The organism is Rhodococcus huquni (assembly GCF_055231055.1).
Map to the genome: position 1 here is coordinate 1 of NZ_JBUYWE010000005.1, position 230,204 is coordinate 230,204.

The window sequence follows — 230,204 nt, forward strand, 5'->3', positions numbered from 1 at the left end:
AATCGACCATGGCGAAGAAACTATCGCGCGCCTCGTCCAGCTTCGACGCACATCCCGTCATCGCACATCACCCACACCTGATCAGGAGCCGTGGTGCATCGACCGGTTGACCCCGCCTCAGCTGAACGTGTGTGACATTGGTCAGGGTGGGCGGGGGTCAGACGGCGTCGAAATGCACGACGGTTCCGGGCTGCAGCAGCGCGGGCGGGGACCGCTGAGGGTCCCACATGGCGATCTCCGTCGTGCCGATCAACTGCCAACCGCCGGGTGAGCTGCGCGGGTAGACACCGCTGAACTCGCCTGCAAGCGCGACCGAACCGGTGGGCACGGCGGTTCGGGGCTCGGCGCGACGAGGTACGTGCAGCCGTGCGTCACCACCGACGAGGTAGCCGAATCCGGGTGCGAAACCGCCGAACGCGACGGTCCAGGGCGTCGAGGTGTGCGCCGAGATCACTTCGTCGATGCTCAGGCCGGTCGCCTCGGACACGTCGGCCAGGTCGGGTCCGTCGTAGTGCACCGGGACATGGACTTCTGTCGCTGCGGATTCCCCGGCTGCCGCGCCGGGCGTCGTCGTCTCGAGCCACCGGGCGACCTTCTCGCGCGGGATAGATGCCGGATCGAAACGGACGAGCACTGTTCGAGCGGCCGGAACCAGCTCCCACACGCCGATGGGCCGGGAGCGGTCGAGGGCACGAAAGTGGGCCAGCGTGGTGTCCAGATCGCCGAACTCGGCGAGCACCGCGGCGTGACCGACCTGCAGAACCTCCATCACACGAACGGTGCCACGTCGATGCCTTCCGAGTCCAGAAGCGAGCGGACGGCGTGAGCCATCTCGACCGCGCCGGTCGTGTCGCCGTGTACGCACACCGATTCGGCCGAGGTGCGCAGCACGGTGCCGTCGACGGCTTCGATCGTTCCGTCCACGATCATTCGCCGAACCCGTTCGGCGACGGCCGAGGGTTCGTGGAGCACCGACCCGGACTCGCTCCGTGGCACCAGCGTTCCCTCGGGGGTGTAGGCCCGGTCGGCGAATGCCTCGGTGACCGTGCGAAGGCCGGCCTTGTCCGCTTCTTCGAGAAAGATCGAGCCTGGAAGTCCGAGTACGGGAAGGGTCTCGTCGTAGTCTCGGACCGCCTCGACGACAGCGCGAGCCTGATCGCGGTGATGAACGATGGCGTTGTACAGGGCGCCGTGTGGTTTCACGTAGGCGACGGCAGAACCGGTCGTCTGGGCGAGTCCGTCGAGCGCGCCGATCTGATAGATGACGTCGGCAGTGAGGTCCGCCGACGGCACGTCGATGAACCGGCGGCCGAATCCGACGAGGTCGTGGTAGCCCACCTGTGCGCCGATCCGTACGGTGCGCGCCGCGGCGGCCCGGCAGGTGGCGAGCAAGGTGGACGGGTCGCCGGCGTGGAATCCGCAGGCGACGTTGGCGCTGGTGACAACGTCGAGAATGGCATCGTCGTCACCGAGCTTCCAGGCTCCGTAGCTTTCGCCGAGGTCACTGTTCAGGTCGATTGACGGCACACGGTCGATTCTAGGGAGTCGCGCGCTCCGGGAGGGTCAGGTCTTCGGTGACACGGCCGGCGTTGCTGCGTTTCCTGGTGCCGACGACTCGGCACACGAGGTAGATGACGAACGACACCGCAGTCACGAAGCTCGAGACCGGCACGCCGGGGGCCAGAGAAAGCAAGATTCCGCCGACCGCGGCAAGTTCGGCGAAGACGACGGAGAGGATCGTCGCCTTGAGCGGGCTGGCGGTCACGTATGCCGCGGCCGCGGCCGGGGTGATGAGCAAGGCCATCACCAACAGCGCGCCCACCACCTGGACGCCGAGGGCAGCGGTGACACCGACCAGGACCGCGAACACGATCGACAGCTTGCGGACGGGAACTCCGCGCGCCTCGGCGACCTCCGGGTCGGTGCTCGCGAACAGCAGCGGTCGATAGATGAGAATGATGGCGCCGATCACCAGGACTGCGCACAGAGACAGCAGTTCCAGTCCGCTGTTGCCCGGTGCCACGATCTGACCCACCAGCAGCGAGAAGCTGGACCCGGCCCGGCCCTCGTACGCCCACATGAACAGCACCGAGAGGCCGAGACCGAACGCCATGATGACGCCGATGACAGAGTCGCGATCGCGCGCCTTCGCCCCGAGGAGACCGAAGAGGACGGCTGCCACCACCGATCCCGCGATGGCGCCCAGGCCGACGCTCGTACCGATGAGCAACGCCGCCGAAGCGCCCGTCAACGACAGCTCGCTGGTCCCGTGAACTGCGAAGGACATCTGCCTGCTGACGATCAACGGCCCGATGACGCCGGCCAGCAGGCCGAGGATCGCGCCGGCGATCAGGGCTTGCTGAACGAAGTCGTACTGGAGCAGTTCCACGGTCGCCGACACGTCGAACATGCGCGACATCGCATCCGCGAACTTGCCGTTCATCCGTGATCCTCGTCTGTGTGGTGGACGCCCTCGCCGGGACGCAATCCGCCGGCGCTTCCGAGTGCATCGATCGCGTCACCTGTGCCGATCACGACGAGCCTTCCGCGTACGTGCAGAACCTCGACATCCGTCCGGTAGAGCTCGGACAGCACTTCCGACGTCATGACCTCTTCGGGGGTGCCGATCCGGAACTGCCCGTCGACGAGGTACAGCACGCGGTCGACAAGGGGGAGGATCGGGTTGATCTCGTGGGTCACGAACAGCACTGCGGTGTCGTGAGTTCGGCGACGACGGTCGATGAGACTCGACACGAGGTGCTGGTTTGCAAGATCCAGGCTCAAGAGGGGCTCGTCGCACAGCAGTATCTTCGGGTCTCCCACCAGCGCCTGCGCGATACGAAGACGTTGTTGCTCGCCGCCGGACATCGAACCGATGGGTGCGTCGGCGAAGGCCTCTGCGCCGACCTGACGCACCGCGTCGTCCACGATCGACCGTCGTGATGCACGGCGGAATATTCCTGTGCCCCATCGATGTCCGTCGACTCCGAGGCCGACGAGGTCACGACCGCGGAGTGGGAGACCGTCGTCGATCGACTTCTGCTGCGGTATGTATCCCACGTGCGCGTTACCGGTACGCGCTTTCTCGCCTGCGATGCGCGCGGTACCGGCGCCCAGTGCGAGCTGGCCGAGCAGGACCTTGAGGAGTGACGTCTTGCCGGAACCGTTCGGGCCGAGGACCGCGATGAACTCGCCGGGCTGCACTTCGAGATTCAGTTCGTCCCACAGAGTGCGTTCACCGAACGACAGCCGCGCGTTCGTCAGTTCGAGGGCGGGTGCGCGGTTGTCGTCGGCAGGATTGTCGAAATCGGGGGAGTTCGTCGAAGAATCTGTCACAAGTCGGTTCTGTTCGGTCGATCAGGCGGGAGTGTCGAGGGCGTTCGCCAGGGCAGTGGCGTTGGCGGTCTGCCACTGAATGTAGTCCTGGCCCTCGGGAAGAGTCTCGGTAACCTCCACAACCGGGATTGCCGCGGACTCGGCGGTACTGCGCATGTCCTGGGTCACCCGATCCTGGGTCTGGACGTTGTACACGAGGACTCGAACCTGCTTGTCGGTCAGGATGCGGCGGGTCTCGGCAATTGCGGCGGGGGCGGGATCGTTGCCCTCCTCGATCGCGCTCGTGAACTCCGGCGGGGTCAGATCGCGGGCACCGGCGGCTTCCAGAAGGTAGTGGGCAATGGGCTCGGATTGCGCGACCGGGGCATCAGGGTGGGTGGCCGCGATCCGGTCCGTGACTGCGGTGATCTGCTGCAGTTCTCCGCCGAATTCGTCGGCGTTGGCTCGGTACTCTTCGGCCCCCGCGGGGTCGAGTTCTGCGAGCTTCTCCGCGACGCCCTGAGCGACCGCGTCGACTGTGGGGACGTCGAACCACACATGCTCGTTCACGGCGCCGTGCTCGTGGCCCTCGTGATCGTCGTGGCCTTCGTGGTCGTGACCTTCGTGCTCGTCGGCGTGCGCTCCACCCTCGAGGAGTCCGTACGCCTCGACGGTCGCGATGTCGCTTCCGGAAGACTCGAGGACGTCGTCGACGAACTGGTCGTAACCGCCACCGTTGTAGACGAGAAGGGATGCGTCCGAGATCTTGGCGGCATCGAGTGGGCTCGCCTCGAAGGAGTGCGGGTCGGCGGACGGTTCGTCGATGATCGACGTCACCTCGATGCGGTCTCCCGCCACGGCCTGGGCAACGCTGCCCCAGACGCTGGTGGACGCCACGACCGTCAATTCGCCGTCGTCGGGAGAGGTGCCGCAGGCAGTGACGGTGAGGGCAGCGACCGCGAGACCTACTGCTGCGGCGGTGCCGCGAACGCTGGTGTGCACAGATACTCCGAGAATGATTATTAATGCTATTGGAAACCGTTACCGTTCCACATTAGCGCATCGTTGCAGGTGATGCACGTTCGGATCGACCCAGACAGGTGATGTGGGGCGGGAGGTACTAACGTCCTGATATGCCCAGGTCACGTCAGCCACGCCGTCAGGCCACGTTGGCGTCTCTCGCCGCCGAGCTCGAAATCTCTCGCACGACGGTGTCCAATGCGTACAACCGTCCGGATCAGTTGTCGCAGGAACTACGCGACCGCGTCCTGGAAGCGGCCCGCAGACGCGGCTATGCCGGCCCCGATCCGGTGGCGCGGTCACTCCGAACGCGCCGCGCGGGAGCGGTCGGGCTGTTGCTCACAGAGGCCCTGAGCTATTCGTTCCGTGACCCGGCGGCGATGAGTTTTCTCGCAGGACTGACCGAGTCGTGTGAAGCGGCCGGCCAAGGACTGCTGTTGATTCCGGCGGGCCCGGGACGGGAAGACGTGGACGCCGGCGTAGTCGTACAGCAGGCCGGGGTCGACGGCTTCGTCGTGTATTCCGTCGCCGACGACGATCCCTACTTGGCCGCAGTGTGCGATCGACACCTACCGATGGTGGTCTGTGATCAGCCGCGTGAGATCCCGGGGGCATCTCGCATCGGCATCGACGATCGGGCCGCGATGCGGGAGGTTGCCGACCATCTGATCGAGCTGGGACACGAGCGGTTCGGCGTGCTGTGCATGCGATTGGGTCGTGACCGCGCTGACGGCGTGGTGACGCCGGAGCGTCTGAAGACACCGCACTTTCACGTGCAGCGCGAGCGTATCGAGGGAGTGCGGGATGCGATGGCGGCCGCGGGGCTCGATCCTGCCGGACTCACTGTCGTCGAGCGATTCGAGCATTCGGGCTCGTCCGGCCATACCGCGGCGGCGCAGGCGCTCGCGGCGGATCCGGGCATCACGGCACTCGTGTGCACCTCGGACGTTCTGGCGATCGGAGCCCTCGAATGGGCGCGTGGGCAGGGGATCGACGTTCCCCGTGATCTGTCGATCAGCGGGTTCGACGGCGTCGACCAGGCGATCCGCGAGGGGTTGACCACCGTCCGTCAGCCGCAGGAGGAGAAGGGGCGCAGGGCGGGCGCCCTGCTCATGTCGCCGTCCCATTCGGGCGTGGCGGCCGTCGAGATGCTCGACACCGAACTCTTTCGTGGGGCCACCACCGGCCCGGCTCGAACCTGAGCCGGCAGAGCAGAATCAGAGGGATCAGCTTCCCGACGCGTAGGGAGTCCATACCCAGAACGTGTGACCCCGCGAGGTGCAACGAAGATCGGCCTTGAGTCCCGGAATGCAGGAAGCCCCGGCGTAGTCGAGTTGTCCTGACAGTTCACGGTTTCCGTCGGGAAGGGTGTGGGGCGTTCCGATCGCGGGCCCAGGGTGCGCCGGCGATCCCGACGAGTCGAGCACTATCTCGCGCACATCGGTGTAGAACTCGTCGCCCACCGTCATCTGCATGTTCGAGTTCAGGTCACAGCCGACATCGCCGTTCGGACTGATCGCGCAGTTGTGTCCCTGGAACTGGAAGTAGGCGGTGTCGCCCACGAGATAGTCCGCCGTGTTCGCCGGGGGTGGGTCGTACGGGCCCGCCGCGGCCACGCCCGCAGCCAGGAGTGGAAGGGACGCTGCCGCCACGACGGTTGCAAACGCCTTACCGATCGTCGACTCGGTTGTCATGATCTCCTCGCTTCGCCTCTGGTGCCCGGTCGTGTAGACCGTCGTCGCCGAGACGAGATTCGTTACCCTGCCCCGCCCCTGTGAGTGGTCTGCGAGTCCCTGGACTCGTCGACCACTCACGGGGTCAGGCGAGTAGTTGTGCGCAGCGCAGCAGACCGATGTGGCTGTACGCCTGTGGATGGTTGCCCAGCGAGCGCTCCGCGACGGGGTCGTACTCCTCGCTGAGGAGGCCGGTCGGCCCGGCGGCATCCACCAGCTGAGCGAACAGAGCCTCGGCCTGCGAACGTGCACCGACGAGGAGGTAGGCCTCGACAAGCCATGCCGCACACAGGTGGAATCCGCCCTCGGCTCCAGGAAGACCGTCGTCGTGGTGGTACCGGTACACGGTGGAACCGCTGCGAAGTTCGGCCTCGGTGGCCACGACAGTCGCCGCGAACCGCTCGTCCGTCGGATCGATCAGACCCGAAAGGCCGATGAACAACGTGGCGGCGTCCAGGTCTGTGCCATCGTAAGCCGCTGTGTAGGAACGGACTTCCTCGTTCCAGCCCTTCTCGCGAACCTCGTGTGCGATTTCGTCTCGCAGCTCGGCCCACCCCGGCTGCGACGGCCTGTCGAACTCGTCCGCAAGATTCTGTGCCCGGTCCACCGAAACCCAGCCCATCACCTTCGAATAGACGTGGTGGCGCGGGTTGTCGCGAATCTCCCAGATTCCGTGGTCGGGTTCGAACCACCGACGTTCGACCGCTTCGACCATGGCGCACACCAGTTCCCAGTCCCGATCGCTGAGTGCGTCGACGACACCTTGGCCTCTGCGTGTGTGCGCGAGATCGGAGATGAGTTCGACGATCGGCCCGAATACGTCCAACTGCACCTGCTGGTTGGCGGCGTTGCCGATGCGGACCGGGCGTGAACCGGCGTAACCGGGCAGCGAATCGATGACGGCCTCGGGAGGAAGGCCGGTACCGGCCAATGTGTAGAGCGGGTGCAGACGTTCTGGCCCGGGAAGGGTTTCGAGGACGTCGTGTACCCAATCGAGATAGTTCTCGGCCTCGGCGGTGGATCCGACGCTGACGAGGGCGGACGCGGTGAGTGCGGCATCTCGAAGCCAGCAGTAGCGGTAGTCCCAGTTGCGGACGCCGCCGACCTCTTCCGGCAACGATGTGGTCGCGGCCGCCATGATCGCGCCGGAATCGGCGTGCACCAATCCGCGCAGGGTGAGCGCGGAACGCTTGATCAGATCGGGCTTGAGGGCAGGAAGGGTCAAGCTGTTCGCCCAGTCCCGCCAATAGGATTCGGACTCCTCGCGCCGATCCGTTTCCGGTCGGGAGTCGGGACCGATATCTTCTGTCCCGCAACGGAGTTCGAGAACGATGTCGCCACCGGACGGATCGACTACCGCATGCGCCGTCTGCTGAGCACCGTCGGACTCGACCGTCCACTCCACACCCGGAGACCGGAGGACTATCGGTTCGTTGGTGCCGTACACGCGAAGTCCACCGTCTTCGACTTCGAGTTGCACCTGGCTCTGCCCGAACTCCGGACGTGGAGCGAAGGTGACGACAGCGGGTGCGGTGCCGGAGATGACGCGGGTCAGATCGGTGCGACCGGGCTCTGCATCGTTCGGCAGGTAGTCGGTCACTGCCAGGCTCGCCCAGCGGGTCTGCACGGTCATGGTGCCGTCGATGTACCGCTGGCTGAGCGGCAGGGAAGGCCGTTCCGGGGCGACGGTGAAATGTCCGGCACCGGTGCCGCCGAGAAGATGCGCGAACACCGACGCGGAATCCGGCTCGGGGTGACACAACCACGTCACGGTCGCGTCGGGGGTCACGAGGGCGACGGTCCGCGGATTCGCCAGCATCGTCAGTCGTTCGATCGGGGCGGCGTCCGCACCGGACAGCCACGTGCGACGCTCCTCCAGGAGGAATGCGAGGGCCGCTGCCACGTCTTCCGTGCTCGCCACGCGATAGGCGGCAGCGCTGTCGCCGTCACCTACCTTGATGCCGATGTCGGGGCCTTGGAGTCTGTTGAAGGCCTTCTCGTCCGTCACGTCGTCGCCGATGAACACGGCGGCGGTCGCGCCTTCCTGGTGGCGAATGATGTCGAGTGCGTGCCCCTTGTCGGTCACGACCACTGCGAGTTCGATGACCGACTTGCCCTCCGTGACGTCCACTCCGTGCCACGTCGCGGCGCCGGTCCGCACGATGTCGATGGCCTTCGACGCATCTGCTGCCTCGGCATTGCGCACGTGGAATGCGACGCTGGCAGGTTTGATCTCGACGCTGGTTCCCGGGAACAGGGCGGTGATCCGTTGGAGTTCGGCTGTGATCTCGGCGTGCAGAGTCTTCGCGTCGGCGTCGATCGCGTGTACGAAGCCGATATCGAACTCGGACCCGTGGCTGCCGACGAGATGCACCTCGGAAGGCAGACGCGACAGCGCTGCGAGGTCTTTGAGGGCACGGCCCGAGATCACGGCGGCGGTGGTGGCGGACAAACCGGCGAGAGCCCGCAGCGCGAGCACCGATTCCGCGAGCGGAAACGCCTTCTCCGGGTTCGAGACGATCGGTGCCATGGTGCCGTCGTAATCGGAGGCGACGAGGAGTCGCGGGGTCCGCGCCACGGCGGCGAGGGCGCGACGGAGTTCGATGGGCAGATCTTGGGCGCTCACTGTTCACAATCTAGGCGATTGTGTGCCGCGGGGCCCGGCACGGGGCATCCGGACTCGGTCGGAATCCGGTCCGCGAGAGGTCAGGCAGGTTCTCGGTCGCCGTCACCCAGCAGGAGTTCGACGGTGAGCTCGAGGCGTGTGGCGACATCGGTCGCGGACGATCGGCGTGTGAGCCATGCCACCAGATTCGACAGCCACACGTCGGAGATCACCCGGGCCACCGCATATTGCTCTTCGGTCGGTTCGGTGTCGGTCATGGCTCGGACGAAGAGGCGATCCATCGACTTGCCGACCTGTTCGACCTCTGCGGCTGCGGAGGCGTCGGCGAACATGAATGCTCGGGTCATGGCCTCGGTGAGGAGTGGATCTCGCTGCATTGCGCGCGTGATCTGGGTCAGGATGGTCTGCATCCGCTCGCGCTGGCTCCCGCCGGGGGGCGTCTTGCCGCGTGAATCGATTCGCTCGAGTTCGCGGCCGAGGGCAGAGACCAACAGGTGCACCTTGGAAGGGAAGTACCGGTAGAGCGTTCCGACCGCCACGTCGGCCTTCTCGGCCACTGCTCGCATCTGGACGGCCTCGTATCCACCCTTCGACGCGAGGGCGAGTGTCGAATCGAGAATTCTCTTTCGCCGCTCGCGCTGCGCGTTGGAATTGAGGTCGTCTTCCCCAAGCGTGGCGGTGACCGTTGTCGACCGTGTTCGGGATGTACTCGTCATCTACAGATTTCCTTCGCGCCTTGACTCTTGTCAGGTGACATATTAGAACACGTTCTAGAGTTGTGTGTCATTACCGAGAGGCGGATACCCGTTGTGACTGTCGCCACCACCGAAGAGCAGAGGGCGGTGCAGGAGTCTGTACGAGCGTGGGCCCGCTCGACCGAACCGCTCGCCACGGTACGTCAGGGACCAGCAGATTCGTGGCGGTCCTCGTGGGACTCGTTCGCTTCGCTCGGGATTTTTTCGGTCGCCGTTCCTGAGGAAGTCGGCGGTTCGGGCGCGGAAATCGTCGACCTCGTCGCCATGCTCGAGCAGGCGGCAACCGAACTCGTTCCGGGTCCTGTTCTCACTACGGCACTGGCCGCACTCGTGGTCGGTCGAAGCGGCGGCCCCGCGGCCAAGCACTGGTCCGAGGAGCTTGCCGAAGGAGTCGTTCCGTGCGGCGTCGTGGTGGACGGGCCGGCGCTGTCCGCCGAGCGTTCCTCGGACGGTGGATTGACCCTCACCGGACGTACAGGACCGGTCCTCGGCGGCGAGGAGGGCGTATCCGTCCTGGTGTCCGCCGATACCGGTGACGGTGTCGTGTGGTGCCTCGTGGACGGCAGCACGGACGGCCTGAAGCACGTCGCCGCCGACACGATCGACAAGAGTCGGCCGTTCGGCAGCATCGAATGCACCGGATTGGTGGTGTCGGCCGACCGCGTCGTCGACGGGGTGCGGGACGGGCTGGTTCGCGATCTCGCTGCGACCCTTGCCGCCGCCGAGGCCTCTGGAGTCGCGAGTTGGTGCCTGCGGACCGCCGTGGAATACGCGAAGATTCGTGAGCAGTTCGGCAAACCCATCGGCTCCTTCCAAGCGATCAAGCACCTGTGCGCCGAGATGTTGTGCCGTGTGGAGCAGGCCGGGGCGGCCGCGTGGGATGCCGCTGTTGCTGCCGAAAATGCCTGGACGGACGATTCGGAACTCGAGATCGCGGCTGCGGTCGCGGCAACGGTGACGCTCGATGCTGCGGTGGAGAACGCGAAGGACTGCATCCAGGTGCTCGGTGGAATCGGATTCACCTGGGAGCACGAAGCTCACTTCTATCTACGACGTGCGACATCGCTGCGGCAGTTGCTCGGTGGATCCGCCCGCTGGCGAGCGAGGGTGGCCGAGCTGACCCGTGGGGGAGCCCGCAGGCATCTCTCGATCGACCTCTCCGACCTGGAGTCGGAGCGTGCCGGTATTCGGGCGGAGATTGCGGAACTGGTGAATCGGCCCGAATCCGAGCGCCGGGCGGCGTTGGCGGAATCGGGCTACCTCGCACCGCACTGGCCGGTGCCGTACGGGCGCGGCGCCAAGGCTGCGCAGCAGATCCTCATCGAGGAAGAACTTGCGGCAGTGGGCGTCTCGCGACCCGATCTGGTGATCGGGTGGTGGGCCGTCCCGACGATCCTCGAGCACGGCAGTCCCGAACAAATCGAGAAGTTCGCGACGCCGACGCTGCGCGGCGAGATCGTCTGGTGTCAGTTGTTCAGTGAGCCCGGAGCCGGTTCGGACCTGGCCGCGTTGCGTACCACTGCCGAACGCGTGGAGGGTGGCTGGAAGCTGCAGGGGCAGAAGGTCTGGACGTCCAAGGCTCAGGAAGCCGACTGGGCGATATGCCTGGCACGTACCGATCGGGAGGCGCCCAAGCACAAGGGCATCAGCTACTTCCTGATCGACATGAAGACGCCGGGAATCACGATCAAGCCGCTTCGTGAGATCACCGGTGACTCACTGTTCAACGAGGTGTACCTGGACGGTGTGTTCGTTCCCGACGAACTCCTCGTCGGCAACCTCGGTGACGGCTGGAAGTTGGCGCGCACGACGCTCGCGAACGAGCGCGTTGCGATGAGCGGCGGCTCGTCGCTCGGTGGGGCGATGGAGGAACTGCTGAAGATCGCCGGCGACTCCGATCCGGTCACCGACGACAAGTTGGGCACGTTGATCAGCAACGCTCTGGTGGGGTCTCTGCTGCAACTGCGCACCACGCTTCGTCAGCTGGAAGGTCAGGACCCGGGAGCCGCGTCGAGCGTCCAGAAGCTCGTGGGTGTCCGCCAGCGCCAGACGGTGGCCGAGTTCGCGATGGATTTCGCAGGCCCGGACGGCTGGGTCGAGGGGTCGTTGTCGTACGAGTTCTTCAACACTCGCTGCCTGTCGATCGCGGGTGGAACGACCCAGATCCTGTCGACCGTTGCCGCCGAGCGGATTCTGGGACTTCCGCGGGGCTGAGCGGATCGGATGCCGCCACTTTCGGTCCGGCCCCGATGGTGATACAACTAGAACACGTTCTAAATTCAAGGTGGGAGTGTCAGCGTGGACTTCACTCGAGACGAAACACAGCAGGCCGTGGCGCAGGTCGCCAGTGGTCTGCTTGCCCGTGACCTCGATTCCGACGCGCTCTGGGCGGCATTCGCGAGCGCAGATCTGCTCACGCTCGCTCTGCCCGAACGTCTCGGCGGCGAGGGGTTGTCGGTGACGGACGTGGGGGCACTCCTCACCGAGGTAGGACGTGAGGCGGCGTCGATTCCGGCGCTGGCAACTCTGGGATTCGGCGTTCTGCCGATCGTCGCGCTCGGCGACGAAGCTCAGCAGGATGCCTTGTTGAGCGGTGTCGCCGAGGGACGCACTTTCACCGCCGCACTTTCCGAGCCGGGCGCGCAATTCCCGAACGATCCGACCACCGTCGCGGTGGGTGTCGGGGACGGATACGCGGTCACCGGACGGGTGATCGCCGTTCCGTTCGCCGACAAGGCGCATCGAATCCTCGTTCCGACCGACCAGGGTGTGGTCCTCGTGGATCCGAACGCTTCGGGGGTGACGCTCACGTCCACACCCAGTTCCTCGGGCACCCCGGAGTTCTCGGTGCGGTTCGAGGAAGCCGACGGCGAACTGCTCGCCGCCGGGCCCGATGGCGTGCAGACGCTGTATCGCATCGCTCTCGCTAGTATCGGCGCCGTCGCGGACGGGCTGCTCTCCGGTGCAACAGCTTTGGCAGCCGAACATCTGGCGACACGTCACCAGTTCGGTAAGCCGCTCGCGTCCTTCCAGGCGGTGGCGCAGCAGATCGCCGATGTCTACGTGACTTCGCGGACCCTGCACGTCTCCGCGCTGGCGGCGTCGTGGCGGGTATCCGAGGGGCTCGATGCGAGCGACGATCTCGATGTGATGGCGTACTGGATCGCCTCGGAGATTCCCGCCGCGATGCAGGTTCTTCACCATCTCCACGGCGGGCTCGGCGTCGACGTCACCTACCCGTTGCATCGCTACTACTCGACCGCCAAAGACCTGGCCCGCCTCGTAGGCGGCGCCGGCTGCCGACTCGACCTCGTGGGGGCCCGGTGTTCATCGATCTGACCGACGAGCAGCGTGAGCTGCAGGCAGAACTGCGTCGCTACTTCTCCGGCCTCATCTCGCCCGAAGAGGCCGAGATCATGAAGACGGAGCGGCATGGACCCACCTACCGTGAGGTCATCCGCCGCATGGGCAAGGACGGTTGGCTCGGTGTCGGCTGGCCCGTCGAATTCGGCGGCCGCGGTTTCGGTGAGGTCGAGCAGCAGATCTTCGTCAACGAGGCGGTTCGCGCCGATGTGCCGCTGCCGTCCGTGACCCTGCAGACCGTGGGGCCCACGCTGCAGGAGTACGGCACGGAAGAGCAGAAGCGGAAGTTCCTGCCCGCGATCCTCGCCGGCGAGGTGCACTTCGCAATCGGTTACTCGGAGCCCGAGGCCGGAACCGACCTGGCGTCGCTCAAGACCAGCGCCGTGCGCGACGGCGACGAGTACGTCGTCAACGGCCAGAAGATCTTCACCACCGGCGGGCACGACGCGGACTACCTCTGGCTCGCTGTGCGCACAGGAAGCGCGGACTCGCGGCACCGCGGTATCTCTATTCTCATCATGGACACCAAGGACCCCGGCTACAGCTGGACGCCGATCATCACCTGTGACGGTGCCCATCACGTCAACGCCACCTACTACTCGGACGTTCGTGTTCCGTCGAACATGCTTGTGGGCGAAGAGAACAAGGGCTGGCGTTTGATCACCACCCAGCTCAACCACGAGCGGGTCATGTTGGGTCCGGCGGGCCGTGTGGGTGGCCTCTACGACAGGATTAACGCGTGGGCCGAGACGAAGAAGCTGCTCGACAAGCCGGACGTGCGCCGCGTGCTCGGTGAGATTCACGCGACCTACCGGCTCAACGAGCTGCTCAACTGGCAGGTGGCTTCGGCAGATCCGGAGGCCGTCGACATCGCGGATGCTTCGGCCACCAAAGTATTTGCCACCGAACGTATTCAGCGAGTCGGGCGGATCGCGGAGGAGATCGTGGGCCGCTACGGTGATCCTGCGGACGAAGACACGGCTGAGCTGTCGGTCTGGCTCGACATGCAGGTCAAGAGAAACCTGGTCATCACTTTCGGCGGCGGCGTCAACGAGGTCATGCGCGAGCTCATCGCGACCGCAGGCCTGAAGCTGCCCCGAGTCCCGCGATAGGAGAACTGTGTCGACCTCTGAACAGATCCTGGCCGACGCCGAGACGTTGCGAGCGGCGGGACCGAGCAAGCCGCGGACCGGGCGAGATCCGGTCAACCTCCCGATGATTCGCAACTGGGTCGAGGCGATCGGGGACGAGAACCCGATCTACGTCGACGAGGACGCGGCGCGGGCGGCCGGCCACGACGGCATCGTCGCACCGCCTGCGATGGCACAGGTGTGGACGATGCGCGGTCTCGGGATGAAACGTGCGGGCGACGATCCGCTCGGCAGAATGACGGAGATACTCGACGAGGCCGGCTTCACGTCCGTCGTCGCCACCAACTGTGACTCGATCTATCACCGGTATGTGAAGCCGGGCGAGGACGTCACCATCACGACGGAACTCGAGGACGTGGTGGGGCCGAAGAAGACCGGCTTGGGTGAGGGGTGGTTCTTCACCACTCGCAACTACTGGCGCGTGGGTGACGAACTGGTAGCGGAGATGATGTTCCGCATCCTGAAGTTCGTGCCGAAATCTGCCGACGCACCTGCGTCCGCCGGTGTTCCAGACGATCTGGATGCAGCGAAGATGCTGCGACCCAGCGCCTCACAGGACACCCAGTTCTTCTGGGACGGGGTTTCCGCCCACGAGCTGCGCGTCCAGAAGCGGCCGGACGGCACGTTGCAACACCCGCCCGTGCCTGCGCTCTGGAAAGACAAGACGGAGCAGACCGACTACGTGACGTCGTCGGGCCGGGGGACCGTCTTCAGTTTCGTCGTCCACCACGCGCCGAAGGTTCCCGGACGGTCGTTGCCGTTCGTGGTGGCGCTCGTGGAACTCGAAGAGGGCGTACGGATGCTCGGTGAACTTCGTGACGTCGATCCCGCCGAGGTCACCGTGGGCATGCCGGTGCAGGCGACCTACCTGGACTTCCCCGGCGACGACGAGACCGGCAACACCCCGTGGACGCTGTACGCGTGGCGGCCCGCCGCTGGAGAGAAGGTGCAGGCATGACGGTTTCGACTCTGACGGTGGCAGTCGGCGAGAAGTTGCCGGAGCTGGCAATCTACGGCGATCCGACGTTCATCGTGTCGTCGGCAATTGCGACTCGCGACTACCAGGATGTGCACCACGACAGGGACCTCGCCCAGAAGAAGGGCTCGAAGGACATCTTCGTCAACATCCTCACCGATACGGGTCTGGTGCAGAGGTTCGTCACCGATTGGGCCGGCCCGCGTGCGGTGATCAAGTCGATCAAACTGAAACTGGGTGTGCCCTGGTACGCCTACGACACCCTGACGCTGTCCGGTGAGGTCACCGAAGTCGAAGACGACGTGGTGACGATCGCGATCGTGGGCAGGGACAGTCTCGGCGACCACATCAAGTCCACGGTCACCATGGCGTTCAACACGGAGAACGGAGCCGGTGCATGAGCGGGCTGTCGGGTAAGGCATCGATCGCCGGGATCGGCGCCACGGACTTCTCGAAGGATTCCGGACGTAGTGAACTGCGCCTGGCTGCCGAGGCAGTCACTGCCGCGCTCGACGACGCAGGACTGACTCCCACCGACGTCGACGGTCTGACCTCCTTCACGATGGATACGAACACCGAAGTGGCGGTCGCTCGTTCGGTCGGCATCCCCAATCTGAAGTTCTTCAGCCGCATCCATTACGGCGGCGGTGCCGCGTGCGCAACCATTCAGCAGGCAGCGATGGCGGTTGCCACCGGTGTCGCCGATGTCGTTGTCGCGTATCGCGCATTCAACGAGCGCTCGGGGATGCGCTTCGGGCAGGTCAACAGTGGCCTCGTGCAGCAGGTGAACTCGTCGGGCACCGACAATGCGTTCTCCTACCCCCATGGGTTGTCGACGCCGGCAGCATTCGTGGCGATGGTTGCGCAGCGGTACATGCACGAATACGGAGCCACCAGCGAAGATTTCGGCCGCATCGCGGTCACCGACCGCAAGCATGCGGCCACGAATCCGAATGCGTTCTTCTATCAGAAGCCGATCACGCTCGAGGACCATCAGAACTCGCGGTTCATCGCCGAGCCTCTGCATCTGCTCGATTGCTGCCAGGAGTCCGACGGCGGCATCGCGATTGTGGTGACGTCGCCGGAGCGTGCGAAGGATCTCAAGTGCAAGCCGGTCACGATCGCAGCCGCGGCGCAGGGGAGCGGCTCGGATCAATACATCATGACCAGCTATTACCGTCCGGAGCTGGCGGGATTGCCGGAGATGGAACTGGTCGGGCAGCAGCTGTGGGACCAGGCGGGACTGCGGCCCGGCGACATGCACATGGCGGTGCTGTACGACCACTTCACTCCCTACGCCCTGATGCAGCTCGAGGAACTCGGGTTCTGTGGGCGCGGCGAGGCGAAGGATTTCATCGCGGACGGTGCCATCGAGCTGGGCGGGAAGCTGCCGCTCAACACACACGGCGGCCAGCTCGGTGAGGCCTACATCCACGGCATGAACGGCATCGCCGAGGGTGTGCGTCAGATTCGCGGGACCTCGGTCAACCAGGTGGACGGGGCGCAGAATGTGCTCGTCACCGCGGGTACGGGCGTGCCGACGTCCGGACTGGTGCTCACGGCCTAGTTCGCTCGGCTCCCTTCGCGGTTCCCGCGCATCAGGTACTGCATGGTGAGGTCGCTAGGCCGTCGGCTAGCGGCGTAAGCTGCTGTATTTGGTGGGGTGGAATTCTGGGGGTGGCATGGCGGTCGATTCGGCCCGGTATCCAGTACCCGAAGCTTGGCAAACGAAGATTTTCCGGATTGCATATGCTGGCATCGCCGCGTTTGGTGCTTTCGGGTTGTTCCTCGCAATATTGATCCCTTCTGCGGTAATGTCCGAAGATTGGATCAAAGTCGCGTTTTTCGCATCGACTTCGGTCTTCTTCTCTGTTCTTTCCGGAATGGTCGTTCCGATGAACCGAAACCGATGGAGGGAGTCGGCCGATTGTCGCCGGGTCCGGGTGGAGCGCGATAGCGTGGTGTTACTTCCTTGGGTCTGGGTACAGCTTTCGACCATCGCATGGGCATCCTGTGTTGCTATATCTGGGGCTATCTTGGCAATTGGTATATGGACAGGAAGCCTCACACTTCCGCTTCGTCCTCGTGAACAGGATTCTTTCCCGTACATTGGTTTGATTTTCTCCTTGTACAGCCTTGTGTACCTGATCATGTATGTCCTCAACCGGCGGTCGCGGATGATTGCCATTTCTCCGACTTGGGTACGGTATCCAAAGAATTACATCGGAACCGCGAGCTTCCGTTGGAGTGAGATCGAATCAGTGGACGCACTCGAGCAGAAGGCGCCACGGCAGCCCGTAGGAATTATTCACGTCACCCTCGTGGGGGCCGGTACGTCCGGACAGGATATCCGCGCATTGAACACCAACCCTTTCGGGATCGGTGGGCCGACGATATTTCATTTGCTGAATTATTATCATCAGCACCCCGAATCTCGTAACGAGTTGGCGAGCGAGCGCGCACTTGCTCGAATTCGCAGGGGCGCTCTTATTGCTGATGATGAAATGTCACGTGCCGACGGCGAAGGGTACTCTGACCATGGACAGTCACGATGATTCGCCTAGTCTGCTACACGTGACCATTCGTCCCATACTCATCGCGGGTGACCCGAGGCTGACGACTCCCGCGACTCCGGTGACCGAATTCGGCAGTGAGCTCGCGTCCTTCGTCGAGGATCTGTTCGAGACCAACACGGCTGCACCCGGTGCGGGGCTGGCGGCGAACCAAGTCGGTGACCCGCGTGCGGTCTTCGTCTACGACCTCGTGGCCGGCGGCACACGCCACCGCGGCCACGTGGTCAATCCGGTCCTCGAAACGTCCGAGATTCCCGAAACCATGCCCGATCCCGAGGACGACTCGGAGGGGTGCCTCTCGGTGCCGGGTGAGCGCTTTCCGACCGGCCGAGCCGACTGGGCACGGGTCACGGGCGTCGATTGCAACAACCAGCCCGTGGCCGTCGAAGGCACCGGCTACCTGGCACGGTGCTTTCAGCACGAAGTGGACCATCTCGCAGGCCACCTGTACCTGGACCGATTGATCGGTCGTAACCGGCGGGCAGCCCGCAAGATGATCAAGGAACGCAACTTCACGGAGCCCGGCGCTTCATGGCTTCCTGGCGCCGAGAGCGAACCCTCGTCGTGATTCCTGCAGGAGTCAGGTGCCGAGCACGTTCACCGCGTCGACCACGACGAACACCAGCGTGACGAGGATCGCGGCGTAGGCGGTCAGCATCACGATCTTGGCGGCATTCTCACTGGTCGGCGGAAAAACCTTGGGAATCATGCGCCCGTGAGCGTCATAGGTGACGTTCTCTGTCGAAGTGGCCACTGTGCGGCCCTCCTCTCCGTGCAGCTCGGACTCGACGCCGTTCGGATCTGGGCGACCCGGATCGGGCGCGAATCACACCCCGATTCTAAGCCTGTTTTCGCAGATCAGGCCAGACCCCGGAGAAGTCGCCGGAATTGTCAGGATCGCTCGTTGGCAGGCAGAGCGCGGATGACACGACACGGGTTACCAGCGGCGAAGACGTTCGGAGGGATGTCCTTGGTGGCGATGCTGCCGGCTCCGATGACGGTGTTCGCGCCGATCGTCACCCCGGGGCACACGATCACGCCGCCGCCCATCCATACGTTGTCACCGATGGAGATGGGCGCCGCAGATTCCCAGCGTTGCCTGCGAGCCTCGTGGTCCTCCATCGGGTGCAGCGCGGTGAGGAGTTGGGCGCGCGGTCCGATCGACACGTCGTCACCGATGACAATGGGCGCGCAGTCCAACAGAATCGCGTCGTAGTTGAGGAACGTGTTGGTGCCGATGTGGATCGAGTATCCGTAGTCGCATTCGAACCGCGGCATGATCCGGGAATCGTTGCCGAAGCTGCCCAGTAGCTCCTGCAACAAAACCTGCCGTTCCCCGTCCGCGTCGGGTGCAGAGTCGTTGAACTGCCGGGTCAGTCGATTGCAGGTTTGGCGCTCGGCGATCAGTTCGGGATCACTGTCCATGTAGAGATCCCCGCGGAGCATGCGGTCCTTCTGATCACCCATCGCTCACGCACCCACATAGGTCGCGAGATGCTCACCGGTGAGGGTCGACCGATCTGCGATCAGGTCTGCGGGCGTCCCCTCGAAGACGATGTGTCCACCGTCGTGCCCGGCACCGGGACCGAGGTCGATGATCCAGTCCGCGTGGGCCATGACCGCCTGGTGATGTTCCACCACGATCACGGACTTCCCGGAATCGACGAGCCGGTCGAGCAGGCCCAGCAGTTGTTCGACGTCGGCCAGGTGCAGACCCGTGGTGGGTTCGTCGAGTATGTAGGTACCGCCCTTTTCCGACATGTGAGTGGCCAACTTCAGGCGCTGGCGCTCACCACCGGACAGGGTCGTGAGGGGCTGGCCGATGCGGAGATAACCGAGGCCGACGTCGACGAGACGTTCCAGGATCTTGTGGGCAGCCGGAATCCGAGCATCGCCCTCCCGGAAGAACTCCTCGGCCTCCGCCACTGACATGGCCAGGACTTCGGCGATGTCGCGTCCGCCGAGGTGATACTCGAGCACCGCCGACTGGTAGCGCTTGCCCTCGCACTCCTCGCAAGGGGTCGCGACCCCGGCCATCATCCCGAGGTCCGTGTAGATCACGCCGGCCCCCTTGCATGCGGGGCATGCCCCTTCCGAGTTCGCGCTGAACAACGCCGGCTTCACACCGTTGACCTTCGCGAACGCTTTGCGAATCGGTTCCAGAAGTCCGGTGTAGGTCGCAGGGTTGCTGCGGCGCGAGCCTCGGATTGCGCCCTGATCGATCGACACCACATCTTCCCCGTTGGGGATGGACCCGTGCACGAGTGAGGATTTTCCGGACCCGGCCACACCCGTGATGACCACGAGCACTCCCAGCGGAATATCGACGTCGACGTTCTGGAGATTGTTCTGCGAGGCACCCCGGACCGGCAGCTTGCCGGAGGACTGGCGCACCGAATTCTTCACGGCGGCACGGTCGTCGAAATGGCGCCCGGTGATCGTGTCGGTGGCTCGAAGGCCCTCGACCGACCCCTCGAAGCAGATCGTTCCGCCTTCCGAACCGGCGCCCGGGCCCAGATCGATCACGTGATCGGCGATGACGATGGTTTCGGGCTTGTGTTCCACGACGAGGACCGTGTTGCCCTTGTCGCGAAGCCTGAGCAGGAGGTCGTTCATCCGCGCGATATCGTGCGGATGAAGACCGGTGGTGGGTTCGTCGAAGACATAGGTGATGTCCGTGAGTGACGAATTGAGGTGGCGAATCATCTTGGTGCGCTGAGCTTCACCGCCGGACAATGTGCCGGCCGGGCGCTCGAGCGAGAGGTAACCGAGGCCGATCTCCACGAACGAGTCCAACGTCTGCTGGAGGGTTTCAAGGAGCGGAGCGACGGAGGGTTCGTCCAGCCCGCGAACCCATTCGGCGAGGTCGCTGATCTGCATCGCGCATGCGTCTGCGATGTTGATACCCGCGACCTTCGACGACCGAGCGCCCTCGTTGAGCCGGGTGCCGTGGCACTCGGGACAGGTGGTGAACGTGATCGCCCGCTCGACGAAGGTCCGAATGTGCGGCTGCATCGCGTCGACGTCCTTGGCCAGGAACGACTTCTGAATCTGCGGGATCAGCCCCGAGTAGGTCAGATTGATGCCCTCGACCTTGATCTTGGTCGGTTCCCGGTACAGGAGATCGTCGAGTTCCTTCTTCGTGTACTTGCGGATCGGCTTGTCCGGATCGAAGTACCCGCTGCCCCGGTAGATGCGCCCGTACCAACCCTCCATGCTGTAGCCGGGGATGGTGAGAGCGCCCTCGTTGAGGGACTTGGAGTCGTCGTAGAGTGCGGTCAGATCGAAGTCGGAGACACTTCCGCGACCCTCGCACCGAGGGCACATGCCGCCGGTGACGTGGAAGTCGCGACGTTCCTTGACCGTCTTGCCGCCCTTCTCGAACTTCACCGCACCGGCACCACTCACCGAAGCGACGTTGAACGAGAACGCCTGGGCCGAGCCGATGTGCGGCTTTCCGAGACGGCTGAAGAGGATGCGGAGCATCGCATTCGCATCGGTGGCGGTGCCGACCGTGGAGCGCGGGTCTGCGCCCATGCGCTGCTGATCGACGATGATCGCGGTGGTGAGGCCTTCGAGAACGTCCACGTCCGGGCGGGCCAGCGTCGGCATGAAGCCCTGCACGAAAGCGCTGTACGTCTCGTTGATCATGCGCTGCGACTCGGCGGCGACCGTGCCGAACACCAGTGAACTCTTGCCGGAACCGGAGATCCCGGTGAACACGGTCAGTCGCCGCTTGGGGATCTCGACGGTGACGTCTTTGAGATTGTTCACCCGCCCGCCCTGGACCCGAATCAGATCGTGGCTGTCCGCAGCGTGCAGCGTGCTCATGGTGCCTCCGTGTCTCCCGCGATGTCCGTCGCCTGCGATCTAACCAGGCCCTGGCGACTTTTTCGGTCGACCGGAGGCGGCAATCGAGTCTCCCAAAGCCTGGAACAGGTGCGTGAGTTCCGGGCGCACTGCCGAGTCGCTACGCACGACTCCGCAAACCGGGATGCGCAGCAGGTTGTCGGCTTCTCGCATGAAGCTCAGTCCGGTGCGGGGGGTCGTGTCGGCAGTGTCGGCATAAAGCACTGTCCAGGCTCGGGGATTGGTGAGGACGTCCAGTGTCGCGGTGTGGTCGTGCTGAATGGACGGACCGAGCCGGACCGGGCGGCCGGTGCGCGCGAACGCGGCTTCGACGACGGAATGAATGAGGGTCTGCCGACTTCGCGGCGGGAGCAGCAGTGGGTACGGGGCGAGTTCGGCCAGGTCGACCGTGGCGAACGCCGACAGCGGGTGCTGATTGGACGTCACGATGACGAGTTCTTCCCGGCCGAGCGGCACCGCTTCGAGACCGGGACGATCCACCTCACCGCGGATGAGTGCGAGGTCTGCGTCCCCGGAAGCGACCGCGGTGATTCTGTCGTTGAAGTCCTTGATCACGAACTCGATGTCCACCTGCGGGAACTGGTCACGAACCCGCGAGATGGCCTCGAGGCTCTGGGTCGCGAAGCTCATGCTCGCCGTGATGCGGAGACGGTTGCGCGGATCCTGGCCGACGAGCAGTGCCCGCGCTTCCAAGCTCATCACCTCGGCCGCGAGCGGCATCAATCGTTCGCCCGCCGGAGTCAGTTTGACGACGCGGGTCGAGCGTTCGAGGAGCGTGGCGCCCAACTCGTGTTCGAGTTTCGCGATCTGATGACTGATCGCTGATTGGGAGATGAAGCAGCGCGCGGCCGCCTTCGAGAAGCTTCCTTCCTCGCCGACTGCGAGGAAGTAGCGCAACTGCCTGAACTCCATGCAGTCCATGTTACCCATTGGTAGATCTATTTATTAGTAATCGAGATAACAGAATTGCGATATGCGCAGGTCGATGGTGCCGAAGCGGGTCTCGGCCTACTGTGGAGCTCATACGCAACGACGCGGAAGAGTTACTGGGAGGTATACGGTGGATCGCACACAGGTCGTCATCGTCGGATCGGGTTTCGGAGCCCTTGCAGCTGCGAAGAAGCTCGGCAAGGCAGGGACCCCGTTCGTGTTGATCTCCGAGACGACGGAACACCTGTTCCAGCCCCTGCTCTACCAGGTTGCCACCGGTGTCATCTCGCCCGGCGAGATCGCTCCGTCCATCCGGGCGATCCTCGCGAAGTATCCGAGTGGCGACGTTCGTCTCGGCCGTGTCGTCGACGTCGATCCCGACTCCCACGAGGTGGTCTACGAGGCGGCCGGCGTCCGCCACACGATCGGCTACGACAGCCTGATCGCAGCGACCGGTGCCCGCCAGGCGTACTTCGGTAACGATCACTTCGCCGAGGTCACTTACGCACTCAAGACGGTGCAGGACGCGGACCGCCTACGCAGCCAGATCGTGCGCTGCTTCGAGGAAGCGCACACCACTCCGGATCCGGAGCGTCGCCGGAACCTGCTCAACTTCATCGTCATCGGCGCCGGCCCGACCGGTGTCGAACTTGCCGGTCAGATCAAGGAGCTCGCCGGCCGATACTTCGCCAAGTCGCTCCGCGACATCAACGCAGACGATGTCACGGTGACTCTCGTGGAGGGCGCGAGCGAAGCGCTTCCGGTGTTCGGCGGCAAGCTCAGCAAGTACACGCTCGAGTCGCTCGAGAAGGCCGGCGTCGAGGTCGTCCTCAACACGATGGTCACCGACATCGACGAGCACGGTGCCACTCTGTCTTCACCCACCAACGACTTCGAGAAGCGGCTCACCGCCGAGACCATCATCTGGTCGGCGGGTATCCAGGCCAACGACTTCGCGTCGGTCCTCGCGGACCGCACCGGTTGCGAGACCGGTCGTGGAGGACGCCTGATGGTGAACGAGGACCTCAGCGTCGGTGGGCACAGCGACGTATACGCCATCGGTGATATGGCGTTCCTGAACAACCTTCCCGCTCAGTCGCCCTTCGCGATGCAGGGTGGTCGTCACGTTGCGGCGATCATCAACGGAAAGCGCGATGCCGGTACTCCCTTCTCCTACAAGGACAAGGGCAGCATGGCCATCATCAACCGATTCCGTGCGATTACGCGCGTCGGCAAGGTCGAGCTGACCGGCCTGATCGCCTGGTTCCTCTGGCTCGCCGTGCACCTCGTCTACCTGGTCGGCTTCCGAAACCGGTACATCGCGATCCTGTCGTGGTTCGGATCGTTCCTCGGACACCGCCGCCCGCACTTCTACTACGCGCAGGCGCTCGACTCCGAGCCGGTGGGGCAGAAGGAAGAACCCGAAGAGGTCGCCGCCTGACCACACCCGTGCGCGGTTGAGGAGTCCAGAGACTCGTCAACCGCTCACAGGGGGCGTGGCTCCACGCAGGTACGCACCGAGAACCCCCGCCAGTTGATCGACACTGGCGGGGGTTCCCGCTGTCAGTCCGTCGAGTGACCGCGCCCCGGCGAATCGGTCGAAGACCGCACCCTCGACCACGGAGACGAAGTCGGCGCCGGCCGAGTCCGGATCTTCTGCGCCGAGCGTGCGTAGAAGGTTGATTGCGGCGGTTCGGGAGAACAGGCTTCCGGCGAGGAGGCGGTGCAGGTCCGGGTGGTCGGCGAGTTCGACTGTCAGGGCATAACGGGCGCGAAGGTCGTCGATCCGCTCGCTCAGTAGGCGATCCAGGATCGTCGCGCCGAAGCGAGCCATCCCGTCTGCGTCCGGTGCTGCATCGAACGAGTCGGTCGCTGCTGCGAAGTCCTGCTTGGAGCGATCGGTGAGGTGGTGGACGGTTGCCTCGAGGAGTGCCTGTTTGGTGCGGAAGTAGTACGACGTGGAGCCGTTGGGAAGTCCGAGTTCCACGTCGATCGCCCTGTGGGTGAGTGCCCGTACCCCGGATCGTGCGATCACGCGGACCGTTGCCAACGCAATCTGTTCTCTCCGATCACTCACGGTGTCTCTCCGATCACACGACGTACGGGTCCATTGACCGTAACTACTCTACATCCATAGAGTCCCCTCTATGGATGTAGAGCTGGATGCTTCGCAGTGTGTGGTCGCCTGGCGCCTCGAGGCCATCGCGCGTCGCACCGAGAAAAGGCGGCGAAGGCGCCAACGGGGTCTGTATCTGTGGGGTCCGGTCGGCCGTGGAAAGACCGTGCTCATGGACGCGTTCTTCGAGCAAGTACGCGCCCCGAAGGTGCGAGTGCACTTCCACGAGTTCCTGGACGATCTGCATCGTGACGTACACGCACTCGGCTCGGTGGATCGTGCTCTCGCGCATCGACTGAGTGGGGTGAAGGTGCTCTGCTTCGACGAGTTCCACGTGCACGACGTCGGCGACGCGAGGCTCATGGCTCGGCTGCTCGATCACATCGAAAGGCGAGGGATGGTCCTCGTCACCACGTCGAACTATCCACCCCAAGGGCTCCTGCCCAACCCGCTGTTCCATCACGTCTTCGCGCCGTCGATCGAATGGATCGAGCGGAACCTCGACGTCATGTCGCTCGACGGCGGAATCGACTATCGGATCAGGGGAGATCCTGGAATCGGCGCATCCGGTTTCGCATCGGGGCGGTACGTCGTCGATCGAAAACCGGCGTTACCTGCAGCCGAGGATGGCCAGACGTTGTATCCGAGTGGCCGTTGCCTGAGGGCGATTTCCGCTCACGACGGCGAGATCTGGTTCGACTTCGCGGATCTGTGCGATACACCCACCGCAGCCAGCGACTATCGGACGCTGACGGGGCAGTACGGCGACTGGACGATCAGCGGTATTCCGGCCTTCGAGGGGCTCGATGCCGATCCCGTTCGACGGTTCGGCAACGTCGTAGACGTGTTGTACGACGCAGATATCGCATTGACGCTGTTCGCCGAGGTGCCGCTCCACGAGCTGACCGCCTGCGCGGAGGATGCAGCCGATATGGATCGGCTGCACAGCAGATTGTCGAGGCTGCGCCTGTGAGTGGCCGGCGAGTCCAGAGGCTCGTCAACCACTCACGGGGTCAGTATCGACGGACGTCGTAGATGTGGTCCCACCAGGAGAGTGGCGTGAGGCCGGTGGGAACTCCGGGGCTGTGAGCATTGAAAACCTGCCCGAATCCCGCGTAGATGCCGATATGAGAGGCGTCGCTGTTGAGGACGACGACATCACCGGGTGCCATTGCCCAGAGCGGGATGTGTGCGCCTACTTCGGTTTGCTCCCACGTGGTGCGCGGAAGGCTGACGCCGGCCTGGCGGAAGGCCCACTGGACCAGTCCGGAGCAGTCCCAGGCGTTCGGCCCGGTGCCGCCCCACAGATACGGCTTGCCGGTCTGTGTGGTTGCCGCTGCCAGAGCTGCCAGTCCGGCGGGCGAGGGAATCGGCGTGGGAATTACCGCAGACCCGTTCGAGCTTCCGGAGCTGCTACCCGAGATCGGTACGGGTTCGGCGAGTGCCGGGCCGGCTGCGAGCGCGGTGGCGGACAGCGCGAGTGCGCCCGCTATCACGGCGCGGCGCATGGGCAGGAGCTGTCTACGTCGGGACTGCTTTTTCGGCTGGGACATGACGTCCCCCCTTCGTCGCTACCGATCGGATAGCCGGACCGTGATTCGGCCGGACTTCCTGGGATCGAGTAGAGCGTACAAAGCAAAACCCGGTGGCACCTGCCGAATCGTTATATTCGATCGGCCGTGCCACCGGGGCTTTGTTATCGGCGCGTGATAATTGCGTCGATTATCAACCTCGCGTGGTTTCCTCGTGGCTAATTCTTCACCGCAGGTTCAGCACCACGTCGGCAAGCGCCGGTGCGTCCTCGCGCTCTCGCACGCTGACGGCGATCAGCAACTTGCCGTCCTCTTTCCAGATTCGCGAACGGAGGGTCTCGCCCGGGTACACGACGCCGGCGAACCGGGCCTTGTAACCCGCCACCTTGCCGGCGTCTCCGCCCAGCAGCGCGTCGACGGCGGCCTTGCAGACCATGCCGTAGGTGCACAGTCCGTGCAGGATGGGTGCCGGGAACCCGGCGCCCTCGGCGAACTTCGGATCGGAGTGAAGTGGATTCCTGTCGCCACACATGCGATACAGCAGGGCCTGCTGGGGGAGTACCGGAGTGTCCACTTCGAGGTCGGGCGCACGGTCGGGCAGTTCGACCGACTCGGACGGTCCGCGCTCGCCGCCGAACCCACCTTCGCCTCTGGCGAAGATGGACGAGCGTGCGGTCCACAACGGCTCGCCGTCCAGGTTGGTTGTCGTGGACTCCTGAACGATGACCGCGGCCTTGCCCTTGTCCCAGACGTCGGAAATCCGAGTGGTGGTGCGCGCCTTGCCCTCCGGGGGGATGGGCTGGTGCACGGTGACTTCCTGACTTCCGTGCACCACCTTCGCCAGGTCGATCTCCACGCCCGGGAAGGACACTTTGGGTGCCTCGGTCGCGTGGAAGTTGGCTGCCACCGTCGCGAAAGTAGGTAGCACCTGCGGGTTTCCGTCGGTCAGGTAACGAAGCTCGTTCTCGTCGAGAGGATTCGAGCCGGCACCCAACGCGAGGTGGTAGAGCTGGACGTCGGAGCTGGACCAGGAGAATTCCTGCGTCGGCAACTCCGCACCGAGTGCAACCTTCGGATCAATTGGCATTGCTCACCCCGGAGTTCGAATCGGCCGCCCGAGCTTCGGATGCGGGCGGAGTCGTGTCGCGAGACTCCTTGATCTTTTTCGCGATATCGAGGACGGCGAGGTATGCGAACGTCATCGCGGGACCGATCGTCGCGCCGGGGCCGGCGTAGGTGTGTCCCATGACCGGGCCACTGGCATTGCCTACTGCATAGAGGTTCTCGATGGTGCTTCCGTCCTCGCGGAGGACGTGGGCGTCGCGGTCGGTGCGCATTCCGCCCTTGGTACCGAGATCGCCCGGGACCATCTTGATCGCGTAGAACGGTGCCTTCTCGAGGCGGCCGAGGCTTGGGTTCGGCTTGTTGCGGGGGTCGCCGTAGTAGTGGTCGTAACCGCTGTCACCGCGACCGAAGTCCTCGTCCTTGCCGTTGCTCGCAAAGGTGTTGAAGCGCGAGACGGACTCGGTGAGGCCCTCCACCGGCAGTCCGGTCTTCTCCGCGAGTTCCTGCAGAGTCTCCGCCTTCACGACCACGCCGGCCTTGAGCCAACGGCCCGGGAACGGCGATCGGGGCGTGATACCGGCGAACGTGTACCGGTCGCGGTATCGCTGATCGAGGATCATCCAGCAGGGGATGTTCTCGCCCGGACCCTCGCCCTGGCCGTACTTTCCGCCGTACATCGCGTGGGTTGCTTCGACATAGGGCGCGGACTCGTTGACGAATCGCTGGGCGCGATCGTTGACCATGATGCAGCCGGGCAGGCTCCGCTCGGACAGTGCGAACCACGGTCCGCCGGTGAGTGGGATCGATGGCCCCCACCACGCGTCTTCCATGAGATCGAGTGCTGCGCCCAGCTTTTCGCCGGCCCAGATGCCGTCACCGGTGTTCGCCTTCGCGCCCACGGTCCAGTCGCTGCCGATCGGGGCGCGCTGGAACTTCTGCCGAGCCTCGGCATTGTGCTCGAATCCACCCGACGCGATGATCACGCCGTGACGGGCGGTGAAGGTCTCGGACTTCCCGTCGACGGTGGCCGTCACGCCGGTCACGACGCCGTCCGATGTCTCGATGTCGGTCAGTGGTGTGTTCAGGAGGATCGGTACGCCGGCCGCCTCGAGCCCGGTGTACATGCCCGCCATCAGTGCGCGCCCGCGGACCAGCAGGTCTTTGCCGGTGATCTTCGCGGCGAGGAATCGAGCACCCACGCGCATCGCCCGCAATGGGCCGCGCGGATTTCGGATCAGGAGGTTGAGCCAGCGGTAGTCCGCCTGAGTGATCACGAAGTTGGAGGGCGCCTTGACGTAGTCCGGCTCGAGCTCCGCGAGCTTGGCGCCGAGCTTCTTGCCGTTGAACGGCTTCGGCTCGATACTGCGGCCACCGAGCCGTCCGCCCGGAGCCTCCGGGTAGTAGTCGGAGTACTCGGGAACCCACTGCATCTCGAGCTTGCTGTTCTTCAGCACGAACGAGAGCATCTCGGGGCCGCGGTCGATGTAGGTGTCGATCCGGTCCTTGGGAACGACGTCGCCGATGATGCTGTGCAGATAGGTTCGCGCCGCCTCGGTGGTGTCGTCGACACCGTCTCGAACGAGAACCTCGTTGTTGGGAATCCAGACGCCGCCGCCGGAGCGTGCGGAGGATCCACCGAAGTGCGCCGCCTTCTCGAGGACGACGACGCTGAGTCCGTTGTGGGCTGCGGTGAGGGCTGCCGTCATCCCGCCGGCACCGCTGCCGACGACGACGATGTCGTATTCGTGCTTGCTCATGTAGAACACGTTATAGAATGATGGTGCTGTCAGTCCATCCTTTGCTGCCAGGAAGTATTGCGGACCGGCTCAGGGTGGAACGAAAACACGTTGCAGTTGAAATATTGGTGAACATGAGGGTGGTATGGGTGTGACCTGGGATGCGGAGACGGACGTCCTGATCGTCGGGTTCGGAGTTGCCGGCGCTTCGGCCGCACTCGAGGCCGTCGCGGGCGGGGCCGACGTACTGGCCGTCGATCGTTCGTCCGGCGGCGGTGCGAGTGCAATCTCCGGGGGGATCTTCTATGCCGGAGGTGGCACCGCGATCCAGCGTGAGGCGGGAGTCGAGGACTCTCCCGAGGAGATGCTGAAGTATCTGCAGAAGGAAGTCGGTGACGCCGTCTCGCCCGAGACACTCCAACGCTTCGTGGACCAGAGTCCGGGCTCCGTCGACTGGTTGATGGGCCACGGCGTGCCGTTCGAGGCCTCGCTGTGTCCGTACAAGACGTCGTATCCCAACAACAAGTACTACCTCTACTTCTCGGGTAGCGAGGCCGCGGGCGAGTTCAGGGCGGTCGCGAAGCCGGCGCCGCGTGGTCATCGACCCAAGGGCAAGGGCACCTCCGGCAAGAAGATGTACGCGCCGCTCGCGAAGTCGGCCGTCGACAATGGTGTTCGGCTCTATCAGCAGACCAAGGCGAGCACGCTGATCCTCGACGAGGACGGCGCTGTCGTGGGGCTCGAATGCGAGACCCTGCGCAGTGCACCTGCCGGCGTCCGGAGGCGGCACAAGCTGTTGTGTGCGTTGTCCGACAAGCCCGGCGTCTACTCGCCACCCACCCGGAACGCCATCGACCGTGTGATCGCGCGGATCGAGAAGAAGCACTCCCGCACCATTCGAATTCGCGCACGACACGGCGTCGTTCTGAGCGCCGGCGGGTTCGTCCAGAACCGGAAGATGCTCTACACCCACGCCCCCGACTACAAGGGGGGAATCCCGCTCGGCACCTCCGGCGACGACGGCTCGGGCATCAACATCGGAGTCGACGTCGGTGCGGCGACGGCCAAGCTGGACAAGGTTTCGGCGTGGCGATTCATCGTTCCGCCGAGCGCGTTCCTCGGCAGCCTTCTGATCGGACGGAACGGTCGTCGCATGGTCGACGAATCTCGGTACGGCGCGGCGCTCGGCAACGCAATGGTGAAGAAGAGCGGTGGTGAGGGTTGGCTGCTGGCCGACTCCGATCTGGTCGCCGAAGCCAAGAATCAGATCGGATCTCAGGCGATGTGGTTCCAGCGTGTGCAGTCGGCGGGAATGATGCGAACGGCCGTCAAGGGCAACACGCTGGCAGAAGTCGCAGGTAAGGCGGGGATCGATGCGGACGTGCTGCAGGACACAGTCGACGCCCACAATGCCGCCGCCGCAGCGGGTACACCGGACCCGATGGGGAAGTACGCCGATTTCGTGCGTCCTGCGCTGAAGGCTCCGTTCACTCTCTATGACGTCTCGGTGAAGCCGAGCATGATGAATCCATGCCCCATGATCACGCTCGGGGGATTGGTGGTCGACGAGTCGACCGGCGCTGTGCAGACAGCCGACGGCCAGAACATCCCCGGGCTCTACTCGGCCGGCCGAACGGCAGTGGGGGTGTGCTCGAACTCCTACGTCAGCGGCCTCTCTCTCGCCGACTGCGTCTTCTCAGGACGTCGGGCAGGCGCCCACATCGCAAGTCTGGCAACCGCATCACGCACATCCACAGGGAAGGCTTGACCCATGCTCTCGACGGACATTCGCGCCGAGTTGGCTGATCGACTCGACGCCGCCGAACGCGAACGTAGCCCCATCGGCCCGCTCGTGGCGGCGCACCCGGACATCGACGTCGTCGATGCGTACGAGATTCAGCTGATCAACATTCGTCGTCGAGTGGAAGACGGCGCTCGGGTCGTCGGACACAAAGTCGGGCTCTCGTCGCTGGCGATGCAGCAGATGATGGGCGTCGACGAACCCGACTACGGTCACCTCCTTGCCGGCATGGAGGTGTTCGAGGATCAGCCGGTCGATGCTGCGAAGTTCTGCTTCCCGCGCGTCGAGGTCGAGGTCGCGTTCGTGCTGGGTAAGGACCTTCCGGGTGCCGGATGCACCGAGCAGGACGTCGTCGATGCCACCGTCGCGTACGCGCCGTCCATCGAGCTGATCGACAGCCGGATCAAGGACTGGAAGATCGGACTGCCGGACACCATCGCCGACAACGCCTCGTCTGCCGGTTTCATTCTCGGTAAGGAACGGGTCCGCCCCTCCGACATCGACATCAAGAACATCGACGCGGTACTCACCTGCAACGGCGAGCAGATCGCCGAAGGCCGGAGCGACGCCGTGCTCGGCAACCCGGTGACCGCCGTTGCCTGGCTCGCGCAGAAGGTCGAGAGCTTCGGCGTCAGATTGAAGGCCGGCGACATCGTGCTACCCGGTTCGTGCACGCGCGCGATCGACGCCCACCCGGGCGATAACTTCCGTGCCGAGTTCGGTGGACTCGGTTCCGTCTCGTTGCAGTTCAAGTAGGAGTTGTTTGATGACAAAAGCAAGTGTGGCAATCGTCGGTTCGGGCAACATCAGCACGGACCTGCTCTACAAGCTGCAGAGGTCGGATTGGCTCGAGCCTCGCTGGATGATCGGGATCGACCCCGAAAGTGAAGGCCTCGCGCGGGCCCGCAAGCTGGGGCTGGAAACGTCCGCCGAGGGCGTCGACTGGCTGCTGCATCAGTCGGAGAAGCCGGATCTCGTGTTCGAGGCCACGTCCGCGTACGTGCACAAGGACGCGGCGCCGAAGTACGAGGCGGCGGGTATCCGCGCGATCGATCTGACACCGGCGGCCGTCGGCCCCGCCGTGGTGCCGCCCGCGAACCTGCACGAGCACCTCGACGCACCCAACGTCAACATGATCACCTGCGGTGGCCAGGCGACCATCCCGATCGTCTACGCGGTCAATCGTGTCGTCGACGTGAAATATGCAGAGATCGTGGCCTCGGTCGCCTCACTGTCCGCCGGACCGGGCACCCGCGCCAACATCGACGAGTTCACCAAGACCACGAGTCGCGGCATCGAGACGATCGGCGGGGCCGATCGCGGCAAGGCGATCATCATTCTCAACCCGGCAGATCCGCCGATGATCATGCGCGACACCATCTTCTGTGCGATCCCCGAGGATGCGGACCGTGATGCGATCACCGACTCCATTCATCGCGTCGTCGCGGACATCCAGCAGTACGTACCCGGATACCGACTTCTCAACGAACCGCAGTTCGACGAGCCCAGCGTCGTGTCCGGTGGGCAGGCAACCGTCACCACGTTCGTCGAGGTCGAAGGCGCAGGGGACTTCCTGCCCCCGTACGCGGGCAACCTCGACATCATGACGGCGGCAGCAACCAAGGTGGGCGAAGAGATCGCCCAGAAGCTTCTGACAGTGAAGGCGTGAGCGACATGGTTCATTTCGACGGAATCCACTTCGACAGCGCGTGGGACGTTCGAGTCACCGATACCTCGTTGCGTGACGGCTCGCACCACAAGCGTCACCAGTTCACCGGCGACGAGGTGCGCTCCATCGTCGGCGCTCTCGATTCCTCGGGCGTCCCCGTCATCGAGGTCACCCACGGTGACGGACTCGGCGGATCGTCGTTCAACTACGGCTTTTCGAAGACTCCCGAGCAGGAGCTCATCAAGATCGCAGTCGACACGGCGAAGAACGCGAAGATCGCGTTCCTGATGCTCCCCGGGTTGGGGACCAAGGAAGACATCGTCGAAGCCCAGGGCAACGGTGCGTCGATCTGCCGCATCGCGACCCACTGCACCGAGGCCGACGTATCGATCCAGCACTTCGGACTCGCACGCGAACGCGGACTCGAGACCGTCGGCTTCCTGATGATGGCGCACTCCACCCCGCCGGAGAAGCTGGCCAAGCAGGCCCGCATCATGGCCGACGCCGGTTGCCAGTGCGTGTACGTCGTCGACTCCGCGGGGGCGCTCGTGCTCGAAGGTGTGTCCGACCGAGTAGAAGCACTGGTGCAGGAACTCGGCAACGATGCGCAGGTCGGCTTCCACGGGCATGAGAATCTCGGCCTCGGTGTCGCGAACTCGATTGCGGCCGTGCGTGCGGGTGCACGTCAGATCGATGGCAGTACCAGACGATTCGGCGCGGGCGCCGGCAACGCACCGGTCGAAGCCTTCGTCGGAGTGTGCGACAAGATCGGCGTGAAGACCGGTATCGACTTCTTCGCGATCGCCGATGCGGCGGAGGACGTGGTGCGTCCGGCCATGCCGCAGGAGTGCCTCCTCGACCGCCAGGCCCTCATGATGGGTTACGCGGGTGTCTACTCCAGCTTCCTCAAGCACGCCGAACGTCAGGCCGAGAAGTACGGCGTCTCGTCTGCCGAACTGCTGGTGCGCGCGGGTAAGCGCAAGCTCGTCGGTGGCCAGGAAGATCAGCTGATCGACATCGCACTCGAGCTTCAGAAGGAAGCAGCCGCCAGCTGATTCCCTCCCCCCCCATTTCCGACCAATGTCACACCGGTTCAGCTCACGCGAACCGGTGTGACATTCGTTGGGAGGTGGGGTGTCGACCCCCGAAACGACCAATGTCACACCCGTTCGATCGAACTGAACGTGTGTGACATTGGTCGAGAAGGGGGTTAGGTGTCGTCGTGGTCCCGGACCTCGATGAAGCCTTCCATCACGGCATGGTTGATACTGGCCTGCAGCCGCGGGCAGCCGTCCTGTTCGGAAGTCGTACGACCCTCGGTGACGCCCTGCTGGAACGTGGGGCAGGACTTGGCCGGGTCGGACATCCACTGCACACTCGTGTGCTTCATGCTGTTCTTTCGTACCAGAACGCAGGTACCGCAGGCCCGGCATTCGACCTCGTGCAGACCCGAATCGAGGTAGTTGGCCTTGTCCTCGACCGTCTGCGCCGCGATGGCCTCGACGCGAGCCGGTTGACCCGAGAAGTCGGGCGCCTTGGCCCACTTCGAGTTTCGCGATTCGGTCGAGGCACTCATGGCTATACCTGCGCTTCCGTGTTCTCCGCGGACTCGGCGGTCGCGGCTTCCTTTTCAGCCTTCTGGCGGGCGAGGTTCTCGTCCACCTCCACCTGCCAGGCTTCGTTGGCCTTGGTGGTGTCGACCTCGAACTCGAACCGCTGCGTCATCTTGTCGTCGATATCGGCGACGTCGACGTAGAACTGGTCGTACCACCGACGAAGCTGGTAGACGGGACCGTCCTCTTCACACAGGAGCGGGTTCTCGATCTTGGTCTTGTTCTTCCAGATCGCGACGTCCTGCAGGAAGCCCTCGGCGATACCTTCGGTGAACTTGGCCGCGAGGTTGTTGGACATCTCCTCCGACACGCCCTTCGGCTTCTTCACGATGACGCCGTACTGGAGGACGAACGAGTTCTGGTCGATCGGGTAGTGGCAGTTGATCAGAACACTCTCGACCTCGTACCCGCTGTAGCTGTTCCAGAGCGGATTGATCATGTAGGACGGCCCGTAGTACGCGGCCTCCGACTTGAGGAGCGTGTCTCCGCCGTACTGGGACGCCATGCCGATGTCCGGGCGACCCTTGGTGTTGAGGTACTGCGCCGCCACCTGGCCTTCGAAGACGTTCTTGAAGTACGTCGGGAAGGCGTAGTGAATGTAGAAGAAGTGCGCCATGTCCACGACGTTGTCGATGATCTCGCGGCAGTTTGCGCCCTCGATGATCATCGAGTTCCAGGTCCACTCGGTCCACTCGTCGCTGTCGGCGCCTTCGATCTCGGGGATCGTGACGTCCGCGGGCGGCGGGTTGCCTTCCGGGTCGTTCCAGATGAACAACTGCCCGTTCTGCTCGAGCGTCGTCCAGGTGCGGGTCTTCGCCAGCGGCGGCACTCGGCGCGCGTAGGGGATACCCGTGCACTTGCCGCTCTTGCCCCAACGCCAGTCGTGGAACGGGCAGGCGATCGAGTCGCCCTTGACCGTTCCCTGTGTGAGGTCCCCACCCATGTGCCGGCAGTAGCCGTCGAGAACCACAAGTTTGCCCTCGCTGTCCGCGAACACGACCAGCTTGGTCCCGAATGCCTCGATCGAGTGGGGCTTCCCGTCCCGAAAATCCCTCAGCAGACCGAGGCAGTGCCAACCGCGCGCATAGCGGGTTCGGGTCGTGCCCACATCGATCTCGCGAATCTGCGCCATTACACCCTCACATCCCTTCGTACCGTCACTAGAACACGTTATAGAACACGGCCGAGAATTTCCATATTTCAGCAAGGTTTGCAGTGGACGTCCTGCGACGACCTGCAAATTCACCGCAGTCTCGACAGGAATGGGAACGTGTTCTAGTCTCAGAGGTAAGTGAAACATTCGAACAGACAGGAGCGTCCTGTGGGTAACCACGACAGTCACGAGGTTATGCAGCGGCTCGACGCACTACTGCCCACACTGCGCGAGCGGGCACAAGAAGCCGAGGATTTGCGCCGCATACCCGACGATTCCATCAAGGAGCTCCAGGAGACCGGATTCTTCCGTTTGCTGCAGCCGCAGCAGTGGGGTGGTTACCAGGAAGACCCGGTTCTCTTCTACTCCGCCGTGAAGAAGATCGCGAGCGCATGTGGATCGACCGGATGGGTCGCCGGCATCATCGGCGTTCACAACTGGCACCTCGCCCTGTTCGACCAGAAGGCGCAGGAAGACGTCTGGGGCGCCGACACCGACGTTCGGATCTCGTCCTCGTACGCGCCGATGGGCGCAGGTGAGGTCGTCGACGGCGGCTACAAGGTCAACGGCTCCTGGGCCTGGTCCTCGGGCTGCGACCACGGCGACTGGGTCGTCGTCGGTGGCCCGGTCATCAAGGACGGACGCCCCGTCGACTTCGGTAGCTTCCTCATTCCACGCTCGGACTACCAGATCGACGACGTGTGGAACGTCGTCGGACTGCGCGGTACGGGCAGCAACACGATCGTCGTCAAGGACGCAATCGTGCCGACGCACCGTTTCCTCAGCTTCAAGAAGATGAGCGACCTCACTGCGCCCGGCCTCGAGCAGAACACCGCGCCCGTCTACAAGATGCCGTGGGGCACCATTCACCCGACGACCATCTCGACGCCCATCGTGGGAATGGCCTACGGCGCCTACGACGCTCACGTCGAGCACCAGGGCAAGCGGGTTCGCGCCGCCTACGCGGGCGAGAAGGCCAAGGACGATCCGTTCTCGAAGGTCCGTATCGCCGAGGCGTCGAGTGACATCGATGCGGCGTGGCGTCAGCTGTCGGGAAATGTCGCCGACGAGTACGCGTATCTGCTTGCAGGCGAGGACGTTCCGTTCGAGGTTCGGCTGCGTGCGCGGCGCGATCAGGTGCGCGCGACGGGTCGTGCGGTGGCGTCGATCGACAAGCTGTTCGAAAGCTCGGGTGCGACAGCACTCGTCAACGGCACTCCGCTGCAACGATTCTGGCGTGACGCTCACGCAGGTCGCGTGCATGCCGCCAACGACCCGGAGCGCGCATACGTCCTGTACGGCACGGGAGAGTTCGGCCTCCCCATCACGGACACGATGGTCTAGGAGAACAGGTGACGACGACCGAAGAAGCTCTCACGTTCGAGTCCACCTCCAAGTTCGCGCAGGTTCGGCCCGATCTGAAGTTGCACTACCACGAGGCGGGGGTCGGCAACGACACCACGATCGTCCTGCTGCACGGCGGCGGCCCCGGGGCCTCGTCGTGGTCGAACTTCGCCAAGAACATTCCGGTGTTGGCGAAGAAGTTCCACGTCATCGCGGTCGACCAGCCCGGCTACGGTCAGTCGGACAAGCCGACCGAGCACCCGCAGTACTTCGTACACAGTGCGTCGGCGCTGAAGGATCTGCTCGACACCCTCGGGATCGAGGGTCGAGTCCATCTGCTGGGTAACTCCCTCGGCGGCGGGGCCGCTGTGCGGTTCGCCCTCGACTACCCGGAGCGGGCGGGCCGGCTCGTCCTGATGGGACCGGGTGGGCTGAGCATCAACCTGTTCGCACCGGACCCCACCGAGGGCGTCAAGAATCTCGGCAAGTTCAGCGCACCGCCCGAGGGGCCGACCAAGGAGAAGCTCGAAGCGTTCCTGCGAGTGATGGTCTACGACCAGTCGCTCATCACACCCGAGTTGGTCGAAGAGCGATTCGCGGCGGCCAGCACACCCGAGTCGCTGGCTGCGGCCAAGGCGATGGGTAAGTCGTTCTCGAGTGCGGACTTCGAGCTCGGGATGCTGTGGCGCGACGCGTACAAGCTGCGTCAGCGTGTGCTGCTCATCTGGGGCCGCGAAGACCGGGTGAATCCGCTCGACGGCGCTCTCGTGGCGTTGAAGCTCATCCCGCGCGCTCAGCTGCACGTGTTCGGTGGGTGCGGACACTGGGCTCAGCTCGAGAAGTTCGACGAGTTCAATCGGATCGCCGCCGACTTCCTTCTCGAGGGAGGTAAGTAATGGGTATTCGCTCACTCGGGTACATGCGCATCGAGGCCACGGACATGGCGGCCTGGCGCGAGTACGGGCTCAAAGTTCTGGGCATGATCGAGGGCAAGGGTTCCGATCCGGAGTCGCTGTACTTGCGTATGGACGACTTTCCGGCCCGGTTGGTGATCTTTCCGGGCGAGAAGGATCGTCTGTCGGTCTCCGGTTTCGAATGCGCGAACGCCGAAGAACTCCAGGAGATTCGGGACCGCCTGTCCGGTGCGGGTGTGCCCTTCAAGGAGGGGACGGCCGAGCAGCTCCAGGATCGCTGTGTCGCCGAGCTGATCGTGTTCGAGGACACGTCGGGAAACACCCTCGAGGTGTTCCAGGGTGCGGCACTTCAGCACCGACGGATCGTGAGCCCGTACGGGCACCGATTCGTCACTGGGGAACAAGGACTCGGACACGTCGTGCTCACGACGGACGACGACGCCGCTTCGCTGCGGTTCTACCGTGACGTGCTGGGGTTCAAGCTGCGTGATTCGATGCGCATGCCGCCTCAGATGGTGGGCCGGCCGGCCGATGGGGAGCCTGCCTGGCTGCGGTTCCTCGGATGCAACCCGCGCCACCACAGTCTCGCCTTCCTGCCGTTGCCCAATCCGACAGGCATCGTCCACCTCATGGTCGAGGTGGAGAACTCGGACGACGTGGGTCTCGCACTCGACCGTGCGCTGCGCAAGAAGGTCAAGATGTCCGCCACGTTGGGTCGGCACGTCAACGACAAGATGCTGTCCTTCTACATGAAGACTCCGGGTGGGTTCGACATCGAATTCGGCTGCGAAGGCTTGCAGGTCGAGGACGAGGACTGGATTGCGAGGGAGAGCACGGCGGTCAGTCTGTGGGGTCACGATTTCACGGTCGGGATGAAGTGATGGCCGAAGAAGCTGCCACCGCCCCCGCCATCGATTCCAAGCAGTTCCGGACGGTGCTCGGTCAGTTCTGTACGGGCGTCACCATCATCACCACGGTCGACGACGGCGAGCCGGTGGGCTTCGCCTGCCAGTCGTTCGCAGCGCTGTCTCTCGATCCACCGCTGGTGTTGTTCTGCCCCACCAAGCAGTCGCGGTCGTGGGCGAGCATCGAGCGGACCGGCAAGTTCTGTGTCAACGTGCTTGCAGAGGAACAGCAGGCCACGTGCGCACGGTTCGGCTCACGTGAACCGGACAAGTTCGCCGGGATCGACTGGACTCCTTCGCCATTGGGTTCACCCATTCTCGACGGATCGCTCGCGCACATCGATTGCACGGTGGAGTCCGTCAACGACGGTGGCGATCACTGGGTGGTGTTCGGTCGCATCTCGACGTTGGGTGAGATCAAGGAAGAGCGGCCGCTCCTGTTCTACCGCGGTCAGTACAGCGGGATAGAGCCGGACAAGACCGTCCCCGCGCCGTGGCGCGACGATCTCGAGGCCTTCCTCACCACGACCACCGAGGACACCTGGCTCTGACCACTCAGGTGGCAGCGCGCTGCGCGATCGCACTTCCGAGTTCGCTCGTCGTCGCGCTGCCACCAAGGTCCGGTGTGAGGGTGGCGCCCTTGTCCAGTACCCGGCACACAGCGTCGTCGATGGCCGCTGCGGTCTCGTGCTCGCCGAGGTGCTCGAGCATCATTGCGCCGGCAAGAATCTGAGCCACCGGGTTGGCGATACCTTTACCGGCGATGTCGGGCGCGCTGCCGTGTACCGCTTCGAACATCGAGGGCCCGGTCTTCTCCGGGTTGATGTTTCCGGAAGGTGCCAGTCCCAGACCACCGGTGACCGCCGCGGCCAGGTCCGACAGGATGTCGCCGAACAGGTTGGAACCCACGATCACGTCCAGGCGGTCGGGGTGCAGCACGATCTCTGCCGCCAACGCGTCCACGTGCATCTGCCGTGTCTCGACATCGGGATAGTCCGCGGCGATCTCGTCGAAAACTTTGTCCCAGTAGGGCATCGAATGGATCAGTCCGTTCGACTTGGTTGCGGAGCACACCTTCTTCTGCCGTTCACGCGCACGTTCGAACGCGTGGCGGATGATGCGTTCGCACCCCACGCGGGTGAAAACCGATTCCTGGAGCACGAATTCGTCGGGCTTGCCCGGATTGTGTGTGCCGCCTATCTCCGAGTACTCGCCCTCGGAGTTCTCTCGAACGATCAGCATGTCGAGATCGTCTGCGGTGCGCCCGGTGAGAGCCGATTGCGTGCCCGGGAGCAGGCGGACCGGTCGAAGGTTCACGTACAGTCCGAACGCGCGTCGCAGCGGAATCAGCAATCCCCACAGGGAGACGTGATCGGGGACCCCCGGGAACCCGACGGCACCGAGAAAGATCGCGTCGAACTCACTCAGCTGCTCGGGTCCGTCCGCGGGCATCATCGAGCCGGTACGCAGGTACCCCTCGCAGGACCAATCGAACTCGGTCCATTCGATGCGAAAGCCGCGTGCAGCGGCGTCGAGAACGCGCACAGCTTCGGTGGTGACGTCGACACCGATGCCGTCACCGGGGATCGTGGCTATTCGATATGTCTTCACGGAATCAGTGTGCGTCACAGGGCCACTCCGACGTACTTGATCTCGAGGAACTCGTCGATTCCGGTGGAGCCGCCTTCACGTCCGAGGCCCGATTCCTTGACGCCACCGAACGGTGCGGCCGGATTCGAGACGACACCCTGGTTGAGCCCCACCATTCCCGATTCGAGTGCTTCGCACACGCGGAGTCCACGGCGCAAACTCTCGGTGTAGACATAGGCGACGAGACCGAACGGGGTGTCGTTCGCGCGCTCCACCGCCTCGTCTTCGCTCTCGAACGTACTGATTGCGGCCACCGGCCCGAAGATCTCGGTATGGCACATCTCGGCGTCGTCCGGTACCCCGGTCAGTACGGTCGCCGGGTAGAAGTTGCCGGCTCGGTCGAGCGGTTCACCGCCGGTCAGGACGGTGGCGCCGCGCTCGACGGCGTCCGCAACCAGGTCGTTCGCCTTCTGGACGGCGGCCTCGTTCACGAGAGGCCCGACGACGACACCCTCCTCGGTTCCGCGGCCGACCGGTAGGGCCTTCATCCGATCGGTGAGCTTGCGGGTGAACTCTTCGGCGACTGCGGAGTGCACCAGGATGCGGTTCGCTGCCGTGCAGGCCTGCCCGATGTTGCGCATCTTGGCTGCCATTGCGCCCTCGATCGCGTCGTCGATGTTCGCGTCGTCGAATACGACGAACGGAGCGTTGCCCCCGAGTTCCATCGACGTCCGCATGACCGTCTCCGCACACAAGCCGAGTAGGTGCTTGCCGACGCCGGTGGAACCGGTGAAGGAGAGCTTGCGTGACCGCTCGTCGCGAATCATGGGGGACATGACGTCGTCCGAGCGTGACGTGGTGACCACGTTCACGACACCGTCGGGCACGCCGGCCTCCACGAGAATGTCCGCGAGCGCCAGGATCGACAGTGGCGTCTGTGCGGCCGGTTTGATGACCGAGGTGCACCCGGCGGCGAGGGCCGGGCCGATCTTCCTGGTTCCCATTGCCATGGGGAAGTTCCACGGGGTGATCAGCAGGCACGGTCCGACGGGTTGGCGGGTGACGAGAAAGCGCGAACCACCAGCGGGCGCGGTGGTGTAGCCACCTTCGATGCGAACCGCTTCCTCGGCGAACCAACGGAAGAACTCGGCAGCGTAGGCGATCTCGCCGCGGGCCTCCGCCAATGGCTTGCCCATCTCCAACGTCATGACGAGCGCGAGCCGTTCGGTGTTCTCGAGAAGCAGTCGGTGGGCGTTGGTCAGGACGGTAGCGCGTTCTCGGGGTGTCGTCGCGGCCCAGGAGGCCTGCGCTGCCGCTGCAGCGTCCAAGGCTTCTGCAGCTTCGGCGGGCGAAGCATCGGCGACGGAGCACAGCACTTTGCCGGTCGAAGGATCATGTACGGGCATGGTCTGCGCGGTGTCGCGCCACTTACCGCCGATGAAGAGCCCGGTGTGGACCGACTGGATTGCCTGATCTTCGGTGATCGCTGCGCTCATGCCTGCTCCAATTCCATTGCCAATGGGCCAGGCTCCATGTTATGCATATTGTCGACAATCTGACAATGCGTTCGGAGGTCCTATCGTGACTCGGCTGTCTCCACTTCTCGCGCAAGCAACACCCGTCACCGTCGACTACGGAGAGGGGTGTTACCTCCACGGCACCGACGGTCGCCGGTACCTCGACTTCACAGCGGGAATCGGAGTGACGAGTACGGGTCACTGCCATCCTCACGTCGTAGAGGCGGCACAGAAGCAGGTCGGCTCCCTGATCCACGGGCAGTACACGACCGTGATGCACAAACCGCTACTCGCGCTCGTCGACAAACTCGGCGAGGTGCTACCGGAGGGACTCGACTCGCTGTTCTTCGCGAACTCGGGCAGCGAGGCCGTCGAGGCGTCACTACGTCTGGCTCGGCAGGCCACCGGGCGACCGAACGTGATCGTCTTCCACGGCGGCTTTCACGGTCGTACCGTTGCCACCGCCACGATGACGACGTCGGGTACCAGGTTCTCGGCCGGCATCGCGCCGCTGATGAGTGGTGTTCACGTCGCGCCGTTCCCCAACCACTACCGGTACGGGTGGACGGAGGAGCAGGCCACGGACTTCGCGCTGCAGGAACTCGACTACATCTTTGCCACCCTCACCTCGCCGAACGAGACCGCGGCGTTCATCGTCGAGCCGGTTCTGGGAGAGGGTGGCTACGTCCCGGGCAACACCCGCTTCTTCCAAGGGCTGCGCGAGAGGGCCGACCGCCACGGGATCCTGCTGGTGATGGACGAGATCCAGACCGGCTTCGGCCGAACCGGAAAGTTCTTCGGCCACCAGCACTTCGACGTACGTCCCGACATCATCACCATTGCCAAGGGATTGGCGAGTGGCTTCCCGCTTTCCGGTATCGCGGCCTCCGAAGAGCTGATGGCCAAAGCGTGGCCGGGGTCGCAGGGCGGAACATACGGCGGCAACGCAGTCTCGTGCGCCGCGGCGGTCGCCACCCTCGAAGTCATCGAGAAAGAAGGGCTCGTGGCCAACGCGGCCGAACGTGGCACCCAATTGCTCGATGGTGCGCGGCGACTAGCCGACGACGGAATCGGCGACGTACGCGGGCTGGGACTGCTCGTCGGCAGCGAGTTCACCGCCTCGGATGGCACCGCAGATCGCCCGAGGGCTACAGCGGCGCAACAGCTTGCAGCGAAGAAGGGGCTGCTGATGTTGACGTGCGGAGCGCACATGAACGTAGTGCGCATGATCCCGCCGCTCATCGTGACCGAGCAGCAGGTGGACGACGCGCTGGGAATCTGGGCCGAAGTCATGCAGGAGGTGTGACAGGTTGGCGCGCTACATCACCATCACGCTCGAGCGTCGCGGCGTGACGTGCCGAGCGCGCCTGTTGGACGATGAGGCGCCGCTCACCTGCGATGCGGTGTGGGACGCGCTGCCGCAGGGCGGCGGCGCATTTCACGCCAAGTACGCGCGGAACGAGGTCTACACCCTCGTACCGAGGATCTCGGCTGCACCGCATCGTGAGAACCCCACGGTCACGCCGATACCCGGTGACGTGTGTCTTTTCGACTTCGAGCCGTGGGAGATCGGAAACTCGGCGTACGGATACGATCCGGGGTCGGAGGCGCACGCCGCGCAGGGCGCGACGGACCTCGCACTCTTCTACGGCCGCAACAACTTGCTGTTGAACGGCGACGTCGGTTGGGTTCCGGGCAACGTCTTCGGCGCCATCGAAGAAGGCCTGCCGGAATTGGCCGCTGCGTGCAACGACCTCTGGCTGCGGGGCGTGGAGGGCGAGACGCTGATGTTCGCGCGAGAGCGCGTCTGACCGTCAGGCCAGGGCGTACTCGGCGAAGCGGGCGACGGCGAGAACCAAGTCGTCCGAGTGGCGGGGGCCGACGATCTGCAGTCCCACCGGCAGTCCTGCCTCGGTCCTGCCCACCGGAATGCTGATTGCCGGCTGCTGAGTCATGTTGAACGGGTAGGTGAACGGCGTCCACTGCGGCCAACTGGTGAAGTCACTGCCGGGGGGAACGTCGTGTCCGGCCTCGAAGGCGGGAATCGGCATCGTCGGCGTGAGCAGCAGGTTGTGCTCCAGGTGGAAGTTGCCCATCGTGATACCGATTTCCGCGGCGACTGCCCGGGCATCGAGGTACTCGACGGCCGTGTAGGTCTCGCCGCGGTCCCAGACCAGGCCAAGGCCGGGGTCCGCCTTGTCGCGCGCGCCCTCGGGGAACTTGCGCAGCATCGCAGCGGCGCCTGCTGCCCACAGCAATTCGAACGCATCGATCGGATCGGTGAATCCGGGGTCGACTTCACCCACGTCCAGTCCGGCCGAAGCGAGGTCGCGAACCGCGCGGTCGACGATGGCGCGGACCTCGGGATCGACGTCTACGTAGCCGAGTGTGGGGGAGTAGGCGACGTGCAGGCCCACCACGTCACGGCCGATCTCGCCGCGAAACGTCGAGCGCGGCGGCGCGAGTGCGGTGGGATCGCGCGGGTCCGGAAGGGAGAGGATGTCCATCAGCAGAGCTGCGTCCTCGACTGTTCGAGTGAGCGGACCTGCGTGCGCAAGGGGGCCGAAGGGGCTGGCGGGGTACAGCGGGATGCGGCCATGGGTCGGCTTGAAACCGACTATCCCGCAGAAGGATGCGGGGATGCGCACGCTGCCACCGCCGTCGGTTCCCACCGACACCGGGCCGAACCCTGCGGCCACGGCGGCCGCGCCTCCTCCGGAAGAGCCGCCGGCCGTCTTCGACGTGTCGACCGGATTGCGCGTGATTCCGCACAGCGGGCTGTCGGTCACGGCCTTCCACGCGATCTCGGGGGTAGTGGTCTTTCCCACGAAGACCATCCCGTCCTCGCGTAGGCGGGCGGCCACGGGGCTGTCGACCGCCCACGGCTGGTTCGCGTCCACGGCTTGCGAGCCGCGCAAGGTCGGCCATCCGTCGGTGAGGAAGATGTCCTTGATCGACATCGGAACCCCGTCGAGCAACCCCTTCGAGTATCCGGTTCGCCAGCGCTCCTCGGAACTGCGGGCCTGCTCGAGTGCGCGGTCGGCGTCGACCAGGCAGAAGGAATTGATGTCGCGGTCACCGGTGTCGATGGCATCGAGGATCGAGCGGGTGGCCTCGACCGGTGAAAGGGTGCCTGACGTGTACGCGGCCACCAGTTCGACAGCGGTCATCTCGGTTGGATTCGTGGCTTCGGTGCGCGACGAAGTGCTGGGATCCATGACCACTCCTTAGCTCAGCTCGGTACGTACCCGAGATTCTTGTCGACGATGTTCTCGAGCGGGCGGTCTTCGGTCCAGCGCTCGAAGTTGTCGGCGAAAATGGTGACGAGCGCGTCACGCCACCCGACGAAATCGCCGGAATTGTGTGGGGTCACCGAAACATTGGGCATCCCCCAGAGCGGGTGTCCGGGTGCGAGAGGCTCGTTCTCCAGTACGTCGAGGGCAGCCCCGGCGATCGCGCCCTTCTCGAGCGCGGCGACGAGGGCGTCGGTATCGACGAGTTCGCCGCGGCCGACATTGACGAAGCGGGCGCTCGGCTTCATCGCGGCGAAGGCGTCGTGGTCGAAAATGTGCCGGGTCTGTTCTGTGAGTGGCGCGACCGCGATGACGTAGTCGGCTGTCCCGAGCTGGGTCGGGAGTTCTTCTGTGGTGGTGACGGTTCCGAAGTCCGGATCGTCGGCTCGTGCGCGTCGGCCCGAGCCTCGGACCTCCATTCCGACCGCGGTGAGCAACCTTGCGATCGCCCGTCCGATGGGGCCGGTGCCGACGACGAGTGCGGACTTGCCTGCGATGCGTTCGGATTCGCGGTGTTTCCAGGTTTCGTTCTGCTGGAGGCGAAGCGACCCCGGGAAGTCCTTGGCGAACGAGAGGATCTGGCCGAGCACGTACTCGGCGATTGCGCCGTCGAAGACACCCCTCGAATTGGTGACCGTGACGTCGCTCGCCCGCATTTCCGGGAACATCACCGGGTCGACACCGGCCGCGGCGATGTGAAGCCACTGCAAGGAATCCGCTGCGTGCCACGCCTGCGGGACCGCGTCGCTCAGGAATTCGTAGAGAAACAGAGCGTCTGCGCCGTCCAGGGCGTCGGCCAGCCCGTCGCGGGTGGTGTAGCGAATGTCAGCTCGCGCAGCAACGGGCGCCATCAACTCCTGGCTCGGCAGGGTGTCGGCCGAGGGGCCTTCTGCATGCAGCACCGCGATGATCGGTTTCCGAGTCACGTTGACACCGTACGAGCGGGTCGTATGATTGTCAACAATCTGCAAGGGCGGCGCGGCCGGGAAGGTGAGGTCCGTATTGGAACTGAATTCTCCCGAATTCGAGGGCCCGCTGGCTCAGCGCGGAATCGGCATCATCGCACCGTTCGACCTCGCGCTCGAGCGCGAACTGTGGCGGTGGACGCCTCTGGAGGTGAGCTTGCACTTGGCACGCACGCCGTACGAGCCGGTACCGGTCAGCCTCGAGATGGCGGAGCGGGTGTCAGACCGTGCTCACCTCATGGCAGCCACGCGTGATGTGAAGCAGGTCGAGCCGGAAGTGGTTGCCTACCTGTGCTCTTCCGGAAGCTTCATCGGCGGGCTCGCATACGAGCAGTCGCTGTGCGAAGCGATTCGAGAGGCAGGAGCGCCCGACGCGGTCACCACCTCCGGCGCACTCGTCGAGGCAATCGAGAGTCTCGGTCTCACCAGGCTTTCGGTGATCACCCCGTACGACATGCCGCTGACCGAGCGGCTGCACGACTTCCTGGAGGAGGCCGGCGTCGAGGTGGTTCGGTCCAGCCACCTCGGGCTCGGCGGCGGCATCTGGAAGGTCAACTACCGAACCATCGCCGAACGAATCATGGCGGCCGACGACACGCACTCCGAAGCGATCTTCGTCAGCTGTACCAACCTGCCCACCTACGACCTGATTGCGCCGCTCGAGCGTGAACTCGGAAAGCCGGTCCTGACGGCGAACCAGCTCACGATCTGGGCGTGCCTCGGCCGGATGGACCTGCCGATGACCGGCCCCGGAGATTGGCTTCGCAATGTGTTCTGATCAGACATCGCCCTCCTGCACAGTGGGATTCATCTACCCCGATCACGCCGCCGAGGACGACTACTCCTACGCGGCGAAGATTCTGGGTGTGCGACTGCCCGTCGTGCACGTCTACGGCACCGACCTGCACGCCGTTCCGCAACTGCTCGATCTCGGCAGTCCAGCTCGGCTCGCAGCCGGCGCCGTCGAACTGGCGAAGACCAACCCGGATGCGGTGATCTGGGCTTGCACGTCCGGGAGCTTCGTCTTCGGCCCGGAGGGTGCGCGCGAACAGGTCGACAATCTTGCTGCGGTGACGGAAGTTCCCACGTCGAGCACGAGTTTCGCCTTCGTGAGCGCGCTGCGTATCTTGGGGATCACGCGGGTGTCCGTCGCGGCAAGCTATCCGGACGACGTGGCCCGGCTGTTCGTGGAGTTCCTCGCCGCCGCCGGCATCGAGGTGCTCTCCATGTCCTCGGCGGGGATCGACACCGCCGCAGAGGTCGGACGCATGACCCCCGCGCAGGTGGCGGCGTTGGCGACCTCCAACGACCATCCCGAAGCCCAGGCAGTGCTGGTGCCGGATACGGCGATGAGGACGCTCGCGTCGCTGAGTAGTCTCGAGCGGCGCCTCGGCAAGCCCGTACTCACCGCCAACCAGGTGACCGTGTGGGAAGGCCTACGGCTGGCCGGGCACCTGACGGTGGAACCGTCTCTCGGAGTGCTGTTCGGGGAAGAAGCATATGCAGTTGTCGCCGAGAGAGGACATGAACATGGCACTGACTGATCTGGAACCGGTCAGTCGGCAATCGACGGCCGAGCTCATCGCGGATCGACTGCGAGACGCGATCATGCGCGGGTCGTTGGAGCCGGGCGAGCAGCTGGGCGAAGCCGACCTGGCCGCGCACTTCCAGGTGTCCCGTGGTCCGCTGCGCGAGGCCATGCAGCGACTGGTGTCCGAGGGGCTGCTGCACAGCATCCGCAACCGGGGCATCTTCGTCACCGAACTGACCCTGGACGATGTGGTGGACGTGTATCACAGCAGACGAGTCATCGAAGGTGGAGCGCTCGCGCTGATTCTCGACAGTACGCGCGAGGAGGCTTACGAGGCTCTCGGCTCGTCGGTCACTGTCATGCACGCTGCCGCCGAGCGCGGCGATGCGGCAGCGGTGTCCGATGCGGACCAGTTGTTCCATCAGGTGCTCGTCGAAAGCGCGAAGAGTCCGCGTCTCGTTCGAGCGGCGCGAACCCTGCTGATCGAAACCCGAATGTGTATGGGCGCACTGCAGACCACGTACGACGACATCCGCGACCAGGCACACGAGCACGAGGTCCTTCGCGACGCGATCAGATCGGCCTCGGATGAGGAGGCCGCGAGGCTGCTGGCCGAGCACCTCGACGATGCGGTCGAAAGGTTGCGCGGGAAGCAGTCGCTGCAAGCCTGAATGCGCAATTCGGGCCGAGTGCACACAAATCGCTCTCGGAGGCGGGATTCCGCCCGCTGGGCCGGTTCGTGTGCAGTTGTGCGGGTCGGCTCCCTATTTCGTGAGCGCCGGCAGATCGTGCAGAGCCCGGACCAGATGTGAAAGCTCGGGGAGGTCCTCGGCGTGGGCGAGTGCCGACTCGAGAGTGGCATCGTGAGTCGGGCGAGCGGCATCCAACGCGGCGCGCCCGCCCGGGGTGAGTTCCGTGTAGATCCCACGACGATCGTCGTCGCACAGGATGCGTTGTAGAAGCTCTCGCTTCTCCAGGCGGTTGACGAGTCTGGTGGTGGCACTGCTGCTCAAGGCGGCGGCTCGGGCGAGCTGCGACATGCGCATGTGCCACCCGTCCTGGCGTCCCAGCGCGTCGAGGACCGTGTACTCCACGACCGAGAGGTCGTGCTCCTTCTGGAGAGCTCGTTCGAGCTCGGTCTCGAGCAGTCCGTGCAGGGCCGCCAGTGTGCGCCAACCCTGTGATCGGACCTCGACGGCGTCATCGGCGATTCCCACTGCGACCTCCTGATCTGTGTGACATCGAGAATACCAGCTTGCGCATATAGAGCGCGCGTGCAACCATTTATGACGCGCCTGCAACTATTGCATACGCCGCATGTGCGCAGATTCAGGTTTCTATGAAAGGAGTGGCTCCAATGCCACTGGGACTACTCGCCCTTGCCATGGGCGGTTTCGGGATCGGACTCACCGAGTTCGTCATCATGGGCCTGCTGCCCGAGGTCGCGGCAGACTTCGAGGTGACCGAGTCGGTCGCCGGTTATCTCATCTCCGGTTACGCGCTGTCGGTGGCGGTCGGCGCGATTGCGATCACTGCTGCGGTGACCGGATTCGACCGCAAGCGTGTCCTCGAAGGACTGATGGTGCTCTTCATCGGCGGAAACCTGCTCTCCGCGCTCGCGCCCACGTACGAGCTCATGATGGCCGGTCGCGTGCTCGCGGCGCTGTGCCACGGCGCGTTCTTCGGAATCGGCGCGGTTCTCGCCGCAGATCTGGTGTCCGCGGAAAAGAAGGCGGGCGCGATCGCCACCATGTTCGCCGGCCTCACCATCGCGAACGTTCTCGGTGTTCCGTTCGGAACCTTCCTCGGCCAGCAGTTCGGATGGCGGTCGACCTTCTGGGCCATCACGGTGATCGGAATTGTCGCTCTGATCGGTATCGCAGCGCTCGTACCGTCGGTGCCGAGAAACGAAACGGGCGAATCCCGCGGTCTTCGTGGCGAACTCGGTGCATTCCGGTCACCGCAGGTGTGGTTCTCGATCGTCGTGACCATCCTCGGTTTCGGCGGCATGTTCGGAGCTTTCACCTACATTGCGTTCACCTTGACCGAGGTCGGTGGATTCGCCTCCAGCAGCGTCCCGTGGTTGTTGGTCCTGTTCGGAAGCGGCCTGTTCGTCGGTAACTACCTCGGCGGTCGCGCGGCGGACAAGGCGCTCGAGCGCACTCTCCTGACGATCCTTGCCGTGCTCTCGGTCGTCCTGGTCGTGTTCGCGTTGACGGCGGGGAGCAAACCGATGACTCTCGTTGCGCTGTTCCTGATGGGTGCCTTCGGATTTGCGACTGTGCCGGGCCTACAAATGCGAATCATGAACCACGCCTCGAGTGCCCCGACCATGGCGTCCGGAGCGAACATCGCTGCCTTCAACGTCGGAAACGCGTTCGGCGCCTGGCTGGGCGGCATCACGATCGCCGCGGGCCTAGGATTCACCTCGCCGATCTGGATGGGCGCGGGCCTGACCGTCCTGGCTCTACTGGTTCTCGGCGTCGCGACGGTGACCGAGCGCCGCACCAGTGCTGGTCACCAAGATGTGCCGGAGATGGCGGAACTCAGCCGATCGGTGTGAGATCGACCCCGGGCGGCGGATTGAAGCGCCGAAGCGCGCCGTCGAATGCGGTGACGTACAGCGCCCAGCCGTCGCCGTCCGGGGCGATGCGAACGGACGTCGGCCCGTCCGGCGGAATCCGGACCGGGCCGGAAGGTTTGGTCAATCCGGTCACGATGGTGCAGGACTCGCCCGTCTCGGGATCGATCTGGTACACGGCGCCCGCTAGATGATCGGCTGCGTACAGCGTTCCGTCGGCGGCCGTCTCCATGTCGTCGGGAAGCGCAATCAGATTCGGTATTCCCACCGCGGTGCTCGCACTGTTGGGGGAATCGAGTGGGACGCGCAGAATCTGGGAAGTCACGTCACCGGTGTAGAACGCGGTGCGGTCCGGTGTGAGGGCCATTCCGTTCGATCGAGGAATTGTCGACCAGGAGCGATCGAGGGTGTCGGTCGTCGGGCTGTACCGTGCAATTCCGGTCGGGGGTCCGAGTATGTCGATACGAGAGATCAAGAGGTCGCCGTCCGGCAGCAACAGCAGGCCGTTCGGTCCGTACAGGTCGTCGGCAATCGTTGTCACCGCACCGGTTTCGGTGTCGAGTCGTTGCAAGGTCCCGTCGGCCACCGTGCGCATGGGGTCGTCGCCCGTGACGAAGTAAAGGTCCGTACCCGAGAGCCGGAGCCCTGCCGGCTTGTCCAGTCCGGTGAGTACCGTCTCGACGTTGTTCGCCGAATCCACGTGGTACAGGATTCCGTTGTCGGCGCCGCTGACGTAGAAGCCACCCTTCCGGTCCGGCTCCAGGTTCTCGAGCCAACCCAAACCGGACGCCATTGTTTCCGATTGCCAGCCGGCGGCACAGGATGGCGCCGATGCGTCGGCTTCCGACGGCAGACCGAGGCCCGAGGTTGCAGTGGCAGCAACAACGGCGGCGATCCAAGTGAACTTCGTCTGGACGGGCATCATGGCCCCCTACTCGAAGGAATTCAACGGTACGAAAGTACACCGACTCGGTGCGAGAGCGGTGAACAGCGCACAGCGAGTCAGGAGACCGTGACCTCGCCCGACGTGCCGGTGAACGACGAGATCGCACCCGCGCGGTCCTTTGCGGCGGCGAAGTGCTGGATTCGGTAGGTGCCGGCCGGAGTTCCCTCCGGCACATCCCAGGTGATTCGGGCAGTGGACTGATTCGGTTCCGTTCGCTTCCAATGGAACTTGGTCGACCAGTCGCTGTCGTCGGCGTGCCGGACCCAGTCTTTGCCCTCGCGACGCTGGATCTCGAGGTATGTGCTTCGGCGACGAAGGTCGTTCTTGGGATGCCCGGTGACGAACTCGACCACGACCTGGTTGCCCACGGAAGCCGTGGCGGCAGGCTGGATCAGCACATCCCCGAACTGTCTTCCGGCGGCGGGCACATCGAGGTCGACGCCGGGGTTGAATGCGGGCTGAAGACGCGAGTTGTCGACGGGTGCGGGGCCGCGTTCGCCGGTACTTCCGGCCTTCAATGTTGCGGCCAACCGGGCGAACCCCTGCTGATATGCCGGAAGTGTGTAGCGCCCGAACATCGTCGATCCGCCCTCGTACTGCTGAGAGTCGTACTCCTGCGGGGTGGTGCAGTAGCTCGAGTACGAGTTGGCGTAGCCCTGAAATATGACGTTCTCGAGGGGGACGCCGAGTTCGGCAGCCACGGTTCGGCGAATGCGGAGACCCGACACGATGGTGAACTCGGCGGGGCCGCCGACCACGTAGAACTGCCCGATCTTCAGGATCTGAATCTTCAGAATATTCGGAATCCAGGTGCCGGCCGGGGGCACCAATCCGACGGCGATCAGAACGAGTTTGGGCGCCTGCGCATCACGCAGCCACTTCGGGATGGGCGCGTCCATTCCACCGAGTGCATCGATGACCGGATTGGTGGTGCCTTCCGGGAAGACGGGGATGGCCGGGCCGTCCTCGGTGCTACCTGCACTCATGGCGGCGCCGACGCAGGCCGGTGAGGTCCGCGCGGGCACGCCGTCGGGGGTGTACTTGCCGTCGACGGTCTGGGCGGCCATGTCGAGGTACATCACTCGCGCGTCGACGGACCCGGTCACGTCTTCCGATGCGGCGGACCAAGCTTCGCGGGCGGCGTGGACCTGGCGTTGGCCGATGATGCGCGCGTTCTCGAACTCGTCGTCGGTGGGGCCGTGGCCGGGTTCCAGGTCGAGGTTGGGCGACATGTCGCCGGAGTTGGTCTGGGGGAAGGCGGCGACGAATGTGGGCTTACCGTCGGCCAGGTAGTCGACACCTTCTTGCCCGCGCTCCCAGAAGTACGCGGCTGCACCCTTGTTGTCACCCGAGACGAGGTGGTTTTCGTTGGTGAGCGATGCGCAGTGCGTGGCAAACCAGTTGATGGCGCCGACATCCTTGCCGCCCTGCTTGATTCGCATCGATCGCATGGACGTGTCGATACCGAGCGGGTAGTAGTTCTTGTCCTCGTCCGGGTTGCGGTCGAATGCGACGCGCGATCGGTTGACGCTGGCGTCGGAAAGTTCACTGCGTCCGTATCCGAGCGAGCCGGGGGCGAGATCCTCGTGCGCTGCGCTGATCGCCTCGACGATTCCGTCGACTTCGGCGTCGTACACCAGCTTCTCGAATCCGAGGACCGCGAGGTTGTAGGCGTAGTTGTGGGAAGCGCCGCCACAGGCTGCGTGGGAGTGGATCGCAGTCAACATGACGTTGCGTTCGGTGTAGAGGTCGCCGTACTGCTGTGCGAGGCGGGCGATCACTCCGTCGTGCACGGACTGGAAGATCATGCAGTTGTCGACCACCGCGTAGACGACCCGTGACTCACCCTCCGCGAAGACGAAAGCGCGGGCGCGCATTCGCTGATGCAGGCCTTCGGTGCGTTGCTCGAAGCTCGAGTAGCCCATCATGCCGACCTCGGCGACGGGGCCGGTGATGTCGGAGATGCCGACGCCCACCTGCAACCCTGTCGAACTCGGGCTCGTCTTCTTCGGATCGACTGCCAGTGCTGGGTCGGCGTGCGAGGTTCCGCCTGTAATTGCAGCCAGTGCTGGGGCTGCTGCTACTCCGGCCAGCATGCTTCGACGATTGATCCGCGCCATGAACGTCCCTCCGGTGCGCCTCGGGCGCAGGTCACTCTTGGTCAAGTGTCCAGCAGTGTAGCGGTGAAACCGGAAATCGGTGTAGTCCCGATCACAGATCTTTCGCGTCGCCGAAAGACATGGCGATGTTGCGCACCGACGTGGTGAACAGAGCACGACTCGGAAGTTGTAGCGAACGTAGCTCTTCGGCGAATGCATGGTTACCCAGTGACAGCGTTGCGCCGCCCGGCCGCATCCGCACTCCCGTCGGATTCATGTCCCACGGCGTGCGGCGCGTGACTCCGTCGAGGTGGGAGTAGGCCACCGCTTCGGTCCGCCGGCCGGGAACCGAGACCCCAGGCTTCACTGCGAGATCGACGACCTGACGGGCTTCGGCGGCGAGCGATGCACGTTTGGTTCGGGAAGTGTGGTCCGTATCGAACGTGGCCAGCGTCTTCGGAAATCCCCAGATGCCTCTTCCTGCGGCCAGTGTGAAATCACCGTCTACCGGAAGGCGGTGGATGAACGCGCCCCGCGCAGAATGCTCCCGCACCAGGAAGACGACACCGAACTCCTCGTACCGACCGAGGTCACCGTCGATGTAGTCGACGAAGACGAGCGTGCAGAGTCCGCGACCCTTGCGATGCTCCAGAATCCGCAGGCCCGAGTAGTCGATCGTCGACTGCGCGCGATCGGACGGCACCGTGAACGCAGCCATGAAGGCCGAGGCCCTCCGCACCTGAACCGGAGTGTTCACGGTCCGTCCGAGAACCTGGTGTGCGGTCATGTCGGCTCCTGCGAATTCGATCGGTTAGCGTCCTGTTCGTAGGAACTGGTTCTACCATCGGGGCACCGAACGGCGGAGGAGTTCCACATGACCACGAGGCCGGAGTTCGACCTTCTGGACGGACGTTTCTACTCGGGGGAGTTGGGGGATCCGCGGTCCGCGTATGCGTGGATGCGGGAGAACGAACCCGTGTATCGGGCCGACGGGATCGTGGGGATGGCGACCTACGACGCGGTCGTCGACGCCGAGCGTGATCCGGTCCTGTTCGCGAACGGTGGGGGCATTCGTCCCGGTGTGGGTCCGCTGCCGCACATGATCGATATGGACGACCCGCAACATCTGCAGCGCCGCCGCCTCGTCAATGCGGGGTTCACGCGCAAGCAGGTGGAAGCGAAGATTCCGAGTATTCGCCTGATCTGCAATCAGCTCATCGATTCCGTGTGCGAAACGGGCGAGGCCGACTTCGTACGTGACCTCGCAGCCCCGCTGCCGATGGCGGTGATCGGGGACATGCTCGGGGTTCGGCCGGCGGATCGAGGCACCTTTCTGAAGTGGTCGGACGACTTGCTGAGTGCTCTCGGCAGCAATGCGTCGGAAGACGACCTTCGGACCCAGGCCGAGGCCTACCTGGCGTTCAGCGAGTTCACTCTCGACACCATCGCGAAACGACGAGACGAGCCGACGGACGATCTGACGAGCATCCTCGTTCACGCCGAAATCGACGGCGACCGACTCAGCGACCAGGACATCGTGAGCGAAACACTTCTCATTCTCATCGGAGGAGACGAGACGACCAGGCACGTCCTGAGCGGTGGCATGGAACAGCTGATGCGGCACCCCGACCAGCAAGCCGCTCTCGTCGACGACCCGGACTCCATTCCGAACGCGATGGAGGAGATGCTGAGGTGGGTGTCGCCGATCAAGAACATGTGCCGCACCGTCACCCGGGACGTCGAGTTCCACGGAACTTCGTTGCGGGAAGGCGAGAAGGTGATGTTGCTGTTCGAGTCGGCGAACTTCGACGACACACACTTCGACGAGCCCAACACCTTCGACATCGAACGAGCACCCAATCCGCACCTGGCATTCGGCCTTGGTGCGCACTTCTGCCTCGGAAATCAACTGGCGCGGTTGGAGGGGAGACTGATGTTCGAACAGCTACTGTCGAGACTGCCCGACATGACGTTGCCCGCCGACTCGCGATCACTGCGGCGGCGGCCGGCGAACTTCGTGTCGGGGCTGGAAGAGATGGCGGTGACGTTCACGCCCACCGCTCCGACCGACTGAGGGTGCGAAGTTGCTGAGATTGCATCGTGCGGAACGCTCGAGCACTCTCGCCGACGCATTGGCCGCGCTACTCGGCTCGCCGTTGGAAGACCCGTTTGCGGGTGAGGTCGTCGCCGTCCCTGCGAAGGGAGTCGAGCGGTGGCTGACGCAGCGACTCGCGACGGTCCTCGGGCCCGAACACTCCGACGGGATCGCGGCCAACATCGCGTTCCCGAGCCCGAATCGACTGGTGGACGACGCCGTGTCGGCGGTCTCGAACATGGATGCGCGCACCGACCCCTGGTCGCCGAACCGAATGCTGTGGAAGGTGCTCGAGGTCATCGATGCCAGTGCCGGTGAACCCTGGTATCCCGTCCTCGCGAAGCACCTCGAAGGCCATCGGATCGGTCGACGCTACGAGACAGCGCTACACCTCACAGAGCTCTTCCGAGGCTATGCCGCGCAGCGGCCGTCGATGCTCGTGGACTGGGCGAGCGGCGCGGACACCGACGGTGCGGGTGGCCCGCTCGACCGCGACCTGAGCTGGCAGGCGGCATTGTGGCGGGGCGTGCGAGAACGAATCGGCTCACCCAGCGTGGCGGAGCGACTGCTCCCTACGTGCGAGCGTCTGCGTGACGATCCGGGTGCGGTCCCGCTACCGGAACGAATCTCCCTTTTCGGAACGACCAGACTCACCACATCCCAGCTCGAGGTGGTGCAGGCCCTGTCGATTCATCGTGAGGTCCACCTGTGGCTCACTCACCCGAGCCCGCGTATGTGGGAGCGCCTGTCGTCGCGGTCGGCGGTGGTTCGGCGCCGTGACGACGATTCCGCACTCCTGGTACAGAACCCGTTGTCGGCGAGTCTTTCTCGCGACGTGCGGGAACTGCAGACTCGACTGAGCGGGATCGTTCTCGACGACACTCACCATCCGGGCGCGCCCGCGCCCCGGACGATGCTCGGCGCCGTGCAGGCGTCCGTCGTAGACGATCGCGCCCTCGATTCGCTCCCCGAAACGGACGGCACCCTCGAGGTGCACGCATGTCACGGACCCTCACGTCAGGTCGAAGTGTTGCGGGAAACGTTGCTGCGCTTGTTTCAGGAGAATCAGGATCTCGAACCACGTGACGTCCTGATTCTCTGCCCGGACGTGGAGGCCTACGCTCCGCTGATCAGAGCGGCGTTCGGTCAGGGTGTGCTCGGACATCCGGGCCATCGCCTACGAGTGCGACTCGCCGATCGTGGGCTGCGCCAGACCAATCCGGTCCTCGCCGTACTGGATTCCCTGCTTCGTCTTGCGGACGGGCGAGTCACGGCCAGTGCGGTTCTGGATCTGGCTGCGGCAGCGCCCGTTCGGCGACAGTTCGGGTTCGGTGACGACGAACTGGAGCGTCTGCGTGAATGGGTGAACGAGACCGGGGCCAGATGGGGGATCGGTCAGCGGCAACGTGCGATGTTCGGCCTCGAAGGGTTTCCGCAGAACACGTTCAACACGGCGATCGACCGTCTCCTACTGGGTGTGACGGCGGACGAGTCCGAGCCGGAATGGTTGGATCTCGCTCTCCCTCTCGACGACGTCGAAAGTACCGACATCGAGCTCGCGGGCAATTTCGCAGAGTTCGTGGACCGACTGGCCGTCACACTTCGAGATATCGAGGGTCCGCAGGCAGCGACGGAGTGGGCAGCGGTTCTGCGACGGGCTCTCCAGTTCCTGGTCGATGTGCCGCAGTCGGATGCGTGGCAACTCGGACAGGCTTTGCGCGAGTTGTCCGACGCGATGGAACACGGCGGCGACACTCGCCTCGCTCTCGCCGATGTGCGGGCCTTGTTCACCAGCCGGACGGCGGCCAGGCCTACTCGCGCGAACTTCCGGACCGGTGAACTCACCGTCTGCACGATGGTTCCCATGCGGTCGGTTCCACACCGCGTCGTTGCGCTCCTCGGACTGGACGACGAAGTGTTTCCGCGTAAGGGGAGTCTGGACGGTGACGATGTCACGGGCCGCGACCCGTGCGTGGGAGAACGAGACCCGCGTAGCGAGGATCGACAGTTGTTGCTCGACGCGCTCATGTCGGCGGGAGATCACCTCCTGCTTTTCTATACCGGATCCGATCCGGTGACCGGCGCCGAGCGGCCACCGGCCATCCCGCTCAGCGGCGTACTCGACATGGTGGGTACGAGCGTGGTCCGTCGGCATCCGTTGCAGCCGTTCGACCCCCGAAACTTCGACCCCGAAGCCCCGGCAAGCTTCGACCTCGCGGCACTGGCAGGAGCGCGCGCTTCGCTCCGGGAACCCGAGGGGGCGCAAGCCGACTCACCGTCACTCCCGGCCGGGCCGCTGCCTCCGGCCGAGCCCGGCGACGTCGATGTTGCGGACCTGGTCTCGTTCGTAGTCGACCCGACCAAGGCGTTCCTGCGTCAACGGCTCGGGATTCGAGTAGCCGAACCGGACGACGACGTCGCCGATGCGTTGGAACTCGAACTCGATGGGCTGGCCAAATGGTCGCTCGGTGAGCGCATGTTGCAATCTCGACTGCGCGGAGTCTCGCCGGCAGACTTCCGCGCAACCGAATGGCGTCGCGGAACGCTGCCCCCGTTCGCCCTCGGCAGCGCCGTGCTCGCAGAGGTCGAATCCACCGTCGATGCGCTTGCGGAGGCAACGTTGCCGCTGCTAGAGGCCGCAGCGACAACCGTGGATGTGGCCGTCGATCTCGGTAACGGGCGGCGACTCGTGGGAACGGTGACGGGGGTGCACGACGACGTCGTCGTGCGTACGTCCTTCTCCAGACTGGCCGCGAAACAGCGCCTCACGGGGTGGGTTCAGATGTTGGCAGTAGCGGCCGAGGTCGGTCGACCCATCCGCTCGCTGACCACCGGACGCGGCAGCGGAAGTCGCTTCACGTGGCGTTCGAGCCTCCACACGCCGGACGATCCGATCGAACACCTACGCGGACTCGTCGAACTGCGCGACGCGGGATTGCGCTCTCCACTGCCGATAGCCCCGCGCGCTACGGCCGCTTTCGCGGAGCGCCGATTCCGAGGTGACACGGAGGAAGAGGCGGTGGCCGCAGCAGAGCGAGAGTGGTCCGGAAGGTTCGGCGAGGCGAAGGAACCGGCCATCGGCTACGTCTACGGTCACGGCCGTGCGCTCACCGAGTTCGCCGCGGACCCGGTCGAGTTCTCCACTCTCGCGTTCCGGTTGTGGAGCCCATTGCTTGCCGTCGAAAGTCAGGGGCGCCCGTGAACTTCGATCCGACAGGCGATCTGCCCACCGGAACCACGGTGCTCGAGGCCAGCGCCGGTACCGGAAAGACCTACGCGATAGTCGGTTTGGCAACTCGCTTCATCGCCGAAGGCGCCGCGGACATCTCACAACTACTGCTGGTCACGTTCTCGAGGGCTGCCACGCAGGAACTTCGCGAACGCACCCGCGAACGGCTCTCGTCCGTATCCGCTGCCCTTGTCGACCAGCGTTCGGCGCGGGCTTGCGGTGATGCGTTGATCGAATATCTCGCGGATGGTTCCGCCGACGAGATACGGACTCGGCGTCGCAGACTGCTGCGCGCGTTGGCGGACTTCGATGCGGGCACCATCGCCACGACCCACAGCTTCTGTCAACGAATGCTCGACAGTCTGGGTATCGCGGGTGAGCGGGAGCCGAACAGTCTGCTTGTCGAATCGGTGGACGACACCGTGATCGAAACTGTCGACGACCTTTACCTGGCTATGTACGGGAAGAGTGACAACGGCGTTCCGATGAATCGCTCGGAGGCCTTGCAGTTGGGCCGTGACGCGGTGCGTGACCGGCAAGCGGTGCTGTCCCCGGCGCAGGACGAGACGACCGAAGCCGGGCTGCGAGTCCAGTTCGCTGCGGCGGTTCGCGACGAAGTGGACGTGCGCAAACGGCGTGCGGGACTGCGCGATTTCGACGATCTGCTCGGACTGTTGCACGGCGTGCTCACACATCCCGATCACGGCGAGGACGCTTGCCGACGAGTGCGTGATCGATATCGGGTCGTGTTGATCGACGAGTTCCAGGACACCGATCCGTTGCAGTGGGACATCATTCGGCGGGCATTTCACGGGCACAACACCCTGGTCCTGGTGGGCGACCCGAAGCAGGCGATCTATGCCTTCCGCGGCGCCGAGGTGCTCAGCTACCTCGATGCCGTCCGCCACGCGGAGAGCCATCAGGAACTGACCACCAACTGGCGAACCGATGCCGGACTGATCACCGCGCTGGAACATCTCTACGGCGGCGCCGCACTGGGTGACGACGACATCCGCGTCCACTCGGTGGAGGCGACGAACACCCGGTCTCGACTGCCGGACCAGAAGCCGCTTCGACTTCGCTATCTGCCTCGCACGGGCGCCGGCCCGTTGGGGAAGTCGGGCTTCCCTGCGATCGACGTTCTGAGAGCGCATGTCGCACGTGATGTGGCGGAGCAGGTCGCTGCGTTGCTCGAGAATTCCGGAGATCGGGTCGGCCCCGGTGACATTGCGGTACTCGTCCGCAAGCGATCGCAGATCACCCTGGTGCAGGAGGCACTTCAGGTGGTCGGCGTGCCGTCCGTGCTGACCGGTGGAACCAGCGTCTTCGAGACCAGTGCTGCGACGGACTGGCTCTGGGTTCTGCAGGCGCTAGAGGCCCCCCATCGCCGCGACCGAGTACGTTTGGCCGCGCTGACTCCGATCCTGGGACGAACAGCCGATTCGCTCGACGCGGAGGGGGAGGCCGTCGTCGCCGAAGTCGGAACCGAGCTGCGCGAGCTCTCCGCCCTGTTCACGAAAGCCGGTTTCGCCGCGGTTTTCGAAAGGATCTCCGCAGCAACTTCTCTGGAGGAGCGTCTCCTCGGCAGACCAGCCGGCGAACGAACGATCACCGATCTGCGACACATCGCCCAGCTGTTGAATCGCGCTGCCGTGCAGGAGCAGCTCGGGCTGACCGCCCTGACCCGATGGTTGGCAGACCGCATCAAGGACCCTGCGGCTGCAGCCGCGACCGATCGCAGCAGGCGCTTGGACAGCGACGCTGCAGCAGTGCAGATCGCTACCGTGCACGCCAGCAAGGGGCTCGAGTTTCCGGTCGTGTTTGTGCCTTTCGCGTGGGACGGTGCCAAACATCCCTATCCCAGCACGCTGCTTCTGCACGGCCCCGACGGCGAACGCATCCTGGACGTGGGTGGAAAGACCGGTCCGGGTTACGCACAGCGCAAGCAGATCTCGGACCGTGAGGAAGCGGGTGAAGAACTGCGCCTCCTGTACGTGGCTCTCACCAGGGCGAAGAGTCAGGTGGTGGCCTGGTGGGCGCCCAGCACGGCGACCTCGGGGTCGTCCCTGCATCGCTTGCTGCAGGGACGAGTGCCCGGATCTGCCGAGCCGGAACCAGTGGTGAAGCTACTCGCCGACGACGTGATGGCGCACCGCCTCGAATCGTGGCCGGGCGCTGCGGAGTCGGTCATATCGGTGGAGCCGGTCGGTAAGGAGGCTGCCTCGAAGCGGACTTGGAATCAGCCCGCCGCAGCATCCACCCGCGTGGAGGCGGCCCGCTTCGACAGAAGCCTGGACATGGAATGGCGGCGCACGTCCTACTCGGCGCTGACGGCTTCCGCTCACGAAGGCCCAGGGGTGCGTAGCGAGGTCGAGCAGCCGGAGAAGGACGACGAACCGGAGGGGCCGGTCGAAGACACAGACCTCCCCGAGACAGGGACGGAGACGGAGACGGCCGAGAGTATGCCGTCGCCGATGAACGGATTGCCGGCGGGCGCTGCTTTCGGAACCCTCGTCCACGAGATCTTCGAGACGGTGGACACCTCCGTGCCCGATCTCGAGGAAGAACTGCTGACCCGGTGCCGCGAGGCGGTCGAATCGCGCTATGCGGAGGTCGATCCGGATGCGCTGGCGGCGTCGTTGATTCCCGTGATGAACACGCCCCTCGGGTTCGGAACCCTCGCGGGCATCGCTCCGGCGGACCGGCTGGCGGAGCTGGATTTCGAGTTCCCGCTCGCCGGCGGTGACGACCCGGTCGGTGCCGTTGTCACCTCGAACGACATCGCCGACCTGTTGGCGAGGCACCTTCCCGTCGGCGATCCGATGGCGCAGTACGCGGAGCAGATGAGGGTGCTCGACAACCGTCCGATTCGCGGATTTCTCACCGGCAGTATCGACGCGGTACTGCGAATCCCAGGACCCAGATTCGTGATCGTCGACTACAAGACCAACCGGCTCGGCTTCGGCGACCTGACCACCGAGCACTATACGAACGACCGTATGGTCGCCGAGATGTTGCGCGCCCACTATCCGTTTCAGGCCCTGCTGTATGCCGTTGCACTGCACCGATACCTGCGTTGGCGGCTGCCGGACTACGCGCCCGACCGTCATCTGGGTGGCGTTCGCTACTTGTTCGTGCGAGGTATGGCCGGCCCGGATTCGCCGGCGGGCGCGGGTGTCTTCTCCTGGAATCCGCCGCCGGATCTCGTCGTCGAGTTGTCGGAACTGCTTGCCGGGCGGTCGGAAGTGAGGCAGCGATGACCGAGTTCGACACGTACGAGCCGATTTCCGGTCGACTGGCCCAGCGAGCGAAGGGGTCGATGAGGGAGTTCAACGAGGCCGGCGTTCTTGCTGCCGCCGACGTACACGTGGCGTTGCGGCTGCAGAAACTGGGGCGAGAAACGTCGGAGTCCGTGCTGCTGGCGACGGCATTGGCGGTGCGTGCAGTACGGGCCGGTTCGGTGTGTCTGGACCTGACTCGGCTGCGGGACGCAGCGCGCGCCGGTTCGGACGAGGGTGCGGACGTCGCGCCCGATATCGACGAACTCCCGTGGCCCGACACCGACGACCTGGTCGGCGCCTTGCGCCGAAGCCCATTGGTGACGGGTGCGGAGACCGGCCCGCTTCGCCCCCTTCGTCTCGTGGACACCGACGAGGGGCCGCTTCTGTACCTCGACCGGTACTTCCGTCAGGAACAGACCATCCGGCGCATCCTCGACGAACGGTCGCGCACTCGCCCAGCGGTCGACGGGGTCGTGGTTCGTCCGAGTGTGGACCGGCTGTTTCCCCACGAGGAGGGGGTAGCGGTCGACCGTCAACGGGTGGCCGCCGCACTGGCCGCTTCTTCGTGGACGACCGTGATCGCAGGCGGGCCCGGAACCGGGAAGACCCATACGGTCGCACGTATTCTCTCGCTCCTCTTCGAGACGAGCGGGACGCCGCCGCGTATCGGACTGGCAGCACCGACCGGAAAAGCGGCCGCGCGCCTCCAGGAATCGGTTCTCGCACAGTCGGAGTCGTTGGATCTTCCGACCCATCTGCAGGCTATGACTTTGCATCGTCTGCTCGGCTGGCAGCGGGGGACCACTCGGTACCGGTACAACGCCGACAATCGGCTGCCCTACGAGGCCATCGTGGTGGACGAGACCTCGATGGTCTCGCTCACGATGATGTGCCGACTGCTCGAGGCGGTCCGCCCGGACACCAGGCTGGTACTGGTCGGCGACCCCGACCAGTTGACGTCCGTGGACGCGGGAGCGGTACTGGCGGATCTGGTTGCCAGGCCGAGCGTGAGAACCCCGAACCTCGCGCTCGAGAACCTCGCCCCCTCGGATGTGGGGGCGGCGGATGAGCACGAAGCCCTGACGACGTCCGAGCGGCATCGCCTCGATGCAGGGGTGGTGCGGCTCACGCGCGGACGTCGGTTCGGTAGTGACATCGCCGAGCTCGCTGCGACGGTCCGAGACGGCGACGCGGACGGCGCACTCGCGGTACTGACGCGTGGTTCTCCGGGGGTGTCGTTTCACCGACCGGACGACCTGGACGGGCTTCGAGAGGACGTGATCACGACTTCGGCGCGGGCACACGAGGCGGCCGAAGCAGGGGACGCTCCCGCGGCGCTCCACGCGCTCGAATCGCATCGTCTGCTGTGTGCCCACCGCGACGGACCGTTCGGAGTCGAGCGGTGGGCGGCGCGCGCTCTGGGGTGGATCGCCGATTCGACCGGTCGTCGTCCGGACCCGTATCAGTGGTACCCGGGCCAGCCGTTGCTGGTGACGGCGAACGACTACGAAGCGCGCATCTACAACGGCGACACCGGCGTGATCGTTCGCGGCGAGAACGGTGAACCGACCGCGGCATTCGAGCGTGGGGACGGCGTGTTCCTGCGGCATCCCAGCCTGTTGTCGTCCGTTCGGACGGTGTACGCGATGACTGTTCACCGCAGTCAAGGGAGTCAGTACGACACCGTGTCCGTCGTGCTGCCCGACGAACGGTCCGCCCTGCTGACTCGGGAGTTGTTGTACACCGCCATCACCCGCGCGCGCACCCACGTTCGGGTCATCGGAACAGAAGATGCAGTGCGTGCGGGGATCGAACGAAGGGTGCTACGGGCCAGCGGACTCCGCCGAGAGATACGTCCCTACGACGGGTAGCTGCTTGGTTCGGCGGCCACTCAGTTCGAGAGCACGGCCTTGAGAAACGTGCGAGTGCGCTCCTGTGTGGGATTCGTGAAGATGTCGGTGGGCGAACCTTCTTCGACGATCTTGCCCTGGTCGAACACCAGGACCCGATCGGCCACGTCGCGAGCGAAACCCATCTCGTGCGTGACGATCAACATGGTGATGTCCGTGGTCTTCGCGATATTGCGCAGGACGTCGAGAACGTCGGCGACGAGTTCGGGGTCGAGGGCCGAGGTGACCTCGTCGAGCAGCAGGATGTCCGGATCCATCGCCAGTGCGCGAGCAATGGCGACACGCTGTTGCTGACCTCCCGAGAGAGTCGTGGGATGTGCGTCCTCCTTGTCCGCCAATCCGACGGTCTGGAGGAGTTCGCGGGCCCTGGCCTGCGCTTCCTGCTTGCTACGACCGAGGACGTGGATGGGCGCCTCGGTGATGTTCTCGATCACGGTCATGTTGGGGAACAGGTTGAACTGCTGGAAAACCATGCCGATCTTCTTACGAACCCCGCGTAGGTACTTCTCGGACGGCGCGACGAGCTTGCCGTTCTTCGGTTCGTGGGAGAGCGGCTCACCCTCGACCCAGATCACGCCGTCGTTGGCCGTCTCCAGGGTCATGAGCAGTCGCAGGATGGTGGTCTTGCCCGACCCACTCGGACCGATGAGCGCCACGCGCTCGCCCTGTCGCACCCGGAAATCCAGATGATCGAGAACCACGTGGTCACCGAACTGCTTGACGACCTTCTCGAAGAGGATCATCGCGTCTCCGGACCCGGCGGGGCGGGACCCCGTGTTGGTCGCGTCGGACGAGTTGGCCGCGTCAGTAGACAAGAGACTTCTCCAGTTTCCGGATGAGGATGGACGTGGGGTAACTGGCGAGCAGGAAGATCACGCCGGCGATGGTGATCGGCTCGAGGTACTGGAAGGTGCGCGCGCCTTCCTGCTGCGCGGCGGTCACCATCTCGACGACGGTGATCGCGAACAGGAACGGCGTGTCCTTGAACATCGAGATCGCGTAATTGCCGAGGGCAGGAAGGGTGCTGCGGATGGCCTGCGGCAAGATGATCGCTCGCCACGTCCTGGTCTGCGGAAGCGACAACGCGCGCGCCGCTTCCCACTGCCCCGGTGGAACGGCGTCGATACCCGCTCGATAGACCTCCGCCATATACGTCGAGTAGTGAATACCCAGTACCGCGATGCCGATCTGCAGTGGACTGAACTGGGGCAGCAGGTAGTACACGAACAGCAGTTGCACCACGAGTGGTGTCAGACGGATGAACTCGGTGACCGCACGAAGCGGCATCGTGACGAACTTCGGGCCGGACCTGCGCGCAATTGCAATCGCGAGTCCGATGACCGCGGCGAGTACGAAACCGAGCACGGTGGCGAGCAGCGTGATCTTGAACCCGTCCAAGAGGATCGGGATGGAATCGGCCGCGCGTTCCCAACTCCACTGAACGTTCATCGACCGACCCCCACGCTCTCGTCGACCTTCTCCGGTCGCACCCGCAGCACATCCTTCATCGAAGGCCCGACGCCGAGTCGGCTCTTCGCTCTCACTTCGAGCAGGTTCATGATCAGGGTCAGGATGTACGCGAAGACGAAGTAGAGAATCAGCCCGACACCGAACGAGAAGATCGTGTCACCGGTGCCGCGACGCAGCTGCTCGATCTGGTAGGTGAGGTCCTGCAGCAGAATGAAGCTCGCAAGGGCGCTGCCCTTCATCAGCTGAATCAGCAGGTTGGTGAGCGGCGGAATCATCTGCGCCCACGCTTGCGGGAACACCACGCGGCGCATCCGTTGCCACGGCGTGAAGTTCAATGCGATGGCAGCTTCCGATTGCGGTCGCGGGACCGCCGCGATCGCCCCGCGCACGACCTCCGCGCCGTAGGCACCGTAATTGAGGCCGAGGGCGAGGATTCCGCAAAAGGTGGGGTCGAGCTGGTAGCCGAACAACGGCAGCACGTAGAACAGCCAGAACAGCTGGACCAGAAGCGAAGTACCGCGGAAGAACTCGACGACCACCCTGGCCGGCACGCGGACGTACGCGTGCCGGTTGGTGGACCCGAGGCCGAGTACGACCGCCAGGACCATTGCCAGGGCGGCTCCGCCCAAGGTCAGGATGATCGTCACGACCATGCCGTCCCACAAGCGGGGGAGCGCGTCGATCAGTGCATCGACATTACTGTTCACAGTGTTTGAGCCTGTTCGGTGTCGAACGATGGTGCACGGGCGTAATTATGCGGTGCCCTCGCACAGTTCTTATGCGGTGCCTTCGCACAGTGCTGCTGTCGTCAGGTTCGGGTCGGGAAGCTCTGCCTCCGTGAACCCGAAGGGCCCGACGATGGACAGGTACTTTTCGGGATCGGACGTGATCTTGGCGAGCTCCTCGTTGTACGCGTCGAGGAGTTCCTTGTCGTCCGTGCGGAATACGGTGGCACCGGCGCCGACCTGTGGCTTCCCGTCGATGTTCGCGACGAACGACGGGGTGACCTCCACCGGCGCATCCGGGTTGTTGTTCTTCATCCAGTTCAAGGAGATCGCGGTGAGGGCGAAGGCGTCGGCGCGGCCCGAGGTGACCGCGTCCATTCCGTCCTGAGCGCTGGCGACCTGGATCGCCTCGATCCCGAGCGAATCGGCGTAGTCGGATTCGATTGCACCGGTCATGGTTGCCAGCCGAACTCCGCTGTCCTTCGCGGTCTGCATGTCCGTGACGTTCCTCGGGTTGCCGGGCGGCACCATCAGCGCGGTCGTGTAGTTGAACTCGGGGTCGCCGAATGCTGCCTGCTCACAACGCTGAGGGAGGATCGACATGCCGGCACTCACGACGTCGAAGCGGTTTGCCTGCAGACCCGGAATCAGTGCGCCGAAGTCCGCGTTGACGCCTTCCACGCTCTCGATGCCGAGCTTGCCGAAGATCTCACGATGCAGGGCGACGGTAGCGCCGGTCAGTTGGCCGTTCTCCTCGAAGCTGTACGGAGCCTCGCCCGCAAAGCCGACGGTGACCGTTCCCTTGTCCCGCAAGGACTGCAGGTGATTGCTGTCGTCGCCCGTGTCGGTGGACGTACAAGCCGTGATACTGCCCGCCAGCAGTGCGAATCCCGACAGCGCGACTGCAGTTCGCTTCGCGGCGAATCGGTGAAGCAAGGTGCGTGCCATGAGCTGAAGCCTTCCGATCGCAGTCGGGGTCGTGGCCCGTGAGCCGACGTGAACTGCGCCGAGTCCCGCCCCGTCTCGTTAAGTTTGAACGAACGTAGCACGGGGGCAGAAGGTTCCAAGCGGATTGGGTAGCAATGGAAACGAAGTTGTAACGATGGATCGTGAAACGGACTGATAGGACGAGTCGGGCAGGTATCAGGCGACGAGAATTCGGAATCGAGGATCGGGCGTGTCACCGATCGAAGGTGGCGTCCAAGGCATGCGACAGGTCCGCGATCAGATCGTCGGCGTCCTCGAGCCCCACAGACAATCTCAGGTGCCCGTAGGTTCGGAACGGCTCCGGGTAGGCCGCCACTCGGGGCCCACTCGTTCCGACGTGGACGATGAGGGTTTCGTCGTGTCCGACGGAGACAGCTGACGTGATCAGGGCAAGGTTCGCGACGAAACGATTCTGAGTATCGGGGTCGCCGTCCACCGCGAAGGCCATCACCGATCCGAACCCTCGGCCACCGAACTGCTTCGTGGCCAGCTCGTGTTCGGGATGCGAGGGGAGGCCCGGATACGCGACGTAGGCGACCCGCGGATCGGCTTCCAGGAATTCGGCAATACGCTGCGCAGACGTCAGGTGCTGGCGCAACCGAAGCGGCAGGGTCACCGAACCACGGGTGATCAGCCATGCGTTGAACGGCGAAATCACGCCACCCACATCGACCATCGCGTCGGCCTTGATGGGACCGACGAGATCTGCAGAACCTACGACCGCCCCGCCCATTGCATCCCCATGGCCGTTCACGAACTTGGTCAACGAATGCACGACGAGGTCCGCGCCGTCCGCGAGTGGGCGATACAGCGGCGGCGGGGTGAACGTGGAATCGACCGACAGGATCGCCCCCGCTTCGTGAGCGATGTCGGCGAGGGCGGCGATGTCGGTGACCCGTGTCGTCGGGTTGGCGATCGCTTCGGCGTGCACGAGTTTGGTGTTCGGCCGAATTGCGGCGCGGACGGCATCATGATCGGTGCTGTCCACGAACGTGGCGCGAATGTCGTAGCGCTCCGGCAGCAGTTCGGTGAACAGGCGCCACGTCGCCTCGTAGGTGATGTCCGAGACGATCACGTGGTCGCCGCTACGCAGGTGGGTGAAGAACACCGCATGTAGCGCAGCCACCCCGGATGCCAGCACCACGGCGTCCTCACCGCGTTCGAGAGCCGCGAGCTTTTCCTGCAACAGCAGCTGGTTGCTACCCGAGTTCCGGGTGTACAACGGCGGATCGGTGCGCGACCAGCTGATGTTCGCCGGATCTTCGGGCAGCTCGTACGAGTTGGCGAGCACCAAAGGGGAACGAATCGCCCCCGTTCCCGGATCCACCCGATTGCCTCCGTGTACAGAGAGGGACTCGAAAGCCAGTGAATCCGGGACGTGCTTGTCGGGGCGCTGCGTTGCCATGTTTCGAACTTACAACTCGCGCAAGTTCACAATCCGGCAGCGGTCGCCAGTTCCGGGAGGTACTCGCGGGGCTGGCCGAAGAGCTGTGCGCTGCCGTGCGCTCGCTTGAAGTACAGCTGTACGTCGTGCTCCCAGGTGATCGCGATGCCGCCGTGCAACTGAACGGCCTCGGCCGTCACGTTCTGCAGTGCTTCCGAGCAGTACACCTTGGCGATCGCCGCATCCTGTGCCGAACCCGAACGCGCCGCTGCGTACGACATCGATCGAGCGGTCTCGACGAGCGCATACATGTCTGCCATGCGGTGTTTGAGCGCTTGGAAGGACCCGATAGCCCTACCGAACTGCTTACGCGATTTCGTGTACTCGACGGTCTGCTCCACTGCGGCTGCCGCCGCGCCGACCTGCTCGGCCGACAACGCGATCAGTGCAAGAGTTCGCAGGTCGGCTCCGAGTTCGGCCGGCCCCCCGAGGCTGCGTGCCTGCGCACCGTCGAACGTGACCGTGGACAGCGTGCGCGTGGGATCCATCGTCGGAACCCTCCGCCGCGAAACGCCTTCGGCAGAGGCATCGACCTCGAACAGCCCGTCCGTCGTCAAGACGAGAAGGGTGTCCGCGATGTCCCCACCGAGCACGTACGACGCTGTCCCGTCGAGGGCGGTGCCATTCGAGCGGACACCGTAGTCACCCCAGCCACTCTCGTTCGCCCAGCACAGGGCCAGCGTGGATTCACCGGCAGCGACGGCCGGAAGCACCCGCGTGCAGGCGTCGGTGTCGCCGGACAGTAGGACGGCCTGTGCGCCCAGAATCGCGGATCCGAGCATGGGCGACGGAGTGAGTGAACGTCCCAGCTCTTCCTGGACGACGTGGACTTCGCCGTATCCCGCGCCTACCCCGTCGTACTCCTCGGGGATCGCCAGTGCCGCAACACCGATCTGTCCGCACAGCCTCGTCCACAGTTGCTCGTCGTAGCCGCTCGCGGAGTCGATCGCCTTGCGCACCGAGGCCGGGTCGGAATGCTTGTTCAGCAGATCTCGTACCGATGCGCGCAATGCCGCCTGGTCTTCGGTGTCGACGCTCATTCGGCACCGACCATGGCTGCAGTCACGCGCCGACGGTGCATGGCCGGCGTGCCCCACGCGGTGACCAACGCGCGAACCTTCGTCAGCCACAGCGACAGATCGTGTTCCTGCGTGTAGCCGATGGCGCCGTGCACCTGAAGCCCGACGCGGGCGGCCAGGTATGCCGCGTCACCGCAGGCAACCTTGGCTGCCGAGACGTCACGAGCGGCGTCCGGCGAACCGTCTCGCACGGCGAGGGCCGCACCGTGCAGGAGTGGCCTCGACATCTCGAGTGCCACGGCGGCGCCGGCGAGGTGGTGCTTGATCGCCTGCAACGAACCGATGACGCGACCGAACTGCTTACGTTGCTTCGCGTACTCCGTGGTCGTCTCCAGGAGCGTCTGACCAAGGCCCTGCAACTGTGCAGCCGTAGCGAGCGCTCCGAGGTCGAATGCCGCGGTGAAGTCGCTCCGGCCGAGTACCTCACCTGCAGTGAGTGGGAACAGCCTGCGGGCTGCGTCCACGGAGGCCTTCGACTCGCCGGGCCGGCCGATCGACACGGATCCGGCGTCGACCAGAAGGGCGAGACTCGCTGCGTCCGCGTCCACCGCGTAGGGCGTGTGGGGAGCCGCTGCCACCGTGGCCAGCGCACCGGAAGCGAGCGCGGACAGTCGATCCGGTGCCACGGCCGCGAGAAGCGTCGGTGCGACCGCTGTCGTCTCCACGACCGGTCCCGGGACGGCATGACGTCCCAACTGCTCGATCGCGACGACGAGGTCCACCGCGTCGGCACCCAGCCCGTCGTGCTCCTCGTCGACGAGCAGACCGTTGACGCCGGTCTCCGCGAGGCGCTTCCACACCTCGAGGCCCGGTCCGGCGTCCCCGGCGTTCCACGAACGGATCACGGCGGGCATGTCCGCCTTCGACAACAGGGCGTCGATACTCGACGCGAAGTCCTGATGGGAGGAATCGAGCGCGAATCTCATCGGTCCGCCTTCGGTAGGCCGAGCAGCCGCTCGGCGATGACGTTCTTCTGGATCTCGTTGGTACCGGCGTAGATCGGACCCGACAGTGAGAACAGGTAGCCGTCCGTCCACGCGTCTGCCAGTTCGGCTTCCGGTCCCTGCAACTCCAGCGCGGTTTCGTGGGTGGCGATGTCCCACTCGGACCAGAAAACCTTGTTGATGGACGATTCGGCACCGAGTTGGCCGCCGTCGGCCAACCGTGTCACGGTGCCGAACGTATTGAGCTGGTACGCACGGGCGCCGATCCAGGCGTCGGCCACCCGGTCGCCGAGCGCCGTGTCGTCGGTACGCCCGCTCGTCTCGTACAGCCCGACGAGACGGTCGACGGCGGCGAGGAAGCGCCCTGGACTGCGCAGCGAGAGCCCACGTTCGTTCGAGGCGGTGCTCATGGCGACGCGCCAGCCCTGGTCGACAGCGCCGATCACCCCGGAGTTTCCGGGGTCTGCCGGATCGTCGGGTACGAAGACGTTCTCGAGGAAGATCTCCGCGAACCCGGGCTCGCCGTCGAGCTGATCGATCGGCCGGATCGTGATGCCTTCGGACTTCAGATCGAACATGAAGTAGGTGATGCCCTTGTGGCGCTGCGCTTCCGGGTCGGTACGGAACAGGCCGAATCCCCAGTCTGCGAAACTCGCGCGCGAGCTCCACGTCTTCTGCCCGTTCAGAACCCAGCCGCCGTCGACCCGCTTCGCCGACGAGCGCAGGCTCGCGAGGTCACTGCCCGATTCCGGCTCCGACCAGGCCTGCGCCCAGATGTCGTCGGCACGCGCCATACGAGGCATGATGCGATCGAGCTGCTGCTGATTCGCGTGTTCGAAGAGAGTGGGGGCCAGCAGGAAGATTCCGTTCTGGCTGACCCGGCCCGGGGCGCCGGAGCGGTAGTACTCCTCCTCGAAGATCACCCATTCGAGCAGGCTCGCATCGCGGCCACCGAGTTCCTTCGGCCACGAGACGACGGACAGGCGAGCGTCTGCGAGGGTGCGTTCCCACTCGCGGTGGGCTTCGAATCCCTCTGCCGTGTCCATCGACGGCAGCGGCTGGGCAGGCACGTTCTTCGCAAGGAAGCCCGCGACCTCCGTGCGAAACGCCTCGGTGGCTTCGTCGAATTCGAGGTCCATTACTTGGCCCCTCCTTCGGGGGTCTTGGCGCCCGCGGCCATCGACTTGGCGTTCTGTCCGCCCAGTGAATCGGCGCCGACCTCGGCGTTGTGCGCGTGCGCGAAGTGGTGCAGGCCGAACACGGAGTCCATTCCGTTTCGCATACCCATCTGGTCTTCGCTCTGGTTCACGGCCTTCTTGGTGAGCGCCAGTCCGAGACGCGGCATCGCCGAGATGCGCTCGGCGATCGCGAAGGTCTCCTTCTCGAGGTCGTCACGCGGGACGACCTTGTTGACCATGCCCACCTCGTAGGCCCGCTGCGAGGTGAAGCGATCCCCGGTGAACAGCATTTCCTTCGCGAATCGTGGACCGACCATCCACGGATGAGCGAAGTATTCGACACCCGGAATTCCCATGCGTACGACGGGGTCCGAGAAGAACGCGTCCTCGGAAGCCACGATCATGTCGCACACCCAGGCGAGCATGAGTCCCCCTGCGATGCATGCTCCCTGCACCATGGCGATGGTCGGCTTCGGGATCTCCCGCCAGCGGCGGCACATCCCGAGGTACACCTCCATCTCGCGTGCGAAACGCTGGTCCCCGCCGACCTTGTCGACGTGGTCCCACCACATGACGGCTTTGTTGTCGTAATGCACGTGATGATCGCGGCCCGGCGTGCCGATGTCGTGCCCGGCGCTGAAGTGTTTGCCGTTGCCGGCGAGCACGATCACCTTCACGTCGTCGTCTTCCACCGCACGTTCGAACGCGGCGTCCAGCGCGTAGGTCATCACGGAGTTCTGGGCGTTGCGGTAGTCGGGGCGGTTGAGTGTCACCACCGCCACTCCGTCACGTACCTCGTAGGTGACGACTTCGCCTTCGTCTGGGACGGTCATGACATCTCCTCACGCAGAACATTTTTGAGAACCTTGCCGGAAGGGTTGCGTGGCAACGAGTCCACGAATCGGACGTCCTTCGGGATCTTGAACTTCGCCAGACGGCCGTGGCAGAACTCCAGGATGTCGGCCTCTGTGACCTCGGCTCCGGGGAGCGCGACCACGACAGCGCGCCCGACCTCACCCATGCGCTCGTCCGGAACGCCGATGACCGCCGACTCGGCAAGACCGGTGATGCGGGCGAGGGTCTGCTCGACCTCGGCCGGATACACGTTGAACCCGCCCGAGATGTACATGTCCTTCAGCCGGTCCGTGATGTCGACGTAGCCACGCTCGTCGATCGTGGCTACGTCACCGGTGTGCAGCCAGCCGTCGGAGTCGATCGTCTTGGCGGTGGCCTCGGGATCGTCCAGGTAGCCGAGCATGACGTCGGGGCCGCGGAGCAGCAGTTCGTCCTGTTCGCCGAGGCGCACTTCCATCCCCGGGACAGCGCGTCCCGAGCTGGTCGAAATCGTCTCGGGATCGTCACCGCTGCGGCACATGGTCGCCACGACTGCTTCCGTCTGCCCGTAGGCGGTGAGGACAGCCTCGAATTCGAGTTCCTTCTGCATGCGTTCCACGAGAGCGACGGGGACCGGAGCGGCTCCCGTCACGGCGACCCGGAGGCTGCTCAGGTTGTAGTCGCTGCGGTCCGGGTGATCCAGGATCGACTGGTAGATGGTGGGTGCGCCGGGAAGCACGCTGATCTGCTCGTCGTGAATCTTCGTCATCACCTTCGGGACGTCGAAGACGGCCATCGGCACGATCGTCGCGCCGGTCAGCAGGCACACCAGAATGCCCGCTTTGTAGCCGAAGCTGTGGAAGAACGGGTTGATGATCAGGTAGTTGTCGTCCGCGACGACCTCGGCGCACTCGGCCCATGCGAAGGCGGCGCCCATGGTCTGGCGGTGTGCGCTGAGGACGCCTTTGCTCTTTCCGGTCGTGCCCGACGTGAACAGGATGTCGGCGACGTCGTCGGAAGTGACTGCCTGCGCACGCCGGTCCGCCTCGGCGAGTAGTTCAGGGGTCGACAGCGCGAGGAAGGCCTCGAAGTCGATCACCGAATCGTCCGGTGCGTCGTCACCGCCCAGCGGAATTCGGATCACCGTGGCGACGTCGAGTGTCGGGTCGGCGTCGCGGATCAGGTCGAGCCGGTTCGCTCCGAGGAATTCGCCGACGATCACGAGGGCTGCGGCGTCGACCCGTCCGACGATCTCCGCCGCCTCGGTGCCCGTGTATCGGGTGTTGATCGGCACGACGACGCCACCTGCGTAGTGGATGCCGAGGGCGGCCACTATCCAGTGCGGGGTGTTCGGAGCCCAGATGGCGACCCGTTGCTTCGGCTCGAATCCGCGCGCGACGAGTGCTGCTGCGAAAGCCCGGACACGCTCGTTCAGTTGTGCGAACGTGAGCTTGATGTCGTTGTCGGAAACGGCCGTGAGCTCGCCGAATCGATCGGCGGCCGCCATGAGGGCGGACGGTGTGGTTCTCGGATAGTCGGTCACTACGCTCCTAACCTACCTAGCAATTGCTTGGTACGTTATCTTACAAACGTGGACCAGAGCGAGAGCCAAAGCGAAGCAACTGCGGCCGAGCAGTTCGCGAACGATGTCCGGACCTGGCTGGCGGAGAATCTGACCGGTGATTTCGCCAAGTTGCGAGGCAAGGGCGGCCCGGGCAGCGAACACGAATTCTTCGAGGAACGTCTTGCCTGGGATCGTCACCTGGCTGCGGCCGGGTGGACGTGCCTCGGCTGGCCGAAGGAGTACGGCGGCAAGGGCGCGAGCATCGCGCAGCAGGTCGTATTCCACGAGGAATACGCCAAGGCGGGGGCGCCTGCGCGTGTCAGTCACGTCGGCGAAGAACTGCTCGGCCCGACGCTCATCGCGTTCGGAACGGAGGAGCAGAAGCAGCGCTTCCTCCCCGGGATCAACACCGTCACCGAACTGTGGTCACAGGGCTATTCCGAGCCCGGCGCAGGCAGTGACCTCGCGAACGTGTCGACGACGGCTCGACGCGACGGCGACAAGTGGGTCCTCAACGGTCAGAAGGTGTGGACCTCTCTCGCGCACGTCGCCGACTGGTGCTTCGTCGTGTGCCGCACCGAGCCGGGATCGAAGCGGCACAAAGGCCTGAGCTTCCTGCTCGTTCCGCTGGACCAGCCCGGCGTGACCGTACGGCCGATTCAGCAACTCACCGGCACGTCGGAGTTCAACGAGGTGTTCTTCGACGACGCCGTCACCGACGCCGATCTCGTGGTCGGCGAACCGGGTGAGGGCTGGAAGATCGCGATGGGCCTGCTCACGTTCGAGCGGGGGGTGTCCACACTCGGCCAGCAGATCGGATTCGCCCGCGAACTCCAGGGGGTCGTGGACATCGCCAAGTCGAACGGCGCCGATCAGGATCCGGTCGTGCGCGAAAAGATCGCGCGGGCGTGGATAGGCCTCCGCGTGATTCGCGCTCATGCGGTCCGCACCCTCGATGCCGTGGACGCGGACGCCGGCGGGGGAGAAGCGTCCGTAGCAAAGCTGTTGTGGGCCAACTGGCATCGCGACCTCGGTGAACTCGCGATGGAGGTCGCCGGCGCGGCATCGCTTCTCGCGCCCGAGACGAACGCGGTGGGCGCTCCGTCCGACGTCACCGATCCCGAACATCTCGAACTCGACGAATGGCAGCGGCTGTTTCTCTTCACCCGCGCCGACACGATCTACGGCGGATCCAACGAGATTCAGCGCAACATCATCTCCGAGCGGGTGCTCGGACTACCCCGAGAGGCACGACCGTGACCACTTCCACTCCTTCGCCCCTCGCAGCCGTCCCGACGGAGACGCCCGGGCACGACCTGCTCAAAGGAAAGAAGGTCGTCGTCACCGCGGCGGCCGGCACCGGTATCGGATTCGCGTCCGCCCGGCGCGCGCTGCTCGAAGGCGCAGACGTGCTGGTGTCCGACTTCCACGAACGACGCCTCGGTGAGACCGTCACCAAGCTGCAGGACGAGTTCGGTGGCCGGCAGGTCGAGTCGATCGTGTGCGACGTGTCGAGCACGCAGCAGGTCGATGCGCTGATCGAGGGCGCGGTAGAGAAGCTGGGCCGCATCGACGTACTCGTCAACAACGCGGGGCTCGGCGGCGAGACTCCCGTCGTCGACATGACGGACGACCAGTGGGACCGCGTTCTCGACATCACGCTCACGAGCACGTTCCGCGCGACGCGGGCAGCGCTGCGCTACTTCAAGTCGGTCGACCACAACGGGGTGCTCGTCAACAATGCCTCCGTCCTCGGCTGGCGCGCGCAGCATTCGCAAGCGCACTACGCGGCGGCGAAGGCCGGAGTCATGGCACTCACTCGATGCAGCGCGATCGAGGCAGCGGAGTACGGGGTTCGTATCAATGCGGTCGCCCCGTCCATTGCTCGGCACGCGTTCCTGGCGAAGGTCACCAGCGAGGAACTGCTGGATCAGCTGGCGGCGGGGGAGGCGTTCGGCCGTGCCGCCGAGGTGTGGGAGATAGCGGCCACCATCGCCATGCTCGCCAGTGACTACACCACCTACCTGACGGGTGAAGTCGTCTCGATCTCCTCGCAGCGCGCATAGGCGGCTCACAGCGACGGGGCCAAACAAGCGCTTGGTTGATAGGATTTTCTCATGAACCCACCCAAGGGAACCGACGAAGCTTCCGCGAAATCCGGTCGCAGGGCCGAGCTTCTCCAGCTCGCCGCCGGGCTGTTCGCGGAGCGGGGGCTGCGCGCCACCACCGTCCGCGACATCGCCGATGCTGCCGGAATTCTCTCGGGCAGCCTCTACCACCACTTCGATTCCAAGGAATCGATGGTCGACGAGATCCTCCGCAGCTTTCTCGACGAGCTTTTCGGACGCTACCGGGAAATCGTTGCCGCCGGTCTCGACAGCAGGACCACCCTCGAAGCCCTGGTGACCACATCGTACGAGTCGATCGACGCCTCGCATTCCGCGGTCGCGATCTACCAGGACGAGGCGAAGCACCTGTTCGCCAACGAGCGGTTCGCCTACCTGTCGGAACTCAACACCGAATTCCGGGGCCTCTGGATCGGCGTTCTGGAAGCCGGTGTGAAGGACGGCAGCTTCCGGCCGGATATCGACGTCGAACTTACCTACAGATTCATGCGCGACACCGTCTGGGTTGCCGTTCGTTGGTATCGCCCCGGCGGCTCGCTCACCGCGGACACTGTCGCAAAGCAATATCTCGCCATAGTGCTGGACGGGCTCACCGAACCGGCGGCACGGAACCCCACCACACGGAAGCTGGAGAAGTCATGACCGAGGCATACATCGTCGATGCGATTCGCACGCCGATCGGAAAGAAGAAGGGTGGCCTGTCCGAGGCTCACCCCGCAGATTTGGGTGCGCACGTGATCAAGGCGATCGTCGAGCGCACGGGTGTCGACCCGTCCGAGGTCGACGACGTCATCTTCGGTTGCGTCGACGCGATCGGCGGTCAGGCCGGCAACATCGCACGGACGGCATGGCTCGCCGCCGGCTACCCGGAAGCTGTTCCCGGTGTGACGGTCGATCGTCAGTGCGGCAGCAGCCAGCAGGCGATCCACTTCGGTGCTCAGGCCATCCTGAGCGGCACCGCCGACCTGATCGTGGCGGGCGGGGTGCAGAACATGACCCGCATTCCCATCTCCGCGGCGATGATCGTCGGCAAGGAATACGGGTTCGATACCCCGACGAGCGGGTCGAAGGGCTGGGAAGAGCGGTACGGCGACCAGGAGGTGTCGCAATTCCGCGGTGCCGAACTGATCGCGGACAAGTGGGACCTCAGCCGCGAGGACCTCGAGAAGTGGGCTCTGCAGAGTCACGAGCGGGCGAAGGCGGCAATCGCTGCCGGTCGTTTCGAGCGGGAGATCGTGCCGTTCGGTGAGATCACCACCGACGAGGGGCCGCGCGAGACGAGCCTCGAGAAGATGGCGTCCCTCGATGTGCTGGTGGAAGGCGGACGCCTCACTGCCGCCGTCGCGAGCCAGATCTCCGATGGTGCGAGTGCCCTGCTCCTCGCGTCCGGCGAGGCCGTGGAGAAGTTCGGACTGACTCCGCGGGCGCGTATTCACCACGTCAGTGCACGCGGCGACGATCCCATCTTCATGCTCAGTGCGCCCATCCCGGCCACCAAGCACGCCCTCGAGAAGACCGGCCTGACGATCGACGACATCGATCTGATCGAGATCAACGAGGCCTTCGCCCCCGTCGTCCTCGCGTGGATCAAGGAACTCGGCGCCGACCCGGCGAAGGTCAACGTCAACGGTGGTGCGATCGCGCTCGGCCATCCGCTCGGTGCGACGGGAACCAAGCTCATGGCAACGCTCGTCAACGAACTCGATCGGATCGAGGGTCGCTACGGCCTGCAGGTGATCTGCGAAGGCGGCGGCACCGCCAACGTCACCATCATCGAACGCGTCTGACCTGCATTTCCCACCCCCACCCCCGACCAATGTCACACCGGTTCAGCTCACGCGAACCGGTGTGACATTCGTCAGGGGAAAGTTGCTCTCTGTCACGATCCGGTCACGAGGCCGCTAGGGTGGGGCGTTGACCCGTAGCCGATCCCGAAAGAACGAACTCTTGTTGCAGATTCGATCGAAGGCCGAAGCTCACCCGGTTGCTACCGCGTTGATCGCGGTCGGAACGATCATTTCGCTGTTCATGATCGTCGTCTACGTGGTCGAGGCCGCGACGGGTTATCTGATGGATCTGTCGGTGTTCCGGGACGCGGGCGGGGCCTTCCTGCACGGGATGCCGCTGTATTCGAACGACTTCCCGAGTACGTCCGGTTTCCGGTTCATCTACGCACCGTTTGCAGCGATTCTGTTCGCACCGATGGCCGACGTGAACCAGACGGCTCTGCAGGTCATGTGGTGTGCGATGAACCTCGTGCTCGTGTGGTGGACGCTCAAGATGGTGTTCGCCAAGCTGGACTTCCAGCGTTCGTCGATGGTCGCGCTTGCCGTCCTCGGTCCGGTTCTTCTTCTTGAGCCGATGCGCTCCAACTTCGCATTCGGCCAGGTCAACATCATTCTCATGGCGCTCGTCGTCGCGGACCTGACTGGCGTCATTCCGCGTCGGTTCCGCGGCATCGCCATCGGCCTTGCCGCCGCTGTCAAGATCACGCCCGGGGCGTTCTTGCTGGTCCTCCTCGTGCGTCGGGACTTCCGTTCCATCGGACGTTCACTCGGTGCGGTGCTTGCAACGATGCTGCTCGGATTCTGGGTTCTGCCCGACTCGTCCAAGTGGTTCTGGACCGCGGAGTTCTTCTCCACCGGTCGCGCAGGCCCGCCCGGGTTCTTCCGGAACCAGGCGATCACCGGTCTCCTGGCACGGCTCGGCGCCGACGGCATGCTCAAGAGTGTTCTGTGGGGGCTCGCCGTCGTGATCGTGGTCGCCGCGACCGCGTGGGCGGCCTACCGCTTCTCGAGGGCAGGCGAGCATGTCGTGGCGCTCGGGATCGTTGCGCTGGGCTCGCTGCTCGCCGCACCGATCGCCGTCACTCACCACTGGACGTACAGCGTCCTGCTGATTCCGCTGTTGCTGGCCCCTCAGTACCGCAGTTGGCGTCCACTCATCGGCGTTGCGACCGTGATATGGCTGATCGGACCGAACTTCGTGCTGAACACCGAGACGTCGGGTTGGGTCGAGGGCGCGGTCGTCGAACTCGTGGGCAGCTCTCAGTGCATTGTTGCAATGGTGTTGATGGTGGCGGCGGTCGTCGCTGCCAAGTCGCGTAAGCTCTCGAACGAGACGCCGTCCGTGCAGACGTCGCGCGAGGACGAACTCGAACCTGCACGCTCCTGACATGTGACGACCGACACAGATCGGCGCTATCGTCGAGTCATGTGCAGAAACATCACCGAACTGCGCGGACTCGAGCCGGCCGCAACCTCCGAGGAGATCGAGGCGGCAGCGCGACAGTACGTACGCAAAGTGAGTGGAATCCAGAAGCTGTCCGACGCGAACCGTGAGCCGTTCGAAAAGGCTGTTGCGGCGGTTACCGTGGCGACCACCGAACTGCTGACTGCCGTGCCGCATCGACGGCAGCCACCGAAGACGGTTCCGCCGCTACGCAGACCCGAGGTTCAGGCCCGGATCGCAGCCAAAGCTGCGGCTGCAAACTGACGCACCCCCCGACGAATGTCACACCGGTTCGCGTGAGCTGAACCGGTGTGACATTCGTCGAAAGGGGGGGGTGTCAGGTGCGGAGAGCAGACACCGCGTCGATGCGCTTCACGGCATCGGCGACTATGCCGTCGATGAGTTCCTGGCACGACGGCAGATCGTCGAGCATGCCCACGACCTGCCCGGACGCGAGGACGCCGGCGTGAGTGTTGCCCTCGACCAGTCCGGCCTTCAGGAGCATGGGTGTGTTGGCGGCCATGATGATCTGCTGCCAGGTTCGGTCGCCGGACTTCTTCATCGCCAGCCCGTCCTTGGCGAGGGACGACCACTTCATGCCCGTCATCGACTTGAACTTCGATGCGTTCTTGGCTGCTGCGACGAGACCGCGCACGTTGCCCGAGTGCTCGAGGCTGTTCACGAGTTCGGTGTTCAGAACCCGGTGCGGCATACCGTCGACCTTGCGGGAGACGGTGGTGTCCTGCAGACCGCGTGAGAGGTACTGCTGCTTCACCGAGTCGGGAACCGCGCTGTCGCTGGTGAGCAGGAATCGCGTGCCCATCGCGACGCCTGCTGCGCCGTAGGACAGGGCAGCGGCGAGACCGCGGCCGTCGAAGAAGCCACCCGCCGCGATGACCGGGATGTCGACTGCGTCGAGCACCGACGGCAACAGCAGCGTCGTCGCGACAGGGCCGGTGTGGCCGCCGCCCTCGCCGCCCTGCACGATCACGGCGTCCGCACCCCAGGATGCGACCTTGACCGCGTGCTTGGCAGCGCCGATCGACGGCACGACCACGACGCCGTTGTCCTTGAGCTTCGCGATCAGTTCCTTCTTGGGTGCCAATGCAAATGAGGCGACTCTGACCTTCTCGCGGATCAGCAGATCGATGCGCTGCGGTGCATCGGTGGCGTCCGCGCGCATGTTCACGCCGAACGGCTTGTCGGTGAGCGTCTTCGTCTTCGCGATGGCCGCCTCGAGTTCGTCGTACGTCATCGTGGCGGAAGCGAGAATGCCGAGACCGCCCGCGTTGGCGGTTGCCGCGGTCAGTCGGGGGCCCGATACCCACCCCATGCCGGTTTGAACCACCGGATGCTCGACGCCCACCAACTCGGTGAGCGGCGTCTTCAGGTGTGCGGTCACACCGTCACCTCGCGGTCGCGGAGGCTGCGCGGGTCGAGAACCTCGCGGATGATGCTCAGTTCTTCGTCGGTCGGTTCGCGGGTGACGCCCGCGTCGGCGAGTCCGGCAACCTCGAACGACGTGTTCTCCGCGACCTCGTCGGTGGTGACGCCGGGATGCAGGGTGAGTGCGCGCAGCGTGTGGTCCGGTCCGCCGAAATCGAAGACTCCGAGGTTGGTGACCACCCGCGGCAGGTCGAGGAAGCGGTAGGCCGGGTTGTCCGGATCGACCTGGTCGTAGCCGACACCGGAGACCACATCGACCTTGTCGCAGAACACCCGAGACGAGTGCTTGCCGACCCAGTAACTGGTGGGGTGGTTGATGGTGTTGCCAGGTGCGCCGCGCACACCGAACATCTGGCGAGTGGGCTGCTGCAGCGGACCGAACGCGGAAAGGTTCTGGTTTCCGTGACGATCGATCTGATTCGCGCCCATGACGACGTGGCGACGGCCGGAAGCGACGACGTCGAAGACCTTGCGGAACGGCATCCAGCCCTCGATGTCGGCCTTCGCTCCGACGGCGGGAGTGTCAGCGAAGATCAGGGCTTCACCGTCGGTGATGAGCAGATCGGGTTCGGTGGTCAGGCGTGCCAGGCGAGCGCCGATGAGCGGCACCGTTGCCATTGGACTGGCCATGATTTCACCTGCACCGGAGAAGATTTCGGCGCACGCGATCACGCAGTACTCCGCGCGAGTGACGGCGGTGGTGGTTTCGCTCATGACTGGTTCTCCTGTCCGAACTTCTTCACGGCAGCCTGGTAGTCGTCCTCGCTGCCGGAGAGGTAGGTGTCCACGAACTTCTGCCAGGACTCGGGGTCCTTCGCCGATTCGGCGTAGTGGCGCTGGAACGTCTCGTCGCGGCCGTAGCTGTCGCCGGCGAGCGTGAAGTGCGCGCCGTTCGGTGCCTCGACGACCCCGTCGACCATCATGCGGTTGAGGATGAGATTGGGCAGCGGCACGGTCTTGACGAGCTCTTCCGTTTCCACGACTCGCTCGACGGAGACGTAGCGCTTTTCGGCTGCGGCGCAATACAGGTCGTCGAAGTACGGGTCGACACCGGTGTAGGCGGCGTTGCCGTGCTTGTCGCCGATGTTCAGATGAACCAGTGCCGCATCGAGATTCAGGGCCGGCATCGCAATCAGCGTCTCGGTCCGGCCGTCGGCGTTCGGGTAGGGGGAGTCGACGGTCTTCAATTCGTCACCCCAGAACGTGCGGACATCCGAACCGAGACCGGCGCGGATCGGAAGGAACGGCAGGCGTGCTCCGGCGGCCTCGAGGCCGCACTTGATCATGCCCTCGTCCATCTCGCGGGCTTCGATCTCGCCGCCGGTGCGAGCCTTGGCGAACCAGGGGTCGTAGAAGGGCTTCGAGTCCAGAGAAACGAAGCCGTAGTACGCCTTCTTCACCTTGCCTGCCGAGCAGAGCAAGCCGAGGTCGGGCCCGCCGTACGTCACTACGGTGAGATCCTTGATGTCGGAGCGCAGGATCGCGCGGATCAGTGCCATCGGCTTACGGCGCGATCCCCAGCCGCCGATGCCGATGGTCATTCCGCTGCGGAGCTCGCCGACCACGTCGTCGAGCGACATCCTCTTGTCACGCTTGCCGGCCATGTGGAGTCAGCCTTCTTTCTGGGTCGAATTGGTGCGGGTCTTACCGGTTTCGACGAATTCGTCGCGATGCTCGTCGGAGACGCCGGAGAGATTGAGCTCGAACGTGTACCCCTGTTCGAGGCGGTAGCTCGTCTTGACGTCGACGGGGTCGATGCCGTTGATGGCTTCTTTGGCGCAGCGGATGATGCGAGTGTCCTTCGCGGCGATCTTGGACGCGATGTCGCGCGCCGTGTCGTCGAGCTTGTCCCGGGCCACCACGTCGTACACGGAGCCGAAGTGTTGCAGCTGCTGTGCCGTCACGTTCTGGGCGGTGTAATAGAGGGTGCGCATCATGTGTTGCGGGACGAGTCGAGCGAGATGTGTTGCGGCGCCGAGCGCTCCGCGATCCACCTCGGGGAGGCCGAAGACTGCGTCGTCGGAAGCGACGATGACGTCGGCATTGCCGACGAGCCCGATTCCGCCACCGACGCAGAATCCGTTGACGGCGACGACGACCGGGACAGCGCAGTCGTACACGGCGGCGAAGGCGGCAGCGCATCCGCGGTTGGCGGCGACGAGTGCGCCGTACCCCTCGGTGGCCTGCATCTCCTTGATGTCGACGCCGGCGTTGAAGCCCCGACCCTCGGCTCGCAGGATCACGACATGCGTGCTCTGGTCCCTGCCTGCGTCGAGGATCGCGTCGGCCAGTTCGAACCAGCCCTTGGAGGGGATGGCATTCACGGGCGGGTAGTCCACGGTGACCGTGGTGATGCCGGCCCCGTCGGTGTTGGAGGTGATGCCCATGGCACGTTCCTAACGTCTGTTGACCAAACCAAGCGATTGCTTGGTAAGTTAGCACATGTGTCATTCCGAAGCTCTCGGCTCGGACTGCGCTGACGTCCACACGCGGAGGTATCGGTGAAAACAGGTCTTGACGGCGCAATCGTGCTGGTCACAGGAGGTGTGCGCGGGGTGGGTGCCGGAATAAGCCGGGCCTTCCTGCAGGCGGGCGCCACCGTGGTGACCTGCGCTCGCCGTGCAGCGGATGAGCCGGTCGAGGCGGTGGACCCCGACGGAGACACGGTCGGAATCGAGTTCGCGGCATGCGACGTGCGTGATCCGGAGCAGGTCAGGACCATGATCGCGGGGATCGTCGAGAGACACGGTCGACTCGACGTGCTGGTGAACAACGCCGGCGGTTCGCCGTTCGCGCTCGCTGCCGACGCGAGTCCCAAGTTCCATTCGAAGATCGTCGAACTGAACCTTTTGTCGCCGCTGCTGGTCTCCCAGGCCGCGAACGAGGTCATGCAGACCCAGGACAGTGGCGGCGCCATCGTGAACATCTCGAGCGTGAGCGGTTCGCGGCCCTCCCCAGGGACCGCCGCGTACGGCGCCGCGAAGGCAGGCGTGGACAGCCTGACCAGTTCGCTCGCGGTCGAATGGGCGCCGAAGGTACGCGTCAACGCAGTGGTGGTCGGAATGGTGGAGACCGAACTGAGCCACCTGCACTACGGAGACGAAGCGGGTGTTGCCGCGGTGGGCGAGACGGTCCCACTCGGCCGGATGGCGCGTCCCGCGGATATCGGCAACAGTGCCGTGTTCCTTGCTTCATCGCTGGCGGAGTACGTCAGCGGATCGACACTGACCGTCCACGGCGGCGGCGAACGTCCCGCATTTCTTGCGGCATCTACGAAGGAGAACTCATGAGCGGATTGGTGGACGGGCGCGTCGTCATCGTGACGGGCGCCGGACGTGGCATCGGACGTGCGCACGCACTGGCTTTCGCGGCCGAAGGCGCGAAGGTCGTGGTGAACGACATCGGAGCAGGAATCGATGGCGGCAACACGGGGGAGAGTCCCGCCGAGCAGGTCGTCGCAGAGATCAAGGAAGCCGGCGGCGAGGCAGTCGTCAACGGCGACGACGTGGCGGACTGGGCCGGGGCCGAGAACCTGGTCAAGAGCGCCATCGACGAGTTCGGACGGTTGGACGTGCTGGTGAACAACGCCGGTTTCCTCCGTGACCGGATGCTCGTCGGGATGAGCGAGCAGGAATGGGATGCGGTGACCCGCGTGCATCTCAAGGGGCACTTCGCTCCGCTGCGTCATGCTGCTGCCTACTGGCGAGCGGAGTCCAAGGCCGGGCGCCCGGTGGACGCGCGCATCATCAACACCAGTTCGGGTGCGGGACTGCAGGGTTCGATCGGCCAGGGAAACTACGCGGCGGCCAAAGCCGGAATTGCCGAGCTGACCATCCAGGCCGCCGCCGAAATGAAGAACTACGGGATCCGCGTCAACGCGATCGCGCCCGCGGCGCGCACCCGCATGACGGTAGGTGCCGGCGGCGCGATGGCGGAGGCCATGGCTGCGCCCGAGGAGGGTTTCGACGCGATGGCGCCCGAGAACATCTCCCCGCTCGTCGTGTGGTTGGCCAGCGCCGAATCGGCGGACGTCACCGGCCGGGTGTTCGAGGTCGAGGGCGGCAAGATCACCGTGGCCGAGGGCTGGCGCCACGGTCCGTCTCAGGACAAGGGCGACCGTTGGAAGCCTGACGAGATCGGACCCGTGGTCGCCGATCTGCTGGCGAAGGCCGAGACGCCGACACCGGTCTACGGGGCCTGACGCAACATCCGGGCCGCTTGCCGGACAGGCGTCCGACGCGAATGTCCACATGAATCGACGCGAGGAGAAGTCATGAAGTTCGGTGTCACCCTGTTCACGAGCGACCGAGGGATCAGTCCGAATGCCGCGGCGCGTGGTGCGGAAGCCAACGGCTTCGACACGTTCTACGTGCCGGAGCACACCCACATTCCGGTCAAACGAGATGCGGCACATCCGCAGACCGGCGACAGCTCGTTGCCGGACGATCGGTACATGCGCACTCTCGATCCGTGGGTGACGCTCGGCTCGATCGCCGCGGTGACGGATCGCATCCAGCTGGGTACCGCTGTCGCGCTGCCCGTCGAGCATGATCCGATCACCCTGGCGAAGACGATCGCATCGCTCGACCATCTCAGTGGTGGCCGGGTGGTCCTCGGCGTCGGCTACGGATGGAATATCGACGAGCTCACCGACCACAATGTGCCCGCGGGCCGGCGTCGCACGATGCTCCGTGAATACCTCGAGGCGATGCGCGCGCTGTGGACCGACGAAGAGGCGTCCTACGACGGCGAGTTCGTGAAGTTCGGACCGAGCTGGGCGTGGCCGAAGCCGGTGCGGATTCCGCCGGTCCTGGTCGGCGCGGCCGGCAACGAGAAGAACTTCAATTGGATCGTCCGTTCGGCCGACGGCTGGATCACCACTCCTGTCGAGCAGGACATCGACGATCGAGTGAAGATGCTCCAGGACAAGTGGGCGGCGGCGGGTCGCGAGGGAGCGCCGCAGATCGTCGTTCTCGACGGCAAACCCGATGTCGAGAAGCTGGCGCGTTGGCGTGACCTCGGGGTCACCGAAGTTGTGCACGGAATGCCGGACAAGAGCGAGCCCGAGGTCCTCGCCTACCTGGAACGTCTCGCCGGAAAACTCGACGGTTTGCGCGAAGGTGACGCTACGGCGACCGTGCGATAGTTAGCGTGGCGTTACAGCAACTGTTCACGAGAGGTCGAATGCTGTGCGAATTGCACTGTTGTCTTACCGAAGCAAGCCGCACTGTGGTGGACAGGGTGTGTACGTACGGCACCTGAGCCGCGAGCTGGTGGCCTTGGGGCATTACGTCGAGGTGTTCTCGGGGCAGCCCTACCCCGAACTGGACCCGGGCGTCGTGCTCACCAAGGTGCCGAGCTTGGACCTGTACCGCGATCCCGACCCTTTCCGCACCCCGCATCCACGTGAGATTCGCGATCGCATAGACGTCCTCGAACTCGCCACGATGTGGACTGCGGGTTTCCCGGAACCTCGGACGTTCAGCATGCGCATGGCGCGCATCCTGCGTGGTCGCGCGGGAGATTTCGATGTCGTCCACGACAATCAGTGCCTGGGATCAGGCTTGCTGAAGATCCAGGAATCGGGACTGCCACTCGTCGCGACGATTCACCATCCGATCACCCGCGACCGTGAGCTCGATGTGGCACAGGCGCGGCGCCTTCGGCGATTCACAGTGCGTCGCTGGTACGGCTTTCTGGGAATGCAGAAGCGGGTTGCCCGCCGTATTCCGGCACTCCTGACGGTGTCCCAGTCCTCCGCCGACGACATCGTTCGCGCCTTCGGTGTCTCTGCGGACTCACTCACGACCATTCCGCTCGGGGTCGACACCGAGGTGTTCAGGCCGCGGGAAGACGCTCGGGTCCCCGGCCGCATCGTCTGCGTGGCCAGCGCGGACATGCCGCTGAAGGGTGTCTCGACGCTGCTCCAGGCGGTAGCGAAGGTTCATACGGAGCGGAACCTCGAGTTGGTCCTCGTGACGAAGCTGGTTCCGGGCGGGGTGGCCGAGAATCTGATCGAGGAGCTCGCCATCGGCGACGTGGTGCGCACCGTGAGCGGTATCGACGACGACGAGTTGGCGCGCCTCATGGCGTCGGCGGACATCGCCTGTGTCCCGTCGTTGTACGAGGGATTCTCGCTTCCTGCGGTGGAGGCGATGTCGTGCGGTACGCCGTTGGTGGCCAGTCGTGCGGGTGCGATTCCGGAGGTGGTAGGCACCGAGGAACAAGCCGCGCTGCTGGTGGAGCCGGGCAACGCGGAGCAGTTCGCGGCCGCGCTCACAGAACTTCTCGACGATCCCGATCGGCGCGCTGCACTCGGTGCGGGCGGCCGTGCGCGGGTGCTCGACCGGTACAGCTGGGCCGCAGTGGCGGCACGTACGGCACAGACGTACCGCACAGTGATCGACGAACGACAGTGATCGACGGACGAACGAAACGGGGAACCAGGCGTGCTGACAGTTGATTTCGACAGGCTCGGGGTGGCCCCGGGGGACAAGGTCATCGACATCGGTGCCGGCGCGGGTCGGCATTCGTTCGAGCTGTATCGCAGAGGCGCCGACGTGATCGCCTTCGATCAGAACGCAGAAGAGCTCGCGGACGTCGAGAAGATGTTCATCGCGATGGCCGAGGTAGGGGAGGCACCGGCGGGTGCCTCCGCGCAGGTGCAGGTGGGCGATGCCCTGAACCTGCCGTACGAGGACGCCTCCTTCGACGTCGTGCTGATCTCCGAGGTGCTCGAGCACGTTCCCGAGGACGCTCGTGCCATTGCGGAACTGACGCGGATTCTGAAGCCGGGCGGCGTTGCGGCGGTCACGGTTCCGCGGTGGTTACCCGAACGAGTTTGTTGGGCGCTGTCCGATGCGTATCACGAAGTCGAAGGGGGACACGTCCGGATCTACCGGGCGGACGAGCTGTCCGCCAAGCTGTCGGCCGCCGGTCTCACGGTGACCGGACGAGATCACGCACATGCCCTGCATTCTCCGTACTGGTGGCTCAAGTGCGCGGTGGGTGTGGACGAGAACGACAATCCGTTGACGAAGGCATATCACCAGATCTTGGTGTGGGACATGATGAAGGCGCCGTGGCTCACGCGCACCGCCGAGCGACTGCTCGATCCGGTGATCGGCAAGAGCGTCGTGTTCTACCTTCAGAAGCCGGAAATTCCCGTTGCGGTCGAGTGACATTCCCGCTGTCTCGGGTGCACTGACGGCGGAGCAGTGTCGGCAGACAGCACGCTCGATCTGCGCTGTGCAGGAAGACTCCGGCGCACTTCCTTGGTTCGCAGGCGGCCACACCGACCCGTGGGATCACGTCGAATCAGCGATGGCCCTGCTCGCCGCCGGGTACCGAGAAGAAGCCGAAGCCGCGTACCACTGGCTGCGCCGCACCCAGCGGAGCGATGGGTCGTGGCCCATGCAGTTTCGGCGCGGAGTGGTGGAGGACGACGGGGCGGACTCCAATTTCTGTGCGTATCCGGCGGTGGGGGTGTGGCACCACTACCTGATCACCGGCGATCGCGGGTTCGCGGTAGATCTGTGGCCGACCATCCGGGCGGCGCTCGACTTCGTGGTGGACATGCAGGCTCCGTCCGGCGAGGTCCATTGGGCTCGCGGTGCCGCCACCGGCGAGACGATCGCAGAGGCACTGATCACGGGCAACTCGAGCATCCATCACAGTCTGTACTGCGGTCTCCGACTCGCAGAACTCGTGGACGATCCGCAACCGGAATGGGAGTTCGCGAAGTACCTGCTCGGGCACTCGTTACGCCGGCACCCCGAGGCGTTCACAGCGAAGAACGAGTACTCGATGGACTGGTACTACCCGATTCTCGGCGGTGCCGTGCGCGGTAGCGCCGCCGCCGCGCGCATCGCCGAACGGTGGGACGACTTCGTCGTAGACGGTCTCGGAATCAGATGTGTGGATCATCGGCCGTGGGTGACGGGCGCCGAGACGTGTGAACTGGTCCTCGCATTGGACGCCTTGGGGGACACCGATCGTGCGCTGCAGCAATTCGCCGCCATGCAGCATCTCCGCGATCCGGACGGCTCCTACTGGACGGGCTTGGTGTACAGCGACGGAAAGCGTTGGCCCGTGGAGCAGACCGCCTGGACCGGCGGTGCCGTGATTCTTGCGGCCGACGCACTCTCGCGCAGCACCCCCGGCAGCGGCATCTTCCGGGATGCCGAGCTGCCGGTCGGACTACCGGTCGGCGAAGACCGGTGTGGGCAGCACTGTCAGGCGAGCGGGTCGCCGGTCTGACCTCCGGTGCGTTCCAGCACTCGGAGCGAGGCGAAGGCCGACCGCTCCTCGAACTGGCCTGAAGCGAGAGCGCGCTCGTAGATCTCGAACGGCGGCCGACCGCCGTCTGCGGGGTCCGGGAAGACATCGTGGATGAACAGTGCCCCGCCCTGCTTGACCCACGGGGCCCAACCGTCGAGGTCCGCCTCTGCGGCTGCCGAAGAGTGCCCACCGTCGATGAACACGAAATCCAATGGCGTACGCCAGAAACGCGACACCACCGCCGATTCGCCGACGATCGCAACGACGTGACTCTCGAGGTCGGCGTCGGCGAGGGTGTGGCGCAAACGACCCACCGTGTCGAGGCGGCCCGTGTGCTGATCCACGAAGGTCGGGTCGTGATACTCCCACCCGGGTTGGTGCTCTTCCGAGCCGTGATGGTGATCGAGGGTGACGACGGTGGCCCCGGCGCGACGAGCCACGTCACCGAGATAGATCGTCGAACGTCCGCAGTACGTGCCGATCTCGACTCCCACCCCGCCTTCGCCGAGATACTGCTCCGCTGCCTGATACAGGGCGCCGCCCTCGTCGTCCGGCATGAAGCCCGGTGTGGCGTGGACGAGATCGAGCAGCTCTGTGGTCAGCACGGTTACGACGTCTCCGATTTCTCAGCGGCCTTCTTACGCTGATGCAGTACTTTCCCCACGGTCGAGTCCAGCTTGGTGCCCAGCGGCCACCCGACATAATGGCAGAGGAACAACGCGATTTCCTTCAACTGGTCCTCGTCCAGTTCGTCGTTGTGCAGGGCGGCACCGATCTGAATCTCCGCGACGTCCACCAGACCCTGCGCGGTGAGAGCCCCGAGCAGCAGGAGTCGCCGGTCACGAATACTCAAACCTGGCCTCGACCAGATATCGGCGAACAGATGATCTGCGGTGACCGCGAAGTGCGCACCGGGACCGTCCTTCATCTCGAAGCCGTAGACCTCCGTCATCATCTCGAGTCCGCGTGCGCGCACGTCGTCGGTCATGAGTTCTCCTCTGTGACAGGTGTTCCGATGCCCAGTCCAGGACCGAGCCCGATCGACGCCAGCTTCGCGAGTGGCAGATCGACGTCGAAGCGCTCGCCGAGCGCCAAGGCCAGGACGAGGTCCTTCTCGCCCAGCGCACGGACGTGATCGAAGATCGGATACCAATTGTCGTCTTCGGTCAGTGGGGCAGTGGTGTCCCGCAACATGATCGCACCGGCGCCACCGGTGATGGCATCGGTGTGGCGCACCACCTTGCCGAGGTCGACGAGGTCGATACCTGCCGCCTCCGCGAGTCGCCCGGCTTCGGCTGCAGCAGTGAAGGACACGAAGTGCAGCAGGTTCCGCGCCAACTTCATTCTGGTACCGGCGCCGACCGGCCCGGCATGAACGACCAACTCGGCCCAGTAGCCGAACGGTTCACGGACCTTCTCGAACGCCGACTCGGTGGCCCCGACCATCACGGCCAACTTGCCCTGCTTGGCGCCGGGAGCGCCTCCGCTCACAGGAGCGTCGACGAGTTCGACGCCGTGTTCGCGGCACTGCTCCGAAAGTTCGATCGCGGTGATGTCACTGATCGTGGAATGAATTGCGACGACCAGTCCTTCCCGCGCCCCGGCGAGAATGCCGTCGGCGCCGGTCACGACCTCGCGCACCTGCTCGTCGTTCAGAACCGTGACCGAGACGACCGAGGAATTCTCCGCCACCTCCCGTGGACTCGACATGAGCTTCGCGCCTTTGGCGACGAACTTCTCGGCAGCATCCGCGCGAGTGTCGTTGACGACGAGTCCACCGGGCCAGTCCAGGAGACGCTTGGCCATCGGCGCCCCCATGTTGCCCAAGCCGATATAGCCGACCGCTGCACCGGAAGTCATGATCGGAAGATCTGTCCGCCGTCGACGTTGACGATCTGACCGGTGACCCAACTCGCGTCGTCGGACAGCAGGAACAGGCAGGCGCCGACCAGGTCGTCGGGCGTGCCCATTCTCTTGAGCGGCAAGGTCTTCACCATGTCGGCGACCATGTTTCCTGGTGTCACCGTGCGGGTGGCCTCGGTGTCGATAGGGCCGGGAGCAATGGCGTTCACACGAATGTTCATGCCGCCGATTTCGTGTGCGAGTTGTTGAGTGAGGCCGTTGACGCCCACCTTGGCCAACCCGTAGAAGCCCGAATACAGCCAGGCCGCTGTGGACGACTGATTGACGATGGAGCCGCCACCGTTCTCGTTCATGTTCGGCCACACCGCGCGCGTCACGTTGAGCGCGCCGTCGAAATTCACGCTCATGAACTTCTTGTAGTAGTCCCACGGAACCGTGATCAGCAGGTCCAACTTCATGTCGCCGTAGATCGCCGCGTTGTTCACGAGATGATCGATACGGCCGAACTTCTCGACCGTGAATTCGGCAAGGTCCTTGGCCGACTGTTCGTCGGAGACATCGACATCCTTGAATGCTGCGCTGCCACCGTCTGCGGTGATCTGCTTCGCCACCGACTCGCCGAGTTCGGCGTTCAGGTCTGCGACCACGACATCGGCTCCCTCGGAAGCCAATGCCTTGGCGTAGATCTCGCCGATGCCCTGCGCCGCACCGGTGACGATTGCGGTCTTACCTTCGAAACGTCCCATTGAATTCTCCTGTGTCCGACGAGTGTGCTGTGTCTATTGCGCGGGAGCCGCGACTAGCTTCGTTTCCAAGTACTCCTCGAACCCGGCCACGCCCATCTCACGGCCGATTCCCGACTGCTTGTAACCGCCGAAGGGCGCGTCCGCCGAGTACCAGACTCCGCCGTTGACGCTGAGTGTTCCGGTGCGAATCCCGGTGACGACGCGTTCGACCCGCTCCGGATCGGTGCCCCATACCGAACCCGACAGGCCGTAGGGCGAATCGTTGGCGATGCGGATCGCGTCCTCGTCACCGTCGTGCGGAAGTATCACGAGGACGGGTCCGAAGATCTCCTCCTGAGCCACTCGGGCGTCGTTGCTCACTCCCGAGATCAGTGTGGGGGAGACGAAGAATCCGCGATCCTTCCCTTCGGGCCGTGTTCCGCCGCACTCGATGGTCCCGCCCTCTTCGACGGCCAGCTTCAGGTAGCTCTCGACGCGATCGCGCTGCTTTGCGGAGATGAGTGGCCCACATATGGTCCCGGGCGCGTTGGGATCGCCTGCGGCAAGCCCCGAGAGACCCTTGGTGGTGGCTGCGATCGCCTCGTCGTACTTCTCACGCGGGACGAGGAGCCTTGTGGTGATGGCGCAACCCTGCCCCGCGTGCGTCGCGACCGTGAAGGCTGCGATCGAGCAGGCCCCGGAGACGTCGGCGTCGTCGAGGACGACGAAGGCGGACTTACCGCCGAGTTCGAGGAACACCTTCTTCAGCGATTCGGATGCCGCCGCCATCACCGCCTTGCCGGTGGCGGTGGACCCGGTGAAGGACACGAGGTCGATGCGGGGATCGGTGGAGAGTTGGGCGCCGAGTGCATGATCGCTGGACGTGACGATGTTGATCACGCCCGCCGGAATGTCGGTCTCCTCCGCGATCACCTTGCCGACGAGGGCGGCGCACCAAGGGGTGTCCGGGGCAGGCTTGAGTACGACTGTGTTGCCTGCCGCGAGCGCCGGGCCGAACTTGGCGAAGTTGATCTGATGAGGGAAGTTCCACGGGGTGATGGCGCCGACGACACCCACGGCTTCCTTGAGTACCCGCCGATGCGTCTTGATTCCCATTGGGGACGCGATACCGAGATCTTGTTCCCACTCGTAGGATTCGGCCAGATCGGCGAAATAGCCCAGGTCCGCGATCGGGCCCTCGAGTTGTGGACCGCTCGTGAGGAAGCGGGGTGCACCGACCTCGGCGATGGTGATATCGCGAAGTTCGTCGATGTGGCCCTGCAATGCGTCCCGTAGTTGTCGAAGACACCCGGCGCGGAAGGCATGGTCTCGCGACCACGAAGTGGTGTCGAAGGCGCGACGAGCCGCTTCGATCGCCGAGTCCATATCGCCGGCATCGGCATCGGCGGCGCGACCGATCACCTCTTCGGTCGCCGGGTTCACGATGTCGAAGACGCCCCCCGCTCCAGGAACGAGCTTTCCGTCGACGAGTAGGGCAGAACTGTCTGTCGGGCGCAGAGTCATGCGTCACCGCCTTCATTTCTGGACATGTGTCTGGACTGTAGTATGTTCACCTGTAACGCGCAATGGTCACAGTGGAAAGCTGTTGCGGCACGGCTTGATCGGAGGCATGGTGACGAGATCGAATGTGCTTGCTGGACGCGCAGCAGTCGTGACGGGGTCGAGTAGGGGGATCGGGCGGGCGGTTGCGCTCGCTTTGGCCGCGGAGGGCGCGGCTGTGGTGGTCAACGGCAGGGTGCAAGAGGCGGTCGACGGTGTGGTTGCCGACGTCGCTGCGGCCGGTGGTCAGGTGCTCGGGGTGGTCGGTTCGGCCGCCGACGAGTCGGTCGCCACCGGTTTGATCGAGAGTTGCCGCGACAATTTCGGGTCCGTCGACATCCTCGTCAACTGCGCGGGCGTGAGTGAGCCGCGCGGTTCGTCGATTCTCACGATCGACACCGCCGAGTGGCGCGAGCTCATCGATGCGCACCTGAACACGGCCTTCTTCACCTGCCGGGCCGCTGCGCGCGTCATGTCCGAACAGCAGAGCGGATCCATCGTGAACACCGGGTCTTTCGCGTATCTCGGCGACTACGGCGGTACCGGCTACCCGGCGGGGAAGGGTGCGGTGAACAGCCTGACCCTGGCGATCGCTGCCGAGTTGAAGGGCGTCGGTGTACGGGCCAACGTCGTGTGTCCCGGGGCGAGGACGCGTCTGTCGGAGGGGTCGGACTACGAGGAACACATCGAGGAGTTGTACGAGCGCGGGATGCTCGACGAGGCCACCCGCTACGGGTCACTGCATCCTGCGCCGGCTCATTACGTTGCGCAGTTGTACGCCTACCTCGCGAGCGATCTCGCAGCTGGTGTCACGGGACAGATTCTGGCCGGTTCGGGCTGTTTCGTGGGGAAGTTCGAGCGGCAGGCTCCCTCCTTGCTGGCCTACCGGGATCACGATGTCGATCCACCGTGGACGCTGCAGGAGATCGAAGGCTTTCTCAGACGGAAGTGATCCCGACCGAGTTCAGGGCGCCGTCGCGCACGGTCTCGTAGATGGCGTCGACATCCATCTCGCCGCCGAGGAAATCGGTGATCTCGAGCATGGCGAACCCGTGCAGGGCAGCGAAGATTGCGACGGCAGCGGAGAGAGCGTCCTCCTGCTCGACACCGCACGATCGAAGCATCGCCACGAGTGCGACATTGCCGTCGAGGGCGGCGAGGACGAAGGACTCGCGATTGGCCGGAGCCGAAGTGAGTGCCAGATAGCGCTTCGGATGATCGGTTGCGAATCGGCGGTGAGCATCCGTCAGTGCATGCATTCCGTCCGCCCCGGATCTGCCCATGGCCGCCGCACGAAGGACCTTCCCGAGTTCATCCATGGTCTGGACCTGTACTGCGCCACGGACGTCGTCGAGATTTTTGACGTGGTTGTACAGGGAGGCGACCGCGACCCCGACTCGTGCGGACAGGTGCGTCATCGACAGCTGCTCCCACCCCTTCTCGTCGATGATCGCGACGGCGGCGTCGACGATCTTGGACCGGCTCAGGGTGCGCGTTCGTTTGCGCGGTGCGTCTTTGTGCTCTGCCGTCATATTTCGAGCATATCCGTTTTCTTCTCAAACGAATCTATGTAGTTTATATAGAACATGTTTCACTCGGCGAACTCGAGGTGGGAAGAATGAACGACCCCGTCGTGACCGGCGCACGCACCCAGCGGCCCGATCTCAAGGATCCCGACGTCTACCTGGAGGGGGTTCCGCACACCTTCTTCGGTGAGCTCAGAAAGTCCTGTCCCGTGTACTGGCAGCCGGAGGAAGGCGGCAGTGGGTTCTGGGCAGTGACTCGCCACGACGACGTGGTGGCGGTGTCAAGAGACATCGAGACATTCTCGTGCGCGGTCGGCACGACTCAATTGGACGACTTCGACGAGGAGACCAGGGCCAAGCAGGCTGCCATGCTCATCAACCTCGACCCTCCCGAGCACACGCGTCTGCGCAAACTGGTCAGCCGTGGCTTCACTCCGAGGGTGATCGCGAGCCTGGAGGAGCACATTCGGAAGATCTGTGTCGATCTGGTGGATTCACTCGTGGAGAAGGGGGAGGTGGACTTCGTGCAGGAAGCGGCAGCGCCCCTGCCCCTCGAGGTGATCGCGGCGTTGCTCGGTGCTCCACGCGAGGACGTGGGAAAGCTCTACGACTGGTCGAACCGCATGATCGGGTTCGACGATCCCGACTTCACGACGACGGAAAGTGACGGCGAGATGGCGGCGATGGAGATATTCCTCTACGCCAACGAACTCGCCGCGCAGCGGCGGGTGGAGCCGAAGGACGACATCGTCACCGCGCTGGTCGCGACAGACGAAGACGGTGACGTTCTCACCGAGATGGAACTCGACATGTTCTTCGTGCTTCTCGTGGTCGCAGGCAACGAGACGTCACGCAATGCGACGGCCGGCGGGATGCAGGCGTTCATCGACCACCCGGAGCAGTGGCAACTGCTTCGGGAGAATCCTGATCTCGTGGGCAAGGCTGTGGACGAGGTTCTGCGGTGGGTCAGCCCGGTCATGGACTTTCGGCGGACCGCCACTCGGGATGCGTTCATCGGAGACCAGCCTGTGAAGGCGGGGGACAAGGTGGTCGTCTTCTATCCGAGTGCGAACCGTGACGAGTCGGTGTTCTCGAATCCGTTCGAGTTCGATATCGAGCGAACTCCCAACTCGCACCTGGCATTCGGTGGTGGCGGCGCGCACTACTGTCTCGGGGTGCACCTTGCGCGACTGGAATTGAAGATCCTCTTCGAGACGATGGCCGAGCGTATCGACCGCGTCGAACCGGTCGGTCCCGTGCGGCGCCTGCGGTCGAACTTCATCAACGGCATCAAGGAGATGCCGGTTCGGATCCACGCCTGTTAGCGGAACGCGGTTTTCGTTGCTGCGGCACCCGAACTGTAGTAGCGTCCAGACACGTGTCCAGTAATATGAATTTCGAGTCCACGCGTCGCCGTCTGACCGAGAAGCAAGCCGACACCGTCGATCGTCTGACGAAGGCGGCGGTCGAGGTTCTGCGTGCAGAAGGGTTCGCGGGACTCACTGTTCGATCCGTCGCGAGCATCGCCGGCGTGGCGCCTGCGACGGCGTACACCTACTTCTCGTCCAAGGAACATCTCGTGGCCGAGGTGTTCTGGCGCCGGCTTGCCGCATCGGAGCCGCCCACCGCAAATGGCAAGGATCCCGTGGTCCGCGTCGTTGCGGTACTGCGCGACACTGCCCTCCTCATGGCCGACGAGCCGGAACTTGCCGGAGCAGTCACGAGCGCACTGCTCGGTCGCGACCCCGACGTCGAGCATCTGCGTGGACGGATCGGGCTGGAGATTCGCCGACGCCTCTCCGACGCGCTGGGGGACGGCCACGACCCCGATGTGCTCGAAGCGCTCGAACTGCTCTATTCGGGTGGCCTGGTTCGCGCCGGCATGGGGTACGGCACGTACGAGAAGTTCGCCGATCGATTGGAAACGTCCGCCAAGCTCATATTGGAGTAATCGCGATGACAACAGCGTCACTGAGGTTCGACCCGTACGACTACGACTTTCACGAAGAGCCGTATGCGATGTATCGCCAACTCCGCGAGGAGTATCCGCTCTACTACAACCCGGACCTCGACTTCTGGGCGTTGTCCCGGCATGTCGACGTAGCGGCTGCGTTCCGGGACAGTAAACGGTTGTCGAGTGCCAACGGCGTCTCGTTGGATCCGGCTGCCTACGGTCCTCAGGCGCACAAGACGATGTCCTTCCTCGCGCTCGACGATCCGCGACACATGCGGATGCGCCAGTTGGTTTCTCGCGGATTCACCCCCCGCCGGGTGAACGAGCTCGAGGGCCGGATTCTGGAGTTGACGGATCGCTACCTGGATCCGGCGTTGGAGGCGGGTGACTTCGATTGGATCACCGAGGTCGCAGGAAAGCTCCCCATGGACGTCATCTCGGAGTTGATGGGTGTTCCCGAATCCGATCGAGCCGAACTACGAAGGCTCGCGGACCTGGTGGTTCATCGCGAGGACGGGGTGCGCGACGTACCGGTCGCTGCGATGGAAGCGTCGTTGTATCTGGTCGGCTACTACGCGGACATGCTGGCTGAGCGCCGCAAGAAGCCGGCCGACGATCTGACGTCGGCACTGTTGGAGGCAGAGATCGACGGGGACCGGCTCACCGACGACGAGATCATCGGCTTCATGTTTCTGATGGTGGTGGCAGGTAACGAGACCACCACCAAACTCCTCGGCAACGCGCTGTACTGGGGTTCGAAGAACCCGGACCAGGTTCGCCCCGTGTTGGACGATCCCGAGAACGTTCCCGCCTGGGTGGAGGAGACGCTGCGGTACGACACCTCGAGTCAGATCGTCGCGCGCACCGCAGCGGAGGACATCGAGTACTACGGAGGAACCATCCCCGCAGGCGGCAAGGTCCTGATTCTCATCGGTTCGGCCAATCGCGATTCCGATGCCTTCGAGGACGCGGACGAGTTCCGGATCGGCCGTGACTCTTCCACCAAGATCGCCAGTTTCGGCGGCGGCACCCACTTCTGCCTCGGCGCCCACATGGCGCGGCTCGAGGCGAAGATCGCGCTCACACGATTCGCCGAGAAGGTACGTGAGTTCGAGGTCGACGAGGCCGGCGCAGAACGAGTTCATTCGACCAACGTGCGGGGCTTCTCGAAGCTGCCGGTGAAAGTGAAGGTGCGCGGTGCCTAGGTTCGAGCCCAACCCCCAGCGGCGTCCGGCGATCGTGAGCGGAGCATCCTCCGGGATCGGTACCGCCACGGCGTACGCGCTGGCGCAACTCGGTCACCCCGTAGCACTCGGAGCCCGAAGAGTCGCCGAGTGCGAAGCGATAGCGGAGAAGATTCGCAGCAACGGCGGAGAAGCGTTCGCCCACCGCCTCGACGTGACCGATACGGCATCGGTGGACGAGTTCGTCTCGGCCTCCGAAGAAAAGCTGGGCGCAACGGAAATCGTGTTGTCGGGTGCGGGTGATCTCGCGTTCGGGCAGGCACACGCGATGGATCCCGACGACTTCCTCACCCAGGTGAACGTGCACCTCGTGGGTGCTCAGCGCCTCGCGCACCGGATCGTCCCGGGAATGATCGAGCGCCGGCGCGGCGACTTCGTACTGATCGGCTCCGACTGCGCCGATTCTCCGCGGCCCAGAACCGGCGCGTACAACGCCGCGAAGACGGGCCTCGAAGCCATGGGCCGCCAGATGCGGATGGAACTGGAAGGCACCGGCGTTCGCGCATCGATCGTGCGGCCCGGCCCGACACAGACCGGTATGGGAATGGATACGACCCCGGAGATCATCGGGCCCGTACTCGAGGACTGGTCGAAGTGGGGCTTTGCCCGACATCCCTATTTCCTGCGTGCCTCCGCGATCGCGGACGCCGTCGCGGCCACCGTATCGGCGCCGCGAGGCTCACACATCGTCTTGACCGAGGTGCAGCCGGAGGCCCCGCTGAGCACCCAAAAATCTACCCAGGAGGTCGACCGATGACCACTGCGCCGCGCGTATCCGGTGGGCAGACCGAGCACGGGCATCTCGAAGAGCTTCGTACCGATCCGATCGCGCTCATGCGGCGTGTGCGGGACGAGTGTGGCGACGTGGGTGTGTTCGAACTCGCGGGCCGTGATGTGGTGCTGCTTTCCGGTGCCGAGGCAAACGAGTTCTTCTTCCGCTCGAACGACGAGGATCTCGACCAGCAGGCCGCGTACCCGTTCATGAAACCGATCTTCGGGGAGGGGGTCGTGTTCGACGCCAGCCCCGAACGCCGCAAGGAGATGCTGCACAATCAGGCACTTCGCGGTGAGCAGATGAAGGGCCACGCCGCAACGATCGCCGCAGAAGTCGACGATATGGTGGCGAAGTGGGACGACGAAGGTGAGATCGACCTTCTCGACTTCTTTGCCGAGCTGACCATCTACACGTCGTCGGCCTGCCTCATCGGCAAGAAGTTCCGAGATCAGCTGGACGAGCGCTTTGCGCGTCTGTATCACGAGCTGGAGCAGGGCACGGATGCACTCGCATTCGTCGATCCCTATGCGGACATCGAGAGTTTCCGCCGACGTGACGAGGCCCGAGTCGAACTCGTCGCGCTCGTGCAGGACATCATGACGGAGCGAATCGCGAATCCTCCTCAGGGAAAAGAAGATCGCGACATGCTCGACGTTCTCGTCTCGGTCAAGGACGACGAGGGGCGCGAGCGCTTCAGTGCAGACGAGATCACGGGCATGTTCATCTCGATGATGTTTGCGGGGCACCACACGACAAGCGGCACTGCGGCATGGACGCTGATCGAGCTACTCCGGCACCCGGACTTCATGAAGCAGGTGGTGACCGAGCTCGACGAGCTGTATTCGGACGGTTCCGACATCAGTTTCGGGGCGCTCCGCCAGATTCCGAACCTCGAGGCCGGCCTCAAGGAAACTCTTCGTCTGCACCCGCCGCTGATCATCCTGTTGCGGCTCGCTCGCGGAGACTTCGAGGTGGCGGGCTACGAGATCGCCGAGAACGATCTGGTCGCGGCCACCCCGGCGGTGTCGAATCGGATCCCGGAGGATTTCCCGAACCCCGACACGTTCGACCCAGGGCGGTACATCGACCCGAATCAGGAAGACATCGTGAACCGGTGGACCTGGATTCCGTTCGGTGCGGGACGCCACCGTTGTGTCGGTGCTGCTTTCGCTCTGATGCAGCTCAAGGCCATCTTCTCGATCCTGCTGCAGGACTGGGAGTTCGAGATGGCGCAACCCTCGGAGTCGTACCGGAACGATCACAGCAAGATGGTGGTGCAGCTGGCGAAGCCGTGCACCGTCAGGTACCGGAAACGGAGTAAGTGATGAATGTCGAGGCCGACCTGGACCTCTGTCAGGGGCATGCCATGTGTGAACTCGAGGCGCCCGACGTCTTCGAGGTTCCCAAGCACGGACAGGTCGAGATCCTCGAGAAGAACCCACCGGAGTCCGCCCGCGCCGAAGTCGAGAGTGCTGTGCGGTTCTGTCCCACCCAGGCATTGCGCCTGCTCGAATCGAATGGAGACGAATGATGACGGAAGAGAAGGTCGGTTTCGATCGGGCAGAGCTCGACGAGATGGTCGAGAAGTGGATCGACGAGAACAAGCGCTGCGAGTCCATCGGCGACTGGAAGCCGTTGGCGGACATGTACACCGAAGACGCCACCTACGGGTGGAACTACGGTCCGAAGGACGACTTCATGGCCGTGGGGCGTGAGGAGATCCGCGAGCTCGCGCTCGGCCAGGAGATGCAGGGACTCGAGGGGTGGCAATACCCGTACCAGCAGTTCGTCATCGACGAGCGCACGGGCGACTGCATCGGATTCTGGAAGCAGACTGCCGACGAGACCCGCGAAGACGGTTCGCATTACCAAGTGAACGGTATCGGTGGCAGTTGGTTTCGTTACGGCGGGGACTTCCAGTGGTCGTGGCAACGGGACTTCTTCGATTTCGGCAACGTGTCCGCCCTGTTCCTGGAGATGATCACCGACAACGCGCTGTCGGATGGAATGAATGCGCGCATTCAGCGCTCGACCAGCGGGCGTCTGCCGGGGTGGTATCCGACCGGAAAGGCGCCGGTCTCGCTGTGGTGACGTCCTCCCGATTCGAACGCTTGTCGCGGCCAGAACTGGCCGTCCTGGTCCGTGAACTGTTGCTGTGCGGACACCTGATCGATCGGTCCGGAATGCCGCACCTGATAGGCGCTTTCGGCCGCGAGGGCATGACCGAGGTCGCCATCGAGGAGTGGATGGCGGCGAGCCCCGTCTACACGAAGCGGATGCAACGGGCGCTGGATTTCGAGGGGGACGGCGTGGACACCCTTTTCAAGGGTATGCAGATCGAGATCGGCGCGCCGCCACAGTTCATGGACTTCCGGTACAGCGTGACCGATCACGATCACGGCGAGTTCTGGCTCGATCACTGCGGTGCACTCATGGACGTCGAGCCGATGGGCGACGAATACGTGACCGCTATGTGCCACGACGTCGAGGATCCTACGTTCGATGCCACGGCGTTGGCGACCAACCCTCATGCTCAGGTCAGGCCGATCCACCGGCCGCCACGTCGTCCCGCAGACCGAAACCCGCACTGTGCGTGGCAGGTGACGATCGATCCGGACAACGAACCGCAGCCCTTTCCACCTCGAGCCGAGACTCTCGGCGCTTCGGCGGCGGGCACCGTGGTGCTGACGTCGATCGACGGGAGCGAGGACGGTCGGGGAAACTACAGCGGCCCACTGCTCGGTGACGTGCGGTTCGAGGACTTCTCTCGCTCTGCGCTGATACGTATCGCGGAAGAAGTCTGTATCCAGCAGCACCTTCTGGCGCTCGGCTTCATGATGGCGGTGCGGGCGCGTTGCGACGAGGATCAGTCTCTCGAGATCGCCCGCAAACAGCTCACTGGAATAGCGGGTCTGACCGCAGAACGGATTCGTGACGCACTGGAGCTCACCGGCGACATGAACGGACTCGCAACGGTGCTGGCACTTCATCCCGCGCTGAACCCGCATCAGTACGTCGATGCCGAGATCGTCCTCGGAGATCGAATGACGGTTCGTCTGGGCCGGGGTTCCGGTGCGGACGACGACGGTGGATGGCCGTCGTGGATCACCGCAGAACACCTGGGGCCCCTCGTGGCGTTGGTTCGGGGTGTGAATCCCGCATTCGACGTTCGAGTCGTCGAAGACCTGCCACACTCCCTGGTTACAGAGATCGTCGTGGGTGAGGCGCCGGTGAAGGAGGCTTCCGAGGTGGCATTGACGAGATTCAGCACGGGCGCGGGTTTCGCCTTTTCCGATCGTGGGATCTCGCTACCGCTCACCGTTGTGTAGTGACTCCAGTGACTGTGCAGTGCCCGACTCCATAGACAATTCTCGTTAGAGAGGACCCGATTTCGTGGCGTACAACCTGGCTGACCTGTTCGAGCATTCGGTCGATCTGATGCCCGATCGTGTTGCGTTGATCGATCCGTCCAGGGAGGTGACCTACCGTGAACTCGAGGAGCGCTCGAACCAACTCGCGCACTACTTCCTGAGCATCGGGCTGGGGGAGGGCTCTCATATCGGAATCCATCTCCACAATTCGATCGAGACGATGGAGGCGCTGATCGCGTCGTTCAAGATTCGAGCGATCGCGATCAACATCAACTACCGCTACACCTGCGACGAACTGCAGTACGTGTACGACAATGCGCAACTCGATGCCGTCGTCCACCACCGGATCTATGCGCAGCAGATCGCCGAGGTGCTTCCGGAGCTACCGAGGATCGCTACGACGATCGTGGTCGAGGACGATCTCGGCGGCGCCGGACTCCCCAGTGAGTCGGTGGCTTACGAAGATGCGCTCACCGGTATGTCGACCGGTCGAGACTTCGGCGAGCGCAGCAGCGAAGATCATTTCATCATGTACACCGGAGGCACCACCGGACGGCCCAAAGGCGTCGTCTGGACCCAGGAGGGTATCTGGCGAGTGCTCGGCGGCGGCCTCGACTTCTATACCGGCGTATCGATAGAGGACGAGCACCAGCAGTCGCGTGTGGGCTCCGAGGCCGAACCGTCCCGGTGGTTCGCGTTGCCCCCGCTGATTCACGCCGCGGCGATGATGCCGACGTTCGCTGCGCTCTTCAGCGGTAACACCGTGCTCCTCGACTCGAAGTTCGATCCGCACCGTGCCTGGAAGCTGGTGGAACATCACCGGATGCAGATCATGATCATCACCGGCGACGCGATGGGTAGGCCGCTGATCGAGGCTTATCGAGAATCCGAGGTGGACGTGTCGACTCTCGTTGTGGTCGCGTCCGGCGCGGCCCTGTTCTCCTCGACGATCAAGGACGCGTTCCTCGAAAATTTCCCCGGGATCATGGTGTCGGATTCCATCGGATCGTCCGAAACCGGCTTCGGTGGAATCGGATTCGCGAGCAAGGGGCAGAAGCAGGTGGGCGGTCCGCAGGTACCGGCCGGGCGCTTCGCGATGGTCGTCGACGACGACAACGTTCCTGTCGAACCGGGGTCGGGAATCGAGGGCTGGTTCGCGAAGGGCGGCTACGTGCCGATCGGGTACTACAACGACCCGGAGAAATCTAAGGAGATCTTCCGTGAGGTCGACGGAAAGCGCGTCGTCGTGACGGGAGACCGTGCGCGAATCGAGGCGGACGGATCGATCACGTTGCTCGGCCGCGGGAACATGGTGATCAACACCGGCGGTGAGAAGGTGTTCGCCGAGGAGGTCGAGGGAGTCGTCAAGGCGCACCCCGACGTCTATGACGCGATCGTGGTCGGCGTGCCGGACGAGCGTTGGGGTCAGCGCGTTGCCGCAGTCGTGCAGGCTCGCGGCGATGCGGTCGACTTCGCGGGACTCGAGGCGCACGCGCGAACAAACCTGGCGGGCTACAAGATTCCCCGTCTCGTGTGGGTGGTGGAGACCGTAGAACGCACGCCGAGCGGCAAGCCTGACTACCGCTGGGCGCATGCCGTCACGGAGAAGTCCGGGCCCGCGCACGAAGTGGGCTCCGCCCCTGTTAGTGGTTAGCGAGTCCAGAGACTCGCCGGGCGCGCACGGGGCGCGGAGCGCCCTACGTCGTGCGATCGACCAGTCGTTCGTAGCGTTGCCGGGCCGCCTGGGTGCTTCCCAGGCCGAGGCCGAAAGCGATGTCCTTCCACGTCATTCCGCGTTGGCGGGCGACACTGAGCAACAGGGCCTCGAGTTGATCCATGTCCGAGCGGGCGCGCGGCAGCAAACTCAGAGCGGCAGTGATGTCGGTGTCGTCGACGGGGGCTTCGTCGGGGGAGAGCCGAGTCGAGCCGCCGGCAAGGGCTGCCACCACACGAATCGCGCCGAGGGGTTCGAGCATCTCGGTGTGCGATTGGCGTGCGCGCTGCTCGGGGGTGGCGCCGTGGCGCTCGCCGATCCGAAAGAGTCCCTCGTACTCGCGGTGTGCACGTTCGCGGCCAGGGTCGGGCGGGGTGAAGGGGTCGTCGGTCATGTGACAAGACTCCGCTGAAAACGGGAAGTTGTCAACTATTTGTTGTGAACAAAACGTTCACCGGACGTTCGGCAGTGCCAGGAACGTCCGGTGAACGACGTCAGGCCGGCGCGCGGACCACGAGAATCGTGCCGGGGAACTCGGCGGCCAGTTCCCGTCGACTGTGCTTGATGGCAGCTGTGCCGTAACCCTTCTTGCGGGACTCGGGCGCGATCCAGATCGCTACGTCGACCTCGCGCCCGGACAACTCTCCGAATACGAGTCCTACGCGGGACGAGTCGGAGGTGTCCTCTGCTACGAACCACGCGGCGGATTCCTCGTCGACACGGCCGATGCCGGCCGTGCGCTCCTTCTCGATGCGATCCTCGTTCCACGGGGTACCCGCGTCGTCGGTCTGTTCGGCGCAACGCTTGTGAAAGAGTTCGGCATCCTCGGAGCTCTTCGTGAAGGGTCGCAACCGGAACTGACGACCCGTGCTCGCCGGCCGGTCGACGGCGGTCCACTGCAACGTGGCGTCCAGGTCGTCGAGTTCGGCCTGGGTCTTTCGCCGCTCTTCCTTCGTCAAACGACGGAACTGAAGGTTCAGTACCGCATTGGCGTACGCCTCCGAGGTGTCCAGAAGCTTCGCCACCGTGCGTAGGGCCTGGCCGTGATCGTCACTGTCGACCACGGCATCGAGAACCTCGTGGCGACGTTCGAGCGCCCGGAGCAACGCTGCGGTGAGCTCGCGGCGGTCGTGGATCTGATCGTGATTCTGTGTGCTCATGTGTGCGAAATCCTTGCTTCGAGGCCGACCGTACGACTCCATATTGCAAGACTGTGGCCGGCATGGCATCCCCTCGCGACAACTACTGACGGGTAAGTGTCGGCGACCTGTCGGTTACCCGGTCGGTACACAGATCACGACCGGAATCGTGCGATCCGTCCACGCCTGATAGTTGTCGAAATCTGCGTACATCGACGTCAGTCGGGGCCACGCCTGAGCGCGCTCCTCCGGGGTCGCGACCCGCGCATTCATCGTTCGCACGCGCCGCTTGATCTGGATGCTGACGCGCGGGTTCGCCTTCAGGTTGAGATACCACTGCGGATGTTTCGGAAGTCCTCCTTGGGAGGCAACGAGGAGGACGTTCTCGCCGTCTTCCATGAACACCAGCGGACTGATTCGCTCTCGGCCGCTCTTGCGACCGGTCGTGGTGAGCAGACAGACCGGAATTCCGAACGGGAAGGCGCTGCCCACGCGCCATTTGCTGCCGAGGACCCCGCCCGTCCGGCGATAGAGGACGACGTTGACGCGCGACATCCACTTGATGATCCGGGTGGTGGCGGGGGAGTCGAGATACGCCGGACGGGTAGTCATCGTCAGATTCGCTCGATGATGGTGCCGGTCGCGAGCGCTCCGCCGGCGCACATCGTGATGAGCGCCGTCGATTTGTCGGTGCGCTCGAGTTCGTGCAGCGCGGTGGTGATCAACCGAGATCCCGTGCTGCCCACCGGGTGTCCGATCGCGAGAGCGCCGCCGTTGACGTTGACCTTGTCCATATCGGGCCCGTGTACGGACGCCCACGAGAGCAGCACAGATGCGAAGGCTTCGTTGACCTCGAAGAGATCGAGATCGCCGATCTTCATGCCGCTGCGCTCGAGTACCCGTGCGGTGGCCTGAACCGGACCGTCGAGATGGAACTCGGGTTCCGCGCCGACGAGCGCCTGCGAGACGATCCGTGCACGGGGCTTCAGGCCGAGCGCCAGCGCCTTCTCCTCGTCCATCAGCATGACCGCTGCCGCGCCGTCCGAGATCTGGGACGACGTCCCGGCGGTGTGGATGCCGCCTTCGATGACGGGCTTCAGCTTGGCGAGCGATTCTGCGGTGGTGTCCCGAAGGCCCTGGTCCCGGGTGACGGTGAGGGTCTCCCCGGTGCGATTGCCTTCCTTGTCGACCTCGGGTGCAGTCAAGGTGAGGACCTCACGGTCGAACCTGCCCTCTTCCCAGGCCTGCTTGGCGCGAGCCTGCGAACGGACGCCGAGTGCCTCCATGTCTGCGCGGCTGATGCCGCGGCGCTTGGCGATTCGCTCGGCCGCCTCGAACTGGTTGGGGAGATCGATGTCCCAGTCGAGCGGGCGGCGCGGGCCGGCGCTCTCGACCACATTGGCACCGAGCGGAACCTGGCTCATGGCTTCGATTCCGCATGCGACACCGACGTCGATCGTGTCGGTGGCGATGAGTCCGGCGATCAGATGATTGGCCTGCTGCGCCGAGCCGCACTGGCAGTCGATGGTGGTGGCGCCCGTCTGCCACGGCAGTCCGGCGTGCAACCATGCGGTGCGGGTGATGTTGTTCGACTGAGCTCCGGCCTGCGTGACGCAGCCGCCGATGACCTGTTCGACCAACTCGGGGTCGATGCCGGTTCGGGCGAGGATTCCACTCTGCACGCTGCCGAGGATCTCGGCGGCATGTAGTCCGGAGAGCCAGCCCCCGCGCTTTCCGATGGGAGTACGGACGGCCTCGACGATTACTGGTGTGCCCACGGCGGGCTCCTTTCCTGTTACTTCAAAAAGTAGAACACGTTCCTACGGTGTGGCAAGGCCCCTGTAAGGGGAGGCGAGGGAAGCTTTCCTTTGCCACCGCCGCGGCTTGTGCTTCAATGTAAGTAGAACGTGTTCCACATCACTGAGTGATGTATGGCTTAGGGCAGGAGACAGCAGTGGCGCAGCCCAACCTTCTAGAGGGTTTCGATCCCACCGACCCGGACATCTACGAGCAGCGGTTCCCTCTCGAGGAGTTCGCCGAGCTGCGGAAGACCGCACCGATCTGGTGGTGCCCGCAGTCGCCGGAAGTCGGTGGTTTTCACGACGACGGATTCTGGGTCGTCAGCAAGCTCGAGGACGTGAAGGAGGTGTCGCGTCGCAGCGACGTCTTCTCCACTCACGAGAACACCGCGATTCCCCGTTTCGCGGACGACATTCCGCGCGAGAACATCGAGATGCAGCGGTCGATCCTATTGTTCAAGGATGCCCCGGAGCACACGAAGCTCCGTAAGCTCATCTCTCGCGGCTTCACCCCCCGCGCCATCAACAGCCTGCGCGAGGAACTGACCGAGCGCGCCGAGACGATCGTCAAGGCAGCTGCGGAGTCGGGTTCCGGTGACTTCGTCACCCAGGTGGCCTGCGAGCTCCCCCTTCAGGCGATCGCAGAGCTGCTGGGCGTGCCGCAGGAGGATCGCGGCAAGGTCTTCGAGTGGTCCAACCAGATGACCGGCTACGACGACCCCGAGCTCGACATCGATCCGGTCACCGCGTCGATGGAGATTCTCGGCTACGCCTACAACATGGCGGACGAGCGCAAGAAGTGCCCGGCAGACGACATCGTCACCAAGCTCATCGAAGCCGACATCGACGGCGACGAGCTTGCACCGGAGGAGTTCGGCTTCTTCGTCATCCTGCTCGCTGTGGCCGGCAACGAGACCACGCGTAACGCCATCACGCACGGCATGGTCGCGTTCCTCGACAACCCCGAGCAGTGGGAAATCTACAAGAAGGACCGTCCCAAGACGATGGCCGACGAGGTCGTCCGATGGGCCACCCCCGTCACCTCGTTCCAGCGCACCGCACTCGAGGACACCGAGTTGGGTGGCCAGCAGATCAAGAAGGGCGACCGGGTCGTCATGCTGTACGGCTCGGCCAACTTCGACGAAGATGCCTTCGAGGAGCCCCAGAAGTTCGACATCGCGCGCGAGGACAATCAGCACGTCGGTTTCGGCGGCACGGGTGCGCACTTCTGCATCGGCGCCAACCTGGCACGCCTCGAGATCGACCTGATCTTCAACGCCATCGCCGATCACCTCCCGGACATCAGCAAGTTGGGTGATCCGCGGCGCCTCCGTTCCGGCTGGCTCAACGGCATCAAGGAGTTCCAGGTCGACTACAAGGCCGGTGGTTCGGGCGGCTGTCCCGTCAAGCACTGACCGTTGGTCGGTTCACGACAGAAAGAAGGGCGGTAGCAGGAGAACCTGCTACCGCCCTTCTTTCGTGTGTGTGGGCTGCTAGCTCATGCCGGGCGGAGCGTCTTCATGGCCCGCTCCACTTCCCAGAATGCGCGCAGCGACACGATCTTCCCGTCGTCGTTCACGCGGTAGACGAACACTCCCTCTGCATCGATGACCGAGCCGCCCACGGTGCTGCGAATCGTGCCGATGTTGACGTTCTCGTTTCCGCAGACCAGCGAATCGGCGATGAGGAATTCGAGGGATTCGGTTGTCGCGATGGTCATGTCGTAGAAGCGGCTGATCGCGTCGAGCCCCCGGTGCCCCTTACCTTCCGGATCGAAACCCGAGGGGCCGACCGGATCTTCGACGACGGCATCCTCGGCGAACAGGGCGAGCCACTCTTCCTTGCGCTTGCCGGCCGCCGCCTCACGGGACGCTTGTCCGGCCTTCACCGAGGGGTGGATTGTGTCCGTCATGGTCGTCGGTACTCCTCGTCAGTTCTTCTGGATGTGTTCGGCGGCGAACTTGCGAAGTGAATCCTGCTTGGCTTCGAGGGGGCCGTCGAAGCCGACACCGTCGAAAACCCAGGGCACCGTGATGATGTCGGTGACGCCGGCCGCCTCGAGTTCTGCGTTGCCGTCCTTCCCGAATCGGTCGATGCACACGGTCTGGATCTCGAAGGGGTCGTTCTCCTTGCCCTGCTCGGCGCGAAGTTCACGCAGACGTGCGATGACCTGCACCAGATCGTCGTACTTGATCATGGCCGATGTCCAGCCGTCACCCACTCGCGCCGCCCGGCGCAGTGCGACATCCGTGTGGCCGCCCACATAGAAGGGCACCGGCTTGCTCGGCGCCGGACTCATCTGGAGGCGATCGAAGTCGAAGAACTCGCCGTGGTACTCGACCATGCCGCCGCCGAGGATGAGCTTGAGAACGTCGATCATCTCGTCGACACGCTTGCCGCGTCGTGCGTACGGCACCCCGCACCATTCGAATTCCTCGGGAGCCCAGCCGATACCGACACCGAAGCCGAAACGGTTGCCGGTCAGGCTCGCTACGGAGCCGACCTGGCGGGCCAGTAGAACTGGATTGCGGGAACCCAGCTTCAACACCTGCGTGTAGAACTCGATCTTCGAGGTCACCGCGCCCATTGCCGCTGCGGCGATCAGTGGGTCCACCCACGGAGTGTTCTCGTCCCACATCCGCGAGCCGTCCGGCGTGTAGGGGTAATCGGCGGCCTGCTTCTCCATGTAGAACAGAGAGTCGGGCAGCGCGATCGAGTCGAACCCGCACTCCTCGGCAGTCTGTGCGAGCGCTGGAAGTTCCTCCAGCGGATTCATCGCGATGCCGACGGTGTACTTCATCGTGTGTCCTTACGTCGTGGGGCGGTCGGCGCCGACCACCCACATGGAGAAGTATTGCGAGCCACCGCCGTAGGCGTGGCCCAAGGCCTTGCGTGCATTCGGTACCTGGTGGTCACCTGCACGGTTCATCACCTGCATGGCGGACTCCGCGAACCGGATCATTCCGGAGGCCCCGATGGGGTTGGAGGACAGAACGCCACCCGATGCGTTGACGGGAAGCTTGCCGCCGATCGCGGTCTCACCGGCTTCGGTGAGCTTCCACCCCTCGCCTTCGGCAGCGAACCCCAGGTTCTCGAGCCACATCGGCTCGAACCAGGAGAAGGGCACGTAGATCTCGGCGGCATCGATCTCTTCGAGCGGGTTCGTGATGCCGGCGGCGGCCCACAGTGCCGCGGCCGCGTCACGGCCGGCCTGCGGGTTGACCTGGTCGCGACCCGAGAACGTGGTCGGCTCGGTACGCATCGCGGTGGCGTGAATCCAGGCCACCGATCGTCCGGCTTCTTCGGCCTGTGCTGCGGAGTCCTCGTTTCCGATGACGAGGGCACACGCGCCGTCCGAAGAAGGGCACGTCTCGTCGAACCTGATGGGATCCCACAACATCTGCGAAGCCTGTACGGATTCGAGAGTGATGTCGGGTTGCTTGAGGTGGGCGTACGGGTTCTTGCTTCCGTTCAACCGGTCCTTCACCGCGACGATCGAGCCGATGTGACCGGGTGCGCCGGAACGGCGAATGTAGGAGCGAACGTGCGGCGCGAAGTAGCCACCTGCTCCGGCGCCGACGGGCATGTTGAACGGGATGGGAATGGACAACGCCCACATCGCATTCGACTCGGACTGCTTCTCCCACGAGACGGTGAGTACCCGGTCGTGGACCCCCGACTTCACGAGGCTGGATGCGACGATCGCGGTGGATCCACCGACCGAGCCCGCGGTGTGCACGCGAAGGAGCGGCTTGCCGTTCGCGCCGAGAGCGTCCGACATGGCCAGTTCCGGCATCATCGCGCCTTCGAACAGGTCGGGGGCCTTACCGATCACCACAGCGTCGATGTCGTCCCAACCGACCGCCGCGTCCTCCATGGCGCGGTCGACGGCTTCACGTACCAGACCCGACATCGACACGTCGTGCCGCTTCGCGACATAGTGCGTCTGGCCGGTTCCGAGTACTGCAGCGTGTTGTTTTCCAGAAGCCACCATCAGTTGCGTCCCTCCATGACGGCCACCAAATTCTGTTGCAGGACCGCGCCACTCGTCGCGTGGGCGAGAGTGCGGTTCGCGGTCCCGTCGAAGATTGCCTGTGCGGCGTTCCCGATCCTTTCGAGTCCCGCCGCGAACATCGGATTGCCGGCCAGCGGTCCACCCGAAGGATTGATCGTCGTGCTGTCGCGCAGGCCGATCGCTTCGCGCAGGATCAATTCTTGATGCGTGAACGGTGCGTGGAGTTCCGCGACATCGATGTTTCCGGTATCGCCACCGGTTGCCTTCTTCGCCGCCTTCGTCGTGGACGGCGACACCGTGAGGTCACGGGCGCCGAAGTTGGGGGAGTCGATCCGATGGTCGATCCCGGTGATCCACGCAGGGCGTTCGCGCATCTCGCGGGCCCGATCACCAGATGCGAGGACGATCGCCGCCGCACCATCCGTGACCGGTGCGCAGTCGTGAGCGCGGAGCGGGTCTGCAACGTAAGACGCGGCGAGAAGCTCGTCGATACTCGGGTTTCCAGCGAGCTGGGCATCCGGACGTGATTGCGCGGCAACGCGGCTGCGTGCGGCAACTTCTGCCATTTGCTCTGCGGTCCATTTTCCCGCGTCGAGGCCCATACGCGCCTGGAGTCCCGCGATCGATACGGAATCCAGTCCGAGGGGAGCCACGAGGTAGGGATCCAGTTGCATGGACAGCACCTTGCGGAGATTGCCCGCGGACGACTTCCCGAACCCGTAGACGAGGGCGGTGTCGACTTCTCCGGTCAAGATCTTGACCCAGGCCTCGTAGAGGGCCCAGGCAGCATCCATCTCGACGTGCGATTCGTTGATCGGTGGCACTGCGCCGATCGCGTCGACGGCGGAGATGAACGAGAAGGCTCTGCCGGCCAGGTAGTCGGACGAACCGGAGCACCAGAAACCGATGTCGGACTTGGTTATTCCCAGCTCGTCGTAGATCTGCTGGAAACAGGGGACGAGCATCTCGACGCCGTTGGTGGTGCCGGGGGTCTCGCGGACGTGGGGCGCCTGCGCGAACCCGACGACTGCTACTTCTGTCATTGTCGCCTCACAGATGGTGTTTGAAGGTGTCGTATTCCGCGTCGGGTTCGCCTGTCGGGCGGAAGTACTCGATGTTCTGAAGGGTGTATCCCCACTCCTCGCGTGGTCGCCATTTCGCCTGGACCCGCATACCCATCCGCACATCTTCGGCCTCGCACTCGAGGATGAGATGCAGGAAGGGAATGTCTGCGCCATCGAGGAGCACGTAGGCGGCGACGTACGGCGGTTTGATCTTCTGCCCGAGGAACGGCACGTTGACGATGCAGAACGTGGTCACGATTCCCTTGTCCGACAACTCCACCTGGTCTCGGGTGGGGGCGCCGCTGGTGGGGTTCGCGCCGCGAGGCGGAATGTAGACCTTGTCACCGGGCCCGGTACGACCGCCGATCAGGCGTCCCTCAGCCAGCCCGCGAAGGAAGTAGCTCTCTTCCGCCGACGCGGAGTGCATGTAGTCGAGGGCGATGGGAGTGGTGAGCATCGTGACGGCTTCGACTTCGGCTGCGGTAGCGGGAGCGTCGGAACCGGCGCTCGGCTGGTTGCCGGACTCACCGGGCTCGAAGTACTCGATGTCGTGGATGCGGCCCGATCGCTCGCCGGACCAGTGCGCCCGAACCCGCATGCCGGTGGTCATCGACTCGGGCGTTTCCACGTTCACCGCATGGAGCAATGTGGTGTCGGCACCGTCGAGTTTGATCAGCGCCCAGGCGAACGGGTGGGTGAGGGGTTGCCCTGCAATCGGTTCGGGCATCCATGTCCAGCTCTCGACCGTTCCGGAATCGGAGACCTCGACGAAATCGGTGAGAGGCTCCGCGGTGTTCGGATCGTATTCCGGTGGCGGTGCGTACACCCTCCCATCGGACCCGCGGGCGCCGATCAGCCTGCCGTTTCGAATGGCAGTGAGGAACGCGCCGATGGTCGGACCCACCGATCGGGTGTAGTCGAATTGCAGATTCAGCGGTGCGCTGAGCGGCTGATCCGCCACCGCGCTCTTTCCCAGGCTCACAACTTCGAGTAGAACAGGTTCTAGTGAATGTGGCAAGGGTCACCCTTGCTCGTCGGGACGACCGGAGGTGCGTGATGAAGCTCGGATTGCAACTGGGGTACTGGGGTGCCGGCCCTCCGACGAATGTTCCGGAGTTGCTCGCGGCGGCAGAGGAAGTCGGGTTCGACGCCGTGTTCGCAGCCGAATCGTGGGGATCGGACGCGTTCACCCCACTCGCATGGTGGGGATCGCGTACCGAGCAGATGCGCCTCGGCACGTCGGTGGTGCAGCTGTCTGCCCGTACACCCACCAGTTGCGCGATGCACGCACTGACGCTCGACCACGTCAGTGGTGGACGGGCGATTCTCGGGCTCGGAGTGTCAGGTCCGCAGGTCGTCGAGGGCTGGTACGGGGAGCCGTTCGCGAAACCGTTGGCGCGCACCCGCGAATACGTGTCCGTCGTGCGGAGTGTGTTGGCGCGCGAGGCCCCCGTCACCAACAGTGGTCCGCACTACCCCTTGCCGTACTCCGGCCCCGGGAGTGTGGGTCTCGGGAAGCCGCTCAAGCCGATCACCCACCCCCTACGAGCGGACCTCCCGATCTGGCTGGGTGCGGAAGGCCCGAAGAACGTGGCCCTCACTGCAGAGATCGCGGACGGGTGGCTGGCCATCTACTACTCGCCGCGGCTCGCACCGATGTACAACGAGTGGCTGGACGAAGGATTCGCGCGGGCAGGCGCTCGTCGGACACGTGAGGACTTCGAGATCGCAGCCACCTGTCAGGTGATCATCACCGACGACCGGGCTTCGACCATCTCGTCGTTGAAGCCGACCACCGCGCTGTACGTCGGCGGTATGGGAGCACCTGAACTCAACTTCCACGCGCAGGTGTACACCCGCATGGGCTACGGCGATGCCGTCGCCGAGATCGGTGAGTTGTTTCGCACGGGTCGCAAGGAGGAAGCCGCCGCTGCGGTTCCGGACGAGATGGTGACCGACACGATGATCATCGGCGACATCGACGAGGTGCGCGCCGGCGTCGAGCGGTGGGAGGCGGCAGGGGTCACGATGCTGCTGCTGTCCTGCCGCGACGCCGATCACGTCCGGCAACTTGCCGACGCTCTCCTCTGACCCACCCCTGCTGGACGAACGCGACGCCCGTCCGGTCAGACCGGACAAATGTTCCATTCGTTCCGCCCACATTGCTGCCGGTCTCGTGCTTCAGTTGTCATCGTCGGGTTCCGTCGTTGGAGGTCAGCCCAGATGAACAAACGTTTTCAACGAAGTGCAGCTGTCGTTCTGCCGGTGATGGCGCTCGGGGTCTTGGCCCCGGCCGGCACGGCATCTGCAGCGAGTCCGGGTACAGACATGTCCGCAGTCTCGCCGGCTCCGTGTGAGGTCACATTCGAGATCGTCAACAGAACGAACTCGACGTTCTACACCATCGATTTTCGGGTGGACGGCGAAGAATTGACCGGAACCGATTACGGATCGGGCCCAACAGGTCACCTGACCGTCAACTCGCAGCTCGCGCCCGGGACCGCGCCGTTCCAGCCCGGTGTCACGCCGTACCGCACGGATCTGGACCCGGTCACCAGCAGCAAGACCGAGAATCTCGCGGATCGCGGCTATCCGGAGAAGCAGCCGGGCGAGACGTACAACGTCGAATACCGCATGATCCTCGGGCCGAACGGAGCGGACCGGCACCCGGACTGGCAGTCAGTCGAGGTGCCAGGTTGCGCGACGCCGCCGCCCGAGCCGGGTGGGTCGTCGGGTTCCTCGGGGTCGTCGTGGCTGGACATCTTCGGCTTGCTCGCCCCGCGCTGACCCACGAACTTCTGTACGAACGCGACGCTCGTCCAGTCAGATCGGACGGGCGTCGCGTTCGTGCGGAAGAAGTTATCCACAATCGGGAGATTGGCGGTGGCCGAACGCCCGTGCGGGTGTCACCATCGGCCGATGAAAAGAGGATTGTGGCCGGACGACCCGCGACTGCTCGGCGATGGCGATTTCGGTGGCGTGATCCGTAGTAGTGAACTCGAACGTCTCGGGATGTCCCGGTCGACGATTGCACACCGATGCAGTCGCGGCGGGCCTTGGCAGCGACTGTTACCCGGGTTGGTGCTGCTCGAGAACGGAACACCTTCGCCTCGGCACCGTGCGCTCGGCGCCCTCATCTTCAGCGGCGGAGTCGTCACGGGCCGCGCAGCCCTGCGGTTTCACGGGTTCGGCACCTGGTCGGGCCCCGTCCACGTCCTGGTCAGCGGCAACAGGCGCGTTCAGTCGACCGGATTCATCGTCGTCGAACGGACTATTCGGTTGCCGCGCGGCGAAGATCGGGGCGGTGTCGCGTGCGCGCCGCTTCCACGCGCACTGCTCGACGCTGCGCGGCGTAGCAAGACGGTGGACGAGGCTCGTGGACTCATCGCCGAGGTCGTGCAGCGCGGTTCGGTGACGGTCGCGGAGTTGGCGGAAGAGTTGGATGCAGGTAGCTCGCGCGGATCGGCGTTGGTACGACGAGTTCTACGTGAAATGACGGCCGATGTGCATTCGGTGGCCGAGATTCACTCTCGCCGAGTGTGGCAGCGGAGCGGGTTGCCGGCGATGCTCTTCAACCAGAAGATCGTCGACAGGCACGGCGAGTTCATCGCCATGCCCGACGGCTGGATCGACGAGGTGGCCTTCGCCTGGGACATCGATTCTCTCGACTGGCACCTTGCTCCGCAGCAGTACAAGCACACCGTCGAGCGCCGTACTCGGATGCAGAATCACGGGATCATCGTGTTGCCGACTCTCCCGAGTGCAGTCCGTGACGATCCGGCCAGGGTGATCGCCGACCTTCGTGCGCACTACGAGTTGGCGCTCTCCAGGCCACGCCCGGACGTGCGCATCCTGCGCTGAACTCGCGTACGAACGGAACATTCGTGCGATCAGACCGGACGGGCGTCGCGTTCGTCCAAAGGGGGGGAGGGGAGAACTAGCGGCCTTCGAAGTTGGGTGCCCGCTTCTCCGCGAAAGCGCGCGGGCCCTCCTTGGCGTCCGCGCTTTTGAAAACTTCTGTTCCGAGGCGGGCATCGATCTGGAACGCCTCCTCTTCGTGCAAGCCTTCGGTGCTTCGGATGGTCTCGAGGATGGCTTTCACTGCGAGTGGACCGTTCGCGGAGATGAGTTCGGCGAGTTCGAGGGCCTTGTCGAGTGCCTGGCCGTCGGGGACGACGTGACCGATGAGCCCGATCTCCTTGGCCTCGGGTGCTTTCACATGCCGTCCGGTCAGGAGAATGTCGGCGGCGATGGTGTACGGGATCTGCCGCACCAGGCGCACGGCCGATCCGCCGAGCGGAAAGAGTCCCCACTTGGCCTCGGAGACGCCGAACTTCGCACTCTCGCCGGCAACGCGAATGTCCGTACCCTGCAGAATCTCGGTGCCGCCGGCGATCGCGGGACCTTCGACTGCAGCGATGAGCGGCTTGGTGAGGCGCCGACCCTTCAGGAGTGCCTCGATCTTCGACAGATCCCAACCGCCACCCGAGAAGGAGTCACCGGGGTGTTGCGACGTCATCGCCTTCAGATCCGCACCTGCGCAGAACGCCCCGCCCGCGCCGGTGAGAATCGCGACGCGGATGTCGGGATCGGAATCGACCTGGTCCCAGGCGTCACGCATGATCGACATCATCTCGCCGGACAGCGCGTTGCGGGCTTCGGGACGGTTCATCGTCACGATGAGAACGTGCCCCCGCTTCTCGACGAGGCAGTGCGGCGAAGTTTCCGATATGTCCGAATTATCGGTGGCGATGGAGGACACTGTCATCTCCCGTTGTATGTGTGAGCTGGGTCTCGAATTGGGTCTTGCCAGGAACGGTAACACGTTCTATTTTGTTGACGTGGCCCTAAATATTGCAGACCTCGTCGAGCACTCCATCGATCTCAACCCGGACCGCATCGCGCTCAGGGATGCGGACCGTGAAACGACCTTCGCGCAATTGGAGGAGCGAGCCAACCGGCTTGCCAACTACCTGCGCGATCGTGGCGTGAAGCCCGGCGACAAGGTGGGTATCTACTGCCGTAACACCATCGAGGCCATCGAGGCCATGGTCGCGGTGTTCAAGGCGCGTGCCGTGATGGTGAACGTGAACTATCGGTACGTCGAGAACGAGTTGCAGTACATCTTCGAGAATTCGGACATGGCCGCCCTCGTCGTGGAGCGCCGGTACTCCGACAAGGTCGCGGGCGTCCTGCCCAACACGCCCCAAGTGCACACGGTCGTCGTCGTGGAGGACGGCACGGACTTGGACTTCTCCGCCTTCGAGGGCGTCGAGTACGAGAACGCTCTCGCCAAGGGTTCGCCGGATCGAGACTTCGGTGAGCGCAGCGCCGACGACATGTTCATGCTCTACACCGGTGGCACCACGGGTAAGCCGAAGGGCGTCATGTGGCGCCACGAGGACTGGTGGCGTGTGCTGGGCGGCGGCACCAACTTCGTCACGGGTGAGCTGGTCGCGGACGAGTGGGATCTGGCCAAGCTCGGCGCCGAGAACCCCGCGATGGTGCGGTTCCCGATCCCCCCGATGATTCACGGCGGTGCGCAGTCGGCGGTGTTCCACAGTCTCTTCGGCGGCGGCACCCTCGTGATGCACCCCGAGTTCGACGGCCACGAAGTGTGGCAGGTCATCGACCACCACAAGGTCAACCTCATCTTCATCACCGGCGACGCCATGGCTCGGCCGATGCTGGATGCTCTCGTCGAGGGAAATCCCAAGACCGGAGAGCCGTACGACCTTTCGTCGCTGTACGTGATGGCCAGCAGCGCCGCACTGTTCTCCCCGGCGTTGAAGGAGCAGTTCCTCGAACTCCTGCCCAACCGGTTGATCACCGACTCCATCGGCTCCTCCGAGACGGGCTTCGGTGGCCTCAGCACTGTCACGAAGGGCTTCGAGCACACCGGTGGCCCGCGCGTGAAGATCGACGCCTCCACCGTGGTTCTGGACGACGAGGGGAACCAGGTCGAGCCCGGATCCGGCAAGGTCGGCATGCTCGCCCGTAGCGGCAACATTCCGCTCGGCTACTACAAGGACGAGGTCAAGACCGCCGAGACGTTCAAAACCATCGGCGGCGTCCGCTACTCGATTCCGGGCGACTACGCGACTGTCGAGGCAGACGGCACGGTCACGATGCTCGGACGCGGTTCGGTGTCCATCAACAGCGGCGGCGAGAAGATCTACCCGGAAGAGGTCGAGGGGGCGCTCAAGTCGCACCCCGACATCTTCGACGTACTCGTCGTCGGTGTTCCGGACGAGCGATTCGGGCAACGGGTAGCTGCGGTGATTCAGACTCGCGGTCCCGCCCGTCCGAGCGTGAAGGACATCGCCGAGGCCGGACGCAAGGAGATCGCAAGCTACAAGTTGCCGCGCAGCGTGTGGTTCGTGGACGAGATCAAGAGGTCGCCGGCCGGAAAGCCGGACTACCGGTGGGCCAAGGAGCAGACCGAGAGTCGCCCCGCGGACGACGAGAACGGTTCCACTCAGCAGGCAGCCGAGAGCAAAGGTGCATGATGCGCACGGACCTGAGTGACAAGTTCGGGATCGAACATCCGATATTCGCGTTCACCCCATCGGAGCACGTGGCCGCGGCCGTCAGCCGTGCGGGCGGACTCGGAGTACTCGGGTGCGTCCGGTTCAACGATCCAGAAGAACTCGAAGCAGCCCTGACGTGGATGGACGAGAACACGGACGGAAAGCCGTACGGCGTCGACATCGTGATGCCGGCCAAGGTGCCGACCGAGGGCACCCCGGTGGATCTGGAATCCCTCGTTCCGGCGGAGCACCGTGCGTTCGTGGATCGCACACTTTCCGAACTCGGTGTGCCACCACTGGATACGGGCGTCGAGCACGCGACCGGTGTGCTCGGCTGGCTGCACTCCGTCGCCCGCGCCCACGTCGACGTTGCACTCGGTCACCGAATTGCGTTGATAGCCAATGCGCTGGGCTCACCGCCCAAGGACGTCATCGACCAGGCGCACGCCAAGGGCGTGCCGGTGGCAGCGCTCGCCGGCGCGGTCGAGCACGCAAGACGGCATGTCGCCAACGGAGTGGATGTCGTCATCGCGCAGGGTTACGAGGCCGGCGGGCATACCGGCGAAATCGCCTCGATGGTCCTCGTTCCCGAGATCGTCGACGCGGTGGGTGACTCGGCAGGTGTGCTCGCTGCGGGCGGCGTCGGCAGCGGTCGCCAGATCGCTGCTGCAATCGCTCTCGGTGCGTCCGGGGTGTGGATGGGCTCGTACTGGTTGACGGCTGCGGAGTACAAGCTCGGCAGCGCGTCGGGTGAGGGGCCCTCCGCGATCCAGAAGGCGCTGCTCTCGGCAACTTCTTCCGACACGGTCCGCACTCGAATCTTCTCGGGCAAGCCGGCGCGTCTGCTCAAGACCAAGTGGACCGATGCCTGGGAGAAGCCGGACGCACCGGACCCATTGCCGATGCCGCTGCAGAATCTCCTCGTCAGTGATGCGCATCAGCGTATCGTCGCGTCGGAGGATCCCGAGGTCGTGGCGATGCCGGTCGGACAGATCGTCGGCCGTATGAACGAGATCAGGCCGGTGGCCGATTTGATGGCGGATCTCGTCAATGGCTACGAGGCCTCCGTGAATCGATTGAATTCTTTGTCCTAGTAAGAGGTTCAGGAGGGGCGATGCCCGGATACGACCCGTTCGATCCTGCGTTTCTCGCCGACCCGTTCCCGGTGTATCGGCAGTTGCGTGACGACGATCCGGTGCATCGCTACACGGGAGGAGAGGTCCCACCGTTCTGGGCACTGTCGCGGTTCGACGACGTCTGGAACGCGGTCCGCGACACCGAGACCTTTTCCTCGGCGCAGGGATTGACATTCGTCCCCGACGAGATCGGCAAACTCGGTCTCGCGCCGACCATAGTGATGCTGGATCCGCCTCGCCATGGGCAACTCCGCGGGCTCATCGGCAAGGGGTTCACGCCGCGCAGGATCGCTGCCCTCGAAGAGAAGATCCGCGACTACGTGAAGCGTCGCCTCGACGTGCTCGACGCCAAGCGGCAAGACGACGAGGACGTCGACCTGCACCGGGACTTCTCGTCTCCCATTCCGACTTTCGCGCTCGCCGAACTGCTCGGCGTGCCAGAGGCGGAGCGGTGGAGATTCGATCCGTGGGTCGAGGCGTTGACCGCACTCCAGAACAGTGGTTTCGACGTTGCCCGGATGTCGGCTCCCGACGCGGTGGCCGAGATGTTCGGCTATTTTTCCGATCTCGTCACCAAGCGACGTGCCGACCCGACCGACGATTTGATCGGCACTCTCGTGCAGGTCGAATCGGAGGGTGAACTCCTCACGGACTGGGAGATTCTCGGCTTCTGTTTCGTGATGGTCGCGGGTGGAAACGACACCACCGGAAATCTCATCACCCATACGGTGATGGCGTTGGACGGCGATCACGCACAACGCGAGACCCTCGTCGAGGACCCGGAACTCGTCCCGGCTGCGCTGATGGAAGTCTTGCGCCTCGAAGGGTCCGTCCAGGGCTTGGCTCGTACGGTCACTCGGGACGTGTCGATCGGAGGCGTCACCATCCCCGAAGGGGACAAGGTGATGATGCTGTACGGCTCGGCCAATCGCGACGAGCGTGAGTTCGGCGAGACTGCCGAGAAACTCGACATCACCCGCCGCATTCCCCGTCACCTCGGGTTCTCCAGCGGACCCCACTTCTGTATCGGGTCTCACCTGGCAAAGCTCCAGGCTCGGGTCGCCGTCGAAGAGCTCTACACTCGATTCCCCACGATCGGAGTGGATGTCGAGCGCGGCGAGCGGATTCAGTCGTCGTTCACGCGAGGTTGGATCACCCTGCCGGCCGTCCTCTGACGCCGATAGACCTCAGACCGCGAAGGCGGACTTTTCGAGGAGCCGGAACTCGCTGTCGCCACGCTCGCGCACCCATACCGGGTCGGTACAGTTCCACCGCTCGGCGCTCAAGGTGCGCGTGAGGATCTTGAAGGTCGCGGTTCGAGGAAGTTCGGTGCACACCCGTAAGAACGTCGGGTGCTGCTTGGGGCCGAGGTCGGCCTGTTCGCGGAGAAAGCGGCCGAAGTCGCGAGCATCGAAGTCCATGGGTGCGCGATCGTGGGCGAGTACGACGGCAGCCATCACCCGGTCGCCGACCTCGGTGTCCGGGACGCCGTAGACGGACACCTGCGAAAAGGCCGGGTGCCGCATGAGGATGTGTTCGATGGGCGCGGTACCCAGGTTTTCGCCGTCGACCCGCAGCCACCCCGAACTGCGCCCGGCGAAGTAGACGTAGCCCTCGGAATCGCAGAACCCGAGGTCGCCGCTCCAATACATCCCGTCTCGCATCCGCTCCGCATCTGCCTCGGGATTGCCGTAGTAGCCGGCAAAAGACCCGGCGCCGGACACGTTCACCAACTCGCCGGTCGCTTCGTCGGCGTTGGTGATCCGACCGTCGGCATCGAACACTGCGGGTGGACAGACCTCTCCGGTTTCCGGATCCAGTACTCGGACCGACTCGGGCAGCAGACCCAATGCCCCCGACGGCTTACCCGGCGTGGACGATATGGCGATGCCACCCTCCGTGGACCCGAACGCCTCCACGACCTTGGTGTCGAAGCGGCGGGTGAACTCGGCCACGACCGACGCCGACCCTTCGTTTCCGTACATGAGGCGCAGGGTGTTCTGCGCGTCGTCGGGACGTTCTGGCGTGGCCAGTACGTAGGAGAGTGGCTTGCCGACGTAGTTGGCATAGGTGACACCGAATTTGCGGACGTCACCCAGGAACGCGGAGGCAGAGAACTTTCGGCGCAGCGCGATGGAGCTACCTGCGGTGAGTGCCACCGACCAACCGGCCATCATCGCGTTGGAGTGGAACATCGGCATCGACATGTAGACGACGTCGGAACTCGATATGCCGAAACGCTCTGCCAGCATCACCCCAGGCCCGACGATCTTCTCATGGGTGCACCGGACGGCTTTGGGCTTCCCGCTCGTGCCCGAGGTGAAGATGAGCATGAACAGGTCGGCGGGCGTCGTGTTCGCGACGGCGAGGGTGTTCGGATCCTGCCGATCGAGCAGCTGTGTCCAGAGATCGGAATCGACATCGATGATCTGGGCGTCGATGTTCAAGCCCGCGAGCAACTCGCCCGAACCGCCCTCGGTGAACACGATCCGGCAGTCGGCCACGCGAATGTCGTCGGCGAGTGCGGCACCGCGGCGGGTGGTGTTGAGGCCGACCAGAACCGACCCTGAAAGGGCCGCGGCACCTGCCAGGAGGGAGAACTCCGGGACGTTGTCCATGAGAACTCCGAAGTGTGGTGGCGCCGCGCCGTCGAGAAGCGAGTGCAACGCTGCCGCACGGACTTTGCTCGCCGCCACATGTCGTGACCACGACATCGAGTGATCTTCGAACCGGAGACCCTGGTCCTCGGTGTTTTCGAGAGCGAGTAGGAGATCAGCGACCGTCGTGGGCATGCAGTAGTCCGATCAGGCTGGGACCGACGCGAGAATCTCGCCGAGGGCGCGCAGCTGATGTGTTGCCGACCCCAGTCCGAACTCGTGGGCCTTCGCTGCGAGAAAGTAGCGGTGAACCGGGTGGTCCTCGTCCAGTCCCACACCACCGTGCACATGAACTACGGTGTGTGCCACGCGATGTCCCGCATCCGCGGCCCAGAACTTGGCGGTGTGGATGCTCCCCTCGGACGGAAAGTCGGCACTCGTCTGCCAGGCGGCCTGCCACAGCGTCAGACGGACACCTTTCACATCGATGTAGGCATCGGCCAGGCGTTGCGCGACAGCCTGGAACGAGCCGATCGGGCGTCCGAACTGGACTCGTTCACGGGCGTACTCGGCGGTGAGCTCGAGTGCGCGATCGAGTACGCCGTACTGAAAGGCGCAGGAACCCAACGTTCCTCGTTCGAGGATCCACTTCATTATCTCCGAACCGCGATCGGCGTCACCCAACACTCGATCGCCGGCCAGGCGCACTTCGTGGAACGCCACCTCGCCCGTGCTGGCGTGGTCGACGGTGTCCTGTCTGGTGATGTCGACGCCGTCGTCGTCACGGTGGACCAAGAACACGGTCACGCCGTCGGGGGTGGCTGCGGGGACGAGGAACAGATCTGCAATCGGTGCCGCGTCCACGAGAATCTTGGTGCCGGTCAGAATCCAGCTCTCCCCATCGCGGCGCGCTGCCGTGACAGGGGCCGCGGGGTTGTCGTTGACTTCCTCTGCCAGCGCGACGGTCGAGATGCGTTCACCGCGTGCGGCGGGCGCTCCCCACTCGGAGATCTGCTGGGCGTCGCCGAATTCGGCGATGGCGCCCGTCGCCATGACGATCGACGACAGGTAGGGGACAGGGGCGAGCGCGCGACCCAGTTCGACGAGGATCGAGCACTGCTCGAGTACTCCGAACCCGTCGCCTCCCACGGACTCCGGCAGTGCTGCGCTCAGCACGTCGGAGGATGCGAGCGTGGCCCATAGTCGCGCGTCGAACAGGTCGTCTGCGGCTTCGAGTTCGCGTAGTCGCTCGTTGGTGACGAGTTCGCCGACGATGCCGCGGGTGAGCCCCGACAGGTCTTGCTGAGCTTCGGTGAGTGTGAAATCCATGTTCGTCATCTCCTCGCCGGTGGCAGACCGAGGGCGGTCATGCCGATGATGTCGCGCTGCACCTCGTTGGTGCCGCCACCGAAGGTCAGGATGAGCGCGGACCGGTGCATGCGCTCGACTCGGCCTCGCAGCAACGCCCCGTGCGAGCCCTGCCGCAGTGTGGCCGACGGGCCGAGAATCTCCATCAAGAGCCGATACGCCTCGGTTGCGAACTCGGTGCCGAAAACCTTGTTGGCAGAAGCGGCCTCGGGGCCGGGAGTGTCCTGCGAGTTCGCGATCTCCCAGTTCATCAGTTTCAGATACTCGGCCTTCGCGTGAACGCGCGCCAGGTTGATCTGCACCCACTCCTGATCGATCACCCGGCGGCCGTCCGGAAGCTTCGTGTTCTGCGCCCATTCCCGGACTTCACGCTGTGCGGTCAGGATCGGGCCGGCCGAGGTCAGTGCGACACGCTCGTGGTTCAGCTGATTGGTGACGAGTGACCAACCACCGTGCTCCGGACCGACGAGAGAAGAAGTGGGAACCCGCACGTCCTGGTAGTAGGTGGCGCTCGTATCGGGCCCGGCCATGGTGTGTACCGGTGTGTAGGAGAAGCCTTCGGCGGTGGTCGGCACGATCAGCATGCTGATGCCCTTGTGCTTCTTCGCGTCGGGATCGGTACGGCAGGCCAGCCACACGTAATCGGCGTAAGCGATGAGGCTGGTCCACATCTTCTGCCCGTTGATCACGTAATCGTCGCCGTCTTTGACGGCGGTGGTGCGAAGAGACGCCAGATCGGTGCCGGCCTCGGGCTCCGAGTAGCCGATCGAGAAGTGGAGTTCGCCGGCCGAGATCTTCGGAAGGAAGAACGCCTTCTGTTCGGGAGTGCCGAAGTGCATGATCGTCGGCGCGACGGAGTTGATCGTCAGGAACGGTACGGGGGCGCCTGCGATGGCAGCCTCGTCGGTGAAGATCAGCTGTTCCATCGCCGAGCGCTCTTGCCCGCCGTATTCCTTCGGCCAGCCCAGCGTGAGCCAGCCATCCTTGCCCATTTGTGCGACGACATCGCGATAAACGGTGCCGGAGCCGTACTCGCCGGTGGTGGCGGCAAGTGCCTCGCGCCGGTCTGGAGTGAGCAGCTTTGCGAAGTACGCTTGCAATTCCTCGCGCAACTTCTGCTGTTCCGGCGTGTACGTGATGTGCATCGAAAGCACCTCTTCGGTCGGTCGGTGCCCGAATCATTGCACACGACTGGAACAGGTTCTAGTGTTGTGGCAGGAATGGTGTGGATCACAGCCCGATCGCACCCCTCCGCCCCTCTTGAATCAACGAGAAGTGAGGTATGTCGATGGAGGTCAGGGTCGATCTCGATATGTGCGAGGCGAACGGGGTGTGCGTGGGGATTGCCCCCGACATCTTCGACCTCGACGATGACGAGGTGTTGCACATCAGTTCGGCCGTGGTTCCCGCCGATCGTGAAGCCGACGTTCGATCTGCGATTTCGCAGTGCCCGAGGGCGGCGCTCTCGGAGCATTCGTGACGAACGGCACTTCGCCCATTGCTCATTTTTGTAACACGTTCTACTGTTGCGGCGTCTGAAGAGAAGGCAGGAGAACGTTTCCCATGAATGCAGTGAACAACCGCGACGTCGGACTCGAAGGCAAAGTTGCCGTCGTGACGGGCGCCGGGTCCGGACTCGGCAAGTTCGAGGCACTCGAACTTGCGCGAGCAGGGGCCTCCGTAGTCGTCAACGACCTGTCCCTGAACGACGCGGTCGACGAAACCCTCGAGGAATTGCGTGGTCTCGGAGCCGGGGTGGAATTCGTCCCCGGCGACATCGGTGAGCGCGCCACGGCCGACTCGCTCCTGGAGACGGCTCAGAACAAGTTCGGCAGCCTCGACATCGTCGTCAACAACGCCGGGATCACCCGCGACCGGATGCTCTTCAACATGTCCGACGAAGACTGGGACCTCGTTCTGAAGGTGCACCTGCGTGGGCACTTTCTCCTGTGCCGCAATGCGGCGTCGTACTGGCGCGCCAAGTCGAAGGAAGCGGGCGCTCCCGTGTACGGCCGGATCGTCAATACGTCGTCCGAGGCCGGACTGCTCGGCCCGGAAGGTCAAGCGAACTACGGTGCGGCCAAGGCCGGTATCACCTCGCTGACACTGTCCGCTGCGCGCGGTCTGTCGCGATACGGCGTTCGCGCAAACGCGATCTGCCCCCGCGCCCGCACGTCCATGACCGAGAACGTGTTCGGGGACGCGCCGTCGGAAGGGGTCGACCCGCTGTCACCCGACCACGTCGCTGCTCTCGTGGCTTACCTGGCCTCACCGGCTGCGGATGCAGTCAACGGACAGGTGTTCGTGGTGTACGGGCCGATGGTCGCGCTCATGGCGGCCCCGGTCGTGGAGCAGCGTTTCGACTCGGCAGACGGGCAGTGGTCGGCAAAGGCGTTGGCTTCCGAGCTGGGTGAATACTTCGAGGACCGTGACCCCGCGAAGATGTTCTCGGCCTCTGCCGCCGTGAAGTCGCTGGGCTGACTGCTGCGTTTGGTGTGCGTCACAGTCGGACCGTGGAGTGTGACGCGCTACGATTTCCCCGCCGAATGACGCGACTCGTTCGTTGTTACTTGGTACAAATACAAGGTCTTCGCTCCGGTCGGGCCTTGTCGTGAGGCCCGACCGTGCAGTGTGGAGGGACTGAATACAGGTAGATCGTGTTCTAGTTTCCAAGCTTCAGGGGAAGCGGCGAGACGCTCGGGGTGAGCGTCGAAGGGGAGTAATGGGCGAGTCCGGGCGATCCCCGGGCGAGGCCATCGGTTCGTGACTCGCCACATTGGCGAGATTGCAAAAACGTACTTTGTGCAGGCATTTGTATACCGGGACGAGTGCGGAGCGACGCGCCACGAGCGTGGTTTCGACAATCGACGCAGGCGTTGTCGGCGTGCGTGAACGCGGTGAGCTATGCCAGGAATCGATAGTGATCCACGACACTTTTGACAGGTGAACACGTTCTAGTTAATATGACTTGGATCACAGGCCGTTCTGGGGGACTGGACATGGAATTTCGAGCGGCTCTGCGTCGGAACATGAATGAGGAGGATGGATGGTAGACCTCCTCGAGGTGCCGTTGCGTGCGGTCGGAGGGTTCTTCGCGGTTTCGGCGGAGACGCTTCGTGCCGTGTTCTCCCGGCCCTTCCAACGTCGTGAATTCGTCGACCAGGCGTGGTTCGTCGCGCGGGTGTCGATGCTTCCCACTGTGCTGGTGGCAATCCCCTTCACCGTGCTGGTGAGTTTTACGATCAACATTCTCCTGCGTGAGATCGGCGCCGCCGACCTCAGTGGGGCAGGCGCTGCGCTCGGCACCGTGACCCAGGTCGGACCGATCGTCACGGTGCTCATCGTGGCGGGCGCCGGTGCGACCGCCATTTGTGCAGACCTCTCCGCCCGAACCATTCGCGAGGAGATCGACGCGATGCGGGTGTTGGGTATCAACCCGATCCACCGTCTGGTCGTTCCGCGAGTTCTGGCGTCGACGGTTGTCGCGCTCCTACTGAACGGCCTCGTCTGCACCATCGGCATCTTCGGTGGTTTCGTGTTCTCCGTATTCGTGCAGGATGTGAATCCCGGAGCGTTCGTCAACGGGATCACCCTCCTCACCGGATTCGGCGAGCTCATAATTTCCGAAGTCAAGGCAGGTCTTTTCGGAATGATCGCCGGCCTGGTTGCCGCCTATCTGGGATTGAACGTCCGCGGCGGCGCCAAGAGCGTCGGCGATGCGGTCAACCAGACTGTGGTGTTCTCGTTCATGGCGCTCTTCGTGGTCAACGTTCTCGTCACTGCTGTCGGCCTCAAGCTGACGGACGGGTGATCGACATGGTGGTGGGATAAATGGCACTCGCAGCTGCCGGCCGCTTTCCGCGGGCACGGCGTCGATTCTCCAACGCGTCAAGGTCTTTCGACCGAGTCGGCGAGCAGGCACTGTTTTTTGCGCGTGCCATCGGCTCGGCGCCTCGCGCGCTGATGCAGTACCCGCGTGAGACCCTGCGGCTCATCGCCGAGATCAGCATGGGTACCGGTGCTCTCGCCGTCATCGGCGGAACGGTCGTCATCGTCGGATTCCTGACGCTGTTCACCGGCGGCACGATTGCGGTTCAGGGCTACAGCTCCCTCGGCAACATCGGCGTCGAGGCACTCACGGGGTTCTTCGCAGCATTCATCAACGTTCGAATCGCAGCACCGGTGATCGCCGGCATCGGCCTCGCCGCCACGATCGGCGCAGGCTCGACCGCTCAGTTGGGCGCGATGCGAGTGTCCGAGGAAATCGATGCGCTCGAGGTCATGGCCGTCCCGTCGGTTCCTTACCTCGTCAGCACTCGCGTGATGGCCGGCATGATCGCCATCGTTCCGCTCTATGCACTCGCCGTCATCGCCTCGTTCATCGCGAGCCGGTTCGCGACAGTCGTGCTCTACAAACAATCCGGTGGCGTCTACGACCACTACTTCTCGACTTTCTTGATGCCGACGGACATATTGTGGTCGTTCGCGCAGGCAATAGTCATGGCTGTCGCGATCATGCTGATCCACACCTACTACGGCTTCACCGCAACCGGCGGCCCGGTCGGCGTCGGCGTCGCGGTCGGCAACGCCGTGCGGTCTTCGCTGATCGCAGTCGTGACGGTCACCCTGCTCATCTCACTCGCCATCTATGGCGCGTCCGGCAACTTCAACCTCTCGGGATAGGGGCGCCCGATGACCGATTCGAGTTGGAAGAAGAAACTGGCCGCTCTGGTGCTGGTCGGCAGTCTTGTCGCTGTCGTCGCCGTAGCACTGATCATGTTCAACGGCGGGTTCACCAAGACGACTCCTGTCACGGTGACCGCAGACCGAGCCGGACTGGTGATGGAACCCGACGCCAAGGTGAAGCTCCTCGGCGTCGAGGTCGGTCGCGTCGGCTCGATCGAACACAGCGAGGAAGGCGCGATTCTCAACTTGGACATGAAGCCCGACATGATGTCGCTCATCCCGGCCAACTCCGAGGTCGAGATCAAGTCGACGACCGTGTTCGGCGCGAAGTACGTCAACTTCGTGATGCCGAAGGATCCGTCGGCGAAGCACCTGAGTGCCGGCGCGACCATCGGCTCGAAGAGTGTGACGGTCGAGTTCAACACTGTCTTCCAGCATTTGTCCGACGTTCTCGCGCAGGTGCAGCCCGAGAAGCTGAACGCCACACTCGGTGCGGTGGCATCCGCTCTTCGAGGGCGAGGCGACGAACTCGGTCAGGTCCTCGAACAGGGCGACCAGTACCTGAACAAGATCAACCCGAGCCTGCCCCAGTTGCAGGAAGACCTGGCCAAGGCGGGGCGGGTATCCAACCTGTACGCGGATACGGCGCCGGACCTGTTGCACACGGTCGACAACGTCACTGCCATCGGCAACACGGTGGTCGAGGAACAGGGCAACCTGGACAGCTTGCTGCTCAACGTGATCGGCCTGGCCGACAATGCGAACGGCGTGATCACGGAGAACGAGCCGAACCTGGTGTCGGCTCTCGACCTGCTCGAACCGACCACGGACTTGCTCGCGGAGTACTCGCCGGCAATCACCTGCTTCATCCAGGGTCTCAACAATGCGCGTCCGCTCGGCGAGGCGATCTTCGGTGGTAATCAAGAAGGCATCGCCCTGAACGCCAGCTTCATGTACGGCATGAATGCGTACGAGTACCCGCGTGATCTGCCCAAGGTGAATGCGACCGGCGGCCCCAATTGCTGGGGCCTACCCAATCCCGACCCGAACGTTCACGCCGACTTCGTGGTGACGGACACCGGAACCGTGCCGTTCGTTCCGTCGACCAAAACGGAGCCGCGAGTGCCCAAGCTTTTCCAGATCCTGTTCGCCGGCGTCTACCCGGAACAGGGGGAGTAGACGATGAGAAGTGTTTCGATCAAGCTGTTGGTCTTCGCGACTGTGATGGCCATGATCTTCGCGGGACTTGCGCTGGTGTTCAGTCAGTATCGGTTCTCCAGTTCGAACGACTATCAGGCCACGTTCACCGATGTTTCCGGTCTCAAGCCGGGCGACAAGGTGCGCATCGCCGGCGTCCCCGTCGGCGCGGTCGAGAGCGTCGACATCGACGACGACAACCTGGCGTCGGTCGATTTCACCGCCGACACCAAGTACAGCCTGTTCGACGGCACCAAGGCCACGGTTCGGTACGAGAATCTCGTCGGCGACCGCTACATGGAGCTCCTCGAGGGGGCAGGTTCGACCGAGCAGCTGCCGGACGGAGGCTCGATTCCTGTCGAGAACACCTCTCCCGCACTCGATCTCGACCTCTTGCTCGGTGGTTTCAAGCCGCTTCTTCGTTCGCTCAACCCGGCCCAGGTGAACAAGCTGTCGGAGGCGCTCGTGCAGGTCTTCCAGGGACAGGGCGGCACGTTGGTCTCACTGCTCGGCAGCACGAGTTCCTTCACCAACACTCTTGCGGATCGAGACCAGTTGATCGGGGACGTGATCAACAATCTCAACGAAGTCCTCGGCACGATCAACGACAAGGGCGACCAGTTCAAATCCACCCTCGACCAGTTGCAACAGTTGGTCAGCGGTTTGGCACAGGACAAGGACCCCATCGGCGAATCCATCCCCAAGCTGGCCACGGCAACAGGGGATCTCGCTCAGCTGCTCGAGGGTGTGAGACCACCTCTGCAGAGCACGATCGCGGAGGCGAATCGCACCGCCACCCAGCTCAACGCGGGCGAGGACGAGATCAACTGGGTCCTCGAACGACTTCCGGAGTCCTACCGGAAGCTGATTCGCCTCGGAACCTACGGCAGTTTCTTCCAGATGTACGTCTGTAGTGCCAACTTCAAGTTCGGAGCACCGAACGGCGAGGACTTGGTCGTCAAGATGCCTGGGGCCCAAGATACGGGAAGGTGCGCGCCGAACTCATGAAAGCAGAACGCAATCCCGTCCAGGTCGGCATCATCGGTGTCGCCGTCTCCGCGATGATCGTGATCGCGACCTTGCAGTACGACCAGCTTCAATTCATTTCGGGTGGAACGCATTACGTCGCCGAGTTTGCCGACGCCGGCGGCTTGCTCGTCGGCGACGAGGTCAGTCTCGCGGGCGTGAAAGTCGGCAAGGTGACTGACGTCGAGCTCGACGGTAAGCACGTCGACATCACCTTCACGATCGAGGATGGAATCGCACTCGGTGACGCGACCGAGGCGAACGTCAAGACCAACACTGTGCTCGGTAGGAAGTCTCTGCAGGTCGTTCCGCGCGGCAGCGAAACGCTGGACGTCGGAAGCACCATTCCCCTCGACCGCACCAACTCGCCGTATTCGCTCAACGATGCACTGGGCGACCTCACGACCACGGTGTCCGAACTCGACACCGATCAGGTCAACAATGCCCTCAACTCGATGTCGGGAGCCTTGGAGAACACGCCACCCGAGTTGCGGACTGCGCTCGAAGGAATGACACGGCTTTCGGAAAGCATCAACTCGCGCGACGAGAGCCTGCAGCAGTTGCTGTCTCGGGCGGAGGACGTGACGGGAATCTTGGCTGATCGGAGTGGACAGATCAACCAGTTGATCGTCGACGGAAACCAGCTGTTCGCCGAACTCGACCGTCGGCGTAATGCGATCAGCCAGTTGATCGTGAACGTGTCCGCGGTGTCCAAGCAACTATCGGGATTGGTTCTGGACAACCAGGAGCAGATGAAGCCGACACTCGACCAACTCAACCATGTGGTCGGGATCCTTCAGAAGAACAAGGACAACGTGGGGCACGCGTTGGAGGCGCTCGCTCCCTACGCGACCTCCCTTGGTGAGGCCGTGGGAAGCGGCCCGTTCTTCATGGCGTATCTGCAGAACATCGGTGTTCAAAAGTTCCTGCAGCCGTTGTCGGATGCCGTGACGTGGCCGGAACACCTGCCTGACGATCTGCGGTCGTTGGTCGACCCCGCGCCCGGTATCGAGTTCAAGGATCCGACACGATGACAGAGACGAACACCGTGAAATCACGCAAGAAGTGGCTGGCTCCACTGGCCGCCGGATTGCTTGTCGTCGCTGTGGTGGTGGCTGCGGCCGTGTACTTCCTTCCCGGCCTGGGAAAGAACAAGGTGGTCGCGTACTTCCCGAGCACGACCGGGTTGTACGAAGGCGACGACGTGCGGGTGCTCGGCGTGAGCATGGGCCGTGTCGACACGATCGAACCTGGTGGCGACTATTCGAAGGTCACCATGTACGTGGACTCTTCGGTGGACGTGCCGGCCGACGCCAAGGCCGTCATCGTTGCCCCAAGTTTGGTGTCGGGCCGATTCGTTCAGTTGACCCCCGTCTACGAGGGCGGCCCCAAGCTCGAAGACGGGGGCGAGATCCCCATCGAGCACACAGCGGTTCCCGTCGAGTGGGACGAGATCAAGACCGAACTCACCAAACTCTCCGACGCACTGGGGCCGAAGGGTGCCGACCCGCAGGGTTCACTGGGGAATTTCATCGACACCGCCGCAGACAATCTCGACGGCAACGGACAGACGATCCGGGACACCTTGCGGGAGCTCTCGGACACGATGCGCGTCCTGTCCGACGGCCGGACCGACCTCTTCGGCACGGTGCGCAACCTGCAAACTTTCGTCTCCGCGCTGTCGTCCAGCAACCAGCAGATCGTTCAGTTCGAGGGCCGCCTCGCCTCGGTATCGAGTTTGATGGCAACGAACTCGGACGAGTTGGGTCAGGCATTGGCCGATCTGGACATTGCGCTTGCGGACGTCGATCGGTTCGTGCGGGAGAACCGAGGCGCGCTCACCGAACAGGTAGGGCGTCTCGCGGAAGCCACTCAGGTTCTTGCAGACCATCGTCCGGATCTCGAAAAGGTCCTGCACGTGGCACCGACCGCGCTGGCCAACTTCAACAACATCTACAAGCCTGCGCAGGGTTCGTTGGTGGGCGAAGTAGCTTTCCCGAACTTCGCTAATCCGGTGCAGTTCATGTGTGGTGCCATCCGCGGTATCGAGGCCAACGATTCGGAGAAGAGTGCCGACCTGTGTGCGCAGTACCTGTCGCCGGTACTGAATTCGTTGACCAACAACTACCTTCCGATTCTGACCAATCCGGTAGCGGGGACGAATGCGTTCCCCGACCAGATCACCTACAGCCCGCCGAGCCTGGCAGGTGAAGTTCCGCCGCGCACCGCGAAGTTCCCGGACGCCGCTCCGCTGAACTTGGCTCCTGCCGTAGGTATCCCGAAGGGACTCGAAGAATTGCTGCAGCCGGGAGGTGGACGATGAATCGTCGAGTCACGAGGGGCCGAGCACGTAGAGGCGTGGCCATCGCCGCACTGTCGACAGCATTGGCAGTCACTCTCACTGGATGCGAGTGGGAAGGGCTCAACTCGCTGCCTCTGCCAGGAACGCAGGGACAGGGCGATGACGCGTACACGGTGAAGATCGAGATGCCGAATGTGACGACGCTGTCGCAGAACTCACCGGTTCGGGTGAACGACGTGACGGTGGGGGCGGTCACCGGTATCGACGTGGAGAACTGGCACGCCATGGTCACCGTCTCCATCAACCACGGGGTGGAACTGCCTGCCAATGCGACGGCGAAGATCGGGCAGACCAGCCTTCTCGGTTCACAGCACCTCGAGTTGGCGCCGCCTGCCGATACCAGTCCCGAAGGTGTTCTCGCGGACGGCGATGTGATTCCGATCGAGCGTGCGGGGGCATACCCCACCACCGAACAGACGCTGTCTTCTCTCTCGGTGGTTCTGAACGGTGGCGGGATCGCCCAGATCCAGGACATCACCGAGGAGTTGAATGCGACCCTCGACGGTAGGGAAGGTTCGATTCGAGATCTGCTTCCCCAACTCGATCACCTGGTGACGAGCCTCGATCAGCAGCGTGGCGACATCGTGAATGCGATGGAGGGAATGGACCGGTTGGCCGGCACCGTCAACGCTCAGAAGGACACTCTCACCGCGGCTCTCGACAGCATTCCGCCTGCGCTTCAGGTGCTGGTCGGACAGCGGCAGAACCTGACCAACGCGCTGGTGTCGCTGGGCAATCTCAGTGATACAGCCACCCGAGTCATCGACGAGAGTGGCGAGGATCTCAAGGCCAACCTGCGCAATCTGACGCCGGTTCTGCGTGAACTCGCGGACTCGGGCAGTGCATTGACAGACGTTCTCTCTCTTGCCCTCACCTATCCGTTCCCGATGAAGACCATGGACAATGCAGTCAAGGGTGACTACGCGAACCTCATGATGATGATCGACATGACGCCCGAGCGAATCGACAACAACTTCCTCACCGGAACAGGGCTGGGCGGCGCCTTGGGTGGCGTGGAAGGTGCGCTCGGCTCGCTGGCCGGGCCCGCGGCAGGAACCGGAGATCCACTGAGAAACCCATTGCAGCCTCCGGCTGCTGCCCCTGCCCCTGCGCCGCGCGGTGATTCGAAGCCGGCTCCGCCCAAAGCGCCCGCTGCGGCACCGGCGCCGTTGATTCCAGGATTGCCGTCGATCCCGGGCATTCCGGGGCTGGGAGGGGGACCGACGCCATGATGCTCACGAGGTTCGTCCGCATACAGCTGATCATCTTTGCGATCCTGACGGTGATCGGTCTCGTGGTGATGTCGCTGCAGTACATCAAGGTTCCCTCGATGTTCGGAATCGGCCGTTACGACGTGACCGCCGAACTGTCGTCGACCGGTGGCCTCTACCAACGTGCGAATGTCGCGTATCGCGGCACCAACATCGGTGTGGTCGACGCTGTCACCCTCAATTCCGACGGTGTCGAAGCCAAGATGTCGATCGACAGCAGCTACAAGGTTCCGGCCGATGTGGACGCAGTGGTCAAGAGTGTGTCGGCGGTCGGTGAGCAGTACGTGGATCTGATCCCGCGATCGTCCGACGGAGCCGATCTTGCCGACGGTGACGTGATTCCCGAGGACCGGACAGCAATCCCGCAAGATGTCGGTGAGATGCTCGACCAGGCGGATGTGCTGCTTGCCAGCATCTCGGACACCCGGTTGCGCACCGTGATCGACGAAGCGTTTCTGGCCTTCAACGGGGCCGGGCCCGACCTTCAGCGACTGATCGACTCGGCTCGTCTCTTCGTGCAGGAGGCCGACAATAATGTCGATGCGACCAAGACTCTGATCGATCAGGTCGGCCCGCTGCTGGAAACACAGGAGGTCAGTAGCGACGCGATTCGCTCATGGACCAAGGACCTGGTGACATTCACCGATCAGGTGCGTGCCAGCGACCCAAATCTTCGATCGATTCTCCAGAAGGGCCCCGGAGCAGCGCAGGAAGCCAACGCGCTGTTCCAGGACCTTCGCCCGACGCTGCCCCTGCTGTTGGCGAACCTGGTGAGCGTCGGTGAGGTCGGTGTCATCTACCACCCCGGCATCGAGCAGATCCTCGTTCTGTATCCGCCTCTGACCGCGGCGTTGACCACCGCGGCAACGGGGGGACCACTCGACGAGGGTGCGATCGTGGACTTCGGTCTGGCACTGCATGATCCACCTGCATGCATGACCGGATTCCTGCCACCCGAGCAGCGACGTGACGGCACTCAGACGGAAACCATTCCGACGCCGAGCGACCTGTTCTGCAAGACCGCACCGGACGACCCCAGCGTCGTGCGAGGCGCCCGAAACCTGCCGTGTATGGAGTATCCGGGCCGACGCGGACCCTCGCCCGAGGCATGTCGCGAAGGTTATGTGCCCGAGGGCAACAATCCGCCCACCGGGCCCATCATGCCGGCGGATGTACCCTCGTACACGACAGTTCCAAGTTCCTACGAAGGCTCCTCAGATGTGCCGGCAACGGCAGTCCCGTACGACCCGGGTTCAGGAAGCTTCAGAGGATCGGATGGCCATGCATACAGCCAACCGAACCTGACGTCCGGATCGCCGAGAAAGGACCCGACGTGGCAGACGATGATGACAGGACAGCTGGGTTGAGTCCGAAAACCGACTCCCCATCGACCCCAGCTGCAGACACCGCGAAAGAGGCCGGAGCGCCCAACGTCCGACAGCGTCGACGTGCAGTGCGAACTGCCGGTGCTCCGGGGGCTGCGAACGAAGCCGGTGCTCCGAATGAGGCCAGCGCTCCGAAGGAGTCGAAGAGCGCGGACGCAGTTTCCACTACGTCCGCCCCCAAGTCGTCGAACGAGACGGCCGAACCGGCGAAAGCCGACTGGAAGACCGTCGCTGCGGAGCCCGTCGGTACGAGCGAGTCGGACAAAAAGGCTGTGCCGGTGTCCGATTCGGCAGCAGGTGAGGCCACGAAGACCAAGAGATCACCGAAGTCGCTCGCGATCGCCGGCATTGCAGGTGTCCTTCTGGTCGCGCTCATCGCTGCCGCTGTGATTCTGGCGGTCCTCCGCTACCAGGTCCAGGCGGACAACGAGAAGCGTCAGGAGTACGTGGACGCCGCGAAGCAAGCGGTGCTCAACCTGACCACGATTCATCCGGAATCCGCTCAAGACGATGTCGCGCGGATCATCGACGGGTCGACCGGCGAGTTCCGTGAGGACTTCGAAGGCCGACGGGACCCGTTCGTCAGCGTGGTGCAGGACAGTCAGGTGAAGACGGACGGCACCATCGTGGAAGCGGCGATGGAGAAGTTCACCGACGGGCCTTCCACCGTTCTGGTTGCGGCCAAGACGACAGTGAGCAGCGCCGATCAGCCCGAGCCCGCGGACCGCGATTTCCGTATGCGGGTGACCGTGGTCGACGAGGACGGCACGTTGAAGGCATCGAAGTTGGAGTTCGTTCCGTGATCGAAGAGAAGAGCACCCACGAGGCGCCGGAAACCCCGGCCGACCCGGAGAAGACCGCACCCGGCAGCGGAAGGAACACGCGAAACACGATCCTTGCGTCGATCGCGGGAGTGCTGGTTCTGGCGCTCGTCGGTCTGGTCGTGTGGCAGGGCCTCGCGTACCGCGAAGATCGACAGGTCGATCAGGCCCGCGAAGAAGTCGTCGATGCGGCAGGGCAGCAGGCGGTGGCCATGCTCGCCTACAATTTCGACACCGCCAAAGACCAATTGACCGGTGCCGCAGACGGACTGACCGGATCGTTTCGCGAGGACTACACGAAGCTGATCAACGATGTCATCGTTCCCGGAGCACAGGAAAAGAAGCTCACGGTGCAGGTGACCGTGCAGGCCGGTGGTGTGATCTCGGCCGAGCCGGAGCACGCTTCGGTTCTGCTTTACCTGAACCAGATCACCACCAGCGCAGACGCTCCCGAAGCGAAGACGTCCGGTAGTCGAGTTCGAATCGGGCTCGACAAGGTCGACGGCCGGTGGCTGGTCAACAACCTGGAACCCGTGTAGTCGTGGCTCCGCAAGCGCAGGACCTCCTCGATCTCGTGGAAGGGTCCCCGAAAGCGGTCGCCGTTCACGACCGCGAGGCCTGGTTGAACCTGTTCGCGCGCGATGCCGAGGTCAACGACCCGGTCGGTTCGGCGCCCCATGTCGGGATACCGTCGATCGGGCCCTTCTACGACACGTTCATCGGACCCAACACCATCTCGTTCCAGGTGGACCGCGACGTCGTGTGTGGCATGACGGTGGTCCGAGATCTGTACGTCACGACGGTCATGTCGACGGGCGCGACACTGAGGATCCCGATGCACCTGCGGTACGTCGCAGACGACTCGGACGGGAGCCTGAAGATTGCGCGGTTGTATGCGCACTGGGAACTTCCGTCGATGATCACGCAGTTGATGCTCGCCGGCACCAAGGGGCTCGTGGCCTCGGCGAAGCTGACTCCGCAGTTGGTGTCGAATCTCGGCCCGAGTGGAGTCGTCGGTTTCATGCGTGGACTCGTGCGGGTCTCCAGGCGAGGCAAGAAATCTGTAACGTGTTTCCTTTCCGCGGTGGGGGAGAAGCGCGTGGATGTCCTCGAAGGATTGCTCGCGAAGGATGCGGTTCTGGAGTACCCACTCGGCACGCCGGTCACGCCGGCGCAGTTCGTCGAACGCGCTGGCGACCTCACGTGGAGCAAGGTTATCTGTGCAGGTAGATCCGTTACTGCGTCGATCGAGTCTGCCGAAGAGGCGGGTGTGATCCACTTCGAGTTCGGCCCCCGCGGCCGCGAGATCGAAACTGTACACATGCTGACGAATCGTAAATGAACTCTTTCTAACTGAAACAAGTTCCAGTACTCTCGGGTAGGCCAGGCCGAGGCTCGACGCACCCCGCGCGGACCGTCAAGGCCAAGACCTAGTGCAGGGAGTCGTTCATGAAGGTCGCAGTCACAGGGGCCGCCGGCTATGTCGGGACCAACCTCGTCAATCTCTTGGTGGACCAAGGCCACGAGGTGACCGCGATCGACCGTGTGCGATCGGTCCATGCCCCTGAAGCGGGCGTCCGATGGGTGAACGGAGACGTGCTCGATCCCGCGTCCATGGAAGAAGCTCTCGCCGGCGCGGAGGTCGTGTATCACTTGGTCGCGATGATCACGCTCGCGCAGAAGGACGAACTGGCGTGGAAGATCAACACCAGGGGCGTACGGACCGTCGCGGAGGCCGCCTTGGCGGTCGGAGTGCGTCGGATGGTGCACTGCAGCTCGGTTCATTCTTTCGACCAAGAAAACTGCGGCGGATCGCTCTCCGAGATCTCTTCTCGCTCAGTAGACCCTTCGCTGCCGGTCTACGACCGCTCGAAGTGGCAGGGCGAGATCGAACTCAGGGAGGTTGTCGACGCCGGTCTCGATGCCGTGATCTGTAATCCCACAGGCGTTTACGGTCCCGCCGACTACGGCCTGTCTCGCGTGAACGGCCTGCTTCGGTCGGCGGCTCGTGGTCGCATACCGGCATTCGTCGACGGAGGTTTCGACTTCGTGGACGTTCGCGACGTCGCGGCAGGGCTCATCGCAGCAGGGGAAAAAGGGCGGACCGGCGAGAACTACTTCCTGTCCGGCCACATGCTGCAATTGACCGATGCCATGCGCATCGCCGCAAACGCTGCGGGCCGCCGCGGCCCGGTGTTCAGTCTCCCGACCGGAGTGTTGAACGCCGTGATCCCGATCCTCGAGCCGATCGGAGCGAAGCTGGGTTCGGACGTGCTGTCGAAAGCTGCGATGTCGGCAATTCTCGCCGCACCGAGGATCGACGGATCGAAGGCGCGTGCCGAGATCGGATACAACCCGCGCCCCGCAGAAGAGACGATTCGCGACCTGATCGCGTTCCTGGTGTCGTCCGGACAGCTCGGGAGCTGACGGAAGCCGCGGACGGGCGAGCGTCAGTTCTGCTCGTCCGCCTCGCCGGGAGCGATGAGGGCGCGGCCGGCCGCGCCGTCGTGAGCCAGAGCGTCGAGGAACGAACGCGCCCACCGGTCGACGTCGTGCGCGAGAACCTGTCGGCGTAGTGCTCGCATGTGGCGCCGACCGTCCTCGCGAGGCTGATCGAGCGCCTGCTCCATCGCATCCTTCACGCCGTCGAGATCGTGCGGGTTGCACAGGAATGCCTGACGCAGTTCGGATGCGGCTCCGGTGAATTCGCTCAACAGCAGTGCGCCACCGAGGTCGCTGCGGCACGCCACATACTCTTTGGCCACGAGATTCATACCGTCGCGCAGCGGAGTCACCAGCATGACGTCGGCCGCGACGAAGAAGGCGATCAGTTCTTCCCGGGGGATCGGCCGGTGAATGTAATGGATCACCGGTCGACCGACTTCACTGAACTCGCCGTTGATGCGAGAGACCTTGCGTTCGATGTCCCCCCGCATCTGCACGTAGCTCTCGACGCGTTCGCGGCTCGGAGTGGCCAACTGGACCATCACCGTGTTCTTGGGATCGACTCGCTTCTCGTCCAACAGTTCGTGGAGAGCGGCGAGTCGGACGTCGATGCCCTTCGTATAGTCGAGGCGGTCGACGCCCAACATGATGCGTTCGGGGTTTCCGAGTTCTTCGCGGATCTGCTTCGCGCGGTCGCGGATCGCCTTGCTCTTCGACTGTTCGTCGAGTTTGCCGGAGTCGATCGAGATGGGAAAAGCGCCCACCCTGACGTTTCGGAATCCGACCTGGACCACGCCGAGTTTGGATCGGACTCCGACCGTTCCTCGTGAGGTCGGCTGGCCGGCGAGGCGTCGTGCGAGATACAGGAAGTTCTGGGCGCCACCCTGCAGGTGGAAGCCGATGAGATCGGCGCCGAGCAGTCCCTCGACGATCTCGGTGCGCCACGGCATCTGCATGAACAGCTCGACCGGGGGGAACGGGATGTGGAGGAAGAAGCCGATGGTGAGATCGGGTCGCAGCATGCGCAACATCTTCGGAACCAACTGCAGCTGGTAGTCCTGGATCCAGACTGTCGCACCGTGCGCCGCAGCCTTGGAAGTCGCCTCGGCGAACCGCCGGTTGACCTCGACGTACGAGTTCCACCACTCGCGGTGGTACTCGGGTTTGACGATGACGTCGTGGTACAGCGGCCAGAGGGTGGCGTTGGAGAAGCCCTCGTAGTACTGGGCGATGTCGTCGGCGCTCAGCGTGACCGGGTAGAGCTCGAGACCATCCTCGACGATGGGGTCGAGATCCGCATCGGCGACGCCGGCCCATCCGACCCAGGCGCCCTGGTTGCGACGCAGGATCGGCTCCATCGCCGTGACGAGCCCACCGGGGCTGCGCTTCCAGCGTGTGGTGCCGTCCGGGAGCCGCTCGAGGTCGACCGGAAGCCGATTGGCAACGACGACGAAAGTCGCCTGCCCGGACACCTCGTCCTTTACGGACATCTCGACATCGGCCGCATCTTTCGACGCAGATCGTGCGGACGTGTCTGATGTTTCCGGACCGGCGGCCACATGCTTCCTTAGGGTCGAGTGAACGGGACTTTTCAGTCGGTCTTGTTCTCGGGGCCGATTCCGAGCATCGACAGGAGCATTCGGCACTCTTCGGCATCGGCAGCATACGCAGCAACAACGCGCTGTGCCTGGTGTGCGGTTTCGTCGGCGACGGGCTTCAGTTCGTCGTCTGCGATCTCGGTGTCGGCGGTCGTCTTCGCGGCCATGCGTTTCCTCTCGAGCTTGCTGCTACCTCGGGGGTAGTTAGTCGTATCGCCGACTCTATGAGAATCGAGTGGTCGGATGCCAGTCGCACAGTGAGTTAGGGTGTGCTCAGTTTATGGTGTCGGCGTACTTGGAGTGTCGGTGAGAAGTGGTGGTGCGGCGATTCTCCGCCGGGTGATCCTGCGGAATCGACGCGCCCTCGCGATCGGCACGGTGCTGGTGAGTGTGCATCAGTTGGCCGAGACGATGGTGCCCATCTCGATCGGCGTCATCATCGATCGAGCCGTGGTGACAGGTGACACGTCGGTTCTCGTCGTGTCGCTGGTCGCACTCGCAGTGCTTTTCGTCGTCCTCACGGCGGCGTGGCGGATGGGCGCCCGCTTCATCGTCCGGGCGATGCAGAAGGAGGCGCATTCGCTGCGTGTGGAGGTTGCGCGTCGGATTCTCGACCCGCGCGGCGTGCGCACCGAACTGCGTGCCGGGGAATTGCTCACCGTGTCCACGTCGGATGCCGATCATGCGTCGTGGGTCGCGGACATCGTCGCGCGCGGCGCTGCGGCGCTGACCGCCGCACTCGGGTCGGCGATCGCGCTTCTCGTCATCGACGTGCCGCTCGGTCTTGCCGTGCTGATCGGCACCCCGGTCATTCTCGGATTGCTTCAGTTGGCCGCGCCGTTGATCACTCGCCGGGCGACGGCCGAACAATCTGCAATCGGCAGGGTGTCCGCGATGGCCACCGATCTGGTGAGTGGTGTTCGCCCGTTGCGCGGCATCGGCGCGGAGGCAACGGCCTCGGCTCGGTACGGCGTAACGAGCCGGGATGCGCTGGGCGCTGCGCTGAGGACTGCGAAGAGCGCCGGTGTCTACGCCGGGGTCGCGATGACAGTCAGCGGGCTGCTCGCCGTGTGCGTTGCCGGTCTGGCCGGCTGGTTCGCCCTCAACGGCAGAATCACCATCGGTGAGCTCGTCACAGTCGTCGGGCTGTCGCAATTCTTCATCGAGCCGCTGGGAATGCTGGCCAGAATGCCGGGTGTGATCGCGGTGTCGCGGGCCTCGGCCGATCGACTGGCACTCGTCTTGGATGCGGAGCCGATGCTGCCCGCCGGGACCGATGCGGAGCCGGTGGGCAACGACCTGCAATTGCGTGATGTGCGCTACCGCTCCCTCGAGGGCTTGACGTTGTCCGTGACTCCGGGAGAGCTGCTCGGGGTGCTCGCCTATCGGCCGCAGGACGCGGAGGCGCTGGCTGCGGTTCTTTCGGGGCAGATTCCACCGGACCGATACTCGGGCGATCTGGCGGTCGGGGGCTCGACCCTGGCGGACGCGGGCCTTGTGCAGACCCGTCGGACGTTGCTCGTGGAACCCCACAATGCGGACCTGTTCTCGGGCACGATCGGATCGAACGTGCTGGCAAGTGATCGGAACGCTCACAGTGCGGACGTGGACAGCGCGCTCGCGGCGTCGTCGGCCACCGACGTGGTGTCCGTTCACACCGCCGGCCTGGAACACGAGGTGACGGATCGAGGTGCGTCGTTGTCGGGCGGGCAACGTCAGCGCGTGGCGCTCGCTCGGGCGCTGGTGGCACGATCGCCGATTCTCGTGCTGCACGATCCGACGACGGCGGTGGACGCGGTGACCGAGCACAGCATTGCGGACGGGATCGCGCAGATGCGTCATCGCGGACAGTCCGAAGGCGGGCACACGACGGTGCTCATCACGAGCAGCCCGGCGCTACTGGCCGTCGCCGACAGGGTCGTCGTGATCGACAACGGTGTACACGTCGCCGAAGGCACCCACGCGAGCCTGGTGGAATCGGACGAGGTCTACCGCAGGGCGGTCGTGCGATGACGGAGCGTCTGCCCACCGCGAATGCGCGAGACACCTGGGCCTGGTTGCGCACGCAGTTGCGGAAGCAGCGCGGCGCAGCACTGCTGACCCTGTTGGTTGCGGCGGCTGCCGCGGCGTTCGCGTTGATCCCCGTCTACGTCTTCGGCGTACTCGTCGACCGTGTTCGCGAACAGGCCGATCCGTCGATCCTCGTGTGGGTCGTCGCCGTCATCGTGTGTGCGGCCGTGTTGGGCGGCATCTGCACGGGCATCGCCACCTATCTCGTGAAACGACTCGGCGAACGGATACTTGCCTCGCTGCGTGAGCGTGCAGTCGAACGCGCGTTGCGGCTGCCGATCGACACCCTCGAGCGGGTCGGAAAAGGTGATCTCCTTGCGCGGGTGGGAGACGACGTATCGGTGATCGGAAAGGCCGTCACCGACGTGGTTCCCAATCTGGTTGCGGCCGTACTGCTCGTGGTCCTGAGTATCGTCACGATGCTCGGCATGGATTGGCGGCTCGGACTCGCGGGCATGGTGGCGTTGCCTATGTACGTGCTGGCCTTGCGCTGGTATCTGCCCCGTTCCGCCCCCGTCTATGCGGCCGAGCGGGTGGCCATGGGCGAGCGCTCTCAAGCACTCGTCAGCAGCATGCAGGGTGCTCGCACCGTTCGCGCCTACGGGCTGGAGGACGAGCATCTCGTTGAGATCGATAGATCGTCCGGACGAGCCAGAGACCTCGCTGTCGGTGTCTTCGGTCTGTTCACTCGATTCGCCGGGCGCGGAAATCGGGCCGAGTACGTCGGCCTCGCCACGATTCTGGCGGCCGGGTTCTTCCTGGTGAAGGCCGACATGGTGACGGTCGGCGAGACGACCGCTGCGGCGTTGTTGTTTCACCGGCTGTTCAACCCGATCGGCATGCTGATGTATTCGTTCGACGAGGTTCAATCGGCGGGGGCGAGCCTCGCGCGGCTCGTCGGAGTCATCGACATTCCGGAGTCTTCGCGAACAGGATCCTCACGAACGGCACCGACGGCGGACTTGAATCTCGACGCCGTTCGGCACACCTACGACGGCGCGCACGAAGTACTTCACGGTGTCGACCTGCATATCGGTGCCGGGGAAAGGGTCGCACTCGTGGGGTCGACGGGAGCGGGCAAGACGACGCTCGCCGCGATCGCTGCGGGTTCGATCGAGCCGACGTCAGGTTCCGTGACGATCGGTGGTGTGCCGTTGGCCGAACTGGGCGACCTCCGCGCGAACGTGGCAATCGTGAGCCAGGAAGTGCACGTCTTTGCCGGAACTTTGGTGGAGGACCTCCGGCTCGCCGCACCAGCCGCCTCCGACGAACGCGTGGCGGCGGCGCTGACACAGGTCGGCGCATTCGGCTGGGTCCAGGCACTGGAATCGGGCGTGGACACCGTCGTCGGTGAGGGTGGGCACGACCTGACCGCGGCACAGGCCCAGCAGTTGGCCCTTGCCCGGCTCGTGCTTGCCGACCCGGCGGTCGCAATCCTCGACGAAGCCACAGCAGAAGCCGGGAGCTCGGGTGCTCGCGATCTCGAGGCGGCAGCGGAGGCTGCCACTCGGGGCCGGACGACGCTCGTAGTCGCACACCGGCTCACCCAAGCGGCATCGGCGGATCGGGTCGTCGTGCTCGAACACGGGCAGATCCTCGAACAGGGATCACACGACGAACTCGTCGCCGGCGACGGCCGATACGCGCAACTCTGGGCGGCGTGGGAAGGCCGTCGGCTCAGCGGGGAACGTCCATAGCAGGCTCCGCCTCAGTTCAACGGCGGGTGTTCGCCGTACTCGACATCGGGAGTGGCGGCGGGTGCGGCCGCGCTCGTAGCCGACTTGTTCGATCGCCACCGAAGGAACACGATCGTGCAGGCAACCACGACGACTGCGATCGGTACCGTCCACGGCAGAACGTGCAGCACCTTGTCGAAGAAGGTCTCGCCTTCCTGAAGGGGTGCCAAGACCACCGTGGACGACACGAACACGGCCGCGATGCGAATGAAGATCTCGACGTTCTTCGGCAGCGAAACTTCCGATGAACTACGTGTTGGCACTGTGATGACCCCCCGGTTGAGTAGCCGAAACTCTAGCGCCACGAGCCTGAGTGCACACAAATCGGTCCCGCCGGCGGGATCCCGTCGATGAACGCGATTTGTGTGCACTCAGGCACGTTGGTCAGACCTGTCAGCCGAGGTAACCGCCGCCGTGCGGGAAGAACTCTCGGCCGGGCACCTCGGTGCCGTCGTCGAGGCGTACGAGTTCGATGCGCAGACCCTTGTTGCGTCCGGTGCGCGCGTCGGGGCCGGCGACGATGACCATGCCGTCACCTTCGTGGATGAACACGCGGCCAGGGGTGCCGCCGAAGTTGCCCTCCGACACCGATGCCTTCAGGACGCGGATGCGTTGGCCCTTGAAATGCGTGAACGCGTTCGGATAGGGGTCGGACTGGGCGCGCACGAGGCGTTCGATCGCGTCCGCGGGCCAGGTCCAGTCGATGCGGCTGTCCACCTCGGCGCGCTTGTGGAAGAAAGTGGCCTGCGAGCGGTCCTGCGGCGTCCAGTCGGTGCGCCCCGAGGCGATGAGTTCCAGCGCGTCGAGGGTGATCGGACCGATCATGTCGACGGTGCGATGGAAGAGATCGGTGACCGTGTCCGTCGGTCCCACCGGAGTGGGGCGCTGCAACACGATGTCGCCCGCGTCGAGCTCCTCGTCCATGAGGTGCGCGGTGAGGCCCACCTCCTCCTCGCCGTTGATGAGCGCCCAGATCAGTGGGGAGAAGCCCGTGTACTTGGGCAGAAGGGAATCGTGGATGTTCAGGGTGCCGTATTTCGGGGAGTCGAAGACGTCCCGCGGCAGCCAGGTGCGCCAATTGTTGGCGACGATGATGTCCGGGTCCGCCTCTTTCAAGGCCGCCTTGAACGCCTCGTCAGGTTTGGTGGCGATGTGAACGGGAACGTTGTGTTCGGTGGCGAGATCCGCGACGGAGTCGGCCCACATCTGCTCGTAGACGTGGTCGCTCTTGGGGTGCGTGATGGCCAGGACGACCTCGTGTTCCGAACCCAGTAACGCCTGCAGAGTACGGTGACCCCAGGTTTGGTATCCGAGTGTGGCGACTCTCAACGCACTCCTCCTAGAGGGTTGTGGGTTGTCGCCGCAAAGTCGCGACGACGTACTGAGCCTAGGCTATCCAATCTTGAAATGGGTCGGCAGAGGCCGAAGGAAAGGGCAGAGATGACGATCGCCACGATCAATGGAATTCCCCTGAACTATCAGGTCAAGGGGTCGGGAGAGCTCGTGGTTCTCATCATGGGCACCGGTAGCCCCGGTCGTGTGTGGGACCTGCATCAGACTCCGGCATTGGTTGCGGCCGGCTATCAGGTCTGCACATTCGACAATCGCGGCATCGCCCCGTCCGGTGAGAGTGTCGACGGAATCACGATGGATCAGATGGTGGCGGACACCGCCGGCCTCATCGAACACCTTGGGAACGGCCCGGCGCACGTCGTGGGCACGTCGCTGGGTGCTCGCGTCGCCCAGGAACTGGCTCTGGCACGTCCGGATCTGGTGAAGAAGGCCGTCTTTCTCGCGGGGCACGCTCGCATGGACCTGTTCCAGCAGACGCTGACCGAGGGGGAGCGCGCGCTGGTCGACGGGGGTGTCGAACTGCCACCCAAATACCGTGCTGCGGTCACTGCCGTGATGAATCTGTCGCCGGCTTCGCTCGCCGATACCAACACGGCCCGCGACTGGCTCGACCTCTTCGAGTTCAGTGGTGGCCGGACCTCCGCGGGTGTTCGTGCGCAGATGGGGATGGATCGATCGTTCGACCGCCGTGCGGCGTACCGCGAGATCAAGGCCAAATGCCTGTCCGTCGGGTTCGCCGACGACCGGATGATTCCGGCGTACCTGTGCCGCGAGGTGGCCGATGCCATCCCGTCGGCGGCGTACTACGAGATCCCCGATGTCGGGCACTACGGGTACCTGGAGCAGCCTGACGCAGTGAACAAGGTGGTCCTCGAGTTCTTGGCGGGTTGATTCCCGGCGTGTGACGTCCGTCGTGGGTTTAACAGAATCCGCACCTAGTGGGTAGCCTTACCTAAGGTTTCTCCCTTTTGGGAGGGTTCACCCAGGGTGAGCCTGTTACTCACGATCGGATTCACATGTCGCCGGACCATTCGACCTCCGCTGAAACTGCTGTTCCGGAGCTGCGCACAGCACTGCCCGCCACCGCGGCGCAATCGGAGATCTGGGTCGGGCAACAGCTCCACGGCGACAGCCCCGCCTACAACCTGTCGCTGGTCGTCGAGATCGCCGGACCGGTCGATCTCGGTCGGGTCGAATCGGCGATCCGCGCAACGATCGACAGCGCCGAATCCCTGCACGTTCAGTTCACGAACGACGAGAACTCAGGCCTCGTGCAGGTGCCCAGCTGCACGGATGCCTGGGATCTGACGATCGTCGACCTTCGGGCCGAGGGCGACCCCGAGTCGGCTGCTCGCGATTGGATGAGCCGGGACATGCTCACCGTCGCCGGATTGGACGCGAGCGAACCGCTGTTCCGTCAGGTCCTGCTCCGAACGGCCGACGAGCAGGTCTACTGGTTCCAGCGCTACCACCACAGCGTCATGGACGGGTACGGGATCACTCTCCTCGTCGCCGATGCGGTCGAACGGTACGAGAGCAGCGACGGGTCCAGCGGCGCCGGCCTGTGGTCTCTGCGTCGGCTCGTGGAGCTCGACCGTACGTATCGGGAATCGTCTCGATACGAAGACGACCGCAGATTCTGGCTGGCGCAGGTGATGGACGGCGCCGAGCCGCCTCGCCTGCTGCCTCCGGGCGGGGAAGGTCTGCCCGTCGCGGCCACCGTCGAGATCTCGGGCGACGACGCCGACCGTCTGTACGCATTCGCGAAGGACGCCGGCGTCCGGCGAACCAGGCTCCCCATCGCGGCACTCGTGGCCTACATCCATCGGATAACCGGCCAGCGAGATCTCACGGTGTCGCTACCGATGACTGCCCGTGTCGGCCGCGAGATGCGCAGCATTCCGGGCATGGCCTCGACGATTCTGCCGCTGCGCATTCGCGTGGACGCGACTCTCACCATCGCGGAGCTGGCCACCAAGCTGGACACCGCGCTCGTATCGGTACTGCGGCACGGTCGGTATCGCGGCGAAGATCTCGCACGTGATGTGCGGGAGATCGACCCGGACCGCCAGGTCTTCGGGCCCGGGATCAACTCCATGATGTTCGAGCACGCTCTGACGCTGGGCGACGCCACGACCAGCGTGCACAGCTCGGCGACGGGTCCGGTCGACGATCTCGACTTCACGATTCGTGGGGGTCAGGACGGCGTACCGATCCGTGTCGATCTGCGTGCTCCCCACGGACTCGACCGTGAACTCGGCGAACACGAGCGCAGGCTGGAACACTTCCTCGCGCAGTTCATCGCCCAGCCCGCGGCTACTATCGGCACCCTCGACCCGTTGACGAGCGACGAGCGACGTCTGATCCTCGATGAGTTCAACGACACCAGTGCGCCGCAGGTGTCCACCACGGTCTCCGAACTCTTCGCTTCCTCGGTGGCCGCAGCACCGGAATCGGAGGCGCTGGTCGCGGGCGACACCCGGCTGACGTACCGGGAGCTGAGTGACCGAGTTGCCCAACTTGCGCAGGTCTTCGTGCAGCGCGGACTCGGTCCGGAAGGTGTTGTCGCCATAGGCGTTCCGCGCTCACCCGAAATGGTGATCGGGATCCTGGCAGCGATGGCGGCCGGAGGAGCGTTCGTACCTCTCGACCCGTCGTGGCCGGCGGACCGCAGGGGTGCGGTGCTTGCCGAGTCGGGCGCCACCCTGGTGCTGACCGGCCCGGGTGGTGTGGATCCGGACGAGCGCACTGTTGTCGCCGACCTGGAGAACTGGGCGTACTCGGAGTTCTCGACCGCGCTCCCGGACGGCCCTGCGCAGGGTTCACGTTTGGCCTACGTGATCTTCACATCGGGTTCCACCGGGCGCCCGAAGGGGGCAATGATCCGCCACGAGGCGGTATGTGCTCGGCTTCTGTGGCAGCGTGACGAGATTCTCGGATTCGGTGTCAACGATGCATCGTTGTTCAAGGCGCCTCTGGCATTCGACATCTCGGTGAACGAGATACTGCTGCCATTGATCTCGGGCGGCCGTCTGATCGTGGCGGAGCCCGACGGCGAACGCGACGCTCAGTATCTGCTCGATCTGATTGCGCGCGAGCGCGTCACGTTCGTGTACCTGGTGTCGTCGATGCTGGACGTTCTGCTCGGATTGGCACGCGGCACCGAAGCACTGGACGGCCTGAAGCATGTGTGGTGTGGCGGCGAGGTGCTCACCCCTGGGCTCTTCGATCGATTCCGCTCCCAGCTGACGACAACGCTCTATCACGGCTACGGTCCGGCCGAAGCGACCATCGGTGTGTCCCATGTGATCTACCGTGACGATGCCGCACGCATCGCGACCTCGATCGGCAAGCCGAACCCGAACACTCAGCTCTACGTCCTCGACGCGAACCTTCAACCCGTTCCGGTGGGGCAGGGCGGCGAACTGTATGCGGGCGGATTCCTGCTCGGTCGCGGTTATACGGGAGCGCCCGGCCTCACTTCGTCGCGTTTTATGGCGAACCCATTCTCCGCGGACGGGGCCCGGCTCTATCGGACCGGTGACCTCGCTCGCTGGGCTTCGGACGGAACCCTCGACTTCTTGGGGCGCACCGACAATCAGGTGAAGATTCGCGGCATGCGTCTCGAACTCGAGGATGTGGAGGCCGGCGTCGGCTCGCATCCCGACGTGCGCCGCAGCGCAGTGGTGGTCCGCCGGACACCGCAGGGCGCCAAGTACCTCGCCGGCTACGTGGTTGCAGAGGACGCGCGCGACCTCACTGTCGAATCACTGCGCACGTGGTCTCGGGCCAAGCTGCCCGAGTACATGGTGCCGACGGCGTTCGTGGTTCTGCCCGAGTTTCCGCTGACGCCGAACGGCAAGGTGGACCGCAGGGCTCTGCCCGAACCCGATCTCGGAGATCGCGGCGACAACGTGGCGCCGCGATCGTCGGACGAGGCGCTGGTGTGCGATCTGATGGCGGAGGTCCTCGGGGTCGATTCCGTCGGCGTGACGGACGACTTCTTCGCGCTCGGCGGCGACAGTATCGTGGCCATCCAGCTCGTCAATCACGCACGGTCGAAGGGCGTTTCGATCACTCCGCGCGAAGTGTTTCAGTTGCGAACGGCCGAGGCGATCGCGCAGGCGCAACTCGATCGAGCCGAGGCGCACATCGACGAGCACGACATCGCTGTCGGCGAGACCGCACCCACTCCGATCATCACGAGGGTGCAGGAGACCTCGGATGGCGCGATATCCGGTTTCCATCAGTCGGTACTTCTGAAAGTCCCGGCGGAATTCACGATCGACCATGCGCACACCGCTTTGGCGGCAGTCGTGGAGCGACACGATGCGCTTCGATCCACGTTGGTACGTGGAGACCGGTGGACCCTCGAGGTGCCGCCCGCAAAGTCGGAGACGACGAACCTGGTTCGCGAGATCGAAGTTGCCGCCCTCGACGAGAAGTCGCTGCGCAGTGGCGGGGTCGCGGCCGTGGAGGCACTGGACCCCGACCAGGCCGTGATGGTTCGAGCCGTCCTGTTCCGGCTGGAGGGGAGGCCAGGAAGGCTTCTGATCGTCGGCCACCACCTCGTGGTCGACGGCGTCTCGTGGCGCGTGATCGTCGAAGACCTGGCACGCGCAGGCATCGCCGCGATGACTGGTGCGGAGCCCGAACTCGCGCCGGTCGGAACATCTTTTCGGCGTTGGACACAGCGGGTGACCGAACGGGTGGCCGCAGGAGCTTTCGACGGAGAATTGCCACACTGGCGGGAACTCGCCTCGGCGTCGCTGCCGCGCTTGGGATCCCGCCCATTGAGCTCGGAGATCGACACCACGGCGACCGCGGAATCACTCGAGCTGACGCTACCCGCCGAGTTCGTCGGCCCACTCCTGTCGTCGGTCCCCGCAGCGTTCCACGCGCACGTCAACGACGTACTGCTCACCGCGCTCTCCGCAGCGATGCAGCGGTGGCAGGGCGGTGGGGGCCCCGTGCTCGTGGATCTGGAGGGCCACGGCCGCGAGGATCACCTGGTCCGTGGGCCGGGCGAGCCCGACATCGATCTGTCGCGGACGGTGGGGTGGTTCACGACTGTCTACCCGGTGGCGATCGATACCGGTACGGACGCTCTTGCTTCCACCCACGGTCTCGCCGGAGCGGTGAAGACCGTGAAGGAGCAACTGCGCCGCACGCCGAATGCCGGTTTCGGATACGGCGCGCTCCGGTTCCTCGGCGGCCGAGACGAACTGGCGGTGACGCCGCAGGTCCTGTTCAACTATCTCGGCCGGGTGGCCGGAACCGACGACACGGATTGGCTTCCGGTGGACATGGGCGGCGCCGGTGATCCGAGCATGCCACTTACTCATCCGCTGACGATCGACGTGATCGCCGTCGAAGGTGACTACGGATCGGTCTTGCGCACCACCATCTCCTGGGCGTCCGGTGTCCTCGATCGTGAGTCGGTCGAAGGCTTCGGTCGTGAGTGGACCTCAATCCTGAAGGAGCTGGCGAAGACCGATCGGTACGGCGGCTCGACTCCCTCGGACTTCCCTCTGGTTGCCGTGTCGCAGCAGGACCTCGACACGCTGGACTCCGGCGTCGTGGACCTTCTTCCGCTGACTCCGCTTCAGGAGGGCATCCACTTCCAGTCGGTATTCGAGTCGCGTCACACGGACCCGTATGTGGTGCAACAGATCATCGAGCTGACCGGCCGCGTGGATGCACATGCACTGCGTACGGGTGTGCAGGCGGTCGTCGACCGGCACGCCGCGCTTCGTACGGGGCTGAAGACGCTGTCGGACGGAACTGTCATGCAGGCCGTGTACGGCGCTGCGCAGGTCCCCTTCGACGTGGTCGATTTCAGTGACTCTGCGGACGCGGACGCAGAGATCCGGAAAGTACTGAGCAGAGATCGAGAGCGCGGCTTCGACTTCGAACGACCCCCGCTCCTGCGGTACACGTTGGCACGAGTCGGCGAGCAGAAGTCCGTTCTCCTGCAGTCCGTCCATCACATAGTCGCCGACGGTTGGTCGGTCCCAGTCATGCTGCGCGAGTTGATGGCGCACTACGGCGCGGAAGTCGGCGAATCGCCGTTGCCTCCGGCCACCGCATATCGGTCGTACCTGGAGTGGTTGAGCACCCGTGACAGAGCGGTGTCGCACGACGTCTGGCGGCAGGCGCTGGCCGATTCGCCCGAACGGCTCGAACTGCCGGGTATGGGAACGGCCGGCGGAGAAACCGGCAGCGTGCGCGTACAGCTGCCTGCCGTGACGACAAGTGAGCTGATGACGGCTGCCCGTTCGCGCGGGTTGACACTGAGCACCGTCGTGCACGGCACATGGGGGCTGCTGCTCGGTCGGATCGCCGGATCAGAAGACGTGACTTTCGGTTCGACGGTCTCCGGACGCGGCGGTGACCTACCAGGCATCGAGGGCATGGTCGGTTTGTTCATCAACACCGTGCCGAGCCGAATCCGGTTCGGGGCAGCGGAGAAGGTTTCCGAAGTGCTGACGCGCTGGCAGGACGAGCAGTCGAATCTGCTCGATCACCAGTACCTCGGCCTGCCCGAATTGCGTCGGGTCGCGGGTTTGAAGGATCTGTTCGAGACGCTGGTGGTGTTCGAGAACTACCCGATCGGCGACGGCGGCATTTCCGATCCGTCGGGCACGGTCCAGATCACCGGTATCGAGTTCGAGGAGAATCCGGCGTACCCGCTGACCCTGATCGTGGTGCCGGGTGACTCGCTCGTCTTCGACCTGAAATACGATGCAGCGCGTGTCGATTCGGCGACGGCGCAGCGTGTGGCGCACGGTCTCGTCGAGTACCTGACTGCCTTGACGGAGGACATGGATCGGTGCGTCGCTCAGGTTGCGCTGGTTCCACACACAGATGTGGGAGGGGTCCCGAAAGCGCCGGTCACCGTGCCGGCCGCGAGGACGGTGACGGCGCTGCTGGAGGCGCAGGTGGCGCGTACTCCCGACGAAATCGCTGTGGTGTTCGGTGACGAACAGCTCGGCTATGCGCAGCTGCACCGCGAGGCGAATCGGTTGTCCCACCTGCTGATCGAGCGCGGCGTGAAAGCAGAGTCGATCGTGGGAATCGCGCTGCCACGATCGGTCGAGTTGATCGTGGCAATACTGGCGGTGGTCAAAGCAGGCGGCGCCTACCTTCCGCTCGACAGCGGATATCCGGCCGATCGCCTCGCCTACATGCTCGACGACGCGGCACCGGTGTGCGTACTCACCGACGGTACGACGCCGCTGCCAGAGACGACCACGCCTGTGGTCGCCGTCGACCGTGAAGTGCTGCAGACCTATTCGTCCGAACCAGCCCATGTCGATGTCCGACCCGGTGATCCGGTGTACGTCATCTACACCTCCGGCTCGACCGGGCGTCCCAAGGGTGTGGTGGTTCCGCACGAGGGTGTGGCGAATCGGCTCGCGTGGATGCAGACGATCCGCCCGCTCGAGACGACGGATCGTGTGCTTCAGAAGACGCCGTCGAGTTTCGACGTGTCGGTTCCGGAGTTCTTCGGCCCGTTGATCGCTGGGGCCACTCTGGTCGTGGCCAAGCCGGAGGGACACAAGGACCCCGAGTACCTGTCCGCTCTCATTCGGCGTGAGTCCGTCACCCGTACCCACTTCGTGCCGTCGATGCTCGAAGCGTTCCTCGCCGAGTCGACTGCGTCGCAGTGCACGAGTCTGCAGGTGATCAACTGCAGCGGTGAGGCACTGCCTGTGCATGTGGCACGCCGCGTCGCGGAGGTGTTGCCCGACGTGGAGGTCGACAACATGTACGGCCCCACCGAGGCCTCGGTGGAAGTCACCCGTCAGGCCGGGGCGCAACGCGTGCCCGCCGACGCTCCCTCCGTCCCGATCGGAACGGCCGCATTCGAGACCGGGCTCTACGTTCTCGACCGATATCTCCAGCCGGTGCCGCAGGGATTGTCTGGTGAGCTATACCTGGCCGGGCCGCAATTGGCACGCGGTTACCTTCATCGACCTGCTGTCACGGGTGAGCGTTTCGTGGCAGATCCGTTCGGGGCCGGTAGCGGTCGTATGTACCGGACAGGAGACCTCGTCCGCTGGAACGACGACGGTGCGATCGAGTACCTCGGCCGTTCCGATTTCCAGGTGAAGCTGCGCGGATTCCGCATCGAACTCGGGGAGATCGAGGCCCAGCTCGCTCAGTGCCCGGGAGTGAAGCAGGCTGCTGCGCTCGTGCGGTCGGATCGTCCGGGGCAGCAACAGTTGGTGGGTTATCTCGTCGGAACCCCGGACCTCGCCGAGGTCGGCACTCGGCTGTCTGCCGCGCTGCCCGAATTCATGATTCCGGCAGCCTTCGTGGTCCTCGACGAGCTTCCGCTGAGCCCCAGCGGCAAGCTCGATCGCAAGGCGTTGCCTGCTCCTGAGATTCACGGCCGCGGTGGAAGTACTGCAGCGGGGGTCATCGACGGCGCGGGAGCAGTCCTCGTCCGGCATTACGCCGAAATTCTCGGCCTCGAATCGGTGAGTGCGAACGACGACTTCTTCGCCCTCGGCGGAGACAGCATTCTCGCAATCCGATTGGTCAATCTCGCACGACGTGAAGGCATCACCATCACACCGCGGCAGATCTTCGAGCAGCGGACTCCCGCTGCGCTCGCGCGGTTGGTCGGCGATATTCCGGTCGCGGCGGAGATCCCGACGGAGCCTGCTGTCGGCGAGTTGTTGCCGTTGCCGGTGGTGCACCGCCTTTCCGAGTGGAGCGGCCGAAAGAATCGCTTCAACCAGGCCGCCCTGCTACGCACGCCGATCGTGACCCACGATGCGATCTCGACGGCCGTCGCTGCAGTCGTTGCGCACCACGACGGATTGCGTCAGCGCCTCACCCGTCACGGTCAGGGGATGTGGTCGCTCGAGATCGATGAGCACGCCGAGGTTGCGGTTCGCCGAGTCGACATCGAGGGACTGGCCGAACCTGCTCTGCGCGAGCTGATCGCGACCGAGTCGAACGCGGCGACCGACCGGCTCGATCCGGACGCCGGGCTGATGTTGTCTGCAGTGTGGTTCGACGCCGGCCACGATGAAGGTCGTCTGCTGCTCGTTGCGCATCACCTGGTGATCGACGGGGTGTCCTGGCGGATCCTGCTCGAGGATCTGGCGATAACGGCTGTCGCTGCCGCGAACGGTGAAGCGGCGGCGCTGGATCCGGTGGGTACGTCGGTGAGGTCCTATTCACGCATCGTCGCGCTCGAGGCCCAGAGTTCTTCACGTATAGCGGAACTCGACCTGTGGAAGAAGACAATTGCTCCCGGGGCCGAACTGATTCCCGAATCGGTGGGATACGCGTCGGTCGGTGGCGGCGACCGCCGCACCGTCACCGTGGATGCGGCGACCACGGCCGCTGTCCTCACTGCCGTTCCGGCGATCGCGAATGCCGACGTCACCGATGTCCTGCTCACTGCGCTTCGGCTGTCGGTCGGCAGATGGTTCGCATCGAAGGGACGCAGCGGTGATCTGCTGGTCGATCTCGAGCGGCACGGCCGTGAAGAGCTTGCCAACGGGGTGGACCTGTCGCGCACCGTCGGCTGGTTCACGAGCGTTGCACCGGTCCGCCTTCACGACGATTCCGAGGCCGTGACGGCATTCAAGTCCGTGAAGGAACAACTTCGCGCTGCGCCCGACGGTGGCATCGGCTACGGGATGCTCCGCTACTCCAACGCGCGTACCGCTGCCGCTCTGAACGGGGGCGCGGAGTCTCAGGTGCTGTTCAACTATCTGGGTCGCACCCCTGTCTCGGGCGAAGGCGTATGGACGCCTGCTCCCGAATCAGACGCGATGGCAACCGATCCGGACGGGGACCTGGGAGGCCCGTACCGCCTGGTGATCAATGCGGTGTGCGAGGACGGGGAAGCCGGTTCGGAGTTGCGTGCGGTGTTCGCGTGGTCGGACGACCTGGACGAAGCGGACGTGGCTGCGCTGAGCGACGGCTGGGTGGATGCTCTGCGTGCACTCGCGCAGGCGGCAGCCGAGCACGAAGGACCGGCGCTGCTCACCCCGTCCGACGTTGTGCTGACCGGGCTGGGGCAGGCCGAGATCGACCGGATCGTCGAGGCGAGCCCGAGTGGCGTCGACACGATCCTGCCGCTGTCGCCGCTGCAGGAAGGGTTGTACTTCCAGGCGAATCTCGATGCGGGTAAGGACATCTACACCGCACAGTTCTCGCTCGACTTCGGGCACAGTCTCGACGTCGATCGCCTGCACGCTGCACTGAGGACGTTGACACGACGAAATCCGATGTTGCGTGCCGGATTTGTATCGGCGGGTCTGCCGGAACCGGTGCAGTTCATCGGTGCCGGTCTCGATGTGCCGGTGGTGGAACACGACCTGCGAGATCTCGACGACTCTGCAAAGGAAGAGCAGGCGGCTCGGTTGAGCGCCGAGGATCGAATCACGCCGTTCGACCTGACGACGCCGCCGCTGTGGCGCGCGATGTTGCTGCGGCTCGGCGACGAGCAGGATCGGTTGGTGATCAACCGTCAGTTCCTGTTGTGGGACGGCTGGTCGAACGGGCTCGTCGTCAGTGCGCTGCTGGCGCTGTACGAGTCCGGCGGTGACGACACCGGCTACGGGACGCCGGAGGGGACGTTCGAGGACTACCTGCGGTGGTTGGCCACGCGGGACCAAGGTTCAGCGGAGACCGCATGGTCGCAGGCCCTGAACGGGCTCGACGAGCCGACTTTGCTGGGGAATTCGATGAAGGGCGAGCCGCAGTTGCCCCAGCGCCGGGATTCGGTGCTCTCCGCTGACCTGAGCGAGCGGCTACGCGGGGCGGCTCGCGACGCCGGTGTCACGTTCAACGCGGTGCTCAATGCCGCACTGGCCGTGACGATCGCGACGGCCACCGGACGCCAGGACGTCGTGTTCGGCACCACCGTGGCGGGCCGCCCGCCGGAGGTTCCGGGTATCGACGCCGTGACCGGAATGTTCCTGAATACGGTTCCGGTACGCGTCACGCTGCGGCCGGACGAGTCCGCAGCAGAACTGATGCGACGGACCCAGGCGGACAGACTGACACTGGGGCAGTACGACTACCTCGGTCTTGCCTCGATCCAGCGTGTCTCGCAGCACCGCACACTCTTCGACGTGCTGTACGTGCTGCAGAACTTCGTCGACGAGAATCAGGTGTCGGCGCTCAACGCAGCGCACGACATCAGTGACGGCGACAGCATCGATCACACTCACTATCCGCTGACCGTGGTGGTCACGCCGGGTACCTCCGTGCGGATCAAGTTCGAGTTCCATCCGGAGGTCATCGGCGAGGACCGGGTCGAATCCATGCTCGCGCACTTCCTGGACCTGCTCGAAGAATGGGCGCTGTCCACCGCTGGTTCGGTGGCTCGAGCACCGGTGCCTGCGCTGCCAAAGGTCGCGGACAACTCCCACCCGTTGCCGGAGAGCACGATTGCGGATCTGTTCGGTGATGTTGCCCTCCTGCGTCCCGACGAGACCGCCCTGGTGTTCGGCGACCGTTCCATGACCTACGCGGAACTGGACGCCGATATCAACGCAATGGCGCGGATGTTGCTCGCCCGTGGTGCCGGGCCCGAGAAGATCGTGGCGCTCGGTCTGCCGCGGACTCTCGAGATGGTGGTGGCATTGTTCGCGGTCCTGCGTTCGGGTTCCGCGTACCTGCCACTGGAACTGGATCACCCCGTCGACCGGCTCGCCGGAATGATCGACGACGCACGACCGGTGCTGCTGTTGACCACCTCCGAGGTCGCGGGAACCCTTGTCGACGTGGCAGTCGAGACGGTGCTGCTCGACCGCGAGGACTGGCGTTCGCTACCGAAATCCCAACTGTCCGAGGAAGAACTGGGAGCTTTCGCTCCGGGCACTCCCGGCCGACTCGATCATCCGGCATACGTCATCTACACGTCAGGGTCGACGGGTAGGCCGAAGGGCGTGGTGACCGCCTACCGCGGCTTGACCAACATGCAGTTCAATCACCGGGAAGCGATCTTCGAACCGGTGATTCGCGATGCCGGACAACGCCGGTTGCGAATCGCGCACACCGTGTCCTTTGCCTTCGACATGTCGTGGGAAGAACTGTTGTGGCTCGTGGAAGGACACGAGGTCCACATCTGCGACGAGAGTCTGCGCCGCGATGCCGAAGAGTTGGTGGCGTACTGCAACGAGCACGCGATCGACGTCGTCAACGTGACACCCACCTACGCGCAGCACCTCTTGGAGGAGGGGTTGCTGGACGGCGGTGCCGGCGCCCATCGTCCACCTCTCGTGCTGCTCGGCGGCGAGGCCGTGTCCGATTCGGTGTGGAATCGTCTGCGCGACACCGAGGGAACGTGTGGTTACAACCTGTACGGGCCGACCGAGTACACGATCAACACGCTCGGAGCGGGTACCGGCGACAGTGCGACGCCGACGGTCGGTAAGCCGATCTGGAACACCGAGGCATACGTGCTTGACGCCTGGTTGCGTCCGATCCCCGACGGCGTACAGGGCGAGTTGTACATCTCCGGAACAGGATTGGCTCGTGGCTACCTGAATCGCCCGGGTCTCACTGCCGAACGATTCGTTGCAGATCCGTTCACACCGTCCGTACGTATGTATCGGACGGGCGATCTTGTTCGCCGGCGGGACGACGGCAGTTTCGACTTCCTCGGGCGAACCGACGATCAGGTGAAGATTCGTGGCCACCGAATCGAGCTCGGCGAGGTCACGTCCGTCCTCGAATCGCTCGACGATGTGAAGCAGGCTGCCGTCGTTGCCGCCGAAGGCCCGGGCGGATTCAAGCGGCTGATCGCGTACGTCGTACCTGTGAGTGACGAGCGAGTCCCTGGACTCGTCGACCGCGCACGGGCCCTGCGTGGCCTCCTGCCGGACTACATGGTGCCCGCGGCCGTCGTCGAGGTGGATTCGCTGCCCGTGACAGTGAACGGAAAACTCGACGTCAAGGCGCTGCCGTCGGCGTCGTCGGTTCTCGGCAGCGGCGGGGCGGATCGGGTGGAACCTGCGAATCCGACCGAGAAGGCGCTGGCCGACTTGTTCGCGGACGTCCTCGACATTCCGGCCCCGGGAGTGACCGATAACTTCTTCGATCTCGGTGGGCATTCCCTGTTGGCGACGAAGCTCGTCAGCAGGGCAAGAACGGTTTTGTCCGCCGAACTCGCGATGCGGGATCTGTTCGAGACGCCGACGGTGCGCGAACTCGCCGCTCGCGTCTCGGAATCCGCGGTGTCGACACGTCCCGCGCTGGTTGCGAGTCCGCGTCCCGAAGTCGTCCCGTTGTCGCCGGCGCAGCGTCGTCTGTGGCTGATTCAGCAGATGGAGGGAAGCTCTGCCGCATACAACTTCCCGATCGTCTTCCGGACGGGTACCGCGCTCGATCCCGACATCTTCACGAAGGCCCTCGCCGACGTGGTGTCGAGACACGAATCCCTGCGTACGGTGTTCCACGACCGAGATGGTGAACCCGTCCAGGTGATCCTGGACGAGGCCCGACCCGAGGTGACGCTCGTCGAGACCGACGAGCACGGCATCGCGGAGTCGGTGCGCGCGGCGGTCGGCAGGCCGTTCGACCTCTCACGCGACATTCCGGTGCGCGCCACGGTGATCGACGTTGCCGGTGGTGGCCAGATCCTCGCGATCGTTCTGCATCACATCGCAACGGACGAGTGGTCCGACCGGCCGTTCACCCGCGACCTGATGACCGCATATGCGGCTCGGGCCCAGGGAGCGCCGCCGGCGTGGTCTCCGCTTGCCGTTCAGTACGCGGACTACACGCTGTGGCAGCGAGACCTTCTCGGCGACCCGGACGACGCCGGCAGTGTTGCTCACGAACAGCTCGGATACTGGGCGCGCGTATTGGACGGCGCACCTGACGAACTGATGTTGCCTACCGATCGGAGCAGGCCTGCGCGGCCCACGTTCGCCGGCGGTGCCGTCACCACTGTGCTCACCGACGAGACGACGACCGCGCTGCGTGAACTCGCCCGCGTCTCGGGTGCCAGCATGTTCATGGTCTTGCACGCCGCCGCAGCAGCTTTGCTGCATCGACTCGGCGCGGGGGAGGACCTGCCACTCGGTGCGCCGGTCGCAGGTCGGGCAGAGGACGGCCTCGACGATCTGGTCGGCTTCTTCGTCAACACCGTCGTCTTGCGTACGGACGTATCGGGAAACCCGACGTTCGGCGAACTGGTCGAGCGCGTGCGCGACATCGACCTCGCCGCGTTCTCGCACGCGGACATCCCGTTCGAATCGGTTGTGGAGAAGATCAACCCACCTCGGACGCTGTCGCGCAATCCGCTGTTTCAAGTGATGGTCGGCCACCACACGCGCCAGGCGGAAACGACGAGCACCTTCACCCCACTGTCCGTGGACGAGCACACCGCAAAGTTCGATCTGGTCTTCAATTTCACCGAGTATCTGCCGAGCGATGACGGTGTCGGGCGTGTGGAACTGCGCCTCGAATACGGATCGGACCTGTTCGATCGCGCGACGGCAGAAGCCATCTCGGCCCGGCAGTCCCGTCTCCTGGATGCCGTTGCGGCGAACGCAACAATGCGTGTCGGCGACGTGGACGTCTTCTTGCCGCAGGAGCGTGACGTGGTCCTGACGGCATTCAACGACACCGATCACGAGGTTCCGGAGGAGACGTTCCACCAGGCCTTCACACGGCAGGTGCTGTCCACGCCGACTGCAATCGCAGTGGTGGACGCCGACGGCGAGCTGACCTATGCGGAGCTCTCCGATCGGGCCGACCGGATCGCCGCCGTTCTCGACGAGCGCGGCGTCGTCGCGGAAGACACTGTGGCACTGGCTGTGCCACGTTCCGCGGAGTTCGTGGCCGCCGTGCTGGCGGTGTCCCGGCTCGGCGCCGCGTATCTGCCGCTGGATCTGAACCATCCGCGCGAGCGCATCGACTACATGCTCCAGGATTCCCGTGCGCGGCTGTTGTTGACGACGAGTGCGACGGATTCGCGAATCGACGACGTGGCGGGCACGACTCGGGTACTGCTCGACGACCCGGCCGTCGAAGCGGAACTGTCTGCGACATCGGCTGGCGACCTGCCCGTCGAGCCGACCGGGCTCGATCATGCGGCGTACGTCATCTACACGTCCGGGTCGACGGGGAAGCCGAAGGGCGTAGTCCTCACTCACGACGGAATTCCCAGCCTGGTGGCGACCGCCGAGGAGCGCATGCGCCTCGTTCGAGGATCGGTGGTCATGCAGTTCGCCTCTGTGGGGTTCGATGTCGTGGTGTTCGAGCTCTCGATGGCTCTGTGCACCGGCTCGCGACTGGTGGTCGTTCCGGACGAGGCGCGTGTCGCCGGACCGGAGCTGACGGACTTCATGGCGCATCACGGCGTCACGCATGCCATCATTCCGCCGTCGCTGCTGGCGGCATTGCCGCCCGGGTGTGTCGTACCGGACGGTTGCACGGTGCTGGTCGGCACCGAGACGGTTCCGCCCGAATTGATCGGACGGTGGGCGGAGCGCCTGAATCTTCTTGCCGCTTACGGGCTCACCGAAGCCACTGTCAACAACACGCTGTGGCAGGCGCAGCCGGGCTGGAACGAGGCGGTGCCGATCGGGATCCCGGACCCCAACGAGCAGGCGTACATTCTCGACGCCAGGCTGCAGCCCGTACCTCCGGGAGTCTCGGGCGAGTTGTACATCTCCGGAAGAGGGTTGGCGCGTGGCTACCTCGGGCGTCCGGACCTGACGGTGAGTCGATTCGTGGCGAATCCGTTCAAAACCGGACGTATGTATCGGACAGGCGATCGCGCCCGATGGCGGCGTGACGGCAACATCGACTTTCTCGGCCGCGTCGACGAGCAAATCAAGATTCGTGGGTTCCGTATCGAGCCGGGCGAGATCGTTGCTGCACTGAGTGGGCACGAGTCGGTGAATCAAGCTGCTGTGGTCGCGGATCGGGAAAGTGGGATCGTTCGTATCGTCGGATACGTGACGCCGTCGCAGTCCTGCGATGTCGATCCGACAGCCGTTCGCGACTTCGTGGCGGAGACTCTGCCCGACTACATGGTTCCGGCCATGGTGATCGTGCTGGAGGGCTCGTTGCCGCTGACGCCGAACGGCAAGTTGGATCGGAAGGCTTTGCCGGTGCCGAACTGGGCGGAGCTTGCGGGTGACGGAGTGCCACGGACGGAAACGGAGCGGGTGCTCGCGGCGGAGTTCGCCGACATCCTGTACCTCCCGACCGTCGGAACACACGACGACTTCTTCGATCTCGGCGGGCATTCGATGGCGTCGATGCGCTTGGTCGCTCGGGTGCGCGAAAGGTTCGGAGTGAGCATCGGGATTCGGGACGTGTTCGACGCCCCGACCGTTGCACGGCTTGCCGAGATCGTCGACGCGGGTGGAAATTCGGACCGGCCCGCTCTGATGCCGACGACTCGTCCCGAGACGCTGCCACTGTCCGGTCCACAGCTGACGCAGTGGAATCGGTTGCGCGCGAAAGGTTCCGGAGCCACGGCAAATCATGCTCTCGCGCTGACTCTGACCGATCGCGTGGTTCCGGAGGCACTCGCACTGGCACTCGACGATGTCTCGTCTCGACATGAACCGTTGCGGACCATCTATGTAGAGACGGACGGTGTCGTCGTCGCGCAGGAGGCGGTTCGTCCCGTTCTCGAACTCGAGGACGTGATGGATGGGGACCTGCACCGCACGGTGTTCGATCTCGCGCAGCGGCCGATGGATCCGACGGAGCAGGCGCCACTTCGGGTCCATCTCGTGTCCGATTCGGACGGCGAGCAGGTGCTGCTGCTGGTCATGCATTACCTGGCAGTGGACGAATGGTCGGTGGTGCCGTTGCTGGAGGACCTGCTCGGTGCCTACGGCGCGCGTCTTGCCGGCCATGAACCCGAGTGGGTTCCGCTGCCGGTGACGTACCCGGACTACGTCGTGCACGCTCGCGCCGTTCTCGAGAGCGGAGACGAGAACAGTGTTCGCGCCCGACAGCTCGACTACTGGCAGGAACGATTGGCGGATATGCCACTCCGACTCGAACTCCCGTCACCGGACGAGGGGGAGCGTCGAGCCGAGACAGTGCCGATCGAGATCGATGCCGATCTTCATCGCGGCATCGACGGTCTGGCGCAGGCGACGAGCACGAGCATGTTCATGGTGTTGCAAGCGGCGTTCGCGAAGATGCTGTCCAAGAGTGGTGCGGGCGAAGATATTCCGATCGGTTCGCTCGTCGCCGGCCGAGACGACCCGCGTTTGGAAGGTCTCGTCGGATGTTTCTTCGACACGACGATCCTCCGAACCGACGTGAGTGGATCACCGTCGACGGCAGACCTGCTGTCGAACATACGAGAGAACAACTTGCGCGCGCTCGAGCATCAGGATGTGCCGTTCGCCGAGATTGTCGAGGCGGTCGGCGGCGGTGAGATGCTGCGCCCGCAGATTCTGATGGTTCACCACCAGCAGGCGCAGTTCGGTGACCTCGGGCCGCTGGGAACTTTCTGGCCGGTTCCGGCGGGAGTCCCGTTCTCGGATCTCACGTTCAGCTTCTACGAGCCGGTGGGGGAGGGCCCCGTTCCTGCTCACTTCTCGTTCGCCACGGACGTCCTGGGCGTCGATACCGTGCGTGGGTGGGCGGACGACTTGGTGTGCGAACTACGCGCCGCGGTCGCGGACGGGGGCGATTCACGGTGACGCAGATCGCAGTGATGGAAGCGCACGAGGCGCCGAGGGCGAGGCTGGACGTTGCTACTCTTCCTTGGGTGAGGATAGGCTTCACTATCTTTTCGGAACGCATACGGCAGCAGCGAACTCGACCGAGGTTGTTCGCTCGCTATCGGGGATGGACGACGAGCACATGAATGAATCGCCGCACGCAGCAGTCGACGGCTGCGAGGTCCGCGACATCGTCGGAATCGGGTTCGGTCCTGCCAACCTGGCACTGGCAATTGCCGTCGAGGAGTACAACGAGAGCTGTGCACCCGGTGAGCGACTTTCTGCCCAGTTCTTCGAACGCCAGGACTCGTTCGCCTGGCATCCCGGCATGTTGTTGGACGGTGCGACGATGCAGATCGCGTTCCCCAAGGATCTCGTCACCTTCCGCAACCCGACAAGCCGTTTCACGTTCTTCTCTTACCTGTTCGATCGCGGCCGTCTCGTCGATTTCGTGAATCACCAGACGTTCTTCCCGACCCGGCACGAGTTCAACGACTACCTGCAGTGGGCGGCCCAGCGGGTGGACGCCGACGTGCAGTACGGCACGAGTGTCGAGCAGGTGCGTGGCGTCCGTGGCGACGACGGCAATGTGGACCTTTTCGAGGTCACGACGGACGACGGTCAACGCCTCCTCGCGCGCAACGTGGTGGTGGCCGCCGGTTTGCGCGAGCGCGTTCCGGAGTGGGCGACCCGCTCGAAGCGTTGCTTCCACAATCACAAGTTCCTGTTCCATCTCGAGGAGATGCCGGAACCCGTTCACCAGCGGTTCGTGGTCCTCGGTGCCGGCCAGAGTGCGGCGGAGATCGTTCAATACCTCCACAGCAACTACCCGCAGGCCGAAGTGCACAGCGTCTTCGCTCGGTACGGATACAGCCCAGCGGACGACAGCCCGTACGCCAATCGAATCTTCGATCCGGAGGCCGTCGACGAACTGCACGGTGCTTCCGTCGAAGAGCGCCGCCGAATTATGGAACTGCATCGCAGCACCAATTACTCCGTTGTCGATCTCGATCTGATCAACGAGCTCTACTCGACCGAATATCAGGAAATGGTGCGCGGGCGGCGTCGACTGTTCATGCGGCGCGCATCGGAGATCATCGACGCCAAGGAAACCGAAAGCGGCATCGAGGTGGGGGTCCACAGCACTATCGATGGGCTCACCGACACGCTCACCTGCGACGCAGTCGTCCTGGCGACCGGTTTCACGCCGACGCCGCTCGATGCGATTCTCGGAGATCTCGCCCCTGAGGAGGGAAAAGCACCGATTGTGAGCCGCGATTATCGATTGGCGGTTTCCCCGGACGTATCAGGGGGAATCTATCTTCAGGGCGGTACCGAGACTACGCACGGACTCACGTCGTCCCTCTTGTCGAATGTCGCCGTGCGGGCAGGGGATATTCTGAATTCGGTACTGACCCGGCGTGACCAGAAGGACACGCTTGCTACTGTGACATCACAGGACACGTACGTGACAAGCGAGGCGAGATGAGCACTAATCCTTTCGATGACGAAGACGGCCGCTTCTACGTGCTGGTCAACGACGAAGAGCAGCATTCACTCTGGCCCACCTTTTCGGAGGTGCCCGCCGGCTGGCGCGTGGTTTTCGGCGAGGAGAGCCGTGCTGCATGCCTCGAGTACGTAGAGAAGAACTGGACCGACATGCGGCCGAAGAGCCTGCGTGAAGCCATGGAGGCCGACGAGAAGTCCGGCGGCCGCCACAGCGTGGAGAAGAGCTGACACCAGCTCTTCGCTCGACATACGAATCAGGGCAGGGATCACATGATCCCTGCCCTGACTCGTATTCGTGTCAGGCTGCTGCGGTGCCCTTCTCGGCAGTTGCGCCTGGCTTTCCATCGGTGCCCGGCGAAGGCGTTCGACGCCGCTTGAAGGTGGGGCGGCGGATCGCATCCTGATGTCGAAGGATGCGGGGCCGACGCAGCGAGCGGGCGATCCACTCACCGAGGGTGACTCCGGCGGCAAGTGCGCAGCCGATACCGAACGCGGACAGCAGTGCGCCCAGTCCGACGATCGGCTCGTCGTTGAGGAGGGCGTACAGGCCGCGGTACAGCGACAGGCCCGGGAGCAGTGGCGTGATGCCCGCGACGGCGACGACGAGAGGTGGCGTGAGCGCGCGACGCGCCATCAGACCACCGGCGAGGCCGACCACCGTGGCGGCGATGGCCGAACCCATGACCGGGCCGATCTCCAACTTCGTGGTGATCACATAGACGATGGCACCGACCAGACCGCCTGCCCAGGCCGCCGTAAGAGCTCGCCGCTCCGCGTAGCAGGCCAGCGCATAGAACAGTGACGCGAATGCGCCGGCCAGGATGAAGATCGGGACGCGCGCCAGGGTGCCGATCTCCACGTTGATCGGCGGGAGCGTGGATCCGGCCGCACCGGTCAGTCGTAGCGACATCGCGACACCGGCGATGATCCCGCCGGTCATCATCACGACTTCGAAGAAGCGGGCAGACGCAGTGATGGGTGCCCCCATGATGGCGTCCTGCACCGAACCGACCAGTGAGAGGCCGGACAGCAGCACCACCACACCGGCCGCAATGATCTGTGAGGGCGCGATGTCGATGCCCAATTGGTCCTGGAAGGTGTAGAGCGTTGCGGCAGGTGTCGCCGCTACGGTGCCGCCGACGAACTGCTGAAAGAAGAACGGCAACTTGAAGCGGTTGAGTACCCGATTCACACGGTCGATGACCATCGTGGTCAGGAAGGCCACGGATGCGATGAGCAGCCCACCACCGAGGAGTACCGAGATGGACGCCGCCATGGCCGCCCACGCCAGCGTTGCCGTCCACCTGTTGTAGGGGTGCGGGGCAGTGGTGACAGCGGTGAGCGCCTCGTGCGCGATGCTCGGCATGATTGCGTCGCGGCGAATGCGGCGGGTCAACCGATCGACCGCAGCCAACCGGGTGAAGTCCATCGACCGGTAGTGCACGATGCGCATCGTGCTCGCCGGGGGCAGGGTCGGCCCGCGGTAGGCGGAGAGGACTATCGAGTTGTAGGTGACGTCCACATCGCATTGCGCGAGGCCGTAGGTTGCCGCGATGAACTGAACCTGATCGGCAACGTCCATCGCGGCGGTGCCGGATGCCAACAACACCTCGCCGACACGAACGGCGAGGTCGAGAACCTCGGTGACTCGTGCGTCATCGGTCAGGTCGATCGGCTGCAGCGGTGCCGGTGCAGACGTGACCGTATCGATCGTGGCGCGACGGGTACCCGCGAGGCGGTTCAGAAGCCCGGTTAGGTCAGCCATACGCAACTCAGACGAGGTCCTTTTCGGTCAGATCGGTGGCGGCCAGAGCCGCCTCGAGGGTGTCGTGTCGGAAGGTCGATGTCACCTGGTCGTGGACGACCCGGAACGCCGACGCCACATTATGTGTCGTGCCCGGGTCGGACGCCCAACTGGCCTCCTGCTCGACCACCACAACACCGTCGTGGACGTACATCTTCCCGGGCTTCAGCGTGATGCCCGCACTCGATGCCCACTCACGCAAGGGCTCCAGGCCCTGGGCGGCGCCTTTGGGGCCGCCCACTTCGACGTCGTCGCTCGACAACGAGAGCAGTGTGTCGACGTCGCCCGAGTTGAGGGCGTCGTGCCATGCCAGAACGGTTGCGATCTCCGATGTGCTCATGGCGTCAACGCTAGCCAATGCGGGCGGGCGCCGTTCGGATTGAGCCATTCGATATGCTGGGCGCGCTACAACACGCCTCCTTAGCTCAGTGGTAGAGCACTCGCCTTGTAAGCGAAAGGTCGTCAGTTCAATCCTGACAGGGGGCTCCATCAAAAATCGCTGTTGAACAGCGGTTTTTCGGTTTTATACTTATGGGAATCATTGCCGAGAACCCGCTCGGTGTCACAGAACGTCACAAGTCCCTACTGATCGTCCGACTGGCGGATTCGAGCCAGCGAGTCGACGCCGAGTGTGACGAGGGGCGCCACGACTTCCTCTCGCGTCAATTTCAGGTCGCCCTGTAACCAAAGTGCTACGACTTCGGTTGTGCCGGCGACGAGAACGCGCGCGATGAGATGTGCGCGAGGTGATGCGGACTGCTCTGCGGTGAGGGCGAGCAGAAACTGCTCGACGAGGCGATCGACCGCATTGTCGCGGGCCCGACGGAGCCCGGCGTTTCCGGGCGCTTCCAGGTACAACCGGGCCGCTCGGGCGTCGTCGAATGCAGTGAGTACTGCACGCACCGCAGCTTCGATGGTGCCTGCGTCGTCGGCGAGCGTCACGCTCTCGTCGGATGCTCCACCGATCTGTGTGAACACTCCGTCGAGTACATCGGTCAAGGTTTGTCCGGTGAGGTCGTCGAGATTGTCGAAGCTTTCGTAGAAATGGCGTTTGGACACCGATGCTCGCCCGCAGATGATTCCAACGTTCAGATTGGCGATTCCGTGCTCGCCGACGATGTCCAACACTGAATCCATCAGCCGTCGGCGCCGCGCGAGACGGCGGTTCGACGCGCTCTCACCGCCGTAGGGTCGTTCGGTCTGGTCGGCTGGCACTCCCATGCGCCCATCGTGTCACCGGACGGCACCGGCTGGTTCCCGAGGGTTCGAGTAGCTCCCATTGACCGGCTTTACATTCTGATTTACCGTTAGTGAAACTGGTACGTTCTAGTTTCGAATGGGAGTGTTCGATGCTGTGTTGCGTGATTCCGCTTCTCCTGATGGTGGCGCTGAGGAGTGTGTTGACGGCTGCGCGGCCTGGGCGTGCGGACCCCCAGACTCGGTCGATGCCTCCCGCTGCTCGACGTATCGTCGGCGCCGATGATGCCCAGTTCGTGGGTGTGGCGCAGTGAACGAACTGGCCGATCGTCAGGGGCGGATGGTGCGCGCGCGACCACTGCCGACTTCGCCGCCTCTGATTTCCCCGGTGACGAGATCGAAATTGTTGCGCGTAGGAGCGGTGTACTCGTTCGTGTGGGTCCTCGCTGTGTGCATTGCCGCCTTCGGGGACGGGCGAAGTGCAGTTGCGGCGATGGGTCTGCTTCTGCCAGGTGGGGGACACCTCGCGGCGGGCAATGCAGTCCACGCTGGTCTGGCGCTCGGTGCGTTCGCACTCGCGTTGTTGCTGTGGTGGATGATCGGTGCCTTCGTCGCGCCCGTCATCGTGTGGATCGCTGTGCTCGTCGAGGCTTCGTTCACCCACCCTCACGGGCATCTCTCGGTAGTAGGTGTGGCGGTGACGGCCGGAGTCGTTCCGGTCACCGCACTGCTCGCGCTGTGTGTTCATGCATTTCGCTATCGACGTCAGTGTGCGACGGCGGTGGAGCTCAACGACGAATTGTCGAGTGTGGAGTTCTTCGAGTCGGCAGTCCCGTCGTCGCCCGGGCCTCCGGTCGAGGAAGCGTCGATCCGCGACCTGGAGCATTTTCGATTCGCGTTGGATCTTGCGTTGCAACCCCTTCCGGAGTTCATTGGCTTCGATCGCCGAGACCAGTACCGGGAGGCGGCGCTCCGCTACCAGCTAAGCATTCTCGGGTATGCGCTGTCGATGTTTCGGTACACCCGTACGCCGGCGTTCTCCGGGTACCTTGCCGAGGCGCAGGAAAATGCCATTCTGAAAATGGGTGATCGGAAGGTGTGGGGATACTGGGCGCGGGAGAATGCTTGGGGAAGAATGTCATTGGGGCGAGACCCGGTGCTCAACAAGGACAATGTGATGCTGACCGGCTGGCAGGGCGTGGCGGTCGGAATGTACGAGAGCTTCGGAGACGCCAGGTTCTCTCGCGCGGGCGGGCTCACCTACACGTGGTCGGATGACGAACAGTATCGGCACGACTTTCACAGTGTCGCCGAATCGGTTCACCGGAATATGATCCGATCGCCTTTCACCCTGTACTCCTGCGAGCCCCGTTGGATATATCCGGTATGCAACAGCTTTGGAGTCAACACCCTGATTCTGCACGACCGGCTGCATCACACCGACTACTTTGCTGAGCTGAGTGAGTCCATCTTGCGGAGCTACGAGGACGAGTTCCAGCGGCCCGACGGCAAGTTGATCGGAGTCCGTAACGAAACGTTGGGATTGTCGTGGAACATTTGGGCGAGTGAGGGAGTGAGCCTTCCGACCACCTACTGGATGAATGCCTTCCTTCCCGGCCATGCGCAGCGGACATGGTGGCTGACTCAACGTAACTCGCTGAAGTTCGACGGGGAGAGGTACCTCTTGCCACGCACTGCCGCGAACCGGTGCGATGTGGGGGATTACTCGTTCGGTAGCGACTCCTTCGCGAACGTCTTCCTGTCGTTGACTGCTCGCGAGATGGGATCTGACGACATTGCCGACAGCGCATTTCGTTACGTCGATACGAAGCAGACCGTCGAACGCAACGCGGGTGTTGCTCACTACGGCGATCTGTCCACTCAGGGAAACCTGTACTCCCTGATGGCGCGATTCGCGCGGCCGTCCGTCAACCGCGACCTCATCGGGGGCGGCCTTCCGGCTCGATGGCTGTCCGGTCCTCAGCTCGCCGAGGTGGCGTATCCGGAGGTTCTCGTGGCACGGGCAGTCACCGATGGAGCCGCACTCGACCTTGTCCTGTATCCGGGTGCTTCGCCTCGAAGGGTCACATTGATCGTCGAACGGCTCACACCCTTCGGCACCTACCGCACGAAAGGCTCTCGGGACGCCTGCGCCACAGCCGACGAAAAAGGCCGTGCACGAATACAGGTCGACCTCGGTGGCCGCGCAGTCGTCCGATTGGAGCCCATGCTGTGAAACTCCGCCCCGGATATGTGGTGACCCGACACATCCGTCGACTGGATCCGGTCGACGACGCCGATGAAATAGCAAGGCTCTCATTGGTAGTGCTACATGGCAGCCCCCTGCTCACCTACGCACTGTTCACTGTCGCGTTCATGAAACAGGTCGCGGTCCCGACGATGGCTCGAATCCTTCACCGCCGAGGAACCGGTGACATCCTGCAGTTCCCCGTCGACCGTAACGACGACACCCTGCTCTTCTTCGGTCGTCTTCTCGACCATGGCCCCACTTCACCGACGGGTCTCGCGTGGATCGAGCGGCTGAACGATATTCACTCTCACTTCCCACTGCGTAGCGACGACTCGCTGTACACACTCTCGACGCTTGCCCTCGACCCACACCGCATCACCTCTTCCCAGGGCTTTTCGCCGTTCTCCGAGTCGGAACTGGAGGCGCACTGGCGATTCTGGCTATCGGTTGCCGAGCTTCAGCATCTCGATGGCCTACCGGCCTCGCGCCGACAGATGGAACAGTGGGCCGCAGACTACGAGCGGCGCGAGTACGCATCCACTGCTGAGGGGCGCGACATCGCGCGATCCCTGATCGCGGCTTTCGGCGACCGTGTCCTCCCGCCGCGCTTACGCCGCCACGCAGAATCCATCATCTCTGCAATCGCTCCGAAAGAACTCCGGGCAGTTCACGCACTACCCGAACCGTCCTGGCTGATGCGATCAGCGATCCGGGCGGCTGTGTTCGGATATACGTTGGCGACTCCGATCCGCCCGGTCGACCTGGACCGGCTCATGGTTACCAGCGTGGGGCCACGACAGGCTGCGAACCTGGCACCGTCGGAAGTCGGATACCGCCGAAGGGTCCGTTGACTGTCCACAGTCCGGTGACGCAGTTCGGAAGAAATCTCGCTCATCGCGAACCCCTGCGCGCTCGTTTCGTGTCACGGCACACGCGGTTGACCTGGTGCGACCTGCTGTAACGCGCTGGCCGACGCCGTCGATGAATGATTGATCTGCGGCAATGCGGCTGCAGCACGTCAAGGAGTGAAGAGTGAAACGAATCGTCATTGTGGGGGCGGCAGTGGCAGCGGCCGCGCTTGTGGCAGTAGCCGGTTGCGGGTCGCCGAACAGCGCGGATTCGACAACGAAAACGGTGACTGTCCAGGCATCGGCGACCGCCGCAGCTACGACGCCACCGTCGGTAGCGAACAACGCCGTCGCCGCGAGTGAGACGCCAGCCGGAACGACGACTGCAACGCCTGTTCCCATGCCGGACGTCACGTGCACCAACCTTCAGGCCGCTCAGGATCGCATCCAAGCTGCAGGGGTGTTCTTCTCGCGCAGTGAGGATGCCACGGGGGCTGGTCGGATGCAGGTCATGGACCGAAACTGGGTGGTTGTCGAACAGCACCCTGCCGCCGGCGATTTGATCGGCGAGGGCGACGCCGTGCTGTCCGTAGTGAAAATCGGTGAGCCTGGCGATTGCTCCTGACGTCGACCGTCACGTCAGCGATCGCCCGCGCGAATCAGCTGGGTTCAGGCAGGTCGAGGTGTTCGTGCACTCGCACCAGAACATCGATCTGGGCGGGGTTGTACAGATCTTTCATTGCTTTGCCGACGGTCTGGGTGGTCAGTCTCGGGCTGAGTGGGCCGTCGGAGCGTTCGGCTCGCAGGCCGGGATGTGCGGTGTGCAGTGCACGAACGTACGGGGTGAGTCGCTGCGCCAAGCCCTCGCGTGTGTCCTCGTCGGCGTCGGCGGCGAGGTGATCGAACTCGGTGGTCCCCGGGTCGGAAGGCAGCTGCTCCAGCATCTCGGCGTAGCTCGTTATGCCAGAAGGGCCCAGTACCCGCGCCATGACGACGAGAAACGACCGGTCCGCCTCCGAGATCGTCGCATCGGCCGCAGCTGAGGCCAGCTCTGGAGGCAGGTCGGCCCGTATCGACTTGCCCAGGATGATTCCTAGTTCGACACGGGTGCGCTTGAGACGTTCGATGGTCGCGGCGAGCTCGGTATCGAGTTCTCGTAACGCTTCCTCGGGGTGGTCGTCGGCATCACCCATGTCGGCGATCTGGGAGAGGGAGAACCCGAGGTCGGTCAGACGCTTGATGCGCAGCACCCGGACGAGGTGGGCGGCTCCGTATTGCTTGTAGCCGTTCGACGTACGTTCGGGCTCGTCGAGCAGGCCGACGTCGTGGTAGTGCCGTACCGCCCGCAGACTCGTGCCGGCGAGTTCGGCGATCTCACGGGTACTCCACGCCACTGGTGCTACCTCGTCTCGAAAGTGTTGCCGCGCGTGCGGCCGTGCCTGCGGATGGTAGACGAACTGTGCCGTCGCGGCATGGTTCGTGACGGTCGTAGTACTGGGTGACCGAACAGCGATATGTGAGTCAAGTCACAAACTGGAAGGGTTGAGTGTGCCGCAGCGGCACGGACTGTTCTTGATCGCAGGACGCAGACCGGAACGCGCACAACCTGGGAGGACGACATGAGCGTGATCGACGAGAAGCGTATGCACGACCAGGCAGACGAAAGCACGACCGAGGCGGCGGCCCCGGTTGATATGACGCAGGCACTGGTCGACGGACTCGGCGGTGTGTCGGGGATGCTCTACATGGCGCTCCCGGTCGCCGCGTTCGCGGCGTCGACCTCCTTCGCGTCGTTGCCTGTCGCGATCGCGATCGCACTGGCCATCGCGATCGGGCTCACCGGGTTTCGGGTCCGGCGAGGTGAGCGCCTCTCCGTGGCACTGGGCGGCGTGATCGCCGTGGCCTCCGCCGGCGGTGTCGCGCTCTGGACGGGATCGGCCGGCGGATTCTTCCTGCTCGGGATCTGGGCGAGTCTTGCCGGCACGATTCTCATGCTGTCGTCGCTGATCGTGCGTAGGCCGTTGACCGGCGTCGTCTGGAACGCGGTTCACGGCCGCAAGTACGCCTGGCGTGCGGACGGGCCCACGATGCGTGCACACGACATCGCGACGCTGGCGGCCACCGTCGTCTTCGCAGCACGGTTCGTGGTGAAGCACTGGCTGTACGACATCGACGCAACCGGATGGTTGGCTTTCGCGAAGATCGCCATGGGTACGCCACTGACGGCCCTTGTCGTGCTGGTGGTCGTATGGGCGTTCCGCCGCTCCACCAAGCGCCTCGCCTCGGCGTGAGAAGTGGCTACCGTACGTATATGACTTCCACGACCCCCGTCTTGCGCGGCTACCTCAGCGACAACGCGGCGGGTGCGTCGCCCGAGATACTCGAGGCTGTCGGGGCGGCGTCGAACGGACTCGCGGCGCCGTACGGGAACGACGAGTTGTCACGAGAGGTGGCCGAGCAGTTCGCCACCGTCTTCGAACACCCGGTGGACGTGTTTCCCGTCGGAACAGGATCGGCGGCCAATGCGATCGGGCTCGCCGCCCTCACACCGCCGTGGGGGAGCGTCCTGGCCCATCCCGACGCACACATCGGAGCCGACGAGGCGGGTGCTCCCGAGTTCTTCACCAACGGCGCGAAGATCGTTCACGTCGACGGCGTGCATTCGAAGATCGACCCCGAGCATCTCGGGGTGGCGGTGAATCGCAAACGCGGCGACGTGCACAGCGTGCAACCGTCCGTCGTCAGCTTCACGCAGGCCACCGAGACCGGCAGCGTCTACACAGTCGACGAACTGCGCGAGCTTGCGGATATCGCGCACGACGCAGGACTTCGTGTGCACATGGACGGCGCTCGATTCGCCAATGCGCTGGTGGCTCTCGACGTGACCCCGGCGGAGATGACGTGGCGGCTCGGCGTCGACGTACTGTCGTTCGGCGCAACGAAGAACGGCGCCATGACCGCGGATGCCATCGTGTCGTTCGATCCGTCGTTGGCAACTGAACTCGCGTACCGCCACAAGCGTGGTGGGCAGTTGACGTCGAAGATGCGTTTTCAGAATGCACAGCTGGGCGCCTACCTCACGGACGATCTATGGCTGGACAACGCCCGTCGAGCAAACGAGATGGCCGCACGCATGCGGGCCGGTCTGCGCACTGTGGCGAATGTGGACGTGCTCGGCGACGCGGGCGCGAACATCCTGTTCTGTCGATTCCCCGCCGAGCTGATCTCGGCCCTTCGAGAAGCCGGGTACGGCTTCTATGGCGACAGGTGGGAGCCCGGGGTGGTTCGACTGGTGACGAGCTTCCTCCACTCGGCCGACGACATCGACGACTTCCTGGCCGCAGTACGACGATTCGCGGGCGCGTCAAGGTGAACCCTGTGAGCGGCCGACGAGTCAGGGAACTCTGTTCAGTCTGGGGACATGTGAGACACGAGATGTCTACCCAGATGTGAGACACGCTGCTGTGGAGGTGCACGTGGGCACCTGAGACCGGCTATGGACTATCCATGGCCAGATCGGATGCCCGCATGAAACTGCTCGACGCCTCGTTGACTGTGGCACTTGGCCACGACGGCGACATGTTCGGCGGCAACTTCAAAGCCTGGTGTGCAACAAACGGCATTGCCCGTGCCACCGCATACCGGCACCGCAAACGGATCCTCGAGGAGGGCCGGTGGACCGAAAAGTCACGCCGGCCCTCCTCGAGCCCGCACCGCACCCTTGCCCGGATCGAAGACGAGATCGTGCGATTGCGCGGAGCACTCGGACGCGACAACGGTGCCGAGACCATCGCCTATCACCTGAGGGCAGTTGCCCGCGAACAAGACTGGAACAAGCAGGGATTGGCGGTTCCCTCGCGGGCAACGATCAACAACATCCTCCAACGCCGTGGTCTGGTTGTTCCGCAGCCACGCAAACGACCGAAATCGTCGTATCGCCGATTCCAGTACGCCCGGCCGAGGGACTGCTATCAGATCGACGCCACCGAACTGGCCCTCACCACCGGCGAGAAAGTGGTGGTCTTCGAAGTCCTCGACGACTGCACCCGCACCCTCGTCGCATCGGTGGCCGCACCCCGCGAGACCGCAGCGGGCGCAATCGCCGCCATCAGCGCGGCATTCGCCGACTTCGGAGTGCCCGCGATCGTGCTCTCCGACAACGGCACCGCATTCACTTCACGGCTCACCACCGGCGGCACATCGAGGTTCACCCGTCACGTCACCGACGCCGAGGCCCGGCTGATCCACTCGAGCCCCTATCACCCGCAGACCTGCGGCAAAGTCGAACGCCACCACCGCACCTTCAAGGAATGGCTCACCGACACGGCAGCACCGGAGACGATGAAAGAGCTGCAACACCTGTGCGGCCGCTACCAGCATTTCTACAACACCGAACGTCGTCACAGTGCCGTCGACATGACTCCGCACCAAGCATGGAACACCGCCCCGACCCTCGGTGGACCGACCACCTGCCCGCCCAGCAGGACGCCACCATCCACCCACTGACAGTGTCCGAAACAGGGGTGATCTCGGTCGGCGGCACCAGCGTCAACATCGGACGAGCACGAAAAGGACAGACCGTGACCGTGCTGGCCGACGGCGACCACGTCACCGCCTACGAACGGGGCGGAGCGGTCCTCGGCCATCTGCACCTCGATCACACCAAGCGCTACCAAGGACAACTCCGCCCCGCCGCATAGAATCTGTCTCACATCTACGTAGACACCCGTGTCCCACGTCTACCTAGACAGCACAGAGTCAGGGAACTCGTTAACCACTCACAGGGCGGGGGGTAGCCCTAGCGTGGATGTATGGCTATCGACTGGAACGAAGAACTGACGGATCAACTCGAATGGCATTGGAAGAATCAGCTGCGTGACCGACTGTCCGGGCTGACCGACGACGAATACTTCTGGGAGCCTGTCGACAACACGTGGAGTGTTCGGCCCCGCGGGACGTCCAGTGCGCCGGTGCAGGCAGGTGCGGGGGAGTGGACGATCGACTTCGCTTTTCCGGAACCCTCACCGGCGCCCGTCACCACCATCGCGTGGCGACTGGGGCACATCGTGGTCGGGGTGTTCGGCGTCCGCAACGCGGCGCATTTCGGAGCGCAGCCGGTGGACTATCAGTCGTTCGAATACGCCGGGACTGCAGACGAGGCGCTACGACAACTCGACGAGCAGTACGCCACCTGGATGTCCGGGGTGCGCTCGCTCGGAGAAGAAGGGTTGGCCCGTCCGTGTGGCAGCGCCGAAGGGCAGTTCGCGGAGGCGCCTCTTGCGAAGCTGGTTCTGCACATCCACCGGGAAGTCATTCATCACGGCGCCGAGATCGCGCTGCTGCGCGACCTTTACGTCAACCGTGCGCACCCAGCTCGATGAGCAGGACGCCCGCTGCAATCAGCGCGATCCCCGCTCCCATCGTCCTGGTGAGTGGGTCCCGGAAGAGGAAGCGTGCCGCGATCGCGGTCAGTGCCACCCCGGTTGCTGCCCAGATTCCGTAGGCGACTCCGACTGCCAGACCGGCGTCGAGTGCAAGGGCGAGGAATCCGAACGAGACGAGATATCCGACGACGATGACGGGCGCCCATCGTTTGTCTCGAAGACCGTCGGACTGGCGGAGCGACAAGGTCGCCACGAGTTCGCACAGGATGGCGCACACCAGATAGACCCAGCTCAACGGACGACCTGCCGGCTCTTTTCGGCCTTCTGCGACCCGATCTCGACGAGCAGCACTCCCGCTGCGACCACGACGATGCCGAGACTCATCACCCAGGTGAGGGGATCTCCGAACAGGAAGGACGCGAGGACCGCCGTGAGTGCGACACCGCTGGCACCCCAGATGCCGTATGCGACGCCGATGGGTGCGCCTTCACGCAGAACTGCAGCCAGAAATCCGAACGAGACCACGTAGCCGATCGCCACGACGATCACCCACAGACCGTTGTCCAGAGACGCCCGCAAGGCGAGAGTGCCGGACACCTCGAAGGCGATTGCGCCCGCCAGGAACAGCCATTTCCTCATCGCCGGCGAAGATTACTCGGGGCCGAGCGGGTAGTCGAGCGCGGGCCGTTCGCCGCGCCGCAACCACCGGCCGGGTAGTCGTCCGGCGAGGTCACCCAACGGTCCGACCGCCGAGCTGAGGATGCCCACCGTCTCTTGCAAGAGGTCGATGCTCGAGCTCATGCGTTCGATGTTCGGAGCCAGCGAGGTCAGCGTTTCCGACAGGGCCACGATCTGATCGAGGGGGCCGCCCTTGACTATCAGCCGTTCGAGAGCGCCTTGCTCGGCCAGGAGGGTTTCGAGTATTCCGTCCTCGGCGAGAGCACGATCGACCAACCCGCCCTGCGCGGTCAGCCGTTCGACGGCGCCGTCTTTCGCCGTGAGGCGTTCGATCGGTCCGTCCACTGCGGTGAGGCGGTCGAGGAGGCCGCCCTCTGCGAGAAGCCGCTCCAGGGTCCCGTCTTCGGCAAGCACCCGGTCCAGTGGGCCGCCCGGCGCGAGGATTCGTTCGAGTGGCCCGCCCGGGGCCACGAGACGCTCGAGGGTGCCATCGGGGGCGGTCAGGCGGTCGACCGGCCCGCCCGGGGCGAGTAGTCGGTCGAGGGGTCCGCCGGGCGCCATTGCCTGGCCGAGCGGCCGATCGCCTGCCGTGAGCGACGACAACTGCTGAATCATCTGCAAGGGGTTGCCGGACATCCTGGACTGCGCTCCGACGCCCGCGACGGCGTTCGTGTTGGACACCGCTCCGCGGATGGTCGTCAGGGTTATCTCGGCGACTCCGAGACCGGCCTCGGCCGCGGTGAGCCCGATCCGCAGGGGTGCGAAAGCCAACGACACGAGATTCATGCGGTAACTGTAACCCGCAACACACATGAATCCTGTGGGTCTCCCGTGACGGAGTCGACTACCACCTGCCTGCGAGTGTGCGACCGACCTCGATCGCGGTGGGCTGATCTCCTTCGTGCAACACACTCAGAGTCACGTGGTCGGCCCCGGCTGCGAGATGGGCGTCGACCTGTTCGGCGATGGTGTCGGCATCGCCCCACGCAACGAGCTGGTCTACCAGACGGTCGGAAACCGTCGTGATGTCGTGCTCGGTGAACCCCATTCGTGTGAAGTTGTCTCGATACCCTGCGACGGTCGAGAGGAACCCGAGGGGTGTCCGCGCGGTGGCTCTTGCCTTGGAAGGTTCGGCGTCGAGCACCACGAACAGCGAGACAGTCAGGACGGACTCGCCGCCTAGGATGTTGCGGGCCTGTTTCGTGTACTCGGGGGTGACGAGGAGCAGCACCGCTCCCGCGGACCGGTCGCGTGCCATTTCGAGTTTGCGTGGGCCGAGGGCGGCCAGAAGCCTGCGGTCTCGGGGAACTGTGGGTGATGCCGTATCCAGGTGGGACAGATAGTCACCAAGTGCCCGTAGCGGTTTCGGAGACTGTGGGCCGCCGAGTCCTGCGACGAATCTGCTGGGCGCCGAATCTTCGAGTTCCCCATACAGACGGGCGACGGAATCGGCGTCGTGCACACCCACGGCGATGATGCCGGGGATCACCGGAACCTTCTCGGTCGCACGGACGACTTCGCCGATGCGATCCAGAGAGTCGAGTTGTCCGCCCGCCAGCCACAGGGCGGAATATCCGAGGGCTTCGAATTCGGCTGCATTTTCCAGGTGGCGGCCGTCGGGGGAGATGTCCACGGACATTCCTACGGGGCCGAGCGAGATCTTGCTGAATGTCATGACTCGAACGTAAAACCTCGAGCAAGCTTCAGGTTAATACCTTCAGGCCGACGACACACCCCACGATGCCCAGAATCAGCAGAATCTTGACGATCGATGCGGATTCCGCGCCCGTGAGCATCGCGTAGGCGACGGTGATCGAGGCACCGATACCCACCCAGATCGCGTACGACGTGCCGGTGGGGAGGGTGCGCATCGCGTAGGCAAGGCCTGCCATGGACAGGAAGAGGCCCACACCGAACGTGACGGAGGGTGCGAGTTTGGTGAAACCTTCGGATTTGCCGAGCGCGGTCGCCCAGACCGCCTCGAGAACACCGGAAACGACGAGAACCAGCCATGCCATGAGGAACACTCCTGCACCGTCTTTTCGCTGGCCGGGTACGGTGCGCTCGTCCGGATGTCCATTCGACCGGACCAGGTTAGCAAATCTGGGGAACGTGCAGCTCAGCGTTCACAGGAACCTCCCAGCCAATGTGCAGCCCGATCCCAGCCCGCTGCGTGATGATTGTCGGGTGACACACGCGAACCCCGAGCCCCGCACACCCGAAGCCCGCATCCTGGTGGTCGACGACGAACCGAACATCGTCGAGCTGCTTGCGGTCAGTCTGCGGTTTCAAGGATTCGAGGTCGAGACGGCCGCGGCTGGTGCGGAGGGTCTCGACCGCGCTCGGTCGTTCCGTCCCGACGCCCTGATCCTCGACGTGATGATGCCCGGCATGGACGGGTTCGGTTTGATCAGGCGGCTACGGGCGGACGGCGTCGATGCGCCCGTCCTGTTCCTCACAGCCAAGGACGCGGTCGAAGACAAGGTCACCGGTCTGACGTTGGGGGCCGACGACTACGTGACGAAGCCTTTCAGCCTCGAAGAGGTAGTGGCTCGGCTGCGGGTGATCCTGCGACGCTCGGGCAAGGTGTCGCAGTCGCAGCAATCGGCGCGAGTTCGGTTCGCGGACATCGAACTCGACGACGACACCCGCGAGGTGTGGAAGGCCGGTGCCTTGGTATCACTTTCGCCGACTGAGTTCACGCTGTTGCGCTACTTCATGGTCAATGCGGGCACCGTGCTGAGTAAACCGCGCATTCTGGATCACGTGTGGAACTACGACTTCGGGGGAGAGGTCGGCGTCGTGGAATCGTATGTATCGTATCTACGGCGTAAGGTCGACACTGGGGAGAAGCCGCTCATCCACACTCTGCGTGGGGTGGGTTATGTCATGCGTGAACCGCGATGACGCCACGCGCTCGGACTCGATACCCGGTGTTGCCGTTGCGGTTCGCGATGGTCGCGACAGTGACGCTACTGGCGGGTCTCGGTTTGCTGGCATCCGGAGCAGCCGTCACGTCCGCGCTCGAAAGCTCACTGACGGAGCGCGTGGATCACGAGCTGCACGAGGCGGCTCAGGGCTGGGCGAAGCCGCATCCGGACCGAGAACTTCCACCACCGGACGCCCCGAGTGCCCGGCGGCCACCGAGTCCGTTCTATGTGCGCACCACCGCGCCCGACGGCGCGGTCCTGGTGGAGATCAACGACTTCGGTGCTGCGCCGGCCCTGCCGTCCACCGCCGTCGATGTACCGACCACCGTCGGTTCCACCGGTGGCTCCGACGTGCGCTGGCGCGTCCTCACCGCAGAGAATCCTGACGGCACCGTCACCTCGTTGGGGGTCAACCTCAGCAACAACGATGCCACCATGTCGCGACTCATCGTGTTGCAGTTGGTGATCGGGTCCATCGTCCTGCTCGTCCTGGCTGTCGCCGCATACTTCCTGGTGCGTCGCAGCCTGCGCCCGCTGGTGGAGGTGGAGGAGACGGCCGCCGCGATCGCCTCGGGGGATTTGCATCGACGGGTGCCGGAGCGCGACGGGCGCACCGAGATCGGAAGACTCTCGGTGGCGCTGAACGGGATGTTGGCGCAGATCCAGCATGCGTTCGCCGCAACGGCTGCCTCGGAGGAATCGGCACGAAAATCGGAGGAGAAGATGCGCCGATTCGTCGCCGACGCCAGCCACGAACTGCGCACACCGCTCACTACGATTCGCGGATTCGCCGAGCTGTACCGCCAGGGCGCGGCCACCGATACGGACACTTTGATGAGCCGCATCGAGGGCGAGGCGTCGCGAATGGGGCTGCTGGTCGAGGATCTGGTGTTGCTCGCGCGGCTCGATGCCGAACGACCGCTCGAACGCACGCCCGTGGATCTGTTGTCGATCGCCTCGGACGCGGTACACGGCGCTCGGGCACTTGCCCCACAGCGGACTGTCCGGCTCGAACTAGTGCCGGGCCCCGGCACGCCTCAGATAATCGGAGACGAGGCACGCCTTCGTCAGGTGCTCGGCAACCTGCTCACCAATGCGCTACGCCACACGCCCGAGTCCGCGGACGTCACGGTCCGGCTCGGCACCACCGACACCAGTGCATTTCTCGAGGTCGTGGATACCGGGCCGGGCCTCGGAGAAGAGGACCGGCAGAAGGTGTTCGAGCGCTTCTACCGGACCGACACGTCCCGGACCAGGGAGAGCGGCGGCAGCGGTTTGGGTCTGTCGATCGTGGCCGCTCTCGTCGCGGGCCACGACGGTGTGGTCGCGGTCGACAGTGAGCCGGGCAAGGGTGCGACGTTCCGAGTCGAACTACCTCGCACCGACGAGTGAGCCGGTCAGGCCGGCGCGTTCGCTCCGTGTCCCTGTTCGCGCAGGGTGGCCTTGATCTTTTCGGCTGCCTCGTCCATCGATTCGGGTGACGGATCGGTGTCCGCGCCACTGATGTCGAAGTCGCCCATGTCGTAGGCGGGAAAGACGTGCACGTGCAGGTGCGGGACTTCGAGCCCCGCTATCAGCAGACCCGCCCGGGGCGCGTCGAATGCGGGACGCACCGCCCGGCCAATTGTGCGCGCGACCTCGGTCACCTTGGCGAACAGTTCTCCGTCCACGTCCTGCCACTGGTCGACCTCCTTGCGGGGTACGACGAGGGTGTGACCTTGGGTGATCGGCGCGATGGTGAGGAAGGCGACGACGTCCTCGTCCTCCCACACGAATCGGCCGGGGATATCTCCGCTGATGATTGCGCTGAATACGGAAGCCATGCTCCCGAGGATAGGTGCTAACCCAATTGTTCGGAGATGTCTGCCGCTGCGAGCGTGACGATCATGAGCGGGACCACCTTGGCGGCTGGAATGCCGTAGCGGTTACGCGATTCCTGTTCGACGATGCGCGCACCGGTGAGCGCCTTCAGATGGTGATAAAGCTGCCCTGCGGACGACAGGCCTACTGATTCCTGCAGTTCGGTGGCCGCGGCAGGGCCGCGAAGCAACGTTCGCACGATTTCGAGACGAACCGGGTTTCCCAGGGCGGCAAGAACAGTGGTGATGCCGCCGGGTGCGAGGTCGAGTGTTGCCGCGGCGTCGTAGCGGATGGTCCACGACACATCGCCGGACAGGGCGACGGTGCCCTGGTAACCCACCGTGCCTGCCTCGCCGGCCGGGGTTTCCGACTCTCGGGCGGCCGAACCTCGCTGCTCCAGTGCGTGTACACGTGCTTCGAGCTCGGCCAAACGCCCTTCGTGGTCGTTCACACCGCGCAACCCAACTGATCGAATGTGGCGGGGTCCGTCATGGCCTGCAGAAGCAACTGCTGGTGGGCGAAACTCGTGGTTGCGCTGGTGTAGTCGTCGAGTGACAGGCGATCGACGAACAGGACGGCGTTGGCTATCGTCCCGTCGGTGCGGCGCATCGTCATCGCTTCGGTGAGCACGCCAGGCAGGTTCCCGCCCTTGAAGCCGAGGCCCTCGGTACCGGGGGGCGCGGGCTGCCACTCGAGTTGCGCCCGCGCTGTTTCGGAGCCGGGCCCGAAGTCGCCGGTAGCGATCGACCTGTGGAGGGCGGACAACCCGGCTACGGTGCCGTGTGCTCCGGATTCGTCGACGCGGTCGTTGGCGAGTTCGAAATCGTCGGTGACAGGAAGGCGCGTCACCTCGTCCCGATAGGCGGGGTCGCTCGCGTACCGCTGGGCCGCGGGCCACAGGGCATCGCCACTCACCGCAGGATCGAGGAGGGCGATCGTGGATCCGAGCATCGTAGGAACCTCGAAGTCGGCCCAACCGCCGCGCTCGGCCGCGGCGAGAAGGGCGTCGTCACCCAATCGACCTCGCAAGTAGTCGGGGACTGCGTTGTCGCTTTCCTGAATCATCGCCGACACCATCTGCTCGAGAGTGACGGAAGCGTCCGGCCCGTCGACCCCGAGTCTCTGTAGTGCGCGCAGGTGGGCGTCGCCATCGGTGCCCGGGAGGTACCAGCGTTCCCACTCCGACACCGGTACCGACTCGTTCGGGTCGAGATCGCCGTTCGCCACGGCGTGTGCGTAGGCCGCGAGATGAACGACCTTGATCGCGGAGGCCGTCGGCATCGACTCTTCGGCCCGATGCTCGACTACCGTCCCGTTTCCGTCGTCGACGAGGAGGCCGATGTCGTCCCCGTGCTCGCCGAGATAGCCGATCCATCCCTCGGCCGAATCGACACCGGCCGGCGGGAGTGGGCCGCAGGCCGACGCTTCCGGAGTCTCGGCGGTGCCGTTCCCGCACGCCACCATGCTCGCGGTCACGGCGACGACGACGCCCACGATCTTCGGGATTCTGAGCCTGGCACCAGCGCTGAGCATAAGAACTCCAAATATTCGGAATTTCGGAATTATGGAATGACCGTACATTCGACCCCTTCGGTTGTCGATACCGTCGGCACCGGCCGAGCGTGCGACGTGTGGGCCGTAAGCTGACATCCGTGCGCGTACTCGTTATCGGCTCCGGAGCCCGTGAACATGCCCTTCTCCTCGCTCTCGCTCGTGACCCAGGTGTCACTGCGTTGATGTGTGCCCCCGGTAACGCCGGGATCGCCAAGGTCGCCGAACAGCACCCTGTCGACGCGTCCTCCGGCGAGGCCGTGACGGCACTGGCGAAGGAGGTGTCGGCGGATCTGGTCGTGATCGGTCCGGAGGTGCCACTGGTGCTCGGCGTTGCGGATGCCGTGCGCAGCGCCGGTATCGCGTGCTTCGGCCCGTCGGCCGACGCGGCTCGCATCGAGGGCTCGAAGGCGTTCGCCAAGGACGTCATGGCGACTGCCGGGGTCCGGACCGCCCACAGTGAAATCGTGGACAACCCGGCCGAGCTGGACGCCGCGCTCGATCGCTTCGGACCCAATTGGGTCGTCAAGGACGACGGTCTCGCCGCCGGCAAGGGCGTCGTGGTCACCACCGACCGCTCGGCCGCACGCGATCACGCAGCGGAGCTCTTGGAGAACGGGCACCCCGTGCTGTTGGAGTCGTTCCTCGACGGCCCCGAGGTCTCCCTTTTCTGTCTGGTGGACGGCGAGACCGTCGTGCCCCTGCTGCCCGCGCAGGATCACAAGCGCGTCGGCGACGGGGACACCGGCCCCAATACCGGTGGTATGGGCGCGTACACGCCGCTGCCGTGGCTCCCTGCGGGTGCCGTCGACGAGATCGTGAACACGGTTGTGAAGCCCGTCGCCGCAGAACTGGTGAACCGGGGCAGTGCTTTTTCGGGGCTGCTCTACGCCGGATTGGCGATGGGCAGTGCCGGCCCGGCCGTGGTCGAGTTCAACTGCCGCTTCGGTGACCCGGAGACGCAGGCCGTGCTCGCACTACTCGAGTCTCCGCTCGGTGAGGTGCTGAACGCGACGGCCACCGGAACCCTCGAGGACGTGGGCGAACTGCAGTGGCATGACGGCTCGGCAGTCACGGTCGTGATCGCGGCGGAGGACTACCCGGCGTCCCCGCGAACCGGTGATGTCATCGTGGGTTCGGAGGGAGAAGGCGTGCTCCACGCGGGCACCAAGGTCGTCGACGGCAAGGTCGTGTCGGCCGGCGGTCGGGTGTTGAGCGTCGTCGGTGTCGGCAACGATCTCACGGCAGCACGTGCCGACGCCTACGCCAAGATCGAGGCGATCAAGCTGCCGGGCAGTCACTTCCGCAGTGACATCGGGCTGTCGGCGGTCGAGGGCAAGATCTCGATCCCGAGCTGATTCGGCTCAACCGTCGGTGGTGCGCGACAGCACGGCCACGAGGAAGTCCGACTCCTCGGTGAACGGTTGTAGATCCCACGTCGAGAGCAATACGTCCGCGGTGAGTCCGGCTGCCTCGGCGTCGGCGAGGAACTGCGGAAACTCGTAGCCGCGGTCCGCTCCGAACCCGATGACGGCACGTCCGGACGGGGCCAGATGGCGCCCGAATCCCTCGAGGACGTTCACGCGCGTCGACGGGGCGAGGAAGGTCACCACGTTCCCTGCGCACACGATGACGTCGAACTCGGCCGTGACTCCTCGCGATGCGAGATCCAGCTCGGAGAGGTCGCCAACGAGCCAGGTGGGGCCAGGATGATCGCTTTCGGCCGCCTCGATCAGCACCGGGTCGACGTCGACGCCCACGACGGTGTGACCCGCGTCGTGCAGGTAGCCGCCGATGCGCCCCGGCCCACACCCTGCATCGAGAACTCGACTTCCGCGCTCCAGCATCGCGTCCACGAGTCGTGCTTCACCGACGATGTCGGCGCCGTCGGCGGACATGGTGCGAAAGCGCTCCACGTATCGCGTGGAGTGCGTCGGATCGACAGAGGTGATCTCTTCCCACTTGCTCGGCGTACGGGCGCTCATCGTCGACTCCTTCTCTGCGTCGGGCCTGCCGTCACGGTATACCGCGTCTCGACACCGGTGAGACCTGGGACACATTATTAGCCCGAGTAAATGTTTCCTGAGTTGCCGAACACTCTTACGCGTGAGAAATATTCCGGCAACAACCCCTCCATAGGTTCGTTCACAGCTCGAAAAGAGCACCGCCGCAGGCGGAAAACCGATGAAGGGATGTCACATGGGACTCGTAGCCGGACTGGTCGGAATCGTCGGCGATGTACTTCACCTGCTGCTCGGTGGTCTCTGATCTGATGGGACACGATCGTCGACGCTGACGGTCGAATCGGTGGTCCGCACACGATAATTCGTGTGCGGACCACCGCTGTGGACTCACCGCGCAGTCCAGCCGCCGTCCATCGTGTAGGACGCGCCCGTCACCATGGCCGAGTCTGCGGAGGCAAGCCAGCACGCGAGGGATGCGACCTCCGCGGACTCGACGAGTCGCCGAACGGCGTTGTCGGCGAGCATGATCTTCTCGATCACCTCGTCCTCGCCGATCCCGTGGATACGGGCTTGATCGGCGATCTGCTTCTGTACCAATGGAGTCGAGACGTAACCGGGATTGACGCAGTTGCTGGTCACACCTCTGGGGCCACCTTCCAGAGCGGTCGCCTTGGAGAGGCCTTCGAGTCCGTGTTTTGCCGTGACGTAGGCGGATTTGAACGGGGACGCACGGAGTCCGTGCACCGAGGACACGTTGATCACCCTTCCGAATCCGTTGGCGTACATGTGCGGTAGCGCGGCACGGATCAGAAGAAACGGTGACTCCACCATCAGGCGTTGAATGCGGCGAAACGCATCGGGGTCGAATTCCTCGATGGGGCTGATGGTCTGCACGCCCGCGTTGTTGACCAGGATGTCGACTTCCAAGTTGATCGATTCCAGTGCAGCCGTGTCGGACAGGTCTGTCTCCCACGCGGTTCCCTCTATCTCGTCCGCGACTCGCTTCGCCGCCGCGCCATCGCGGTCGGCGACCGTCACAGCGGCGCCACGTGCTGCCAGCGCCCGAGCACATGCGGCGCCGATTCCACCGGCGCCGCCGGTGACCAATGCCTTACGGCCGGTCAGGGTGTGTTCGGTCATGCGCGCACTCGCTGTACGGACTGCTCGTCTTCGGCGACAAGGCGGGCGTCTTCGGCATCGATGGATTCCAGGGCAATGCCTTTCGTCTCTCGCGCATAGATCACGGCGACGATGGTCACCAGGGACGCGATCGCGAGATAGACGGCAATCGGCACCGACGAATCGAACTTTTCGAGGAGGCTCGCTGCGATGATCGGTGCCAGGGACCCCGCCACGATCGACGTCACCTGATATCCCAGTGACACACCGGAATAGCGCATCCTGGTGGGGAACATCTCGGCCATGATCGCCGGCTGTCCCGCGTACATGAACGCGTGGAACACGAGGCCGATGACGATGGCGGCGATGATCGTCAGGTTCTCGCCGGTGTCCATCATCGGGAAGGCGAAGAACCCCCAGGTGCCGGCTGTGACGGCGCCGATCAGGTACACGGGACGGCGACCGATGGTGTCGGAAAGGTGTCCGATCAGCGGAACGACGGCGAAGTGCACGGCGTGAGCAGCCAACATCCACCACAGGATGTGTGCGGTATCGGCGTCCACCACCACCTTGAGATACGTGATCGAGAACGTCACCACGAGGTAGTACATGATGTTCTCCGCGAAGCGCAGGCCCATCGCGGTGAGAACACCTCGGGGGTAACGCTTCACGACCTCGAACACGCTGTAGGACGTGGCCTTGACCTTCTCGGCCTCGGCCTGAGCCTGCACGAAGATCGGGGCGTCGGTGACCTTGGTGCGAATGTAGTAGCCGACGAGAACGATGACCGCGGACAGCCAGAACGCGACTCGCCAACCCCAGCCGAGGAAGGCCTCGTCCGAGAGTGTGGTGGTGAGGATCAGTAGGACGACCGTGGCCAGCAGGTTGCCGACCGGCACTCCTGCCTGCGGCCACGACGCCCAGAACCCGCGCGACCGATCGGGGCTGTGTTCGGCGACGAGAAGTACGGCACCGCCCCATTCGCCACCGACGGCGAAGCCCTGAATGAACCTCAGCGTGACGAGCAGGGCGGGCGCCCAGTAGCCGATCTGATCGAAGGTGGGCAGGCAGCCCATCAGGAACGTGGCCGCGCCCACCAGGATCAGGCTGAACTGGAGCAGTTGCTTGCGGCCGAACTTGTCGCCGAAGTGTCCGAAGACGATGCCACCGAGTGGACGCGCGGCGAATCCGACCGCATACGTGATGAATGCGGCAATGATCGCGTCGAGTTCGTTCTCACCGGCAGCGAAGAACACCTTGCTGAAGACCAGGGTCGCGGCGGTGCCGTAGAGAAAGAATTCGTACCACTCCACGACGGTGCCTGCCATCGAGGCGCCGACGACTTTCTTCAGTCCGGACGGTGCCGATTCTCGTTCGTGAGGACTCGCATCGACGCTCATGTTGTTCCCCTTACGTTTCGTGCCGTGTGTGACCGGCGACACAGCAATGACCCAAAGTATCGATGCAGAAATTCGCTCACACAATGACCCCTCTTGCACTCACTGTGTGCAAATATGCAGATATGGCACCGGACGTGGAGTTCCCCAGCGCCGACGACCTGTTGGTCCTGCTCGCGGTCGGCCGCAGTGGCCGGTACAACACCGCGGCAGACGACCTCGGCGTCAATCACACGACGGTCGCGAGGCGCGTCGCGCACCTCGAGAGGTGCCTCGGCGGCCGGGTGCTGGTGCGTGACGCCGGGGGATGGGAACTCACCGATCTCGGGCGCCGAGCATTGGAGTCCGCCGAGAGGATCGAATCGGCTCTCGACGCTCTTGTGACCGAACGAGGTGGTGTCGAACGCCTGCAGGGTGTCGTGCGGTTGTCCGCGACCGACGGATTCAGTGCCTACATCGCAGCACCGGCCGGCGCGAACGTGCGAAGGCGCCACCCCGACGTGGCGGTCGAGATCGTGGCGGTGACCAGACGTGCATCTCAGAATCGATCTGGACTCGACGTCGAGGTGGTGGTGGGAAAACCGCAGGTGCACCGAGCCGAGGCGACGTGGCTGGCCGACTACGCGCTCGGCCTCTATGCCTCGCGTTCGTACCTGGAATCGCGACGTGCGCCGCAGGTTCCGGCGGATCTCGCGGAGCATTCGCTGGTCTACTTCGTCGACTCGATGCTGCAGGTGGACGAGTTGGATCTGGCCCGCAAGATGACCGCCCCCATGCGCGAGTCGGTGACGTCCACCAATGTGTTCGTGCACGTCGAGGCGACGCGTGCGGGAGCGGGCCTCGGCTTGCTGCCGTGCTTCATGGCCGATCGGCACGACGATCTGGTGCGGATTCTCCCGAGCGAAATCGAGACGGTTCTGTCGTACTGGTTGGTGGCACGGCCCGAGTCGTTGCGCCGGCCCGAGGTGGCCGCCGTCGTCGATGCTGTGCTCGACACGGTCGACGCTCAGCGGGCCGCGCTCGGCGGAGTGAGTGAGTCGCGCTAGCGTCGAGCGCGTGCGTAAAGAATCTCGACGGTCCCGTATCCAGACGTTCCACGTGATGGACGTGTGGAAGGCCGCGGCCGAGCGTCAACGAACACACGGTGACGTTCTCACTCTTGCCGCCGGGCAGCCCTCGACGCCTGCGCCCGCTCCGGTTCTGAGAGCCACGCACGAGACGCTCGACGAGCACCTTCTCGGCTACACGGAAACCTTCGGGATTCCGGCTCTGCGTGAGGCCGTGGCCGAGTATCACTCGGCGAAGTCGTCGATCGACGTCGCGGCGGACGACGTCGTGATCACCACCGGTTCGTCGGGCGCCTTCACGTTGATCTTCCTGGCGGCATTCGACGTCGGAGACACCGTGGTCGTGGCGCGTCCGGGGTACCCCGCGTACCGGAACACCCTCGCAGCGCTCGGATGCAACGTGGTCGAACTCGACTGTGGTCCCGAGACGAGATTTCAGCCGACGGTCGAGATGCTGGAAGCGCTGCCCGAGCCGCCTGCCGGGTTGATCGTAGCCAGCCCGGCCAACCCCACCGGGACCGTCATCGATCCGGACGAGCTGGCGGCCCTTGCCCGTTGGTGCGACGACCACGACACCCTCCTCGTGTCGGACGAGATCTATCACGGGATCGCCTACTCGGATCAGGTCACGAGCAGTGCGTGGGAGACCTCCCGCGAATCCGTGGTGATCGGATCGGTGTCCAAGTACTTCTCGATGACCGGGTGGCGCCTCGGTTGGATGCTCGTACCGCGGGACCTGCGCCCGGCGTTGCAGCGCCTGGGATCGAACCTGACGGTATGCCCGCCGGCGATCTCGCAGTACGCCGCGGTCTCGGCCTTCACGCCGGAAGCGCGCGCCGAGTTGGACGGTCACGTCGAGCGGTACGGCGTGAACCGCTCGCTTCTCCTGGACGGTCTGCCTCGGCTCGGGATCAGCGATCTCGCGCCGGCGGACGGGGCCTTCTACGTGTACGCCGACATCGGGCATCTGCTCGGCGACGACGAGGACTCCACGGCCTGGTGTGCGCGGCTGCTGCACGAGACCGGGGTGGCGCTCGCACCCGGCGTCGACTTCGACACCGTGAGAGGCGACCGGACCGTTCGCTTGTCGTTCGCCGGAGCCACCGCCGACATCGAGGAAGCCTTGGGTCGGCTCCGCGGACACCTGGGCGGCGGGACCTAGGACTTCTCGTCCAGAATGCCAATCCGGCCTGATGAGGTGCGTTGTGCTGGCACGATGAAATTGTGTCCTCAGCAGCGACTCCGAAGGGTGAACGACGCCGTCAGGCGTTGGTCGATGCTGCTGCCGACCTGTTGCTCGAAGGCGGATTCGATGCGGTCAGGCATCGTTCGGTAGCCACTCGCGCCGACCTGCCCCTGGCGTCAACGACTTACTATTTCGAATCTCTCGACGACCTCATCGCCTGCGCTGTCGAGCGAAACGGCACGCGTGATCTCGAGGCAATGCGGTCTCGGGTGGGGGAGATCGTGCACCTGCCGCGTGGTAGCGCGGACACCGCCGACCTGCTGGTAGAGCTGATGATCGGCCCGCCTCAGCCGAGCGAGACGGACCGCGAACGCCTCATCACTCGCTACGAGCGGTTCGTCGCCTGCGCGCGCAGCGCGGCCCTTCGCGACGTGCAACGGCGGCTCAAGGCGCAGGTCGACGAAGCCCTCGCCGACGCATTGCTGCGGTCCGATCGGGACGCCCACGAAGGGACGCTTCGCAAACTCGTCGCCATAGTCGACGGCGCGGTGGTCAGTTCGTTGGCGGAACACGAGCGGGATCCACGCGAACTGGCCCGCGGGATGCTGTCGGACGTCATCGACATCCTCGCACCGAGGGTCACGCATCAGGCCGCCGAAGGTGCGTGAGGGATTGTCGTACCGCGCGGGTAGAACTGTGCGCATGGAGCGACCGCACCCCCCGATGAATGCCGGCGAACGCGAAACCCTCGAAGGATGGCTCGACTTTCACCGGGCAACGCTCGTACGCAAATGTGACGGACTGACCGACGAGCAGGCCGCCACGGCGTCGGTACCCCCGTCCGGCTTCACGTTGACCGGCCTGGTGCAGCACCTGGCAGACGTCGAGCGGAACTGGTTCCGCCGCGTGCTGGGTGAGTCGATACCGCCGATCCACGAGGCCCAGGAGAACGGAATGGACGGTGGGTTCGACGTTTCGGAAGCGAACGGCTTGGCCGCGGCCCTCGCGACGTGGCGGACGGAGGTCGAGGCGGCCCGGGCGGCATGTGCCGGCAAGGAGCTGACGGATTTGGGCAGTATCCACGGCCGTGACGTCAGCGTGCGCTGGATCTACGTGCACATGATCGAGGAGTACGCCCGTCACAACGGGCACGCCGATCTGATCCGCGAACGCATCGACGGGGTCACCGGGGTGTAGCCGTAAACTGAGGCCTCGTGAGCCGCATTCCGAACGTCCTTGCCAATCGCTACGCCAGTCCCGAGATCACCGAACTGTGGTCGCCGGAGCACAAGATCGTGCTCGAGCGTCAACTGTGGCTGGCCGTGCTTCGCGCGCAGGCCGAGCTCGGAATCGACGTTCCTGCGGATGCGATCGCCGACTACGAGCGAGTGCTCGAGCAGGTCGATCTGGATTCGATCGCCGAACGTGAGCGGGTCACCCGGCACGACGTCAAGGCGCGGATCGAGGAGTTCAACGCGCTCGCGGGACACGAGCAGGTCCACAAGGGGCTCACCTCTCGTGACCTCACCGAGAACGTGGAGCAGTTGCAGATTCTGCGCTCCCTCGAGCACGTGTACGGCCACGGCGTCGCCGTAGCCGCACGGCTGTCCGAGCGGGCTGCGCAGTACAGCAGCGTCGTGATGGCGGGCCGCTCGCACAATGTGGCCGCCCAGGCGACCACCCTCGGCAAGCGGTTCGCGTCTGCTGCCGACGAACTGTCGGTGGCACTCACCCGGCTGCGCGAGCTCATCGACCGCTACCCGCTGCGCGGCATCAAGGGCCCGATGGGCACCGCGCAGGACATGCTCGATCTTCTCGACGGTGATGCGTCGAAGCTCGAGGCTCTCGAGCAGAAAGTCGCCGAGCACCTCGGATTCGCGCACGTGTTCACCAGCGTCGGCCAGGTGTACCCCCGTTCACTCGACCACGACGTGCTGTCGACACTCGTTCAGGTTGCAGCGGGGCCGTCGTCGTTCGCGCACACGATCCGCCTCATGGCCGGTCACGAACTGGTGACCGAGGGCTTCCAGCCGGGTCAGGTCGGTTCGTCCGCCATGCCGCACAAGATGAACACCCGCTCGTGTGAGCGGGTGAACGGCCTGCAGGTGGTGCTGCGCGGATACGCGTCGATGGGCGCGGAGCTCGCCGGGGCGCAGTGGAACGAAGGCGACGTCTTCTGCTCGGTGGTGCGCCGGGTCGCGCTGCCCGATGCGTTCTTCGCGATCGACGGACTGATCGAGACGTTCTTGACGGTGCTGTCCGAGTTCGGTGCCTACCCGGCCGTCATCGAGAAGGAGTTGGCCCGCTACCTCCCGTTCCTGGCGACCACTCGCATCCTGATGGCGTCGGTGCGGGCCGGCGTGGGGCGCGAGACCGCTCACGAGGTCATCAAGGAGCACGCCGTCGCCGTGGCACTGGCGATGCGCGAGCAGGGGAAGGAGCCGGACCTGCTCGACCGGCTCGCCGCCGACGAGCGTCTGCCGCTGGGTCGCGCAGAACTCGATGCTGCTCTCGCCGACAAGACTGCCTTCATCGGTGCGGCCGATGCCCAGGTGGCCGCCGTGGTCGCCCATGTCCAGGAGCTCGTCGACGCGAATCCCGAGGCGGCCGCGTACACGCCGTCACCGATTCTGTAGGTACCTGTGAACTGCATTTTCTGTGAAATCGTTGCCGGCCGGGCCGAGGCGAGTGTCGTCCACGAGGACGACGACGTGATGGCCTTCATGGACATCCGGCCGTGGACGTCGGGACATCTGCTCGTCGTGCCGAAGCGGCACGCGAGCGGTCTCGCCGACCTCGATCCGGCCGACGGGCAGAAGGTGTTCGCAGCGGGACAGAAGATTGCACGGGTGATGCGCGGCGGAGATTCGTCCGCGGAGGGCGTCAATCTGTTTCTGGCGGACGGAGCGGTGGCGGGACAAGAAGTGTTCCACGTTCATCTGCACGTCTTGCCGCGTAGACGCGGTGACGGCTTCGGGCTGAGGGGCGTCCCGCGATCACCTGCGCGGGCCGATCTCGACCGGGATGCCGCCGCTCTCCGCTCCCTCCTGTGAGTGGTCTGCGAGTCCAGGGACTCGCTAACCGCTCACAGGGGTGTCTTTTCTCGGCATGAGGGCCGCTGCGGCGACCATGACCAGAGCAGCGCACAGCGCGGTGACGAAGACCAGGTGAACGGCGTCGGCCAGTTCGCCAGGCGGAGGTGAGGTGGTGTCGCTCAGGTTCGCGTTGACGATGGCCCCGAACACCGCGACGCCTACGGCACTACCGATCGATCGGGCGAACATGTTGGTGGACGTGACCACGCCTCGATCTGCCCATTCGACGCTCGCCTGCGCCGCAATGAGGGTGGGGCTGGCCAGCAGTCCCATTCCCGAGCCGATGACGAAACAGCAGATCGCGATGTGCCACACCGCGGACTCGCTGGAAAGCACGAGAGTCGATCCGGTGCCGAGCACGACGAGACCGCTGCCGATCAGGGCAGTGAACCGGAATCCGAACCGTAGGTAGAGCTTGCCCGACAGCGACGCCGCGATCGGCCAGCCGACGGTCAGGGTGGCCAGCGCGAAGCCGGCGACGAGCGCGCCCGTTCCGAGAACACCCTGGGCGAAGGTGGGTACGTAGGTCGTCAACCCCAGGACGATGGCGCCGACCAGCAGTGACACCAGACTGCTTGCGACGAGCATGCGCCTCGTCAGCACCCACAGCGGCAACACGGGTTCGTCCACGTGGCGTTCCACGAACACGAACGCCACGAGCAGGACCGTCCCGGTCGCGAAGACTCCCATGCTGGTGGGTGAGCCCCACGCCCACGCCTGACCGCCTTCGAGCAATCCGAGGATCAACAGGGCGGCACCGGCAGAGAGGAGGGCCGCGCCGACGTAGTCGATGGAGCGTCGATTGCGGACCTTCTCCTCGGTGAAGTTGCGCATCAGCATCACGCCTGCGAGCAGACACAGCGGGATGTTGACGAAGAAGATCCATCGCCACGAGAGGAACTCGGAGAAGAGTCCGCCCAGCGTGGGCCCGATGACGGCGGACATGCCCCACACGCTCGCCAGATAGCCCTGCGCCTTTGCACGTTCGGCGAGCGTGTAGATATCGCCGGCGATTGTCATGCTCATCGGCTGGACCGCGCCTGCGCCGAGGCCCTGGACCGCACGAAAAGCGATGAGAGCGGGCATGCTCCAGGCGAGACCACACAGAACCGACCCGAGGGCGAACAGTCCGATCCCCAACATCATCACCGGCTTGCGGCCGAAGGTGTCGGCAAGCTTTCCGTACAGGGGAACGGAAACGGCCTGCGTCAGCAGGTACACCGAGAAGAGCCACGGAAACTGGCTGAAACCACCCAGGTCGCCGACGATGGTGAACACCGCGGTGGAGATGATGGTGGTGTCGAGAGCGACCAGCGAGGTCGTGAGCATGAGAGCGATCAGAACCGGTCCGCGTTCCGAACGAAACCCCACGTCGACGACGTCGGTTCTGGTCGCCATCGGTGCCTCGCCTCGGATTCGTAGGACCTGTCCCTTCTCCACGAATCGAACGGCGGCGCGGTGAGTTCTATTCCCTGCACGGACATGATGGACTGTCGGCCCGCCGATTGCAGTGCGAGCACGGCCGGACCGTTAGGGTGGAAAATCGTGCGCCCTTCATTGTCTTCATATGCCCATCTGGCCGGTGGCAAGGTCAGAGACCTGTACACGATCGACGACGAGCATCTGCTGCTGGTCGCGAGCGACCGGATCTCGGCCTACGACCACGTGCTGGACTCGCTGATCCCCGACAAGGGACGCGTCCTCACCGCGATGAGCGTGTTCTTCTTCAATGTGATCGAGGGAAACAACCATCTTGCGGGCGATCCGGACGACGATCGGATTCCGGAGGAAGTGCTCGGCCGCGCGCTCGTCGTGCGCAAGCTGAACATGGTCCCCGTCGAGTGCGTTGCCCGCGGCTACCTCACCGGATCGGGTCTGGTCGACTACCGGAACACCGGAGCCGTGTGCGGCGTGCAGCTACCGGAAGGGCTGGTGGAGGCCAGTCAGCTTCCGGACCCCATCTTCACGCCCGCGACCAAGGCCGACCTCGGCGAACACGACGAGAACATCTCCTTCGAGCAGGTCATCGACAAGATCGGACAGGATCTCGCGGTGAAGCTGCGCGACGACACCCTCGAGATCTACACCCGTGCGGCCCACTTCGCTGCCGACCGTGGCGTCATTCTGGCGGACACCAAGCTCGAGTTCGGGCTGGATGCGGGCGGGAACCTGGTGCTCGCCGACGAGGTCCTCACACCGGATTCCTCGCGTTACTGGCCGGCCGACAGCTACGAGGAGGGTGTGGTTCAGCCGAGTTACGACAAGCAGTTCGTCCGCAACTGGCTGACCAGCCCCGAGTCGGGCTGGGACCGCGCGTCCGACACCCCGCCGCCCGCGTTGCCGCAGGAGATCGTGGAGGCGACGCGTGCCAGGTACATCGAGGCGTACGAGCGCATTTCCGGACTGTCCTTCGAAGATTGGGTGGGGTAGAGCATGACGGCCGACGACAACGTGAAGACCACACCTCCCGTCGCGAAGACGGTTCCCACCGAGCGTCGACACCACGGGCATACCTTCGTGGACGAGTACGAATGGTTGCGGGACAAGGAGTCGCCCGAGGTAGTCGAATATCTCGAGGCCGAGAACGCCTACACCGAGCAGCAGACCGCCCACCTGGAGCCGTTGCGGGAGAAGGTGTTCCAGGAGATCAAGTCGCGTACCCAGGAGACCGACATGTCGGTTCCCGCCCGGATGGGGAAGTGGTGGTACTACGCCCGCACGGTGGAGGGCGAGCAGTACGGTATGCAGTGCCGGTGTCCCATCGCAGGTGAAGACGACTGGACGCCGCCCGAACTCACTCCGGGGGTCGAGGTTCCCGGCGAGCAGATCCTGCTCGACGGAAACAAGGAAGCCGCGGGCCACGAGTTCTTCTCGATCGGCGCGTTCTCGCTGAGTGAGGACGGCACGCTGCTGGCCTATTCGGTGGATGTCGTCGGTGACGAACGATTCACCATGAAGTTCAAGAATCTCGAAACGGGAGAACTGCTCGCCGACGAGATTCCCGGGACGGCACCGGGTGCGACCTGGGCGATCGACCACAGTCACATCTTCTACATGACCGTCGACGATTCGTGGCGGCCGGACACCGTGTGGCGTCACCGCCTCGGCACGATCACCGACGAGGACGTGAAGGTCTTCCACGAACCCGACGAGCGTTTCTGGGTGTCGTGCGGGTCCACCCGCAGCGAGAAGTATCTGATGATCTGGATCGGGTCGAAGATCACCAGTGAGATGTGGGTACTCGAATCCGCAAATCCCGAAGGCGAATTCGCCGTCGTGCTGCCGCGCCGGGACGGCGTCGAGTACAGCGTCGAGCATGCCGTCGTGGCCGGCGAGGATCGGTTCCTCGTCCTGCACAACGATGTGGTCGACGGCGAGAAGGCCGAGAACTTCATGCTCTCGCAGTGCCCGGCGAACGATCCGACCGCGCTGACCACTCTTGTGCCGCACCGCCGCGATGTTCGCCTCGAGGACGTCGATGCCTTCTCCGGCCATCTGGTGCTCAGCTACCGGCGTGAGGCATTGACGCGAATCGCGCTGTGGCCCATCACCGAAGACGGATTCGGTGAGATCACGGAACTGAAGTTCGACGAGGAACTGTTCAGCATCGGGCTCAGCATCAACCCCGAGTGGACGCAGCCGATGCTGCGGATGGGCTTCACGTCCTTCATCACGCCCGGGCAGGTGTACGACTACGACCTGAAGTCCGGTGAGCTCGTTCTCCGCAAGTCTCAGCCCGTGCTCGGTGACTTCGATGCCGCCGATTACGAGCAGCAACGGGAATGGGCGACGGCCGAGGACGGCACCCGTATTCCGCTGTCGATCATTCGGCGCCGCGGGGTCACGGGCCCGGCGCCGCTTCTGCTGTACGGCTACGGATCGTACGAGGCGAGCATGGACCCGTCCTTCTCCGTCGCGAGGCTCTCGCTGCTCGACCGCGGGATCGTGTTCGTCGTCGCTCACGTGCGTGGTGGCGGCGAGATGGGCCGTCATTGGTACGAGAACGGAAAGACGCTCACCAAGCGCAACACCTTCACCGACTTCGTTTCGTGTGCACAGCATCTGGTCGATTCCGGATACTCCACGCCGGACCGGATGATCGCGGACGGGGGGAGTGCAGGCGGCCTGCTCATGGGTGCCGTCGCCAACTTGGCGCCGGAGATGTTCACCGGGATTCTCGCGAACGTGCCGTTCGTGGACCCGCTCACGTCGATCCTCGATCCGTCGCTGCCGCTCACCGTCATCGAGTGGGACGAGTGGGGAAATCCCCTCGAGGACCCAGAAGTGTACGAGTACATGCGGTCCTACAGCCCCTACGAGAACGTGGAGGCCAAGGACTACCCGGCGATTCTGGCGATCACCAGCATCAACGACACCCGCGTGCTGTATGTGGAACCGGCCAAGTGGGTCGCGAAACTGCGAGCGACCAAGACCGGCGACTCGCCGTTGCTTCTCAAGACGGAGATGAGCGCGGGTCACGGCGGCGTGAGCGGCCGCTACGCGAAGTGGAAGGAAGTCGCGTTCGAGTTCGCGTGGATCCTCGACACACTGAAGGTGGAGAAGGTCTGAAACCTTGATCGGAGCTCTCAGGTGCGCGTCGCGTACCGCACCTGAGGGCGTCCCGCGCGACCGTATTCGGTGGTTCTCGTGACGAGACCGTCGTCCGCGAGACGTTCCAGGTAGCGCCATGCCGTCACGCGGGATACCCCGGTGGCAGTGGCGACCTCGGCTGCGGTCAGGGCCCCATCTGCATTCCGGACACTGGCGAAGACTCGGTCCAGAGTGTGTGGAGCAACACCTTTGGGTGCTGCGGCCCGGTCGTCGCTGGTGCGTAGCGCGGACATCGCTCGATCGATGTCGTGCTGGCTCACTGCCGTCTCGCCCGACGGAAGCGCAGCGCGAAACTCGCGGTAGCGCTCCAGTTTGTCGCGGAAGGCCGAGAACGTGAACGGTTTGAGTAGATACAGCGCCACTCCGCGTGCCACCGCCGTCCGCACCAGGTCGAGGTCGCGTGCGCTCGTCACGGCGATCACGTCGGGACTCGGACGTAGACCGCCGAGGGCGGAAGCCACGTCCAGTCCGCTGGCGTCGGGCAATCCGATGTCGAGAAGTACCAGATCAACCGGGGTGGCGGTTCCTGCGGCCGTCGCAGTGACTCGCAGCGCGTCGTGGCCGGTGTGTACGACCGAATGCACCGAGAAACCGGGTACGCGTTCCACATAGGCGCGGTGAGCCTCTGCGATGAGCGGTTCGTCGTCGACGACGAGCACCCGAATCACTGGTCGTCTCCCGGGCGGGTGAACGGGATCTCGGCGACGAGCATGCCGCCGAGGGACGCTTCGGTACGGAGGGTGCCGTGATGGCGTTCGAGGACCTGCGAGACCAGTGCGAGGCCGAGTCCCCGCTGTTTCGACTTGGTCGAGAAGCCGCGGGTGGTCGCTTGTTCCAGTTCTTCCGGTGTCATACCGGGCCCACTGTCTGCGATGGCAACCGACATGACCGAATCCTCCTCACGCACACTCACTTCCACCCACTTTTCGTCCGATGCCCTGGCGACGTCGATGGCGTTGTCGATCAGGTTCCCGACGAGCGTCACGAGTTCACGCGGCTCGAGCGGTAGCGGTCGCGTCAACGCGGTGTCGTCCGTGATCGTCAGGTCGACACCGCGCTCACCGGCGAAGGAGACCTTACCCAGGAGCAGTGCCGCCAGTGCAGGTTCGGTGACGGATGTGGTCAACCGGTCGACCAGGTGTTGGGAGGACGTGAGTTCGTTGGTGGCGAAGGATATCGCCTCGTCGTATCGGCCGAGTTCGACCATGGTCACGATCGTGTGCAGGCGATTCGCCGCCTCGTGAGTCTGGGTTCGCAGCGACTCGGCGAAACCCCGCACCGAATCGAGTTCGCCGAGGACGTCCTGCAACTCGGTGTGATCGCGAATCGTGAGCACAGTGCCGATTCGGGAGCCTTCCCACTCGACCGGGCTGCGATTGACCACCAGAACCCGGGTGTCGGTGAGATGTACCTCGTCCTGGGCGTCGGGTGCGTCGGCGCTGCGAAGGGAGTGTGGCAGTGAATCGAGCAGGATCGGGCCCTCGGGTAGATCGAGGAGGCGGCGTGCTTCGTCGTTGACCACTCCCGCATAGCCCGTGCTGTCCCGACGGTCCAGCACCACCAATCCTTCGCCGAGAGAATGCAGTACGGCATCGTGGTGTTCGTAGAGACGCCGAAGTTCTTCCGGCGCAAGGCCCAGCGTCTGTCGACGAAGCCGGTGGTTGACGAGGCCCGCGCCTACCGCGGACAACAGGAGACCGGCGAAGGCGATCGCGAAGATCGCAGGCAGGGTGTCGGTGAACTGGTCGCCGACCTTCTCCCTGGTGACCCCGGCCGACACGAGGCCGACGACCTTGCCGTGATCGAAGACCGGTGTCACGGTACGGACCGAGGGGCCGAGCGAGCCCGCGTACGTCTCGGTGAAGGTTTCGCCGGCCAGGGCGCGTTCGATGTGTCCGGTGAACTTCCCGCCGATCAGATCGGGATCCGTGTGGGTGTACCGCGTGCGGTCGGGCGCCATGACGACGAGGAAGTCGACGCCGGTGTGTGCACGAATTCTCTCGGTCTGGGGTTGCAGAACGGCGGAGGGGTCGGGGGATTGCAACGCTGCGGTGAGGGTGTCGGTATCGGCGAGCGTCTCGCTGACGGAGGTGACCAGTCGGACGGCGTCGGCGTCGCTGTCGCGGTGTTCGTTCCACATGGCCAGGCCCGCGGCCAGGACGATGACCACCGTCAGGACTGCCAACTGGAGTGCCAACAGCTCGCGGGCGACACTTCGCGGCCGTCGTACCGGTCTGATCGGCACTGTTCTCCTGTCTGAACACAATGAACACAAACTTCACGCCCAGCGTGAATGGAACGTAGATTCCTCCGTGGCTCGAGTGACCTGCATCACTAGAGGTTCGCCATCGTATTGCCAACCAGTCGAGAGGACATCATGAGTATCCGCGCACAGGAGGATGTCGACGCCGCGCCGCCCCCCGGCGACAAGAAGCGCGACCGCACGCATTGGCTCTACATAGGAGTCATTGTTGCGGTCGTCGCCGGAATCCTGGTCGGATGGTTGGCACCCGGTGTGGGCAAGTCCTTCGGTGTTCTCGGCACCATGTTCGTGGATCTGATCAAGATGATGATCAGCCCGGTCATCTTCTGCACCATCGTGCTCGGCATCGGCTCGGTGAAGGCCGCGGCCAAGGTCGGCAAGGTCGGTGGTCTCGCGCTGATCTACTTCATCGGCATGTCCACGGTGGCGCTCGGTATCGGCCTGGTCGTCGGAAATCTCCTGGATCCGGGCACCGGTTTGAACGTGACCGCAGACGGAAAGGGCGCCGAGCTCGCCGAGAAGGCGCACGAGTCGGGCGGCACCATGGAGTTCGTCTCGTCCATCATCCCGACGTCCATGTTGTCCTCGCTGACCGAGGGAAGCGTGCTGCAGACCCTGTTCGTGGCATTGCTCGTCGGGTTCGCGCTGCAATCCATGGGCAAGACCGGCGAGCCGATTCTGCGCGGCATCGGCTACGTGCAGAAGTTGGTGTTCAAGGTCCTGGCCATGATTCTGTGGCTGGCGCCGATCGGCGCCTTCGGCGCGATCGCCAACGTCGTGGGACAGACCGGACTCAGCGCCGTCGTCCAGTTGGCGACCCTCATGCTCGGGTTCTATCTGACGTGCGTGATCTTCGTGTTCGGTGTTCTCGGGACGATTCTGCGGACGGTCGCGGGCGTGTCCATCTTCAAGTTGGTCCGCTACCTGGCGCGTGAATACCTGCTGATCTTCGCGACATCCTCGTCCGAGTCGGCCCTACCACGCCTGATCGCCAAGATGGAACACGTCGGCGTCGAGCGCACCACCGTCGGTGTCGTTGTTCCCACCGGCTATTCCTTCAACCTGGACGGCACCGCCATCTATCTGACGATGGCGTCGATCTTCATCGCGGACGCGATGGGGCAGCCACTGTCCTTCCCGGAACAGCTGTCGCTGCTGGTGTTCATGATCATCGCGTCGAAGGGCGCAGCCGGGGTCAGTGGAGCCGGCCTCGCCACCCTCGCGGGCGGGCTGCAGAGTCACCGACCCGAATTGCTCGACGGCGTGGGTCTCATCGTCGGTATCGACCGCTTCATGTCGGAAGCCCGTGCGGTCACGAACTTCTCGGGTAATGCGGTCGCCACCCTGCTCGTCGGCCACTGGACGAATACGGTCGATGCGGACCGAGTTCGATCAGTGCTCGACAAGGAGATTCCCTTCGACGAGTCGACGATGTTGGACGAGGACGCGGACGAAGACTCGGGTTCCGACCGACCGAAAGACCTGGTCGACACCCGAGTCTGAAACCGCTACTCCGCGTACGCGTCGATCATCGCCTGCGGCAGTGGTTGTTCCATCACGACCTGCGATCCGTCCCACGTATACGTGATGGTCGCCGGTCCGCCGGAGGGGCAGCAGCTCGCATCGTCGTTTTCGAGCCACTGGTAGTTCACCGAGACAGAGTTTTCGCTCGTGCCGGCGACCGTGGTGTACGCGTACGCATCCGACGTCGCGGTGCCGAGGTAGGTGTTGTCGTGGAAGAAGAGGACCTGGCTCGGCGAGCTGGCGGTCCCGCCCGGAGTCTCTGCCAACACGTACTCGAGTCCGGGGCAGTTCCCGGCCGGAGCATCGCTCGACTGACCGACCTTCCAGCCGTCATTGCGCGGTGACGGGCTCAACGTCGCGAACGCGGCGCCGACCACAGGTGAACTCACGTCGAGGCACTGCCCGGACTGCGGTTCGCCGGGCATCTGCTCGCCGGGGCCCTGTCCGGGCGCGGGCTCCCCGGGTGCTACCGCCTCGGGGACCAGTTCGGCTGCCGGGGAGGAAGCAGCTTCGGTGGCGGTTGCGGTCTCCGTGATCGCTTGGGCCTCGGAGGAAATGTGGGTTTCGGGGGAGGCAGGCTGCGAGGCCGCCGCATTCGTCTGGGCCGCATCATCGGTGGCGCCGGTGTCGTTCGAACCGCATGCGGAGACGAGGGCTGTCGCGGCGATCGCAGCGAATACTGCTGTGATCCGCTTGTTGGTGCGCTTGTTCATGATGTCTCCGAAATCGTCGACGGTCGTGGACGGTGCGTCACAGGGTGTCTCGCTCGGGCGCGGGGGATCGTTAACGAGGGTTACAAACTCGTGACCGAAGACGAGGCTCGGCGTCTTCGCTACGTTGGACGTATGACGACTCCAGTACAGAACATCGGAATCAACACCCTCGGCGGCGTCCCCACGTCGCTCGGCGAGTACGACGGCCGTGCCGTCCTCGTGGTCAATGTGGCATCGAAGTGCGGCCTTACCCCGCAGTACACGGCGCTGGAAAAGCTGGCCACCGAGTACGCGGACCGCGGTCTGAGCGTCATCGGCGTCCCGTGCAACCAGTTCATGGGACAGGAGCCGGGTACGCCCGAGGAGATCGAGACGTTCTGCTCGACCACCTACGGCGTCACCTTTCCGCTGATGGAGAAGATCGAGGTCAACGGCGACAATCGGCATCCCCTGTACGAGGAGCTGACCAAGGCCGAAGATGCCGAGGGCAAGTCCGGCGACATTCAGTGGAACTTCGAGAAGTTCCTGATCGCCCCGGACGGCACCGTCGCCAAGCGGTTCCGTCCGCGCACCGAACCCGACGCTGCCGAGGTAGTAGAGGCCATCGAGGCCGTTCTGCCGTAAGCGGCTTCGCCACTCGTGCGCGCTCGAGGAGTCCCTGCACTCCTCGAGTGCGCACGGGATTGGTTTGTTGTTCACCTTCCCCTGTCAGGCTGGGAATCATGACCGGACAGTTGATCGTGTCGGTGTCAGGAATCCGCGACGAAACGCGTGAGCACGCCGCGTCGTTCGCGGAAGAAATGGACAAGCGTGGCGTCTCCTTGTCCCTGCTGGTCGCTCCTCGTTTGAAGGACAAGTACCGGCTCGTCAACGACGCCCAGACGCAGGCCTGGTTGCGCGAGCAGCGTTCACGCGGCGCGGCGATCGTCCTGCACGGTTACGACCAGGCTGCGACGAAGCGGCGACGCGCAGAGTTCGCCACACTTCCCGAGCACGAGGCACGGTTGCGGCTGCTGGCTGCGGATCGCGTGATGGAAAAGACGGGCCTGCGTACCCGTCTTTTCGCGGCACCGCGCTGGTCGGCATCGGCGGGTGCGGTGAACGCGCTTCCGTCCGCCGGCTTTCGGCTGCTCGCGGGTATGACGTCGGTTCAGGACCTCGTACGCGGGACGGCCGAACGCTCGCGAGTACTCGGGATAGGCGAGGGTTTCCGGGCGGAGCCTTGGTGGTGCCGGGCACTCGTTCTGGGGGCGGGGCGGACCGCCCGCCGCGACGGTGTGGTTCGGCTGGCGATCACCGGAAAGCAATTGGGAAAGAGTGGCCCCAGGCAGGCCCTGATCGATGCCGTGGATCTGTGCCTCCATCACGAGGCAACGCCCGATGTCTACCGGTGGGAGCGTCGGGTCAGCAATCTCGGAGCTGCCTGAACTGGGTTCAGGCCAAGCCATCCAGGTGAGCGGCCAGGGTTGCGGACGCCGCCTCCGGCGAATCGTTGTGGCCCAGCACGAGGTGGGTGGCGAGGCCGTCTATCAGGGCGTGCAGACGCAGTGCTTCGGCCTGGACGTCGCGCGATGTGTCGAACAGGCCGTTGTCCTCGAGCCCGGTCAGCACTGCGACACAGGCGTCACGTAGGCCGTCGTGAGCTTCGAGTGCCGTCTTGCGTAGTGACGGGTGCGCGGGAGCTTCGCTGACGAGCGCAAGGTTGACTTCCATCTCGGACCGCCTGGTTTCGTCCAGGGGGAGTACTTCGCCGAGGATGGCCAGTGCCCGGTCCCGAGGGTCGGCGATCGACAAGTGCGCGAAAATCCGGTCTCGTGCCCGCAGGATGATCACCTGCATCGAGTACACGAGAAGTTCTTCTTTGCTGGCGAATACGTGTCGCAGAGATCCGGTGGAGATGCCTGCCTCGGCGGCGACCTCTCGGACGGATACTGCGCTCACCCCGTCACGGCGGATGACCCGTCCGACTGCCTCGGCGATCTCTTGTCGCCGCTCTTCGTGATCGATCAGTTTCGGCACACCCCATGTTAGCACGACTGTGTTAGCATCCAGAGAGTTGCTAGCACAGTCGTGCTGACAAAAGTCGACACTGCAGGGGAGTGCAGCATGACGACCACCAGGTACAACGCCCTCGATGTGCTCCGTGGATTGGCGATTCTGGGAACGCTCGGCACCAATATCTGGATATTCACCAACGCCGAAGGATTTGTCGGCTACATCAACGGCGCCGGGCGTGCCACGGGTGGCTGGAGGCCCGTGCAGGAGGTACTCGAGCAGCTCGCCCAAGGAAAGTTTCTCGGACTCTTGACGATCATGTTCGGCATAGGGCTTGCCGTGCAACAACGTTCGGCCGCCCGTAAGGGAGAGCGGTGGCCCGGCGCGTACCCGTGGCGTGCCGGACTGCTCATGGTCGACGGTCTCCTGCACTACTTTCTGGTCACCGAGTTCGACGTCCTGACCGGGTATGCCGTCACCGGACTGATCGTGGCTTTCGTGCTCGCATCGAGTATCCGGGTGCAGAAGATCTGGATCGCCTGCGCCGCAGGGATCCACGCAACCATGCTCGCGCTCGTCGTTGCCGCGCTTGCTTGGGCGCCGGCCCCGGAATCGCAGGCGCAGACCTCGAACCCCTACGCGGACGGCAGTTTTTGGGACCTCGTTGTGTACCGCGTCGAGAATCTGGCCGTCTTCCGACTCGAAGTGGTCTTCATACTTCCCATGTCGATAGCACTGTTTCTCGTCGGCGCACGACTGTTCGGCGACGGAATTCTCGACCCCGGCCGCGATGCGCTTCGACGGAAGCTGATGATCTTCGGTTTCGGCATTGCACTGCCGCTCGACTTCGTCGTCGGAATCTTCGGCTCGGACGCAGGTTTGGTTCTCGGCCGCTACGGGATCGCCCCGTTCGTGTCGCTCGGCCTGCTCGCCGCGGTCGCGCAACGGTATGTCGGCGGCGCACAGCCCGGGGTGGTCGGGAGAGCAATGACCCCTGTCGGTCGCATGGCGTTGACCTGCTACGTCGTCCAGAACATTCTGTGCTCCGTGGTGTGTTACGGCTGGGGGTTCGGGCTGTCGGCACGGCTCGACGGCCAGAGCGTGGTCCCGGCGACGATCGCTCTGTTCATCGCGATCTCCGCGACGATGATCGCAGGGTCGAGCCTGTGGCTGCGTCGATTCGACCGAGGTCCGCTCGAATGGTTGTGGAACGTGAGCTACCTGCGGCTTTCTGGGAAGAAGACCACCCGCGCGGCCGTCCCGGTTTCCTGAACGGGTGACTGCGCCCCCGCGAAGTGAGAGTGTGGAAGTGTCCGCACTCCGCGAACCTGCGAGGAGGAACGATGCCCACGTCGAAATCGAACGATCAGCCTCAGCTCAAGGACCAGGAACTCTACGAAACGCTGCGTGAAGAGGGCGACTCCAAGGAGAAAGCGGCCCGTATCTCCAACGCAGCAGCCAACCGCGGCCGCTCCAACGTCGGAAAAGCCGGCGGATCCTCGCCCGCCTACGAGGACTGGACCGTCGACGAACTACGCGAACGCGCCAAGGAACTCGACATGCACGGCTACTCGGACCTGAAGAAGGACGAACTGATCGAGAAACTTCGCAACCACTGAGGTTCTCGTCAGACCTCGATCGACGACTCGCTCGGCATGGTGCGGAATTCGGTGCCCTCCGGCGCCATGTCCGAGTAGCGACCGTAGAAGATGCCCGTTGCGTCGTCGGCGATGATTGCCTGGTGGATCGGTACGGCGACGCGCGGCGCGACCGCCCGCAGGAAGTCGATGGCTTCGGAGATCTTCAACCACGGCGCAGCCGCCGGAAGCGCGAGCACGTCGACCTTCTCCTCCGGGACGAAGAGGGAATCGCCCGGATGCATCAACTGGGCGGGGTTGTCCGAGTCGCCGAGCAGGAACGCGGTGTTGTCGATCAGCGGAATGTCCGGATGGATCACCGCGTGCATACCACCGGTGCCGGTGACCTGCACGTCGCCGACGTGGAACTGCTGACCGGGGCGCACGGCGTTCCAGTTGCCGCCGAGCTGATCGGCGGTCTGCGGATCCGAGTACAGGGCGGCACCCGGATTGGCCTCGACCAGCTTCGGTAGACGTGCCTGGTCTGCGTGGTCCGGGTGCTGGTGGGTGATCATGATGGCGTCCAGACCCGTGATGCCCTCGAACCCGTGTGAGAACGTTCCCGGGTCGAACAAAATCGTGGAACCGTTCAACTCGACGAGTACACAGCTGTGGCCGAAGTGAGTCAGTTGCATGTCTTCGAGTATGCCGAATCCGTGTCCTGGCTGTCGGCCCGTCCGTCCGATGCGAGGCCGAGGTGGGTCGACCGGTAAACTTGCCCCCGTCCGGTGAACTACCGGCTCAGTACAACAACCGAGGAGCAGCACGTGGCCCGTGTCGTCGTCGAAGTCATGCCCAAGGCCGAGATTCTCGACCCCCAGGGCCAGGCCATCGCCGGAGCCCTGCCCCGCCTCGGATTCTCCGGGGTCACCGATGTTCGTCAGGGCAAGCGGTTCGAGCTCGAGGTCGACGGCAGCGTCGACGACGAGCAGCTCGAGAAGATCGCCGAGGCCCTGCTGGCCAACACGGTGATCGAGGACTGGACCGTCAGGCGCGTCGAGGCATGAGCGCACGCGTCGGAGTCATCACCTTCCCCGGCACACTCGACGACGTCGATGCAGCGCGTGCCGTGAACCTGGCCGGCGGCGAAGCCGTCAGCCTGTGGCACGGCGATGCCGATCTCGGGGGTGTCGATGCCGTGATCGTTCCCGGCGGCTTTTCGTACGGCGACTACCTCCGGGCCGGCGCCATCGCGCGTTTCGCACCCGTGATGGGCAAGGTCGTCGAGGCAGCAAAGGGCGGCATGCCGGTACTCGGCATCTGCAACGGCTTCCAGGTGCTGTGTGAGGCCGGTCTTCTGCCCGGCGCGCTCACTCGCAACCAGGGCCTGCACTTCATCTGCCGCGACGAATGGCTGAAGGTCGAGAACAACTCGACTGCCTGGACCACTCGTTACGAGCCTGGTGCGGAGATTCTGATCCCACTCAAGTCCGGTGAAGGACGCTTCCAAGCGTCGACGGAAGTACTGGACGAGCTCGAGGGCGAAGGCCGTGTCGTGTTCCGCTACGCGAGCGACAACCCGAACGGTTCGCAGCGTGGCATCGCCGGTATCTCGTCTGCGAACGGTCGGGTCGTCGGCTTGATGCCGCACCCTGAGCACGCAACCGAGGCACTGACCGGCCCGAGCGATGATGGACTCGGAATGTTCTACTCGGCTCTCGAAAGCGTTCTGTCAGTCTGATAACTCGTTCGGCGCAACCGAACCGAACCTGGAAAGCCCCGCACATCGTCGACCACGATGAGCGGGGCTTTCTTTCACTCGACTCAGCTCGAGCGTTCGACGGAGCGGCGTCGTGGGTACTGCACCGACAATCGAGCGAGCGCGACTGCGCCGACGAGTAGCCCGAAGTCCCGTAGGGCGACGTCGTAGTACCCCGACAGCGTCAACAGATTGACGATGATGCCACCGAGCCAGGCGGCGACGACCCAGGCGCCGATTCTCGGTGCCAATGCGACGACAATGCCGGCGACGATTTCGATGACGCCGATCAGGTACATCCCCTGCTGTGCGGTACCAGGCAGGATGCGGTCGATCCACGGGGCGAGATACTGCGGCCAGTCCGTCATGACGTTGGCGAATTTGTCGAGACCGAAGACGATCGGCGCGATGGTGAATACGGTGCGCAACAGCAAAAAGGCCTGGTATCCGGGGTCCTTCATGGTGACGACCGGTCTTTCGGTCTGCGGATCTGCGTTGGTGAACATGGCGCGCTCCTTCTAAAAATGAATAATTCTAACTATAGAATCTGGCTCCTCGTTTAGTCAACGAAAGTTAGTTTTACAATGGGGGCATGGACGCAAACTTGCAGTCGGAGGTTGCCGCTGTCTCTGTTCTCGACGAGCCGATACGGCGTCGTCTGTACGACTACGTCCGAAGGCAGAGTGCGGCGGTCGGACGTGACGACGCTGCACGAGAACTGGGGATCAACCGTCAGACCGCTGCGTTTCACCTCGACAAACTCGCGGACGAAGGCCTGTTGAGTGTCGAGTTCGCACGGCGAGACGGCCGGTCCGGGCCGGGGGCAGGTAGACCGTCCAAGCTCTACCGTCGTTCGAATCGTGAAGTATCCGTCCAGCTACCCGAGCGGGCCTACGAGTTGATCGGTCGACTCCTCGCATGTGCCATCGAAGATGCGGACGGCACAGGTGAATCGCCGCGTAAGGCGTTGCGGCGTCGCGCCCGCGAGTTCGGCGCCGAGTTGGGGGCGTCGGCAGAGCCTGGTCTGGCGGGATTGCTCGACAGCCTCGAAGGCTGCGGATACGAACCTCGTTACGAAAATGCCGAGATCAGCATGGTCAACTGTCCGTTTCACGCGATCTCGAGCACTCATACCGAACTGGTGTGCGGAATGAATCTCGAACTGATGGAAGGGGTGCTGGATTCAGGGCGATTCGATGGCTGTCTGGCTCGGCTGCGACCCGAAGAGGGTCGATGCTGCGTCACGGTGTCGATCAATGATGAGAATGCCTGATCAACCTCGGGAACCTGTTCTAGTTCGGTAGCGTCGGTCTCATGATCGGCACCGTCGTCTGGGGGACCGGAAACGTCGGCCGGGCGGCCATCCGTGCGGTGGTCGCCAACCCGGCGCTGACACTGTCTGCCGTAGTCGTGCACAACCCTGACAAAGTCGGGCGTGACGCCGGAGATCTCGCAGGACTGGGGCATCCGCTCGGTGTGGCCGCGACCGACGACGTCGACGCGGTGCTCGCAACCGAACCCGAGGCCGTCGTCTACGCCGCCTCCGGCGAAGTTCGTCCGGACGAAGCACTCGCCGATATCCTTCGTGCGATCGAGTACGGGGCAATTGTCGTCACGCCGGCGCTGTATGCGCTGTACGACCACCGCAGCGCCCCCGCCGAGGTGACGGAACCCGTCCACTCCGCGATATCAGCGGGTGGTGGATCGCTGTTCGTGTCGGGGGTGGACCCAGGCTGGGGCAACGACGTACTTCCACTTCTGCTCAGCGGTCTGGCGTCGACCATCGACGTCGTCAGATGTCAGGAAATCTTCGACTACTCGACGTACGACCAGCCTGATTCCGTCCGCTATCTCGTCGGGATGGGCCAGCCGATGGACTACGTGCCGCCGATGGTTGCGCCGACCGTCCCGACGATGGTGTGGGGCGGCCAGGTCCGTCTGATGGCGCGAGCGCTCGGTGTCGAACTCGACGAGATCCGCGAAACCCTCGATCGACGCGCTCTCGAGACGACGGTCGGCACCGCCACGATGGGGGAGTTCGAAGCCGGTACACAGGGGGCCTTGCGCTTCGAGGTGCAGGGAATCGTCGATGGTGAACCGCTCATCGTGATCGAGCACGTCACCCGGATTCATCCCTCGTGCGCACCCGACTGGCCGATGCCGCCCGACGGCGACGGCGCGCACCGGGTGGTGGTCGAAGGGCGCCCACACATCGAGGTGACCGTGGAAGCCACCGACGAAGGCGGAAGTAGGTCGGCAGGCGGAAATGCCACCGCGGTAGGGCGTTTGGTCAATGCAATCGATTGGCTCTTCGATTCACCTCCCGGACTCTACGACGCGCTGGACGTGCCGTTGCGTCCGGCGGTGGGCAAACTCGGAAGGAAGAAATCATGAGAATCGATGTGCCGGAAGGCAAGGACCCCGTCGGGTACGTGTGGGGCGAGATGGTGCCCGAGATCGGAATCGCGGCTTCGCAGTTCTCGATGTCGGTGTATGCCCACACGACCCTCGGCTTGCGTGAGTTCGAGGCCGCCCGGCTTCGCATCGCGCAGATCAACGGGTGCATCTTCTGTCTGGACTGGCGTACGGATCGCGACGGCGAGAAGGTGGACGACGGTTTCGCGGAGGCGGTGTCTGCCTGGCGAACGACCGACGAGTTCGACGCGCGCACCAGGCTGGCCGCCGAATACGCAGAGCGGTATGCGGTCGACCACCACAATCTGGACGACGAATTCTGGGCGAGGATGTTCGAGCACTACACCCAGGCTGAAGTCGTGGAACTGTCGATGGCCATCGGGTCGTGGTTGGCGTTCGGCCGGCTCAATCACGTGCTGGGAATCGATACTGCGTGCACGCTCCCGGCGCCGGATCCGAACCCCTCCGTCGGACCCGGCGAACCGGTCACGCCGCGGATTTGAACGGGTCGTGTTCCGCGATCAACTTCTCGAGCCGTGCTTCGTCGACTCGGCCCAGCACACTCGACACTTCCTGCTGGTCACGGACGACCTTCGCGAGTGTGAAAGCGCTGGTGACGAGGAATAGCAGGGTCATCGCGAGAAAAGCTCGCTGCCAGGCGTCGATCGGGAGATACGCGATCCCGAGTAGCGAACCGCCGAGACTGACGGCGAAGGCCAACGCGGCCTGAAAGAAGTAGGCGGAAGTGGTCTTGGTCGATGGCGTCGGTGTCATGGGAATCAGCCTGACGTGACCGGCGAATCGATTCCTGAGTAGGACTACCCGAGTTCACCGGGTATTTCCTCGAGCAGACTTGCGTTGGAGTGCGCTCCAACTCGTACCGTTCATGCATGACTGCAACGGCGAGTGACGGGGATCCCGGTCGACGCCGAAACCGCAGTGCAGCAACGCGTAACCACCGATCTCCCTCGAGAGGAATTCCTGTGACCACAGAAAGATATGACCGGGGCGTCGAGCTGATGGAGTCCGTTCAGGGACCGCAGGCAGCCACCGATATCCGCGACGCGTTCGACCGTCTCAGTCCCGATTTCGGGCGCTACGTCGTCGAAGCAGGGTTCGCCGACATCTACGGCCGCGAGGGTCTGAGTCTGCCGCAACGCCAGCTCCTCAATGTGGGTGTGCTCACCGCGATCGGTGGCGCCGAACCACAGCTGGCGACGCACATACGTGGCGCCCTCAACGTGGGCGTCACGCCTACCGAGATCGTCGAAGCGATCATTCACGTCGCGCTGTACGCAGGGCATCCCCGAACCGTGAACGGCCTGAATGTGGCAAAGCAAGTCTTCACCGAACGTGGGATAGAAATGCCGTCGGTTTCACACGAGCAGTAGTTCACGGAGCGAGGGCGGAATATTCCATCGACAGAGCGCAAAAGCGCTGAGATGGTAGGTCGAGACGATGCGTCTCGATTGGTGAAAGGTGTTCCCGATGTCCCGTAAACACATAGCGATGGTCAGCATTCCCGCGCCGGGGCATGTGAACCCGAGCCTCGAGATCATCAGGGAGTTGGTGGGGCGTGGTTATCGCGTGACGTATGCCAACGATCCGTCGATGGAGTCCGTCATCGCCGCGACGGGCGCCGAGTTGCGGCCGTTCGAGTCCACCTTGCCCAAGATCAACCACTCGGGTGCGACCGAGGACTCGAAGGAGAAGTCCTGGGACGGCGATGCGATCGACGCGTTGACGTTGTTCCAAGAGGAATACGAATCGATGCTCCCGCAGCTTCGGGAGCACTACGAGAACGACAAGCCGGACCTGTTCCTCTATGACATTGCAGGTGGGCCGGCGCGAATTCTGGCCGAGGAGTGGGGGATTCCGATCGTGCAGCTCTCGCCGACCTACGTGGCGTGGGAGGGGTATGAGGAGGACATGGCTCCCATACTCGACGAGATGAGAGCCGACCCGCGTGGTGCCGCCTACTACGCGCGGCAGGCGAAGTTTCTGGTCGACAACGGTGTGACCATGCCCGCCGATCAGTTCTTCGGACGGCCGGAACGCGCGGTCGTCCTGGTGGCAAAGTCCTTGCAGCCCAATGCGGATCGCGTGAACGAGTCGGTGTACACCTTCGTGGGCCCGGCGTTGCCGACCAGCAGGTCGGGCGACGGTGAATGGACCCGCCCGTCCGATGCGCGGAACGTTCTGCTGATCTCGCTCGGTACGGCGTACACCGACAAGGTCGAGTTCTATCAGCGGTGTATCGAGGCGTTCGGGACGCTGACCGACTGGCACGTCGTGCTGCAGATAGGCCGACAGGTGGATGCCGATCTGTTGGGCCCGATTCCGGCGAACTTCGAGGTACATCGTTGGGTGCCCCAATTCGACATCCTGCGCCAGGCGGACGCGTTCGTCACTCATGCCGGGATGGGTGGTTCGAGCGAAGGGATGTTCACGGGGACGCCGATGATCGCGGTCCCGCAGGCGGTGGATCAGTTCGAGAACGCGGATGCGTTGGTTGCTGCTGGCGTGGGGGTGCGACTCGACGCAGACGTGGCGACGGTCGCCGAATTGCGGGAAGCTTTGGCGCAGATCGCTTCCGAGTCGACCCGTGGGCGCAGCGCCGAGCTGGCGGCCGAACTGCGGGAGGCCGGCGGCGCGGCGCGTGCTGTGGAAATCATCGAAGACGCAGTGCCCGGCTGATCCGTCAGGTGTGTTCGGAGATCAACACCGCGTGCGTTCCCGGGTCGAGTGCGCGGAAGATGTGTGGAACGTCGCCGGGGTAGGCGATGTAGTCGCCCGGTCCGAGCTCGACCGGGTCGTCGGCGACCCCGACGAGCGCACGGCCCGCTCCCATGACTACGTGCTCGACGAGGCCGTGCATGTGGGGGTCCGATTTACGTCCCGGGCCCGGCTCCGCATCGATGCGGTACACGTCACGGCGCGCGTTCGGTGGGCACGAGGAGACGAGCGTCGCCCGGTAGGCAGCCTTTTCGGAGGCAACGCCCGGTCCTTCGCCTGCGCGGATCACGTGCACGCGGGGCTTGGGCGGGTCGACGATGTGCGCGAAGGGGACGTCCAGCGCCACGCATAGTGCCCACAGGGTTTCGACGCTCGGGTTGCCGGTTCCGGACTCGAGCTGAGAAAGGGTGGACTTCGCGACACCCGCCCGTCGGGCCACCTCGGTGAGTGAGAGACCCGCGCGGGCACGTTCGCGCTTGAGGGACGTGGCGATCACCTCGAGCGGGGCGTTTCCATCCGTCATGTTCGCTCCATCGGTCGTCTGTTCGGCTTGACGAACACACTGAATCTGTTCACCATAAAGTCTATGCGTTCGATGTGGCGAACAGCCGACAAGTCTCTGGTGCGAAACATCGCACTGGTGTGTCTTGCGGACGGAATCGTCGGCATCTCGTACGGCGCGATCGCAGTCAGTTCGGGACTCGAGATCTGGGTGCCGATTCTGCTCAGCGTCGTGGTGTTGGCCGGCGCATCCGAATTCTTGTTCGTCGGCATCGTGGCTTCCGGCGGAAGCCTGGCGGCGGCGACGGTCGCGGGTCTGGTCGTGAACGCTCGCCACCTGCCGTTCGGTCTCGCAGTGGGAAATGTCGTCGGAAGCGGCAAGACGCGCCTTGCCGGCAGCCATCTCATGAACGACGAGTCCGTCGTCTTCGCGCTGGGCGAGCGCGAAGAACATCGCAAGCGGGCCGCCTATTGGATCTGCGGTATCGGGATTCTGATCTGCTGGCCGATCGGTGCGGCAATCGGAGCGCTCGGTGGCGGACTCCTCGGCGGGGGCGATATCGCTGCCGATACAGCTGCATTGGGTCTCGACGCGATGTTCCCTGCAGTGCTGCTCGCGCTGGTGATGCCCGCTCTGCGTGAGACGGACACCCGTCGGCCCGCGCTGGTGGGTGCCGGAATCGCGCTGATGCTGACGCCGTTCCTTCCCGTCGGACTCCCGGTCCTTTTGGCACTGGCCGGATTGCTGGTGCTGGTCCCGAGGCGGGTGTTCCGATGACGCTCGCGATCGGGCCGTTGCTGGTGGCCGTGGCGGTTCTGGCCCTGGGGACCTTTGCGTTTCGATACGCCGGTCCGGCCTTGCGCAAGCGTGGGGTCCCACCGCATGTGCAGACCGTGCTGGCCACTGCGGCCACGCTGCTTCTGTTCGCCGTGGCGGTGACGTCGGCGGTGACCGAGGACCAGGAGTTCGCCGGGTTCGCGCGGCCGTTGGGAGTTGTGGTGGCCGGCGTCCTGGCGTGGAAGAAGGCGCCGTTCGTGGTGGTCGTCCTGTCCGCAGCAGTGACCGCTGCCGCTCTGCGGCTGGTCGGAATCGCCTGACACCCCGCCCACCGCTGGACGAATGGAACATTCGTCCAGTCAGATCGGACGGGCGTCGCGTTCGTCCGAAGGGGGCGGGGCATGATGTGGGCATGTCTTCCACCACGTGGGCCGACGCCCGAGGACTCTGTACCTTCGTCGACGCATCGCCGTCCCCGTTCCACGTGTGCGCCACCGTGTCGGTGATGCTCGAGGGAGCGGGATTCACCCGCCTCGACGAACGCGAGTCGTGGCCGACCGAACCGGGCAAGTACTACCTCGTTCGCGGTGGATCGCTCATCGCGTGGAGCACCGAGCGGGTGAACAGAACGGCTCCGTTCCGGATCGTGGGTGGCCACACCGACAGCCCCAACCTTCGGGTGAAACAACACCCGGACCTGGTGTCCGCGGGGTGGCAGATGGTCGGCCTCGAGCCGTACGGGGGAGCGTGGCTCAACTCGTGGCTCGATCGCGATCTCGGTATCTCGGGTCGTATCAGCGTGCGCGTCGGCAACACCGTCGAAGAGAAACTCGTGCGCGTCGACGAACCGATCCTCCGCGTTCCGCAACTCGCCATTCACCTGTCGGAGGACCGCAAGGGTGTGCACCTCGATCCGCAACGGCACGTCAATGCGGTGTGGGGCGTGGGCTCCGAGGCGCGCTCGTTCATAGAGTTCGTCGCCGAGAAGGCAGAGGTCCCGGCGGACACCGTTCTCGGGTGGGAACTGATGACACACGATCTGGCGCCCAGCACAGTGGTGGGCACCGACGAGAGCCTCGTCAGCGCGCCTCGCCTCGACAATCAGGGCACCTGCTATGCCGGAACCCAGGCGCTGCTCGCCGCCGCCGAATTTCCCGGCGACCACGTTCCCGTCCTCGCCCTCTTCGACCACGAAGAGGTCGGCAGCATGTCCGACCGCGGCGCTTTTTCTGATCTGTTGAGCACGGTCCTCGAGCGGATCGTGATCGGTCGTGGCGGCGGCCGTGAGGAGTTCTTGCAGGTCATGGCCGGTTCGGTGTGTGCCTCGGGCGATATGGCCCATGCCACGCATCCCAACTACCCGGACCGTCACGAGCCTGCTCACCGGATCGCCGTCAACGGTGGCCCCGTTCTGAAGGTCAACCAGAATCTTCGCTACGCCACCGACTCGGCTGGGGCCGGCGCTTTCGCGGTGGCCTGCGATCAGGCCGGCGTGCCACTGCAGCGCTACGTGCACCGCGCCGACCTGCCGTGTGGCTCGACGATCGGGCCCATCACCGCCTCGCGCACCGGCCTGTCGACGGTCGACGTGGGGGCGGCGCAACTCGGCATGCATTCGTCTCGCGAACTCATGGGGGCGTGGGACGTTCGCGCCTACTCGGACGCCCTCGCGGCGTTCCTGACACCCACCGGATGATGCGACGGCGATCCCTCGCGCTCATCCGGCTAGACTTCGTGCAGGCAGCGCGACGCCGAGCCTGCCGTTCGATCCCCACAGGGAAGGGACCCCACGCCCAGTGTCTCCGCAGGTAGATACCGTCACGCACGCAGTCGACACCCCAGATGTGGACCAGCCGTTCAAAGAGCTGGGCCTCAAGGACGACGAGTACGCCCGCGTCAAGGAGATCCTCGGTCGCCGTCCGACGGATGCCGAGCTCGCGATGTACTCGGTGATGTGGAGCGAGCACTGCTCCTACAAGTCCTCGAAGGTTCACCTCAAGTACTTCGGCGAGACCACCACGGACGAGATGCGGTCCTCGATGCTCGCGGGTATCGGAGAGAACGCCGGTGTCGTCGACATCGGTGACGGCTGGGCCGTCACGTTCAAGGTCGAGAGCCACAACCACCCGTCGTACGTCGAGCCCTACCAGGGTGCGGCCACGGGCGTCGGCGGCATCGTCCGCGACATCATGGCGATGGGTGCGCGTCCGATCGCGGTCATGGATCAGCTCCGGTTCGGTGCGGCAGATGCGCCCGACACCAGGCGGGTCGTCGACGGTGTGGTGCGCGGCGTGGGCGGCTACGGCAACTCGCTCGGCCTCCCCAACGTCGGCGGTGAGACGGTGTTCGACGCGTCGTACGCCGGTAACCCCCTCGTCAACGCACTCTGTGCCGGTGCCATGCGCGTCGAGGACCTTCACCTCGCCTTCGCTTCCGGTGCGGGTAACAAGATCATCCTGTTCGGCGCGCGCACCGGTCTCGACGGCATCGGCGGCGTCTCCGTGCTGGCGTCGGAGACGTTCGACGAGTCCGCGGATGGCGGCCGCCCGAAGAAGCTGCCGGCAGTCCAGGTGGGTGACCCCTTCACCGAGAAGGTCCTCATCGAGTGCTGCCTCGACTTGTACCGCGAACGCCTGGTCGTCGGTATTCAGGACCTCGGCGGTGCCGGGCTCTCCTGTGCCACGTCGGAGTTGGCTGCGGCCGGTGACGGCGGCATGCACATCAACCTCGAGCAGGTTCCGATGCGAGCCACCGGCATGACCGCCGCGGAGGTGCTCTCGAGCGAGTCGCAGGAGCGCATGTGCGCCGTGGTGACGCCCGAGAACGTCGATGCGTTCATGGCGGTTTGCAAGAAGTGGGACGTTCTCGCCACCGTGATCGGTGAGGTCACCGACGGCGAGCACCTCGTCATCGACTGGCACGGCGAGACCGTCGTCGATGTTCCCCCGCGCACAGTTGCGCACGAAGGTCCCGTGTACGAGCGGCCGGTGCAGCGTCCCGATTCGCAGGACGCGCTGATCGCGAACACCACGAAGGACCTGAAGCGACCCGAGACCGCGGACGAGCTCCGGGCCACGCTGCTGAAGATGATCTCCTCGCCGGCGTTGTGCAGCCGCAAGTGGATCACCGAGCAGTACGACAGGTACGTGCGCGGCAACACCGTTCTCGCCGAGCAGGCGGACTCGGGTGTGATTCGGGTGGACGAGAAGACCGGCCGCGGTATCGCCTTGGCCACGGACGCGTCGGGCCGGTACACCGCTCTCGACCCGTACAACGGTGCGAGGCTGGCGCTTGCCGAGGCGTTCCGCAACGTTGCGGTCACCGGCTCCACCCCGAAGGCCGTCAGCAACTGCCTCAACTTCGGTTCTCCGGAAGACCCGGGCGTCATGTGGCAGTTCCAGCAGGCCGTGCGCGGACTGGCGGACGGCTGCGCCGAACTCGGCATCCCCGTCACGGGCGGCAACGTCAGCTTCTACAACCAGACCGGCTCGACCGCGATTCATCCGACTCCGGTCGTTGCCGTCCTCGGTGTGATCGACGACGTGCACCGCCGCATCCCGACCGGAATCGGCCTGGAGCCGGGGGAGACGCTGATCCTGCTGGGCGACACTCACGACGAGTTCGACGGTTCCATCTGGTCGCAGGTCGAACACGATCACCTCGGCGGCGTTCCGCCGAAGGTGGATCTGCAGCGCGAGCAGTTGCTCGCCGACATCCTGCTCGCCGGTTCCCGGGACGGACTCGTCACGGCCGCCCACGACCTTTCCGAAGGTGGTCTGGCGCAAGCCGTGATCGAGGCAGCACTCGCGGGTGAGACCGGTTGCCGGGTGCTGCTTCCCGAGGATGCAGACCCGTTCGTGACGCTCTTCTCCGAGTCCGCAGGCCGGGTCTTGGTCGCGGTCCCGCGGACCGAAGAAACTCGCTTTACGGGTATGTGCACCGCCCGTAACCTTCCGTGGGTGCGTATCGGTGTGGTCGACGAGGGGAGTGACTCCGTGGAGATTCAGGGTCAGTTCTCGCTCACACTCGACGAGCTCCGGAAGGCGCACGAAGGAACTCTTCCGACGCTGTTCGGATGATGCGTGGCCGCGCCGGGTCTGCTGTCGAAGCGTGACGCCAATCCTCGGGTCTTCCCGAGGCTTGCCGACCCGGCGCGCCTGCACGGCCCGGTGCTCGACCGAGTGTGGGATCGCCTGCGCCTCGACTTCACCGGCATCGCCTTCGCGGCGCTGTTCTTCTGCTGGTCGCTCACCCCGTCGTTGCTTCCGCGTGACTGGCTGTTCCAAGGCCTGATCGGGGGAATCAACGCTGCGATCGGGTATGCCGTGGGCGTTCTGGTCAGCAAGGCCGCACATCGGTGGTTCCTGAACGGTCGTCGCTGGTGGCCGCTGCCCGAACCGTGGGGCACAGGTCTGCGGGTGTTCACGGTGGTGAGCTCCGTGTCGGTGTCGGTCGTCGTGCTGGTGTATTCGGCCGGGTGGCAGCGTCATATCGCGACGTTGATGGGCGCGGAAGGCACGACCACGTCCGGATACATCCGCACCGGCGGACTCAGCCTGCTGGTAGCTGCCGCGATCGTGCTGACGTGGCGAGGCATGCGCGAGATCGTGCGTGCGATTGCCGCCCGCTTGATCCGACGCCTGCGCTTGTCGATACCGGTAGCGACCACGATCGCCGTCGCCGTCGTCGTCGTGGCAGCGGTTCTCCTCGTGGACGGCGTGCTCGTCCGCGGAATCTATGCCGGCACGAACCAGATATTCAGTCTGCAGAACACCACCACGAGGGACGGTGCAGATCAGCCGACGGCGCCCGAGAAGTCGGGAAGTCCGCAGTCCGAGGCGTCGTGGGATTCCCTCGGCTTCGAAGGCCGAAATTTCGTTTCGCGCGGGTTGGATGCCCGAGAACTGTCCGAGGTCAACGAGACTCCCGCGAAGGAACCGATCCGCGTGTACGCGGGACTCGACACCGCAGAGGATTCCGACGCCAGGATGGACGTGGTGATCGACGAACTCGAGCGTACGGGCGCCTTCGATCGCAGTGTGCTCGTCGTCATTCCGACAACGGGTACCGGCTGGGTCAACCCGACGGCCGCCCAGGCGATCGAACTCGTTCACAACGGCGACAGCGCGCTGGTCGCCAGCCAGTACTCGTTCCTGCCGAGCTGGATCTCCTTTCTCGCCGACCGCGACAAGGCCCAGGCAGCGGGCAAGGAACTGATCGACCGGATTCACGAGAGGTGGCTGCAGGAGCCGGAAGCTACGCGGCCCAAATTGTTGGTCTACGGCGAGAGTCTCGGAACGCAGGCAGGTGAGGGCGCTTTCGACACCGTCTCCGACATTCGCAGCACCGTCGACGGGGTGCTGTGGGTGGGCCCACCGAACTCGAATCGCTTGTGGAGTCAGCTCATCGCCCGGCGCGACCCCGGGACGTCCGAGGTGGAGCCGGAGTATGCGAGCGGGCTGACCGTTCGGTTCGCGGACGACGCGCGTGACCTCCACGACGAGCAGGGCGAGTGGCTGCCACCACGGATTCTGTACGTCCAGCACCCGTCGGACCCGGTGGTGTGGTGGTCACCCGACCTGATGTTCAGCCGGCCGGACTGGTTGAAGGAAACACCAGGCTTCGACCGCAGCGCATCCATGAAGTGGTTCCCGTTCGTGACGTTCTGGCAGGTGTCCGCCGATCTCACGAACGCGGCCGGAGTTCCGGACGGGCACGGACACAACTACGGCTCCCTCGTGCTGGACGGCTGGGTGACCGTGGCGCAGCCGGAGGGCTGGACCCCCGCGGACACCGAGCGTGTGCGTGCCGAACTCGACATCCTTCGTGACACGGAGGGCCCGGAGAAGTGAGCCGAGTGGGCTCGCTCGCGTTGGCCGTCGCCCTGGTGGGGTGGAACAACGTGGTCTTGCCGCGTCTGCGATTGCCGGCTCGCCGCCGGGCGCTCGTCAACGGAGCTGTCGGCGTCGGACTTACAGCGGCGGCCGCGACGCGGCACCGGTCGAGGGAACTCGGGCTGTCGGCGGGGCGGATACTCGATGGCATCCGAATCGGCGTTCTCGCTTCGGCGGTACCGGCGGCTGTAATGGCGCTGGCGTCTGCGATCCCGAGTGCGCGTTCGAGGCTGCGCCGATCCACCCCGCGCGGTGACTTCGGTGAATGGCTGCTGCTGCACATCCCGGTCGGGACGGTGCTGGCAGAGGAACTGATGTTCCGCAGCGTGCTGTCGGCGTCCCTGCGGTCGAACTGGCGGAGAAACCACGCGATCGCGATCCACGCCGCTGCCTTCGGCCTCTGGCACGTCCATCCGGCCCGGGCCGCGGGCGACAACGTCCTCGGCACCGTCTCGTTCACCGCAGCTTCCGCAGTGCTGTTCGAGGGACTCCGCACCCGCAGCGGCAGCGTGGTCGCACCCGCGCTGCTGCATCTCACCGTCAACGTCGGCGGAGCCCTCCTTACGGCCGGTATCGGCGGAGCCCTCCGGGCGGGGCCGCAGTAGATTGGACGTATGCCTCCACGTCGCGCCGCAGATCCCGCAGAGTTCCGGGCGGCGATCCACGATGTCGCGGACTGGTTGCGCAACGACGAACAACCTCGTCCGCCCCGTGATCGTCTCGCCGCGGCTGTGCGCCTGAGCGCGAGGACTCTCGAACAGGTGGCCCCGGGGTCGAGTGTCGAGGTGCGAGTCCCGCCGTTCGTTGCGGTGCAGTGCATCGAGGGGCCCAGGCATACTCGGGGCACGCCACCCAACGTCGTCGAGACGGATCCTCGAACGTGGCTGTCGATCGTGACCGGCTTGCTCGAGTTCGATGCAGCCGTCGGAGACGGGCGCATCGTGGCCTCCGGGAGTCGAGCGTCCGACGTCGCTCACTGGTTGCCGTTGCTTCCGCTGTGAGCGCCGTCGTGGATGACCTCGGGTGCATCGTGGAAGTGTTGCCCGACACCCTTGGCGCGGGGAGTGCCTCGCAGCCCGTAGACTGTTGCATGCCCCCCAGCCCAGCCACTAAAGGGAGCGCCCGGTGACTCGAGCCGACCTGTCGGTCAACAGTCCGAATCTCCTCACCTCGACTCCGCTCGACGAGGACGAGAACGAGCCCCGCGAAGAATGCGGGGTATTCGGTGTGTGGGCCCCCGGCGAGGATGTGGCCAAGCTCTCTTATTACGCCCTCTATGCGCTGCAGCACCGTGGTCAGGAGGCTGCGGGCATTGCCGTCGCCGACGGCTCCCAGGTGCTCGTCTTCAAAGATCTCGGTCTGGTCAGTCAGGTGTTCGACGAGCAGACCCTTGCCGCAATGCCCGGTCACGTGGCAGTCGGCCATTGTCGATATTCCACGACCGGATCCACTACCTGGGAGAACGCGCAGCCGATCTTCCGGCCGACTGCAGCGGGCAGTGGGCTCGCTCTCGGCCACAACGGCAACCTGGTGAACACCGCCGAGCTCGCTGAACGAGCACGCGCAGCCGGCCTCGTGGACAGCAAGCGCCCTGGCGGCGCCACTTCCGACTCCGACATCGTGGGTGCACTCCTCGCGGATGCGGCGACCGACACCACCATCGAGCAGGCAGCGATGAAGCTCCTGCCGACTCTGCGCGGTGCGTTCTGCCTGACCTTCATGGACGAGAACACCCTGTACGCGGCTCGCGACCCGCACGGCGTCCGACCGCTGTGCCTGGGACGACTCGATCGCGGTTGGGTGGTCGCCAGCGAGACGGCCGCTCTCGACATCGTCGGTGCGTCGTTCGTTCGCGACATCGAGCCCGGCGAGCTGCTCGCGATCGACGCCGACGGAGTTCGTTCGTCGCGATTCGCGAATCCCGAGCCCAAGGGTTGCGTGTTCGAGTACGTCTACCTCGCACGACCGGACAGCGTGATCGCCGGTCGGTCGGTGCACTCCACCCGGGTCGAGATCGGACGCCGCCTCGCCCGCGAGCATCCCGCCGAGGGCGATCTGGTGATCCCCGTGCCGGAATCAGGCACACCGGCCGCAGTGGGTTACGCACAGGGCTCCGGCATCCCCTACGGCCAGGGCCTGATGAAGAACGCCTACGTCGGGCGTACCTTCATCCAGCCCTCGCAGACCATTCGCCAGCTCGGCATCCGGCTCAAGCTGAACCCGCTGAAAGAAGTCATCCGCGGCAAGCGGCTGGTCGTCGTGGACGATTCGATCGTTCGTGGCAACACCCAGCGGGCTCTCATCCGGATGCTCCGTGAGGCCGGTGCGCTCGAGATCCACGTCCGTATCGCCTCGCCTCCCGTGAAATGGCCGTGCTTCTACGGGATCGACTTCGCCTCACCCGCGGAGCTCATCGCCAACGGCGCAGGTAGCACCACCGATGGTCCGACCAGCTTCGACGAGATGCTCGAAGGCGTTCGACGTTCGGTCGGCGCGGACACTCTCGGTTACATCTCCATCGACGGCATGGTCGCGGCAACCGAGCAGCCGTCGAGTCGGCTGTGTGCCGCCTGCTTCGACGGTGAGTACCCGATCGCCCTGCCCACCGAGACCGCGATCGGCAAGAACGTTCTGGAAGGCATGCTCGACAGCACCGCCGGTTCGGCTGCCACTCGGGTGAACGACAACGCCGACGCCCTGAGTCGCCCGTAGCGTTTCGCAGTTACCGAGTTCGACGGACACGGCAGCAGGCCAGACCTCCTCCGGTACCGTAAGAGCGCGATCGGCTGGCCGAACGCGCCGCAATCTTCCTTTTCGACGAGCAACACGAGGCTGGAGTAACAACCGCATGACCGAGGATCCGACAAGTCGCCCAGGCGCTTCCTACGCTGCCGCTGGAGTGGACATCGCCGCCGGCGATCGGGCAGTGGAGCTCTTCGCGCCGCTGGCGAAGAAGGCCAGTCGCCCCGAGGTCATGGGTGGTCTCGGCGGATTCGCCGGCCTGTTCTCGCTCAAGGGTGACTACAAGGAGCCACTGCTCGCCGCCTCCACCGATGGAGTGGGCACCAAGCTCGCGGTGGCGCAGGCTCTCGACAAGCACGACACCGTCGGACTCGACCTCGTCGCGATGGTCGTGGACGATCTCGTGGTGTGCGGCGCCGAGCCCCTCTTCCTGCAGGATTACATCGCAGTCGGACGAGTGGTTCCGGAACGGGTCGCGGAGTTGGTCGGCGGTATCGCCGAGGGCTGCATTCAGGCAGGCTGCGCACTGCTCGGTGGCGAGACCGCCGAGCATCCCGGTGTGATGGCCGACGGCGACTACGACCTGTCGGCGACCGGTATCGGTGTCGTGGAGGCCGACCAGGTTCTCGGGCCCGACCGCGTGCGCCCCGGTGACGTCGTCATCGGCATGGGGGCATCCGGGCTGCACTCGAACGGCTACTCGCTGGCCCGCAAGGTTCTCCTCGACATCGACCGGATGAGCCTCACCGCGCACGTCGACGAGTTCGGTCGCACGCTCGGTGAAGAGATGCTCGAGCCGACCAAGATCTATGCCAAGGACTGCCTCGCGCTTGCCGCCGAGACCGACGTGCGCACGTTCTGCCACGTCACCGGCGGTGGCCTCGCGAACAATCTCGCTCGCGTGATGCCCAAGGGACTCGTTGCGGAACTCGACCGCGGTACCTGGAGTCCTGCGGCCATTTTCGCGATGATCGCCCAGCGTGGTCGGGTCGAGCGTGCCGAGATGGAGCAGACGTTCAACATGGGCGTCGGCATGGTGGCCATCGTTGCGCCGGAGGACGTCGATCGCGCTCTCGCGGTGCTCACGGCCCGGCACATCGAGTGCTGGACTCTCGGCAGCGTCAAGAAGGCGCAGGACGCGTCCGCTGTGCGCGCCGTGCTGGCTGGAGATCACCCGCGCTTCTGACCGAAGCCTTCGGAGAATCTCGAACGAAATGCAGAAGTGAGGGGGAGCCGGTCCGGCTCCCCCTCACTTCTTGCGTTCGTGGCTGGCATTCGCCTGTGGTGTGCACGAGGCGGATGCCGTCCGAGTTCGGCGTACTTCAGCCGAACTGCGGCTCAGCGCCAGTCGTCGTCATCATCCTCTCGGGCATGGCCGTCCCTGTCGGATAGCGGGTCCGGAAGAGGACCGCTCCGATGCGAACTGGACGACCCACCTGTGAGCTCCCGTTGAAGGCTGTCGAAGTCCGTGGTCGGTACGCTGTACTTCAACTCGCGTGCAACCTTGGTCTGCTTTGCCTTAGCCCGGCCGCGGCCCATGGCTGACCCCCTCGCGCTTTCGCGGGGCGGCCTGGGGAATTTGGCGGCCCCGTTTGAGTGTGTAAGTTTCCTGCCACACACTCTAGCGTGGAAATCTCGCTTCCGCTTCCATCATGCCTCTGCGGACGTGTCTGGTTTGTCTCACCGAGCCTGCGAACTGGACAGATGCGGATTCAAGCAGTCAGAAGATGCCGGGAATCGCCCGGACGGTTCCGACTCGGACCCCGCCACCGAGCACCGGAAGCGATGCGAGCGCCGCGAGATCCTCCGTCCACTCCGCTCCCACGTGGTGCGCGAGGGCTGCCGCCATCGGAAGCAGCGCCCGTTCGTGGCCGTCGTCGATCTTCACCGCGAACGCCGAGCCGTCAGGTAGCGCACCGGCGTAGATCCCGTCCGCACCCGACTTGCAGAACAATCCGGGGACCGTGGGCATGAGGCGTGCCTCGCTGCGGTCGGTCCCGGAGAGCAGCCGGGGATGTTCGCGAGCGGCGTCCGCGACGGCTCGCTCGGGGGAGTCCGGTGCGGCTGTGACGAGCGTCGAGTACACCCGGGCCAAGTGGGTGAGTGACAGTGGAACGATGGGAAGGCCGCATCCGTCGATACCCAATTCGGGTTCGGCCTCGCCGCTGATGGTCGCGAAGCTCTCCACGACGGCCTGCTGAAGTGGATGGCCGGATTCCAGATAGCTGTCGAGGGGCCAATCGTTGACGACGCAGGTTGCCAGCATCGCGGCGTGCTTACCCGAGCAACCCATGTAGATCGGCTGGGGTAGCTCGCCGCCGGCGACGAGTTCGGCGCGGGCGAATTCGTTCAGCGGAAGCTCGGGTGGGCACCGAAGCAGATCGGCCGTCAAGCCGTATCGAGCGAGGATGCGCTCGACCAACTCGATGTGGTCCGACTCGCCGGAATGAGAGGCCGTGGCGATGGCCAGCTCCGCCGTGCTCTCCGGAACGAATCCGTTGCGGAGAAGCGTGACGGCCTGCAGGGGCTTGTTGGCCGACCGTGGGTAGATCGGGGTGTGCGTCTCGCCGAGCGTGAGCGCAACTTCACCGTCGGGCCGCGACACCACGACCGAACCGCGGTGTACGCACTCCCGGACGCCGGATCGGACGACTTCGACAAGTTCGACGCTCAATAGGTGACCCGCACTTCCAGTCCCGCCAGTCGCTTCCTGGCTTTCTCTGCTACCGAAGGTGAGAGGTTGCTCGCTTGTTCGAGCAGGGCCGTGAGCCGGCCGGGATCGCGGCCGGTGAACAGATCGCGCACCGTGACCCCGTGGTCGGGGACCGACACCCGCTCCACCGGATCCCCGGCGCGGATCGAACCGGTGGTCACCACGCTCAGGTAGGCGCCGGTGTCGCCGCGTTCGGAGAACCGTGCCACCCAGCGCGGTTCCTGTGCCCACACCCCGAATGTGCCGCAGGGGGTTCGCGGTCCGGTCACCTCGAGCTCGGTGGACGAGCCGATCCGCCACCGCTCGCCGATCACCGCATCGGTGACGTGAAGGCCGGCGATGCGAATGTTCTCGCCGAACCACCCGTACGGCAGAACGCGGCCGAGTTCCTGCTCCCACCGGGCCGCCTCGGCCGAGTCGTATGCGTATACGGCTTTGAAGGTCCCGCCGTGATGCTCGGTGTCACAGACGTAGTCGCCCGCAAGTCCGGCCTCGTCGACCCGGACCGGGCCGTCGACCGGGCGTTTGTCGATGGCGGTGCGGGGAACGCGTCTGGTTCCGCTGTCCCGCTCGGTGTGCAGGACGCAGACTACTTCGACGACCCCCGGAGAGACGGTCATCGGCCGCGCAGTTTCTCCACCGCGGCGCGACCCGCCTGGATTCGATCGTCCACCGCGTCGGTCTCGGCGTCGATCGATGCGGCGACGGTGCCGGCCAGCAGTTCGGTGTCGGCGGGAATAGCCCGCTTGACGAGTGCAAGTGCGATGGGGCCCAGCTCGTGGTGATCCACGACGGTGCCCACCCGGCCGACTGCTCGACCGCCCGCGGTGAGGGTGTCGCCGATCTCGGGGCGAGAGTCGGCGCTGCCGTCGAGATGCAGGAGAACCAGACGCCGCGGCGGCTTCCCGAGGTTGTGCACACGCGCCACCGTTTCCTGGCCGCGGTAGCACCCCTTCTCGAGATGCACTGCGCCCTGCTCCTCGGGCGTGCCGACCCAGCGAACTTCGTGCGGAATGGTTCGCTCGTCGGTGTCGAGGCCCAGTCGAGGGCGAACAGCGGCAACCCGCAAGGCCTCGTAGGCCCACGTGCCTGCCGGTGCGGCGCCCGCTGTGGTGAGCTTGCTCCACCACTCGGTGAGGTGATCGCGCGGCACCAGCACGTCGTACGCACTTGCGGTGGGTCCCGGCATCCGGCGAACGAAGCCGCCTTCGGGGAGGGGAGTGGCCGCATAGACGTCGTCCGGTGCCGTGACACCGGCGGCCGCGAGAACACCTGCCGACTCGGGGCCGAGGACGCTCAGTACGGCGAGCTCGTTGCCCTCACGCGGTTCGGCCTTCGCCCAGAACACCATCTTCTTCAGGAAGTTCAGTAGATCCGGGCCGCGCTCCGCCTCGGTGTCGATCCACGTCACGTCGCCGATATCGGTCTGGACGAAGTGGTGCTCGATTCGCCCGTTGATGTCGAGGCTGAGATTCTCGGCGCTGGTGGAATCGGGCAGCTCGGCCACGTGCTGACTGGAGATGGTGTGCAACCAGGTCAGTCGTTCGGCGCCACCGATTGCGATGACGAAACGGTGAGACCTGTCCACGACGGCGGATGCGCGCTCGGCGGAGCGCTGCTCACCCAGCGGATCGCCGTGATGCCAGGGAACCCCGGCATCGGGCGAATCCTCGGGCGGCGGTACCGCGCCGGGCACGGAGAGCAGGACACTGGCAGCTACGGAATCGTTGACGACCACGCACCCAGTCTAGGGATTGCGAGGATTGTCTGCCGATAGGCTGATTCCCATGCCCGATCGAGTGCTGGTGACGCTGGACCACGAGATTCGCGACGCGGATTCGCCGCTGCTGTATGCGGACGATCTTGCGGTGGTCCGAGGGGACGGCGTTTTCGAGACACTGCTGGTCCATGGCGGCCGAGCCTGCAAGGTCGAACCTCACCTGAGCCGGTTGCGGTCGTCGGCCGAAGCGCTCGGCCTACCCGACCCCGACCTCGACCAATGGCGCTTCGCGATCGATCTGGCGGCGGAGCAATGGGGCACCGATGTCGAGGGTGTGATGCGGCTGGTCTTCACGCGCGGCCGGGAGAGCGGTGGGGACCCGACCGAATTCGTGATGGTGGGGCCGGTGTCCGACACCGTGCGGAAGGCCCGCAGGGACGGAGTGTCCGTACTCACTCTGGACCGAGGGTTCTCGGTGGACTTCTCGGCGAACGCGCCGTGGCAATTGCTGGGCGCAAAGACCCTGTCCTACGCGACGAACATGGCGGCATTGCGATACGCAGCCCAGCAGGGGGCTGACGATGTGATCTTCGTCAGTAGTGAGGGCAATGTGTTGGAAGGGCCACGTTCGTCGGTCGTGATCGCCCGCGGGAAGACGTTGATCACTCCGCCCCACGACCAGGGAATCCTGCCGGGAACCACCCAGCGGGCGCTGTACTCGGTAGCGCGGAGTAGAGGTTTCCGTTGCGAGTACGCCTCGCTTCGTCCTGCGGATCTGATTGTCTCCGAGGGTGTTTGGCTCGTGTCGAGCGTGACGAAGGCGGCTCGGGTGCGCGCGCTGGACGGTTTGACGCTGCCCGATGCGCCCCTTGCCGACGAGTTCGCAGAGCTGGTCGACGTGGCAATCGAGACTGTGGGATTCGGCTTCGACGACGCTTGACAGGCCTACTACGGTTTGTAGTAACAAGATCCTGCGGGTCGATCACGGTCCGCAGTATGTTGTGCAACAGGGTTCGAGCGGAAGCCCACGCTTCGAATCCGAAGCCTGTCCTACGGGCCGAGTGTCGGAGTAGTCATGGATGCCTTGGACGTCTCCCGGTGGCAGTTCGGGATCACCACCGTCTACCACTTCATTCTCGTTCCACTGACCATCGGTCTCGCACCGATGATCGCTGTGATGCAGACGATGTGGGTGGTGACCAAGAAGGACCACTGGTATCGGCTCACCAAGTTCTTCGGCAAACTCTTCCTCATCAACTTCGCGCTCGGTGTGGCGACGGGCATCGTGCAGGAATTCCAGTTCGGGATGAACTGGAGCGAGTACTCCCGCTTCGTCGGTGACGTGTTCGGTGCGCCCCTCGCGCTGGAAGGCCTTGTCGCCTTCTTCCTCGAGTCGACGTTCCTCGGCCTGTGGATCTTCGGGTGGGGCCGGCTACCGAAGGTGGTCCACCTCGCCACGATCTGGCTGGTGGCGATCGGCGTCAACGCTTCTGCGTACTTCATCATCACGGCGAACTCGTTCATGCAGCACCCGGTGGGCGCCAGGTTCAATCCCGATACCGGTCGCGCCGAACTCACGAGCATCTGGGAGCTCCTCACCAACAACACCGCGCTTGCTGCCTTCCCGCACGCCGTGGCGGGTGCGTTCCTGACGGCCGGCACCTTCGTGGCGGGCATCGCAGGTTGGTGGATGGTGCGCAACATGCGCCGCGCGCGGGCGGCCGAGGCAGCCGAGCCCGAAGTAGCAGAGAAGATGCGGACCGAGGCCAGAACCATGTTCCGGCCCGCAGCGCGATTCGCGATGCTCGTGATGGTGATCTCCGGCGTCGGCCTGGTGTTCACCGGCGACATTCAGGGCAAACTCATGTTCGAGCAGCAGCCGATGAAGATGGCGTCCGCCGAATCGTTGTGCCACTCCGAAACAGATCCGGACTTCTCGATTCTCACGGTCGGCACCCACAACAACTGCGACGGCGTGACCCACGTTCTCGAGGTTCCCTTCGTGCTCTCGTACCTGGCGGAGGGCAAGTTCACCGGGGTGGACCTGCAAGGCGTCGAAGACCTTCAGGCGCAGTACGAGGAGCAGTTCGGCCCAGGCAACTATCGGCCGAATCTCTTCGTCACCTACTGGTCGTTCCGCGCGATGATCGGCCTCGCAGGCGGGTCCGCCGTTCTGGCCCTCGCCGGTCTGTGGGTGACCCGTCGCGGACGTATCCCCGATCAGAGGTGGTTCGGCTGGTTGAGTATCGCTGCCATTCCGACACCGTTCCTTGCCAACAGTGCGGGCTGGATCTTCACCGAGATGGGACGTCAGCCGTGGGTTGTGCATCCGAACCCGACCGGTAGCGAACTGATCCGGCTGACGGTGGATCAAGGTGTGTCCGACCATCCGGCAGCAACCGTGTGGGTCTCGCTCATCACGTTCACGGTCGTCTATGCGGCGCTCGGCGTCGTGTGGTTCGGGCTCATTCGCCGCTACACGCTCGAGGGGCCGCTCGAACACGACGCGCATCCGCCTGGCGACGAAGACGACGAGCCGGAGGATCCGGACAACCCCCGCCAACTCTCGTTCGCCTACTAGGAGACGATCATGGGACTTCAAGAAATGTGGTTCGTCCTGATCGCGGTGTTGTTCACCGGGTACTTCGTCCTCGAGGGATTCGATTTCGGCGTCGGCATGTTGATGCCCGTGCTGGGGCGTCGCAAGGACCCGCAGGGCGAGACCAGACGACGGGTCGTGCTCAACACCATCGGGCCGGTATGGGACGGCAACGAGGTGTGGCTCATCACTGCCGGTGGCGCGCTGTTCGCCGCCTTTCCGGAGTGGTACGCGACCCTGTTCTCGGGCTTCTATCTGCCGCTCCTGCTGATTCTGGTCGCGCTGATCGTGCGAGTGTGCGCGATCGAATACCGCGGAAAGATCGACGACGACAAGTGGCGTAGGCGCTGTGACTGGGGCATCATCTTCGGATCCTGGGCGCCCGCAGTCCTGTGGGGAGTGGCGTTCGCCAACATTCTCCGGGGCGTGGACATCGACGCAGACAAGCACGTCGTCTCCGGGTTCTTCGATCTGTTGAATCCGTATGCACTGTTGGGGGGCGTGAGTTTTGCGCTCGTCTTCGCGCTGCACGGAGCTGTGTTCCTGGCGCTCAAGACCGGCCGAGAGGTTCGCGCCGATGCTGTGGAACTGGCAGCACGACTGGCGATTCCGGCGGTGCCGGTGATCGGCGGGTTCGTTCTCTGGACGCAACTCGCGCACGGCAAGGGCTGGACCTGGATTCTCGTCGCCCTCGTCGCAGGAGCCTTGGTAGGCGTGGTGGCACTCACTCGCGCAGAGCGCGAAGGATGGGCGTTCGTGCTGAGCACCCTGGCCGTCGCGGCGACGAGCGTGCTGCTGTTCGCTTCGTTGTTCCCGAACGTCATGCCCTCCACTCTGGATGCCGCGTACAGCCTGACCATCGAGAACGCCTCGTCGAGCCCGTACACACTGAAGGTGATGACGTGGGCGGCGGCATTCCTCACCCCGGTGGTGATGATCTACCAGGGCTGGACGTACTGGGTGTTCCGGCAACGGATTTCGGCCGATCAGATCCCGCCCTCGATCGGGTTGAAGCTCGGACGCAAATGACGTCACTCGGCGCGGACACGCCTGCGAAGACCCCGGTCTCGCCGGCGCGTTCGCGGGCGCCGATCGATCCGAGGTTGTGGCGCTACTCGGCCTCGGCGCGTGGCCATCTGATCGCCACGGTCGTGTTGTCGACACTCGATGTGGTGATGGTGATCGTCACCGCGCTGATGCTCGGTCGGGTTCTGGCAGGTGCCATCACCGCTGGCCACACCGCGTGGAGTGATTGGAACATCGAGCTGGTAGTGCTCGCCTGTGCAGTCTGCGCGCGGGTCGTGT

Annotated in this window: 214 protein-coding genes, 1 tRNA gene and 1 riboswitch (1 of these 216 running past the window's edge); of the genes, 124 read left to right on the forward strand and 91 right to left on the reverse strand. The window is 64.5% G+C overall.

From position 1 onward, the window contains the following. Positions 1–157: 157 nt before the first annotated feature. From ACZI8R_RS11195 to ACZI8R_RS11215, 5 genes are read right to left on the reverse strand one after another with little or no spacing between them, the layout of a single operon-like run. The gene (locus ACZI8R_RS11195; RefSeq protein ID WP_463379694.1) at positions 158–769 is read right to left on the reverse strand and encodes a 5-oxoprolinase subunit B family protein; all 612 of its coding nucleotides are present in this window, start codon (positions 767–769) and stop codon (positions 158–160) included. Beyond that, positions 769–1,527: a LamB/YcsF family protein gene (locus tag ACZI8R_RS11200; RefSeq protein ID WP_463379695.1), complete on the reverse strand. Its 759-nt coding sequence runs from the start codon at positions 1,525–1,527 to the stop codon at positions 769–771. The genes ACZI8R_RS11195 and ACZI8R_RS11200 overlap by 1 nt, the downstream gene beginning before the upstream one ends. A 10-nt stretch (positions 1,528–1,537) precedes the next feature. Beyond that, positions 1,538–2,443: a metal ABC transporter permease gene (locus ACZI8R_RS11205; RefSeq protein WP_463379696.1), complete on the reverse strand. Its 906-nt coding sequence runs from the start codon at positions 2,441–2,443 to the stop codon at positions 1,538–1,540. Next, positions 2,440–3,336, reverse strand: coding sequence for a metal ABC transporter ATP-binding protein (locus tag ACZI8R_RS11210; RefSeq protein WP_463379697.1), 897 nt, complete (start codon positions 3,334–3,336; stop codon positions 2,440–2,442). Before ACZI8R_RS11210 ends, ACZI8R_RS11205 begins: the two co-directional genes overlap by 4 nt. A 21-nt stretch (positions 3,337–3,357) precedes the next feature. Then, on the reverse strand, positions 3,358–4,317 hold the full coding sequence (locus ACZI8R_RS11215) for a metal ABC transporter solute-binding protein, Zn/Mn family (protein WP_463379698.1): 960 nt from the start codon (positions 4,315–4,317) through the stop codon (positions 3,358–3,360). A gap of 131 nt (positions 4,318–4,448) precedes the next feature. Here ACZI8R_RS11215 and ACZI8R_RS11220 point away from each other — a divergent pair, with 131 nt between their 5' ends. After that, complete coding sequence (locus ACZI8R_RS11220; RefSeq protein WP_463379699.1) at positions 4,449–5,537, forward strand: LacI family DNA-binding transcriptional regulator; 1,089 nt, start codon at positions 4,449–4,451, stop codon at positions 5,535–5,537. A gap of 24 nt (positions 5,538–5,561) precedes the next feature. On the opposite strand, the gene ACZI8R_RS11225 is transcribed toward ACZI8R_RS11220, so the two are convergent. The 3 genes from ACZI8R_RS11225 to kstR all read right to left on the reverse strand — a co-directional run bounded on the left by ACZI8R_RS11225 (position 5,562) and on the right by kstR (position 9,410). Further along, positions 5,562–6,029, reverse strand: a complete 468-nt coding sequence (locus ACZI8R_RS11225; protein WP_463379700.1) for a hypothetical protein — start codon at positions 6,027–6,029, stop codon at positions 5,562–5,564. A 124-nt stretch (positions 6,030–6,153) separates the two neighbouring features. Beyond that, the gene (otsB, locus tag ACZI8R_RS11230) at positions 6,154–8,694 is read right to left on the reverse strand and encodes a trehalose-phosphatase (RefSeq protein WP_463379701.1); all 2,541 of its coding nucleotides are present in this window, start codon (positions 8,692–8,694) and stop codon (positions 6,154–6,156) included. A gap of 80 nt (positions 8,695–8,774) precedes the next feature. Beyond that, on the reverse strand, positions 8,775–9,410 hold the full coding sequence (gene kstR, locus ACZI8R_RS11235; protein ID WP_463379702.1) for a cholesterol catabolism transcriptional regulator KstR: 636 nt from the start codon (positions 9,408–9,410) through the stop codon (positions 8,775–8,777). A gap of 93 nt (positions 9,411–9,503) precedes the next feature. On the opposite strand from kstR, the gene ACZI8R_RS11240 reads away from it, so the two are divergent. The 8 genes from ACZI8R_RS11240 to ACZI8R_RS11275 all read left to right on the forward strand — a co-directional run bounded on the left by ACZI8R_RS11240 (position 9,504) and on the right by ACZI8R_RS11275 (position 18,080). After that, on the forward strand, positions 9,504–11,663 hold the full coding sequence (locus ACZI8R_RS11240; RefSeq protein WP_463379703.1) for an acyl-CoA dehydrogenase family protein: 2,160 nt from the start codon (positions 9,504–9,506) through the stop codon (positions 11,661–11,663). An 84-nt stretch (positions 11,664–11,747) separates the two neighbouring features. Beyond that, positions 11,748–12,788 (forward strand): acyl-CoA dehydrogenase family protein, encoded by a 1,041-nt coding sequence (locus ACZI8R_RS11245; RefSeq protein ID WP_463379704.1) that lies wholly within the window; start codon positions 11,748–11,750, stop codon positions 12,786–12,788. Then, positions 12,773–13,924 carry an acyl-CoA dehydrogenase family protein gene (locus tag ACZI8R_RS11250; protein WP_463379705.1) on the forward strand — a complete coding sequence of 384 codons (1,152 nt, stop codon included), beginning with the start codon at positions 12,773–12,775 and terminating at the stop codon, positions 13,922–13,924. The genes ACZI8R_RS11245 and ACZI8R_RS11250 overlap by 16 nt, the downstream gene beginning before the upstream one ends. Positions 13,925–13,931: 7 nt before the next feature. Then, a complete protein-coding gene (locus tag ACZI8R_RS11255) occupies positions 13,932–14,921 on the forward strand; it encodes a bifunctional MaoC family dehydratase N-terminal/OB-fold nucleic acid binding domain-containing protein (protein WP_463379706.1) in 990 nt (329 codons plus the stop codon). Beyond that, a complete protein-coding gene (locus tag ACZI8R_RS11260) occupies positions 14,918–15,340 on the forward strand; it encodes a MaoC family dehydratase (protein ID WP_463379707.1) in 423 nt (140 codons plus the stop codon). Before ACZI8R_RS11255 ends, ACZI8R_RS11260 begins: the two co-directional genes overlap by 4 nt. After that, positions 15,337–16,506, forward strand: a complete 1,170-nt coding sequence (locus ACZI8R_RS11265; RefSeq protein ID WP_463379708.1) for a lipid-transfer protein — start codon at positions 15,337–15,339, stop codon at positions 16,504–16,506. The genes ACZI8R_RS11260 and ACZI8R_RS11265 overlap by 4 nt, the downstream gene beginning before the upstream one ends. Before the next feature lie 115 nt (positions 16,507–16,621). Then, positions 16,622–17,494: a hypothetical protein gene (locus ACZI8R_RS11270; protein WP_463379709.1), complete on the forward strand. Its 873-nt coding sequence runs from the start codon at positions 16,622–16,624 to the stop codon at positions 17,492–17,494. A 19-nt stretch (positions 17,495–17,513) separates the two neighbouring features. Further along, positions 17,514–18,080: a peptide deformylase gene (locus ACZI8R_RS11275; protein ID WP_463379710.1), complete on the forward strand. Its 567-nt coding sequence runs from the start codon at positions 17,514–17,516 to the stop codon at positions 18,078–18,080. 12 nt (positions 18,081–18,092) lie between these two features. Here ACZI8R_RS11275 and ACZI8R_RS11280 read toward each other — a convergent pair whose 3' ends face one another. The 4 genes from ACZI8R_RS11280 to ACZI8R_RS11295 form a co-directional block, all read right to left on the reverse strand. Then, positions 18,093–18,266: a hypothetical protein gene (locus tag ACZI8R_RS11280; RefSeq protein WP_463379711.1), complete on the reverse strand. Its 174-nt coding sequence runs from the start codon at positions 18,264–18,266 to the stop codon at positions 18,093–18,095. 137 nt (positions 18,267–18,403) lie between these two features. Then, positions 18,404–18,979: a sugar O-acetyltransferase gene (locus ACZI8R_RS11285; RefSeq protein WP_463379712.1), complete on the reverse strand. Its 576-nt coding sequence runs from the start codon at positions 18,977–18,979 to the stop codon at positions 18,404–18,406. A gap of 3 nt (positions 18,980–18,982) precedes the next feature. Beyond that, positions 18,983–21,343, reverse strand: coding sequence for an ATP-binding cassette domain-containing protein (locus ACZI8R_RS11290; protein WP_463379713.1), 2,361 nt, complete (start codon positions 21,341–21,343; stop codon positions 18,983–18,985). Between the two features lie 39 nt (positions 21,344–21,382). Continuing rightward, positions 21,383–22,294 (reverse strand): LysR family transcriptional regulator, encoded by a 912-nt coding sequence (locus ACZI8R_RS11295; protein WP_463379714.1) that lies wholly within the window; start codon positions 22,292–22,294, stop codon positions 21,383–21,385. Between the two features lie 148 nt (positions 22,295–22,442). Between ACZI8R_RS11295 and ACZI8R_RS11300 the strand changes: the two genes are divergently transcribed. Then, positions 22,443–23,753, forward strand: a complete 1,311-nt coding sequence (locus tag ACZI8R_RS11300) for an NAD(P)/FAD-dependent oxidoreductase (protein WP_463379715.1) — start codon at positions 22,443–22,445, stop codon at positions 23,751–23,753. Between the two features lie 36 nt (positions 23,754–23,789). Here ACZI8R_RS11300 and ACZI8R_RS11305 read toward each other — a convergent pair whose 3' ends face one another. Next, a complete protein-coding gene (locus tag ACZI8R_RS11305; protein ID WP_463379716.1) occupies positions 23,790–24,389 on the reverse strand; it encodes a TetR/AcrR family transcriptional regulator in 600 nt (199 codons plus the stop codon). 52 nt (positions 24,390–24,441) lie between these two features. Here ACZI8R_RS11305 and zapE point away from each other — a divergent pair, with 52 nt between their 5' ends. Next, positions 24,442–25,401 (forward strand): cell division protein ZapE, encoded by a 960-nt coding sequence (zapE, locus tag ACZI8R_RS11310; RefSeq protein ID WP_463379962.1) that lies wholly within the window; start codon positions 24,442–24,444, stop codon positions 25,399–25,401. A gap of 40 nt (positions 25,402–25,441) precedes the next feature. Here the strand turns inward: zapE and ACZI8R_RS11315 are convergent, their stop codons facing one another. The 3 genes from ACZI8R_RS11315 to kstD form a co-directional block, all read right to left on the reverse strand. Beyond that, positions 25,442–25,936, reverse strand: a complete 495-nt coding sequence (locus ACZI8R_RS11315; RefSeq protein WP_463379963.1) for a C40 family peptidase — start codon at positions 25,934–25,936, stop codon at positions 25,442–25,444. A gap of 250 nt (positions 25,937–26,186) precedes the next feature. Further along, positions 26,187–27,047: a MaoC/PaaZ C-terminal domain-containing protein gene (locus tag ACZI8R_RS11320; protein WP_463379717.1), complete on the reverse strand. Its 861-nt coding sequence runs from the start codon at positions 27,045–27,047 to the stop codon at positions 26,187–26,189. Then, positions 27,037–28,782 carry a 3-oxosteroid 1-dehydrogenase gene (gene kstD / locus ACZI8R_RS11325; RefSeq protein WP_463379718.1) on the reverse strand — a complete coding sequence of 582 codons (1,746 nt, stop codon included), beginning with the start codon at positions 28,780–28,782 and terminating at the stop codon, positions 27,037–27,039. The genes ACZI8R_RS11320 and kstD overlap by 11 nt, the downstream gene beginning before the upstream one ends. Before the next feature lie 124 nt (positions 28,783–28,906). Here kstD and ACZI8R_RS11330 point away from each other — a divergent pair, with 124 nt between their 5' ends. From ACZI8R_RS11330 to dmpG, 4 genes are read left to right on the forward strand one after another with little or no spacing between them, the layout of a single operon-like run. Then, positions 28,907–30,529, forward strand: coding sequence for an FAD-binding protein (locus ACZI8R_RS11330; RefSeq protein ID WP_463379719.1), 1,623 nt, complete (start codon positions 28,907–28,909; stop codon positions 30,527–30,529). Between the two features lie 3 nt (positions 30,530–30,532). Further along, on the forward strand, positions 30,533–31,318 hold the full coding sequence (locus ACZI8R_RS11335) for a 2-keto-4-pentenoate hydratase (RefSeq protein ID WP_463379720.1): 786 nt from the start codon (positions 30,533–30,535) through the stop codon (positions 31,316–31,318). A gap of 7 nt (positions 31,319–31,325) precedes the next feature. After that, entirely contained in the window at positions 31,326–32,231 is a 906-nt protein-coding gene (locus ACZI8R_RS11340; protein WP_463379721.1) for an acetaldehyde dehydrogenase (acetylating), read from the forward strand. 5 nt (positions 32,232–32,236) lie between these two features. Next, on the forward strand, positions 32,237–33,286 hold the full coding sequence (gene dmpG, locus ACZI8R_RS11345) for a 4-hydroxy-2-oxovalerate aldolase (RefSeq protein ID WP_463379964.1): 1,050 nt from the start codon (positions 32,237–32,239) through the stop codon (positions 33,284–33,286). A gap of 155 nt (positions 33,287–33,441) precedes the next feature. Here dmpG and ACZI8R_RS11350 read toward each other — a convergent pair whose 3' ends face one another. Both ACZI8R_RS11350 and ACZI8R_RS11355 read right to left on the reverse strand, forming a co-directional pair. Continuing rightward, entirely contained in the window at positions 33,442–33,807 is a 366-nt protein-coding gene (locus ACZI8R_RS11350; protein WP_463379722.1) for a hypothetical protein, read from the reverse strand. Between the two features lie 2 nt (positions 33,808–33,809). Then, positions 33,810–34,976 (reverse strand): 3-ketosteroid-9-alpha-monooxygenase, oxygenase component, encoded by a 1,167-nt coding sequence (locus ACZI8R_RS11355; protein WP_463379723.1) that lies wholly within the window; start codon positions 34,974–34,976, stop codon positions 33,810–33,812. A gap of 216 nt (positions 34,977–35,192) precedes the next feature. Here ACZI8R_RS11355 and hsaA point away from each other — a divergent pair, with 216 nt between their 5' ends. The 4 genes from hsaA to hsaB are packed head-to-tail and all read left to right on the forward strand — an operon-like array spanning position 35,193 to position 38,711. Beyond that, positions 35,193–36,341: a 3-hydroxy-9,10-secoandrosta-1,3,5(10)-triene-9,17-dione monooxygenase oxygenase subunit gene (gene hsaA / locus ACZI8R_RS11360; protein ID WP_463379965.1), complete on the forward strand. Its 1,149-nt coding sequence runs from the start codon at positions 35,193–35,195 to the stop codon at positions 36,339–36,341. Between the two features lie 8 nt (positions 36,342–36,349). Next, entirely contained in the window at positions 36,350–37,237 is an 888-nt protein-coding gene (gene hsaD / locus ACZI8R_RS11365; protein ID WP_463379724.1) for a 4,5:9,10-diseco-3-hydroxy-5,9,17-trioxoandrosta-1(10),2-diene-4-oate hydrolase, read from the forward strand. After that, positions 37,237–38,136 carry an iron-dependent extradiol dioxygenase HsaC gene (hsaC, locus tag ACZI8R_RS11370; protein ID WP_463379725.1) on the forward strand — a complete coding sequence of 300 codons (900 nt, stop codon included), beginning with the start codon at positions 37,237–37,239 and terminating at the stop codon, positions 38,134–38,136. The genes hsaD and hsaC overlap by 1 nt, the downstream gene beginning before the upstream one ends. Continuing rightward, the gene (hsaB, locus tag ACZI8R_RS11375; protein WP_463379726.1) at positions 38,136–38,711 is read left to right on the forward strand and encodes a 3-hydroxy-9,10-secoandrosta-1,3,5(10)-triene-9,17-dione monooxygenase reductase subunit; all 576 of its coding nucleotides are present in this window, start codon (positions 38,136–38,138) and stop codon (positions 38,709–38,711) included. The genes hsaC and hsaB overlap by 1 nt, the downstream gene beginning before the upstream one ends. A gap of 4 nt (positions 38,712–38,715) precedes the next feature. Here hsaB and ACZI8R_RS11380 read toward each other — a convergent pair whose 3' ends face one another. Both ACZI8R_RS11380 and ACZI8R_RS11385 read right to left on the reverse strand, forming a co-directional pair. Continuing rightward, a complete protein-coding gene (locus tag ACZI8R_RS11380; RefSeq protein ID WP_463379727.1) occupies positions 38,716–39,771 on the reverse strand; it encodes a tartrate dehydrogenase in 1,056 nt (351 codons plus the stop codon). Between the two features lie 14 nt (positions 39,772–39,785). Further along, the gene (locus ACZI8R_RS11385; protein WP_463379966.1) at positions 39,786–41,234 is read right to left on the reverse strand and encodes an NAD-dependent succinate-semialdehyde dehydrogenase; all 1,449 of its coding nucleotides are present in this window, start codon (positions 41,232–41,234) and stop codon (positions 39,786–39,788) included. A 97-nt stretch (positions 41,235–41,331) separates the two neighbouring features. On the opposite strand from ACZI8R_RS11385, the gene ACZI8R_RS11390 reads away from it, so the two are divergent. Together ACZI8R_RS11390 and ACZI8R_RS11395 are read left to right on the forward strand one after the other, a co-directional pair. Then, positions 41,332–42,573, forward strand: coding sequence for an aspartate aminotransferase family protein (locus ACZI8R_RS11390; protein WP_463379728.1), 1,242 nt, complete (start codon positions 41,332–41,334; stop codon positions 42,571–42,573). A 4-nt stretch (positions 42,574–42,577) separates the two neighbouring features. Beyond that, complete coding sequence (locus ACZI8R_RS11395) at positions 42,578–43,078, forward strand: DUF3830 family protein (protein ID WP_463379729.1); 501 nt, start codon at positions 42,578–42,580, stop codon at positions 43,076–43,078. A 3-nt stretch (positions 43,079–43,081) separates the two neighbouring features. On the opposite strand, the gene ACZI8R_RS11400 is transcribed toward ACZI8R_RS11395, so the two are convergent. Both ACZI8R_RS11400 and ACZI8R_RS11405 read right to left on the reverse strand, forming a co-directional pair. Beyond that, positions 43,082–44,485: an amidase gene (locus ACZI8R_RS11400; protein WP_463379730.1), complete on the reverse strand. Its 1,404-nt coding sequence runs from the start codon at positions 44,483–44,485 to the stop codon at positions 43,082–43,084. Between the two features lie 14 nt (positions 44,486–44,499). Next, positions 44,500–45,486 (reverse strand): D-2-hydroxyacid dehydrogenase, encoded by a 987-nt coding sequence (locus ACZI8R_RS11405; protein ID WP_463379731.1) that lies wholly within the window; start codon positions 45,484–45,486, stop codon positions 44,500–44,502. Between the two features lie 76 nt (positions 45,487–45,562). Between ACZI8R_RS11405 and ACZI8R_RS11410 the strand changes: the two genes are divergently transcribed. Genes ACZI8R_RS11410 through ACZI8R_RS11420 form a run of 3 tightly spaced genes read left to right on the forward strand, consistent with a single transcriptional unit; the run spans position 45,563 to position 47,727 of the window. Then, positions 45,563–46,303, forward strand: a complete 741-nt coding sequence (locus ACZI8R_RS11410) for a maleate cis-trans isomerase family protein (protein WP_463379732.1) — start codon at positions 45,563–45,565, stop codon at positions 46,301–46,303. Then, the gene (locus ACZI8R_RS11415) at positions 46,293–47,069 is read left to right on the forward strand and encodes a maleate cis-trans isomerase family protein (RefSeq protein WP_463379733.1); all 777 of its coding nucleotides are present in this window, start codon (positions 46,293–46,295) and stop codon (positions 47,067–47,069) included. The genes ACZI8R_RS11410 and ACZI8R_RS11415 overlap by 11 nt, the downstream gene beginning before the upstream one ends. After that, positions 47,056–47,727: a GntR family transcriptional regulator gene (locus ACZI8R_RS11420; protein ID WP_463379734.1), complete on the forward strand. Its 672-nt coding sequence runs from the start codon at positions 47,056–47,058 to the stop codon at positions 47,725–47,727. The genes ACZI8R_RS11415 and ACZI8R_RS11420 overlap by 14 nt, the downstream gene beginning before the upstream one ends. Before the next feature lie 93 nt (positions 47,728–47,820). Here ACZI8R_RS11420 and ACZI8R_RS11425 read toward each other — a convergent pair whose 3' ends face one another. Further along, entirely contained in the window at positions 47,821–48,273 is a 453-nt protein-coding gene (locus ACZI8R_RS11425; RefSeq protein ID WP_463379735.1) for a MarR family winged helix-turn-helix transcriptional regulator, read from the reverse strand. 140 nt (positions 48,274–48,413) lie between these two features. On the opposite strand from ACZI8R_RS11425, the gene ACZI8R_RS11430 reads away from it, so the two are divergent. After that, the gene (locus ACZI8R_RS11430; protein ID WP_463379736.1) at positions 48,414–49,619 is read left to right on the forward strand and encodes an MFS transporter; all 1,206 of its coding nucleotides are present in this window, start codon (positions 48,414–48,416) and stop codon (positions 49,617–49,619) included. On the opposite strand, the gene ACZI8R_RS11435 is transcribed toward ACZI8R_RS11430, so the two are convergent. The 3 genes from ACZI8R_RS11435 to ACZI8R_RS11445 form a co-directional block, all read right to left on the reverse strand. Further along, positions 49,603–50,562 (reverse strand): SMP-30/gluconolactonase/LRE family protein, encoded by a 960-nt coding sequence (locus ACZI8R_RS11435; protein WP_463379737.1) that lies wholly within the window; start codon positions 50,560–50,562, stop codon positions 49,603–49,605. The two genes, ACZI8R_RS11430 and ACZI8R_RS11435, sit on opposite strands and share 17 nt — an antisense overlap. 77 nt (positions 50,563–50,639) lie before the next feature. After that, a complete protein-coding gene (locus ACZI8R_RS11440; RefSeq protein WP_463379967.1) occupies positions 50,640–52,703 on the reverse strand; it encodes a neutral/alkaline ceramidase in 2,064 nt (687 codons plus the stop codon). 91 nt (positions 52,704–52,794) lie between these two features. After that, positions 52,795–53,469 (reverse strand): acetoacetate decarboxylase family protein, encoded by a 675-nt coding sequence (locus tag ACZI8R_RS11445; RefSeq protein WP_463379738.1) that lies wholly within the window; start codon positions 53,467–53,469, stop codon positions 52,795–52,797. Positions 53,470–53,556: 87 nt separating this feature from the next. Here ACZI8R_RS11445 and ACZI8R_RS11450 point away from each other — a divergent pair, with 87 nt between their 5' ends. From ACZI8R_RS11450 to recD, 4 genes are read left to right on the forward strand one after another with little or no spacing between them, the layout of a single operon-like run. Continuing rightward, complete coding sequence (locus tag ACZI8R_RS11450) at positions 53,557–54,756, forward strand: cytochrome P450 (RefSeq protein ID WP_463379739.1); 1,200 nt, start codon at positions 53,557–53,559, stop codon at positions 54,754–54,756. A gap of 10 nt (positions 54,757–54,766) precedes the next feature. After that, complete coding sequence (recC, locus tag ACZI8R_RS11455; RefSeq protein ID WP_463379740.1) at positions 54,767–57,979, forward strand: exodeoxyribonuclease V subunit gamma; 3,213 nt, start codon at positions 54,767–54,769, stop codon at positions 57,977–57,979. Beyond that, positions 57,976–61,266, forward strand: coding sequence for a UvrD-helicase domain-containing protein (locus ACZI8R_RS11460; RefSeq protein WP_463379741.1), 3,291 nt, complete (start codon positions 57,976–57,978; stop codon positions 61,264–61,266). Before recC ends, ACZI8R_RS11460 begins: the two co-directional genes overlap by 4 nt. Then, positions 61,263–63,158, forward strand: coding sequence for an exodeoxyribonuclease V subunit alpha (recD, locus tag ACZI8R_RS11465; protein ID WP_463379742.1), 1,896 nt, complete (start codon positions 61,263–61,265; stop codon positions 63,156–63,158). The genes ACZI8R_RS11460 and recD overlap by 4 nt, the downstream gene beginning before the upstream one ends. Before the next feature lie 20 nt (positions 63,159–63,178). Here recD and ehuA read toward each other — a convergent pair whose 3' ends face one another. The 10 genes from ehuA to ACZI8R_RS11515 form a co-directional block, all read right to left on the reverse strand. Further along, a complete protein-coding gene (gene ehuA, locus ACZI8R_RS11470) occupies positions 63,179–63,940 on the reverse strand; it encodes an ectoine/hydroxyectoine ABC transporter ATP-binding protein EhuA (RefSeq protein WP_463379968.1) in 762 nt (253 codons plus the stop codon). A 61-nt stretch (positions 63,941–64,001) separates the two neighbouring features. Next, a complete protein-coding gene (ehuD, locus tag ACZI8R_RS11475) occupies positions 64,002–64,646 on the reverse strand; it encodes an ectoine/hydroxyectoine ABC transporter permease subunit EhuD (protein ID WP_463379743.1) in 645 nt (214 codons plus the stop codon). Beyond that, entirely contained in the window at positions 64,643–65,374 is a 732-nt protein-coding gene (gene ehuC, locus ACZI8R_RS11480) for an ectoine/hydroxyectoine ABC transporter permease subunit EhuC (RefSeq protein ID WP_463379744.1), read from the reverse strand. The genes ehuD and ehuC overlap by 4 nt, the downstream gene beginning before the upstream one ends. Positions 65,375–65,443: 69 nt before the next feature. Beyond that, positions 65,444–66,340 (reverse strand): ectoine/hydroxyectoine ABC transporter substrate-binding protein EhuB, encoded by an 897-nt coding sequence (ehuB, locus tag ACZI8R_RS11485; RefSeq protein WP_463379745.1) that lies wholly within the window; start codon positions 66,338–66,340, stop codon positions 65,444–65,446. Between the two features lie 232 nt (positions 66,341–66,572). Continuing rightward, positions 66,573–67,784: a trans-sulfuration enzyme family protein gene (locus tag ACZI8R_RS11490; protein WP_463379746.1), complete on the reverse strand. Its 1,212-nt coding sequence runs from the start codon at positions 67,782–67,784 to the stop codon at positions 66,573–66,575. A gap of 26 nt (positions 67,785–67,810) precedes the next feature. Continuing rightward, positions 67,811–68,863 carry an acyl-CoA dehydrogenase family protein gene (locus tag ACZI8R_RS11495; protein ID WP_463379747.1) on the reverse strand — a complete coding sequence of 351 codons (1,053 nt, stop codon included), beginning with the start codon at positions 68,861–68,863 and terminating at the stop codon, positions 67,811–67,813. Beyond that, a complete protein-coding gene (locus ACZI8R_RS11500) occupies positions 68,860–69,828 on the reverse strand; it encodes an acyl-CoA dehydrogenase family protein (RefSeq protein WP_463379748.1) in 969 nt (322 codons plus the stop codon). Before ACZI8R_RS11500 ends, ACZI8R_RS11495 begins: the two co-directional genes overlap by 4 nt. Then, positions 69,825–70,985 (reverse strand): acyl-CoA dehydrogenase family protein, encoded by a 1,161-nt coding sequence (locus ACZI8R_RS11505; RefSeq protein WP_463379749.1) that lies wholly within the window; start codon positions 70,983–70,985, stop codon positions 69,825–69,827. Before ACZI8R_RS11505 ends, ACZI8R_RS11500 begins: the two co-directional genes overlap by 4 nt. Continuing rightward, a complete protein-coding gene (locus ACZI8R_RS11510; RefSeq protein WP_463379750.1) occupies positions 70,985–71,857 on the reverse strand; it encodes an enoyl-CoA hydratase in 873 nt (290 codons plus the stop codon). The genes ACZI8R_RS11505 and ACZI8R_RS11510 overlap by 1 nt, the downstream gene beginning before the upstream one ends. Further along, positions 71,854–73,401: a FadD3 family acyl-CoA ligase gene (locus tag ACZI8R_RS11515; protein ID WP_463379751.1), complete on the reverse strand. Its 1,548-nt coding sequence runs from the start codon at positions 73,399–73,401 to the stop codon at positions 71,854–71,856. The genes ACZI8R_RS11510 and ACZI8R_RS11515 overlap by 4 nt, the downstream gene beginning before the upstream one ends. A 48-nt stretch (positions 73,402–73,449) precedes the next feature. On the opposite strand from ACZI8R_RS11515, the gene ACZI8R_RS11520 reads away from it, so the two are divergent. The 6 genes from ACZI8R_RS11520 (at position 73,450) to ACZI8R_RS11545 (ending at position 79,043) form a co-directional block, all read left to right on the forward strand. Further along, the gene (locus ACZI8R_RS11520) at positions 73,450–74,682 is read left to right on the forward strand and encodes an acyl-CoA dehydrogenase family protein (RefSeq protein WP_463379752.1); all 1,233 of its coding nucleotides are present in this window, start codon (positions 73,450–73,452) and stop codon (positions 74,680–74,682) included. Further along, on the forward strand, positions 74,679–75,488 hold the full coding sequence (locus ACZI8R_RS11525; protein WP_463379753.1) for an SDR family oxidoreductase: 810 nt from the start codon (positions 74,679–74,681) through the stop codon (positions 75,486–75,488). Before ACZI8R_RS11520 ends, ACZI8R_RS11525 begins: the two co-directional genes overlap by 4 nt. A gap of 51 nt (positions 75,489–75,539) precedes the next feature. Further along, a complete protein-coding gene (locus ACZI8R_RS11530) occupies positions 75,540–76,190 on the forward strand; it encodes a TetR/AcrR family transcriptional regulator (RefSeq protein WP_463379754.1) in 651 nt (216 codons plus the stop codon). After that, entirely contained in the window at positions 76,187–77,335 is a 1,149-nt protein-coding gene (locus tag ACZI8R_RS11535) for an acetyl-CoA C-acetyltransferase (protein ID WP_463379755.1), read from the forward strand. Before ACZI8R_RS11530 ends, ACZI8R_RS11535 begins: the two co-directional genes overlap by 4 nt. A gap of 160 nt (positions 77,336–77,495) precedes the next feature. Beyond that, a complete protein-coding gene (locus ACZI8R_RS11540; RefSeq protein ID WP_463379969.1) occupies positions 77,496–78,722 on the forward strand; it encodes a glycosyltransferase family 87 protein in 1,227 nt (408 codons plus the stop codon). A gap of 39 nt (positions 78,723–78,761) precedes the next feature. Then, on the forward strand, positions 78,762–79,043 hold the full coding sequence (locus tag ACZI8R_RS11545) for a DUF2277 domain-containing protein (RefSeq protein ID WP_463379756.1): 282 nt from the start codon (positions 78,762–78,764) through the stop codon (positions 79,041–79,043). Positions 79,044–79,116: 73 nt separating this feature from the next. Here the strand turns inward: ACZI8R_RS11545 and ipdC are convergent, their stop codons facing one another. The 4 genes from ipdC to echA20 are packed head-to-tail and all read right to left on the reverse strand — an operon-like array spanning position 79,117 to position 82,612. Continuing rightward, the gene (gene ipdC, locus ACZI8R_RS11550) at positions 79,117–80,181 is read right to left on the reverse strand and encodes a (3aS,4S,5R,7aS)-5-hydroxy-7a-methyl-1-oxo-octahydro-1H-indene-4-carboxyl-CoA dehydrogenase (RefSeq protein WP_463379757.1); all 1,065 of its coding nucleotides are present in this window, start codon (positions 80,179–80,181) and stop codon (positions 79,117–79,119) included. Continuing rightward, positions 80,178–80,939, reverse strand: a complete 762-nt coding sequence (gene ipdB / locus ACZI8R_RS11555; protein WP_463379758.1) for a cholesterol ring-cleaving hydrolase subunit IpdB — start codon at positions 80,937–80,939, stop codon at positions 80,178–80,180. Before ipdB ends, ipdC begins: the two co-directional genes overlap by 4 nt. Next, positions 80,936–81,829, reverse strand: coding sequence for a cholesterol ring-cleaving hydrolase subunit IpdA (gene ipdA / locus ACZI8R_RS11560; protein ID WP_463379759.1), 894 nt, complete (start codon positions 81,827–81,829; stop codon positions 80,936–80,938). Before ipdA ends, ipdB begins: the two co-directional genes overlap by 4 nt. Before the next feature lie 6 nt (positions 81,830–81,835). Next, complete coding sequence (echA20, locus tag ACZI8R_RS11565) at positions 81,836–82,612, reverse strand: (7aS)-7a-methyl-1,5-dioxo-2,3,5,6,7,7a-hexahydro-1H-indene-carboxyl-CoA hydrolase (protein ID WP_463379760.1); 777 nt, start codon at positions 82,610–82,612, stop codon at positions 81,836–81,838. A gap of 114 nt (positions 82,613–82,726) precedes the next feature. Between echA20 and ACZI8R_RS11570 the strand changes: the two genes are divergently transcribed. The 6 genes from ACZI8R_RS11570 (at position 82,727) to ACZI8R_RS11595 (ending at position 88,484) form a co-directional block, all read left to right on the forward strand. Then, positions 82,727–83,515: an SDR family oxidoreductase gene (locus ACZI8R_RS11570; RefSeq protein ID WP_463379761.1), complete on the forward strand. Its 789-nt coding sequence runs from the start codon at positions 82,727–82,729 to the stop codon at positions 83,513–83,515. After that, positions 83,512–84,426 (forward strand): SDR family oxidoreductase, encoded by a 915-nt coding sequence (locus tag ACZI8R_RS11575; RefSeq protein WP_463379762.1) that lies wholly within the window; start codon positions 83,512–83,514, stop codon positions 84,424–84,426. Before ACZI8R_RS11570 ends, ACZI8R_RS11575 begins: the two co-directional genes overlap by 4 nt. 72 nt (positions 84,427–84,498) lie before the next feature. Then, positions 84,499–85,371 (forward strand): LLM class F420-dependent oxidoreductase, encoded by an 873-nt coding sequence (locus ACZI8R_RS11580; protein ID WP_463379763.1) that lies wholly within the window; start codon positions 84,499–84,501, stop codon positions 85,369–85,371. A gap of 43 nt (positions 85,372–85,414) precedes the next feature. Next, complete coding sequence (locus ACZI8R_RS11585; RefSeq protein WP_463379764.1) at positions 85,415–86,644, forward strand: glycosyltransferase family 4 protein; 1,230 nt, start codon at positions 85,415–85,417, stop codon at positions 86,642–86,644. 30 nt (positions 86,645–86,674) lie between these two features. Then, on the forward strand, positions 86,675–87,406 hold the full coding sequence (locus ACZI8R_RS11590; RefSeq protein WP_463379765.1) for a class I SAM-dependent methyltransferase: 732 nt from the start codon (positions 86,675–86,677) through the stop codon (positions 87,404–87,406). Beyond that, the gene (locus ACZI8R_RS11595) at positions 87,393–88,484 is read left to right on the forward strand and encodes a glucosidase family protein (RefSeq protein WP_463379766.1); all 1,092 of its coding nucleotides are present in this window, start codon (positions 87,393–87,395) and stop codon (positions 88,482–88,484) included. Before ACZI8R_RS11590 ends, ACZI8R_RS11595 begins: the two co-directional genes overlap by 14 nt. On the opposite strand, the gene ACZI8R_RS11600 is transcribed toward ACZI8R_RS11595, so the two are convergent. Genes ACZI8R_RS11600 through ACZI8R_RS11620 form a run of 5 tightly spaced genes read right to left on the reverse strand, consistent with a single transcriptional unit; the run spans position 88,460 to position 92,617 of the window. Then, positions 88,460–89,062 carry a class I SAM-dependent methyltransferase gene (locus tag ACZI8R_RS11600; RefSeq protein WP_463379970.1) on the reverse strand — a complete coding sequence of 201 codons (603 nt, stop codon included), beginning with the start codon at positions 89,060–89,062 and terminating at the stop codon, positions 88,460–88,462. The genes ACZI8R_RS11595 and ACZI8R_RS11600 overlap by 25 nt on opposite strands. A 50-nt stretch (positions 89,063–89,112) precedes the next feature. Then, on the reverse strand, positions 89,113–89,493 hold the full coding sequence (locus ACZI8R_RS11605) for a carboxymuconolactone decarboxylase family protein (protein ID WP_463379767.1): 381 nt from the start codon (positions 89,491–89,493) through the stop codon (positions 89,113–89,115). Beyond that, positions 89,490–90,365 carry an NAD(P)-dependent oxidoreductase gene (locus tag ACZI8R_RS11610; RefSeq protein ID WP_463379768.1) on the reverse strand — a complete coding sequence of 292 codons (876 nt, stop codon included), beginning with the start codon at positions 90,363–90,365 and terminating at the stop codon, positions 89,490–89,492. Before ACZI8R_RS11610 ends, ACZI8R_RS11605 begins: the two co-directional genes overlap by 4 nt. Further along, on the reverse strand, positions 90,362–91,114 hold the full coding sequence (locus ACZI8R_RS11615) for an SDR family oxidoreductase (RefSeq protein WP_463379769.1): 753 nt from the start codon (positions 91,112–91,114) through the stop codon (positions 90,362–90,364). Before ACZI8R_RS11615 ends, ACZI8R_RS11610 begins: the two co-directional genes overlap by 4 nt. A 33-nt stretch (positions 91,115–91,147) precedes the next feature. Further along, a complete protein-coding gene (locus ACZI8R_RS11620) occupies positions 91,148–92,617 on the reverse strand; it encodes an aldehyde dehydrogenase (protein WP_463379770.1) in 1,470 nt (489 codons plus the stop codon). 106 nt (positions 92,618–92,723) lie between these two features. On the opposite strand from ACZI8R_RS11620, the gene ACZI8R_RS11625 reads away from it, so the two are divergent. Next, positions 92,724–93,605, forward strand: a complete 882-nt coding sequence (locus ACZI8R_RS11625) for an SDR family NAD(P)-dependent oxidoreductase (protein WP_463379771.1) — start codon at positions 92,724–92,726, stop codon at positions 93,603–93,605. Here the strand turns inward: ACZI8R_RS11625 and ACZI8R_RS11630 are convergent. Beyond that, positions 93,592–94,185, reverse strand: coding sequence for a TetR/AcrR family transcriptional regulator (locus tag ACZI8R_RS11630; protein WP_463379772.1), 594 nt, complete (start codon positions 94,183–94,185; stop codon positions 93,592–93,594). The two genes, ACZI8R_RS11625 and ACZI8R_RS11630, sit on opposite strands and share 14 nt — an antisense overlap. An 86-nt stretch (positions 94,186–94,271) precedes the next feature. On the opposite strand from ACZI8R_RS11630, the gene ACZI8R_RS11635 reads away from it, so the two are divergent. The 9 genes from ACZI8R_RS11635 (at position 94,272) to ACZI8R_RS11675 (ending at position 103,177) form a co-directional block, all read left to right on the forward strand. After that, on the forward strand, positions 94,272–95,504 hold the full coding sequence (locus tag ACZI8R_RS11635; protein WP_463379773.1) for a cytochrome P450: 1,233 nt from the start codon (positions 94,272–94,274) through the stop codon (positions 95,502–95,504). A gap of 65 nt (positions 95,505–95,569) precedes the next feature. After that, on the forward strand, positions 95,570–96,130 hold the full coding sequence (locus ACZI8R_RS11640) for a TetR/AcrR family transcriptional regulator (protein WP_463379971.1): 561 nt from the start codon (positions 95,570–95,572) through the stop codon (positions 96,128–96,130). 5 nt (positions 96,131–96,135) lie between these two features. Then, positions 96,136–97,338, forward strand: a complete 1,203-nt coding sequence (locus ACZI8R_RS11645; RefSeq protein ID WP_463379774.1) for a cytochrome P450 — start codon at positions 96,136–96,138, stop codon at positions 97,336–97,338. Then, positions 97,331–98,134: an SDR family oxidoreductase gene (locus ACZI8R_RS11650; protein ID WP_463379775.1), complete on the forward strand. Its 804-nt coding sequence runs from the start codon at positions 97,331–97,333 to the stop codon at positions 98,132–98,134. Before ACZI8R_RS11645 ends, ACZI8R_RS11650 begins: the two co-directional genes overlap by 8 nt. Continuing rightward, on the forward strand, positions 98,131–99,477 hold the full coding sequence (locus ACZI8R_RS11655; protein ID WP_463379776.1) for a cytochrome P450: 1,347 nt from the start codon (positions 98,131–98,133) through the stop codon (positions 99,475–99,477). Before ACZI8R_RS11650 ends, ACZI8R_RS11655 begins: the two co-directional genes overlap by 4 nt. Further along, entirely contained in the window at positions 99,477–99,683 is a 207-nt protein-coding gene (locus ACZI8R_RS11660; RefSeq protein ID WP_463379777.1) for a ferredoxin, read from the forward strand. Before ACZI8R_RS11655 ends, ACZI8R_RS11660 begins: the two co-directional genes overlap by 1 nt. Further along, positions 99,680–100,243 carry a Cif family virulence factor gene (locus ACZI8R_RS11665; protein WP_463379778.1) on the forward strand — a complete coding sequence of 188 codons (564 nt, stop codon included), beginning with the start codon at positions 99,680–99,682 and terminating at the stop codon, positions 100,241–100,243. Before ACZI8R_RS11660 ends, ACZI8R_RS11665 begins: the two co-directional genes overlap by 4 nt. Then, positions 100,237–101,481, forward strand: a complete 1,245-nt coding sequence (locus ACZI8R_RS11670; protein ID WP_463379779.1) for a hypothetical protein — start codon at positions 100,237–100,239, stop codon at positions 101,479–101,481. The genes ACZI8R_RS11665 and ACZI8R_RS11670 overlap by 7 nt, the downstream gene beginning before the upstream one ends. A 64-nt stretch (positions 101,482–101,545) precedes the next feature. Further along, the gene (locus ACZI8R_RS11675) at positions 101,546–103,177 is read left to right on the forward strand and encodes an acyl-CoA synthetase (RefSeq protein ID WP_463379780.1); all 1,632 of its coding nucleotides are present in this window, start codon (positions 101,546–101,548) and stop codon (positions 103,175–103,177) included. 43 nt (positions 103,178–103,220) lie between these two features. Here the strand turns inward: ACZI8R_RS11675 and ACZI8R_RS11680 are convergent, their stop codons facing one another. From ACZI8R_RS11680 to ACZI8R_RS11695, 4 genes are all read right to left on the reverse strand, one after another. Continuing rightward, positions 103,221–103,631 carry a DNA-binding protein gene (locus tag ACZI8R_RS11680; RefSeq protein ID WP_463379781.1) on the reverse strand — a complete coding sequence of 137 codons (411 nt, stop codon included), beginning with the start codon at positions 103,629–103,631 and terminating at the stop codon, positions 103,221–103,223. Positions 103,632–103,731: 100 nt separating this feature from the next. After that, positions 103,732–104,397 (reverse strand): GNAT family N-acetyltransferase, encoded by a 666-nt coding sequence (locus ACZI8R_RS11685; protein ID WP_463379782.1) that lies wholly within the window; start codon positions 104,395–104,397, stop codon positions 103,732–103,734. A 114-nt stretch (positions 104,398–104,511) separates the two neighbouring features. Beyond that, on the reverse strand, positions 104,512–104,988 hold the full coding sequence (locus ACZI8R_RS11690) for a nitroreductase family deazaflavin-dependent oxidoreductase (RefSeq protein ID WP_463379783.1): 477 nt from the start codon (positions 104,986–104,988) through the stop codon (positions 104,512–104,514). Between the two features lie 2 nt (positions 104,989–104,990). Next, a complete protein-coding gene (locus tag ACZI8R_RS11695; RefSeq protein ID WP_463379784.1) occupies positions 104,991–106,154 on the reverse strand; it encodes a steroid 3-ketoacyl-CoA thiolase in 1,164 nt (387 codons plus the stop codon). A gap of 176 nt (positions 106,155–106,330) precedes the next feature. Here ACZI8R_RS11695 and ACZI8R_RS11700 point away from each other — a divergent pair, with 176 nt between their 5' ends. Continuing rightward, positions 106,331–107,590: a cytochrome P450 gene (locus ACZI8R_RS11700; protein ID WP_463379785.1), complete on the forward strand. Its 1,260-nt coding sequence runs from the start codon at positions 106,331–106,333 to the stop codon at positions 107,588–107,590. An 83-nt stretch (positions 107,591–107,673) separates the two neighbouring features. Here ACZI8R_RS11700 and ACZI8R_RS11705 read toward each other — a convergent pair whose 3' ends face one another. Genes ACZI8R_RS11705 through ACZI8R_RS11725 form a run of 5 tightly spaced genes read right to left on the reverse strand, consistent with a single transcriptional unit; the run spans position 107,674 to position 112,236 of the window. Beyond that, a complete protein-coding gene (locus tag ACZI8R_RS11705) occupies positions 107,674–108,087 on the reverse strand; it encodes a nuclear transport factor 2 family protein (RefSeq protein WP_463379786.1) in 414 nt (137 codons plus the stop codon). Between the two features lie 18 nt (positions 108,088–108,105). Beyond that, positions 108,106–108,975, reverse strand: coding sequence for a TIGR03619 family F420-dependent LLM class oxidoreductase (locus ACZI8R_RS11710; RefSeq protein WP_463379787.1), 870 nt, complete (start codon positions 108,973–108,975; stop codon positions 108,106–108,108). 9 nt (positions 108,976–108,984) lie between these two features. Beyond that, a complete protein-coding gene (locus tag ACZI8R_RS11715) occupies positions 108,985–110,169 on the reverse strand; it encodes a thiolase domain-containing protein (RefSeq protein WP_463379788.1) in 1,185 nt (394 codons plus the stop codon). Further along, the gene (locus ACZI8R_RS11720) at positions 110,169–111,233 is read right to left on the reverse strand and encodes a thiolase domain-containing protein (protein WP_463379789.1); all 1,065 of its coding nucleotides are present in this window, start codon (positions 111,231–111,233) and stop codon (positions 110,169–110,171) included. The genes ACZI8R_RS11715 and ACZI8R_RS11720 overlap by 1 nt, the downstream gene beginning before the upstream one ends. A 7-nt stretch (positions 111,234–111,240) precedes the next feature. Continuing rightward, positions 111,241–112,236 (reverse strand): Zn-ribbon domain-containing OB-fold protein, encoded by a 996-nt coding sequence (locus tag ACZI8R_RS11725; protein WP_463379790.1) that lies wholly within the window; start codon positions 112,234–112,236, stop codon positions 111,241–111,243. Positions 112,237–112,310: 74 nt separating this feature from the next. Between ACZI8R_RS11725 and ACZI8R_RS11730 the strand changes: the two genes are divergently transcribed. The 3 genes from ACZI8R_RS11730 to ACZI8R_RS11740 all read left to right on the forward strand — a co-directional run bounded on the left by ACZI8R_RS11730 (position 112,311) and on the right by ACZI8R_RS11740 (position 115,115). Next, positions 112,311–113,345, forward strand: a complete 1,035-nt coding sequence (locus ACZI8R_RS11730; protein ID WP_463379791.1) for an LLM class F420-dependent oxidoreductase — start codon at positions 112,311–112,313, stop codon at positions 113,343–113,345. A gap of 237 nt (positions 113,346–113,582) precedes the next feature. Further along, entirely contained in the window at positions 113,583–114,041 is a 459-nt protein-coding gene (locus ACZI8R_RS11735) for a hypothetical protein (RefSeq protein ID WP_463379792.1), read from the forward strand. Between the two features lie 132 nt (positions 114,042–114,173). Continuing rightward, on the forward strand, positions 114,174–115,115 hold the full coding sequence (locus ACZI8R_RS11740) for a hypothetical protein (RefSeq protein WP_463379793.1): 942 nt from the start codon (positions 114,174–114,176) through the stop codon (positions 115,113–115,115). Between the two features lie 76 nt (positions 115,116–115,191). Here the strand turns inward: ACZI8R_RS11740 and ACZI8R_RS11745 are convergent, their stop codons facing one another. Further along, on the reverse strand, positions 115,192–116,022 hold the full coding sequence (locus ACZI8R_RS11745) for a crotonase/enoyl-CoA hydratase family protein (protein ID WP_463379794.1): 831 nt from the start codon (positions 116,020–116,022) through the stop codon (positions 115,192–115,194). 73 nt (positions 116,023–116,095) lie between these two features. Here ACZI8R_RS11745 and ACZI8R_RS11750 point away from each other — a divergent pair, with 73 nt between their 5' ends. The 3 genes from ACZI8R_RS11750 to ACZI8R_RS11760 are packed head-to-tail and all read left to right on the forward strand — an operon-like array spanning position 116,096 to position 120,095. Next, the gene (locus ACZI8R_RS11750; protein ID WP_463379795.1) at positions 116,096–117,763 is read left to right on the forward strand and encodes an acyl-CoA synthetase; all 1,668 of its coding nucleotides are present in this window, start codon (positions 116,096–116,098) and stop codon (positions 117,761–117,763) included. Next, positions 117,763–118,878: an NAD(P)H-dependent flavin oxidoreductase gene (locus ACZI8R_RS11755; protein WP_463379972.1), complete on the forward strand. Its 1,116-nt coding sequence runs from the start codon at positions 117,763–117,765 to the stop codon at positions 118,876–118,878. Before ACZI8R_RS11750 ends, ACZI8R_RS11755 begins: the two co-directional genes overlap by 1 nt. Before the next feature lie 20 nt (positions 118,879–118,898). Then, positions 118,899–120,095 (forward strand): cytochrome P450, encoded by a 1,197-nt coding sequence (locus ACZI8R_RS11760; RefSeq protein WP_463379797.1) that lies wholly within the window; start codon positions 118,899–118,901, stop codon positions 120,093–120,095. A 12-nt stretch (positions 120,096–120,107) separates the two neighbouring features. Here ACZI8R_RS11760 and ACZI8R_RS11765 read toward each other — a convergent pair whose 3' ends face one another. Genes ACZI8R_RS11765 through ACZI8R_RS11775 form a run of 3 tightly spaced genes read right to left on the reverse strand, consistent with a single transcriptional unit; the run spans position 120,108 to position 124,030 of the window. Continuing rightward, complete coding sequence (locus ACZI8R_RS11765) at positions 120,108–121,712, reverse strand: long-chain-fatty-acid--CoA ligase (RefSeq protein WP_463379798.1); 1,605 nt, start codon at positions 121,710–121,712, stop codon at positions 120,108–120,110. 12 nt (positions 121,713–121,724) lie between these two features. Then, a complete protein-coding gene (locus ACZI8R_RS11770) occupies positions 121,725–122,846 on the reverse strand; it encodes an acyl-CoA dehydrogenase family protein (RefSeq protein ID WP_463379799.1) in 1,122 nt (373 codons plus the stop codon). A 5-nt stretch (positions 122,847–122,851) separates the two neighbouring features. Continuing rightward, on the reverse strand, positions 122,852–124,030 hold the full coding sequence (locus tag ACZI8R_RS11775) for an acyl-CoA dehydrogenase family protein (protein WP_463379800.1): 1,179 nt from the start codon (positions 124,028–124,030) through the stop codon (positions 122,852–122,854). A 143-nt stretch (positions 124,031–124,173) separates the two neighbouring features. On the opposite strand from ACZI8R_RS11775, the gene ACZI8R_RS11780 reads away from it, so the two are divergent. The 14 genes from ACZI8R_RS11780 to ACZI8R_RS11845 all read left to right on the forward strand — a co-directional run bounded on the left by ACZI8R_RS11780 (position 124,174) and on the right by ACZI8R_RS11845 (position 138,060). Beyond that, complete coding sequence (locus tag ACZI8R_RS11780) at positions 124,174–124,365, forward strand: ferredoxin (RefSeq protein ID WP_463379801.1); 192 nt, start codon at positions 124,174–124,176, stop codon at positions 124,363–124,365. 83 nt (positions 124,366–124,448) lie between these two features. After that, entirely contained in the window at positions 124,449–125,366 is a 918-nt protein-coding gene (locus ACZI8R_RS11785) for a 3-oxoacyl-ACP reductase (protein WP_463379802.1), read from the forward strand. 565 nt (positions 125,367–125,931) lie between these two features. Then, positions 125,932–126,696 carry an MlaE family ABC transporter permease gene (locus ACZI8R_RS11790; protein WP_378575725.1) on the forward strand — a complete coding sequence of 255 codons (765 nt, stop codon included), beginning with the start codon at positions 125,932–125,934 and terminating at the stop codon, positions 126,694–126,696. A 20-nt stretch (positions 126,697–126,716) separates the two neighbouring features. Next, positions 126,717–127,568 carry an MlaE family ABC transporter permease gene (locus ACZI8R_RS11795; RefSeq protein WP_463379803.1) on the forward strand — a complete coding sequence of 284 codons (852 nt, stop codon included), beginning with the start codon at positions 126,717–126,719 and terminating at the stop codon, positions 127,566–127,568. Between the two features lie 9 nt (positions 127,569–127,577). After that, positions 127,578–128,750, forward strand: a complete 1,173-nt coding sequence (locus tag ACZI8R_RS11800; RefSeq protein WP_463379804.1) for an MCE family protein — start codon at positions 127,578–127,580, stop codon at positions 128,748–128,750. Between the two features lie 3 nt (positions 128,751–128,753). Further along, on the forward strand, positions 128,754–129,776 hold the full coding sequence (locus tag ACZI8R_RS11805) for an MCE family protein (protein WP_463379805.1): 1,023 nt from the start codon (positions 128,754–128,756) through the stop codon (positions 129,774–129,776). Next, on the forward strand, positions 129,773–130,828 hold the full coding sequence (locus ACZI8R_RS11810) for an MCE family protein (RefSeq protein WP_463379806.1): 1,056 nt from the start codon (positions 129,773–129,775) through the stop codon (positions 130,826–130,828). Before ACZI8R_RS11805 ends, ACZI8R_RS11810 begins: the two co-directional genes overlap by 4 nt. After that, positions 130,825–132,117 carry an MCE family protein gene (locus tag ACZI8R_RS11815; protein ID WP_463379807.1) on the forward strand — a complete coding sequence of 431 codons (1,293 nt, stop codon included), beginning with the start codon at positions 130,825–130,827 and terminating at the stop codon, positions 132,115–132,117. Before ACZI8R_RS11810 ends, ACZI8R_RS11815 begins: the two co-directional genes overlap by 4 nt. Continuing rightward, positions 132,114–133,388, forward strand: a complete 1,275-nt coding sequence (locus ACZI8R_RS11820) for an MCE family protein (RefSeq protein WP_463379808.1) — start codon at positions 132,114–132,116, stop codon at positions 133,386–133,388. Before ACZI8R_RS11815 ends, ACZI8R_RS11820 begins: the two co-directional genes overlap by 4 nt. Next, positions 133,385–134,794, forward strand: coding sequence for an MCE family protein (locus ACZI8R_RS11825; RefSeq protein WP_463379809.1), 1,410 nt, complete (start codon positions 133,385–133,387; stop codon positions 134,792–134,794). Before ACZI8R_RS11820 ends, ACZI8R_RS11825 begins: the two co-directional genes overlap by 4 nt. Continuing rightward, the gene (locus tag ACZI8R_RS11830; protein WP_463379810.1) at positions 134,761–135,615 is read left to right on the forward strand and encodes a hypothetical protein; all 855 of its coding nucleotides are present in this window, start codon (positions 134,761–134,763) and stop codon (positions 135,613–135,615) included. Before ACZI8R_RS11825 ends, ACZI8R_RS11830 begins: the two co-directional genes overlap by 34 nt. After that, on the forward strand, positions 135,612–136,172 hold the full coding sequence (locus ACZI8R_RS11835; protein ID WP_463379811.1) for a h domain protein: 561 nt from the start codon (positions 135,612–135,614) through the stop codon (positions 136,170–136,172). Before ACZI8R_RS11830 ends, ACZI8R_RS11835 begins: the two co-directional genes overlap by 4 nt. Before the next feature lie 2 nt (positions 136,173–136,174). Further along, a complete protein-coding gene (locus ACZI8R_RS11840; RefSeq protein WP_463379812.1) occupies positions 136,175–136,975 on the forward strand; it encodes a nuclear transport factor 2 family protein in 801 nt (266 codons plus the stop codon). A 107-nt stretch (positions 136,976–137,082) separates the two neighbouring features. Beyond that, complete coding sequence (locus ACZI8R_RS11845) at positions 137,083–138,060, forward strand: NAD-dependent epimerase/dehydratase family protein (protein WP_463379813.1); 978 nt, start codon at positions 137,083–137,085, stop codon at positions 138,058–138,060. A gap of 23 nt (positions 138,061–138,083) precedes the next feature. Here ACZI8R_RS11845 and ACZI8R_RS11850 read toward each other — a convergent pair whose 3' ends face one another. Both ACZI8R_RS11850 and ACZI8R_RS11855 read right to left on the reverse strand, forming a co-directional pair. Continuing rightward, positions 138,084–139,568: an alpha,alpha-trehalose-phosphate synthase (UDP-forming) gene (locus ACZI8R_RS11850; RefSeq protein ID WP_463379814.1), complete on the reverse strand. Its 1,485-nt coding sequence runs from the start codon at positions 139,566–139,568 to the stop codon at positions 138,084–138,086. Between the two features lie 101 nt (positions 139,569–139,669). Beyond that, the gene (locus tag ACZI8R_RS11855) at positions 139,670–139,843 is read right to left on the reverse strand and encodes a hypothetical protein (protein WP_463379815.1); all 174 of its coding nucleotides are present in this window, start codon (positions 139,841–139,843) and stop codon (positions 139,670–139,672) included. Between the two features lie 139 nt (positions 139,844–139,982). On the opposite strand from ACZI8R_RS11855, the gene ACZI8R_RS11860 reads away from it, so the two are divergent. Continuing rightward, a complete protein-coding gene (locus ACZI8R_RS11860; RefSeq protein ID WP_463379816.1) occupies positions 139,983–141,689 on the forward strand; it encodes an ABC transporter ATP-binding protein in 1,707 nt (568 codons plus the stop codon). Beyond that, a complete protein-coding gene (locus tag ACZI8R_RS11865) occupies positions 141,686–143,443 on the forward strand; it encodes an ABC transporter ATP-binding protein (RefSeq protein ID WP_463379817.1) in 1,758 nt (585 codons plus the stop codon). The genes ACZI8R_RS11860 and ACZI8R_RS11865 overlap by 4 nt, the downstream gene beginning before the upstream one ends. A gap of 11 nt (positions 143,444–143,454) precedes the next feature. Here ACZI8R_RS11865 and ACZI8R_RS11870 read toward each other — a convergent pair whose 3' ends face one another. Together ACZI8R_RS11870 and ACZI8R_RS11875 are read right to left on the reverse strand one after the other, a co-directional pair. Beyond that, the gene (locus tag ACZI8R_RS11870) at positions 143,455–143,745 is read right to left on the reverse strand and encodes a hypothetical protein (protein ID WP_463379818.1); all 291 of its coding nucleotides are present in this window, start codon (positions 143,743–143,745) and stop codon (positions 143,455–143,457) included. A gap of 130 nt (positions 143,746–143,875) precedes the next feature. Continuing rightward, a complete protein-coding gene (locus tag ACZI8R_RS11875; RefSeq protein WP_463379819.1) occupies positions 143,876–144,811 on the reverse strand; it encodes a methionyl-tRNA formyltransferase in 936 nt (311 codons plus the stop codon). Between the two features lie 111 nt (positions 144,812–144,922). Here ACZI8R_RS11875 and ACZI8R_RS11880 point away from each other — a divergent pair, with 111 nt between their 5' ends. The 4 genes from ACZI8R_RS11880 to ACZI8R_RS11895 all read left to right on the forward strand — a co-directional run bounded on the left by ACZI8R_RS11880 (position 144,923) and on the right by ACZI8R_RS11895 (position 164,256). Then, the gene (locus ACZI8R_RS11880; protein WP_463379820.1) at positions 144,923–145,726 is read left to right on the forward strand and encodes an alpha/beta fold hydrolase; all 804 of its coding nucleotides are present in this window, start codon (positions 144,923–144,925) and stop codon (positions 145,724–145,726) included. Between the two features lie 125 nt (positions 145,727–145,851). Continuing rightward, entirely contained in the window at positions 145,852–162,498 is a 16,647-nt protein-coding gene (locus ACZI8R_RS11885) for an amino acid adenylation domain-containing protein (RefSeq protein ID WP_463379821.1), read from the forward strand. Between the two features lie 163 nt (positions 162,499–162,661). Then, complete coding sequence (locus ACZI8R_RS11890) at positions 162,662–164,008, forward strand: lysine N(6)-hydroxylase/L-ornithine N(5)-oxygenase family protein (protein ID WP_463379822.1); 1,347 nt, start codon at positions 162,662–162,664, stop codon at positions 164,006–164,008. Then, complete coding sequence (locus ACZI8R_RS11895) at positions 164,005–164,256, forward strand: MbtH family protein (RefSeq protein ID WP_378575657.1); 252 nt, start codon at positions 164,005–164,007, stop codon at positions 164,254–164,256. Before ACZI8R_RS11890 ends, ACZI8R_RS11895 begins: the two co-directional genes overlap by 4 nt. Before the next feature lie 70 nt (positions 164,257–164,326). On the opposite strand, the gene ACZI8R_RS11900 is transcribed toward ACZI8R_RS11895, so the two are convergent. Beyond that, positions 164,327–165,793 (reverse strand): threonine/serine exporter family protein, encoded by a 1,467-nt coding sequence (locus ACZI8R_RS11900; protein ID WP_463379823.1) that lies wholly within the window; start codon positions 165,791–165,793, stop codon positions 164,327–164,329. 7 nt (positions 165,794–165,800) lie between these two features. Beyond that, positions 165,801–166,172 (reverse strand): nuclear transport factor 2 family protein, encoded by a 372-nt coding sequence (locus ACZI8R_RS11905; protein WP_463379824.1) that lies wholly within the window; start codon positions 166,170–166,172, stop codon positions 165,801–165,803. A gap of 74 nt (positions 166,173–166,246) precedes the next feature. On the opposite strand from ACZI8R_RS11905, the gene ACZI8R_RS11910 reads away from it, so the two are divergent. Further along, positions 166,247–166,321 (forward strand) — tRNA-Thr (locus tag ACZI8R_RS11910). Between the two features lie 93 nt (positions 166,322–166,414). Here ACZI8R_RS11910 and ACZI8R_RS11915 read toward each other — a convergent pair. Next, positions 166,415–167,053 (reverse strand): TetR/AcrR family transcriptional regulator, encoded by a 639-nt coding sequence (locus ACZI8R_RS11915; RefSeq protein WP_463379825.1) that lies wholly within the window; start codon positions 167,051–167,053, stop codon positions 166,415–166,417. Positions 167,054–167,193: 140 nt separating this feature from the next. Between ACZI8R_RS11915 and ACZI8R_RS11920 the strand changes: the two genes are divergently transcribed. The 4 genes from ACZI8R_RS11920 to ACZI8R_RS11935 all read left to right on the forward strand — a co-directional run bounded on the left by ACZI8R_RS11920 (position 167,194) and on the right by ACZI8R_RS11935 (position 170,753). After that, a complete protein-coding gene (locus ACZI8R_RS11920) occupies positions 167,194–167,343 on the forward strand; it encodes a hypothetical protein (RefSeq protein ID WP_463379826.1) in 150 nt (49 codons plus the stop codon). Positions 167,344–167,417: 74 nt separating this feature from the next. Next, complete coding sequence (locus tag ACZI8R_RS11925; RefSeq protein ID WP_463379827.1) at positions 167,418–169,265, forward strand: linalool dehydratase/isomerase domain-containing protein; 1,848 nt, start codon at positions 167,418–167,420, stop codon at positions 169,263–169,265. 20 nt (positions 169,266–169,285) lie between these two features. Then, positions 169,286–170,131 (forward strand): oxygenase MpaB family protein, encoded by an 846-nt coding sequence (locus ACZI8R_RS11930; protein WP_463379828.1) that lies wholly within the window; start codon positions 169,286–169,288, stop codon positions 170,129–170,131. Between the two features lie 181 nt (positions 170,132–170,312). Then, positions 170,313–170,753, forward strand: coding sequence for a PASTA domain-containing protein (locus tag ACZI8R_RS11935; protein ID WP_463379829.1), 441 nt, complete (start codon positions 170,313–170,315; stop codon positions 170,751–170,753). A gap of 34 nt (positions 170,754–170,787) precedes the next feature. Here ACZI8R_RS11935 and ACZI8R_RS11940 read toward each other — a convergent pair whose 3' ends face one another. Next, complete coding sequence (locus ACZI8R_RS11940) at positions 170,788–171,522, reverse strand: helix-turn-helix domain-containing protein (RefSeq protein ID WP_463379830.1); 735 nt, start codon at positions 171,520–171,522, stop codon at positions 170,788–170,790. Between the two features lie 225 nt (positions 171,523–171,747). Here ACZI8R_RS11940 and ACZI8R_RS11945 point away from each other — a divergent pair, with 225 nt between their 5' ends. The 5 genes from ACZI8R_RS11945 to ACZI8R_RS11965 all read left to right on the forward strand — a co-directional run bounded on the left by ACZI8R_RS11945 (position 171,748) and on the right by ACZI8R_RS11965 (position 175,509). Further along, complete coding sequence (locus ACZI8R_RS11945; RefSeq protein WP_463379831.1) at positions 171,748–172,419, forward strand: DUF3159 domain-containing protein; 672 nt, start codon at positions 171,748–171,750, stop codon at positions 172,417–172,419. A gap of 20 nt (positions 172,420–172,439) precedes the next feature. Next, on the forward strand, positions 172,440–173,501 hold the full coding sequence (locus ACZI8R_RS11950) for a threonine aldolase family protein (RefSeq protein WP_463379832.1): 1,062 nt from the start codon (positions 172,440–172,442) through the stop codon (positions 173,499–173,501). 134 nt (positions 173,502–173,635) lie between these two features. Continuing rightward, positions 173,636–174,634, forward strand: coding sequence for a DDE-type integrase/transposase/recombinase (locus tag ACZI8R_RS11955; protein WP_463379833.1), 999 nt, complete (start codon positions 173,636–173,638; stop codon positions 174,632–174,634). A 2-nt stretch (positions 174,635–174,636) separates the two neighbouring features. Further along, positions 174,637–174,828, forward strand: coding sequence for a hypothetical protein (locus tag ACZI8R_RS11960; protein ID WP_463379834.1), 192 nt, complete (start codon positions 174,637–174,639; stop codon positions 174,826–174,828). A 111-nt stretch (positions 174,829–174,939) separates the two neighbouring features. Beyond that, positions 174,940–175,509: a DinB family protein gene (locus ACZI8R_RS11965; protein WP_463379835.1), complete on the forward strand. Its 570-nt coding sequence runs from the start codon at positions 174,940–174,942 to the stop codon at positions 175,507–175,509. Here the strand turns inward: ACZI8R_RS11965 and ACZI8R_RS11970 are convergent. From ACZI8R_RS11970 to ACZI8R_RS11990, 5 genes are read right to left on the reverse strand one after another with little or no spacing between them, the layout of a single operon-like run. Continuing rightward, entirely contained in the window at positions 175,484–175,807 is a 324-nt protein-coding gene (locus ACZI8R_RS11970; protein WP_463379836.1) for a DMT family transporter, read from the reverse strand. The two genes, ACZI8R_RS11965 and ACZI8R_RS11970, sit on opposite strands and share 26 nt — an antisense overlap. Then, positions 175,804–176,151 carry a DMT family transporter gene (locus tag ACZI8R_RS11975; RefSeq protein ID WP_463379837.1) on the reverse strand — a complete coding sequence of 116 codons (348 nt, stop codon included), beginning with the start codon at positions 176,149–176,151 and terminating at the stop codon, positions 175,804–175,806. The genes ACZI8R_RS11970 and ACZI8R_RS11975 overlap by 4 nt, the downstream gene beginning before the upstream one ends. A 12-nt stretch (positions 176,152–176,163) precedes the next feature. Further along, positions 176,164–176,976 (reverse strand): ABC transporter, encoded by an 813-nt coding sequence (locus tag ACZI8R_RS11980; RefSeq protein WP_463379838.1) that lies wholly within the window; start codon positions 176,974–176,976, stop codon positions 176,164–176,166. A 58-nt stretch (positions 176,977–177,034) separates the two neighbouring features. Beyond that, the gene (locus tag ACZI8R_RS11985; RefSeq protein ID WP_463379839.1) at positions 177,035–177,865 is read right to left on the reverse strand and encodes a TIGR03620 family F420-dependent LLM class oxidoreductase; all 831 of its coding nucleotides are present in this window, start codon (positions 177,863–177,865) and stop codon (positions 177,035–177,037) included. A gap of 28 nt (positions 177,866–177,893) precedes the next feature. Beyond that, positions 177,894–178,208: a DMT family transporter gene (locus ACZI8R_RS11990; RefSeq protein WP_463379840.1), complete on the reverse strand. Its 315-nt coding sequence runs from the start codon at positions 178,206–178,208 to the stop codon at positions 177,894–177,896. Positions 178,209–178,218: 10 nt separating this feature from the next. Continuing rightward, positions 178,219–178,285, reverse strand: a riboswitch (guanidine-III (ykkC-III) riboswitch). A 92-nt stretch (positions 178,286–178,377) separates the two neighbouring features. On the opposite strand from ACZI8R_RS11990, the gene ACZI8R_RS11995 reads away from it, so the two are divergent. After that, complete coding sequence (locus tag ACZI8R_RS11995) at positions 178,378–179,097, forward strand: response regulator transcription factor (RefSeq protein WP_463379841.1); 720 nt, start codon at positions 178,378–178,380, stop codon at positions 179,095–179,097. Continuing rightward, positions 179,094–180,512: a sensor histidine kinase gene (locus ACZI8R_RS12000; protein ID WP_463379842.1), complete on the forward strand. Its 1,419-nt coding sequence runs from the start codon at positions 179,094–179,096 to the stop codon at positions 180,510–180,512. The genes ACZI8R_RS11995 and ACZI8R_RS12000 overlap by 4 nt, the downstream gene beginning before the upstream one ends. 5 nt (positions 180,513–180,517) lie before the next feature. Here ACZI8R_RS12000 and ACZI8R_RS12005 read toward each other — a convergent pair whose 3' ends face one another. The 3 genes from ACZI8R_RS12005 to ACZI8R_RS12015 are packed head-to-tail and all read right to left on the reverse strand — an operon-like array spanning position 180,518 to position 182,513. Beyond that, the gene (locus ACZI8R_RS12005; RefSeq protein ID WP_463379843.1) at positions 180,518–180,943 is read right to left on the reverse strand and encodes an HIT family protein; all 426 of its coding nucleotides are present in this window, start codon (positions 180,941–180,943) and stop codon (positions 180,518–180,520) included. A gap of 17 nt (positions 180,944–180,960) precedes the next feature. After that, on the reverse strand, positions 180,961–181,440 hold the full coding sequence (locus ACZI8R_RS12010; protein WP_463379844.1) for an ArsR/SmtB family transcription factor: 480 nt from the start codon (positions 181,438–181,440) through the stop codon (positions 180,961–180,963). Beyond that, a complete protein-coding gene (locus ACZI8R_RS12015; RefSeq protein ID WP_463379845.1) occupies positions 181,428–182,513 on the reverse strand; it encodes a serine hydrolase in 1,086 nt (361 codons plus the stop codon). Before ACZI8R_RS12015 ends, ACZI8R_RS12010 begins: the two co-directional genes overlap by 13 nt. A 119-nt stretch (positions 182,514–182,632) precedes the next feature. Between ACZI8R_RS12015 and purD the strand changes: the two genes are divergently transcribed. Beyond that, complete coding sequence (gene purD, locus ACZI8R_RS12020) at positions 182,633–183,889, forward strand: phosphoribosylamine--glycine ligase (RefSeq protein ID WP_463379846.1); 1,257 nt, start codon at positions 182,633–182,635, stop codon at positions 183,887–183,889. Between the two features lie 6 nt (positions 183,890–183,895). On the opposite strand, the gene ACZI8R_RS12025 is transcribed toward purD, so the two are convergent. The 3 genes from ACZI8R_RS12025 to ACZI8R_RS12035 all read right to left on the reverse strand — a co-directional run bounded on the left by ACZI8R_RS12025 (position 183,896) and on the right by ACZI8R_RS12035 (position 187,014). Further along, positions 183,896–184,516, reverse strand: coding sequence for a class I SAM-dependent methyltransferase (locus tag ACZI8R_RS12025; protein ID WP_463379847.1), 621 nt, complete (start codon positions 184,514–184,516; stop codon positions 183,896–183,898). 366 nt (positions 184,517–184,882) lie between these two features. Further along, positions 184,883–185,635, reverse strand: coding sequence for a 3-hydroxybutyrate dehydrogenase (locus ACZI8R_RS12030; protein WP_463379848.1), 753 nt, complete (start codon positions 185,633–185,635; stop codon positions 184,883–184,885). Beyond that, the gene (locus ACZI8R_RS12035) at positions 185,632–187,014 is read right to left on the reverse strand and encodes an MFS transporter (protein WP_463379849.1); all 1,383 of its coding nucleotides are present in this window, start codon (positions 187,012–187,014) and stop codon (positions 185,632–185,634) included. Before ACZI8R_RS12035 ends, ACZI8R_RS12030 begins: the two co-directional genes overlap by 4 nt. 122 nt (positions 187,015–187,136) lie before the next feature. On the opposite strand from ACZI8R_RS12035, the gene ACZI8R_RS12040 reads away from it, so the two are divergent. The 6 genes from ACZI8R_RS12040 (at position 187,137) to ACZI8R_RS12065 (ending at position 192,317) form a co-directional block, all read left to right on the forward strand. Next, entirely contained in the window at positions 187,137–188,057 is a 921-nt protein-coding gene (locus tag ACZI8R_RS12040; protein ID WP_463379850.1) for a LysR family transcriptional regulator, read from the forward strand. A gap of 10 nt (positions 188,058–188,067) precedes the next feature. Further along, positions 188,068–189,240 carry a pyridoxal phosphate-dependent aminotransferase gene (locus ACZI8R_RS12045; RefSeq protein ID WP_463379851.1) on the forward strand — a complete coding sequence of 391 codons (1,173 nt, stop codon included), beginning with the start codon at positions 188,068–188,070 and terminating at the stop codon, positions 189,238–189,240. Positions 189,241–189,302: 62 nt separating this feature from the next. After that, entirely contained in the window at positions 189,303–189,932 is a 630-nt protein-coding gene (locus ACZI8R_RS12050; RefSeq protein WP_463379852.1) for a TetR/AcrR family transcriptional regulator, read from the forward strand. Positions 189,933–189,966: 34 nt separating this feature from the next. Continuing rightward, positions 189,967–190,461, forward strand: coding sequence for a DinB family protein (locus tag ACZI8R_RS12055; protein WP_463379853.1), 495 nt, complete (start codon positions 189,967–189,969; stop codon positions 190,459–190,461). A 17-nt stretch (positions 190,462–190,478) separates the two neighbouring features. After that, positions 190,479–191,900 (forward strand): adenylosuccinate lyase, encoded by a 1,422-nt coding sequence (gene purB / locus ACZI8R_RS12060; protein ID WP_463379854.1) that lies wholly within the window; start codon positions 190,479–190,481, stop codon positions 191,898–191,900. Positions 191,901–191,906: 6 nt separating this feature from the next. Then, positions 191,907–192,317, forward strand: coding sequence for an HIT family protein (locus tag ACZI8R_RS12065; RefSeq protein ID WP_463379855.1), 411 nt, complete (start codon positions 191,907–191,909; stop codon positions 192,315–192,317). A gap of 24 nt (positions 192,318–192,341) precedes the next feature. Here the strand turns inward: ACZI8R_RS12065 and ACZI8R_RS12070 are convergent, their stop codons facing one another. Continuing rightward, positions 192,342–193,775 carry an MDR family MFS transporter gene (locus tag ACZI8R_RS12070; protein ID WP_463379973.1) on the reverse strand — a complete coding sequence of 478 codons (1,434 nt, stop codon included), beginning with the start codon at positions 193,773–193,775 and terminating at the stop codon, positions 192,342–192,344. Between the two features lie 129 nt (positions 193,776–193,904). On the opposite strand from ACZI8R_RS12070, the gene ACZI8R_RS12075 reads away from it, so the two are divergent. Next, positions 193,905–194,789, forward strand: coding sequence for a phosphoribosylaminoimidazolesuccinocarboxamide synthase (locus ACZI8R_RS12075; protein ID WP_463379856.1), 885 nt, complete (start codon positions 193,905–193,907; stop codon positions 194,787–194,789). A 3-nt stretch (positions 194,790–194,792) separates the two neighbouring features. Continuing rightward, positions 194,793–196,928, forward strand: a complete 2,136-nt coding sequence (locus ACZI8R_RS12080; RefSeq protein ID WP_463379857.1) for a S9 family peptidase — start codon at positions 194,793–194,795, stop codon at positions 196,926–196,928. Positions 196,929–196,945: 17 nt separating this feature from the next. On the opposite strand, the gene ACZI8R_RS12085 is transcribed toward ACZI8R_RS12080, so the two are convergent. Both ACZI8R_RS12085 and ACZI8R_RS12090 read right to left on the reverse strand, forming a co-directional pair. Next, positions 196,946–197,638 (reverse strand): response regulator, encoded by a 693-nt coding sequence (locus ACZI8R_RS12085; protein ID WP_463379858.1) that lies wholly within the window; start codon positions 197,636–197,638, stop codon positions 196,946–196,948. After that, complete coding sequence (locus ACZI8R_RS12090) at positions 197,635–199,215, reverse strand: ATP-binding protein (protein ID WP_463379859.1); 1,581 nt, start codon at positions 199,213–199,215, stop codon at positions 197,635–197,637. Before ACZI8R_RS12090 ends, ACZI8R_RS12085 begins: the two co-directional genes overlap by 4 nt. Positions 199,216–199,347: 132 nt before the next feature. Here ACZI8R_RS12090 and ACZI8R_RS12095 point away from each other — a divergent pair, with 132 nt between their 5' ends. Beyond that, complete coding sequence (locus ACZI8R_RS12095) at positions 199,348–200,736, forward strand: cation:dicarboxylate symporter family transporter (protein WP_463379860.1); 1,389 nt, start codon at positions 199,348–199,350, stop codon at positions 200,734–200,736. A 5-nt stretch (positions 200,737–200,741) separates the two neighbouring features. On the opposite strand, the gene ACZI8R_RS12100 is transcribed toward ACZI8R_RS12095, so the two are convergent. Beyond that, positions 200,742–201,470, reverse strand: a complete 729-nt coding sequence (locus tag ACZI8R_RS12100; protein ID WP_463379861.1) for an LppP/LprE family lipoprotein — start codon at positions 201,468–201,470, stop codon at positions 200,742–200,744. A 132-nt stretch (positions 201,471–201,602) separates the two neighbouring features. Between ACZI8R_RS12100 and ACZI8R_RS12105 the strand changes: the two genes are divergently transcribed. Next, entirely contained in the window at positions 201,603–202,094 is a 492-nt protein-coding gene (locus ACZI8R_RS12105; RefSeq protein WP_463379862.1) for a glutathione peroxidase, read from the forward strand. A 98-nt stretch (positions 202,095–202,192) separates the two neighbouring features. After that, positions 202,193–202,897: a DUF2334 domain-containing protein gene (locus tag ACZI8R_RS12110; RefSeq protein WP_463379863.1), complete on the forward strand. Its 705-nt coding sequence runs from the start codon at positions 202,193–202,195 to the stop codon at positions 202,895–202,897. Positions 202,898–202,904: 7 nt separating this feature from the next. On the opposite strand, the gene ACZI8R_RS12115 is transcribed toward ACZI8R_RS12110, so the two are convergent. Further along, a complete protein-coding gene (locus ACZI8R_RS12115; RefSeq protein WP_463379864.1) occupies positions 202,905–203,489 on the reverse strand; it encodes a TetR/AcrR family transcriptional regulator in 585 nt (194 codons plus the stop codon). 87 nt (positions 203,490–203,576) lie between these two features. Here ACZI8R_RS12115 and ACZI8R_RS12120 point away from each other — a divergent pair, with 87 nt between their 5' ends. Continuing rightward, the gene (locus ACZI8R_RS12120) at positions 203,577–204,737 is read left to right on the forward strand and encodes a DUF418 domain-containing protein (protein ID WP_463379865.1); all 1,161 of its coding nucleotides are present in this window, start codon (positions 203,577–203,579) and stop codon (positions 204,735–204,737) included. Positions 204,738–204,808: 71 nt separating this feature from the next. Beyond that, positions 204,809–205,084: a DUF7218 family protein gene (locus ACZI8R_RS12125; protein WP_463379866.1), complete on the forward strand. Its 276-nt coding sequence runs from the start codon at positions 204,809–204,811 to the stop codon at positions 205,082–205,084. An 8-nt stretch (positions 205,085–205,092) separates the two neighbouring features. Here ACZI8R_RS12125 and ACZI8R_RS12130 read toward each other — a convergent pair whose 3' ends face one another. Then, positions 205,093–205,737 carry an MBL fold metallo-hydrolase gene (locus ACZI8R_RS12130; protein WP_463379867.1) on the reverse strand — a complete coding sequence of 215 codons (645 nt, stop codon included), beginning with the start codon at positions 205,735–205,737 and terminating at the stop codon, positions 205,093–205,095. Positions 205,738–205,869: 132 nt separating this feature from the next. Between ACZI8R_RS12130 and purS the strand changes: the two genes are divergently transcribed. Then, positions 205,870–206,109, forward strand: coding sequence for a phosphoribosylformylglycinamidine synthase subunit PurS (gene purS / locus ACZI8R_RS12135; RefSeq protein WP_463379868.1), 240 nt, complete (start codon positions 205,870–205,872; stop codon positions 206,107–206,109). Further along, the gene (purQ, locus tag ACZI8R_RS12140) at positions 206,106–206,783 is read left to right on the forward strand and encodes a phosphoribosylformylglycinamidine synthase subunit PurQ (protein ID WP_463379869.1); all 678 of its coding nucleotides are present in this window, start codon (positions 206,106–206,108) and stop codon (positions 206,781–206,783) included. Before purS ends, purQ begins: the two co-directional genes overlap by 4 nt. An 83-nt stretch (positions 206,784–206,866) precedes the next feature. On the opposite strand, the gene ACZI8R_RS12145 is transcribed toward purQ, so the two are convergent. Further along, positions 206,867–207,307 (reverse strand): hypothetical protein, encoded by a 441-nt coding sequence (locus ACZI8R_RS12145; RefSeq protein ID WP_463379870.1) that lies wholly within the window; start codon positions 207,305–207,307, stop codon positions 206,867–206,869. An 86-nt stretch (positions 207,308–207,393) separates the two neighbouring features. On the opposite strand from ACZI8R_RS12145, the gene ACZI8R_RS12150 reads away from it, so the two are divergent. Genes ACZI8R_RS12150 through ACZI8R_RS12160 form a run of 3 tightly spaced genes read left to right on the forward strand, consistent with a single transcriptional unit; the run spans position 207,394 to position 209,719 of the window. Continuing rightward, positions 207,394–208,074 (forward strand): helix-turn-helix transcriptional regulator, encoded by a 681-nt coding sequence (locus ACZI8R_RS12150; protein WP_463379871.1) that lies wholly within the window; start codon positions 207,394–207,396, stop codon positions 208,072–208,074. 41 nt (positions 208,075–208,115) lie between these two features. Continuing rightward, positions 208,116–209,195 (forward strand): NAD(P)H-dependent amine dehydrogenase family protein, encoded by a 1,080-nt coding sequence (locus ACZI8R_RS12155; RefSeq protein ID WP_463379872.1) that lies wholly within the window; start codon positions 208,116–208,118, stop codon positions 209,193–209,195. After that, positions 209,192–209,719 carry a carboxymuconolactone decarboxylase family protein gene (locus tag ACZI8R_RS12160; protein ID WP_463379873.1) on the forward strand — a complete coding sequence of 176 codons (528 nt, stop codon included), beginning with the start codon at positions 209,192–209,194 and terminating at the stop codon, positions 209,717–209,719. The genes ACZI8R_RS12155 and ACZI8R_RS12160 overlap by 4 nt, the downstream gene beginning before the upstream one ends. Here the strand turns inward: ACZI8R_RS12160 and ACZI8R_RS12165 are convergent. After that, positions 209,703–209,990 (reverse strand): YiaA/YiaB family inner membrane protein, encoded by a 288-nt coding sequence (locus tag ACZI8R_RS12165; RefSeq protein WP_463379874.1) that lies wholly within the window; start codon positions 209,988–209,990, stop codon positions 209,703–209,705. The genes ACZI8R_RS12160 and ACZI8R_RS12165 overlap by 17 nt on opposite strands. Before the next feature lie 209 nt (positions 209,991–210,199). Here ACZI8R_RS12165 and ACZI8R_RS12170 point away from each other — a divergent pair, with 209 nt between their 5' ends. Then, positions 210,200–210,607: a carboxymuconolactone decarboxylase family protein gene (locus ACZI8R_RS12170; RefSeq protein WP_463379875.1), complete on the forward strand. Its 408-nt coding sequence runs from the start codon at positions 210,200–210,202 to the stop codon at positions 210,605–210,607. 97 nt (positions 210,608–210,704) lie between these two features. Beyond that, positions 210,705–211,913, forward strand: coding sequence for a macrolide family glycosyltransferase (locus ACZI8R_RS12175; protein WP_463379876.1), 1,209 nt, complete (start codon positions 210,705–210,707; stop codon positions 211,911–211,913). Between the two features lie 4 nt (positions 211,914–211,917). Here ACZI8R_RS12175 and ACZI8R_RS12180 read toward each other — a convergent pair whose 3' ends face one another. Continuing rightward, positions 211,918–212,475, reverse strand: a complete 558-nt coding sequence (locus tag ACZI8R_RS12180; RefSeq protein WP_463379877.1) for a helix-turn-helix domain-containing protein — start codon at positions 212,473–212,475, stop codon at positions 211,918–211,920. A gap of 63 nt (positions 212,476–212,538) precedes the next feature. Here ACZI8R_RS12180 and ACZI8R_RS12185 point away from each other — a divergent pair, with 63 nt between their 5' ends. The 9 genes from ACZI8R_RS12185 to purM all read left to right on the forward strand — a co-directional run bounded on the left by ACZI8R_RS12185 (position 212,539) and on the right by purM (position 223,053). Continuing rightward, on the forward strand, positions 212,539–213,231 hold the full coding sequence (locus tag ACZI8R_RS12185) for an AzlC family ABC transporter permease (RefSeq protein WP_463379878.1): 693 nt from the start codon (positions 212,539–212,541) through the stop codon (positions 213,229–213,231). Then, positions 213,228–213,551: an AzlD domain-containing protein gene (locus ACZI8R_RS12190; RefSeq protein WP_463379879.1), complete on the forward strand. Its 324-nt coding sequence runs from the start codon at positions 213,228–213,230 to the stop codon at positions 213,549–213,551. The genes ACZI8R_RS12185 and ACZI8R_RS12190 overlap by 4 nt, the downstream gene beginning before the upstream one ends. A 92-nt stretch (positions 213,552–213,643) precedes the next feature. Beyond that, positions 213,644–214,927 (forward strand): M18 family aminopeptidase, encoded by a 1,284-nt coding sequence (locus ACZI8R_RS12195; protein ID WP_463379880.1) that lies wholly within the window; start codon positions 213,644–213,646, stop codon positions 214,925–214,927. 100 nt (positions 214,928–215,027) lie between these two features. After that, complete coding sequence (gene purL, locus ACZI8R_RS12200) at positions 215,028–217,310, forward strand: phosphoribosylformylglycinamidine synthase subunit PurL (RefSeq protein WP_463379881.1); 2,283 nt, start codon at positions 215,028–215,030, stop codon at positions 217,308–217,310. Between the two features lie 3 nt (positions 217,311–217,313). After that, positions 217,314–219,083, forward strand: a complete 1,770-nt coding sequence (locus tag ACZI8R_RS12205; protein ID WP_463379882.1) for an alpha/beta hydrolase — start codon at positions 217,314–217,316, stop codon at positions 219,081–219,083. Continuing rightward, positions 219,080–219,730, forward strand: coding sequence for a CPBP family glutamic-type intramembrane protease (locus ACZI8R_RS12210; protein WP_463379883.1), 651 nt, complete (start codon positions 219,080–219,082; stop codon positions 219,728–219,730). The genes ACZI8R_RS12205 and ACZI8R_RS12210 overlap by 4 nt, the downstream gene beginning before the upstream one ends. Positions 219,731–219,739: 9 nt before the next feature. Next, positions 219,740–220,126, forward strand: a complete 387-nt coding sequence (locus tag ACZI8R_RS12215) for a sterol carrier family protein (RefSeq protein WP_463379884.1) — start codon at positions 219,740–219,742, stop codon at positions 220,124–220,126. A 124-nt stretch (positions 220,127–220,250) separates the two neighbouring features. Continuing rightward, a complete protein-coding gene (gene purF, locus ACZI8R_RS12220) occupies positions 220,251–221,837 on the forward strand; it encodes an amidophosphoribosyltransferase (RefSeq protein WP_463379885.1) in 1,587 nt (528 codons plus the stop codon). Positions 221,838–221,973: 136 nt separating this feature from the next. Then, positions 221,974–223,053, forward strand: a complete 1,080-nt coding sequence (gene purM / locus ACZI8R_RS12225; RefSeq protein ID WP_463379886.1) for a phosphoribosylformylglycinamidine cyclo-ligase — start codon at positions 221,974–221,976, stop codon at positions 223,051–223,053. A gap of 152 nt (positions 223,054–223,205) precedes the next feature. Here purM and ACZI8R_RS12230 read toward each other — a convergent pair whose 3' ends face one another. From ACZI8R_RS12230 to ygfZ, 4 genes are all read right to left on the reverse strand, one after another. Beyond that, positions 223,206–223,406 carry a DUF3073 domain-containing protein gene (locus ACZI8R_RS12230; RefSeq protein ID WP_463379887.1) on the reverse strand — a complete coding sequence of 67 codons (201 nt, stop codon included), beginning with the start codon at positions 223,404–223,406 and terminating at the stop codon, positions 223,206–223,208. Positions 223,407–223,587: 181 nt separating this feature from the next. After that, a complete protein-coding gene (locus tag ACZI8R_RS12235) occupies positions 223,588–224,541 on the reverse strand; it encodes an asparaginase (protein WP_463379888.1) in 954 nt (317 codons plus the stop codon). Then, positions 224,538–225,200: an MOSC domain-containing protein gene (locus tag ACZI8R_RS12240; protein WP_463379889.1), complete on the reverse strand. Its 663-nt coding sequence runs from the start codon at positions 225,198–225,200 to the stop codon at positions 224,538–224,540. The genes ACZI8R_RS12235 and ACZI8R_RS12240 overlap by 4 nt, the downstream gene beginning before the upstream one ends. Then, positions 225,197–226,318, reverse strand: a complete 1,122-nt coding sequence (ygfZ, locus tag ACZI8R_RS12245; RefSeq protein ID WP_463379890.1) for a CAF17-like 4Fe-4S cluster assembly/insertion protein YgfZ — start codon at positions 226,316–226,318, stop codon at positions 225,197–225,199. The genes ACZI8R_RS12240 and ygfZ overlap by 4 nt, the downstream gene beginning before the upstream one ends. Positions 226,319–226,367: 49 nt before the next feature. Here ygfZ and ACZI8R_RS12250 point away from each other — a divergent pair, with 49 nt between their 5' ends. From ACZI8R_RS12250 to cydD, 4 genes are all read left to right on the forward strand, one after another. Beyond that, entirely contained in the window at positions 226,368–227,240 is an 873-nt protein-coding gene (locus tag ACZI8R_RS12250; RefSeq protein ID WP_463379891.1) for an aminodeoxychorismate lyase, read from the forward strand. A gap of 135 nt (positions 227,241–227,375) precedes the next feature. Then, positions 227,376–228,881: a cytochrome ubiquinol oxidase subunit I gene (locus ACZI8R_RS12255; RefSeq protein ID WP_463379892.1), complete on the forward strand. Its 1,506-nt coding sequence runs from the start codon at positions 227,376–227,378 to the stop codon at positions 228,879–228,881. Positions 228,882–228,890: 9 nt separating this feature from the next. After that, on the forward strand, positions 228,891–229,928 hold the full coding sequence (gene cydB / locus ACZI8R_RS12260) for a cytochrome d ubiquinol oxidase subunit II (RefSeq protein ID WP_463379893.1): 1,038 nt from the start codon (positions 228,891–228,893) through the stop codon (positions 229,926–229,928). Further along, a protein-coding gene (gene cydD, locus ACZI8R_RS12265; RefSeq protein ID WP_463379894.1) for a thiol reductant ABC exporter subunit CydD crosses the window boundary here: on the forward strand, positions 229,925–230,204 show its start. The gene runs 1,421 nt beyond the window's last position; 280 of the gene's 1,701 nt are visible here — the first part of the coding sequence; the start codon lies at positions 229,925–229,927; its stop codon lies off the right edge, out of view. Before cydB ends, cydD begins: the two co-directional genes overlap by 4 nt.

Excerpts from the sequence above, each read along its gene's own strand:
- ACZI8R_RS12250 (WP_463379891.1), top strand. The coding sequence starts at position 226,368 with ATGCCCGATCGAGTGCTGGTGACGCTGGACCACGAGATTCGCGACGCG.
- ACZI8R_RS12255 (WP_463379892.1), top strand. The coding sequence starts at position 227,376 with ATGGATGCCTTGGACGTCTCCCGGTGGCAGTTCGGGATCACCACCGTC.
- ACZI8R_RS11735 (WP_463379792.1), top strand. The coding sequence starts at position 113,583 with ATGTCCGCAGTCTCGCCGGCTCCGTGTGAGGTCACATTCGAGATCGTC.
- ACZI8R_RS11805 (WP_463379805.1), top strand. The coding sequence starts at position 128,754 with ATGAGAAGTGTTTCGATCAAGCTGTTGGTCTTCGCGACTGTGATGGCC.
- ACZI8R_RS11320 (WP_463379717.1), bottom strand. The coding sequence starts at position 27,047 with ATGCCAATTGATCCGAAGGTTGCACTCGGTGCGGAGTTGCCGACGCAG.
- ACZI8R_RS11705 (WP_463379786.1), bottom strand. The coding sequence starts at position 108,087 with ATGACGGACACAATCCACCCCTCGGTGAAGGCCGGACAAGCGTCCCGT.
- ACZI8R_RS11440 (WP_463379967.1), bottom strand. The coding sequence starts at position 52,703 with ATGGCGCGGATCAATCGTCGAAGCATGCTGGCCGGAGTAGCAGCAGCC.
- ACZI8R_RS11285 (WP_463379712.1), bottom strand. The coding sequence starts at position 18,979 with ATGGGTGATCAGAAGGACCGCATGCTCCGCGGGGATCTCTACATGGAC.
- ACZI8R_RS11265 (WP_463379708.1), top strand. The coding sequence starts at position 15,337 with ATGAGCGGGCTGTCGGGTAAGGCATCGATCGCCGGGATCGGCGCCACG.
- ACZI8R_RS11765 (WP_463379798.1), bottom strand. The coding sequence starts at position 121,712 with ATGCCCACGACGGTCGCTGATCTCCTACTCGCTCTCGAAAACACCGAG.
- ACZI8R_RS11625 (WP_463379771.1), top strand. The coding sequence starts at position 92,724 with ATGGTGACGAGATCGAATGTGCTTGCTGGACGCGCAGCAGTCGTGACG.
- ACZI8R_RS11690 (WP_463379783.1), bottom strand. The coding sequence starts at position 104,988 with ATGACTACCCGTCCGGCGTATCTCGACTCCCCCGCCACCACCCGGATC.
- ACZI8R_RS11730 (WP_463379791.1), top strand. The coding sequence starts at position 112,311 with ATGAAGCTCGGATTGCAACTGGGGTACTGGGGTGCCGGCCCTCCGACG.
- hsaA (WP_463379965.1), top strand. The coding sequence starts at position 35,193 with ATGCAGCGGCTCGACGCACTACTGCCCACACTGCGCGAGCGGGCACAA.
- ACZI8R_RS11770 (WP_463379799.1), bottom strand. The coding sequence starts at position 122,846 with ATGGATTTCACACTCACCGAAGCTCAGCAAGACCTGTCGGGGCTCACC.
- ACZI8R_RS12025 (WP_463379847.1), bottom strand. The coding sequence starts at position 184,516 with ATGAGCGCCCGTACGCCGAGCAAGTGGGAAGAGATCACCTCTGTCGAT.
- ipdB (WP_463379758.1), bottom strand. The coding sequence starts at position 80,939 with ATGAGCGAAACCACCACCGCCGTCACTCGCGCGGAGTACTGCGTGATC.
- ACZI8R_RS12230 (WP_463379887.1), bottom strand. The coding sequence starts at position 223,406 with ATGGGCCGCGGCCGGGCTAAGGCAAAGCAGACCAAGGTTGCACGCGAG.
- ACZI8R_RS11740 (WP_463379793.1), top strand. The coding sequence starts at position 114,174 with ATGAAAAGAGGATTGTGGCCGGACGACCCGCGACTGCTCGGCGATGGC.
- ACZI8R_RS11195 (WP_463379694.1), bottom strand. The coding sequence starts at position 769 with ATGGAGGTTCTGCAGGTCGGTCACGCCGCGGTGCTCGCCGAGTTCGGC.
- ACZI8R_RS11290 (WP_463379713.1), bottom strand. The coding sequence starts at position 21,343 with ATGAGCACGCTGCACGCTGCGGACAGCCACGATCTGATTCGGGTCCAG.
- hsaB (WP_463379726.1), top strand. The coding sequence starts at position 38,136 with ATGGCCGAAGAAGCTGCCACCGCCCCCGCCATCGATTCCAAGCAGTTC.
- ipdA (WP_463379759.1), bottom strand. The coding sequence starts at position 81,829 with ATGGCCGGCAAGCGTGACAAGAGGATGTCGCTCGACGACGTGGTCGGC.
- ACZI8R_RS11905 (WP_463379824.1), bottom strand. The coding sequence starts at position 166,172 with ATGAGCACATCGGAGATCGCAACCGTTCTGGCATGGCACGACGCCCTC.
- ACZI8R_RS12100 (WP_463379861.1), bottom strand. The coding sequence starts at position 201,470 with ATGAACAAGCGCACCAACAAGCGGATCACAGCAGTATTCGCTGCGATC.
- dmpG (WP_463379964.1), top strand. The coding sequence starts at position 32,237 with ATGGTTCATTTCGACGGAATCCACTTCGACAGCGCGTGGGACGTTCGA.
- ACZI8R_RS11945 (WP_463379831.1), top strand. The coding sequence starts at position 171,748 with ATGAGCGTGATCGACGAGAAGCGTATGCACGACCAGGCAGACGAAAGC.
- ACZI8R_RS12150 (WP_463379871.1), top strand. The coding sequence starts at position 207,394 with ATGGACGCAAACTTGCAGTCGGAGGTTGCCGCTGTCTCTGTTCTCGAC.
- ACZI8R_RS11890 (WP_463379822.1), top strand. The coding sequence starts at position 162,662 with ATGAATGAATCGCCGCACGCAGCAGTCGACGGCTGCGAGGTCCGCGAC.
- ACZI8R_RS11640 (WP_463379971.1), top strand. The coding sequence starts at position 95,570 with ATGAATTTCGAGTCCACGCGTCGCCGTCTGACCGAGAAGCAAGCCGAC.
- ACZI8R_RS12215 (WP_463379884.1), top strand. The coding sequence starts at position 219,740 with ATGCCTCCACGTCGCGCCGCAGATCCCGCAGAGTTCCGGGCGGCGATC.
- ACZI8R_RS12190 (WP_463379879.1), top strand. The coding sequence starts at position 213,228 with ATGACGCTCGCGATCGGGCCGTTGCTGGTGGCCGTGGCGGTTCTGGCC.
- ACZI8R_RS11715 (WP_463379788.1), bottom strand. The coding sequence starts at position 110,169 with ATGGTGGCTTCTGGAAAACAACACGCTGCAGTACTCGGAACCGGCCAG.
- echA20 (WP_463379760.1), bottom strand. The coding sequence starts at position 82,612 with ATGGGCATCACCTCCAACACCGACGGGGCCGGCATCACCACGGTCACC.
- ACZI8R_RS11500 (WP_463379748.1), bottom strand. The coding sequence starts at position 69,828 with ATGAGATTCGCGCTCGATTCCTCCCATCAGGACTTCGCGTCGAGTATC.
- ACZI8R_RS11495 (WP_463379747.1), bottom strand. The coding sequence starts at position 68,863 with ATGAGCGTCGACACCGAAGACCAGGCGGCATTGCGCGCATCGGTACGA.
- ACZI8R_RS12005 (WP_463379843.1), bottom strand. The coding sequence starts at position 180,943 with ATGGCTTCCGTATTCAGCGCAATCATCAGCGGAGATATCCCCGGCCGA.
- ACZI8R_RS11975 (WP_463379837.1), bottom strand. The coding sequence starts at position 176,151 with ATGAGGAAATGGCTGTTCCTGGCGGGCGCAATCGCCTTCGAGGTGTCC.
- ACZI8R_RS11415 (WP_463379733.1), top strand. The coding sequence starts at position 46,293 with ATGTGTTCTGATCAGACATCGCCCTCCTGCACAGTGGGATTCATCTAC.
- ACZI8R_RS12055 (WP_463379853.1), top strand. The coding sequence starts at position 189,967 with ATGGAGCGACCGCACCCCCCGATGAATGCCGGCGAACGCGAAACCCTC.
- ACZI8R_RS11950 (WP_463379832.1), top strand. The coding sequence starts at position 172,440 with ATGACTTCCACGACCCCCGTCTTGCGCGGCTACCTCAGCGACAACGCG.
- kstD (WP_463379718.1), bottom strand. The coding sequence starts at position 28,782 with ATGAGCAAGCACGAATACGACATCGTCGTCGTCGGCAGCGGTGCCGGC.
- ACZI8R_RS12145 (WP_463379870.1), bottom strand. The coding sequence starts at position 207,307 with ATGTTCACCAACGCAGATCCGCAGACCGAAAGACCGGTCGTCACCATG.
- ACZI8R_RS11900 (WP_463379823.1), bottom strand. The coding sequence starts at position 165,793 with ATGGCTGACCTAACCGGGCTTCTGAACCGCCTCGCGGGTACCCGTCGC.
- ACZI8R_RS11880 (WP_463379820.1), top strand. The coding sequence starts at position 144,923 with ATGACGATCGCCACGATCAATGGAATTCCCCTGAACTATCAGGTCAAG.
- ehuA (WP_463379968.1), bottom strand. The coding sequence starts at position 63,940 with ATGATCCTCTTCGAGAAGGTCGTCAAGCAGTTCGGTGACCACGTGGTT.
- ACZI8R_RS12110 (WP_463379863.1), top strand. The coding sequence starts at position 202,193 with ATGACCGGACAGTTGATCGTGTCGGTGTCAGGAATCCGCGACGAAACG.
- ACZI8R_RS11330 (WP_463379719.1), top strand. The coding sequence starts at position 28,907 with ATGGGTGTGACCTGGGATGCGGAGACGGACGTCCTGATCGTCGGGTTC.
- ACZI8R_RS11430 (WP_463379736.1), top strand. The coding sequence starts at position 48,414 with ATGCCACTGGGACTACTCGCCCTTGCCATGGGCGGTTTCGGGATCGGA.
- ACZI8R_RS11865 (WP_463379817.1), top strand. The coding sequence starts at position 141,686 with ATGACGGAGCGTCTGCCCACCGCGAATGCGCGAGACACCTGGGCCTGG.
- ACZI8R_RS11955 (WP_463379833.1), top strand. The coding sequence starts at position 173,636 with ATGGCCAGATCGGATGCCCGCATGAAACTGCTCGACGCCTCGTTGACT.
- ACZI8R_RS11450 (WP_463379739.1), top strand. The coding sequence starts at position 53,557 with ATGACCACGAGGCCGGAGTTCGACCTTCTGGACGGACGTTTCTACTCG.
- ACZI8R_RS12035 (WP_463379849.1), bottom strand. The coding sequence starts at position 187,014 with ATGAGCGTCGATGCGAGTCCTCACGAACGAGAATCGGCACCGTCCGGA.
- ACZI8R_RS11810 (WP_463379806.1), top strand. The coding sequence starts at position 129,773 with ATGAAAGCAGAACGCAATCCCGTCCAGGTCGGCATCATCGGTGTCGCC.
- ACZI8R_RS11895 (WP_378575657.1), top strand. The coding sequence starts at position 164,005 with ATGAGCACTAATCCTTTCGATGACGAAGACGGCCGCTTCTACGTGCTG.
- ACZI8R_RS12130 (WP_463379867.1), bottom strand. The coding sequence starts at position 205,737 with ATGCAACTGACTCACTTCGGCCACAGCTGTGTACTCGTCGAGTTGAAC.
- ACZI8R_RS12195 (WP_463379880.1), top strand. The coding sequence starts at position 213,644 with ATGTCTTCCACCACGTGGGCCGACGCCCGAGGACTCTGTACCTTCGTC.
- ACZI8R_RS11630 (WP_463379772.1), bottom strand. The coding sequence starts at position 94,185 with ATGACGGCAGAGCACAAAGACGCACCGCGCAAACGAACGCGCACCCTG.
- ACZI8R_RS12125 (WP_463379866.1), top strand. The coding sequence starts at position 204,809 with ATGCCCACGTCGAAATCGAACGATCAGCCTCAGCTCAAGGACCAGGAA.
- ACZI8R_RS11665 (WP_463379778.1), top strand. The coding sequence starts at position 99,680 with ATGATGACGGAAGAGAAGGTCGGTTTCGATCGGGCAGAGCTCGACGAG.
- ACZI8R_RS11545 (WP_463379756.1), top strand. The coding sequence starts at position 78,762 with ATGTGCAGAAACATCACCGAACTGCGCGGACTCGAGCCGGCCGCAACC.
- ACZI8R_RS11820 (WP_463379808.1), top strand. The coding sequence starts at position 132,114 with ATGAATCGTCGAGTCACGAGGGGCCGAGCACGTAGAGGCGTGGCCATC.
- ACZI8R_RS11980 (WP_463379838.1), bottom strand. The coding sequence starts at position 176,976 with ATGAATCTCGTGTCGTTGGCTTTCGCACCCCTGCGGATCGGGCTCACC.
- ACZI8R_RS11615 (WP_463379769.1), bottom strand. The coding sequence starts at position 91,114 with ATGGGACGTTTCGAAGGTAAGACCGCAATCGTCACCGGTGCGGCGCAG.
- ACZI8R_RS11315 (WP_463379963.1), bottom strand. The coding sequence starts at position 25,936 with ATGCGCCGCGCCGTGATAGCGGGCGCACTCGCGCTGTCCGCCACCGCG.
- ACZI8R_RS11490 (WP_463379746.1), bottom strand. The coding sequence starts at position 67,784 with ATGGCAACGCAGCGCCCCGACAAGCACGTCCCGGATTCACTGGCTTTC.
- ACZI8R_RS12030 (WP_463379848.1), bottom strand. The coding sequence starts at position 185,635 with ATGACCGAACACACCCTGACCGGCCGTAAGGCATTGGTCACCGGCGGC.
- ACZI8R_RS11225 (WP_463379700.1), bottom strand. The coding sequence starts at position 6,029 with ATGACAACCGAGTCGACGATCGGTAAGGCGTTTGCAACCGTCGTGGCG.
- ACZI8R_RS11400 (WP_463379730.1), bottom strand. The coding sequence starts at position 44,485 with ATGGATCCCAGCACTTCGTCGCGCACCGAAGCCACGAATCCAACCGAG.
- ACZI8R_RS11335 (WP_463379720.1), top strand. The coding sequence starts at position 30,533 with ATGCTCTCGACGGACATTCGCGCCGAGTTGGCTGATCGACTCGACGCC.
- ACZI8R_RS11270 (WP_463379709.1), top strand. The coding sequence starts at position 16,622 with ATGGCGGTCGATTCGGCCCGGTATCCAGTACCCGAAGCTTGGCAAACG.
- ACZI8R_RS11845 (WP_463379813.1), top strand. The coding sequence starts at position 137,083 with ATGAAGGTCGCAGTCACAGGGGCCGCCGGCTATGTCGGGACCAACCTC.
- ACZI8R_RS12040 (WP_463379850.1), top strand. The coding sequence starts at position 187,137 with ATGGCACCGGACGTGGAGTTCCCCAGCGCCGACGACCTGTTGGTCCTG.
- ACZI8R_RS11420 (WP_463379734.1), top strand. The coding sequence starts at position 47,056 with ATGGCACTGACTGATCTGGAACCGGTCAGTCGGCAATCGACGGCCGAG.
- ACZI8R_RS11535 (WP_463379755.1), top strand. The coding sequence starts at position 76,187 with ATGACCGAGGCATACATCGTCGATGCGATTCGCACGCCGATCGGAAAG.
- ACZI8R_RS11605 (WP_463379767.1), bottom strand. The coding sequence starts at position 89,493 with ATGACCGACGACGTGCGCGCACGCGGACTCGAGATGATGACGGAGGTC.
- ACZI8R_RS11575 (WP_463379762.1), top strand. The coding sequence starts at position 83,512 with ATGAGCGGATTGGTGGACGGGCGCGTCGTCATCGTGACGGGCGCCGGA.
- ACZI8R_RS11825 (WP_463379809.1), top strand. The coding sequence starts at position 133,385 with ATGATGCTCACGAGGTTCGTCCGCATACAGCTGATCATCTTTGCGATC.
- ACZI8R_RS12080 (WP_463379857.1), top strand. The coding sequence starts at position 194,793 with ATGACGGCCGACGACAACGTGAAGACCACACCTCCCGTCGCGAAGACG.
- ACZI8R_RS11435 (WP_463379737.1), bottom strand. The coding sequence starts at position 50,562 with ATGATGCCCGTCCAGACGAAGTTCACTTGGATCGCCGCCGTTGTTGCT.
- ACZI8R_RS12240 (WP_463379889.1), bottom strand. The coding sequence starts at position 225,200 with ATGACCGTCTCTCCGGGGGTCGTCGAAGTAGTCTGCGTCCTGCACACC.
- ACZI8R_RS11915 (WP_463379825.1), bottom strand. The coding sequence starts at position 167,053 with ATGGGAGTGCCAGCCGACCAGACCGAACGACCCTACGGCGGTGAGAGC.
- ACZI8R_RS11990 (WP_463379840.1), bottom strand. The coding sequence starts at position 178,208 with ATGGCATGGCTGGTTCTCGTCGTTTCCGGTGTTCTCGAGGCGGTCTGG.
- ACZI8R_RS11985 (WP_463379839.1), bottom strand. The coding sequence starts at position 177,865 with ATGACATTCAGCAAGATCTCGCTCGGCCCCGTAGGAATGTCCGTGGAC.
- ACZI8R_RS11205 (WP_463379696.1), bottom strand. The coding sequence starts at position 2,443 with ATGAACGGCAAGTTCGCGGATGCGATGTCGCGCATGTTCGACGTGTCG.
- ACZI8R_RS11600 (WP_463379970.1), bottom strand. The coding sequence starts at position 89,062 with ATGCCGGACGACGAGGGCGGCGCCCTGTATCAGGCAGCGGAGCAGTAT.
- recD (WP_463379742.1), top strand. The coding sequence starts at position 61,263 with ATGACCGAGTTCGACACGTACGAGCCGATTTCCGGTCGACTGGCCCAG.
- ehuD (WP_463379743.1), bottom strand. The coding sequence starts at position 64,646 with ATGAACGTTCAGTGGAGTTGGGAACGCGCGGCCGATTCCATCCCGATC.
- ACZI8R_RS11660 (WP_463379777.1), top strand. The coding sequence starts at position 99,477 with ATGAATGTCGAGGCCGACCTGGACCTCTGTCAGGGGCATGCCATGTGT.
- ACZI8R_RS11295 (WP_463379714.1), bottom strand. The coding sequence starts at position 22,294 with ATGGAGTTCAGGCAGTTGCGCTACTTCCTCGCAGTCGGCGAGGAAGGA.
- ACZI8R_RS11755 (WP_463379972.1), top strand. The coding sequence starts at position 117,763 with ATGCGCACGGACCTGAGTGACAAGTTCGGGATCGAACATCCGATATTC.
- ACZI8R_RS11710 (WP_463379787.1), bottom strand. The coding sequence starts at position 108,975 with ATGAAGTACACCGTCGGCATCGCGATGAATCCGCTGGAGGAACTTCCA.
- ACZI8R_RS12160 (WP_463379873.1), top strand. The coding sequence starts at position 209,192 with ATGAGAATCGATGTGCCGGAAGGCAAGGACCCCGTCGGGTACGTGTGG.
- ACZI8R_RS12105 (WP_463379862.1), top strand. The coding sequence starts at position 201,603 with ATGACGACTCCAGTACAGAACATCGGAATCAACACCCTCGGCGGCGTC.
- ACZI8R_RS12095 (WP_463379860.1), top strand. The coding sequence starts at position 199,348 with ATGAGTATCCGCGCACAGGAGGATGTCGACGCCGCGCCGCCCCCCGGC.
- kstR (WP_463379702.1), bottom strand. The coding sequence starts at position 9,410 with ATGACGAGTACATCCCGAACACGGTCGACAACGGTCACCGCCACGCTT.
- ACZI8R_RS12155 (WP_463379872.1), top strand. The coding sequence starts at position 208,116 with ATGATCGGCACCGTCGTCTGGGGGACCGGAAACGTCGGCCGGGCGGCC.
- ACZI8R_RS11760 (WP_463379797.1), top strand. The coding sequence starts at position 118,899 with ATGCCCGGATACGACCCGTTCGATCCTGCGTTTCTCGCCGACCCGTTC.
- cydB (WP_463379893.1), top strand. The coding sequence starts at position 228,891 with ATGGGACTTCAAGAAATGTGGTTCGTCCTGATCGCGGTGTTGTTCACC.
- ACZI8R_RS11220 (WP_463379699.1), top strand. The coding sequence starts at position 4,449 with ATGCCCAGGTCACGTCAGCCACGCCGTCAGGCCACGTTGGCGTCTCTC.
- ACZI8R_RS12165 (WP_463379874.1), bottom strand. The coding sequence starts at position 209,990 with ATGACACCGACGCCATCGACCAAGACCACTTCCGCCTACTTCTTTCAG.
- ACZI8R_RS11780 (WP_463379801.1), top strand. The coding sequence starts at position 124,174 with ATGGAGGTCAGGGTCGATCTCGATATGTGCGAGGCGAACGGGGTGTGC.
- purM (WP_463379886.1), top strand. The coding sequence starts at position 221,974 with ATGACCGAGGATCCGACAAGTCGCCCAGGCGCTTCCTACGCTGCCGCT.
- ACZI8R_RS12185 (WP_463379878.1), top strand. The coding sequence starts at position 212,539 with ATGCGTTCGATGTGGCGAACAGCCGACAAGTCTCTGGTGCGAAACATC.
- ACZI8R_RS11685 (WP_463379782.1), bottom strand. The coding sequence starts at position 104,397 with ATGAGCACACAGAATCACGATCAGATCCACGACCGCCGCGAGCTCACC.
- ACZI8R_RS11505 (WP_463379749.1), bottom strand. The coding sequence starts at position 70,985 with ATGGACCTCGAATTCGACGAAGCCACCGAGGCGTTTCGCACGGAGGTC.
- ACZI8R_RS11885 (WP_463379821.1), top strand. The coding sequence starts at position 145,852 with ATGTCGCCGGACCATTCGACCTCCGCTGAAACTGCTGTTCCGGAGCTG.
- ACZI8R_RS11850 (WP_463379814.1), bottom strand. The coding sequence starts at position 139,568 with ATGTCCGTAAAGGACGAGGTGTCCGGGCAGGCGACTTTCGTCGTCGTT.
- ACZI8R_RS11775 (WP_463379800.1), bottom strand. The coding sequence starts at position 124,030 with ATGCACATCACGTACACGCCGGAACAGCAGAAGTTGCGCGAGGAATTG.
- ACZI8R_RS11745 (WP_463379794.1), bottom strand. The coding sequence starts at position 116,022 with ATGACAGTGTCCTCCATCGCCACCGATAATTCGGACATATCGGAAACT.
- purQ (WP_463379869.1), top strand. The coding sequence starts at position 206,106 with ATGAGCGCACGCGTCGGAGTCATCACCTTCCCCGGCACACTCGACGAC.
- ACZI8R_RS11800 (WP_463379804.1), top strand. The coding sequence starts at position 127,578 with ATGACCGATTCGAGTTGGAAGAAGAAACTGGCCGCTCTGGTGCTGGTC.
- ACZI8R_RS11655 (WP_463379776.1), top strand. The coding sequence starts at position 98,131 with ATGACCACTGCGCCGCGCGTATCCGGTGGGCAGACCGAGCACGGGCAT.
- ACZI8R_RS11510 (WP_463379750.1), bottom strand. The coding sequence starts at position 71,857 with ATGACCGTCCCAGACGAAGGCGAAGTCGTCACCTACGAGGTACGTGAC.
- ACZI8R_RS11815 (WP_463379807.1), top strand. The coding sequence starts at position 130,825 with ATGACAGAGACGAACACCGTGAAATCACGCAAGAAGTGGCTGGCTCCA.
- ACZI8R_RS12015 (WP_463379845.1), bottom strand. The coding sequence starts at position 182,513 with ATGCTCAGCGCTGGTGCCAGGCTCAGAATCCCGAAGATCGTGGGCGTC.
- ACZI8R_RS11350 (WP_463379722.1), bottom strand. The coding sequence starts at position 33,807 with ATGAGTGCCTCGACCGAATCGCGAAACTCGAAGTGGGCCAAGGCGCCC.
- ACZI8R_RS11680 (WP_463379781.1), bottom strand. The coding sequence starts at position 103,631 with ATGACCGACGACCCCTTCACCCCGCCCGACCCTGGCCGCGAACGTGCA.
- ACZI8R_RS11645 (WP_463379774.1), top strand. The coding sequence starts at position 96,136 with ATGACAACAGCGTCACTGAGGTTCGACCCGTACGACTACGACTTTCAC.
- ACZI8R_RS11580 (WP_463379763.1), top strand. The coding sequence starts at position 84,499 with ATGAAGTTCGGTGTCACCCTGTTCACGAGCGACCGAGGGATCAGTCCG.
- hsaC (WP_463379725.1), top strand. The coding sequence starts at position 37,237 with ATGGGTATTCGCTCACTCGGGTACATGCGCATCGAGGCCACGGACATG.
- ACZI8R_RS11855 (WP_463379815.1), bottom strand. The coding sequence starts at position 139,843 with ATGGCCGCGAAGACGACCGCCGACACCGAGATCGCAGACGACGAACTG.
- ACZI8R_RS11445 (WP_463379738.1), bottom strand. The coding sequence starts at position 53,469 with ATGACCGCACACCAGGTTCTCGGACGGACCGTGAACACTCCGGTTCAG.
- ACZI8R_RS12000 (WP_463379842.1), top strand. The coding sequence starts at position 179,094 with ATGACGCCACGCGCTCGGACTCGATACCCGGTGTTGCCGTTGCGGTTC.
- ACZI8R_RS11620 (WP_463379770.1), bottom strand. The coding sequence starts at position 92,617 with ATGACTCTGCGCCCGACAGACAGTTCTGCCCTACTCGTCGACGGAAAG.
- ehuB (WP_463379745.1), bottom strand. The coding sequence starts at position 66,340 with ATGGCACGCACCTTGCTTCACCGATTCGCCGCGAAGCGAACTGCAGTC.
- ACZI8R_RS11795 (WP_463379803.1), top strand. The coding sequence starts at position 126,717 with ATGGCACTCGCAGCTGCCGGCCGCTTTCCGCGGGCACGGCGTCGATTC.
- ACZI8R_RS11260 (WP_463379707.1), top strand. The coding sequence starts at position 14,918 with ATGACGGTTTCGACTCTGACGGTGGCAGTCGGCGAGAAGTTGCCGGAG.
- ACZI8R_RS11635 (WP_463379773.1), top strand. The coding sequence starts at position 94,272 with ATGAACGACCCCGTCGTGACCGGCGCACGCACCCAGCGGCCCGATCTC.
- ACZI8R_RS11785 (WP_463379802.1), top strand. The coding sequence starts at position 124,449 with ATGAATGCAGTGAACAACCGCGACGTCGGACTCGAAGGCAAAGTTGCC.
- ACZI8R_RS11530 (WP_463379754.1), top strand. The coding sequence starts at position 75,540 with ATGAACCCACCCAAGGGAACCGACGAAGCTTCCGCGAAATCCGGTCGC.
- ACZI8R_RS11610 (WP_463379768.1), bottom strand. The coding sequence starts at position 90,365 with ATGACTTCCGGTGCAGCGGTCGGCTATATCGGCTTGGGCAACATGGGG.
- ACZI8R_RS11355 (WP_463379723.1), bottom strand. The coding sequence starts at position 34,976 with ATGGCGCAGATTCGCGAGATCGATGTGGGCACGACCCGAACCCGCTAT.
- ACZI8R_RS12120 (WP_463379865.1), top strand. The coding sequence starts at position 203,577 with ATGACGACCACCAGGTACAACGCCCTCGATGTGCTCCGTGGATTGGCG.
- ACZI8R_RS12180 (WP_463379877.1), bottom strand. The coding sequence starts at position 212,475 with ATGACGGATGGAAACGCCCCGCTCGAGGTGATCGCCACGTCCCTCAAG.
- ACZI8R_RS11720 (WP_463379789.1), bottom strand. The coding sequence starts at position 111,233 with ATGACAGAAGTAGCAGTCGTCGGGTTCGCGCAGGCGCCCCACGTCCGC.
- ACZI8R_RS12175 (WP_463379876.1), top strand. The coding sequence starts at position 210,705 with ATGTCCCGTAAACACATAGCGATGGTCAGCATTCCCGCGCCGGGGCAT.
- ACZI8R_RS11790 (WP_378575725.1), top strand. The coding sequence starts at position 125,932 with ATGGTAGACCTCCTCGAGGTGCCGTTGCGTGCGGTCGGAGGGTTCTTC.
- ACZI8R_RS11965 (WP_463379835.1), top strand. The coding sequence starts at position 174,940 with ATGGCTATCGACTGGAACGAAGAACTGACGGATCAACTCGAATGGCAT.